Origin of the sequence: Fervidobacterium pennivorans DSM 9078 (genome assembly GCF_000235405.2) — a bacterium.
GTDB classification, from domain to species: Bacteria; Thermotogota; Thermotogae; order Thermotogales; family Fervidobacteriaceae; genus Fervidobacterium; species Fervidobacterium pennivorans.
In genome coordinates, this window is sequence record NC_017095.1 from 115,344 (window position 1) to 346,029 (window position 230,686).

Sequence of the window (230,686 nt, forward strand, 5' to 3'; positions counted from 1 at the left end):
TCACAAAGCGACTTAGCTCAGTACAAGGACACGCTGTCTTTTGTTATCAAGAGCAAAGATGACGAACCTTATGCATTTTTCAATGAAACCTTCTTAGAGAAGGTCAATTTACTTAAGGATACAATGGATGCAATAATGATAATTACACCAGACTCTGATTCTGCTGAAGCAAAGTATTTCGAAGATATCGCAAACAGTTCTGTTGTTGTTATAAAACCAAGCATTTCAGAAAAACCAAAGTTGCTCTTTGGTAGTTTATTCAAAAACGTCCACTTCGTTTGGATTGACAAGAAATAGAAAAATTTTTGAAATTCGGGAGAAAAATTAATGATTAAAAATGGTAGTAAAATATAACTGATGAACGGAATATCATCAAAGAAAGTCTAAATTAATGAAAAGAGTTAAATCATTGGAATTGGGGGGGCTTTCTTGAGCCTGCAGTTTATAGCAAATTACGTCATTTTAGCAACATCTGGGTTACTTGTGACCAAAAACTACTATATGTCCCTTTTATACCCATTTTTAATTATCACAACTTTGTATGCTTTTAAATTCTATGAATACTCAGACGACTTAAACGAGGCGCTCTCAAGAAGTATTTTTGGAATTACTATTGGTTCGCTCTTTCTTTTCGCATTCTGTAAGCTCTTTGATATACAATTTTTCACAAAAAAACTTATGCTTATATTACTTATCTTCATTTTCATCCTCCCATTTCTCAATTACATATTATCAAAAATATCATCGAAGACAATTAAGCCAATTCGCTATCTTGTGGTTGGAAGAAAATCAGAAATTTATAGCATTCTTAAGGAAATCGAAGAAAAATCAAAGGGAAAGTATCAATTTGTAGAATACATTAACCCATCACCGGTGACATTCAAAGAGAAAATAGCACAATACGATAATGTTCTCATAACAGACCCGCAACTTGAAAAAGAAATCGGAAACGAACTGGAGCAAATTAGGCAAACTCACAAAATCGAATATCTTCCAAACTTAGCAGAAATGGTTTTAAAACGCATCCCTCTTGAAGTTATGCAAAAATTCGAAGAATACTACAAAGTTTACTTTGACAACATCAAAGAATCTCCGGCAAAAAGAGTAATGGACATATTCTTTTCACTCATCGGGCTGGTTGTGTATTCGCCAGTGATATTGATATCGGCGATATGGATATTCCTCGAAGATGGAAAACCAATTTTATTCAAGCAACAAAGGGTTGGCAAGAACGAGAAAATATTCGAAATAGTCAAACTTCGTTCATTAAGAAATACTAAGATAGATGTAAGCAATCCAAATAAGGATATTGAACAGAGAGCTCTAAAAATAGGTAAGTTCATAAGAAAAACAAGAATAGACGAATCAATACAGTTCTGGCTTATTCTAAAAGGTGACATGAGTCTTGTGGGGCCAAGACCAGAAATGGTTGAATATCACGAAATGATGAAACCACACATACCGTATTATACATATCGTCTCTTGGTAAAGCCGGGTCTAACTGGCTGGGCACAGATTAATTACAAGCATTCGTCGACATTGGAAGAATACAAAATAAAGACGGAGTATGATTTGTACTACGTCAAGAATCGAAGTATCTTTCTGGATTTGAGAATAATTCTGCAAACTTTGGAAAGATTGGTGTTCAAAGATGGAGCTAGATAACAGACTAAGGTTTATTTTACCCTACATAGCTTGGTGAGGTGGCTTTGTTTTGGCAAAGCACATACTTATAATTGCTCAAGTTTTCTACCCAGAGCAGTACAGAGTTAATGACTTAGTGGCTGAGTGGACAAAAAGGGGTTACAAAGTTTCAGTTCTTACCGGCATCCCAAATTATCCAGAAGGCAAGTTCTATAAAGGATACGGTTTTTTTAAAAGGCGTCATGAATATTACAAAGGAGCAGAGATTTACAGAATTCCAATAATCCCCAGGGGAAGAAATTTTTTTACATTATCGCTTAATTACCTTTCTTTTGCATTATCTGGAATTATTTGGTCTCTGTTTGCAAGATTAAGAGCAGATATAGTTTTCGTGTATGCTGGTTCACCGATAACTCAAGCCTTGCCAGGAATAGTATATGCCAAAAGGCGGAAGATTCCGTGTTTTTTATATGTTTTGGATCTATGGCCCGAAAACGTAGTCGCTGTCACAGGTGTCAAAAATCGGGTTTTTGTGGGAGTGATTAAGAAGCTGGTGAGTTATATATACAAAAACTGCACAAAAATCTTTGTCCCATCAAAGGCTTTTATTGAAAGCATATTAGAAAACGGTGGAACAAAGGAAAAATTAGTTTATTGGCCACAATATGCAGAGGATTTCTATAGACCGCTAAGTGAATGTAGTTACGGCTCTTACATACCTCAAGACCGTTTCAATATTGTATACGCTGGCAACATTGGATACGCCCAAGGATTGGATATTTTAGTAGAAGCCGCAAAAAATCTGAAAAGAATAGGTGCACCGGTTAGATTTAACATGGTTGGAGATGGAAGTTATAAGGAAGAGCTCATAAGGAAAATTCAGGAAGAACAAGTCGAGGATTTTTTCAACTTTCTTGGAAAGCAACCAGCCGAAAAAGTCCCGGAAATGATAGCATGTTGTGATGCGACATTGTTAGTTTTACGTGACAACCCAGTTTATGAAAAATACATTCCGGCTAAACTCCAAACATATTTGGCATGTGGAAAGCCAGTAATCGTATCAGCAAATGGTGAAGCGATGAACATAGTGCGAGACGCACAGGCTGGAGTTGTCTGTCCCGCCGGAGATGTGGAATGCTTGACGCAGGCAATACTATACTTGGCAAGTACTCAAAAAGGGACTTTGGAAAAAATGGGGGAAAACGCCCTTAGATATTCCAAAAAACATTTTGACAAAAATAAGTTGCTGTATTTAATGGATGAATATATCAAGGATGCGATTGCGGAGGTGAGGAAATGAGTATCTTTACTGGGAAGACCCTTCTCATCACAGGGGGAACTGGAACTTTTGGAAATGCTGTACTTAGAAGATTTCTCAATACTGATATAGGAGAGATAAGAATATTCTCACGCGATGAAAAGAAACAGGATGATATGCGAAAGCTTTACAAAAATGACAAGATCAAGTTTTACATAGGGGACGTTCGAGATTTACAGAGTGTTCGTAATGTAATGCCTGGGGTAGATTTTGTGTTCCATGCAGCAGCTTTAAAACAGGTACCCAGCTGTGAGTTTTTTCCACTTGAAGCAGTAAAAACAAATGTAATTGGCACGGATAACGTTCTCACCGCTGCAATAGAATTTGGTGTAAAGAAAGTTGTATGTCTTTCGACTGATAAAGCACCTTATCCTGTCAATGCGATGGGCATGACAAAGGCTCTTATGGAAAAAGTGGTACAAGCAAAATCGAGAACGGTGCCCCCCGATAAAACCACGATGTGTATTACACGTTATGGAAACGTTATGGCCTCAAGAGGGTCTGTTATTCCTTTGTTTGTTCACCAAATTAAAACAGGTCAACCCTTAACAGTAACACACCCTGAGATGACAAGATTTCTCATGAGCATAGACGAAGCGGTAGACCTTGTTTTGTACGCAATGGAGAATGGAAAAAGTGGAGACATCTTAGTCCAAAAGGCTCCAGCTGCACGCGTAGGAGATTTAGCTCAGGCTATAAAAGAATTGTTTGAAGCAGACAACGAAATCAAAATAATTGGCATTCGGCATGGGGAAAGAATGCATGAAATTCTTCTCACCAAGGAAGAACGCACAATTGCAGAGGACCTTGGCAATTTCTTCAGAGTACCAACTGATACAAGAGACCTAAACTATGACAAATACTTCGTTGAAGGCGATCTTAGGGTAGAAAATGTTCAACCTTATGCTTCAAACAATACAACAATCTTAAACATAGACCAAATCAAAGAAAAGCTCTTGTCTCTTGAATACATACAAGAAGAACTGGCTGAGTACAAGAAAGAAAAAACAAGAATTTTTCAAATAGAAAAATTCGTATAGTGAGGGTTGATTGGAATGAAAATCCTCGTGACCGGTGCCAAGGGGTTTGTTGGGAAAAATCTTGTTGCACAACTTAAAAACCTTGGTTATAACGAAATTTATGAGTATGACAGGGAAGCTGAAGAAAAACTTCTATATGACTATACTAAAGAATGTGATTTCGTTTATCATTTAGCAGGTGTGAACAGACCTCAATCTGAGGAAGAATACATGGAGGGGAATTACGGATTTACAAGAAAACTCATAGAAGCTCTTATACAAAATGAGAACAGAGCTCCTATTCTCTATGCATCTTCCATTCAGGCAGAGCTCGATAATCCATACGGAAGAAGTAAGAAAGCTGCTGAAGACCTACTTTTTGAATTCGAAAAGAATCACGGCAATAAAGTCCTAGTGTATAGACTGCCAAATTTGTTTGGAAAATGGAGCAGGCCCAACTACAACAGTGTTGTTGCAACGTTTTGCTACAACATAGCCAATGATTTACCAATAGAAATAAGAGATCCCAACGTAGTTTTGAGGCTCGTATATATAGACGATGTGGTAGACGAATTTATCAGAGCAATGAACGGTCAAGAGACAAGAAAAGGTCAATTTTGTGAAATACCGAGGGCATATACAATAAGGCTCGGTGACTTGGCAGAGATGATTTACAGTTTTAAACAAGCTTGCGAAGACCTATCGGTTCCCAAATTATCTGATGAGTTCGTTAAAAAGCTCCATGCTACGTATTTATCGTACTTACCAAAGGATAAATTTGGATACAAGTTAAAAATGAACGTCGACCATAGAGGCTCCTTCACAGAGTTCCTAAAAACACCAGATAGGGGACAAATTTCTATAAATATCATAAAGCCTGGTATCGTAAAAGGTAACCACTGGCATAATACAAAAAACGAAAAATTTCTCGTAGTTAGTGGTAAAGGTGTTATTAGACTAAGAAGAGTAGATTCAAGCGAAGTTATCGAATACCATGTGTCAGGTGAGGAACTTCAGGTTGTTGACATACCACCAGGTTACACTCACAACATTGAGAACACGGGCGATGCAGATATGGTAGTTATAATCTGGGCAAATGAACCTTTTGATCCAAATAAGCCGGACACATACTACTTGGAGGTTTGAGCGATAATGAAAAAACTTAAAGTTATGACTGTTGTTGGAACTCGACCAGAAATAATTAGACTTTCCGAGGTGATTAAGAAACTTGACAGTTGCGAAGCTATAGAGCACATCTTTGTGCACACTGGTCAGAACTACGACTATGAACTAAACCAAATATTCTTTGAAGACTTGGGTCTAAGGAAGCCTGATTACTTCCTTGATGCCGCAACCGGTTCCCCGATTGAGACTATAGGGAACATACTTATCAAAATAGATCCCATTCTCAATGAAGTTAAGCCCGATGCTTTCCTTGTTTTAGGAGATACTAACAGCTGTCTTGCGGCAATAGCTGCTAAAAGAAGACGGATACCGATATTTCACATGGAAGCTGGAAATAGGTGTTTCGATCAAAGAGTCCCTGAGGAAACGAACAGAAGGATAGTTGATCATATCGCTGACATAAACCTTACATACAGTACCATTGCTCGGGAATACTTAATTAGAGAAGGCTTTCCACCAGACAGGGTAATAAAAACTGGCAGTCCGATGTACGAGGTAATACATGCCAACATGCAGAAGATACAAAATTCTGATATACTTGAACGCCTCGGACTTGAAAAAGATAAATACTTTGTAGTATCATCACATAGAGAAGAAAATGTTAACGATGAAAAAAACTTTTTTGATTTGGTAGAGAGCTTGAATGCGATCGCAGAGATTTATGGATTGCCGATTATAATGAGCACACATCCCAGAACAAGGAAAATGCTAGAAGCAAAGGGTATAACCTTTCATCCATTGATTAGAACACTTAAGCCTCTGAGTTTTAGTGATTACGTAAAGCTCCAGATGAATGCAAAAGCAGTCCTTAGCGATAGTGGTACGATAAGTGAAGAAGCGTCTATACTTGGACTAAAGGCTCTTAACATAAGACAAGCACACGAAAGACCTGAGGCAATGGAAGAAGCAGCAGTAATGATGGTTGGACTAAAAAAAGATAGAATACTCCAAGGACTCAAGGTTCTTGAAATGCAAGGAAACCGCCGAATGAGGATAGTAGATGATTACAACGTTCCAAATGTTTCTGATAAAATTGTTAGAATAATCCTTTCATATACCGACTACGTAAGGAGAGTCGTTTGGGGAGAGTACTGATGAGAGTCTTACAAATTAACTCGGTTTGTGGTGTTGGAAGCACTGGAAGAATAATGTTGCAGATTCATAACACTTTGAAAGAAAAGGGGCACGAAAGTTACATTGCATACGGACGTAAGCCAGTGAGAAATTGCGAAGAAGCTATAAGAATAGGCAATGACCTTGACGTGTACTTTCATGTTTTACTCACTCGAATGTTTGATTTGCATGGATTTGGTTCAAAGAAAGCAACAAAGGAATTTGTAAAAACTGTGGAGAAAATTAACCCAGACATAATACATCTGCATAACATACACGGGTACTACTTGCACATAGAGGTACTCTTTGACTTTCTAAAACGATATGATAAGCCCGTTGTTTGGACCTTGCATGACTGCTGGGCTTTCACAGGTCACTGTGCTTATTTTCTCTATGCAAGGTGTGATAAATGGAAGACAGGCTGTTATTCATGTCCAGAAAAGAAGGCATATCCCAAAAGTGTTTTTTTGGACAATTCTAAATCAAATTATCAACGAAAAAGAAAAATCTTTACTGGTGTTAGAAACATGACATTGGTAACACCATCTCAGTGGTTAGCAGGACTGGTCAAGGAATCCTTTTTGGCAGAGTACCCAGTAAAAGTAATTCCAAATGGTGTTGACGTGTCTATCTTCAAACCAACTCCGAGCGATTTCAGAAAGAGGTTTGGGTTGGCCAATAAGTTTGTGATACTCGGAGTTGCTAATGTATGGGATAGGAGAAAGGGTTTCGACTATTTCTTAGAATTGTCTAAATATCTATCCGATGACGAAGTTATCGTACTTGTTGGGGTATCAGATAAACAAATTAAAATGCTACCAAGAAACGTAATAGGTATAAAGAGAACCAGCTTAGCAAAAGAGCTTGCCGAAATTTATACAGCAGCAGATGTGTTTTTTAATCCCACGTTAGAAGACAATTATCCAACCGTAAATCTTGAAGCACAGGCGTGTGGAACATATGTAATAACCTTTGACTCTGGCGGTTCTAGTGAAACTATCGTTTCAGAGAAATCAGGGATGGCTATAAAACCTTGCAGCGCCAAATACATCTTGGATTTGGTAAAAAGCCTGAAGTCAATTGGTACAAAAGGTGTAATTATAGAGAGTTCGATGAGAAGTGTTATTTCTCACCAGTTTATGGTAAACTCATATATTGGCTTGTACGAAGAGTTATATTGTGAAGGGAATGAAAAAGTTGTTGGCGTCTAATTCTAGATGTACAAGAAGCGCACAGATTTATGACTCTAAAGTGTTATTTATAATTATTGCAATAATCGTTTCTTATACCGCTTACCTAACATTATTAACTCCCAAGCTCAATCCTGGGCTACACTGGGTAGCTATTCTTACCTTTTTGCTCAACGGCTCATTCTTTTTAATACAGTTAGCAACTATATCCCCGCTCGGATTTAGTCTCAAAGAGATATATTATTTGTTTATGGTAATTTTCATGTTCGTAGCACCGCTTATCCAATACATTTCTGGACAGTTTCCTTGGTGGGATACATACTTGTTAACAAATGAAAGAATTATTTATGCTAACATTCTCATTTTGCTCTTCACGGTGCTATTTGAGCTAACATATATAAAAACGAATGAACGTGCCAAAACATTTCTGGGAAAGATTTTCCAGAAGGAAATTAAACACCACAGGCTTTACATCTCTTGGTTGTTGATTGTCTCAGCTTTTTACTTTGCTTACCTGCTTCGGGAAGCTTCAACTATTGTTCTTTTGTTTTCCAGAGGTACCTATGGCGAAGTCTTCACAGATGTATCTCAGCCTGTTATGCTGATTTTGAACATTACCTTTGGCGGAATTTCGGTACATCTCTTAGCTTATGTTATTGCTACGGCAAGAAAGCGTGCGTCTATTAATCGCATACTTCTGGCTTTGGCGTCGTTACTGGTTATACTGGAAAATTTTCCAACAGGAAGAGCAAGATTTTGGACGGGGGCAGTTTACTTGGGAATTTTTATAGTTTGGAAAAGAACCTTTAAAAAGAAAAATTTGTTTAAAGTAATTTTTATAGTAAGTTTCATAATACTATTTCCACTTTTGAACCTTTTTAGAGCACAAGCCATTAACGAAGCACTTGGTTCGAACATCAAACCACCAACCATTCTTGAAACTATAACTACCGGTGATTTCGACGCCTATTCAATGTTTGTAAGAACCATAGCGGTAGTTCACGAGGAAGGACCAACAAATGGGAGACAACTCCTCGGCAATCTGCTTTTTTTCGTTCCCAGGTCTGTATGGCAGAATAAACCTGTGGGAAGTGGTCATGAAATAGCTCAAAGACTTGGGTGGAGCTTTACAAATGTGTCATGTCCGCTCGTGGGAGAGGCATACATTAACTTCGGGATTTTGGGAATACCATTGTTTGCGATTGCACTTGGCTATGTGACGAAAAAGTTAGATTCCTTATATTATGGCTCTATAGTTCGTTTTAGTAATAATGTGCTGGTGATAGAATTACTTTACCCTTTTTACATAGGATTCCTGTTTTTCATCCTTAGAGGGGATTTGCTCAGCTCATTAAGTTATACTATAGGTTTTTCGATACCAGTCTTTATTGAGGTTTTGTTGGAGCACATGCTATTCAAGTCCGTCTTGTAGAAGGAGGGAGAAAACGTGAGAATCGTACACGTGTGCCTTACAGGTCCGTACACCGATGGGCTCGGGTACCAAGAAAATCTTTTGACAAAATACCACAAGAAACTCGGACACGAAGTCATTATAATAGCCAATGATTGCAGGTGGTCAAAATCGGGAAAAATCGAATGTTCTAGTCTTGAAGAGACTTACATAAACGAGAATGGAATCCCAGTCTACAGATTGACGCCAGTGTTCGGAGCTTTTGGAAGGAGATTAGGACTCTATCATGGCTTTCTTAAGCTTCTTAGAGAGCTTGATCCCGATGTGGTATTTTTTCACGGTCCTCAGTCTCTCGCCCTGTTAAAGGTCGTAAAGTACAAGAAGAGACATAAATCAGAAGTGGTTCTTCTGGTTGATAGCCATGCGGACTTCTGGAACAGTGCTAGGAATTTCATTTCTAAAAACATCCTGCACAAAGGTCTGTGGCGAATAGTTGTCAAAACAGTGGAACCTTATGTCGAAAAGTTCTATTGTGTCGCTCCACAATGTTGCGATTTCTTAAGACAGGTGTATAGGATAGCCGACTCAAGGATCGAACTTTTGGTAATGGGCGCAGACGACGAAAAAATAATCTTGGACCAGGATAAGCGCGGAAAAATCAGAAAGCAAATTCGTGAAAAACTTAAAATTAAGGAATCTGAGTTTCTGATAATTACTGGTGGCAAGATCGACAAGCAAAGACGCCAAACGCTTTCACTAATGAAAGTGGTAAGAAACTTTCGAGAAGCCCCCCTGAAAATGGTAATCTTTGGTACTATTGCTGAAGAGCTAAGTGAAGAATTCATGAGCCTTCTTGATGCCGACAAGATTATATATCTTGGCTGGCTGAGCCAGGAGCAAATCTATGAGTACTTAATTGCATCGGATCTTGCAGTCTACCCAGGAAGTTTTTCTGTGTTATGGCAACATACGGTCGCCTTAGGCATTCCTTCAGTCTTTAAATACTTCCCTGGTCAAGAGTACCTCGATTTGGGAGGTAACTGCTTATTTCTATACGATGACTCTGAGGAAGAGATGTATAAAGTTCTCAAAAGGGTAGTAACGGATGAAACACTCTACGGAAGAATGAAGGAAGTTGCTCTTAAAGAGGGACACAAGGTCTTCACGTACGGCGAGATTGCTAAAAAGTCCTTGGAACCAGTCAAGGCAACCTCTGTGATTCACAGTGCTAAACAATGGTAAGTAAGAAAGCAGAAAGCGGAATAGAATCATACACGACAGTGCTGAGGGCAGTGTTGACTTGTAGTGATGAAAGAGTGTAATTGCGAGATGGTGCGATTGATATTACCGTTGTTGGTTTGCCAAAGATTCTTCACTACACAAAGACCTTAGACTTACTACAAGAAGGACATATGGGATAAGGGAAAGGGAAGTTTTTGGGTTTGTGAGAATGGGAAAGTTTGAAAGAATGATGGCAGAGTTTGCAAAGGAATTGTTGGTTACCGTATTTGTCATGACCGTTTTTGTATAAGCTGGTGGAACCGCATTTGGGACAGGAGAGTGTTGAGTTGTTCATCATGGGGAACCTGCTTTGTCAAGTTGTTTGGGGGGTGTCCCCTCTTTAAAGGATAATGCGGTTTTTGGAAAGTTTCAATACTTTTAGTTAACATTATCTCCTTTTATGCAGGAGGTGGCAATTCTGTGGAAAAGTTAAAAATACTCGCACCGAGAAAGTACAAGCCTGAAATTGGATATATTTCAAGTGTTCTTTTCTTCGAGTTCTTAGGGCTGAATTTTGAGCTGTTGGAAGGCGAAGGTGATGAAATAGTAATTACTTTAAGTCATTCCAATAAGATACTGAAAATTAAAACTGTTTTGTTTTCTATTCCAGAAAAAGAATGGTGTAGCTTTGATAGTTTGCCTAAATTACCACTGGAACGATGGGATGTAAAAAGTGATTTGCCAGAAGCTGTGGTATGTGATGACTATATACCTGTTATCTACGGTCAAAAGCTCCAGAATGGAAAATATATTCAACAAGATAACGAAGGTATAACTTTAGGATTAGACATATTTGGCTCGACATTTTTTATGCTAACACGCTATGAGGAATACGTAAACAAAGCAACTGACATGTATGGGCGTTTTCCAGCAAGTGAATCGTTAGCATTAAAAGAAGGATTTCTTCTGAGACCTATTGTCAATGAGTACGTTGAAATCCTTTGGGCCGTTATAAGAAGATTGTGGCCAGGTTTGAAAAGAAACGAGAGAACGTACAGAGTAATACCAACTCATGATATAGACCGTCCGACAGTTGCTTATAAATTTCGTTGGAAAAGAGTTATTAGAGGATGCATTGGTGACATTGTAAAAAGGAAGAGTGTGAAGACCGTATTGAAAAGAGTTCTAGCAAAGCTTGGAAGATTAGAACTGGATCCTGCCTACACGTTTGACTTTATAACGAAGACAAGCGAAAAAAGGGGAGTTGTTTCCGAGTTTTATTTTATGACAGGTCATACAGACCCTAAGTTTGATACGTTTTACGATTTCGACAGCGAACATGTTGAAGAGGCATTGAAAATGATCTATGCGCGTGGTCATAGAATAGGTTTACATGCAAGCTTTGGTGCGTACAAAGATTTGAAGAAGTTAAAAATGGAATTTGAAAAGTTAATTTTGAAAATGAAAGAACTTGGAATTAAACAGAGTAGCATTGGAAACAGACAACATTACCTGAGGTTTGAAGTACCAACAACTTGGCGCATTCTGGACCAGGTGGGTGTTGATTATGATAGTACAATGACCTATGCTCAACATGTTGGTTTCAGAACAGGTACTTGCTACGAATATACGGTATATGATTTGGAACAAAGGGAACCACTTAAGATAAAAGAAAGGCCACTAATGGTTATGGATGGTACATTATTTGCAGAAAATTACATGAACTTAGATTACGAGGATGCTTTGAACTATATCGAAATTTTGGCAAAACGTGTTAAAATGTTTAATGGTAACTTTGTTTTGTTATGGCACAATACGATGCTGTTAACAGATGGCCAAAAACGATTCTACGAAAAAGTGTTAGACACAATAACTACTGTGTGATGGAAGCATTGTAAAAGGGTTGTAGCGATGAATGAAACCAGTAATGAAACTTTGAGTTGGAAAAAGCCTATAACTTATGGAATTTTAGATTCATACTGATTGTTTTTGCTGTTAGCCAGTATTATTTGACTAGGAAAGCGGAAGAGTTTAAAGGAATCAGGAACAGGTGTGACATGTTCTGCTATATTGAAAAGTGCTCTACCTTTGGTGGCAAAATTTCTGAAATGGTGTTTTGTGTATACAGACAGCTCCTTTTGTAAACGTGCGTTTAGTGTGTTCCATATTTAAATAGCACTGCGATTTTGGAAAGTTTCAATACCCTTTTAGGTAACACTATCGAAACTGCAAAGGAGGATTGCGAGTGAACAAAATAGATTTGTCAATAATAATTCCGCATTACAACTCTCCCAAAACGTTACGTAAATTATTGGAGAGTATACCTGTCTTAGATAGCTTAGAGGTAATCGTCGTTGATGACAAAAGCGATAAATACACGGAAGAGCTCAGAGAAATAAGAAGCGACAAACGCTTCGAACACGTTTTGTTTCTAAGTAATGATACCGAAATAAAAGGGGCGGGAAAATGCAGAAATATAGGCCTAAGCCTTGCAAAAGGAAAATGGGTTTTATTTGCAGACTCCGATGATTTCTTTGTTGAAGGTTTTTACGACATCGTTTCAAAGTATTTTGATACTGACTATGATGTTATCTTTTTCACACCTACTAGTGTGTATTTGGAAACAGGTGCTAAAGCTAAGAGACATCTAACTTACGAGAAGTTAATCGATAATTTCCTCAACAAAGGCGAAGATTCTGAACTATTCCTGAGGTTTTATTTTAAGACCCCCACATCGAAGATAATTAATAGGCAGTTTTTGATAGAAAATGACATAAAATTTTCTGAGGTTATTGTATGTAATGATGATTTTTTCTCTGTAAAAGTCGGGCTTGCAATGAGGAAATTTACAGCAACGAAAGAGACCATTTATTGCATAACAGATCATGAAAATTCACTATCCAAAAAGAAGGATAGAATGTATTTTTGGTGTTGTTTCAATGAGGTTTTAAAGATTAATGAGTACGCAAAAAATAAACTTTCACCGAGTGATTTTAAAAAGGTTGAAATTTGTGTAGTGGAACTCTTGTACGCAAGCTTAAGGAAATACTCTATCAGTTTGTCGGATGTACTAAAAGCGTACATGGAACTAAAAAAGCATAGGATGCCTTTTTTGTCAACACGCTTAGTCAAAATGTTTATTCAAAGATTCGTTCTAAAGCGCAAATAAAGACTAAACACAGACTGGATTGCAAGAGTGCTTTACGAAATTTGATAAAGTAAGGCTTAGTTTGAGAATTAATAAGCCCAGATGTCTGTAATCACTGTTCAAAATAGAAGCCTCTTTAAAAGTAAAGTCGAACAATTGGTAAGAAACTACTTTTCTAGAGTGCGTGTATTTTATTTATTGCTTATACTGACTTCCCAAATGATGAGATGGAGAGGAAAAAGTTCTTTAACCAAAAGAGATAACGTGGAGTACAAAAGGGGAGATTAAGTTCATAGCTGTATTGCTTCGATAAGAGCTAAAGAACATTTAACGTGGATTTATTCGCGTTGTCAGAATTTAAGTGGGTAAACTGGAAGTACTCTATTACTGGAGATGGAGAAAAAAGAGAGTTTTAAAGGAGAAGTATCTGGGCATTGATAGTAAAGTAACATTCCATAGTATGAAACCAAGAGAAGAGACGTTATAACACATGCGGGAATCTGATGCTTTTCTCATGGTTAGCGCTTCGGAAACTTTTAGATTGGCTTATTTAGAGGATGTGGCAAAGGGAAATAGAGTGGTAAGCTCAAAAGGTCGGGGAATAGATGTGGGTAGTAGATAACGGTTGGAAATGAATTTCTGGCAAACAATTTCTGAACTGACAGAAAATTGCTGCAGAGAATTATTTGAGGAACATAAGATAGTTAAGATAGTTAGATGTTTCCGGATACAAGTTTAGTACAACATTTTTAACTCTTACGCCGTAATAAAGATTAGTGTTCTAATGATAAGTATATAATAATAAGTATATATAGATACAGGTACTTATACTTAGAAGATACGCTTCGAAGTGCTTTGAGCAGTGTTGAGGTGAGACCATGTACGTCCATATCTTTAACAATACCAATCACAAATTTTCAGAGCCCTTTTTCGATTTCATTGAGCGTAATTTTGACATACGTGAACATCTCTTTTTGATAGTAGGTGATTATTCGATAAACGAATATCGAGAAAGAGAAAATTTGGTTGTACTTCCGAATTTAAAGAAAGAGTTTGGAAGATTTCTCAAGATTTTGAAATCATCCAAAAAGATATTCTTACATCAGTTGTTCTTTTCTTTGAGAATCCTTCTTTTCCTTAACTTCCAAAGGAAAATTTTGGAAAAGACGTATTGGGTTTTGTGGGGAGGTGACTTGTATTTCTATATTCAAAACAGAGGTAACCTTGCTGTCAGACTAAAGGATTTCGTTCGAAAGAGGTTCATTAGAAACATAAGGGGCATAGTAACATTTGTAAGAGGTGACTATGAGTTAGTAAAGCAACATTACAAAACTAAAGCTAATTACTACTATGCATTTTATCCAAATCCAGTTGATTACAAATATTTAGATACTCTTTTAGAGACGGTAAATAAAGATAAAGGAAAAATAGTTGTTTTAGTTGGAAACTCCGCTGATCCATCTAACAAACATATTGAGGTATTCGAGAAATTAGAAAAATTCAAAGCCAACGGAATAAAGGTGATTTGCCCTCTTTCATATGGAGGAAAGGTGGAATATACTGAAAAGCTCATAAGAGAAGGAAGCAGAATTTTTGGAGAAAATTTTGAACCGTTAACAGACTTTTTAAAACCAGAAGAGTACGGAAAAATTCTGAAAGATGTTGATGTTGCGGTGTTCAATCATGATAGACAACAGGGGTTGGGAAACATACTGGCGCTATTATACATAGGAAAAAAGGTCTATATAAAAAGCACGGTAACGACATGGAAAATGTTTGAGGAAAAAGGTGTAAAAGTTTTCGATACTTGCAACTTAGGGGAAGAGAATTTTGAATCCTTTTTTGGCATGAGTGATGAAGACAGAAAGCACAATCACGAGATTATAAAAAGCGAGTTCTCAGAAGAAAAATGCGTTTATTATTGGAAAAAGCTTTTCGAAGACTAAAGTAGATTAATATTCTAAGCAGAAGGGCTAAACAAAGTGAAGACAAGAGCTCTTCAGCGCTTTCTAACTACCTAGTGAACCTTGTCAAACGAGGTGATTAGCATGAAAGGCATAGTTCTCGCTGGTGGTTCAGGTACAAGGTTTTATCCAGCAACGATAGCTGTCAACAAACAACTGTTGCCTCTATACGATAAACCACTTATATACTATCCTCTGTCTGTTTTAATGCTCGCTGGCATCAGAGAAATTCTCGTTATTTCCAGCCCAGAATATTTGCCACTCTATCAAAAACTACTCGGAGATGGCTCTCATCTTGGTGTGCAGTTTGAATATCAAGTCCAGGCAAAACCAAGAGGGATAGCCGATGCGTTTATCGTTGGTGAAGAGTTCATAGCAAAAGACAATGTCTGCCTTGTGCTAGGAGATAATGTCTTTTTTGGGCAAGGTTTTTCTCCGATTTTGCAAGAAGCAGCTAAGCTAAAAGAAGGTGCGATAATCTTTGCTTATCCAGTGAAAAATCCAAGAGATTTTGGAGTTGTTGAGTTTGATGGAAATTTCAATGCGATAACCATAGAGGAAAAGCCAGAAAAGCCAAAGTCGAACTATGCAGTGCCTGGGTTGTATTTTTACGATAACAGAGTGGTTGAAATAGCCAAAAGTATAAAGCCATCTTGGAGAGGAGAACTTGAGATTACAGATGTGAATAAAGAATATCTTAAGATGGGGAAATTAAAGGTAATACCGCTTGGTAGGGGTTTTGCATGGCTTGATACAGGAACACCGGAAAGCTTTTTGGAAGCTGCGAATTTCGTCGCAACGATACAAAAACGCCAGGGATTTTACATCGCATGTTTGGAAGAGATTGCTTACAGGATGGGGTTTATTTCAAAAGAACAACTATTAGAACTTGGCAAGAAGATGGAGAAAACAGAATACGGAAAATATTTGATTGAGATAGCTGGTGAGGAGAAATGATAAACGTAACCAGAAGCATGATGCCGGATTTTGAGAAATATCAAGAGAAAATCAAAAAGCTCTGGGAGACACGGTGGTTGACGAATAATGGTGATTATTTGGTCGAACTTGAAAGGCGACTATCTGAAAGGTTTGACACTCAATGTGTGATAGTTTCAAATGGAACGCTTGCACTCTTGATAGCAATTGAACTTTTTGATTTCCCGAAAGGTTCCGAGATAATCGTTACTCCGTTCACATTTGCAGCGACTGTTGAGGCGATAATCTGGCAAGGTTACAAACCGGTATTTGCAGATATTGATCCAGAAACATTTAATATATCTCCAGAAGAGATAGAAAAGCGCATAACAGAGAAAACAGTTGCGATAATGCCTGTTCATGTGTTTGGTAATCCTTGCAACGTAGAGGAAATTCAGGATATTGCTGAAAAGCATAATCTAAGAGTAATCTACGATGCAGCACATTGTTTTGATGTTTTTTATGAAGGAAAGTCTGTATACAAATTTGGAGATATTTCAGTTGCAAGTTTTCATGCGACAAAAGTATTTCATACAATAGAAGGAGGGGCTATCTTTTCGGATAATTCAGAACTGATAGAAAAAGCCAGACGACTGAGAAACTTTGGATTTAACCAAAAAGTTGAAATTGTAGACGTCGGGATAAATGCAAAAATGAACGAATTTCAAGCAGCGATGGGGTTATTGAATCTTGAGATTGTCGATGAAGAAATCGAAAAGAGGAAAAGAGTCTTCGAAAAATACAGAGAGCTTCTCGGTGATGTAGTTGATTACCAAAAGCTGAGTGAAAGACTCACCAAGTACAACTATATTTATATGCCTGTACTGTTTGCAGATGAGAAAACAAGAGATAATGTTTTTGAAGAACTCAGGGCTAATAGCTACAACACGAGGAAGTACTTCTATCCATCTTTAAATAGCATATTTTCAAGGCAGAGCTGTCCAAACTCAGAGAGTGTGTCATCGAGGATATTGCACTTACCATTGTACGGCGACTTAGAGGACGAGCATATTGAGAATGTATGTATCATAATAAAGAGAATAGTAGGAGGGAAATGACAATGTCGATCAAAACTTCCTTTTACACAAGAGAGGAACTCGAAGAGATAGGATTCTCCAAGATAGGGGAAAATGTGTTAATAAGTCGGAAAGCCTCGATATACACGCCGGAGCTTATAGAAATAGGTGATAACGTAAGAATCGACGACTTCTGCATTATTTCAGGTAAGATAAGGATTGGTAGCTATGTACATATAGCAGCTGGTTGCTATCTTTTTGCGGGAGAATACGGGATAGAGATGGAAGATTTTTCTGGATTATCAAGTCGTGTGGTGATATATGCAGTGACTGATGACTATACAGGGAAATACCTTACAAATCCGACTGTTCCAAGTGAATACAGAAATGTGATCGGTGGGAAAGTGCGCTTGGGTAAACACGTTATTGTTGGAACAGGTGCAACAATATTACCAGGAGTAACAATAGGCGAAGGTGCAGCAATTGGTGCAATGAGTTTGGTTACTAAGGATATACAGCTTTGGAAGATAGCAGTAGGAATACCAGCAAAAGAGATTAAGGAAAGAGATAGGAGTCTTTTGCAACTTGAAGAGCAGCTGAAATCTGGTGGAGGGAAATGATAATGAAATACCTTATCACCGGTGGTGCAGGTTTTATTGGAACAAACTTCATATATTACATGCTCGAAAACCATCCTGAATATGAATACGTTTGCTTGGATAAGCTAACGTATGCAGGTAACTTGGCAAATTTGCAGAAAGCAATGGAGTATAAAAATTTTCGATTTGTCAAAGGTGATATTGCTGACAGAAAGTTCGTTTTTGATTTATTTGAGCAAGAGAGATTTGATGTAGTAGTGAACTTTGCAGCAGAATCACATGTGGACAGGTCGATAGAAACTCCTGATGTGTTCCTTGTCACAAATGTACTCGGTACTCAAGTTTTACTCGATGCGTCCAGAAAATTTGGTGTTAAGAGGTTCCATCAAATTTCCACAGATGAAGTGTACGGTGATTTGCCACTTGATAGACCTGAATTGAAGTTCAAAGAGACAGATAACCTAAGGCCATCTTCGCCATATTCAGCATCAAAAGCATCAGCAGATTTGCTTACACTTGCTTATTACAGAACGTATGGACTACCTGTGACAATTTCAAGGTGTTCAAATAATTATGGACCGTATCAATTTCCTGAAAAGTTGATACCGCTGATGATAATCAATGCATTAAATGACAAAGAGCTTCCGGTATATGGGACAGGACAGAATGTAAGAGATTGGATATATGTGACAGACCACTGTGAGGCAGTGGATATAATCTTACAAAAGGGAAAGGAAGGGGAGATTTACAATATTGGAGGAAATTGTGAGAAGAAGAACATAGATGTTGTTAGGACGATACTCGAGAAGCTGGGAAAACCTGAGAGTTTGATAAAGTTTGTGAAAGATAGGCCTGGACATGACTTAAGGTATGCGATGGACACAAGTAAGATGAAGGAAGAATTTGGTTGGGAGCCCAAAGTGAGTTTTGAAAAGGGAGTTGAAAAAACCATAGAGTGGTATCTGAATAATGAACAATGGTGGAAAGAAATAATCAATGGGGAATACTTAGAGTATTACAGAAGAATGTATAACGATAGACTGAAACAAGGTTATACCCTTCCTAAGGAGGCCATAAATGAGCACGAGAAAATACTTTAAATCTTTTCTTTCCTTTTCAATTGGCACGTGGTTGCGTGCGTTCATTTCTATTTTCACAACACCAATAATCACTTACTTGATAAATCCTGAAGAATTTGGTAAAAGTGCGATGTATGCAACAGCTTTTGGTGTAATTAACACAACTGTGCTTTTTGGAACCGACCAGGCTTTCGTAAGATTTTTTTATGACTACGAAGAAGACAGGAAAAATGAACTTCTTTGGTCATGTCTTTTGCCTTCTGTTTTTATTGCTACTATTCTCTCGCTGTTTGTCTTAGTTCTGTCGGACAGAATCAGCGTAGTGTTGTATGGTCAGAGATATGATTTTATAAACCTCATACTCGTTGTAAATATATACCTGTCGTTGTTCCAAAGGTACAACCAATTGATAGTAAGGATGTTAAAGAAAGGGATGCTCTATTCTTTGATAGACATAGTTGCCGCCATTTCAACAACAGTTTTTACGATAATCTTTGCACTGATCAGTCGCACATTTTACTCGGTAATTTTGGGAGGACTTGTTGGAACACTGCTTGCACTTTTAGTAGGTATTTCTCAAGGGAAGAGCTATTGGAGGGTAACGAAACCAAGGAAAGAAGAGTTAAAAGAAGTTCTTAAGTATAGCGCTCCATTTGTGCCAACCATGTTGTTGTTTTGGTTGTTTAGTTCAATAGATCGAATAAGCCTAAGGCAATATAGCACATTTGTGCAGATAGGAATTTACAGTGCGGCCTTCAAGGTTGTACAAGTACTAACCTTAGTACAAAGTGGTTTTACCACATTCTGGGTACCAACAGCGTATGAAAGATACTCAAAGGATAATCAGGATACATCATTCTTTGTGAGAGCCAATGAAATGGTAAGTTTTGTTATGTTTTCGGTTGGTTTTCTTCTTTTGGGGTTTAAAGATATATTGTTTTTGTTGTTGGCAAAGTCATATAGAGAAAGTAGTATGGTGTTTCCATTCTTAGCATTCTTGCCAATAATGTATTCTATTTCTGAAACAACGGTAGTGTGGATAAACTTTAAGAAAAAAAGTTATTGGCATGTGTTGATAACGATGGTTTCCGCTTTAACAAACTACATCGGAAATACAGTATTAGTCCCGATTTACGGAGCCAGAGGTGCAGCAATATCAACCGGGGTATCGTATATTGTATTTTTCTGGATGAGGACTTTAGTTGCGATGAAGTTGCATCCGAAAGCAGGATACAATTTGAAGAAAGTTACACTGGTAACTGTTTTGATGACAACTGTTGCGTTAATTGAGACGTTTCAAAACAACGTTGCGGTGAATATGGTTTTGGGAACATTGGGGATAATAATTACGATAATTGTTTACAAAGAACCTTTTACGCTAGTAAAAAAAGAGTTTTTGGATGTTCTAAAGGCGGGACTTTTGAGGTAATCATATGAAGCCTGAGGTTAAACCAGGACTTCTGGAGATATTCTTTTGTAGGCAAACAGTTTGATTTTGCAAAGTTTTGGTATACCCCATGAATACAAAGACCACAAACAGCTCCTTACCACCCCATTCCAAGCACCCACATCGGGATACAATTTCTAACAGGCAGGTCTATATCGTCTCGGATGGCAAAATCTGCCAGTTTTGGGTTTTTGTTTGCTCCTCCGATTTCCAAGCGAATCTCGTTGAAAATTAAATCTGCTTTTATTTCGTCTTTTTCAGCCAATAGTGTTCCACGATTTTTCAATGTGAAGACATTCTGTTTCTAAGGTTCTAAGGCATTGTAAATAACAGGGTCAGCGAAGAATATCTTTGAACCTTTGGAGCTTGGCTTTTCAGCCGGTGATTTTAAGTAATTGTAATTAAACCGACTTGCGGCATTGCATAGAGAACTTGGTAGAGTTTTTGTTTGCTCATAGCCCAGTCTTTGCACATGGTCTCGACGTTAATGTTGACTATTGCTTTGACGGTTTTCAGTGAGTTTCCCAGCAAATCATACAAACATTTATGCATTTTCTAGGGAGGTTTTCTCTCAGTAAAATTTCCTTCCTACTGCTGGTTTGTAAATTGCCAGTCTGTAATTTGCCCAGACTTTCGTGATCCTAGATCGTTTTTACATTTCTCTTCTGAGCGATTTTCTTAGTATTTGCAAGTTGTCTTTGCTAGAAACACCTTTCCAAATTTTTAATGTCATTATAGATTTTGCATAATAAAGCTAGAATAACATGATATAATATAATTATCCAGGAGGTGATAGTAATGCATGAAATTGTACAGTCTTCCGCTATTATTTCAAGTAGAGGTCAGGTGCAGATTCCAGCAAAAATACGAAAGGCAATAGGTGCCCAGACGGGAGATTTGGTCATCTTCCGTATGCTTGATGATGGAACTATTCTGATGAAAATAGTGAAAAGGAAAAGACTTTCTGAGTTGTACGGCTCTTTAAAATCAGGTGTGAAGTTTTCAAGTTTGGAAGATGAGACAGAGAACACCAAAAAGATGTGGACGGCTAAGAGGGAAAGTGAGAGGATGAAGAGATGAAAAAATACTGGATTGATGCAAACATCATCCTAAGATACTTGCTCAACGATAACGATGAATTGTCACCAAAAGCAAAGCATGTAATGGATATGGCGGATAAGGGAGAAATTACACTATTAGTATCTGTGATAACCATTGCTGAGGTTGTATGGGTATTAGAATCGTTTTATGAAATTGCAAAATCCCAAATCGCAGATACTTTGTCGGTATTTGTGTCATCAAGAGGTATAGAATGTGAGGAAAGGGACAACGTGCTCTTGGCTCTTGAGGGCTCAAGTCAAGGAACGTGGATTTTATTGACGCATACCTTGCGCAACATGCTCTAAGCTCAGATGCAGATGGAGTAATAACTTTTGACAAGAAACATTTTGCAAGATTAGGCGTGAAAATATTTGAACCAGACGTTTTTCTAAAGTAGCATCGTTTCTGATAGTCAGAAAGCTCACTGGGGACGTCTGATATTGCTGTAGTTCCTACTAGCTGAAGGGCAATCGTTCTTGGTGTGTTTTTATTGGTTGTGTTGGCTTATTGAAATAATTCAATTCACTATAGGGGATATTATTGTAAAAGAAAAAGTTATACACAAACGACAAGTTCTACGAAAATCTCGAATCTTATACTATCTCCCGGAAAAATGAAAAAGAATGATGTGCTGATGATGAAAAAAATCGAGAAGTATTTCGGAAAAACAGATAGTGTTAACTTATAGTGATGAAAGAGTGTAAGTGTGAAAGAATGAGATTGATATTACCATTGTGCGTTTTCCAAAGATTCTTCACTACACAAAAACCTCGAATATGTCTCGCTAAATTCTTCTTATTCTTCAGTCCTCGCTTGAGTCGGAAAAAGTCTTTCAGCAATGAAAACTTGGATTCACACATGTTTTTACCAAATGATACTGCTTGGCCAAGAAAGCATTGAGTTATTCATCTTGGGGGACCTGCTTTTGTCAAGAGTTGGTTGAGGGGTGTCCCCTCTTTAAAGGATAATGCGGTTTTTGGAAAGTTTCAATACTTTTAGTTAACATTATCAAGCACAGGTACTGGGGAGTGAAGTGAAACTTGTCCCAGAAGAATATACGAGCCCGATCTGCCCAGTATGTGGCGACAAGAATCATGCAGATGGTCGGAACTATGAATGCAAGAGTTGCGGATTTAGATATCACAGGGACGGAGTAGGCGCGATAAACATTTTGCAAAGGTATCTTGGAAAAAAATTCCAAGTAGTAGCGGGATTGGCACCCGTCAGAGGAGTGAGGTTTAAACCACACCTCTGTGGCCATGGAGTTAAAAACGCTCCATGGAAGGCAGCCTAAATGAGCAGCTAAGAATCCCACCCCCTTTAGGGAATTGGGAGTGTCAAGTGAATATTGGCTCTTGATAAAAGGACGTCGAGAAGAGGTATTATGTTTCTTTGGTCTACCTTTCTTATGTTCAACAATGCCAGAAATTAGAAAGTTTTTGATCCAAGTTTGAACACTATGCTCATAAACACCTAAGAGAAAAGCAACTGTACTTTTTGGAAGGTGTTCATCCAACAATGTTGTAAATGACCAGTTCCATGCCTGAATTAAAATAGCCGACCAGGGATACCCCGGTCGGTTTTTTGGTATTTTCTGCTTAGTCATCTTCTCCATCAGAGTAAAATAGTTCATTGACTTCTGCCAACTCGTCAGGAGAGACGTAGTCAAAGCGAATGGGTGTGAATGGCAAGTGTGTGCATTTTGGGGGTTTTTTGCCGTACATCATTATCGATACAACCTTGTTTCGTATGTACCAATTGAGAAATTGTTCTTCATCACCCCTTCCGTCAAATTCTTGTAAGCCTACCATGAGAATATACCAGATTGTTTGTTCAAGGTCTTCGTAAGAATAAAGGAAGGCTTTGTTGATACCCCAAAAGTAAGCAGTCCAACGACGGACAAGATGTTTGTAGCTAAGAACCTTATTGTGCCATTGGTTGATGTCTTCCGAGCATTTTTCTGCCGGGAGTTTTTCTTCTGCTGCCCCATCCGCAAATTGTTTTTGAACGTGCTTTTGTTCGTTTTGTTGTTCCATTGGAAAAACCTCCTTGCAGAGAGTTTTTTTGAGGATGGTTACCAGTGGGGGATATGTATACTAATGTATACATATAATACCAAAATTTAAGCCCCTGTGTCAAGGGGGATATGTTGCAAAATTATAAAACCACCCGTCAATTAGATGTATCTACCAATTTTGCACTATTTTTGGAAAATTTTTTGTCACAAGGATGGATACAACTAATTGGAGGTGGTTGTATGGGGAGTTTTGTTAATCCGTTTAAGATTGGCAAGACGTACACTCCAGAGAATTTTATTGATAGAAAGGAAGAATATAGTTATTTGTGCAATGCAGTTGAGAGTGGGAACAATGTTGTGGTTGTTGGTCCACGAAGGTTTGGTAAAACTTGGTTGCTCCAAAAGTTCATTGTTGAGAGTGGGTACCCTGTAATTTATCTTGATTTGTTTGGTTCTTTTTCATTGAAAGGTTTTGTGCAGAAGATGATGAAGCAGGCATACGAGTTGCTGAAAGGTAAAAACCCTATGAGCTTTGTGGGTAGGTATCTTAAGCATATTGCAAAGCATGTGAGTTTTTCTTTTGATGTTGGTGGGATTTCGTTTTCGATAGATAACGATTTAAGCGATGAGGTACTCATTGAGCAGATGTATGAACTATTGGAAGGTGTGCAAAAAGATTTAAAGAAGAAGTTAGTTGTTGTGCTCGATGAGTTTCAGGCTTATAAATCTATTAATGAGAAGCTACCGGAAAGTTTGAGAAGTTTATACCAAACGCAAAAAGATGTAGTGTTTGTTTTCTCAGGTTCAATGAAGCACATGATTGAAGAGTTATTCTTTGAAGAGTCAGGGGTTTTGTATCATTCGTGTTTGCGAGTAGATATTGGAAAGATGCTTCCTGAAGATGAGAGTGTTGAGTATATCGTTGAAAAATTTAATAGCACTGGAAAAAAGATAACATTGGAGGATGCAAAGAGGATATATGGGCTCACGAAAGGACATCCATATTTTCTCCAACTTCTGTGCTATGAGCTATGGGATAAGGCAGGGGAGCTGATAAGCAAGGAAGAAATAGATGTTATTTTCGATGGCCTTTGTGAAAGGGAATCGTATGGGTATGAGTTAATAATTGAAACGCTTGAATACAAATATTTAAAAAATGTGCTAAAATTAATTAGTGAGCAAACAGATGGTTATTTTAGTATTGCCAACCTTCAGAAATACAAAATCCCGAATGCCACTACGTTAAATAACTTGCTTAAGAAGCTTACCGAGCGTGGAATAATCGAAAAGTTCGGTAGGGGAAAATACCAAATAATTGATCCGTTGTTTGAAAGGTATGTGATGGTGAGAATGGAATGACAAAATTTTGCAGGTGCTTTATGAAAGTTTTACTGCTTACATATTTCTGCCCATATGTGAGTAACAGAGTTTGTGGTTGAAAAAGGGCCAAAGTTTGAAGGTAGAGTTGCCAAAAAAGTTGTTGATATGCTATTAAATGGATATGACGCACCAATGATTTATTGAGAGGCTCAAATACTTGGGAGAATAATGTGGAGATGGAAAAAATTTACGAAGAAGTTGTCGCCAAAAGACTAAAGGGTTTCTGATAAATGACCGATGGAAAATTTACAATCAATAGTTTGGAGGTGCCTTTGTGAGAATAGGTATTGTTTTTGGTACAAGACCAGAGATTATTAAAGTTGCACCTGTATATTTGAAAGCAAAGGAAATGGAAAAAGATGGCATTGAGGCTGATTTTATCTGCACTGGTCAGCACAGGGAAATGGTCGATATGATGAAGGGGATTTTCAACGTTGAAGCGGATATCGATATGAATATCATGACAGCAAATCAAACGCTCAATGAGGTGATGTATAAGGTCGTTCGTGGATTCGAGGAGTTGTTAAAAGAAAGGCACTATGATTGGATTTTTGTTCAGGGCGATACAACTACGGCAATGGCAGCAGCACTTGCTGCGTTCAATAGAGGTGTGAAAGTTGGGCATATTGAGGCAGGTCTTAGAAGTGGGGATTTGTACGACCCGTTCCCTGAAGAGATGAATAGGAGGGTTATCGATCAAGTTTCCGAGAAAATGTTTGCACCAACGCAGAGAGCTAAGGAGACGCTTTTAAAAGAAGGGTTTGATGAGAAAAGAATCATCGTTACAGGCAATACCGTAATCGATGCTCAGATGTACGTTGTAAATCATTTTGACCTTGAGAGCGTGAGAAAGAAGATAATAGACCATGAGAATTACTTTCTTGTGACTTTGCACAGAAGAGAGAACATAGGTCAACGAATGAGAAATATATTGAGGGCGTTAAGAAAATTCTCTGAAAAAGAGGGGATAGAAATCGTCTTTCCAGTGCACAAGAATCCAAAAGTTAGAGATATTGTATATACTGAATTAGATGGCTGTAAAAATGCGCATTTGATAGAACCCGTTGATTATGTGGAGCTCACCGCTTTGCTCAAAGATGCGAAGTTTGTTGCAACGGACAGCGGAGGAATCCAAGAAGAGGCACCAACGTTTGGAAAGTTCGTCGTTGTGTGTAGAAAGACAACGGAAAGACCGGAGCTGATAGAGAGCGGATTCGGAATATTGGCAGGTACAGAAGAAGAAAGTGTATATGCTGCTTTAAACAGAGCGGTACGGTTTGTTCCAGGTACGTTGAAAAATCCATTTGGTGATGGATATGCATCTGAGAGGATCCTAAGTTCAGTTCTGAGGTGATTATATGAAAAAAGTTTTGATAATTGGTTATATGCACTCGAAATACGACAAGAGGGTTTACAGGACCGTTCAGGCACTTTCAAAGTATGCAAAGGTGATTTATCAATATGTGGTGAAAGAAAAAGAGAGTGAATATGAAGAAGGAAATGTGCGCTATGTGCCTATTGAAAAGAAAAGTGAGCCTACGAAGAACATTTTAGCCAAACTTCAAAGGCGAAGAAAGTTTGATAAGCAGGTTGTTGATTTGATAAAGAATACCGATTTTGATGTTTTGTACATGCATCATTTCTTACCATCGAAACCGATCGAGCCGTTTGAATATGCTAAGAGCATTGGAAAAAGAGTAGTATACGATATTCATGAATACCACCCAGAGAATTTCTTATTAACACTTTCTGGACCAGTTGGAAGGTTGAAAATTAATGTGGTGAGAAGATTATTTGAAAGGCAGATAGATTTGTCCGATAAATTGATATTTGTTTCTCCAGAGCAGATGAGATATTCGCTGGGTGAAAGAAAGAAAGATGTTTTAGTCGTGCCAAACTATGCAAGTATAGCGGTCTGTAGTAGAGAGAAAAACAAGGAAATAGTTTTTGTTGGGAAGGTAGCAAGAGCTCTTGGTGATGAAGAACAAGCAATTAAAAAGCTTATTAACGAAGGATTTATTTTCAAAATAATAGGCATGGAGTCGAACGTTTTCTCAAATATAGAGCATGTCTACACCGGTTTTCTGCCATACGATGAGATGATGAAAGAAATATCGAAAGCAGCATTTTCCTTGGTTTCATTTAAAACGATAGAAAGGGAAGACTACAAGAATGACTTGTGGTCTTTACCACACAAATTCTACGATTCGATAGCCGCAGGAACACCGGTAATTGTTAAGCAGAGTTTTGTGTCAATGAGTAAGATAGTTGAAGAATTGGGGATAGGTGTGGTGATAGAGCCGAAGGATGTTGAAGGTTCCGTGAAAAAGATTTTAGATGCCTATAACAACTACGATAAACTTATTGAGAATGTTGAAAGACACAAGAATAAGTTTGTTTGGGATGAGACGAAAGAGAAAGAGTTTGTCGAATTTGTCCTTGGGTAAAAAATAAACGTGAGATAGTGTTAACTTGTAGTGATGAAAGAGTGTAATTGTGAAAGAATGCGATTGATATTGCCATTGTGCGTTTTCCAAAGATTCTTCACTACACAAAATCCTTGAATATATTTCGCTAAGTTCTTCGTATTCTTCAGCCCTCGCTTGAGTCGGAAAAAGTCTTTCAACAATGAAAACTTAGATTCACATTGATTGTTTTTACCGAGCGGTACCACTACGTGATTGATATTTCTGAACAACAGCTTTACTGCACTTTCATATGCACCAAGTCCATCAGTAATAAGTTCAATGTTTCTAGGTTTTGAATTACCAAAGAACTTCTCGAGCAATACTTTGACTTGTCCCATATCACGATACTTTGAGACATGCCAACAAAGAATTAAGTTAGTTTCGTGATCAACTAATAGCCAAACATAGTACTTTTGTTCTTTGAACACAAGAACAGTTTCATCAGCATGAACTGAGAAAACATTTTCGATGGTAAATGTTGGAAAAAGTACAGAGAATAAAGTACACAATTTAATAACCCATTTGTATATGGTGACATGAGATACTTTGATATTAAGAGAATGAGCAAGAGAGCGATAAGACATATTGTGTTTCATATACAAAACAAAAGCCTTTAAGACGAAAAAGATAGGGAAGCGGAAATATTTAAATTTCTCAGGAATAAGGGTGACTGGTTCGGGGAGGTTAAAAGGTACTCTATCTTTGGTACGACAAGCTCTACAACGGAAGACAACGAAAGAGCGACGGACTTTGTAAATTTGCATAGATTTACCACAAGAAGTGCATTTGGGATAAGGGAAAGGGAAGTTTTTGCGTTTTTGAGAATGGGAGAGTTTGAAAGAATGATGGCAGAGTTTGCAAAGGAATTGTTGGTTACCGTATTTGTCATGACCGTTTTTGTATAAGCTGGTGGAACCGCATTTTGGACAAGAGAGCGTTGAGTTGTTCATATCGGGATACCTCCTTTGTCGAGAGTTGGTTGGGGGGTGTCCCCTCTTTATAAGGATAATGCAGTTTTTGGAAAGTTTCAATACTTTTAGTTAACATTATCAAACGTGATTTGGGAGGTTATAGAATGAAAGTTCTTTCCTTAGTCGGTGCAAGGCCACAGTTTATTAAGGAAGCGGTTTTACACAAGGAGTTTGAAAAGGCGGGAGTTCAAGAAGTTTTGGTTCATTCAGGACAGCATTATGACTTCAACATGAGTGATGTGTTTTTTGAAGTACTTGATATCCGTAAGCCCGATTATTATCTGAACGTAGGTTCAGGGTTACATGGCGAAATGACTGGAAAGATTATGATTGAATTTGAAAGGGCGTTCTTGAAGAAAAGCCAGATGTGATTGTTGTGTATGGTGATACCAATACCACACTCGCTGGTGCAATTGTTGGTGCAAAATTGAAGATTCCTGTAGCGCATGTTGAAGCAGGCTTGAGACAAGAGCCAAAGGATATGCCTGAAGAGATTAATAGGGTGCTTACAGATAGGGTTTCAAAGTATTTGTTCTGTCCGACCAAGCTTGCTGTTGAGAATTTGAAAAAGGAAGGAATCGTTGATGGTGTGTATTTTACTGGTGATGTAATGTACGATTTGTTTTTGATGATGGAGCCGACTTTTAAATACGATGTATTCGAGCTTTTAGGTCTTGAAGAAGAGAATTATATCGTTATGACCCTCCACAGAGATTTCAATGTGGATAACAAAGAGAAGTTTGAAAAGATTTTGAGCGAGGTTGCAAAAGTTGCAGAGCAGATTAAAGTTGTCTTCCCAGTCCATCCAAGAACCCGTAAGAGAATTTCTGAATTTGGTTTGGATGGGTATTTGAAAAATGTTACAGTAATCGACCCAATCGATTATTTGAACCTTATGGGCTTGGTGAAGAAATCTTGGAAGGTTATTACCGACAGTGGTGGGTTACAGAAAGAAGCGTATTTTGCAGGCAAACGAGCTGTTGTTGTAATGCCGGATACAAGCTGGCGAGAGCTTGTTGAGAGTGAGTGGAACATCTTAGCAGATGGTGAAGGAATTTACGATGCTGTGTTTTCTTCTCAAGAAAGGCCATATCCAACAGGGCTGTATGGAAATGGCGATGCAGGCAACAGGATAGTGGAGATTTTGAAGCAGTAGTGACCTGCGTGTTTGAAGATATTCCCTTGACTCTAAGACTAAACAGAATATCTCCGTTGTGCAAGAAGCACGACGCAATTACAAGCCCTCATCATGATTTGGTGGGGGCTTTTGTTATCTTGGTTCATTTCCAAAGTTCAACATACGATTGCCACTCCTACTATACCTGAAAAATTCCATGTCAACACACGTGCAGAATTTTACTAAGAAATTTGATAGTTTTGTGGAATCCTAAGCTAAATGTAAACTTTACCTATGATAGAAATTTTGTTAGCTTTGCGAAATTTCAAGAGAATTTCCATAAATGAAAGGAAGCAAAAGAAATGTTTAGATTGACGAAGATAACCGTCGCTATTTGTAACTCATGACTCTTGGAAAATGGAACGTATGAGTGATATGATACGTAACGAAACTGGTAAGACCACTATACCATCATACCTTGTATATCTAGTCAATCTATGGAGGTGTCTCGTGTGAAGAGCAAAGTTGCAATTGTCAATTCAAGCAGTTTCGGAAAGTATTTCCCTGAGCATGTTGAAATACTTCAACAAAAGTTTGACGTTCAGAGGTTCGATTTACCACCGAAATTGAGTGGTAGAGAGTTGGCAGATGTTCTTAAAGGTTTTAAATACATAATTGCAAGTACAACACCTTTCTTTGATAGCGTGTTTTTTGATAATGTCGAAGGTTTGGTACTGATATCAAGACACGGCCTTGGGTATGACAACATCGATGTAGGTAAAGCGACGGAGAAGGGAGTTATAGTAACCAAGGTTCGTGGAGGTGCTGAACGCGAGGCGGTTGCAGAACATGCGATAGCCCTTTGTATGTCAGTTTTGAGGAAAGTTCCTCAGTCGTATAGCAAGGTGTTGCAATCAAAGTGGTCGGAACGACAAAAGTTCTTCGGAATTGAGTTGAAAGGTAAGACAGTGGGAATAATTGGATTTGGGAATATTGGAAGCCGTGTTGCAGAAATCGTGCACTTTGGTTTCAATGCAGATGTTGTTGTATATGACCCATTTGTGGCTGAAGAAAATATGAGTTACGTTAATGCAAGAAAGGTAGAACTTAACGAGCTCGTTAAATTGTCCGATGTAATATTCATCTGCGCGAAGTACACAAAGGAAAATTACCATATTCTGTCTACAAACGAATTCGAGATGATGAAAGAAGGCGTGTACATAGTAAATACTTCGAGAGGGGAACTAATTGATCAAGAAGCGCTTATTCAAGCGTTAGAATCCGGCAAGGTTGCTGGTGTAGGGCTCGACGTTGTTGAGGGTGAGCCGATAAACGGGGAGCATCCTCTTTTGAGATTTGATAATGTCGTGGTCACACCTCATATTGCGGCGTACACTTTTGAAAGTATAAAGGCTATGGGTGACAAAGTGGTCAGTGACGTTCTTCGAGCTGAAGAAAGAATAATACCGGAGGAAGTAGTGAATGTTGCAGTAATAAAGAAACTGGAGGAAGAAGGATGGAAAAAGATTTGATTCTTGCTGTGGACGTTGGAACGACTTACTTGAAAGCGGGATTGGTTGATGCAGAAGGTAATATCCTGAGGTCTTGTAGAAACAAGATTAGGATGGATGTTGACCCGTCCGGAAAAGCTGAGCATAATGTTAAAGACCTCTCAAGACTTTTGCAGAAAACGATGAAGAAAGTAGTTGATGGATTTGAAAAGCGTGTAGCCGCTATTGTTCCATCCACATATATCTTTGGTTTGATGTTGCTTGATTCGAATAATGTTCCGCATTCGAATATGATTACCTTAGCAGATACACGAATCAGAGAAGTTATGTGCGACTTTAAGGGCTATTTCGATAGAGACTTCATTTACTCAAGAACAGGTATGCCTCCAACGTTTCATACCGCGCTTGCAAAGGTTTTTTGGAGCCTAAGGAGGCTTCAAATTGAGGATCTAAGGAAAGTGAAGTTCGTGTCGTGTAAGGATTACATCGTTCTTCTTTTGACCTCCAAGCTTGCGACTGAACCAAGTACGGCTTCGTCAACAGGGTACTTCAATACGTTTACCTTGGACTGGGATGATGATATTTTAAGCTTTTTGGGAATAAGTAGAAATAACCTGCCTGAGATACTTTCACCTTACACGGTGATTCCGTTGAAAAAGGAAATTTCTGACTATCTCGGGTTGCCAAGAGATGTTGGAGTGGTAATGGGTTTGTACGACGGTGGAGCTGTAGCTCTTGCTAGTGGTGTTTTTGGGAATAAAAGAAGAGCTGTAGTAAACCTCGGAACCACAGGGATGGTTCGAGTTATCTCAGAGCGGCCTTTCATATCTTCCACCCCCATGCTTAAGACTCAGACTTTGTATCTGTGCAACGGTAGGTGGTTCCCTGGAGGTTCCGTGAATAACGCAGGTTCTGTAATTGAATGGCTGAGGAAAGTTTTAAGGATAAACCTTGATAAATTTCGTTCACATGAAGTTAAACCGGTCAAAGGATTGCTATTCCATCCTTATATAACTGGTGAGAGGGGACTGGAGTTCGGTAGCGAAGCAAAAGGGATGATTCAAGGGCTTGAATATAAGATTTCTGCTGAAGATATACTCACAGCAGCTTTGGAAGGTATTTCATTCACGTTGCGAATGATGGTAGAACCCCTTATAGAAAAAGGCATTGGTTTTGAGAGAGTGACTGTGTCTGGTGGAGGAACAAAGTTGAAGCAATGGCTTTACATACTTGCGAATGTTCTTAAGAAGGAAGTTGAGGTCTCACGGTTTGAAGAACCCGCTCTCGTTGGATCTACGATGTTGGGAGGTGTTTCATTAGGCTGGTTTGATTCGTTGAATGACGCTACAAATCATATTGTTAAGGAAGGAATGATCGTGACACCGGACCAAGAGTTAGTTGAAACGTACGATGAGAAGTTTGATGCTTTTTTGGGTTCTCTTAAACGTATGTACATTGAAAAGTGAGGGGTGAACTCCTTGTTTGAGGAGATTGATAAGACCCAAACCTCCGAAAAGATTGTTGAGGAAATCGTTAAATTAATATCGAGTGGCAAACTTAAACCGGGACAGGCGTTACCACCGGAGCGAGAGTTGGCTTCACGACTGGGTGTCAGTCGAGTGGCCTTAAGAGAAGCGATAACGTCTCTTGCAATGCTGGGAATTGTTGAGAAGCGCTGGGGGAAGGGTAATTTTATCTCGGAACAGCTGAATTTGTCAATTGTTCAGAGGTTTACGAAACATTTAATAATTTCAAAGCAACTGGAAATATTTGAGGTTATGGAGGCAAGACTTGCAATTGAAAGTGAGTTGGCTGCTTTCGCTGCCCTTAGACGAACTGAAGAAGATATCGAAAGGATTCAAAAGGCGCTTGACAAATACTTGAACACAAGTCGAAAGAGCATCAAGAGAGTTGAGTATGACAAGGAGCTTCATTTTGCAATTGCGAAGGCCGCTAAAAACAGTATTCTGGAAAGCCTCCAGAATGCCGTGATGAATAAGGCTTTTGAGGTTATTAAGATCACGACGAAGGTAGGTATTGCGTACAAAAATACGGAAGAAGAACACAAGAGAATTGTTACCGCGATCATCAGTGGGAATCCCGAATTGTCGAGAATAGAAATGACCAAACATTTATTGATGGCAACGGAAAGGGTTTTCTCCTCAGAGAAAGTTTTGGATAAAGCGGTTTCTGAAAGATTACAGTGCTTAATAAAAGGTTTACTAACGAAGTAGGAGGGATTTTAGGATGCACAAAGACGAAGTAGCTGCTTTGATCGAAAAGGAACGGTTTATAGCAATTTTGCGTACCAGCAGTACGGAAGATGCAGTAGAAAAAGGTGTTACCCTGAGCGAAGAAGGTGTCAAGTTGATTGAAGTAACCTTTACAGTTCCAAACGCAACGGAGGTCATAAAAGAACTTAAAGAAAGGTGTCCGGATGCTGTTATAGGCGCTGGTACCGTCATTAATTTGGACATGTGTGTTGAAGCGCTGGAAGCCGGTGCTGAATACATAATCTCACCAAACTTTGATCCGGAAGTTTCAAAGTTTTGTGCAGAGAGAGATATTTGCTACATTCCCGGAGTTATGACACCAACTGAAATTGTGAATGCCTATCTGGCTGGTAACACTATTCTCAAGCTTTTTCCTGGAGATATTCTAGGACCAGCGTTCATCAAGGCTATGAAGGGGCCATTCCCGAACGTGAATTTTATTGTCACAGGCGGAGTTTCACCAGACAACGTTTTAGAGTGGCTCAAAACAGGTGCCTTTGGTGTTGGTATGGGTGGTTCTCTGGTAAGTGGATCAAAAGAAGAGGTCAGGGAAAGAATTAGGAATGTATTGAAGAAGATAAGGGAACTTTCTTAATGTACTTCAATTTATGGACGGTGGTGTTGTGGGGTGAAGCGTTACTATATTGGAGTAGACGTTGGAACTTCGAGTACTAAGGCTGTTGTCTTCGATGAAGAGGCACTTGAAGTTAGGTACAAAGCTGTTGAGAACTACGCGTATAGTTTCGATGAAAAGATCGGCATTACTATAAGACCGAAAGATATTGAAGCGGCTCTGGAAAGATGTCTAAGAGATGCAGCGAATTTCTTGAGAGAGCTTTCTTCGGATAGGAAAGAAATATATTTGGTCGTAGATACTATGTTGCACTCGTTACTTTTCTTAGACAGCGATATGAAACCTGTTGCCAACATCATCCCATGGACCAATGATTTGGGAACAACAGAAGCGATCAAAATCCTCAAGAACGAATCGGTAGCGACGCTCTTACATAGCAGAACAGGTTGTCCTGTTGCGCCAACGTATCCATTCTACAAGTTAATATGGTTTTCAAAAAATGAGCAAGATTTTCTGAAACAAGTGACTAAGATTGCGTCTGTGAAGGACTATATAATCCATCTCCTTACGGATTCACATTTCGTTGATAAATCAATCGCAAGTGGTTCGGGCTGCTACGATATTAGAGCTGATAGATGGGCAGATGACTTGCTGAGAGATTTTGCTAAGGTTGATTCATCAAAATTTCCAAGTGCAGTTTCAGGAAATACGGTGCTAAAACCCAGTAAATTCTTGACGAGCTTATTCGATGAAAAAAATTTCGATCTAAGGGTCATTGTTGGAACCTCTGATGGAGCTGCATCGAGTATGGGGACAACGTTCGGCGATAGTAGTTTGATTACGATATCGATGGGAACAAGTGCTGCGATCAGAAGAATCACCAGTAAGATCCCTGATGTTGAAGATATGCCTGGGTTTGGCCCGTGGTGCTATATATTCGATGATAACAACTATATAGTCGGAAGCGCTACAAATAATTGCGGCAATGTTTTGAACTGGTGGAAAGATAACTATCTGAAGTCAAGTGATTACACTCCATACGAACAGACTCTTAACCGGATTTTGAACGATGAAGCAAGGATTCAAAAACCTAATAACTATAGGGTACTTTTTAAGCCAACTGTTTTTGGAATGCGCTCGATCAGGTGGATACCGTATCAGAAAGGAGAGTTTTATAATTTATCACCACATACAAGTGTTGATGACTTAACAGCCGCAGTTATCGAAGGGTTGGTGTTTAAGTTTAGAAGAGCCGTCAATGTGGTCGAGGAAGTCACACGCAAACTATTAGGAGACGTTACTGGATTTGTGGCTTCAGGAGGGTTGTTGGAAATACCGGGGTTCGGGAACTTGCTCTCAACCGTATTGAACCGAGGCATTTTTTACAGGAGTAATAGGTACGACGCTGTGCTTGGAACCGTTCTTTTTGCTCTAAGATTAGTCAACAAAGCCCAGTTCGAAAAGTTTGTGAATACCAACAAGGAAACGAAAATCATATCGCCGACATTGAAATTTGTGGGCTTTTACGAAGGTCTGTATCAAGCATGGACTGAAAAAATAGAGGAAAGTGAAAAGCGCACTCTTGATGAAATTCTAAAGAGCTAAACCTTTGGGGGTGTTATTGTGGAGGCTTTCTTGAAAACGTTCCAGGTAGGTATACCCATAGTGTTAAACCCGCAAAATCTTTTAATAATAGTTATTGGTACAGTCTGGGGGCTGATATTTGGTGCGGTCCCAGGGCTCACAGCAACGATGGGTGTCGCTTTGGCGTTGCCCCTAACGTATGGTCTAAATCCATATAGCGCATTGGCTCTGTTAAGTGCAATTTACGTTGGCGCTATATCGGGTGGATTTATCTCAGCGGGGTTGATAAATATTCCGGGAACTCCTTCATCTATTGCAACAACATTTGATGCTCATCCCATGGTGAAAAAAGGACAGGCACCACTTGCGATGGGAATTTCTCTTATGAGTTCGTTGTTCGGTGGGCTCATAGCGGTATTCGCGATGATAATAGCTACCTATTCATTGGCCCAAGTGGCCTTGAAGTTCGGCCCGTTTGAGTATTTCGCACTTGGTATCCTCGCATTTGCTGGTTGTATTGGAATGTTTGAAGGGGGAATAGTGAAGAATACCCTCTCAATACTTCTCGGACTTCTTATTGCTACAGTCGGAGCAGACCCACTAACAGGTGTTAAGAGGTTAACGTTTGGAATTGAGAATCTTATTGCAGGAATAGATATTCTGCCACTTCTAATAGGATTGTTTGGTTTGAGTGAAGTATTTGTAGCCATAGAGCAGCGCTCGAAGTTTGTTGTTCCGCCAGAAACTAAAAAGATGAGAATGGGTTTCAAGGTGGTCCTTGAGTCGACGAAACTGATATTCAGCCAGCCGATTAATTTCATCAGGTCGTTGATTATCGGTTTTATTATAGGGGTGTTTCCAGGCGTTGGTGGGGCAACCTCCAGCGTTATAGCTTATGGACTTGCCAAATCGTATTCCAAACATCCGGAAAAGTTCGGAACGGGAATCCCAGATGGTGTAATAGCTTCTGAAACCGCCAACAACGCTACCATCGCCGGAGCACTGGTTCCTCTGTTGTCGCTCGGAATACCTGGTGATTCAGTCACTGCGATGATGATTGGAGGGTTTATGATACACGGAATGATCCCGGGACCGATGCTGTTTGCGGAGCATGCTGACAGTGTTTATACAGTGTTCGCATCTCAGATCCTTGCTAACATAACGATGGTTGTACTTGGGCTCGTACTGATGCGATTTATTATATCTGCCTTAAGCGTCAAGTCATATTTCCTCTACCCGGTTATAACCATCGCGATGGTTGTTGGTGCTTATGGACTCTACAACAGGGTCTTTGACATCTGGGTAGCACTCTTCTTTGGGTTTGTTGGGTACGTCTTAAGGAAAGCAAACTTTCCTCTTGTACCTCTTATAACTGCTTTCATACTCGGTCCTATTGTTGAAAAAGGGCTCAGACAAGCTCTCGCATTGTCAGAGGGTAGTTTAATGCCACTGTTCACAAGACCTATTTCGCTAACTCTAATAATACTTGCGGTATTTCTCTTTGTTCTTGGGCTATACATCAACGCGCGCGTTGCAAAGAAACAAAGTGCTTAAACTTATCCTTATACCAGGAGGTGTGGTGTGTTATGACAAGAAGGTTAGTGTTTTTGGTTCTTAGCGTTTTGCTGACATTACTTCTGGTCACACTTAGCTTCGCCGCTTATCCGGAAAGACCGGTAACTGTTGTTGTTCCGTATTCAGCAGGTGGTGCAAGTGATATAACAGCAAGGCTCATAGCAGAGTTTTGGAAGAAGTACACTGGCAAAGAAATGATAGTAACCAATGTTGTCGGAGCAGAAGGAGCGGTTGCAGCCAGACAAGTGCTTCAGACAAAACCAGATGGTTATACCGTACTTTGGTACCACCAGGCCGTATTGGGAAACTACTACCTTGGCGTAGCGGATATAAAGTGGACGAACTTTACACCGGCGTGTATCGTAACAAAGACCTCGAGAATAACTGCGGCACGGGCAGATGCTCCCTGGAATAATTTGAAAGAAGCTATTGAAGATGCAAAGAAAAATCCGAAGAAGTACGTGTACGGAGCCGGTGCAGGTGGAATAGCTTATTTGGAATACGCTCCGATCGAGATGGCAGCTCCAGGTGCATTCAGAGTGGTTCCTAACGAGGGTGGAGATGCGCAAAGAATTGCTGCCTTACTTGGTGGCCACGTCGATATTGTTCCATTAGCTCTTGTCTCAGCCGTTCAGTATATCAAGAACGGGCAAATCAAGGTTTTGGCTGTGCACGATGATCAACCAGACCCGTTCATACCCAATGCGCCAACGGCAGCTTCTCAGGGACTTAGGAGTCTGAAATTCCCGATGACAAACACGTTTTTCTTCCCTCCAAGAACTCCGGCTAACATAGTGAACGAGTTCAACAAGATTATTGAAAAGATAGTAGCCGACTCAGAATTTCAAAAGAAGTTGGCCGAAGTTGCATACGCAGTCCCGTTCTTTAAGACTGGAAACGATCTGTTGAATTTCTGGAGAGAACAGGAAGCAGTTTACATGAAAGCAGCTCAAGTAGTTAAATGAGAAATACAACAGTGGGGGGCAACGTGCCCCTCACATATTCAAACTAAGAGCTGGGGAGGAATCATCATATGAAAAAATTGACTAACATACTAAAGAACCTAATATTCCCAATAATATTTATCGTTGTATCGATAGTAAGCTATATACAAGCTGCATTAATTCGAACCCTTCGATTTGGCGGCTCACTCGGTGGAGATTTCTTTCCAAAACTGATTTCTCTACTTACATTACTGTTCTCCATTTTGTGGCTGGTAATGGAAATCCGAAGTCTGAAGAAGAAGTCTCAGGTTGCAGAATCTTCAAATGATGCAGGTCATAATGTTGGATTTCGCAATTCTCTACTGTTTTTGATAATCTTCGCTGCTGCGGTATGGCTCATGAAATACGTGGGTTTCCTGCTTTCCGCGTTCTTGATAGTTTTCTTTAACTACATTTTCTTGAAAGATGAGATGAAATTGAAAGATCTGCCGTTAGCTATCGCATATACGGCGGTTGTTTCTTTTGGAATCTGGTATCTCTTTGAGAAAGTCTTTGAATTGGTTTTTCCGAGAGGCATTTTCTGGTAAGTTGGGTTGTTCTAAATTCTTTAAAATGATTTAGAGGGTGATAGATGTGGACGGAAAGAGTGACGTTGGAATAATTGGGCTTGGTACCATGGGTAAGAATTTATCACTCAATTTTGCACAGAAAGGTTTACGTGTTAGTGTTTACGACAAAGAATACGGAGTAACTAAGCAGTTCTTATCAAGCATTCCTTTCTCCTATAGCATTCGAGGCTTCCAAGGTATCGATGCTCTTGTTGAATCTCTCAGTAGACCAAGGGTGATTATCTTACTCATCACGGCTGGGAATCCGGTAGATGAGGTCATTAATTCGCTTATTCCATTTCTGGAAGTAGGAGATATAGTAATAGACTCCGGAAATTCGCACTTTAAAGACACCGAAAGACGCTATAGGTTCCTCGCTGAAAAAGGCTTCCGCTTTTTAGGGATGGGCATTTCCGGTGGTTCTGAAGGAGCTTTAAAAGGGCCCTCTCTGATGCCCGGTGGGGATTATCAAGCGTATAAACAGGTCGAAGAAATGCTGAAGAAAATCGCAGCTAAGAGTAGATATGGTGAGTGTGTGAATTACATGGGTGAGCGCTCAGCAGGGCACTTTGTTAAAATGGTGCACAATGGCATTGAATATGGGATAATAGCTGGCATCTCTGAAGTTTATCAAGTAATGCGTGAAGTCTTATTGCTACGAACAGATGAAATCGCAACTATTTTTGAAGAATGGAACGAGTTGCTGTTTGATTCATTTCTGCTCAGGGTTGCAAGTATCGTCTTGAGACAGGTCGACGAACTTACAGGTGCTCCTTTTATAGATGTGATCCTTGACGTTGCAGAGCAGAAGGGGACAGGTCTGTGGTTTACTCAAACTGCGTTAGAGCTAGGAATTCCTGCAATCACGATAGCAGCTTCAGTGAACAGCAGAATGATTTCAGTGTTCAAAGAACTTAGAATGAGGATTTCTAAGAACTCTCAAATAAAGAGGCGTTCACTGGAACAGGAAAGTTTAGGTTTAGACTTGATAAGTTTACTCAAGGATGCCCTTATGTTTGTTAACTACATTGCTTTTAGTGAGGGACTGTGGTTGTTAACGCGAGCCTCGAATGAATTTGGCTACAACGTCCAGTTAGATAATGTGTTAAAAGTTTGGAGAAAAGGAAGTATCCTCGAGTCAAGTTTCATAGATTACTTACTGTTGGAAGATCTTGGAGGTTTGGGATGCTTAATTGAGAAAGAGAATATCATAAAGAATTTGAACCTTTTGTACGAAAATGTTATCCAGGTTAGCAGTATAGCCAAAAGATACAATATCCCAATTCCTGTTATTGATTCCGCTATTAATTTCTATCTCTCTATTGTTTCTGAAAAGCTGCCTGCAAATCTTGTTCAGGCGATAAGGGATTGGTTTGGTTATCATGGGTTTTACAGGGTCGATAAGCCGAATCAAGTATTCCACTTTGAAAAAGGAGAAGCTGATAGCTAAACACATAACTTCAAGAAATTCACGGCTGCCCTTCCTTAAGGATAAAATAGTTTCTTACGTCTCGTATCTGGTCTTTCACTCTTAAATCAGGGAGTGGAAGACTTTTTGTTTTCGTTTAAAAAGAGTCAAAAGTCAAATTTGTGAAACCGTTGCTATGGATTTAATGATTATTTTCATCAAATTGACTTTGATTCGGACAGATAAGAACTCTGCTAACACAACTACCATTGGAACTTTTATAATAACTAAGATATATGGATAGAAAACATTTTTAGATTATGCCTTTTTGACAAGTCCAACAAGTGAACCTGTCCCGTACGATATGTGCAAAATTAGGAATGAAGTTAACGTATAGAAAAATATGCTATTGTCGTTGTGTTTGGTGCTTACAGATGCTGAGAATATGGTAACCATTGCTAAGTAAAGTGAAAGAGAAACCAAGCCAAGTAGTTTAAAGAAAGTTGGGATGACCGGAATTGAGAGGGTTACAGCCAAAATGAGTAGATAAATGACAAAAAACAAAGGAATTAAGTGCCTTAGCTTGTATGCTTTTTTCACGTACTTTCGGCTGTGGGTAACCCAAAATCCGTTTGAAAAGTTGTTTTGCCAAAGTCCTTTGAATGTGTCTCTGGCAAAGTAGTACGCTCTTGCTTGCGGAACAAGCATGATTTTATATCCTGCATCTTTGAGCCTTATGTTGAATTCTATATCCTGATTTCTTATCAATCTTTTATCGAACAGTCCGACCTTTTCAAAGATTTCTTTTTTGTAAATTCCATAAGCTACCGTGTCGACGTATTCATTCTTCTGAGCGCCTGTTCTGTACTTTGCGCCACCAACTCCGAATGGATGTTTCAATACCTCAGCGTGCTCACAGATAGAGTTTCTAAGTACCTGTTCTGTCCGACTAAACTGGCTGTTGAGAATTTGAAAAAAGAAGGTATAGAGCAAGGAGTTTATTTTGTCGGAGATGTGATGTACGATTTGTTTTTGATGATGGAGCCTATGTTTAAATACGATGTGTTCGAACTTCTTGGTCTTGAGGAAGAAAATTATATTGTTATGACCCTCCACAGAGATTTTAATGTGGATAACAAAGAAAAGTTTGAAAAGATTTTGAGCGAAGTCTCAAAAGTTGCGGAGAAGATAAAGGTTGTTTTCCCAGTTCATCCAAGAACACGTAAAAGAATTTCTGAATTCGGGTTGGATAGGTATTTGAAAAACATTATTGTAATCGAACCGATTGATTATTTAAACTTAATGGGCTTGGTGGAGAAATCTTGGAAGGTTATTACCGACAGTGGTGGGTTACAGAAAGAGGCGTATTTTGCAGGTAAACGGGCTGTTGTTGTAATGCCGGATACAAGCTGGCGAGAGCTTGTTGAGAGTGAGTGGAACATCTTAGCAGATGGTGAAGGGATTTACGATGCGGTGTTTTCTTCTCAAGAAAGGCCATATCCAACAGGGCTGTATGGAAATGGCGATGCAGGGAAGAGGATGGTTGAGATTTTAACTAAGTAATATGAATTAAACTTAACAAATAGCTGCCATATAGGCAGCTATTGTTTTTATCTTTCCAAGAACTCATGCAGTGCTTGTTTGTTTTTTTCTATATCAGTAATGAATATCCACTGTTTTATTCCATCAATTGTTGCATACCCTTCTCTATACGAACCAGAGACGGGAAGTCTGGTGTGCTCGAGCGTGTATTTTGAGTAGTTTTTCGTGGCAAGAGAAACAATTTCGTTACGTGTTAAGTTTGTTTCTATATATGGGAGCACCATATCAATTATGCGCAATTTTGTTCCAAGTGATGCATTTTTCACTTTTTCAAAAACTTTTTCGAAGACTCTCTGCTGTCGCTGGACTCTTTCGTAATCACCATTGCCTACATATCTTATTCTTGCATACGCGAGAGCTTGCCTGCCATTGAGACGTTGCAAGCCAGGATATTTTACTTCCGGCACATCTCCGCCTATCAGGTTTCTTACTTCCCTCATGTTTATGTTAATATGTTCCACTTCGTAGTCTTTGACATCTATCTCAACCCCACCAACAGCATCAATTATTTTTTCAAAACCGCGGAAGTCTACAGTTACGTATTTTGTTAGAGCAAGTTCAAAGTTTGTATTCAGTGTTGAAAGTGCAAGCTTTGGACCTCCTAGTTCATAGGCGCTGTTAATCTTTCGTTTACCGTAACCAGGAACATCAACGTAAAGGTCCCTCATTATCGAGGCAAGTTTTATCTTTTGCATAGAATGGTCAATAAGAAGAATCATAATCGTATCGCTTCGGGAGCTTTCACCTTCGTGGCGTGCATCTAAACCAAACAATGCAACTGCAAACTTCGAGGAGTTTGCAGTTGTAGATTGGTTATTATAGGCATTTACGTCCTCTAGACTGAATTCTGTGGTGAAAAGAATCTTCGAAAGCTTTGTCTCAAAGTATAGCCAGACAATCAAGCCTGTAATCGCTACCGTTAGTAAAATTGCAAGCAAAGGCTTTAAGAAAGCTGATACCAAGTTCTGTCCTCCATCTTTTATAGATTATTACATTACTTTTCTGAATAATCCAAAAATTGAACCTATTCCGTATGATGTGTGCAAAGTTAGGAACGTAATCAATGAGTAGAAAAATAGTTTGAAGTTTCTGTGTTTGTGGGCTATCTTCAATGAGAATGTTGTAACAAGTGTCAGATAAAGCAAAAAGGGTATTACACAGAGCAATTTAAGAAATGTTGGAATTATAGGGATGAACCATGTTATTAAGAGAGTAAGTAAATACACCACAAAAAACAAAGGTATCAAATGGCGCAATCTGTAGGCTCTTTTCACATATTTTGAACTGTGTGTCACCCAAAATCCGTTTGAGTAGTTGTTTTCCCAAAGTTTTTTGAATGTGTCTCTTGCATAGTAATATGATTTTGCCTGAGGAACGAGCACAATCTTATAGCCTGCGCGTTTTAAACGTAAGTTGAATTCGATATCTTGGTTTCTTATCAGCCGTTCGTCAAATAGTCCTATGTTTTCGAAAATTTCTTTTTTGTATATTCCATACGCAACGGTATCGACATACTCGTTGTCTTCTACACCTGTTCTATACTTTGCCCCACCAATACCGAATGGATGCTTTAATACTTCACTTATTGCTATCGCTTTTGGATTATGAGCTCTTGGGAGTGTTTCCATTAATCCTCCAGCAACATCACAGAGGTTTGACTCGATGGCTTCAACGCAGGCAGATATATAGTTCTCTGAGTAAGTTGCATGCCCACTTGCTATCATTATATACTTCCCAGAAGCGTTTTGTATACCGATGTTCAAGCCAGCAGGTGTGTGCTTTTTAGGATTTTGGAGTATCTTTATTTTTGTGGGATATTTTGAGACATATTCTTCGAGAATTTTCTTTGTATTGTCAGTGCTCATACCATCTACCACGATGATTTCGATGGCCTTGTAATCGTTGTTGAGTAAGCTTTCGAGTGTTTTTGAAATGGTCTTTTCTTCGTTGTAAACAGGGATAATTATCGAGATTTTGTTTTGAGAATTGATATCAAACATGTGAATTCCTCCATATGTTTTTTTAGAATTGTTCCATTTGAAAGTATATCGCATTTGATTGTGTTTTCAACTACAAAAGGAGGTAAACGGCAAGAATAAGTGAGAAGGTAGCAAATGTAGTGCAGTCAAAACTAGGGGATTGCGTTGCTGGGTTGTTTGAAGGATGTATGGTGGAATTTTAAGAAGACACTGGTGGTTTTCGATTTTAATTAGATGGGAAACAATCGTCTCGAATTTCGGCAATTTTTCCTTCGACGAATCTCTTAATGCGCTGAATCTCATCCAAAATGTTTTGTAAGAATAATTTAACGTCCCGTTTTTTAGACATATTTTGCTTCCTCCAAAATCAAAAAATCCCATCCTGGAATTGTTTGTGGAGAACAGTTTTTTAGACATATTTTGCTTCCTCCAAAATGTATGGTTTTAGTCGCGGTTTTATAGCAGATTTGATAACAAGGTCGACGGTTTTTCCGAAAAGTTCTTCAAGGTAGAATTTTAGGTCCATGTAGTTATCGAATGTTTTATAGCCTTCTTTAAATTGAACCAAAATGTCGATGTCACTCTCTTCGTTCTCCTCACCTCTCGCGTACGAGCCAAAGAGTGCAATTTCTTCTACGCCAAAATTTTGGACAAGGTATTGTTTTTGTTCAGTCAGTATTTTGAGAATATCTTCTTGCCTTTTCATATACACCACCACCGAGCAGAGTATTCAAAAATTATTATACCATACCCCCGCATTTAATGAGAGGCAATATATTTACATCAGGCATAGAAACTTTTATCCAATCCAGTTAACGATTTCATATATCAATGGTAAAATCTACAATGAGAGACAAATAGATAAGGGGTGGTTAGATGGTTGAGAGTAAAGAGATAGATACTTTAGTTTTTGACCTTGGCAGAGTATTAATACACTGGGACCCGTATGGGTATATGGTTGAGGAGTTTGGCGAAGAGATTGCTAAGCGACTGGCTGAGAGAGTCTTCAGTGTCCCGGAATGGAATTTGATGGACAAAGGTGATATATCCGAGTCACAGCTTTGGAAGATGATGGAGGAAAGATACCCGGAAGATGCACGGTACATTCACCATATGAAGAATGTGGTATTGAATTTGCTTAAGCCGATAGAGGAGAACACAAGGTTGTTGCCTATTCTGAAGACTCATGGGCATCGCCTGTGTGTGCTTTCGAATTTCAGCTACAAGGCATTTGAGTATGTGTACAATACGTTCGATTTTTTCAAGTATTTCGATTGCATGGTCATCTCAAGCCATGTTAAAAAGATAAAGCCCAATGAAGATATTTTCTATGAATTAATGGAACGTTGCGGTGTGAAACCATCAAGTTCTTTGTTTATTGACGATAGGGCGGATAATATTGAAACAGCGAAGAGATTGGGTTTCTATGTTATTCATCTTGTTGAACATTGGAAGTTGAAAGAAGCGTTGGAGAAGATGCTTGGAATTAAGTTTGAATAAGAGACTAGGAGTGTTCAGGAGGAGAGATAGTATGGCTGAAACTAAGGACTTTGCATTAATTATGGCTGGTGGAAAAGGTGAACGATTTTGGCCACTTTCAACAGATGAAAGACCAAAACAGTTTTTGAATTTGTTCAGTGACAAGACGATGATACAGCTCACCGTTGAAAGACTTGAGGGACTTGTTCCGATTAATCATACGTTTGTTGTTACAGGCAAGCAGTATGTAGAAATCACAAGTGAACAGTTGGCAGGGTTGCCAAGGGAGAATATAATTGTTGAGCCGATGGGGAGAAATACAGCACCAGCAATCGCATTATCGGCTTTCTATATCAAAAAACATTTTGGCAGTGCTAACCTTGTGGTTCTACCAGCGGATCATCTTGTAAAGGACGTTGAAGGGTTTAGGAAGGCTTTGAAGAGTGCTTTGGATTTTATCAAGAAAAATAAAGATGCCGTCGTTACTCTTGGAATAAAGCCAGATAGACCTGAGACAGGATATGGGTATATTAAATTCGTGAGGGAGAATGAAGATGTTAAATACAACGAAACGGTATTGAGAGTTCAAAGATTTGTTGAAAAGCCAGCATATGAGGTAGCACTCAAATACTTAGAAGAGGGCAATTACCTGTGGAATGCTGGGATATTCATTTGGAATGTTGATACGATAATCGAGACAACAAGAAAATTTCTACCAAAGACTTACGAAATTCTCAATAAGTTATTTGAATTGCCTGAGAATTCATACGAGCAGGCTTTGAAAGAACTCTATCCACAGGTTGATAATATCTCCGTTGACTATGGGATAATGGAGCATTACGATAGGATTTATGTTATCCCTTCGGCATTTGGGTGGGACGATGTGGGAAGTTGGACAAGTGTTGAAAGGCACAGTGAGAAAGACGAGATGGGAAATGTGTTGGCGAGTAATGTGTATTATTTCAAGAGTAAGGGAAATATAGTCAAAACGAACAAGAAGACGATTCTGAACGATGTTGAGGATTTGATAGTGATTGAGACGGATGAGTATATAGTGATTTCGAGTAAGAAATCGGCGCAGGGGATTAAGGATATAAAGAAGGAAGTAGGTAAGTAAGGTTGAAAAAATGGGGGAAGGGGGTGAGTTTGATGGGACACAAGTATTTTGTTTCTTCAAAGAATAAAGTTTTTGCGTTTAGTAGTGATATGAAGCCTGCTTTGGTTATCGAAAATGGAGATGAAGTTGTCTTTGAAACGATGGATTGTTTTTCAAACCAGATAAGGACAGCAGAAGATAGGTTGGAGCATCTCAATTGGTCGGAAGTTAACCCTGCAACGGGTCCTGTTTTCTTGGAAGGAGCGAAGCCTGGGGATGCATTGGTAGTTAAGATACTCGATGTCGAAGTTGCAAATCAAGGTGTTATGATTGCTGGAAAAGGACTCGGACCTCTTGGAGAAAAGTTTGAAAGTTTTTATACAAAGATTGTGAAAATAGAAAACGGTTGTGCGATTTTTAATAATTTGGAATTGCCTATTGACCCAATGATAGGTGTGATTGGAGTAGCACCGAAAGAAGGAAGTGTAAATTGTGGTACTCCAGGACCCCATGGAGGGAATTTGGATACAAGGTGTATAAAGAAAGGGACAAAGGTGATTTTGCCGGTTTTTGTCGAAGGTGGTCTGCTTGCTTTGGGTGATTTACACGCGCTCATGGGGGATGGGGAAGTTTGTGGAACGGGGATAGAAGTTGCTGGGAAGGTTACGGCAAGAATTTTTGTCAAAAAGGGCTTGGAGCTCAGGAATCCGATGGTAATTTCTGAAGGTAGTTTGTTAACTTTAGCTTCTGCAAGAACATTGGATGAAGCGATGAAATCAGCCGTGAGTGATATGGCGGAGTTTGTACTAAGATATGCTAACATTAGCCTTGAAGAATTGACGATGTTGTTTAGCATCGTTGGACATGCTGAGATTTCACAAGTTGTAGACCCACTTGTAACGGTAAGGTTTAGGATGCCACTGGATGTTCTTGAAAAGTTGGGGTTTCCGAAAGATACTATTGGATATTAGAACGGAAAAGGAGGAATGAAAATGATTTCTGAAACTGCAAAGATAGGTATTAATGTGAGACTTGGTGAAAATGTTGTTATCGAAGATAATGTTGTGATTGGTGATAATGTTGTGATTGGTCACAATGTTGTTATCAGGAAAGACACGGTGATTGGTGAAGGGTGCGTTATAGGTGATAACACGGTGCTTGGAAAAAAGCCGTTTAAAGCTTCAGCATCTGCGACGACTGATGAGAAAGAGCTTCCTCCACTTGTGCTTGGGAAATACGTAACGATTGGTGCAAATTGTGTGATTTACAGAGGAGCAGTTTTGCATGATTTTGTGTTCGTTGGAGACCTTGCAAGTATACGAGAGGACGTGGAGATTGGGGAATATACAATAGTTGGTAGGGGAGTAGCAGTTGAGAATAAAACAAAGATAGGAAAGTATGTGAAGATAGAAACAAATGCTTATATTACTGCTATATCGACAATAGAAGATTATTGTTTCATAGCCCCGAATGTGACGTTTACAAACGACAATTTCTTGGGACGAACTGAGGAAAGGAAAAAGTATTTTAAAGGACCAACTTTGAAAAAAGGTGCACGTATCGGTGCTAGTTCGACGATACTTCCTGGAATAGTGATTGCCGAAGACACGCTCATTGCTGCCGGTTCGGTCGTCACGAAAGACACAAACCCAAGAAAGATTTACATGGGCGTTCCTGCAAGAGAATATAAAGATGTACCTCCAGAACAGTTGTTGGAGAATCAATTGTATTACAAAGGCTGAATACCTTTTAAAAACTCTTCAACTTCAATCCTTTTGGGAATTGATGGCTGAGCACCTTTTCTTGTAACAGAGATAGCCGCACATATATTGGCGTATCTTATAGCCTCGGCTAAGTCTTTACCTTCACTCAAGGCTACTGCAAGAGCTCCATTAAAGACATCGCCAGCTGCTGTTGTGTCGACAGCTGTGACTTTTATTGTTGGAATGTTGAAGAGTCTGTTGGAATCTACATACGTTGCTCCCTTATCCCCCAGTTTAACTATCATAGCCTTCAAACCTAATTTGTTGAATTTTTCGAAAGAATCTTCTATTGAAACAAAATTGTCAAAAAACGTTTTGCTAAGTGCGTTAAGTTCTTCCTCATTTGGTGTAAGAAAGTCGACATATCTAAAAATCTCGGGCCTGATATCTTGAGCTGGTGCGGGGTCAAAAATAACTATTTTGCTTGCTTCTTTAAACATAGCACAAGCGTAGAGTGTTGTTTCGAAAGGTATCTCGTTCTGTACAAGTAAGATATTAGCTTTGAGCAGCTCCTCTTTCGAATCTAATACCATTTCTTGAGTTAAACAAGCATTCGCACCTGGATAGATTATTATTCTATTCTCTCCCGAGAGGCAAACTTCGATAAAAGCCATACCTGTCGAGATACCACTGACAACTCTGTATCCGTGAATATTCTCGCGTTCGTAGTTTTCAGTCAATATTTTTCCGTATTGATCATCACCTACGGCGGTGAGAAAATACACGGGTTTCTCAGATAGGCGGGCAATAGCAACTGCTTGGTTGGCTCCTTTTCCACCAGGAAAATACTCAAGTTTAGTTATTCTCTGAGTCTCTCCGGGATTTGTGAAATGTTCCACTGTGAGCACGATATCTATGTTTGAGCTTCCAACGATAGCAATCATATTTTTGTCCTCCTTGTTGATTCTCGGACTACAAGTTCCGGATCTAGGATAATTCCTTCGGCTGTTGATAACTGCTCTTTTATCATAAGTAATAAGAGTTCGGAAGCTTTTTGACCCATCTCGTACATCGGCTGGCGTACAGTTGTTAAGGCGGGTTTATAGTGCTTGCTGAAGGGTATATCATCGAAACCTGTTACACTAATTTGTTCAGGGACATGTATCCCTTTCTCTTCCAAAGCGTCTATAACTCCAAAGGCTATCAAGTCATTTCCACACAGAATTGCGTCGAATTCTAATATATCATCGAACTGCGAAGCAAAGTTGTAACCTGCTCTATATGAAAATCCTGTGAAATAGTGTTCATGTTTGTATTTACCTGATTTCATTCTTTCCATAAACGCTACGTGACGTTGTTTTGCGCTGAAGGTATTCTTATCACCGTTGACAAACAAAAAGCTCTCGTGACCGTTTTCAATAAGATGGTCGAGCAGTAAGTTTATACCTTTTTTGTTGTCAACGATAACGTAAGAGGAGTTAACACCCCGTATGATTCTGTCCAAGAAGACAACTTTTAGTCCCTGCTCAATTTTACGGAGTAATTTTGGATTAGAGTCTCCAGAACCTGTGAACAGTAATCCATCTATGTGTTTGGAGAGAAGGACATCGAGTAGGTGGTTTTCTTCGTTTTTGTCTTGATCGGAGCTTCCGAAAATAAGAGTGTAGCCGTGTTTTCTTAAATAATCTTCTGCACCACGAACGATGTGTGCAAAGAATGGGTTTGTTATGTCTGGAAGTATGAAACCAATAGTTTTTGTTGCGCCATTCCTCAAACTCCGAGCTATACTACTGGGAGAGTACCCCAGTTCTTGTACGGCTTTGATAACTTTTTCCGTTAATTCCTTTGAGACTGGTGCGGAGCCTGTTAAAACTCTCGATACTGTCGAGATAGAAACTCCTGAGAGTTTAGCAACATCTTTGATACTTACTTTTTTCATGCCGTTCCTCCTTTTGAAATGCCCAGGGGATTACCCCCTGGGTGACAGAATATTGCTCATGTTTATATTTTACTTCCCTTTTGTCACAAGCTCAAGTTCCACTGGAATAAATATTGTCTTTTGCTTTAAGTATTCGTATGCTTTTTGAACAGCGAGCTGACCCATGAGGTAAGGTTGCTGTGCCACTGTAGCTGCCATTTCGCCTTTTTTCACTGCTTCGAGAGCATCTGGAATTGCATCGAAACCTACCACCATTATCTTTCCAAGTTTCTTGGCAGCTCTAATAGCTTCAATTGCACCAAGTGCCATCTCATCGTTCTGCGCAAAAACGGCGTCAATATCAGGGTATGCCTGAAGGATATTCTCCATGACTCTCATACCTTCTGCTCTATTGAAATTTGCGACTTGTTCTGCAACAAGCTGGATCCCTGGGTATTTTTTGAGCTCGGTTTTAAACCCAAGTCCGCGGTCACGAGCAGCTGAAGTTCCTGGAATTCCAACAAGCATGACAACCTTTCCTTTGCCTTTGAGTTGTTCTGCTATGAATCTTGCTGCCATGGCTCCACCTGCCACATTGTCAGACGCTATGTGAACTACAACTTGTCCACCAGCTGCAGCGCGGTCAACCGTGATAACAGGAATCTTTGCTTTGTTCGCAGCTTCAATTGCCGGCACTATTGCGGCACTGTCTGTTGGGTTAATTATTATTAGGTCAACTTTTTTCTGAATCAAGTCCTCAATGTCGTTGAGTTGTTTTGCCGGCTTGTCTTGTGCATCAACAACAAGTAAAGTTATTCCGAGTTCTTTTGCAGCTGCAAGAGCTCCATCTCTAAGTGTTACAAAGAACGGGTTGTTAAGTGTTGACAACGAGAGACCTACCCTGAAGCTGAAAGCTGAGACTACCAAAAGCAACACCGCAAGAACCACCACTAACCTTTTCATACCGTTCACCTCCCAAAAGTGTGTTACCCTTCACGTTCGATCAACACAGCCGTCAAAATAACGATGCCTTTGACTGCATCTTGGTAAAATGGGGAAACATTTAGTATGTTCATGCCGTTGTTTAATATACCCATAATGAGAGCACCGAAAAAGGTGCCCAGTACCGTTCCTTTGCCGCCCGATAAGCTTGCTCCACCTAGAACAACCGCGGCGATGGCATCAAGCTCGTATCCAACACCGAAAGTTGGTTGTGCACTGTTCAACCTTGAAGTGAGAATTACTGCGCTTACTGCTGTCAGTATGCCACTTAGAACGTAAAAACTGATTTTGTAAAGATCCACTTTCACACCACTTAACCTAGAGGCCAGTTCGTTACCACCAATTGAGTACGCGTAGAGTCCGAACTTTGTGAAGCGAGTTAGATAGCTCATGAGAGCGAGTAAGGAAAACATTATTATTACGGGAACGGGAATACCCAAAACATCGCCGGCACCGATAAAACGGAAAGACGAAGGGAACCCTGTAATCGGCATTCCTTCCATATATGCAAGGGTTAAACTCCTAGCAATAGCCATAGTAGCGAGTGTCACAATAAAAGGTTGGAGTTTTCCCTTCGCTATGAGTAAACCGTTGAAGAACCCAAAAGCCGCCCCCACCAAAAGAGCAGCCAAAATGCCAACGAATATCGAGTTACTTTTTGCAATGATTGAAGCAAGAACGGCAGCAGATAGTGCAAAGACAGAGCCGACTGACAGATCGATTCCTCCGGAAATTATCACAACCGTCATGCCAAAAGCGATAATTGCCTGCATAGAGACTTGTCGAAGAACGTTAACGAAATTCGACAACGTAAAAAATCTGTCTGATAAAAGACTGAAGAGTATTACGACACCTAAAAGTCCTACTATAGCAGGATACTCTCTAACCTTAGCAAGCAATCTTTTCGAGTTCATTAGTCGTCAACCCCCGTTGCAAGTTTTAAAATCTTTTCCTCTGACAATTCGTGACGTTCGAGTATACCCATTGAGCGACCTCGGTGCATGACAAGGACCCTGTCGCACAAACCGAGTATTTCTGGAAGTTCTGAAGAGATAAATATAACTCCGACACCTTCATTGGCAAGCTTGTTCACGATGTTATAAACCTCAACTTTTGTTGCAACGTCGATACCTCTTGTTGGTTCGACCAGCATTACTAACTGAGGAGTTTTTCTGAGAACTTTGGCCAAAACAACCTTTTGTTGATTACCACCTGATAGCGTTTTGACCTTCTGGAACATGCTGCTAACTTTAATAGAATATTTCCTAATCTCTTCAAAAGCCATAGCCTTGGCTTTTTTCCATGAAATGTGTAGACCCTTTGAGACTTCATCGGCATTTTGAAGAACGATATTTCTCATGAGATCTAGTTCGAGCACTAACCCCATCTTTTTCCTGTCTTCCGGGACCAATGCGATCCCGTGCTTAAGCATATTTTTTGACGGTTCAAGCTCAGTATTATTCAGTACCATTCTTGACCAGGTCGCTGGTAAGTTTCCGAAAATCCCCAACGCGATTTCAGATTTTCCGGATCCAACAAGCCCTGCTATACCGAATATCTCTCCCTTTCGAACTTCGAAAGTTACGTTTTTTACAAAATTGCTTACCGAAAGATTCTCCACTATAAATATAGTTTCATTCTTAGGTTGATTGAACTTGGGATACATTTCCTCGATTTTCCTACCAACCATCATCCTTATAAGTTCTTCTCTGCTAACTTCGTTTATACGCTTGGTCCCAATGAGTTCGCCATCTCTAAGGACTGTAACTCGGTCTGCTATTTGATAAATCTCTTCCAGCCTGTGGGATATGAATATTACCGAAACGCCTTTGTTTTTTAGGTTTTTGATGATTTCAAATAGTCTTTCAGCCTCGTATTCAGTGATTGTTGCAGTTGGTTCATCCATTATTATTATGCGAGCGTTTAAAAACAGAGCTTTTGCAATAGATACCAGCTGTTTTTCGGATGTATTAAGATTCTTGACTTTTTCGTCTGGTCTTATATTGAATTTCAGGCTCTCGAGAAGATTTTTGATAACTTCGAACGCTTTTCTTTTAGAGAATCGAAACCCTTTGACGTTTCCAACAAAAATATTCTCTGCAACGGTTAATTCCTCAAAAAGGTTCAGTTCCTGGTGTATTGTGGAGATGCCGTTGGAAATAGCTTCGGTCGGATCTTTGAAGTTAACTTTGTTACCGAGGTAGTAAATTTCCCCACTATCTGCTTTATGAACACCGCTTATTATCTTTATAAGCGTACTTTTACCAGCACCATTCTCACCGACAAGCGCAAGAACTTCTTTTTCGTAAAGGTCTAGGCTGACATTTTTCAGTGCTTGCGCCCCAGGAAATGATTTACTGATATTCTTTACTTCAAGTACCTTTTCAGGCATTTAGAAGATCACCCCAGCCACAAGTATTGCGTTGGAATAAGGTGTTGTATCCCCTGTTCGAATAACCGCTTTACACTTTTTCGCCAACTCTTTCAACTCCTCATGTGAGATCTTTTTAAGCTCAGCTGATGGCAATTTTTTTTGAATCTCATCAATAAAAATTTCTGATGACTCGGTAGCAATAATGCATTGCTCAACTTCTAGTTCCTTAAGAACAACCTCAAGAACATCTGAAAACCTTGGTTTTCCGTAGTCTAAAACTATATCTATCTTCTCAACGGCATCAGGAATTGGAAACCCCAAATCCACAATTGCTAACATGTCTTTATGACCCATCGAGGCAACAACTTTTGCGATCTGTGAGTTGAAAATGCCCTGCTTTTTCAACTTATCCACCTCCTTCGTTAAGATGAGAAAATGAATCACTACGTTTATGCTGAAACGTTTACTCTTTTGAAAACGTTTTCGAAAACGTTTTCAGATAAATCATACCACGAACATAGATTCTTACCAAATGTAGAAAGAGCAAGAAAAAAATCCTATGAAGAAGAAATGATAAGAGTTCCGACTATTAATCTTTTTTGCGGAAAAATATGACACTATCTGCAAAATCTTGAGAAACAGTTTGATTTAGTAGTGTTTGTTGATATAATTATCACAAGGGAGTGTGGAAATTTCGTGGCATCTTACCAGGAAAAACTTTTCAACGACTCATTATCAACCTTAGCCAAAGACCTGATGGAACATCTTGAGAGATGTGACCTTTGCCCTCACCAGTGTGGGGTTAATAGGTTCGAGGGCAAAGTTGGTTTTTGCCGTGCCACAGCAGATATTGAAATAGCAAGCTATGGACCACATTTTGGGGAAGAGTCTGTTTTGGTTGGTTTTGGTGGTTCTGGAACGATATTTTTTACTCACTGCAATATGGGGTGTGTTTTTTGCCAGAATTATCACATCAGTCAGCTTGGTGAGGGGAGAAAGGTTAGCATTGAAGAACTTGCCGGGATTATGCTTACTCTCCAAAAGATGGGGTGTCACAACATCAATTTAGTCACACCTACACATTATATCCCCCAGATTGTCTCTGCGCTTGTGATTGCAGCAAAGAGTGGGTTAAGAATTCCATTAGTCTACAATTGCGGCGGGTATGAACGCAAAGAGATAATAGCTCTACTTGATGGGATCGTCGATATATACATGCCCGATTTTAAATACGGAGATGATGAAAAAGCATTGCGATATTCTAAGGTTCCGAACTATACAAAATATGCAAAAGAAGCAGTTATTGAAATGCAACGTCAGGTTGGAGACTTGGTTGTGGATGACAATGGAATAGCCCTTAGAGGATTGATAATCAGACATTTGGTGATGCCAAATAATGTGGCAGATAGCAAGAAGGTGCTTGAGTTTATTGCAAAAGAGGTATCTGGTAAGGCGTATGTAAATGTAATGGCACAGTACTATCCTACCTTTAAAGCACATCAATTTCCGGAGATTGCAAGAAGAATAACGATGGGAGAATACAAAGAAGTGCTCAAATTTGCAAGGCAAATCAGCCCAGGATTCAGATTTGCTGAATGAAGGGTGGAATGTGCGGAAATTGTTTATCCATGATGTGTCGACCCTGTCCGACGTTTGTCGAGCTTGTCGACGGTGTCGAGCGAAAAAATGTTGGCTTGCGTGGTATAATTGGTTTGAAAAGTATTTTGACGGTCGAAAATGTGTAGAGGTGAAATTATGGATGACAAGGGTATTTCTGTTCTTATTCCTCTTTTAACGGATAAGCCTTTGAGAGAATCAGATTCAGATTGGTTAGTTAATAGGCAAGAGGAGATAAGTTATCTCAATAATATTACAGCTCACTTGCCTTTTGGAATACTTGGTGTGGCTGGTGAGACTGGTATTGGAAAAACAACGGTACTCAATTTTGTGAAACCATCGCACGTATATGTTCAAACTGTCAATATTTCTCTCCGAGAGACTATGGAAAGTATTCTCTACGATTTGCTTTATTCATTAGCCTCAAAGTTGGAACACGACAATGATGTTGGTGAGGTTGCAAGAGAGTGCAAGGACTGGATTACTGAAGAGGTAGCGACTCTGAAGGGATTTTCATTGGGCTTTTCGATGCTTGGCAACACGGAAGCTAAATTTGAAAAGTCCAGAGCCCCGCGATTTAATTTCTTTGCCGCTCGCGAACGGCTCGGGTTGTTAATTGAAGAAACGGTGAATGCAAAGAGAAAATTCTTGCTGATAGTTGACGAACTGGACAAGGAAAAGAAAGAAGATGTGTTGAGAGTTATTGATGCATTGAAAACGCAGCTTCTTATCGAGAACTTAGTTGTTGTGTTCTCATTACCGTTTGCCATATACAGAGAATATGTATCTGATAGGATGCGCTGGAACGAAGCGGGGAATCTGGAGAATGTTTTTAAAGACATCGTGTTTTTAGAACCTTTGAAAGCCTTGGATATCAAAGAAATGTTGGTCAAAAGATTAGATAGATACTTGGACTTCGTTGAGCACGATGTGCTTGAGGTCGCTGCTGACTTTTCAGACGGAAATCCAAGAGATGCGCTATGGATATTATACAAAAGTGTGTACGACAACATACATGAGGATAAGCTTAGAAAGGTACATTTGTTAAATACAATCAATAAGGTTGTTAAAGAGTATATCTCAACGGGTGTTAGCTTAACTGAAAATCAGAAGAAAGCAGTTAAATTGTTGGGGGATTATTTTGGTCCAAAGGAAGGAATTTTGGAAATTCTCCAAAAGAATGGTTTCAAAAGAACAACAGCATATTCGGTTTTTGAACAGTTAGTTGAAAAAAGATTTTTGATAGTCAGAGATGGTAATTACAAAATCTCTGGGAAGTTCAAATTTGTTGATTTCTAAAAACTGTCGAGCCTGTCCAATGTGTGTCGAGTGTGTCGACGATGTCGAGCAGATGGCTTGTTTTGGGAAGGGGAACGCGTGGATGGAAGAAAGGTTTCGAATGTTTGTTCTTATTGTTTGGGTACTGCTATGTAGTATGATTTTCGCAAAAGTCTATCAAGTTTACTCAGTTGATGATATCGAGAAGGCTATAGCTACAGATATATTGAATTACGAGCAGGCAACGGTGCTTAGAGCAAAAGGGATTAACAATGCTTCAATGCTCAAGGTAATAGGTACGATAATAGAAAGCCTTCCGGAAAAGCTGTTTATTGAGCGTTGGGAGGCAAAATCACTTGAGCAGGAAGGCACAGTTGAAACAACGATTACGTATATCTATACAGAAACGGTAGCGCAGCGAAAAGTGGTTGATGAGTTCATATCCAAAAATCTACCTGTTATTGTTGGCAATGCGAAGAGTGATTTAGAGAAGGTTTTTGCAATTAACGAATGGATAAAGGCATATATCACGTACGATGAGTCTTACTCGCACAAGAGCGTCTATGAGACTTTGAAAGATAGAACCGGGGTTTGTCAAGGATATGCACTTTTGTTCTACAAGCTTGCAAAAGGAGCGGGGCTCAGCGTTTACCTTGTAAGTGGGCAGGCGAAACCTGCTGAAGCATCGGCTGATAAATTGCAACCACATGCTTGGAATATAGTAAAAGTTGAAGATAGTTGGTATTACATAGACACCACTTGGAACGATAGTACTGGCACTAATGCGTACTTTCTTTTTGGTAAAAACCAAGCACGCTATTCTCACTATCCTACAACAAAAGTTCCGGCTGCCGTTTCAACAAAGAGCTATGCAGAGAAACTCTACGAGGAGATAGTCGCCGGAAATAGCCGGTCGCTCAATTTGTTTAATTCATTGTATGGGAATTTGATAGAAAAGTACGATGATTTTGTGATATACCTAACGAATGTTCTGAAAAATAGGAACAGTAAACCTGAAGTAAAGTTCGTGTCATCTGCAAGTTTTGTGACAAGATACTTGTCGAGGGCTATGCAAGAAGCCATGTTCAAATTAAATCTAACAAGTGTAAGTTACGATTACTCGCATCTGTATCTTTTTACTTTTGAAGGAAAGGACTTTTTTATATGGACGCTAAGTTTTAGTCGCAAGTGAACGAAACTGACTTTATTTTGAATTTTTTAGGAGGAAAAAGGTTGAAGAAGCAAAATTCTGAGGTTGTAGTTTATACAATCGATGGTTTTGAATTTAAAATCGAAAAGAGCAAACGATGTTTGAAGAAAGTCTCTCTGAGGATTGATGTAGATGGGCGTGTCGTTTTGACATTTCCTTGGAGAGTTAGCGAAAAAGATGCGCTCCGATTTGTGAAAGATAATCTGCAAAAAATTAAGCCATCGGTTCAAAGGTTAAGCGAGCAACGTATGTCTATTGGCAACGACACTTTACTTTACTTTGGTGTGCCAAGAAAAATCGTCGTTGATAATTCTGTGCTCGTGCCTTTTAGCTACGACACTGACCATTTTGTACTAAACCCAAAGTATGCAGATGATGTGAATATACTTGCTCGGCGGTGGTTGATTAAGAAGGCTGAGGATTACTTACCAAAAAGGCTGACGGAACTTGCACAAAAACTTGGTGTGAGATACAAGAAGGTCCAGGTTAAGGATGTAAAATCGCGTTGGGGGAGTTGCTCTTCAAAAGGGACTATCTCGTTGAATTGGAGGTTGATAATGGCACCTTCTGAAGTGATAGACTATGTGTTAATCCATGAACTTGCACATATTGTCCATCCGAACCACAGTAAGTATTTTTGGAAGTATGTTGCAACGTTTTGCCCGGATTACAAGTTGCACAAAAGTTGGTTAAGGAAAAATGGGCAACACCTATTTAATTGGAGTGTTAAACTTGCAGGTGTGAAAGATTCTTGACACGTAATAAAGTGTATGGTAAAATCATACCGCTGTTTGAGAATATGTGTGGCGGCGTAGCTCAGTGGCTAGAGCAGATGATTCATAATCATCGTGTCGAGGGTTCGAGTCCCTCCGCCGCCACCAGATTTTTTAATTATAAACAAGCTATGCGAGCCAGCGTAGCTCAACCGGTAGAGCGACGCATTCGTAATGCGCAGGTTGAGGGTTCGAGTCCCTCCGCTGGCTCCAAAAATGAAAAAAGAGAAACTCAAGGGTGGACTCCATGGGGAGTCCTTATTTTTTTGCATTTTGAGTGTATAATATTTTCGAAGAAGCGAAAAGCTTATGTGACTGGAAGGAAGAGGTGTTAAAAGTATGGAAAAGGTTGGATTTGTTGATGTTGTCGATTTTTATGTAAAAGCCGGTAATGGCGGTAATGGTGCTGCTACGTTTAGACGAGAAAAATATGTCCCGTTCGGTGGTCCGGACGGCGGAGATGGTGGAGATGGTGGGTATGTCTTTTTGGTTGCAGACCCAACTATCTCCACACTCTATCCGTTGACCGAAAAGAGAAAGTATTTCGCTGAGAACGGAGAAAATGGTCGCAGAAAGAAGATGCATGGTAGGAATGGAAAAGATTTAATTTTGAGGGTCCCTGTTGGCACTATCGTGCGTGACTATGATACGGGTGAGATTATTGCAGACCTTGATGAGCCTGGCAAATATTGCTGTGTTGCACGCGGTGGAAAAGGAGGAAGAGGTAATACACATTTTAAATCCTCGACAAACCAAGCACCAAAGCTTGCTGAAAAAGGTGCACCTGGCGAGGAGAGACACATATTGTTGGAACTAAAATTACTTGCGGATGCGGGGTTGGTTGGTTATCCAAATGTTGGTAAGAGCTCGATAATCTCGCGTATCAGTAATTCCAAACCAAAGATAGCAAATTATCACTTCACAACGCTTGTTCCGAACCTCGGAGTCGTTGTCGTTGAAAAGCCAGAAAATTCGTTTGTGATAGCCGATATCCCGGGACTTATCAAAGGGGCAAGTCAAGGGAAAGGGCTTGGAAATGTTTTTCTAAGGCATGTGGAGCGTTGTAATTTGATTGTGCACGTTGTAGATATCGCTGGTAGTGAAGGAAGAGACCCTGTCCAGGATTATTACGACATACGCGCGGAACTGGAATTCTTCAGCCCAGAGCTTGCAAGCAAAGAAGAAATTGTTGTCGGGAATAAGGTGGATTTACTTACACAAGAAGAATTGCAGGCTAACATCGAAAGGTTCAAAAAAGAAACAGGAAAAGATGTCTTGCCCATATCTGCGGTGACAGGTTACAACCTCGATGCATTGAAATACGCTATCTGGGAGCGTATAAAGGAAAGTAGAAAGTTGCTCGCGGAGAAGATTGATATTGACAAAATCGAGTTTGTAAAGCCAGAGCCTGTGAAGATTCTGTTGCCTGAGAAGGTCGATATAACTATAACTAAGAACGATAAAGGTGAATTCGAGGTGCATAGTGAGTACATCTCGACGTATTTAGAGAAATACAAGAAGGAAGCAAAATACATGCTTGAGGATATTCTTGAAATCCTTGAAAAGAACGGCCTTGATGAAAAATTGAGGAAGGCTGGTGCGAAGGATGGAGATACTGTATGGATTGAAGGAGTTGAATTCACTTACAAAGAATGATACTGCAGTTGTCTTTGGTAGTTCGTTCAATCCACCACACGTTGGGCACGTTGTGATTTTGAATTACGCACTGAATTATTTCGATGCGGATTTTTACATTGTCCCAACAAATGTGCCACCTCACAAAAAGCTGGCAGTCCCATTTGAAAAGCGTTTCGATTGGGCAGTGAAAACATACAAAGTTTTCTCAGACACTAATAAAGCAATATTCATCACCGACATGGAAAGGCATATAGAAGGTGTAAACTATGCAATCCACAACGTTGAGTATTTTCTAAAATACTACAAGAAAGTGATACTTCTTGTTGGAGAAGATGCGCTTGGAAATATCGAAAGATGGTATAGATACGACGAATTGCTCAATAAATCAACACTTGCGGTTTATCCAAGAACACGTGATGGGAGCCTTTACAAACGTGGACGTGAGGTGCTTGGGAAACTCTACAATAGGGTGCTGGAATTGAACTTCCCGATTGTTGAGGTTTCCTCTTCGGAGATTAGAAGGTTTGTCCGGGAAGGAAAGACGATAACGGGTTTGGTACCAAAAGAGATAGAGGATGAAGTTATAGGGACTTACAAGTATGTTGAAGAAGGGGAAAGATGGTAGATGGGAACTAAGAACAATTTTCTTCCAGGAACCGTTGGATTGGCTCCCATGGCAGGAGTTACGGATTATCCGTTTAGAAAGATATGTTTTGAGCAGGGCGCAAAATTTGCATTTACTGAAATGATAAGTGCAAAGAGTGTGCTTTTGAATATCGCCGTAAATGAAAAATATTTTCCAAGAACAGATGAGAAAAATTTAGTCGGTGTACAGCTTTTTGGTTCGGACCCGTTTGAATTAGCACAAGCGGCAGCCTTAGTTGAAGAGAGAGGTCTTTGGGTTGATTTGAACGCGGGTTGTCCAGTGGCAAAGGTTGTGAAAAGAGGTGCTGGTAGTGCGTTGCTCAAGGATATTGATTTGTTGAAAAAGATTGTCCGTGAGATGAGAAGAGTTGTCAATAAGCTCAGTGTAAAAACCAGGATAGGTTGGGAAAAGAATGAGTTTGAGAAAATCTACGATGCACTTGTGAGTGAGGGTGTCGATATTATTTTCGTGCATGGTAGAACGGCAAAGCAGATGTACTCCGGGAAAGCAAAGTGGGATATCTACAATCCCGGAGCTGTTCCGCTTTACATAAGCGGGGATATATATTCGAAGGAGGATATAAAGCAGGCAATGGAGTTGTCAGGTGCGGATGGTGTAATTGTCGCAAGAGGTGCAATCGGCAATCCGTGGATATTTTCAGAAAATCAAAATCCCCCGTCGATAGATGATAAGCTCAGGGTTGTCTTACAACACATAGATTTGCTGACCGGGGAATACGGTAAACATGGGGTAATAGAGTTCAGAAAATTTGTAGCAGGCTATACCAAAGATATGCCACATGCAAGGGAATTCAGAAATAAAGTTATGAAGATTACGGATGTTAACAATTTGAAGCAAGCGTTCGTTGAGTATTTTACAAATATATCTAAACACAAACATTCATAGGTTTAGAATTTTTTTGAAAGGGGCATGGGACGAAGATGGCGTGCATCTATCTTGTTCGACATGGCAGCACAGAATGGAACGAGCGTCAATTGTGGCAAGGTGTTGTGGATACAGAACTTTCTGAAAAGGGACGCATGCAAGCAAAAGCAATCGCGTGGTTTTTAAAAGGGAAAGAAATATCAAAGATTTTCTCGAGTCCTATGAGACGTGCATTTGAGACAGCAAGGATAATAGCGCAAGAAATAGGTTATAAAAAGGATATAGTAACAGATTTTAGGTTGCGTGAATGTGAAATCAGGCTTTGGAATGGGAAGAACTTTGAGCAGGTGCTTTCAGACCATCATGACGCGTTCAATGAATGGAGAACGAATTTGTTTTCTAACGTTGAGGGGGCAGAATCGTTAGGAAGCGTTCAAGAAAGAATGTACAACTTTTTACAAGAAATTGTTGTTCACTATCCGAACGAAAATGTTATAATTGTTTCGCATGCGATAGCACTCAGGATGTTGATTGCCAAGGTGTTAGGTTTGATGCCTCCGGCACATTTGAATTTCGGTTTGGACAACGCATCTTTGAGTTGCTTGGTTGCTAAGGATGGGAACCTTAGGGTAAAGTTTTTGAATGTGACGAGTGAGGATTTTCCGCTTCTCTCTCAATTTTAAAAAAGGGGGATAATCGATGAAGCTTGTTTTAATTATCCTTGGTTTTTTATTTCTTGCATACATTGCAGTAAAGGTTTTACCACTTAAGTTAAGATACGCAAATATATTCTTTGCTCTCAGTTTGATTTTCCACATATTTGCAGCGTTTACATGGTCGTACGGGTTTATCATTTTTTCGTTTGTACTGATAATAGTATTTTTCTTGATACTCCTTTACTTGTTTGGTTTCTAAATAAAAGTCCGGTTATGGGAGTGATGAGAAGTTGCCTGGCAGCAGTGTCAGTATTGTTAATGTGGATAAATACTTTGGCGATTTCCACGTGCTGAAAAATATAAACCTTGAAATCAAGGAGAATGAGTTTTTCTCACTTCTGGGACCTTCCGGCTGTGGAAAGACTACGCTTTTACGTATCATTGCAGGACTTGAAGATGTTGATGATGGTGATGTGCTTCTTGATGGTAAGAGTATCCTTCACCTTCCCCCGAACAAAAGACCGGTCAACACGATCTTCCAAAACTATGCACTTTTTCCTCACTTAAATGTTTACGAAAATATCGCTTTCCCGCTAAGAATTAAAAAGCTTTCCGAGAGTGAAATAAAAGAAAAGGTTGAATGGTTACTTTCGCTCACTCGGCTTGAAGAACATGCGAAGAAAAAACCTGCACAACTTTCGGGTGGGCAAAAGCAGAGGGTGTCTCTTGCAAGGGCACTTGCGAATGAACCGAAGGTGCTTTTGCTTGATGAACCAGTGAGCGCACTTGATGCGAAGTTAAGACAAGAGCTGTTGATAGAACTGGATAATTTGCACGACAAAGTGGGTATTACATTTATATATGTCACGCACGACCAGGCAGAAGCTATAAGCGTTTCGGACCACGTGGCGGTTATGAACAACGGAGAGGTTGTCCAATACGGCACTCCGTACGAAATATACGAGAGCCCAGCTGATGCCTTTGTTGCAACGTTCATCGGTGAGAGCAACTTGATGAAGGGAACGGTGAAGAAGTTAATCTCAGAGACCTACGTGCTTGTGGAATTCCCCACGTTGGGTGAAATCGTTTGTTACCGTGACAAGCCCGTTGAAGTCAATGATGATGTTTTGGTGACACTGAGACCAGAGAAAATCAGGATAACCCACTCCAAACCTCAGCTACCTGAGGATTCTTTCACAAACATCTTGCACGGTGTCGTGGATGAAACGATATATATGGGTTATCAAACAAAGTATTTTGTAAGAACGGATGGTGGGTATATCCTCAGGGTCTACAAACAGCACGCAAGTTACCTGCTCGATGAGAAGATTATCCAGTGGAAAGATGAAGTGTTCCTCTACTGGAACCCTGATGACAGCTTCATCGTGGAGGTTGACAAAGGGTGAGTAGGAAAAAGCATATAAGACCGTTAAGCAGAGGTTATGAAAGCTACGGGCTTGTTTATTTGCTTTGGCTCGCAGTGTTTTTCTTAATCCCTGTGATAGTAATTCTTACGTACAGTTTCTTCGAAAGGGATTACCAAGGTGGAGTAATTTTCAAGTTCTCCCTGCAGGGTTACAAAGATATTCTCAATCCGAACTACGTTGCGGTGTTTTTGAGAACTATTTTCATTTCGCTTGTTTCTTCTGTTGTTTCCATAATTCTCGCTATTCCTGTGGCTTACTACATTGCGTTCAGTAGGTGGAAAAACATCCTCTTGCTCCTGGTGATAGTGCCATTTTGGACGAATTCGTTGATAAGGATTTACGCATGGATATTTATCCTTGGAAATAACGGTCTTGTTAACCAGTTTTTGATAAAAATGGGGTTCACGGAGTCTTATGTTCAGTTTATCTACAACAACTTCGCTGTTGTGCTTGTGCTTGTTTATACGTATCTACCGTTTGCCATCTTGCCACTTTATTCGGCAATAGAAAGGCTCGAGAAGAACATCTTTGAAGCGGCGATGGATTTGGGTTGCACAAAAAGGCAGGTATTTTTCAGGGTTTTGCTACCGAACATAAGGCAAGGGATAATCTCGGCTTTTGTGTTTGTTTTTATACCTGCGATAGGTACTTACGCGGTACCGGAATTGGTAGGTGGAAAGAACTCAAGGTTGATTGGTAACGAAATTGCAAGGCTTCTAACTACGGCAAGGAATTGGCCCGCCGCAGCGGCTATATCCTCCGTTTTGCTTGCGATTACGATAATTGCAGTGATTGTCTTTATGTTTGGTGGTGAGAAACGTGAAGCCAGGTAAATTTGCATTTACAATGATTCTGATTGTGCTACTCTTTTTCTACATCCCCATATTTATCGTTGTACTCTTTTCGTTCAATTCTTCGAAATCTCCTGTATGGACAGGTTTCAGTTTGAAATGGTACGAAAAGCTTTTCACATCATCTGCCCACATCTGGCGAACGTTTATGAACTCCATTATCGTTGGTATCAGTTCAAGCTTCGTAAGTGTTATTTTGGGGACGTTCGGTGCGGTTGCTATGTATATGGGGGCTAAAAAATTCAAAAAACTCATGTGGACAACGACGTATATTCCCTTTATCATCCCAGACATCATTATCGGTGTATCTTTGCTAATCTTTTTCACAACGATACACCTTAGGCTCAGTTTGCTTACGATATTCATAGCGCATGTGACGTTCTCTATTCCTTACACGATGATGATTATCCTCACAAGGCTCCAAGACTTCGATAAGTCTATAATCGAAGCGGCATACGACTTGGGTGCCACAAGGCCTATCGCACTTTGGAAAGTGATTATACCGATAGCGCTCCCCGGGATTGTTGCCGCGTTCTTCATGGCGTTTACCCTTTCAATAGATGATTTTGTCATCACATTCTTCGTTGCAGGACCAAGCTCGACAACCTTGCCGTTGCAGATATTCTCTATGGTAAGATTTGGCATTTCTCCGGTGATTAATGCGATTTCTACCCTTTTGCTCGTTGGAACGATTTTCATAAGTATTTTGCTTAGAAAGTATGTGCGTTATATAATATAAATTGGTTCACAGGATGTAAACTCTCAAAAGTTTTGAAAACGGAAACGGAGGTGTGAGGGATGGTTCAGGATATCAAAACATACGTTGAAAGGGTTAAAAAAGCTGCAGAGTTTATCAAGTCCAAGATTACGGAAACTCCTGAGGTTTGTATAGTGCTAGGTTCTGGTCTCCATGGAATTGCCGAAATTGTTGAAAACCCGATTAGAATACCTTACAAAGAAATTCCCGAGTTTCCGGTTTCAACAGCTCCAGGTCACAAAGGAGAATTGATTTTTGGAAAGATTTCAGGAAAATATGTGGCACTTATGAACGGAAGGTTCCACTATTACGAAGGTTACCACATGAGGGATGTTACGTTCGGTGTGAGGGTCATGCAAGAACTTGGCGTTAAATACTTGTTCTTAACGAACGCAGCAGGTGGGCTTAACCCTGATTTTGAAGTAGGAAGACCAATGATTATCAGTGACCATATCAATATGATGGGTGACAATCCACTTATCGGACCAAACGTAGAAGAATGGGGTCCGAGATTCCCAGATATGTCTAATGCTTACGACAAAGAACTCAGGGCAATTGCGAAAAAGGTTGCTGAAGAACTCAACATCCCAGTTTACGAAGGTGTTTATGTTGCCGTTGCAGGTCCAAATTTCGAAACCCCTGCTGAATTGAGAATGCTCAGATGGATGGGGGCAGATGCAGTTGGTATGTCTACGGTTCCAGAAGTCATCGCGGCAGCTCACAGGGGAACAAAAGTGCTCGCTATCTCGGCGATAACTGACAGAGCTGTCCCGGATGATTTGAAACCGCTCACAGCAGAAGAAGTCCTTGAAGTTGCACACAGAACAGGACAACTGATTGCAAAGATTATGATAAAAGTGTTGGAAAGAATCTAACCTTTAAACTGCGGCGATAATGCTGGTGAAAAGTATGTCTATTCGAACTAGACTTCTTTTGTTGGCGATATTACTGGTATCGGTTCCACTAACAATCTCTGTTCTCTTCACCGTAATAAATCTATCAAGAGAGAGTGCACGAATTGAGAACGAGGTTAAACAGCAATTGGGTGACCCAAAGGTCATTTTCAAAGATTTCTTTGAGACTTTCTCAAAACAGCTGGAAGAACACATCAGTGCATACAACGAAAAGCTGGTTTCCGCTGTTGAGAAGCAGAAGGAAAGCGTTCAGAAAGCATTTGAAGAAGTATACCTTGGGGCGCTTGAAAAAGAGGCAAACTCTATAAAAAATGTGGTTGAGAACCTCATAAAGGACAAAGTGAGTACAATAGAGAATCTTTCAAAGGTGGCTGCTGCTTCAAAAGATGTGGTGAATGCAGCAGCCGAAAAGAATTTAGGCTTGGCTGAGAAAAGAAGCCTACTACTCAACTATGTGGAACGTGCGTTGTTTGATTACATCTCGCTCTGGACGATAGAGGATTCTGAGCCAAGGTTGAAGATAAGGCCATTTGTAAACCTTGGGTCGAAATACCTTGTTGAATACGCTTATTCACTTGCACCCGGTGTGGACGCAACTGCATATAAAGACCTTGAATTTGCAAATGAACTCACTGAAAGAACAAAGAAAATTCTGGACTCGCCTTCTGCTTATTCAGAATCGTTCGTATTTAAAGGTAATAAGGGAATATACTTTATTGCTATTAACCCTGTCATGCACCCGCAGTTGGGAAATACAGTCACAGGTTTTATAATAGCGGCGGGAAGACTTGCAGATAACTTTTTGGACGATATCAAAAGGCTTACGAATGCTGATTTGACAATATACATCGATGGAAGAGCTTATGCAACGACAAAAGTGGATGAAACTGGAGAAAGAACACTGAATGCTACAGAGCCTGCGGAAGAGAAATACATGTTCAAAGTAGGTGATGAAGAGTACCTTGCAATTAAGAGCGATTTGAACGTAGCTGGTGAGTCTTTGGGTAAGCTCGAGGTTGCCATCAAAAAAGAAACAGTGAATGCACAAATTGAGATACCACAACCAGAAAAGTTCCAGATGCCGGAGATTAAGATGCCTGAAATAAATGTAAGTGTTGATTTGAACCTGACAAGGTTAGTTGTAATTAATCTGATTGTTGGAATGGTTATTCTTGCGATTGCGCTCGTTGTTTCGGTACCTATGATCAACAGCATTTCAAAAGAGATTGTCAGGTCTTCCGAGATTATTGAACGATTCTCAAACGGCGAGCTCGTATCGTTTGATGTAAAGACGTTTGGTGAATTTGAAAGAGTTATCAACTCGCTGAAACGACTTTCCGAAAACCTACGTGATTATGCTGAGGATATGAAGGAAAGCTCCAAGGAGTTGACAAGTGAAATTGCGCAAGTAACAATGATAAAGGATACTCTGGAAAACTCCGTCTCGAGGTTCAGCGAGTTCGTTGATAGGTACATAACTGAGGTTGAGGATGTCAAGTCAAAAATCATGATGCTTCAGCAAACAGTGGAGTCATCTATGGAAAGTAACGAAAATCTGTCGCAGCAACTTTCGGAATTGTTGAAAGATATAGAAAGTGCGCAAGCAGAGATTTTGAAAAATGTAGCATTGATAGAAGATATGAACGAGTCGGTCAATGCGAACGTAGAGGTTTTCGAGAAGTTTAGCACCGCCGTTAGAAAAACGATAGAAAAGTTCGCATCTATCAAGGAGTCTATTGCAAAAATCCAGAACGTTGCGTCGCAAACGAACCTGCTTGCTTTGAACGCAGCGATTGAAGCAGCAAGAGCAGGAGAAGCCGGTAGAGGATTTGCTGTTGTTGCCGACGAGGTTATGAAACTGTCCGTGGAGATCAATAATCTTTCCAAAAACCTTGTTAGAGAAGTTGACACATACACAAATGACCTCAAGGAACTCGACCAGCTCTATGAAACTTCTGGTGAGAAGTTCAGAAAACTACAGCAAGCAAAAGAAGAATTTTCAACGAATTACTACACGGTTATTGAAAAGGTTCAAAACATCGGTGTTCTAAGCGCTCAGGTAGGTATTCAGATACAAGAAAACAACACTACGTTCTCGCAAATAGAGTCATTGATGGATGATGTATCAAGTTCGGTTATGTCATCTTCAGAACAACTGCAGCGATTCAATAAAGAGTTCAAGCAGATTACGAGGGTGTTTGAGCAGTTGAGTGAAAGTACAGGAAAGTTGAAAGAGATAGCAAAGAAGATGGAGAATATCTCGGAATGGTTCAAGGTAGGCTAGTAAAGACATTTTGGAAAGATAGAGGGTGGCTCGAAAGAGCCACCTTTTTCGTGAATATGTTTCATGGTATAATTGAAAATAGATTTTTCTATTGTGATACTTTGACAGGAGAGTGTAAAATGGTAGAGATGGAAAGAGTGGAAGAGCTCAAGATGCTAGAAAATGACGGTAATACTCGTGATACGATTGTTGCAATCGCAACACCGCCGGGTGTAGGAGCTATCGGTATTGTAAGAGCTTCTGGACCTCATTCTTGGCGAATTTTGGAGGAATGTGTGCGAAAGGATATTGGTACTGAAAGGAAAGTTAGATACGGTAACTTCTACGATAGTGATGGAAATATTATAGATGAGGTGCTCTTTGTCGGGTTCAAGGCGCCTAGAAGTTACACAGGGGAAGATATGGTGGAAGTCTACTGCCACGGAGGGATACTTGTAACTCAAAAGATTTTGGAAGAGTTCATAAAAAAAGGGGCAAGGCTTGCTAGGAACGGAGAATTTACAAGAAGAGCGTTTCTGAATGGAAAGATAGACCTAATCAAAGCGGAAGCAATTTTGCAAATAATAGAAGCAAAGAGTGAAGAGAGTTTGAAATTGGCTATCGATAACTTGAAGGGTAAGTTGTCTGGAGAAGTATCGGCAATAAGAAAGATGCTGATAGATGTACTTTCGAAGATAGAGGTAACGATAGACTACGGGGACGATATTGAAATCCCTAGAGAAGAGATTGTTCGTGATATTGAGAACGCCGTTCAGTTCTTGTCAGAAAAACTAGCGCATGCGGATAAGGGAATTCATATCACCACAGGGGTCACACTTGCTATTGTTGGAAAGCCAAACGTGGGCAAAAGCACACTATTGAACAGGTTGCTTGTGGAAGATAGGGCGATTGTTACGGATATCCCTGGCACAACGAGAGATGTTATAAAGGGTGAAATCAAGATTCGTGGTATACATTTCGTTATATCCGACACAGCAGGGATAAGGGAAACGGAAGATGTGGTTGAAAAGATAGGAATCGAAAGGGCGATACGGGAAGCGAGTCAAGCTGATGTTGTGCTGTTTTTACTTGATGCAACTACAGGATTTACAAAAGAAGATGAGTATATTTTGAATATCATAAAGGATAGCAACTTTATAGCAGTTTGGAACAAGACCGATATCGGGAATAAATTCTCGAAAGTTTCAAAAGATGGGGATGATGTTTATATTAGTGCTTCCACAGGCAAAGGGTTGAGAACTCTGGAGAATAAAATCATCGAACGTGCAAGACCTTTGATAGAGGATGGTCAATTGTCCCATGTGACCACAAGAAGACAACTCGAGCATTTGAAAATAGTCTATCAGCATTTGAAAAAAGCTTTGAAATCGCTCAGTGGTGGGTATCCGGTAGATATCGTCTCAATCGATATTCAAAACGCGCTATCTGAGCTTGATAAACTTCTTGGAACGAATTTCACAGATGACTTGTTGGATAATATCTTTGCTAACTTCTGTGTTGGAAAATAAAAGGTTAAAAAAAAGCGGGCCTTTTTCGCCCGCATAAAGCCGTGGGGGGTGTATCTCAAGGGGGATAGGGGGTTCTCTGAGTAAAGTGTACCATAGGTTGAATTAGTTTGTGTTAAATTATTAGTCACTTTAAGTATAATATTGCAGAACAAACTTGTTACAGAATACTTTCGAAAATCGAATTTCTTTTTCTCGTCCTCTATTATATTTGACCACGGAAATTTGAAATCGTTCAAAGGATTTTTGGAAATTTTTAGAAAATTTAAAATACGGCTTGGATAAACAAAGTTTTAAGCTTTAAGCTTTAATTTAGAAGGAAACAGCCGGAAGCTCTCGATTAATAGAGGTGATAAGGTGAAAGCAGATGTTGCAGTAGCGTTGCTTATTGTTGCCATTGTGCTTTTGATGATAATACCGATTCCCGATTTTTTGCTGGATTTTTTCCAATTACTTAATATATCAATATCTTTAGTTATTCTCTTCTCAACAATGTACATCACCCATGCACTTGAGCTTGCTTCTTTTCCAACATTGCTATTGATTGTGACGATATTCCGGTTGGCTTTGAATGTCGCTTCAACAAGGGCTATCTTGCTGGAAGGTCCGAAGTTTCAGGGAAAGGTTATCCAAACGTTCGGTAATTTTGTCGTTGGTGGAAATTATGTTGTTGGTATCGTTGTGTTTTTGATACTTGTGATAATTCAGTTTATTGTTATCACACGTGGTTCTGAGAGGATTGCTGAAGTTGCTGCAAGGTTCACGCTCGATGCTATGCCGGGAAAACAGATGAGTGTTGATGCGGATTTGAACGCTGGATTGATAACGGAAGAAGAAGCGAGAAGACGCAGAGAAGAAATAAGACGCGAAGCGGATTTTTACGGTGCGATGGACGGTGCCTCGAAATTTGTCCGAGGAGATGCGATAGCGAGTATAATTATAACGTTAGTTAATAGCATTGGTGGTATAATAATTGGTGTGTTAATGCACAGGTTAGGGTTCGGAGAGGCGGCGAGAACGTTTTTGCTTTACACGGTTGGAGATGGACTGGTATCGCAGATACCTGCGCTGATGGTATCGACTGCTACCGGTATTATTGTTTCAAGAAGCGCTACGAAAGATAATCTTGGAGCAGAGCTGATAAAAGAGCTTTCCGGTGAGAAGAAAGTCATCGTACTCACAGGCGTTGTGATTATACTTCTTGGATTGTTTACCCCGCTTCCAACGTTCACAAGCTTGCTCATAGGTGGCATGTTTTTGGTCGTTGGAATCATGATAAGAGAAGAAGTACAGCCACAAGTGCAACCGGGTGTAGCAGGTGCTCCAGGCGTAGCAGGTGGACCACCAAGTGGTGTGCCCACAGGTCCTGTACTTTCAACTCCTGAGGAAGTGGCAGAGGTATTGCAGGCGGATACTGTTGAAATAAACATCGGATACGGGCTTTTGCCGTTGGCTGACTTATCTCAAGGCGGGGATATGCTAGAACGTTTGACGATGATACGTAGGCAACTTGCTCAAGAATTAGGTCTTGTTCTTTCACCTATAAGGGTCAGGGATAGCGTCTTACTAAAGCCAAACGAATACGCGATCTATATACGTGGTGCAGAAGTTGCAAGGTATGAGCTCTTTCCAAACAGGTTGCTTGCAATAAACCCAGGTTTCATTACCGAACGCATACCGGGTATAGAGGTCAAAGAACCGGCTTTTGGGTTGCAAGCGTTTTGGATAGATGAGTCTAAGAAAGAGGAAGCAATTCAGAAAGGTTACACGGTCGTTGACCCACCAACGGTCTTCGCCACGCACGTAACTGAAATCCTACGAAAGTATGCACCTGAATTACTTGGCAATAGAGAATTCCAGCTTCTTGTCGATGGTTTGAGGAACAAATTTGATAGACTGGTGGACGATGTCTTTAATGTTGTGAAGCCCACGGTAGTAAAAAAGGTTTTACAAGAGTTGCTGCGCGAAGGTGTGTCGATAAGGAATTTGCCATTCATTTTTGAACTTATTCTTGACAACGCTGAAAAGGCTAGGGATGTTGAAAGTTTAGTGGAATACGTAAGAAGGGGACTGAAGAGGCAGATTGCAAGCAAGCTGATGAGCCAAGACAAGCAAATTCATGCAGTTGCGCTCGATAGTGAATTAGAGAGAATTCTTACCGAATCGATTTCGGAAAGCGATGAAGGTAGATATCTAAGTGTCAACCCACAAATTATGAGGGAAATTATAGAGAAGATTTCCCAGGAATTGGAACAACTCATGAGGAAAGGTTATTCACCAATTCTCGTAGTCTCTGGTGCTATTCGCCCTTACCTTGCAAGAATGGTGCTCAGGTTCATACCAGGTATTACGGTTATAGCATTTGAAGAGGTTCCTGAGGATGTTAACCTTTCAATCGAGGGTGTGGTGAGGGTATGATTGTAAAAAAGTATCTGGTGACTGACATCAAAGAAGCTTTCGAAAAGATAAGAGTCGAGCTGGGAAAAGATGCGGTTATATTAAGCACACGAAAGGTAAAAAAAGGCGGTTTCCTTGGGATAGGCGCCAAGACTTATCTTGAAGTAACGGCAGCAGTTGAGGAAAAGAAAGTGCCACAGACCGAGGAGAAGGGGCAGATTTACAAACTTCAGGAGATACTCTCTAAAACAAAACAACCACAGCAATCTTCAGAAGATTTGACTGAGCTTAAGAGAATGATGATGGAATTGAAATCGATGGTCGCAACACAAAGGGCGAACGAACCACAGTGGGTGCAAGATTTGAGAAAAGCATTAGAAAAGCAAGATATCGACGACGAGATTGCAGAAAAGGTTATAGAGTATGCCAGAGTTAAGTATCAGGAACTCGATTTCAGCAACGAAAACACTAGGCTAATACTTTCTGAAATGTTTCTTCCTTTTTTAAACACATCCGTGCCTGATGTAAAAGGAAAGGTTCTTTTTGTTGGGCCGACAGGTGTTGGTAAAACCACCACTTTAGCAAAATTGGCTGCGAAATTGAAGCTCAATGACCACAAACGTGTAGGGATTATTACACTTGACACTTACAGAATAGCCGCAGTTGACCAGTTAAAGACGTACGCGATGCTTCTGGATGTACCTATCAGAGTGGCTTACACACCAAAGGAGGCAAAGTTAGAGGTTGAGGCGCTATCTGACTACGATGTTATCCTCATCGATTCAGCAGGTAGGAGTCAGAAAAACGAGCTGCATATGACGGAAATAAAAGCAATGGCTGAGGTTGTTGACCCAGACCTCGTCTTCTTGATAGTAGGTATGCAATACAGGTCAGAGGATGTCAAGGAAATAACTAGTAGGTTCTCAATAGTTTCGCCTACGCATGTTGTACTTTCGAAGATGGATGAAACCTCTTCTTATGGACATTTTGTCAATGTTCCTACGTTCTTAAATGTTCCAATAGCGTATATAACGAATGGACAACGTGTGCCAGACGATATAATGGAAGCGAATAGTAGAGAGTTAGCTGTTCTTCTAGCACGTGAGGTGTTGAAAGATGCAAGATCAAGCAAGTAACCTTAAAAGTAGCGATATTGTAGCTGTCATAAGTGGAAAAGGTGGCGTCGGAAAGACACTTGTCGCAACGAATTTGGCAGCGGTAATTGCTGAAAATGGTAAGAAGGTCTTGCTACTCGACGCGGATGTAGGTTTTACTAACGCCGATATATTACTTGGAGTTTATCCAAAACACTCTATAAAAGATTTTGTGAACCACAAGTGCGATGTTCAAGAATTGATAACACCGACAAGTTATGGTGTAGACCTTATCTCCTTGGGTGGTGATGTGTCGGACCTGCTTGCGATGAATGAGTTTGTTATCAAAGACTTTGCGACAAGTTTTCTGAAACTTCTTGAAAATTACGATATCGTCTTTATGGATATGCCACCGGGATTTTCAAATTCGTATATGCCATTTTTAGCTCTGGTTGATAAATTTATTGTTCTTACCACGCCAGAACCAACGTCTGTTGTTAACACTTATACGATGGTAAAGTTACTTAGCATAAAGGGAATAAAAGGTGAGGATATACACATTGTGGCGAATATGGTTCAAAATACAAAAGAAGCGGAAAGTCTCATGGAACGTTTTTCCGAAGTCGTCGAAAAATTCATTGGGAACAAGGTTTCGTCAGTTACTATGATAAAAGAACACCCACTTGTGGTAAAAAGCATTCATGACCGTCAGCTGTTTGCTTTAAAGTACAGAAGTATACAACCATCGTTTTCAATTATGCGTATAGCTTCATATTTATTGAGAAGTGAAGTGAAAAAAATACAGGAAGATACGTTGATTCAAAAGTTTTTGAGGTTCTTCAGGGGTGATAATAAGTGACGCTGGAAGAATATGTGAATGCTAATTTAGCGGGGGCGGTGCTCAGAGGTTTTTCAAAGGACGGAGAATTGCTTGTAAGGTTGAAGGAATTAAAAGGGAAAAGCATAAAGGTATCTTTTCTTTCTTTTGCATCGGTACCAGAAGTTTTGAGGGTGGATATACCCATAGAAGGTTTTGTACTTTCAGTTATAGGCAAATTATCAGGTCACGATGAAGGAATATATGAATATGTGGCTTTAGAAAAAGCAGGAATTTTACAAAGGCGTTCAAAACCGCGTTACGCAGCTTTTGAAGCGTGTTCAATATATGGTTTTAATTCTTTGATTATTGATGTTTCGGAAAACGGTTGTCAGGTGATTTCTGAGTTCAAGCCAAAAGTCAGAGAAAATGTCGAACTTAAACTCAAAGGTAACAATGACAAAACTATCGAAGGGAATGTGATGTGGTCGGTTGAAGAAGAAGAATGCTATCGATACGGTATTTACATTCCAAATCCTGATGCCTTTTGGGTGCAGCTTGTTGAAAAATACAAAAGTATAGGAGAGGTAATCTGATGGCATACGTGGAATTGATCAACGCTGAAAAGGCTTTAAAAATAGGGCTACCAGCGTTGGTAAGGATAACAATGGTAAAAGAACTCGAAGGTGAATACAAAAGCAACGTTGTTGATATAGATTTAGCGAGGCGCATCCTATTTCTTTCGATTCCTTCTTATAAGGGTAGATTTATACCTATACCCAAAGGCGTTCGTATGACGGTCAACTTATTTGACCGGTCTTCGATTTATGAATTTGATACCGTTTCTCTTGGGGTTATTAAGCGTGACAATATCTATGTTATACCTGTTCCATTCCCTGAAACCGTGCGAAAAACGGAAAGAAGAAAGTTCGTTAGGATACCTCTTTACCTGGAAGGGCGGTTCTATCTCTCGGATGAAGCAGATGCCGAGTCTTACGCGTTTACCACACGTAACATTAGTGCTGGCGGGATGCTGATGGTGACGAAGAAATATTTGAAGATGGGCGATATAATATATGTCGATTTAAAGCTTGACAACGAGCTCTCGTTGAACAAACAGAAATCTAAGATTGTCCGACAAGACGAGCAGACGGATGAGGGATTTATGTACGGTGTCCAGTTCCTCGACGTGCCACCTTCTCTGGAAAAGGCGCTTGTGAAGTTCATATTCCAGAAAGAAATTAAGATGAAGGCTGTCAAATAATAAGTAGGCTTGAAAGGAGGAAAGATGATGTTAGAAAAACTTAACGAAGCTCAGTTGGATGCAATTAAAGAAGTAGGGAATATAGGCACTGGCAACGCAGCTACAGCACTCTCTATGATGCTTGACAAAAAGGTAGAAATTTCAGTCCCTCAGGTAAAGGTGATACCTATTTCGAAGATACCTTTTCTTTTCGAAAATCCTGAAGAAGTGGTTTGCTCAGTGAAAATGGAACTCAAAGAAGACATGACTGGTGAGATACTTTTGGTCTTTGACCCAAAAACTGTTAAAGCACTTGCCAGAGTGCTTACCGGAATGGAAATAGCCGACATAACGGAGATGGACGAGTTTACGTCTTCGATGATGAAAGAGATTGGTAATATTATGTGCGGTTCCTATATAACAGCACTTGCTGGATTCACCAATCTCTTCATAAATCCGGAACCACCTGAATTGATAGTTGACATGATAAGTGCTATAATCTCTGAAATTTCGATACCACTCGCACTGGCAGGTGAGGAAAATATACTTCTTGTTGAAACGCTTATAGAGATAGAAGGATTAGAAGAAGCACTCCAAGGTTACTTACTGTTAGTACCTTCTGTAGATTCTCTTGAGAAACTTCTAAAGGCGTTGGGGATGTGACAAGATGAAGAAAAAAGTCATTATCGGAATCGGAGAATGGGCAGTTGAAAAAAACCCTGCAATTTTGGTTACCTTGGGTCTTGGGTCATGTGTAGGAGTTTGTATCCGTGACCCTGTTGCTAAAGTGGGCGGGATGGTCCATGTGATGCTTCCAGACAGTGCAGGTAGACCAACGAATACACCTGGTAAATTCGCTGATACGGGTGTTAGCTTGGTGGTTGAAGAACTAGTAAAAATGGGTGCATCGCGCTCAAGGTTGGAAGCAAAAATCGCAGGTGGGGCATCGATGTTTCAATCAGGAATGGATATAGGTGCAAGAAACGTTGAAGCGGTTAAGGGTGTGTTGCAAAGGCTTGGAGTTAAGTTGTTAGCGGAAGACACCGGAGGGAACAAGGCAAGGAGTATAGAATACGACATTGAAACTGGAAAATTACTTGTTCGAAAAGTTAAAACAGGGGATTCTGTGGAGGTTGTTGAGATTTGATTCTCAACAAAGATGCTATTGTTAAGGAATATTTGCCACTTGTCACACGTCTGGCTAGGGACTTGAAGGTGAATTTACCGCATAACGTGGAAATTGACGACCTTATACAAGAAGGGGTTGTAGCTCTGCTTCAGGCAGTAGATAAATACGACCCGCGTCACGGAGCTACGTTCAAGACGTACGTTTACACACGCATAAAAGGTGCCATGATAGATTATCTGAGAAAGTTAGATTATTTACCCAAAAATGTGAGGCAGGACATAAAGAAGCTGGATAATGAAATTGCGGAATTCTATGCCAAGCACCAGCGGTTGCCTACGTATGAGGAACTTGCTGAAATCTTGGGGATGAGTGTTGAAGAAGTGGAACAAACTTACAATGAGCTGTTGCTGAAACAGTATGTGAATTTAGATGAATATCTATTTGGTGTGGATGATGAAGGTTCGGATCTATCAAATTATTATGAAGTTCCGAGTAGTGAAGATGTTAAAGAGAAAGCTTGGAAATCTATACTTTATGAACAGCTCGTTGAGTCGATAAATAAATTAGACGAGAAAGAAAAACTTATCCTTTCGTTGAGATTTGAACACGACTTATCCTTAAAAGAAATTGCTGCTGTGCTTGGTGTGACCGAATCCAGGGTTTCACAAATCATCGGGGCAATTCTTTCAAAGCTTAGGAAGATGCTCGACGTAGAAGAAGAGATGGAATCATCAAAGCGTAAGGCTGGCAATAAAGATAGCCGAGAATAGAGTTGTATCGATGAATATTTTGAGGTGAAGACCATGGCAGAACCAATCAGTGGGATTCAAAATCAAACGATTATTTTAAGAGTGAGCCACGACAGTTCACATATGGTCAGCTTACAACAATACGCTGCGCAAGCAGCTGCTGCACACAGTGCTCAAAGTGTTGAAAGAAAGGCACAAACTCAGCTTCGGAGTACGACTAATGTTCAAGGTGCAGAACAAAAACATGTAAAAACGGCGACTGAAGGTAGAAGCCAGGGCGAATATGTTGGAAGACAACTCAGGGGAGATAAAAAAGAACAAAAAGATGAAAGAGAGATTATCAAACAGGATGGAGCTCATATGTTGGATGTGAGAGTATGATTGGTTACTTAAGTGTCATGAATATAGATGGCAAGCATCTCGGAGGAATACTAGTTATAAACGATTTAGGTATACCAGTTGAGTTCAAATACTCCGAACCTGTCACACCTACAAAACTTCAGGAAATCATCTATGGGAATTCTCTCGAATACTACCTTCACACGGAAATCATCGGAAAAGGTTTGGTTCAACGCTTGGAGAACAAGCCTGAACTGATACTTGTTCAAGACCCAACCCTGTTGTTTGATAAGAACACGGTTATGGTAACGTTATTACCACAGCCTGTTTCTGAGAAAAAGGAAGGCAACGAAGTGGTTGTTAATTTTAGCAACAAAAGTATAAGGATTACGTTCCCAGAAAACGTCAAGGTTGATGATAGTGTTGTTCAGAAGATTTTAGATTACGCCTCCAAGATAGATATCCTGGAACCTTTTGATAGAGTTGAAAAGGCGCTGAAATACGTATGCGAATCGCAAGAGAAATAATTGAAACACTAAAGATGGAACTCGGGTTTTTGAGATACAAAAGTCCCGATATCACGGTAGAAACGGTGTTTCACGGCATCGAAGTAACTTTTCCAACAAGGGTAGAAGGTTTTGAATTCGATACCCCGGGTATATATGATTTACACTCTTCTTTTTATGTTTCGTACCAAGGTTATTCCTTCCCCCAAACGAATGAAAATTTCGCTATTAGAGATATAAAGGATTCCATAGAACAAAATATTGAGGGGTTTTGCTTGAATGCGCAGAACCTAAAAGTATGTTCATTGGATGGTTTAAATTCTCTAAATTCAAACAACTCTGCGATTGTTTTCAATGAACCACAGAATTTGCGTTTTGATATAGATGAACTGAACGTAGAGGACATCGAAACATTAAGTTCTGATGCACATATCTTAAAAGTGGAAAACGTAGAAGTTTTAGGAAACAACTTAGCAATTAGTGAGTTAGGGTTAAAAGCTCCGAGAAAGTTATTCAAAGTAGAGTTCCGAAAGCCAGAAAAGTTCCCACCTGTCCTGTCTTCCATCGATTATGTACCTGCCCAGTATGTTGAGAAATCTGCCATATTAAATGCCGTTCGAGCAATCAGTTCAAAGTACAACGTAGCTCTGTTAAAGTTCTATGGTTATTACCGAGGCATTCCTATGGATGTTGTTTCTGGTATGAAGATATTACCAAATAAGAATTTGAGAGTGTTTTTTGACCATTCAAAAGTAGAAAAGGTAAAACGTAAACAGTTGCTCCAAAGAGATTTCATCGTTTTTAAATACGAAGATAGATTCGTTTATCATTTGGTTTAAGAAAATTCATACAAATTAGACAAAAATTCTCTTTTAAAAACTTGCAAAAAGGGTATATAATATCATTGCAAAGGGGTTTGGCTTAACCCTCCTTTTTTGTTGTATTTCATACGATGAGTTCCAAATAAACATAAAGAGAGAATTATGATATTAATTTTTATTTTCTTCACTGGGAGGTGTGGTGAGTGAAGTTGTTGACGTTTAAAGGAGGAGTCCATCCACCCGAAAAGAAGTTAACAGAGCATGAAAAGATTCAACTTGCACCACTGCCAGAAAAAGTTGTTGTGCTCATGGCGCAACATGCAGGTGCACCAGCAAAGGTCGTTGTGGAAGTTGGGCAGCAGGTGAAAACAGGACAAGTCATAGGGGAACCACAGGGTCCTGTCTCCGCTTATGTGCACGCTCCTGTCACAGGGACTGTGACAAGTGTAGCTAAAATCAACAGTGCAGTCCATGGTATGGCGGTTGAGGCTGTAACTATCGAAAGAACGGGAGAGGATGAGTGGGAATTACTATCTAAACTGGATTGGACAACAGCATCAAAAGAAGAACTTATCGAACAGATAAAAAAAGCAGGTGTTGTTGGACTTGGAGGAGCGATGTTCCCAACACATGTGAAACTAACCCCTTCAAAACCTGTTGACACACTCATAATAAACGGGGCGGAGTGTGAACCATACCTTACTATTGACCACAGAGTAATGCTCGAGATGGATGAAGAAGTGTTAGAAGGTATTGAGATTACCAAGAAGATTTTAGGTGTCAAAGAAGTTTACATAGGCATCGAGTATAACAAGAAGGATGCTATTGAACATCTTGAGAGGAAATGGAAAGGGAAGGTAAAGGTTGCCGCACTGAAGACAAAATACCCACAGGGTGCTGAAAAACAACTGATAAAAGCAATTACGGGTAGGGAAGTGCCAAGTGGCGGATTACCAATGGATGTTGGTGTAGTTGTTCAAAATGTCAGTACGATGGTTGCGATAAAACAGGCAATAGTGGATGGTAAACCCCTCATTGAGCGTGGGATGACTCTAACAGGTGAGGGTGTGAATAAAAAAGGTAATTGGTGGGTTAGAATAGGAACCCCGATATCGTGGATTATTGAAAGGCTTGGAGATGGGTTTGTCGAAGGTTATAACGAATTAAAAGTGTTAATGGGTGGACCGATGATGGGTATACCTGTTCCAAGTTTGGATACACCTCTTTTAAAAGGAAACAATGGTATTACCGTTATACCGGAACAAAAACGTGAGAGCACGAACTGTATTAGGTGTTCTTACTGTGTCCATGTGTGTCCAATGAACCTACAGCCTTACTTGCTTGACTTGCTTGCAAGAAAGAAAAAATACGATGAGGCGGTAGCTATCGGTTTGCTTGATTGTATCGAGTGTGGTTCTTGTACTTACATTTGTCCAGCTAACGTTGAACACGTCAAGTCGATAAAGCTTGCAAAGAAAGTCTACCGCGCACTGAGAGGTGGTAAGAAATGAAGAATGTAAAATTACTAACAACATCTGCACCGCATCTGAGAACTCAGGATTCGACAAGGAAGATAATGATAGATGTGCTAATTGCTTTAGCACCCGCTACCATTGCGGCTACATTTTTCTTTGGTATGTACGCATTAGTACTATCTACTCTTGGTATGATTAGTGCTGAATTGATTGAACTTTTTATAATGAGGGTTCTGAGAAAAGATAAGAATTTTGTCCCAAATGGTAGCGCTGCAGTCACAGGATTGTTGCTAGCTTTGAACGTCAGCGTGGCAACACCCTGGTGGGTACTACTCATAGGTGTGGTCTTTGCTATTGCTATCGTGAAGCACGCGTTTGGTGGACTTGGTCAGAATATCTTCAACCCAGCACTCGCGGCAAGGGTGTTCTTGCTCGTTTCTTTTCCAACCTTCATGACGACATGGTATAAGCCAATAGCATCGTTCGGTGGTTGGTATACCGACGCGCAAACAACTGCAACACCACTCGCTATGTTGAAATTACAGGGTTTCAGCAAGGTTATGGAAAGCACAAATTATCTTGATTTGGCTTTCGGAAATGTTGGTGGATGTATAGGCGAAACGAGTGCTGTTCTTTTGTTTATAGGCTTCCTTTATTTGGTTTTCAGAGGAAGAATCAAGGTAGTTATACCCGCTACTTATATCGGCAGTGTGTTACTCATCGCCTCGATATTCTATACTGTAAATCCAGAAAGATTTGGTTCACCAATCCTCCACGTGTTATCTGGTGGCTTGATGCTTGGCGCACTTTTCATGGCAACGGATATGGTCACCAGCCCAATGACACTTAAGGGACAAGCTATATTCGGTCTTGGTTGCGGTGTTGTAACGATGCTTATCAGGTATTTTGGGGGCTACCCAGAAGGTGTTTCTTTGTCAATACTTCTTATGAACGCTCTAGTGCCTATAATTGACAGACACACGCAGCCAAGGATTTTTGGGAGGCGAAAAGCATGAAAGAAAATAGGCGTGAAATGCTGAAGATGAGTATCACGTTGATGGTTTACACATTAATTGCGGGAATTGCTCTTGGTCTGGTCTACACGATTACGAAAGATAGAATCGCCGAAGCGGAACTTGCGAACGTCATATCTTCCATGGAAAGTTTGCTAACAGACGAAAACGGGAATGCTATTGTAAGTGTTGATGAGATAAAGAAAATCGTGCTTTCAAAAAGGAACGAAATGGGTAATGTGTTGTTCACCGACAGTGTAGGAACAGTGATAGCTCCTGTGTATGAATTTGAAACAGATAGTGCAAAGTATTATCTTCTAACCGGTTATGCGGTTGGTTACGGTGGAAACGTCGTAACGATGGCCGCATTCCAACTTGACAAAACCACAGGTGAACTGTCGTTAAAAGCTATTAAAGTGCTTGATTACTCACAAGAAACCCCGGGACTTGGTGCAAAAATAGCAGACCCCAATGTGCAGAAGAGGTTCTTCCCGATACCAGAGACGGGTCTTAGCAACGGCTTAAAGGTAGATAAGGACGCGGGAAAACAAGGAATTGATCCAGAAGAGGCAAAACAAGAAGGGGTTGTGAAGGTATCTGATGTGATGACTGGTGCAACCATCACTCCAAGGGCAGTTGTGAGTTCTTTGAACGCGATGTACAAGTTCCTTAAAGAAAAGTATCTCGGGGGTGAAATGTAATGGCCTCTAAGATTTCGGAATTCACTAAGGGAATAATAAAGGAGAACCCAACGTACGTTCAGGTTCTTGGAATGTGTCCAACACTTGCGACAACAACGAGTGCAAAAAATGGTTTTGGAATGGGATTAGCTGCAACAGCTGTGCTTGTTATGTCAAATATAGTTATATCCGCCATTAGAAAGACTGTGCCAGAAAAGATAAGAATTCCAATTTTCATCACGGTAATTGCCACATTTGTTACCATTGTGGATCTGGTAATGCACGCGTTCACGTATGATTTGTGGAAAACCTTGGGACTTTTCATACCTCTTATAGTTGTTAACTGTATCATCATGGGACGGGCGGAGGCGTACGCTTCAAAACACGGAGTCGTTGATTCATTACTTGATGGATTAGGCATGGGGGTTGGTTTCACACTTAGCCTTACGTTGCTCGGTAGTATAAGGGAACTTTTAGGTAACGGGACGATTTTTGATATCGAGGTCTGGGGTAAGGCATTCAATATGTTCGTTATGATTCTTCCACCAGGCGCTTATCTGACCCTCGGTCTCCTAGCAGCGCTCTTTGCGGCGATTTCAATTAATCGCCAGGAAAAGGCAAAGAAGAAAGCCCAAGCTCAACAAGCGCAACAAACTCAACAGATTCAACAGGCTCAGCAAAAGGTAGGTGAAACTAAATGAAGTTGTTCTTGATTTTGCTATCGGCAATGCTTGTCAATAATTATGTGTTCGTCAGGTTCTTGGGGATTTGTCCATTCTTGGGTGTTTCGAAAAAAACATCTACTGCCGTTGGAATGGGGCTTGCAGTTATATTCGTATTGGTTATGTCTTCCGCCATTTCTTGGGGTCTTGATTTGTTGCTTGTAAAACTTCAGCTGGAGTTTCTAAGGACCATAGTTTTCATACTTGTTATTGCAACGTTTGTGCAGTTTGTTGAGGCTTTCTTGAAAAAGAATAATCCAACACTTTACGAAGCGTTGGGTATCTACCTACCGTTGATAACAACAAACTGTATCATTTTGGGTATAGCGATAGTGAATAGTTTGTCTAAATACACGTTCTTTGAGGCTATTTTTAACGCACTTGGTGCAGGTCTCGGATTTTTACTGGCTCTGGTCATCTTTTCAGGTATCAGGGAAAGGCTTGAACTCTACGATGTGCCAAGGCCGTTCCTTAACCTTCCAATATCTATGATAACGGCTTCTTTACTTTCTCTTGCATTCATGGGATTTCAGGGAATGATAAAATAAGGTGTTTTAAAGTTAACTTAGAACAACAAAGAAAGAAGTTCCGGTTTTCCGGGACTTCTTTCTTTTGGTTGTATTCAATGATTCAAAAATTATAAAATCTGTGGTAAAATAATCTGATTGAAAAGAAAAAATCAAAAACATGAATAGAGAAAACCGGAGGTGTGGCTATGTCAGTTCGAGAGTGGCGAAAAGTCTTATTCGGGAAAGAATGGGTCTTCCAGCACGGTAAAGTAGCAAAACAATCCGCAGGTTCAATTTGGGCAAGGTTTGGTGACAGTGTTGTTCTTGCAACGGCAAACGTTTCGGACAAAGTAGTTGAAGGTATCGATTTTGTCCCGTTAACGGTAGAGTATATGGAAAAGTTCTATGCTGCCGGTAAAATTCCTGGTGGTTTTATCAAACGTGAAGGTAAACCTTCGGAAAGTGGGATACTTTCCTCAAGACTTATCGACAGGCCAATAAGACCGCTCTTTCCAAAAACGTTGAGGAACGAGGTTCAAGTTATTGTGACTGTGCTTTCCGTAGACCCGGACTGTCCAACGGATGTGCTTGGTATATCTGCTGCGTCGTTGGCTTTGAATATTTCAAAAATACCGTTCGATGGTATTGTTGCTGGTGTCCAGGTTGGTTACGTGGATGGGCAGTTCATTGTCTTCCCAACAGCTGAGCAACTTGAAAGAAGTAAAATAGATATCGTTGTTGCTGGTACAAAGGATGCCATTACCATGGTCGAAGGTGAGGCGAAAGAGGTTACCGAAGATGAGATGTTACAAGCACTTATGGTTGCTCACGAGGCTATCAAAGAAATTGTAGCGTTCCAAGAAGAAATTATCAGGGAGTTTAACGTTGAGAAAATGCCTTTACCAGAGCCAAAGTATAATGTAGAACTTGTTGAAAAATTTGCCGAATATGTTGACATGAACGAATTAGAAAAGAGAATTTTCGCACGAGGTAAGCAGGAACGTGTAGAGTTGGCAGATGAATACTACGAAAGTATTGTGCAAAAATTCTTTGAGGAGAACAACATAAGTGAGGAAGAACAGGAGGAATATAAGTTACCGTTGAAGGAAAAGTATGATGAGCTATCCAAAAAGCTCATGAGGAAGATAATAATCGAGCGTGGTATAAGGGCTGATGGAAGGGGACCAAAGGATATAAGACCTATCAGCTGCGAAGTTGGGTTACTTCCAAGAACACACGGTTCCGCGCTATTTACAAGGGGCGAGACGCAGAGCCTTGGTATTGTGACACTCGGTTCGCCAGCGGAAGAGCAGATAATCGATACTTTGATAGAAGAAGGCACGAAGAGATTTATGCTGCATTACAACTTCCCACCATTCTCCACAGGTGAAGTAAAACCGTTAAGATTGAGCAGAAGAGAAATAGGTCACGGGCACCTTGCGGAAAGGGCTGTTAAAGCTGTTATTCCTTCGGAAGACGAGTTTCCATACGTTATAAGGGTTGTTTCGGAAATTCTTGAATCCAACGGTTCTTCGTCGATGGCAACTGTATGTTCCGCATCTCTTGCCTTAATGGATGCCGGAGTTCCGATCAAAAAGCACGTTGCTGGTGTTGCGATGGGTTTGATTCTTGAAGGAGATAAATCAGTCATATTAACAGATATTATAGGGCTTGAAGACCACTGGGGTGATATGGACTTTAAGGTTGCAGGAACAAGAGATGGAATAACGGCATTCCAAATGGACTGTAAAGTTTCCGGCGTTAGTGAGGAATTACTTAGAGCAGCCCTTTACCAGGCAAAAGAGGCGAGAATGTTTATACTCGATAAACTATACGAGACGATTTCTGAACCACGGAAAGAACTTTCACCTTATGCGCCAAGGATTAAATGGTTCTACATCGACCCAACCAGGAGTGGTGAACTCATAGGACCTGGTGGAAAGATAATTAAGTCCATTATAAAGATGTTCGATGTTGAAATTTCTATAGATGACGAGACAGGAAAGGTTACTGTCAGCGGTGTTGATCCAGAAAAGGTGCAGGGAGCTATTGATTATATCCAGAATATGTTCCGTGACATCTCTGTTGGTGATGTTTATGATGGTAAGATAACAAGGGTTGAGAATTACGGTATCTTTGTTGAAATCGCACCTGGTAAGATAGGTTTGGCCCACGCCTCTAAATTAGGAAACGTGAAACCTACATCCTTCAAAGTTGGAGATAGAGTGAGAGTAGAAGTTATCAGCATAGATGAAATCGGAAGGTTCCAACTTAGGAGGGTCGAAGAATAAGCATATGGTCAAACTCGGAGAAAATATATACTATTACGAAATACCAGGTGTCAGATCAGCAACAATTGCTTTTATTGTTGGAAGTGGTCCGGTCTATGAACCGGACCATTTACTCGGAATTTCACATTTTATTGAACATACGGTCTTCCGTAAGACAAAGAGACGAACATTGAAAGAAATAAAGTTTCCCATCGAGCAGGTTGGTGGGTTGTTAAATGCCTGGACTGACAAAGAGGATACGGTTTATTATGCAAAGGTCCCTTCTTCATTTTTTAAAACGGCGTTCAATATACTAAGAGAAATTGTTTTTGAACCGGAGTTCACAGAGAGAAACGTTGAGCTTGAAAGAAAGATAATTCTTCAAGAATACTACTCCGACTTGGAAGTACCAGAACAGAGGTTGTTTAACAAATTCTTCGAAGAACTTATCGATGGTCCGCATTCCAAATCGATAATTGGAACGGAAGAAACGATAAAGAATATTAAAAAGGAAGACTTGGAGCAGTTCCACGCGGAGATGTATTCACCTTACAACGTGAAACTCGTCATTGCTGGTCACGTTGACGAAAAGGATTTAAAAGTTGTTAAAGAGCTGAACTTAGTAGAAGGTTTCAAGACAGCAAAACAGAGTTCTAGGCTCAAAATAGGTATTGTTTGTGACAAATTCAAAGAAACGCAGCAGGTTCATCTTCTCTTTGCTCACGACGGGATACCACTAGTAGATGAGGAAAATATCTACGCATCAATGGTTCTTAAAACGCTACTTGGTAGTGGTATGAGTTCTGTTTTGTTTGAACAAATCAGGGAGAGAAAAGCTCTTGTTTACGATATCAGCGTATCGCATTTGCAGAGCAAAGAATGGGGAGTTTTCTTGATATACGCCGCGACTTCTTTTGGGAATGCTCGAAAGCTTGTTGATGAACTCTACTCACTCTTTAAAAATTTCAAGCTTACGAAAAAGGTTTTTGACTATGGGAAGAAACGTTTACTTGGATATCTTGAACTTTTGACTGAGAGCACGTCCTCACTTATCTCTCTTTACACTCAATATTTAGCAAATGACATTCAAGCCAAGAGCGTGGACGAAATCATAGAACGTGTAAGGGCGGTTAGTGAGAAAGATGTGGAGCGAGTTTTCGAAAAGATGATTTCAGGTCAATGGTCACTTGCATATGTAACCCCTGAAGAGGAATTGCAAGTTGAATTGCAAGACATTTATGTTTAATCATTATCATTGGAGGTGCTTTCAATGAGTAAATTTTCAAACCTGACAGATTTTGACAATCTAACGCCGCGCCAAATTGTTGCAGAACTTGATAAGTACATCATAGGACAGTACGAGGCAAAAAAAGCGGTTGCGATAGCTATAAGAAACAGAATTAGAAGACAGAGGCTACCTGAAGAATGGAGAAAAGAGGTAATACCGAAAAATATCTTGCTCATAGGACCGACAGGTGTTGGTAAGACAGAGATTGCAAGAAGGTTAGCACAACTATCAGGTTCACCATTTTTAAAAGTCGAAGCGACAAAGTTCACAGAAGTTGGTTACGTAGGTAAGAACGTGGATTCGATGATAAGGGACTTGGTTGAGATAGCTGTTAATATGGTCAAACAAGAAAAGATAAAAGAAGTTGAGCCAAAGGTGAAGGACTTGGTTGAAGAGCGGATATTGGAAGCTTTGGTTCCAGGTAAAAAACAAAATATCCCCTTTGCAAATATATTTGGTTTCCAAGCGCCATTCCAAGGTCAGCAAGAGCAAAACGAAGAAGTCGATATTCGCAGAAAGCGAGCAGAACTAAGGGAAAAGCTAAGGAACGGTGAATTGGAAGATATGGAAATAGAAATAGACGTCGAAGTTAGTCAACCCGGTGTTGGTTTTATAGGCATGCCAGATATGGAAGACATGGGTATTGATTTTTCACAGATACTTGGAAATATACTACCGAAACAGAGGAAGAGAAGAAGAATGAAAATTTCAGAAGCAAGAAGAATACTGACCCCTATAGAATCCGAAAAACTCATCGATATGGATGAGGTCATTCAAAAAGCACTCACGTTGGCGCAAGAAAGAGGAATCATATTCATCGACGAACTTGATAAGATAGCGGCAACTGGACAAGGGCACGGACCTGATGTGTCAAGGCAAGGGGTTCAAAGAGACTTACTTCCAATTGTTGAGGGAACAACTGTTACAACAAGGTACGGACCAGTTAGAACGGATTACATTCTTTTCATAGGTGCTGGCGCGTTCCATATGTCAAAACCTTCGGATTTGATTCCTGAACTCCAGGGTAGGTTCCCGATAAGGGTAGAACTGGAACCTCTCAAAGAAGAAGATTTCGTAAGAATACTCACAGAGCCAGAAAACGCTCTATTAAAACAATATAAAGCGCTTCTTTATACGGAAGGAGTAGAGCTTGATTTTACTGACGATGCAATAAGTGAGATTGCAAAGATAGCATACAAACTGAACGAGAAGATGGAGAATATAGGAGCAAGAAGGCTTTATACGGTAGTTGAAAAGCTTTTAGAAGACATCATGTTTGAAGCGCCCGAAGTAGAAAAGAAGATAGTCATAGACAAAGACTACGTTACCAAGAAACTTGGAAAGATCATTGAAGACGAAAACGCAGCCGCTTACATTCTCTAATCGAACAATTAAAAAAACATTTGAGAGGAGGGGTTTGATGGCGCGTGCCCATATAAAACCAAGCCGTGTTAGGGAGAGTCTGTTGGCGTATCTATTTTTGCTACCTGCACTAGTTGTGCTAAGCATTTTCACATTCTGGCCCATCGGTTTTTCTTTTGTCCTGAGTTTTTTTAAGTGGGACTTTAGGAATATGAAGAACCCATACTTTTATGGACTTGGTAACTACAAAGAGATTTTGAAATTCGACTACCCTGTGAAGTTCCCGTTTTACAAAGGTTTGATTTATAGTGTGCTTTATATTTTGTTATCTGTCCTGTTTTTATTGGTAATATTTGCTATTGTTGAGATGTTGGGAAAAAAGAAACTGGACTGGAAAAAAGTGATTTTCGTCGCTGCGTATTTAATATTGCTTGTTCTTTATGGAACCTCGATGGCTCATCTTAATATGGGTAGATTGTTGGTTTTTCTTGTAGCCTCGGCTGGACTTCTTACTTGGGGCTGGCGTGGTAAGATAGTTAGTTCTAAGTTGCTTTCAGACCACGCATGGCTTGGCTTTGTCATATGGCTTGTTACCTATGTCCTTTTCGAATTTAGATTCACGGCAGGGTTTAATGGTCAAAGCTATGGAATTGTGGATTTTCTCATAGACGCGTCAGAGAAGAATTTGTTCTTTAAAGCTTTAGTGAACACCACCTATTATGTGATTCTTACAGTTCCTATCGGTTTAAGTCTGGCTTTGCTCATCGCACTTCTTTTAAACAGTATAGAAAAGTTTAAAGCGTTCTTCAGAACGGTGTTTTTCATACCATTTGTCACTTCAGTTGTTGCAGTATCGCTTATCTGGAAATGGATTTTTAACGATGACGTGGGTTTGCTCAACTATATCCTTGTTTCGATGGGGCTACAACCTGTGAAGTGGTTGAAAGATGCAAAATGGACAATACCGACAGTTAGCATAGTCTCCATATGGCGACACGTTGGATACAACGCTATGATTTTCTTGGCTGGTTTGCAGAATATCGACACGTTCTACTATGAAGCTGCGGAAGTTGATGGAGCAAATAGTTTGCAAAAGTTCTTTAAAATCACTTGGCCACTTCTCTCACCAACAACGTTTTTCCTGCTGATAGTTTCTGTCATAGGTGCGTTCAAGGTCTTTCAAGAGGTCTTCACTTTGTACGATGGCTTACCGGGACCTTACGGAAACAGTGGTATGACGATGGTTTATTACGTTTTTGACTTGTTCTATCGTCAGCAAAGGATGGGTATTGCAAGTGCAGCAGCATATTTGTTATTCTTGGTAATTCTTGTCTTCACATTCATCCAATACAGAGTTGGCGACAAAGTCGTCGAATACGTTAGCTGACGTGTTGAGGGGGAACAGAATATGAGAGAATTAAAAAAGCTTGTAATTTACCTACTTTTAGTAATTGGCTCAGTTGTTATGATAGCCCCGTTTGCATGGATGATAGTGACTTCGTTCAAGTTACCCTCAGAGGTTAATTCGTGGCCACCGAAATGGACTACGAGGTCGTTTGCATCAAGCAGAGATGTAAAAGTTGTGCCTTCAACTGGAACCGTATCGACCGTTAAAGGTTTGAGTTTGAGAGAAGCTTTAGCTTTCATTGCAAAGAAGACTACAGGACTGAATTTAAACGTTAACGATGACCCATTTTACAGAGGAACTCTGACAATTCCATTTAAGGGTGTGAGGTATTCAAAAGGAGCATCTCAAGAAGAATTCAGCAATTTCCTTGCGCAAATAACTATTCCAACTGATTTTAACGCTGATATTAGTAACCCTGAGCAGTTTTTCGAAAACGTCTTTTTGTTTTATAAAACAGGTGCCAACCCGTTTTTTAGGAGAGATGTTTTCGTTGAAGGTTTGATAGGTTCACTTGAATCGTTAGCGGATACAATAGATATGATTTCTACTTTTGGGATTGACAGGATTACCGATGAGAGCGAAAAATCAACATTTGAGAAGTTCTTAGAGGATGTTGTTAAGAACATTGAGTTGGTTAAGGCGGAGGTTAACAAATATAAGGCAGGAGCGGAAATAGTCCTTAGTGATGAGGAAATAGATGCAATAAAAGATGTTCTGAGCAGATATAACTTTGTGTATTCCGGAATTAATGAGGTAAGTGAGAATTATAATAACACCGTTAGAAACACCGTAGGAAAATACTTAGAAAACATAGATTTCTATGTGAAAGTTAAGGCTTACTTTTCCGAAATCCAAAATGAGCAAGCAGAGACTGATATAGTTGCCGTTCCTCTTAGCAAAGAAGAGCGTGTTAACTTATTGATAAACCGCGTTCAGGATTTTAAAGATAGAGATTTACTTGTGGAAATTGTAAAGAACACATCACTAAAAAATGTTGTGGAAGAATTTGCTAAGAGGATTGATGATGAAGTAGTAAGGAAATTCAATATAAGTGTACAGGATTTAGCATCTCTTAAGACTCTTTTAGGCAACTTGATAAATATTGCCGCAGAAAATGGTTTAGATTCACAAGCTTTGCTAAACGATTCTTACGACACTTTCATTGATGCTTTAGAATCTAAGGTAGGCTTTAACCTTTCTTATTCGGCTACAAAATCAAAGCTTGATGCGTATGCTGAAGAAATCCCAAATGCTAAAGAAGTTTTCAGGGCGGTTGCGCTTAATTCCCTCGAATTACAGTCTTTGAGAGCTATATATGAGCAGACAGTCTATGCATGGCGGGTTGTATCAGCTCCAAGCTTTGTTAAGGACGTGTTAGTCAAGGAAGGGAAGACGATAGAAATCCTTCTTGAGGATGTGCACCCAGTGTATTTCGTTGACGACGGGATTAAAACGGTTCATGTTAAATTCAGTCCCGGCGATGTATTCAAAAACGTGTTCCAAAATTACGTGAGCGCTTGGAACGCAGCTCCGTTTGGAAGGTACTACTTCAACACCGTTTTTATTGCAACAGTAACAACTATCTTGGAAATTGTAATTTCGGCAATGGCAGCGTACGCGTTCTCTTGGATGAACTTCCCAGGAAAAGGTTTACTGTTCAGTATATTCCTTGCAACGATGATGGTGCCAGGTGAAGTGTTGCTTGTTCCAAACTTTATCACGATAACGAAATTTGGATGGATAGATACATACTATGCACTGATAGTCCCGTGGGTCGTTAGTGTCTTTTCCATATTCTTAATGCGACAGCATTTCATGAGTATACCATCGGAGCTTTTCGATGCAGCAAAAATCGATGGTTCATCACATTGGAGATTTTTGTGGCAAATAGTTGTTCCTCTCAGCAAGCCTGTGATTATCACAAGCGCGCTCTTGAAGTTTGTTGGTAGCTGGAATGCTTTCTTGTGGGTGTTAATTGTCACCAACAGTCCGAAGTACAGAACACTTACGGTTGGGTTGCAATCGTTCAGTTCGGAAGTTGGAACACTCTACAACTTACTCATGGCTGCGGCAACGTTCAGTATACTCCCGGTTGTGATTATATTCCTCTTTGCACAAAAATACTTCGTCAGAGGTATTGCCAGAACAGGGTTGAAGTGATATTTCAGTTAACATATAATCAAAAACAGCAAACATACCCCAGGTGCTAATTTCCTGGGGTATGTTTTAAAATGGATAGTTCAAAAAACGAACAAAGCGTGGTAGGATTTTATGAGGGAACGTAGTTCGGTGTTTTCACAAAAGGAGGAGTAGTTAGTTGCATGTCGACAAGCAATCCGAGTAGTTCAAAGAAGGACTATACAAGAACGATGAAATTATCTGTTATAGAAGGCGCACTCTACACCCTTGCGTTTAATGCAACTCAGGGATTTGTTTACTCCACGCTTGCGCTGTACTTCAATTTTGACCCGGTTCTTGTATCGGTTCTTGCTGTCTTGCCTGCTTCTTCTCAGTTAGTCCAATTTTTCTCCCCGGTAATCTACAAGATTATTCCTTCGAGAAAAAAAGCGATATTTTGGATTGCATTTATCGCGAGAGCAAGCTTTGTGATTATCCCATTTTCACTGGTAACTGGCGTAAAGAACAAGATTATCGTAGCGGTACCCTTCATTATCTTTAGTATTCTGAACAGCCTAGTTGGTAGTCTTTGGACGTCTGCGATGAAGGACATTGTTCCCGAGGATAGAAGGAATAAATATTTCGGAATGAGAAACACGATAGCTACATTTGCGGGTCTTGTTGCATGGGTTTCTTACTCGATGATTCTGCAATATCTTGAGCGTGCAACTGCTCTTTTGATTATTTACCTTATCTGTTCTTCGGTCTTTATCTATACTGCATATCTACTTTATTTACACGATATTCCTGAAACCAAAGTCGTAGAATATGGTTTAACGATGCCACTCCGCACTCTAAAGAATAGAAAGTTCAGAAATTTCGTGGTATTTGTCTTCATTTGGAACTTCGCAATACAGTTTGCTGGTCCGTTCTTCAGTTACTTTGAAGTATCACAACTTAAGGTTCCGTATTCATTCCTTGGAATACTGAACGTTATAAACTCTGTACTTGCGATGTTTTTCTACATGTTTTATGGAAAAGTTGCTGAGCGTGTAGGAGAAAAGAATATGATTAGATACGGAATTACTTTGGCGTTAGTTATCCCATTTCTTTATTCAATAATGACACCAAGTAATTACAGATATCTACTTATTATCAACGCAGTTATCGCGGCGATGGCATGGAGTGCTATAAACCTTGCTTATTTTACTTTGCTTCTGAAGATTGTTGAAGAACCAAGCGAAATATACATTTCCATGCACGCATTTGTTGCTGGAATTTCTTCATTGATTGCATCCTACTTGGGTGGGGTTACTTTGAATGGAATAAAAGATTGGCGGTTCTTTGGGCTTACGGGATATAATGTAATGTTCATGATTGCCTTTGCTTTAAGGATAGGTGCTTTGATTTTGTTTATAAAACTGGATTTTGGTACAGAAGGACATAGGCCTTTGAAATTTGTGGAGATTGGTCAAATACTGTGGAGAAGATCAAGGTATTAATGTAAGAAAAAAGCAGTTGCAAGAGGTGGATTAAATATGACCTACATAGAAAGTTCAAAAAGTTTTGAGTACGTTGATGGTATCTTCATTACAATCGGTGTCTTTGACGGTGTGCATAAAGGTCACAAAAAGATTCTTTCAAAGCTTTCACAACTTTCCGAGGAGAACAACGGTCAAGCAAAAATTTACACTATCTTGTACCCCATGGATTACTATTTGGGAGAATTTGAGGGGTTGATTACATCCGTTGAAGATAGATTGGATTTGCTTTCGGTCTATGGAGATGTAAAGATACTCGAGCTACCACAAATCAAAGATCTAACGGCTGATGAATTTTTCGAGTGGATTTCCAAAGGGGTAAAAGGTATTGTTGTTGGTCACGATTTCAAATTTGGCAAGGGTGGAACCGGTGATGTGCACCTACTTGAAAAGCTTTGTGAACGAAAAGGTATAAGGCTGGAGGTAATCCCACCTGTTGTTGTAGATGGGATTAGAGTAAGCAGTAGCCATATCAGAAAGATGATAAAAAATGGACAAGTGAAAGATGTAAAGAGATTTTTAGGTAGGAACTACTCTATACACGGTGTAGTTTACAAAGATAAGCAGATTGGAAGAAAATTAGGTTTCCCAACTGCAAACGTGAAAAGACCTGATCTTTACTTGGTTGAACCAGCTACTGGTGTGTATTTTGTTAAGGTTTACACACCGAAACAATACTATGGTCTGATGAATGTGGGGTTTCGACCGACGATAGAACATTCAAGAAAAATAAAATACGAAGTTTATATACTCGACTTCTCAGACAATTTGTATGGAAAAGAGATACGAGTAGAGTTCCTTGAATATCTAAGACCTGAGATTAAATTCGATACGATAACACAGTTGATAGAGCAAATGAAGAACGATGAGGAATACGCAAGGAGGTTAATTAAGGAGTATGAAAAATTCGAGCCAAAAGATTCGGAACAAATCTGAGTTAAATTGCAGTAACATTAACAAACTTGCTGAAATGATAATAAAGAAGTTCCCACGGGAACACGATGAAAAAGACCCTTTCAAAGTACTTATCACCACAATTCTCAGTCAAAGAAGTCGCGATGAGAATACAGAAGTATCTGCAAAGAATCTTTTCAGTGTGTATGAAAATGTCGAGCAGTTAGCTCAGGCAAAGCCAGAGGAATTGTACGACCTGATTAGACCATCCGGGCTTTACAAGGAGAAAGCGGAAAGGATAATTGCAGTCTCGAAGATAATCTTGGAAAAGTACGGCGGGAGGGTTCCAGATAATCTGGAAGAACTTCTTTCACTACCTGGCGTAGGTCGAAAAACAGCAAATATTGTTTTGCATGTGAGCTTTGGCCAGCAAGCACTTGCAGTGGATACACACGTTCACAGGATATCGAATAGATTAGGTTGGGTGAATACAAAAACACCGGAACAAACGGAAGAAGAATTGAAAAAAATACTGGACCCCAACCTTTGGGGTCCAGTCAATGGTTCTATGGTTGAATTCGGAAAGCAGATTTGCCGTCCAATTTCACCTAAATGTGAGGAGTGCTTCCTAACAGCATGTTGCAAGTATTTTAAAGAGAAGAGATAAACTATTTCCTTTGCACAAACGCTTGAGCCATGAATGCACCTTGAGCTTGCAATTTTGCCAAGGCACTTTCGAGAGCCGAATACTTTGCCCAGAGTTGTTGTTCTTTCTTTTGGAGATACTCCATCATTGTTACCATGCGTTTCGAAAGAATGCGCTTTTCTCTCTCAAGTCTTCCATTTACACCAGCAACAGTGTCGATTTCCCCGTTGAACTTTGTCAAATCCCAGCTGTATTCTTTGAGTTGTATAGCCAAACCCTTGTAGGATTCAGTGTTTCCAAAAAATTCCCACACTGCATTAGGACCGTTGTCATCTATGAATTTTCTTAGTCGGTTTTCGTCTAATGTAATCTTACCTCTCATAGTGTTTTGGAAACCTCTACCTGTATCGCCAGAAGAAATACCTAAATCTCCTAGAGTTTTTCCATTCACGTTCGTTGTCAGGAAACTTCGAAATTTATCAAAAATACGTCTTAAGAAAGCATCATTTTTCAACAAGCCTTGGAGCTTCTCATCCTCGCTCATTTGGTCTTCTGACTTACCTCTAACTTTATCTTCAGTTAGTTTTGTGTAAAGAAAATCAGTAATCTCATTCCATTTGTTAACAAAATCTTTTACACGTTCAACGATTTTATCCCTATCTGTTCCAACTGTAACGATGGCACTACCTAAAGCTGAAAGATTTAAAGTCAGACCGTTATAAGTCAAGGTATTAGATTTAGATGACAGCTCTTCAGTAACACCGTTGAATGTTACCCTAACTTGAGCCAATTGCCCAAGTACAAAAGTGGAGTTAACATCATCAAGTTTTAAAGAAGTCAGTACAGTGTTATCACCCTCAACCGATATGATGTTATCTCCTGTCGTTTTACTTGTAAGCACAACTTGACCTGATTTGTCATCGTACTTTGCGTACACATCACTGACAGTGTTGTTGATCTTTTGAATCATACTTTGTAACGTGTCAGAAGTTTTAAGAGCAATTTCTTTTTCGTTTATTTTTATTGTAGTATCCGAACTGATACCGAGACTCGATAGTGTTTTGAATGTTGAGTAAACACCGATATCTCCTGAGCTTTCAAGTGTAAAGGTCGTGCCTGATTGTTTTAAACTCGCATCATTTAGCCTGAAGACAAACGTGAAATTACCTGAGACATTTGAGATTTGGAATGCTTTGCTTGATTCAATTTTCAGTTTCCCATCTTGGAACGTTATATTGGCAGATACTCCTAAATCTGTAAACGCTTGCTGTAGTTTTGATATAATATCGTTTATTGTGTCACTATGGGATATAGTGATTTGCTGTTCTTGCGAGCCAATTTTAATTTTCACTGTTGAATTATCTACGGGAGTGTAGCGTGTATCTATACTCGCATACGTATCAGTTGCCTGAATTTCTCTTCCAAGTTTGCCACTTTTGAAGATACTGTTCGTTGCAAGGGTTAGTACATCGATGTTGTAAGTACCATCAAGTGCTGATGGCGCAGCACTTGCTGTAAGCACGTTGGTAGCTGAAGAACTTGCCGTCTTTGGGATTAGAGTTGCCTGAAGTGAAAAATTGGTTATGTAATCATAGAACTCTCTTATCTTTTCCGAGACTTTTTTATAAGCTTTCTGAAGGTTTGTGTATTGCGTATACTTATCGTTGAGTCTCTGGAGGGGTAGAGACTCGATTTCCAAAAGCTTTTCTATGATACTCTGTGTATCAAGACCACTTACAGCACCACCAATCTGCATTCTTGATGATTGTTGGTACCGGTAATTGATGTTGTTAGCTATACTTGAGAGGTCCATAGCATCACACCCTTTCGTCCATTAATACCCCCAGCAATTCTTGAATGTTCTTTGCAAGTTTAATTGCTAGCTCTGGAGGTATCTGCCTGATAACCTCCCCTGTTTCCGGGTCCTTAATCTTAATAACTACCATGTTTGTATCTTTATCAATACGAAACTCTGCCTCACCTCTAAATATTTTCTTTAGCTTCTCGAAGTTTTCCTTAAATATTTCCAGTTCTTCATCTTTTCGCTCTCCTAAAATGTTTTGCAACTCACCGCTTGCCTTGGTGTTTTCTCTTACAACGTTTTCAACCATACCATTTTGCTCGTTTGGTGCTACGTGACTTTTGTTCAATAAGTCTGGTTCAACGATACCGCTCCTGATTCCAACACCTTTCACTCCATTCACTCCGTCCATGGCTACCCCTCCATGAAAAATCGGATTAGACCTTCCCTTATTTATTATCGTCACTCTTTTCTTTTTCTTTAATTGAATCCAATAACTGAGCTATTCTTACGGTGGCTTCTATACCTTTATCTTCCTTGAACCTAAGCTCAGGTGCAACGTACATTCTTATATTCTTTGCAACGTAAGTTCTAAAATATCCCTTTTTTGATTCCAAATACTCAACAACCTCTTTTCGTTTGTTTTCGTCACCAAGAACGCTAACAAAGATATCGGCGTATCTTTTGTCCTTTGAAACTTCCACCCTTGAAAATGTGATGAGTGACCTTACCGTATCTATGTAAGGGTCCTTCATCTCCATTAATGCTTCAGCTAAAACTTTTCTTAATTCGGATTCGAGCATTTTAAGTTTGTACTCCTTCTTCATCTTTAACACCTCCATAAATCATATCTTTTGATTTTTCAAACACTCTTTCGAGCTCGTGGAACATTATTTTCAAGTCACTGGGCTTAATCCCAAGAACACTGAAAACCAAAGGATCTAGATAGGGTGGACCGTAAGATAAAGAATAACCGGGTAGAAAGATATTTGAAAAAACATTTGCTAAATGGACGATACAAGTCATTTCTACATATGGTAAATCAGGGTTAAGCGACGGTTTTTCGTGGTACAGGGCAACAGAAATGTATTCATCAGGGAATTTCCACAGTTTTAAAAGTTCGCCACCTAATTCCATATGGTCTTCAACTTGACATTTGTATTCGATTAAAAACATAGGTGTTTGTTTTTCCTCGCTAAATTTTGCAAGTTCATACATGTACGTTGGGAAAAGCAAGTCTATTGCTATTTTTCCAACATCGTGCATTATTCCTGCAAGAAAAACTTCTTCTCGGTTCATAAATCCGATATTTTTTGCAATATGTTCTGCGAAAATTGCGGTTGTCATAAAGTGCGACCATAGTTTGTCATGGTCAATAAATGTATGTTTTGAATGTAACGCAGAATACGTAAAAACACTGAGCGCAAGATTACGCACAGTTTTGAAACCAACTATGACTATAGCTTCGCTCAGTTTTGTAATTTTTCTTGGCAGACCATAGTATGCTGAATTGACAAGTCGGAGTATCTTCGATGAAAGTCCAACATCCATTGAAATGACCTTTTCCAGGTCTTTTGCACTCGCATTCGGATTTGATGCGGTTGAAATAATTTCTTGAACGACAATGTCGGGAGTTGGTATTTCAGAGATTGTTCCGAGCAGTTCTTTTATCATTCGCACTCGCTCCATTTGATTATTTTTGAGCAAGTAAATTGTCACTCTTTAGACATTTTTGTTTTTGGGAGAATGACTTCAAATATGCTTCCTTGACCAACTTCTGACTTGACTTGGATTTCTCCACCGTGCATTTCCACAACTTCTTTTACTATTGCCAAGCCAAGTCCTGTTCCTGGTATCGCGTAAGTTAGTTCGTTATCTACGCGGTAGAATTTGTCAAATATCTTGTCAATTTTATCCCCTGGTATACCTATACCGTTGTCTTCAACGGATATTCTTATTTTCTCTCCTTCGTCGCTCACAGAGACTCTGACGTATCTGCTGTCCTTCTGTGGGTCAGAAAATTTTATTGCGTTGTTTAAAAGATTTACAATCACCTGCTCAATCCTTCGCCGGTCACACTCAATTGTTATTGGTAAGCATTCACTCTCAATCTTCACTTTCTTTTCTTCGGCAAATACCTGAACAGTGCTTACTGCACGTTCAATGATGTCGCAAATATTGGCAGGTTCTACTACTATGCGCATGGTTCCAGATTCCAGCTGAGAGAAATCGAGCAAATCGTTTAAGAGCTGTTCCAATCTTAAAGATTGTTCGTGAACGATATTGAGAAATTCTTGTATTTCTTCGTAATTCATCGGCATGCTCAATATCGTTTCAACGTATGCCTTTATCGCAGCAAGTGGCGTTCTTAATTCGTGAGAGATGTTTGCAATGAAGTTCGTTTTTATTTTATCTACTTCTTTTAACTTTTGAATCTCTTTCTCGGTGGTGATATTTCTAACATTTACAAGTATCCTGTCTTCACCAAAAAGTTTGATACCTTTGAGCGATACGCTGAAGAAAGAGTTCGCTTCCTCGAACTCAAAAAACTCTGTGCCATTTTCTATACTCTTCAAAATCTCATCGAATAATCTATGGTGCTCGTTGAGTATTTGCTCTGCTTTTACGTTTTTAAACTCAACATCACGGTCTTTAAAGACGATAATACCATCGTTTGAAACGTTTATTATGGTTTCGTAATACTCGCGAGAATCGTCAACAATCTTAAATAGCCTCAGGTTTTCAAGCGTGATGCCCGAGAGATAGGCAATCAGTTGTAAATAGTCTATGACCTCAGCAGTGGGTTCGTTAGTTGTTAGGATAACTATGAGCGATAATACCTTACTCCCTTTGAAAATAGGGATGAGTCCAACGTAAATATCCTCAAAAGGAAGAAACGCTGGATGGAGCCTTTCTTCTACCCACTGGAGGTAATCAACATAGTATTCTTTGGCGATAGTTACGTCCCCAGGTTCTGAGTATATGAGCTCTTTATCTCTCAAGACGTTTAAAACCTGAAAATCGAGGATACGCTTTAAAATGCCAACCAAAGCGCTGTACAGTTTGTTCTCATCGTCTACTTTTGATATTTCAAGCATGTATTTTGAAAGAAGTTGTTGAATTTCCATCGATTGCCACCTTCTCAATGGATTTGCGTTTCCCAGCTTTAATCCTTTTTACATCTTTTCAGGGGCACTCACACCAAGCAATTTCAAACCTTCTGAAATGATAATCTTAACACCAAGAGCAAGATTGAGACGTGCATTAGAAAGTCCCGGGTTTTCTGGGTCTACTATCTTGTAGTCAGCATAGTATTTATGGAACGCTGCAGCGAGATTTTCGAGATAGTCAGTTAGGTAATGTGGAGAGAGCTTGTCCCTTACGCGTTCCAAGACATCGTCAAATGTAGAAATAAGCTTTATGATTTTCAACTCAGCTTCGTTTTCAAGAAGTTCGATATTGTTAAGTAGCTCAAATTTTAATCCTTTTGCCTGTGCGTTTTCGAAAAGGCTTGAAATTCTTGCGTGAGCGTATTGAACGTAATAAACTGGGTTATCCGTTGTTTGGGCTTTAGCTAATTCAAGATCAAAGTTCAGATGTGTGTTCACATCAACCATTGCAAAGAAATATCTTGTAGCATCCTTTCCAACTTCGTCTATCAGTTCGTCCAATGTAACGAATTCGCCGGCACGCGTACTCATCTTCACTATTTCGTTTCCGCGTTTGAGTGTTACGAACTGGTGCAAAACGAAGATAAGGAAATCTTCTGGGATATCGAGCGCCTTAATCGCTGCGTACATCCTTGGCAAATGTCCGTGGTGGTCACTTCCGAAGATATCGATTGCAATATCATAGCCTCGTTTGAATTTGTTATAGTGGTATGCAATATCTGTCAAATAGTATGTGTAACTTCCGTCGCTTTTGATAAGGACCTTATCATTATCGTTTTCGAACTGAGATACTTTAAACCAAATAGCGCCCTCGTGTTCGTATACCAAGTCTTTGCTTTTCAGTATGTCAAGCACTTTCTGAACGGTTCCATCATCTATCAAACTTTTTTCACTTACGACGCTGTCGAACTTTGCGTCGAGTTTCTCTAGTGTGGTATCAAACATCTTTTTTATCTCACGAAGTGCGTATCCTTTAAAGATTTCTTCTACCTCTTCGTTCCAAATGCGGAAGAACTTGTCGTTGTGGTCTTTTAATACAAGTTTCGCGATATCTATTACGTATTCTCCACGGTATCCATCTTCGGGTATGGGTTCGTCGTAGCCAAGAAGTTGGTTATACCTTGCCCAGACAGATTTGGCAAGCAGTTTTATTTGTCTGCCGGCATCGTTTAAATACATTTCCTTTGTTACGTCGTAGCCAATGTATTTCAGAACGTTACCAAGCACATCTCCGATGATGACCTGACGACCGTGTCCAACCGTTAACGGACCTGTTGGGTTTGCACTACCGTATTCAAGAAGGATTTTACCCTTGTTTTTGAACTTCCATATGCCTGAAGGGTTTCTAAGGAAATTTTCGAGGAAATTTCTATAAAAAGTTTTAGAAACCTTGAAGTTGATGAACCCAGGTCCTGCTATCGTTATCTCTTCAAACATGGGATGTCCAGAGAGCTTTTCTACAAAATATTTTGCCACCTCTCTTGGTGGCTTTTTGAAGTGTTTTGCACCGACTAAAGCGATATTCGTGGAAAAGTCTCCGAAATGTTCTTCTGGTACCTCGACAACGAAGTCGTATTCATATCCACTTTCCATCAAAAAACTTCTCAAAAGATTTTCTATTTCTTTGCGAATCATCTACGCTATGACCTCCTGGTTTCGTAGTTTTTATGCTTTATTCTTTTGATAATTCTTCAATTATAACATTCCATATCTTATCCAGACCTTCCTTTTTGACAGAGGAACATGGGATGATTTGCCGGATTTTGTAACCTGATAACACCTGCTCAAAATACTTGAGTTGCTTGTTTAGTTCAGAAGAACTTAGCTTGTCAATCTTGGTCAGCACAACAACAGGTGAAATTCCTAGCACTTCCAACCACTCGAGTAATTGAGCATCAGAGTCCATGAGTTCGTGTCTGGAATCTATCAGTGCAAAGAGTGCTTTCATATTCCAAGACCGTTCAGAGAAATATCTTTCGATGACTTTTCGCCACTCTTCCCTGTCTTTTTTGGAAGCGCGTGCGTATCCGTAACCCGGAAGGTCGACAAGGTAGAACTTGCTATTTATCAGATAGTAGTTAATCGTTCTTGTTTTTCCAGGATTTTTACTGACAAACGCAACCCTTTTCCCGATAATTGCGTTCAGAAGACTGGATTTTCCAACGTTCGAACGCCCCACAAATGCGAATTCCCCACGGAGAGGCTCCGGGAATTTGTCATTTGGTTTCGCTATTACTTTTGCGAGTTCTACGCTTCTTACTTCTATTGGTTTCACTGGTTTGCTTGTTTGTGCTTGTTTCACACAAAGCCACCTCCAGCACTTCGTCGATTGTTTCAACGAAGATGAAGTTCATGTTTTTCTTAACTTCCTCGGGTATCTTTTCCAGATCTACTTTGTTTTTCTTAGGTAATATGACTGTTTTAATACCTTTCCTGTAGGCTGCTAAAACCTTCTCCTTTATACCTCCAACAGGTAACACTCGTCCTCTTAGCGTAATTTCTCCAGTCATTGCTACGTCGTTTCTAACAGGTATGTCTTTTACCACTGAAACTAAAGCCGTTGTAATAGTGACACCTGCGCTTGGTCCATCTTTTGGAACAGCACCTTCGGGTACGTGGATATGTATATCGTATTTTGTGAACTTTTCTGAATAATCTTCTCCACACAGCTTTCTTGCCAAACTCAAAGCAATTCGAACGGATTCCTTCATTACATCACCGAGCTGACCGGTGATTATCAGTTGACCATTCCCGGGTATCAGAGCACTTTCTATGTAAAGTGTTGTCCCACCGTTTGGAGTCCAAGCAAGTCCTGTTGCGATGCCAACGAGTGGTTTTTCTAAAGAGTCTTCATCTCTTATCTTCTCTGGTCCCAGGTATTCAACTACTTTTTCGGGAGTTATTACAACGGTTTTGTTAGTCTTTGTGAATTCCAATGTTGCCTTTCTCACAACGCTTCTCAGTTGTCTTTCCAGTTCGCGGACACCCGGTTCCAGGGTATATTCATGGATTATCTTTTTTATCGCCGAGTCTTTGAAAATGAAGATCTTTGCCTTTTTCTCTGTAAATTCTTCGTAGATTTTTGGTATTATGTAGTTCTTGGCTATGTAGAACTTTTCAACATCGGTGTAGCTTGAAATCTCAATTACTTCCATACGGTCCCTTAGTGCGGGTGGTATTGTGTATAATACGTTTGCTGTTGTAACAAAAAGCACTTCAGACAAATCGAACGGTAATTCTATGTAATGGTCTACAAAATCTTTGTTTTGCTCAGGGTCAAGAACTTCGAGCAATGCGGAAGCAGGGTCACCCTGGAAACTTATTCCCATTTTATCTATCTCATCAAGTAATATCACAGGGTTTTTAACTCCCAATTTCCTTATGAGTTGTATGATTCTACCAGGCATCGCACCTACGTATGTTCTTCTATGACCACGTATTTCAGCTTCGTCCCTCAAACCACCGAGTGACATACGACCGAATTTTCTGTTCATTGCACGGGCAATGGACTTTGCCAGAGAGGTTTTACCAACCCCCGGAGGACCGACGAAGCAGATTATAGGTGCCTTGGTCTTGTCGGAAAGTTTTCTTGTCGCAAGGTATTCTAATATTCTCTGCTTTGGTTCCTCCAAACCGTAGTGGTCTTCATTTAGGACTTTCTCTGCATACTCTATATCAACCGTGTCTTCTGTTTTCTCATACCAAGGTAAATTGAGTATCCAGTCAAGGTAAGTCCTTATTACACTTGCTTCAGGTGCGTACGGAGACATCTTCTCTAATCTTTGCAGTTCCGCCTGTGCCTTTTCTTTAACGTGTTCTGGGTAATTCCCCTTCTCTATCTTTTCTCTTATTTCCTTTATCTCAACGTCCTCTTCTCCGCCGAGCTCGTCGCGAATAACACGCAACTTCTCCCTCAGATAGTATTCCCTCTGACTTTTTTCAATTCTTTCCTTGACCTTTTGGTCCAGTTGCTGTTCTATCTCCAGTAATTCCGTTTCCCGAGCTAATATGTCTAAGATTTTTTCAAGACGATTCGCAGGATGAACTGTTTCGAGCAGTTCTTGTTTTTCTTCAATACTTCCTGGACACAAAGACGCCGCTATATCCGCGAAAACATCGGCATTATCAACATCTTCTAACAGCATTAACGTCTCAGGTGGTATTTTCCTTGAATACTGGACATATTTATGGAGTTCTTCTTTGACCATTCGCATTAAAGCAATTAAGCGTTTTGATTTGCCATAGCGTGCCTTGAGTATTTCAAGTTCAAACTCAAAGAACTTCTCACCAACGTTCTTTATCCATTTCGCCCTTGCAATTCCCTCAACAAGGACTTTAAAAGTGTTATCTGGTAATTTACCAACTTGAATAATTCGAACAATTGTGCCTACTTTGTAAAGGTCACTTTCCTTTGGGTCTTCAATTGCCGGGTCTTTTTGGTTCACTACGAAGACCAAGTTGTTTGTGTGTTCCATCGCGTGCTCAAGAGCCATAAGGGATTTTTCCCTGCCTACATAGAAAGGAACAACGGTGTTGGGGAAAATCACCATGTTGCTCCGCATCGCTATTGCAGGCAGTATATTTGGAATAGATATTCTTTCTTCCCTACTCTTTCTTGCCTCTTTTTCTAGCTTTGCGAATCTCTTTTGGTTGTTTTGGTTGTTCTTCTTTTCGGTCTTATCCAATGTGCATGCACCTCCTTATTAGTTCGAGTCTTCCGCTATCTGCTGTGATACTTACTTTTCTGTGACCTTCATCAACATGTTCGAAGATAATAGTTATGAAATCTTCCAAGAAAAATTCCTTTACCAATTCGCCCCATTCGATTACAAATATTCCATCTTTCTCTTCTATTTCTCCTTCAAGAACGTAAAATATCTCTTCCAAGTTGTTAAGACGGTAAGCATCTATATGATAGACCGTTTTTATACAAGAATAAACATTCATCAACGTAAACGTTGGACTTGTGACGATGTGTTCACTACAGCCAAGTCCGGTGACCAAACCACGAACAAATGTGGTCTTTCCGCTTCCGATTTCGCCGGACAGAATCAGTATATCGCCGTCTGAAAGACAACTTGCGAACCTTTTTGCCACACTTTTCAATTCCTCTTCATTTAAGATTCCCAGTTCAATGCGCGGTTGACTGCTTGTTTCCACTTGTTGAATTCCTCCTCACGAGATTGTTTTGGAGTAAATATCCTATCTATCTTCCTAATTTCCTGAAGCTTTTCCTTAGTGACCAAGCCTAAAGCGATAGCGGCCAAGCTTGCTGCCCCAAGGGCTGTTGTTTCTCTGTTAACTGGTCTTTCAACCACTGTATTCACCACATCGGCAAGGATTTGCATGATAAGGTTATTTTTCGATACGCCGCCGTCTACTTTTAGGGCGTTAATCTTTATATTACTTTCTTTTTCCATCAACATGACTAATTGTCCGACGGAAAATGCGATACCCTCGAATGCAGCGTAGATGATATGTCTTTTGTCAGTTCCGGGGGTGAGCCCGATTATCAATCCCCTTGCGTATGGGTCCCAGTAAGGAGCGCCAAGTCCTGTGAGTGCTGGAACGAAGTAGATTCCTCCATTGTTGCCAACCTGGAGTGCTAGCTCAGTTAATTCCAAGCTATCTTTTGCGAAACCAAGGTTTTTGATGAGATAATTTACCAACGTGCCCGTTATGAACACACTACCTTCGAGTGCGTAGACAAGCTCATCCTTAATCTTCCATCCAACGGTGCTTAACAAGTTATGTTCTGAATAGATTTTTTCATTTCCTGTGTTCATTAAAATAAAGCTGCCAGTCCCGAGCGTGCATTTTACATCTCCTTTTTGGAACGCCGTTTGACCAAAGAGTGCCGCCTGTTGGTCACCAACTAAAGATGCCACAGGAATACCGTCGTCTGTGTAACCTATGAACTGTGCTGTATCAACAACTTCAGGTAAGAATTCCCTCTTGATGCCGAACAATTCCAAAAGTTCGTCGTCCCAATCGAGAGTGTTTATATTAAATATCATAGTTCTTGATGCGTTTGAATAATCTGTCACGTGCCTGCCTGTCAATTTCCAAGCAAGGAAACTATCTATCGTTCCGAACCTCAACGTCCCTTTGTTATAAGCTTTTTGTACTTCTGGCACATTTTGAATAAGCCATTCCATTTTAGTTGCTGAAAAGTACGGGTCTACAACTAATCCTGTTTTCTCTTTTATCACACGTCCGTACTCTTTTCTCAGATAACTTGATCTCTCCGCCGTTCTACGACACTGCCAAACTATGGCGTTGTGTAGCACTTCTTTAGTTTCAGAATCCCAGGCAACAACCGTTTCTCTTTGATTCGTTATACCGATAACATCTATTTTCTTCCCCCTTGAATTTGCAACTCGTTGGCATTCTTCGAGAACCTCAACAACGGTTTGCCAAATGTCTTCAGGGTTGTGTTCGACCCACCCTTCTTTCGGGTATATCTGACGAAATTCTCTACGTGCCTCGTGAACGACGGAAAAATCATCATCAAATAAAATTGCCCTTGTGCTTGTTGTTCCTTGGTCCAAACCAACGAACATATCCTTTTCCCTCCCTATCCTATCCCCTGACTGGTTTACGTCTTTTTGTCATTTGAAAAACCTGCTTATGATGTTCAGCACTATTGTAAGTATCACACTCAATATAATCATCGTTGTTATTGGGAAGATGAAAACGAAATTCTTTCTTTTGATAACGATATCTCCAGGAAGCCAGTTAAGGTCACTCATCTTCGATATCAGAAACATCGTCAAGCCCATCGTAATGGTTATTAGTCCGAGCATGATCAATAATTTTCCAATTTCCCGCATTTTCTCCCTCCTTGAAGTAGGAGAATGGAAGTGCGACCATCTCGCCATCGTCGGTCTGTAGTGTTACCCTTGAGAGAAATACGTTTACTGTAATCACTTTCGCAATTTTTCCATCGTAGTAAATTGTGGAACCTTCATCGGGAATGTTTTTCAATGCTTCAACATAAAAATCGTGCTCAAACGTTAAACAACAAAGCAATCTACCACACGGCCCTGTAATTTTAGAAGTGTTTATCATCATCTGTTGTTGTTTTGCATGTTTCAGAGTCACACTATCGAATTCTCTCAAAAAATAGGAACAACAGCTCTTTCGACCACAAAGTCCCAATCCTTTGATGAATTTCATCTCGTCTCTCGCACCGACTTGTCTTAATTCAATACGTGTTTTGAACTCTTTTGCTATGTCTTTTACAAGTTCTCGAAAGTCTACCCTTGTTTTTGAGCTAAAGTATATTACTAACTTACTCCGGTCAAATATATATTTGGATTGCAAAACCTTCATTGGAAGGTTGTGTTTTTTAACAAGCTCGATGGTCACTTCTCGCGCCTTTTTTGCAATTTCCTCGTTTTCTCGGATAATCTCCAAATCTTCTTCTGTTGCTTTTCTAATAATGGCTTTGAGTTCATAATTAACATCGTCTATGCTTATGTTCTTTGGACCTAGCAAGACTTTGCCATAATCTGTTCCGAATTCGCTGAGAACAATTGCGTAATCACCGTATGTAAATGTTTCTCCGTTATCTAAGTAATACACAATTTTTCCCAGTGGCATCAACTCAACACCATAAACGGTAGCTTCAAAACTCATAGATTATCACCTCTTAATCCAAGCAGTAGTGTGTAATACGTCAGTTGGTAGTTGAAGTTCGCGATCTTAGCCTTCAGAATCTCGTCGCATATGCGCAGATATTTTATCTTCAGATTTGGAGAAAGTGAACTATTTTTGTAAATCAACCAAGAAATAACCTTTGCAACAATTCTTAGAAACTTTATGTTATTCTTCTTGGATAACTGTGAAATAAATTTCACATAAGTTGCCAGGTCTTTGTTTAAGTATTGTTCAAGGATATGTTTTAAAGATATGATGACATCGAGCTCTTGAGCGATTTCATCAATTTCGTCTATAGCTTCGAGTAATTCTTCTTCGGAAAGGATTGAATATGTCTTTTTCTTGATTTGTTCAAGGAAATCGTAATTCCAATAAACCAGATACCTTTCAAATTCGTCCAACTCTGGTTCGATAGGTAATTGTACTTGTAACTTTTGTAACCTACTTCTTATCGTCGGTAAAAGTGAAAACCATCTTGAGGTAACGAGAATTAATATCGCATATGACGGTGGCTCTTCAAGAGTTTTTAAAAACGCATTTGCAGCTTCTTGAGTCATTTTATCTGCATCGTAGAGAATAACCTTTTTTATTTCTCCTTTTGGGGCAAACTCAAGAAACTCGATGACGGTTCTAACCTCGTCAATTCCAATGTTTGTGTCAGGCTCGATTATCATTAAGTCTTGTATGTCGAAGCCATCTATTAAACCTTTTAGCAACGCTTTTGCGTATGCTTTGTTTGGAACAACCAAACCATACGATTTTCCGTTTTCCAAATGTTTAGATATTTTATCTCTAATTTCCTCAAACGTCATTGTTGTCACCACCGAGACTCCTGATATGTTCTTCAAGTGTTTGTATAACATGTAGCTGTAATAATTCAATTCTTTCCGAGTACGTTCGGAACTTAGAAATTTTTACTTGCATTTTAATTATATCACAAACAACGGATTTAGACTATTGCTTTCCGTTGTGGTATAATCATTGAAATGGCTAGTATTTCGATGCTCGAATAAGGAGAGAGTAAACTACTATGGGTGAGGAAAGAGCAGTTAAAAGGTTTGATACCCAGTATTTGACAGAGAGAGTAAATGAGACAATTCAGTCTTTATTGAAAGAATTAATTGAAAACACGCCAGATACGTTGAAGGTATACTCTCAGGAGTTTGCTAAGTTTACCTTGAGGCCAGGCAAGCGAATTAGACCACTTCTATTGTTGCTGACATATTATGGATACGCCAGTTCTTCGGATAATGATAATGATAAAAGTGCCTACATGTTGGCCGGGATATTGGAGATAATGCACGCGTTCTTACTTGTGCATGATGATGTTATCGATGAGTCTTCACTTAGACGAGGTGAACCTACACTCCACAAGATTTATGAACAACTAACTGGTAGTGAAAAAATAGGGAAAGACCTTGCAATCGTCGTTGGTGATATAGCAAGTTTTTACTATTTTGGAAAGCTCTCAGATTTATTTAATTTTGATATTGAAAAGGAAACATTCCATATGCTTCTCAAACTCTTTGCCGACTGTTACGTGAGGACCGGATACGGTCAATTGCTCGACATACTTTTCACAGGAAGTGTAAGTGAGCGCGCTCTAAAAGATGATATCCCAACCAATATCAGCCTCTACAAAACCGCTTACTATACCTTCGTCTATCCCATGCTCTTTGGGTATTATTTGACGGGTAGGAATGAAATAGAAGATGCTCAGAAACTCCAACAGATGGGTGAAAAGGTAGGTATTGCGTTCCAGTATAGGGATGATATACTTGGCACGTTCGGTGGTGATACGAAAAGCGCTAACGACATCCTCGAAGGGAAAGCAACCATCCTCGTTAAGAAAACGATGGACAAGCTTACAGAAGATGAAAAAGAAAAATTCTTAGGTTTGATAAACAAGAAAGATAAGTCTGAAAGTGATATCGAAATGATAAAATTGTATATGCTCAAATCTGGTGCTTTAAATGAGACAATTAAAGATGTGACAAAACTAGTAACGGAAGCGCTTTCAATATTGGCTGTTCTCAAGATGGATACGTACTACAAAGCTGAGATAGAGAAGATTTTCAGAAAGGTTTTGGATATCCCAAAAGTTGCGTTTTAAATGCTAACCGGTGGTGGTAAGTATGGCGGATTATCCACTTCAGTATAAAAATCCTGGACCTGATGTTGTTTTGAAGACCAAACGCGGTTATCCAAGACTTGGTGCAACTCCGGATGAAACAGGTGTGAATTTTGCAATATTCTCACGCCACGCAACGAGGGTTATTTTAGAACTTTACCAAAATTACTACGATGATAAACCATCGCACGTTTTTGAACTGGACCCTGTGAAGAACAAAACCGGGGACATATGGCATATCTATGTTTATGGTGTTGGACATGGACAGTACTACGGCTGGAGGATAGATGGTCCTTATGACCCTATCAACGGGAAGAGATTTAATGTCAATAAGTTGCTGATAGACCCTTATGCAAAGGCTATTACAACGTTTTTTGATTGGAACGACGATGTGGTTTACGGTTACGACAGAAACTCACCGATGGGCGACCTTTCATTCTCAACACTGGACTCGGCAAAGAGTATGATAAGGTCTATAGTCATAGACGATTCTAAATATGATTGGGAAGACGACAGACAACTCCACATACCCTGGAACGAAACCATCATTTACGAGATGCACGTAAGACTTTTTACCATAAGTCCTACCGCGAATGTAAAATTCCCAGGTACATTTTTGGGAATAATCGAAAAATTGGACCACTTGAAAGAACTCGGGGTTACAACGATTGAACTGATGCCTATTTTTGAGTTTAATCTTAATTCCAATCCAAACATAAATCCGTTGACAGGTGAACGCTTAAAAGATGTCTGGGGTTACAACCCTTTGAATTTTTTCGCCGTTACTGGGAACTACTCGGTTGGTTTAAAACTCGGGGAACAGGTTTTCCTCTTCAAAGACTTTGTAAAGTTGATGCACAAGAACGGGTTTGAGGTTATTCTTGACGTAGTTTACAACCACACTGGTGAAGGTGGAGAAAAAGGTCCCACAATTTGTTTTAGAGGCATCGATAACGAAATATACTACATGCTTGATCCGAAGAACAAAAGGTATTACTTGAATTACTCGGGATGTGGTAACACACTAAATTGCAATCATCCTGTAGTCAAAGAGATGATAATAGACAGTCTTCGCTACTGGGCAACGGAGATGCACGTGGATGGTTTCAGATTCGACCTTGCATCCATACTTGGACGAACACCAGATGGACGGTGGATTGGTGACTTTTCGTTACTTAAAGATATCGCAGAAGACCCGATAGTTGGGAAACTTAAACTCATAGCGGAAGGTTGGGATGCGGCTGGTGGTTATTACCTTGGACAGTTCCCGGAAGGTTGGGCGGAGTGGAACGGTAAATACCGCGATTGTGTAAGACGTTTTGTACGCGGTGACAACGGAACTATTCAGGAACTCATGCTCCGTATTGCAGGAAGCCCGGATTTGTATGCAAACAGGCAACCACATGCCAGCATCAATTTTATAACCTGCCACGATGGTTTCACCATGCGCGATTTGGTTTCTTATAACCAAAAGCACAACGAAGCAAACGGCGAGGGTAACAAAGATGGTGCCGATGAGAATTTTAGTTACAATTACGGTGTTGAAGGTGATACTGACGATGAGAGTATAATTAGGATAAGGAAACAACAGATAAAGAACTTCTTTGCCATTCTCATGGTTTCACATGGTACCCCCATGATATTGATGGGCGACGAGATGTTCCGAACGCAGAAAGGTAACAACAACGCTTACTGTATAGATGACGAAACCACATGGGTGGATTGGACACTGAAGGAAAAACACAGAGATTTGTTCGAATTTGTGAAGAAGATTATACACTTTAGAAAATCACATAACGCATTGAAAAGGGAATGCTTCTATCAAAGATACGACAAGTTTGGAAACCTTGTGACAGACATAACCTGGCATGGTGTAAACCCATTTGAACCAGATACAAGCTATCATTCACATTCGATAGCATTCATGATTTCAGGATTTGACCCTGTGAAAGGTGTGAGGATAGATAACGATATCTATGTTATTCTGAACCAGTGGGTTGAACCTTTGAAATTTGTCTTGCCACCACTTTACGGACAATTCTGGTATAGAGTTGTTGATACTGCTCAAGAATATCCAAGAGACTTTCTTGACGTGCCTGAAAAGATAGATGGATACTACATTGCACAACCACGCAGCACGGTCATATTTATCTCAGATGCCCAGTAAATAGAACATGGCTTGAAACAGGGAGGTAGATTCATGGAAAGATTTAACGTTCTTTTGGAGTTAATCGGATTCACTGCGTTTTTCGCAGGTCTCATTTTGAACATCAAAGTGAAGAATACTTTGCTATCGAAAGTGATACTTTTGCTGACTCTTTTAGGTATTGGTTTTTTTGTTAAGAACCCATATTTAATTGTCTTAATGACGATAATTTTAATACCCTCACGTTATTTCTATACCCCTGTTGGAAAAGATGTGATTCATGATTTAAAGAGTTATCTATTCAACAGAACTATGCTTAGAAGCAAAACTTATTTAATGCTCGCATTGACAGGAAGTGTTTTCCTGGGGTTTGCGCTCCCTTCTGTTAAGAACTATCCGGTGACTATAAGCATTATTACACTGATTATGGTTTTGTTGTTGTGGATTGTTGATATTTCTAATATGAAAAGCTTCGAGGAAAAAATAAAGAGGGCCACCGAAAAAAGTGGTGACCCTATCGAAGCTTTAAAATATGCGTATAAACTTATGAATCCATTTTCAAATGTTGAAGTGGACGAAATCATTAAAAATAGGATAGAACTCTTCAAAAACATTCAGGGAAGGAAAACAAACAAAGAATGAAAAAATGAAAAATTTGCTATGCTTCAACAACAAACTCCATCTCCACTAACGCACCTTTTGGCAGGCTTGAAACTCCGACGGTACTCCTTGCCGGGAAGTCTTTGGTGAAGCTTTCAAAATATTTTTGGTAGACTTCGTTGATTTTTGAAAACTCTTCCAATTTCACAGTGAAGATGGTTGTTTTCACAACATTTTTCAAAGATAAACCAATTTCAGAGAGCATGGTATTCAGGTTTTTCAATATCTGTTCCGTTGCGTTTTCAACACTATCGTTCACAAGTTCACCGGTCTCAGGGTTAATCGGCAAAATTCCAGAGAAGAAGATGAGATTCCCAACTTTTACAGCAGACGAATACGGTCCTACTGCCTTTGGACCTTTTTCGAATTTCAACACTTCCATCTCGAACACCTCCATTTTTGAGTTGTGAGTTATACATTATACAGCTTTTGAAGTAAACTCTCTGTGCACCTTTTCACGGTAAAGCTTTACACCATCGCTTGGATTACCATCGAAAACAACAGCTCCATTATCTATGTAAATACACCGATCTGAGTAGGGACTGAAAAGATTTAGTTCATGTGTCGCGATAATTATACCTTTACCAGCCTCTTTCAATTTCACAACAGCATCGACAACCTCGCGTTTTCCATTTTTATCGAGCATCGCAGTAACCTCATCGAGCAATAAAAACTCAGGTTGAAGAGCCAATATCGATGCAATTGCAAGTCTTTGCTTTTGCCCACCAGACAGATAGTATGGGTCCGCATCTTTCAACTCTGCGAGTTCTAAAAGATTTAAAACGTAGTTTGCCCTTATTTCCATTTCTCTTTTGTCAAGTCCTATGTTTTCCAATCCGAATATCACGTCTTCCCAAACGGTTGAACCAATAATTTGGGTCTCTGGATTTTGGAAAACGTATCCTGTAATTTCCGATACGTCGTTTATCCCTTCAGGAAGAATGATTTCACCAGCGTAATCTATTAGTCCAGCGAGAACTTTCAGCAAAGTTGATTTCCCAGAGCCGTTTGCCCCGATTACCATGACGATTTCTCCAGTCTCGAAAGAGGTTGAAATATTCTTCAATATATGCTTGTTTGCGTAGGATACGCTGATGTTTTTTAATTTCAGGACCAACTTAGCCTCTCCTCCTGATAAATTTGAAATTTTAGATTGTTCTGATATAATCATATCACGGAAAATGTAGAAGTAAAAAGGGAAAAATAAAGGATGTGGCAAGAAAGGAGGAAAAGTATATGATTAAATTTTCGAAAGATTTTGATTTGAAAGAACAGATTAAGGAGTACGTGCTTTCTACAATAGGTGTCATGTTGACCGCACTTGGACTTGTGATATTCTTCATTCCAAACAACATCGCAGCTGGTGGTGCCAGTGGTATGGCGATGATTCTGCACAAGTTAATTTCCACCGTCCCCGTGGGTATTTGGATGTACATCGTAAATGTTGTACTTTTCGTGTTAGGTTTTTTACTTGTTGGTAAAGATTTCAGTTTTAAAACGATATATTCAACATTTGCTTTGAACTTCTTCGTTGATTTGTTTGACAGGATTATAAACATTCCGAAATATACCGGCGAAGATTTGATGCTTGCTGTCTTTTTCGGTAACGTGTTGACGTCTGTTGGTATGGCTATAGCGTTTGCAAACAACTCCTCGACAGGTGGTACGGATATTATAGCAAAAATAATTTCGAAATATTTCCACACACCGATAGGAACAACGCTACTTATGGTTGATTTCGCTATAGGTATATTTGCAGGGTTTGCGTTCAACGCAAGAATCGCCATGTACGCGTTGCTTGCAATAATTATAAACGGTATCACCATAGATTTTGTGCTCAAAGGTCTTGAACTCTCCGTAACGATGATGATTATCTCAAAGAAAGTGGATGATATTAAAAAATACATACTTGAGAAAATGGAACGCGGTGCAACGATACTCAAAGCGCAGGGCGCTTACTCGGGTAGAGATATCGACGTGCTCTACGTAGCACTAAAGCGCAGAGAACTTGGCGAAGTGTTGAACGTGATTCGTCATATCGACCCCGAGGCGTTTGTTATTGTCACAGAAGCCAGATACGTTCTTGGGGAAGGCTTTAGAAGGGTAGATAAGGTGGTTTGAACAACGATATCACTAAAATTAAAGGGCTCCCGGTGTTATTGGGAGCCCTTTCGAATTTATTTATTAGATTTTAAATCTTCTCACTGTTTCAACAAGTTTTTCTGCGATATCGTCAAGGTTCTCGGCTGTCCTTGCAATATTTGACATAGCATCTGCTTGTTGTTTTATTGCCATTGTGACTTCGTTCATCTGTTCAACTACACTGACCATCGACTTACTTGCACTATCCATAGCACTGCTCATTTCTTCTGCTGCTGCGCTCTGTTCTTGTGCGCTGGCTGCAAGGTTCTCCGTCATCTGAGACATACGCACTATGCTTTGGAGAATCTGTTCGAATTGTGATTTTACCAAGTTTGATTCGCTGTATGCTTTGTTGACAATTTCAACAGTTTCGTTTGTTGCTTCGCTTGCTTTCATACTGTTATCAACTATACCTCGGAGTATCTCTGCGATATTCTGAGTTGCTTGCTTACTTTCTTCCGCAAGTTTCCTGATTTCATCTGCAACTACTGCAAAACCTCTACCAGCTTCTCCTGCTCTTGCAGCTTCTATTGCAGCGTTCAGTGCAAGTAGGTTTGTCTGCTCGGCTATAGAGTTAATGGTATCAACAATCTCACCTATGTTCTTTGCGCTCTCACTGAGTTTTTCCACAATCTGGAACGTAACATCGGCTTTTTCTCTTGTCTGGACGATAACATCTGCAATTGAGAAAATAGCTTTCTGACCTTCGTTCGCAAGTTGCGTGACTTTTTGCGCTTCCTCACTGAGCTTTTGAGAAGCGTTGGCAACATTTTGAGCGCTTGCCGCAACCTCTTCTATACCACTCGTCATTTCTTCTATTGCAGCGGATGCGTTGTTAACGTTTGAATTGACGCTGTCAACCTGTGCGGTGAGCTCCTCAATTGTAGCACTGACTTCCTCAGACACAGCGGCAACTTTCGAAGCTTCTTGCTTGACTGTTTGAGAATCCCTTTCAATGTTCGTTGCTATTTCCCTGAGTGCCAAAACCATCTTGTCAAGGGCTGCAGCAAGTTTTCCAATCTCGTCTTTAGATGAATAGTTGATTCTAACTGTAAGGTCGCCATTCGCTATCTTATCGGCACTTTCTACAATATCATTGATTGGCTTAATGACGAACGCCCTGCTTATAAATAATGCCACAATGACACCTAATATGACAGCCACAATTGTTATGGAGATATTAATTAACGTTTGTAAGTTAGCTTCCTTCATCAAGTCTTTTTCGAGAACAACCGTTGCATAAGTCCATCCGTTTGGAAGTCTCTTGTAACCTGTGATTCTTTTTTCGTTGTTGAATGTGTATCCGAACACCCCACTTTCCGGACCGGAGACCCATTTCTGGAAGAATTCTGTATCTTTTACGTTCTTACCAACCAACGTCTTATCGGAATGCATTATGATATTACCTTCAGCAGATACTATTGCATTCAAGTATCCTAATTCCTTACCCTTTGATAAAAGCGTATCGGAAAGCTTTGATACATCAAAATCGAGTGCAACTACTCCAACGATACCCTCATCGGTTTGGACGGTTTTTGCTACAGTTACAACAAGTTTTCCTGTCGATGCGTCTGCATATGGCTCAGTTACGATTATCTGACCAGGTTTTGCCACGGCTGCTTGATACCAAGGTCTTGAGGTTGGGTCGTATCCTTCTGGAAGTTCTTGTTCGGGTACTAAATACATGCGTTTATCTTTCAATCCCACGTAAACATTCATGACGTCTGGATAGCTTTTAATAACGCTGTCAAACAACTTTTTCATCCACACATCTTCTTGGTATTCATTCTTGTAAACACCCATAACGTTTGCATCTTTGGAGAGCAGCTCGATTAGTTTGGTATGTTGTTCAATAAAACTCCAGAAGGTTTCTCCACTGTTTTCCGCAAGTGCTTGAAGGTTTTGTTTGGTTTTTTCGATAATGCTGGAACGTAAAGAAAACGTTGAATAAATACCAATAATAACCATACCGATGGCAAGCACAGCCACTATGACCAAAATTTTTTGAAAAATACTCAAGTTTCGCATTCCATTCCCTCCTTTAACTGTGTTTTTTTGTAGTTGAGTATTAACAAAAGACGAGAACTAGAAGACATTCTCAACATTGCGATAGTTTGCACATATAATTATACTACATTTTTACGATGTGAGGATACCAGTTTTTTGAAAAAAGAGATTTTACAATCAACTACGGCTAACAATACTTTTCTTTCGATAGAATGCGTTGGATTTCGGCTCCTATCACACGAACGTATCCTTTGACATAGCAACGTGAAAAATGGTCTAATTGACATGGATAATGTGATAGGTGATTCATATATTACTATCCGATATGTTCATATTTGAGGTGGAGGTGGTCGTTGTATGGTTTACATCCTTGGTGCAAAGCGGACGGCTATTGGAAGTTTTGGAGGCTCTTTGAAAGATATTCCCGCGCCGCAACTTGGTGCAATTGCAGCAAAGGCAGCGATAGTGCAATCTGGAGTTCCGGTTGAAGATTTCGACGAAACTATTGTCGGTTGTATTCTAACAGCTGGGCAAGGCATGGGTCCGGGTAGACAAGTTGGCATCTATGCTGGCATTCCTGCTGAGAAGCCAGGTTACACTGTCAACATGCTATGCGGTAGTGGGATGAAGTCAGTCATGATAGGCGCCAGTGACATTGAACTCGGCGAGGCTGACGTTGTGCTTGCAGGTGGAATAGAAAATATGTCACAAGCGCCGTTCTTGATTTCTTACCGTGCAAGATTCGGTCTGAGGTTTGGAAGTCAAGAAATGCAAGACCACATGATACTTGATGGGCTCACGGATGTCTTCAATAAAGTGCACATGGGTCTTACCGCTGAAACACTCGCCGAAGAGTTCAACATATCTCGTGAAGAACAAGACGAATTTGCTTACAACAGTCAGATGAAGGCAAAGGCAGCTATTGAAGCGGGTAAGTTTAAAGACGAAATCGTGCCAGTTGAGGTTCCAGACAAGAAGGGAGTTAAAATTTTCGATACGGACGAATACCCACGTTTCGATACAACACTTGAATCGTTGGCAAAGTTAAGACCAGCATTTAAACCTAACGGAACAATTACAGCCGGGAACGCAAGTGGAATAAACGATGGTGGTAGCGCGATAGTTCTTGCAAGTGAAAGGTATGTTGAAAAGAAAGGACTTAAGCCGTTGGGCAGGATTGTTGCATGGGCTCAAGCTGGTGTAGACCCGATGAGGATGGGTTTCGGACCGGTTCCAGCAACGGAAAAGGTGCTTAAAAAAGCAGGTTTGTCATTCCAGGATATAGAACTCATTGAACTTAACGAAGCATTCGCTGCACAAAGCCTTGCGGTTATAAAAGGATGGGAAAAGGCATTCGGAGTTACAAAAGATTGGATTCTCGAGCGTACGAACGTCAATGGCGGAGCGATAGCACTTGGTCATCCAATCGGTGCTAGTGGAAACAGGATTATAGTAACGTTGCTCTATGAAATGAAGAAAAGGCACGTGAAGTATGGTTTAGCTACACTTTGTATCGGTGGTGGAATGGGCACTGCTGTAATTGTTGAAAACATTGAGTAATACTTTAGAGGATAGTGTTAACTTGTAGTGATGAAAGAGTGTAAGTGTGAAAGAATGCAATTGATATTGCCATTGTGTGTTTTCCAAAGATTCTTCACTACACAAAAGCCTTGAATGTATTTTGCTAAATTCTTCGTATTCTTCAGCCCTCGCTTGAGTCGGAAAAAGTCTTTCAACAATGAAAACTTAGATTCACATTGATTGTTTTTACCGAGCGGTACCACTACGTGATTGATATTTCTGAACAACAGCTTTACTGCACTTTCATATGCACCAAGTCCATCAGTAATAAGTTCAATGCTTTTAGGTTCTAAATTACCAAAGAACTTCTCGAGCAATACTTTGACTTGTCCCATATCACGGTACTTTGAGACATGCCAACAAAGGATAAAGTTAGTTTCATGATCGACTAATAGCCAAACATAGTACTTTTGTTCTTTGAACACAAGAACAGTTTCATCAGCATGAACTGAGAAAACATTTTCGATGGTAAATGTTGGGAAAAGTACAGAGAATAAAGTACACAATCTAATAACCCATTTGTATATGGTGACATGAGATACTTTGATATTAAGAGAATGAGCAAGAGAGCGATAAGACATATTGTGTTTCATATACAAAACGAAAGCTTTTAAGATGAAGTAGATAGGGAAGCGGAAATATTTAAATTTCTCAGGAATAAGTGAGACTGGTTCAGGAAGGTTAAAAGGAACTCTATCTTTTGTACGACAAGCTCTACAACGGAAGACAACGAAAGAGCGACGGACTTTGTGAATTTCCATAGCTTTACCACAAGAAGAGCATTTGGGATATGGGAAAGGAAAGTTTTTGCGTTTTTGAGAATGGGAAAGTTTGAAGGAATGATGGCAGAGTTTGCAAAGGAATTGTTGGTTACCGTATTTGTCGTGACCGTTTTTGTATAGGCTGGTGGAACCGCATTTTGGACAAGAGAGTGTTGAGTTGTTCATATCGGGATACCTCCTTTGTCGAGAGTTGGTTGGGGGGTGTCCCCTCTTTATAAGGATAATGCGGTTTTTGGAAAGTTTCAATACTTTTAGTTAACATTATCCTTTAGAGATGAGGGGGTTATACTATGAGATTGGATGGTAAGGTGTGTATTATTACGGGAGCAGGGAGTGGTATTGGAAGAGCAGCAGCTGAGTTGTTTGCAAAAGAAGGAGCTATAGTTATCGCGTGTGATGTAAATGAGACATCGTATGAAAATCCAAATATACATTTCTACAAACTCGATGTAACGGATAGAAACAGGATAGCTGAGGTTGTGAAGGATGTTGTTGAGAAATTTGGAAAGATAGACGTGCTTGTAAACAACGCAGGTATTACACGTGATGCGTTGATTCAAAATATGACCGAGGAAGATTGGGACAAGGTTATCAATGTGAACCTGAAAGGTGTTTTCAATATGACACAAGCCGTTGTTCCATACATGTTGGAGGCAGGCAAGGGTAGCATAATCAACACATCATCTGTTGTTGGAGTTTATGGAAACATAGGTCAGACAAATTATGCAGCAACAAAAGCAGGTGTCATTGGTATGACGAAAACATGGGCGAAAGAATTTGCCAGAAAGGGCGCACAAATCAGGGTTAACGCTGTCGCACCAGGCTTTATCAAAACGCCGATGACAGAAAAGGTTCCAGAAAAGATTTTAACTATGATGGCAGAAAAAGCAGCACTTAAACGCCTCGGAGAACCGATCGAAGTAGCTTACGTGTATTTGTTCCTTGCTTCAGATGAATCGTCCTATATCACAGGTCAAGTGATAGGTGTAGATGGAGGGCTTATACTCTAGTAGATTAAAGTAACAAATACACCAAAAATGTCCCTGGTTCAGTGCATCACCAGGGACATTTTTTGTATTCTTTTATACTTTAGAAGCTTCCCACATATGATGTAAGTATACGCTGTATTGTTCCATTTGATACGAGTTTGGAGATTGCATCATTCAGTTTTTTCTCTAAAGAGCTGTTTAGCAGAACTGCACCTATATTAGTGGAGTAAATCAAATCTTTGTGAACTTGGAAACCATATTTTTTCGATAGATACAAAGCGTTGATATAATCAAAGAACGCACCATCTATTTTTTTAATGAGTAGGTTAATCACAATTTCCTCGTTTGATACAAACGTCGAGTATTTTATCTTTTTGCCAGATTTGACCCAATCTCTAACAATTCTCTCACCGGTGCTGCCTTTCTTTACCCCAAAAGTGATTTTTTCGATATCTCCGTCCCACTTGATGTCTTTTCTGAGCACTATCGCAAGTCCTGAATTAATGTAAGGTTGGGTGAATTTGAAGACTTTTTTTCTTTCATCGGTCATATGGATTCCACCGGCTATTACATCCAAACCGAGTTTTGGAAGTACCGCAGCGTCAAGCACAGAGAATGGTAACACGTAAAACTCCACTTGCATATTCAACTCGGTTCCAATAGCCCGCCAAATGTCGTATTCTATTCCAGAAAGCTTGATGGAAAGCCAATACGCGTATGGTTCACCTAATAAAAGTCCTATTTTTAGAAATTGGCCAAAAGTATATATGGAAATTAATAAAATTGCTAAGAGTAATATAGCGACAGCATTTTTTATTGTCACTCACACACCCCCAGAATAAAGAACGTTTTTCCTTGTTCTGTAAGTTTAGACTATTTTACTAGTATTTTCGTTCAACTTTTTCAGTGTTCAAAAATTAAAGCCTCTGGGACGATTCATACTCCAGAGGCTTTTTAATTGCCATAATTTTTTAGTTTTTCGTTATCCAACCACAGCTTTTTCCCATTTTCTGAGTATTTCGTCCAACCTATCGTTAACGGTTGGGTTAAGTCTCAGTATTTTGTTAACAGGTGGTACGTATTTGTATACTTCCGGTAGCTGAACATCGATAACAGGGAACATCCACTGGTTCAGTGGTACTTCCTTTTGGAAATCCGGGGTGAGCATGAACTCTATGAATGCCCTCGCAAGTGCCAAGTTCTTTGCGCCCTTTACGATAGCTGCGTATTCCTCGAGCACGTACGCACCTTCCTCAAATATTATAGGCATGTACTTGATTGTGCCGTATTTGTACATACTGTAAGCACCATCTGTTGCATAACTCACTATCATGTCTGCTTCGCCTGTTTCGAGCATTTTGAATGCTGCGCTCCATCCACTTGTAAATGTCAATACGTTTTTCTTGACTTCTTTCCAAAAGTCCATTGCACCGTCTTCTCCAAGTGCAGCAATGGTCCACATCAGGAATGTTAAACCCGTGCTGGAGGTTCTTGGGTCGATAAGCACGAACTTGCCTTTGTATTCGGGTTTCAAAAGGTCTTTGAAAGATTTTGGAGGATTCTTTATCTTTTCGATGTTGTAAATCATCGCCAAAGCTCCGTAGTCGTAGACTGTTCCGTAGTCGTTAATGAAGCCTTTGTAGACAAGATTTTTCGAATTGGTAGCACGATACTTTTGCAACAAGTTCTCTTTTATCGCTTTTTGAAGCTGTTGAGGATTTAAACCGATGACAACATCAGCCTTAGGTGCGTTCTTTTCTGCAATAAGTCTTGCTAAAACGTCTCCCATAGAACCAAAACTAATAACTCTAACTTTACACTTGTACATCTGCTCGAATTTCGGAATGACAACCTTTGCTATTCCACCCGCAAAACTATCAGATGTGTAAATAACAAGCTCTGCGGAAAACACAAAAACCGTTGTTGTCAGCAAAAAGAAAACCGTTAACTTAAGCAATCCTTTCATGTTAGTCCCTCCTTCTTAAAGTGTGAGTATTTTTAAAATAAAAAATCCCTCCGCTTTTGTGTTTTCAACTAAGCGGAGGGATGGTCTAAAAGGTTTTTTATTATTTACCGTCTTATCCTGATTCCTGGTCCCTCCGCCGGTATTACCCGGATCAGGTTCGAAGGGTCGGGAACTTGGCGTTCCCCTCTCAGCCCCGCATTCAGGAGCTCCCCTCCAGGATATAGGAAATATGTTTTCAAAGGTATTATAACATGCTTTTAAGTTTTAATCAAGGGAATATAATTATTGGTTCCGAAGATCCTGATATAATTACTATAACGATTGAAGTAATGATAAATCGGCGAGGATTGGCAATACGAAAAAGAGGAGTTATATCAAGTTTTTTATGGAGGGAACAAAAAGTGCCTGGACAGAGAGTTTTTCACAAGTATCATTTTCTTTCATTTGTAATCTCTATTCAAGCGTACCTTTACAGCACTTATATAAACTCAACTGCTGCAAAATTGGGTTTTTCTTTCACTCAAATAGGTCTTGTTAACCTTATTTTATCCATAGCCTACGCAATAGCAAGCGTAACTTTGGGACACATCGGAACAAGATACGGATACAAAAGGACAATATCTTTTTTAGCTGTATATCTTTTTATTGTCTCAATGTTCGGATTTTTTGCTAACAACCCTAAACGTTTGGTCATTTTTGCGGTTCTCCAAGGTGCCTTTTTTGGGGCATTCTTTCCACAAGTTGAAGGATTGATTGCTAAGTCTGAAAGCTTACTGAGAGTAGACCCACCATCGATAACAGGCAGGTTCACATTGTCTTGGAGCACGGGAAACATGATCGGGGTTGCGTTTGGCCCTTTTCTTACCGTAAGAGTGCCAAGTGCCGTATTTATAACGGGTTTAATAATCTCGGGTCTGACAAGTCTGTGGGTCTTTTTAGACTACAAAAAGTTTGGGGATGTCATTACGTTTACACCTTACAGAAAACTTCTTGAGCATTCTCGGAATTCATCCGTTGTTATGAACAAAAATATGATGAAGAAACTCAGTTTGGAATACAGAATTATTCTATTCCTTGGTGGTTTGATTTACACATCTGTTTTGGCTAGTTTTCCTAAGTTGATGATGCTTGCCGGGCTGAAGTTGGAAAATGCGGGTTTTTTAACTGTAGGAGCAAATATAGGAGTTGTGCTCATTTTTGGTATTTTGCAGTCTTGGAAAGGCTGGGTAGGAAACGAATATGTTTGTGGCATACTTTTGTCGGTTGTTCCAATAACAGGATTAATAGCATTTTTTGCCAAAAACCCTTTAATGTTCTTCCTTACAGCGTTGTTTGCAGGTTTTAGTTACGCTGTCCCGTATACGTTTGCCATATTCTACGGACTTTTGTCAGAGGAAGAAGCGCACGGCAAACAAGGGGCTTTGCATGAAATGGTTATTGGACTTTTGTTCGGCGTAGGTCCGCTTATTGGAGGAGTATTGTTTGACAACTTCGGGGGAAATTTAGGTTTGTTAGTTTACGCGTTTTCAATAAGTGCTGCTATATACCTTATTCAACTGCTTTTTAATTTTTCAAGAAAATAGAACAACTACTCTATTAAATAACCCTCTTTTTATACCAGTCAGATTTTAAAAATGCGATGGACATAACCAAAACTTCAACAAATTCTGTTACAGGAAAAGCCATCCACAGTCCGATAGGTCCTAAACGGAGCACATATGTGGAAATCAAAACAAGTGGAACCATAACCCCCCATCGACTTAAAATGCCCGCTATCATAGGAATTGACGTCTTTCCTGAGCCGAAAAATGCACTGGAAAGCCCCGCACTGAAGGATATCATAAATAACGCAAAGACAACGTATGGGATACTTCTGGCACCAATTTCTATTACATTTTTGTTTGATGTGAAAAGAGTAAAAACAGATTCTCGGAATAGTAGTATAAGCACGAGTAAGAGAGAAACAATGATAACACTGTAGAGAGTTGCTAAAATTGTTGCCTTCTTTGCACCCTCTTCGTTGTTCTTCCCCAGTTGGAATCCTACCAAGGTGCTTGCACCCATCGATAAACCAAATATTGGGATAACGGCAAACCCAAACATGCGCTCAATAATGCCAAAGACGGTTACATATTCTGGACCAAAAAGTGATGAAATTTTGATTAACACAGTATAAGAAAGGTTTCGAAGTAGCATTTCGACACCGGACGGTAACCCTATAGTGATAAGTTTTGTATCTATTTTCTTATCCAGTAATAAGAGCCCTTTTAGGGATATCTTTACACCTTCTATTCCGCGAAAAAGTAGGTATAATCCCCATATAAGAGGAATAAAAGTGGAAATCACTGTTGCCCACGCAGCACCGGAAACACCAAGACCAAAGCCTGTGATGTTGAATAACGGAAGTTTATCAAAAATAAATATAGGGTCCAATATTATATTTACAATAGTTCCCGTTGCCATGGTAAGTGTTGCAAGCGATGCACAACCTATATTTCTTAGCGCCGTGAATGTGGAGTAAGTCATAAAAAATATGGGCATGAAAAATATGCGGATGTACCCATAGTGAATTGCCGAGTTAACGACTTCAATATCCGAAGAAAAGAAACTAACAATAGGTTTGAAAAACACCAGCAATATGCCTGAAGCAATAAGCGCAACCATAGCCTTAAAGATGAGGGTTTGCTCTATTATTCGTGATGTTAATTTCAAATCGCCTTTACCATACGCTTGTGAAATCAACGAAACGGAAGAAGTGCCTATAATTTCGTTAAGTATTTCGACTAACCAAAATATTGTGGAGAATATGACGACTCCTGCGATGGCTTTGTAGGAAATCTTTCCAATCCAGAACATATCAACGATATCGTACAGGGATTGTATAGCGAAACCAAGCATTGTGGGAAGGGATAATCTAAATAATTCTTTGGTGAGAAACTTGACGCTTTCATTCTCAACGATATGTTTTTTGCCATTTGACCTTTCGTCAAATGTTTTCGGTGTTTTCAATGTTTTCACCGTATCCCCCCATTTATGTAACCTAGAATTCCTAGAATTTCTAGAATTCTTACTCGGAAATATGTTTGTACATTCTAATCATAACATAAGCGTTTAAAAAATAGAAAAGCGAGCTTACAACAAAAATGAGCGTGTATCCGTTGTTGTATTTGGTGAATATGGAAAATAGGTCTGCTGAGAGGGCACGTGCAACGTTGTTTATAAACGAGTTCATACCGTTAATCGAGGAAAGCAGATTTGCTGGTATGTTGGAAAAGACTAAGGCGGTCAGGAGAGGACCAACCATATTCATTACCGCAAAGCGGAGTATATACACGAAGGTAAAGGTTATCGGTTCCCTTATAAAGCTGAGCAATACGATTAGTATGGGCACGAATACATAAGAAAAGATTAAAACGTTCATATCCCCGAACTTTTTCCCCAACTTGTAAGAAAACACTGCACCAATACTGGTAGCTAACTGAGCTAACGCTAAAATGAGTCCTATCAACGATGGTTTCATATGGAATATATCGTAGAATATCACATTACCAAAAGTTACAAACAAGCCTGCGCCAAATCCAACACTCATAGTGGACAAGAAATAGTAAAGTACCACTTTCAACGCCCGCTTGTCTAACTTGTTGAGAATGCTGAAAAATTTTAGCACATTGGTGTCTCCAGTGTTTTGGCGTTCGTATTTTGGTTCATATAATTTCAGTTTCCAGATAGGAGCAAACGCAACGATTCTTGATAAACTTGCTACAATTAATACGGTCCTAATTGGAAAAACGTCTCCTAACAACCCACCAAATATATTTCCCAAAACTCCGGTGAACATTCCTATTCCAAAGTTAAGACCTAGCACCTTACTACGACTTTCTCTTGAAGTGTTTAGTATCAAAAGTGTGGAAAGGACAATGGATGTTGCTGTTGAAAAACCACCGAAAAGAAAAGAAGAAATGCCAAGCTGAATAAGTGAGGGAGAAATGACCCTATACGTTCCGAAAAAAATACTCAAAAGATGTGTAGTAAGCATTAGTTGTTTTTTATTAATTTTATCTGCAATGATACCAAAAACAAGTCCAAGTAACGCACTACCCCAAAGGAAGAATGAGGTGATACGACCAACTTGCGAAGTTGGTATGCCTGAGGTTCGAAGCATCAGATTGAAAATGGTTCCGTATATACCTTGTGCAAGCCCATCTATGAACGTAAAAAGAGTAATTAAGCGAGCAGCAGAATCAGTTGACGATGAATCGGAACGATAAGGCATGATTTTGTGTAAAACCTCCTCGATTAGTCTGAAAATAAGTTAGGACATCGAACAATCATCAATTAAATTCTAACATTACACTTTTCAAAATCAAGTCGGAAAACTTCTGCTTTTTGAATCTTTCTTCTAACTAAAAAATTTTTGACTTTTTTGATTAGCACTCTTGACAAATAAGTGCTAATATGGTATACTATCATCGGAAATGCAAATTAAACAAAATAGAAAGAATTAAACAAAATAGAAAGAAAAGAAAGGAGTGGTTGATATGACATTCAACCTCGAGGAATTCACGGAAAACGCTCAGGAGATATTACAGTCTGTAACGGATGTGTTAAATCGTTACAGGCAGAATCAGATGGCGCCTGAGCACGTGCTTTTAGCCATGTTGGAGAACTCGAAAAACGCTGCTTACGATATTCTGACTCATCTCAACGTAGATATCGATGGTTTGAGAAGAGATGTGGAACGTGTTATCACATCCAGAGGAGGTTATAACTACTATTCTGGTGGCACAGGCCAGATCTACGTTACACCAGATACTACTAAGGTCATTAATGAAGCGAAACGCGAAGCAAGACGCATGGGTGACGAAAAGGTCGGAACAGACCATTTACTCCTTGCTATGGCAATAGTACCAGAAACAACTGTCTACAGGTTGCTGGCAAGATATGGAGTCACCCAAGACAAGCTCTATACAGCTATCAAAGAACTTAGAATGAAGAGAACATATTCTGAAGAGGAAAACATCGACGTTCTTGCCAAATTTACCGAGAACTTAACTGAAATGGCAAAGAACGGACAGTTGATGCCTGTCATAGGTAGGGACAACGAAGTCAACAGGATGATAGAAATTCTTGGGAGAAAGATTAAGAACAACCCAGTTCTCATAGGAGACCCAGGTGTTGGTAAGACAGCAATCGTTGAGGGGCTTGCTCAAAGAATAGTCTCTGGAAATGTGCCAGATTTCTTGAAGAACAAAACAATTCTTAAGCTTGATCTTGCAAGGTTAGTTGCTGGAACAAAATTCAGAGGAGAATTCGAGGAAAGGCTCAAGAAACTTATAGATGTGCTCAAAAAGAGAACAGATGTGATCCTCTTCATCGACGAACTTCATACAGTTGTTGGGGCTGGAGCTGCTGAAGGTGCTCTCGATGCTGGTAACATTCTGAAACCAGAACTGGCAAGAGGTACACTGAGGGTGATTGGAGCAACTACTGTTGAAGAATACAGAAAACATATAGAAAAAGACAAAGCGCTTGCAAGAAGGTTCCAGGTTATATTCGTTTCAGAACCATCGGTTGAAGAAACGATTGAGATTTTGAAGGGTCTCAGACCGAAATTCGAAGAGTTCCATGGAGTTAAGATTAGTGACAAAGCTATCGAAGCAGCCGCCAAGTTGGCTTCAAAGTACATTACAGACAGGTTCATGCCGGACAAAGCCGTGGACTTGGTAGATGAGGCAGCAGCTCGTGCGAAGATAGATGGTAAACAAGAAGTAACGGATGAAGATATTGCAAAGGTTATCGAGCGCTGGACTGGTATACCTGTTGGTAAGATTATGGGTGACGAAAAGGAAAAAATTAAGAACCTTGAAAAGCTCATTCACGAAAAGTTTGTAGACCAAGAAGAAGCAGTAAAAGTTGTAGCGAACGCTATAAAGATGTCTCGTGCAGGTATCAGAAATCCGAAACGACCACTCGGTGTGTTCTTGTTCCTTGGACCAACTGGTGTTGGTAAAACAGAGCTTGCAAAGAGATTAGCCGACGTGCTGTTTGGTAGTGAAAAGGCGCTAATCAGAATCGATATGAGTGAGTACATGGAAAAGCATTCAGTTGCCAGGTTAATTGGTGCACCTCCAGGATACGTCGGTTACGAAGAAGGTGGACAGCTCACAGAACAAGTGAGAAGAAGACCATACAGTGTCGTGCTCTTTGACGAAATCGAAAAGGCGCATCCAGAAGTCTTCAACGTGTTGCTACAGCTCTTCGATGATGGAAGACTTACCGATGGTAAGGGTACGACGGTTGATTTCAGAAACACGATAATTATAATGACAAGTAACATAGGTTCAGACATAATAATCCAAGACATTGAAGATGGTTTAGAAAATGCTATACCAAAGCATATCGAAGAAGAAATGCGCAGGTATTTCAGACCAGAGTTAATTAACAGAATCGATGCGGCTGTTGTTTTCAAACCACTCAAGAAAGAACACATTAAGCAAATAATCGATATCTATCTCAAAGAACTCAACGAAAGACTTGCCGATAGAAACATCGTTGTGGAACTAGATGAATCAGTGAAAGAATACTTGGCAACGGAAGGTTACGTACCAACGATGGGTGCTAGACCTCTTAGAAGATTGTTTGAGAACACAGTAGAGTTCAAACTTGCTGAACTGATAATCGACGAACAAGTCAAGGAAGGTCAAAAAGTGAAATTCTACTGGAAAGAAGAAGGACTTTACTGGGAGATACAAGGATAGCAAATAAATTAGACATTAGGAAACCCTCCTCAAGATAGAAATTTTGAGGAGGGTTCTTTTTTTGTATTTTTAGCATATAATATACTTTTTGGAACGTACCTACCCTGTTGACAGGTGAGAGTTTGTATGATAGAATGTAACACGCAACGGGGCGACGTAGCCAAGGGGTCTAAGGCGGAGGTCTGCAAAATCTCTATTCGAGGGTTCAAATCCCTCCGTCGCCTCCAGGTTTTTGGGCTCGTAGCTCAGTTGGCAGAGCATCCGGCTCATAACCGGACGGTCGGGGGTTCGATTCCCTCCGAGCCCACCAGGAAACAAAGATGCAGCGGGCATGCGCCCGTCTTTGTTTTATGCTTTAGGCAAAAATAATTCTTAGTCCAAAAAATCCCGCTCTGCTTAAGAATGAGCAGGGCCGCATAAGACCGAGGGAGGAGGTGCTTTATGAGGATATACGAAACGATGTTCATCATCAAACCAGACGTACCAGAGGAAGAAAGGAACAACTTGGTTGAAGGTGTTAAGAAGTTCTTGGAAGAAAGACTCGGAGCGCAGGTTGAAAACGTTGACAGATGGGGTATTAGAAAACTAGCCTACAAGATTGGAAAGTACTTCGAAGGAGACTACACAGTTATTTACTTCAGGTCAAACGGTCAAGGACTTGATCAACTTGAGAATTATTTCAAAGTGCACCCAGATTTCATGAGATGGCAAACATTCAGAAGAGAAGACCTTGAGAAAAAGGAAAGAAAAGCAGCAAGAGCCAAGAAAGAAGCGGAAAGCTCTAGCCAGGAAGGCCAGCAGGAGGGTGCTTCTGAAGAGAAGGTGGAATAATGTCGTATAACAAAGTTGTTCTTGTGGGTAGATTAACACGAGACCCTGAGACAAGGCAAACAATCGACGGAAATTTGGTAACCACGTTTACAATTGCGGTAAACCGAGGAACAAATGGAGATGAAGCCGATTTTATAAGGATTGTAGCATTTAGGAAGCTGGCAGAATTGGCACATAACTATCTTCAAAAAGGTAGAATGGTTTTGGTTGATGGCAAGTTGAGAATCAATAAATGGAAAACAAACGATGGTCAAACCAGGTCAACCGTCGAAATATGGGCAGACAATATCGTGTTTGTTGACTCAAGAAAGAGTGACAAAGAAATCCCAGAAGAAATACCATACGAAGAAGTTTTTGGCGAAGATATTGAAGAAGAAGACATCCCGAATGACGATGAACCACCATTTTGATGAGTATAATGAATTATACGTTAATAGGAGGGAAGTAGGATGCCAAGAGTAAGGCAAAGAAGAAGAAAAATTAAGGCATGTAAACTGTGTGAAATGAATCTTGACTATGTTGACTATAAAGATACAAAATTGCTCAAGGATTTCTTAAATGAAAAAGGTAAGATACTTCCAAGAAGGCTTACAGGAAACTGTGCGAAGCACCAAAGAATGGTAAAGACCGCAATCAAAAGAGCAAGACAGATGGCATTGTTACCATACCTAAAATACTAAAAAATAAAAGAAGTCGCCAGTTAGCTGTTGGCGACTTCTTTTTTTTTCAGGTTTATATTGATGAGTAAGAGGTGCTAAATATGACAAACGATTTCGTTTCAAAGATAGCTTTGACTACAATTTTCCTTGCTTTGTTATTTCCTGTTGTTTTAAGTCTTTTTGCTACCGAGGTTCCACAAGATTGGATTCTTTACACAAACGGTCCTAAGTTAGAAGAACTTATGTTGGCGAAGGCTGATTTGGTTGTGATTGATTATTCTTCTGATGGAACAGACAAAAAGGCTTTTAAGAAGGAAGATATAGTGCTTTTACAATCTCAAGGAAAAAAGGTATTTTCTTACTTAAACTTCGCTGTTGCTGAAAATTGGAGATTCTATTGGAGTTTTTTAGACAAAGCCATCGTGCTCGGGTCTCTGGACAATTGGCCCGGAGAATATTACGTTAAATACTGGTACACAGAATGGTATGACGTGGTAAAGCAATATATGAAAAGAATCACATCAGCCGGGTTCAATGGAGTTGCTTTGGATTGGATAAACATCTATCAACATGCAAAACTTCAAAAGCTTTCTGGAAAAAGTGCAGAAGCATTGAAAAACGCTATGGTGGAAAACCTGAGAAAACTAATAAGCGATTTTCCAAAGTTGGAATACGCGCTGGTGAATGGAGAAGATATACTGCTTGAATTTCCAGACATAAGGAAAAGAGTAAAGTATGTTATCGTTGAGAGCCTGTTTTTTTCTGAGGGTCAACTTGTAACGAATACTGAAGAGTTTGTTCGCAGAGTGAATAAGCTGTCTCTGCTTGTAAAGAATGGGATTACCGTTCTTTCAATTGAATACATTGATAACGGCAATCCCTTCGACAATATGAATGCCCATCGTATAAAAACATACGTGAGTTTGGCGAAAAAATACGGGTTTAAGTATTATATTGCACGATTGGACATGAAATTGGACGTTGTTAACATTCCCAGGATACCAAATAGCAAGGACTGATTTCAGTCCAAATCGTCACGCATTCCGACTTCGTTTAGAATGATGAAGTCTTTGTTTCTCCAGTCTTTTTTGACCTTTACATGGAGGTCTAAGTAAACTTTTGAACCCAAGAAGTATTCTATATCCTTTCTTGCGCTTTCCCCAATTTTCTTTATCATTCTTCCTTCCTGACCAATGATGATACCCTTCTGACTTTCCCTTTCAACGTAAATGTTTGCCCTAATGTACACGACACCGTTCGGTCTTTCTTTAACTTCTTCGACAATTACAGCAACGGAGTGAGGAATTTCTTCGTATGTGAAATGGAATATCTTTTCCCTTATCAGTTCAGAAGCGATAAAGGAAAGTGGTCTGTCAACTATAATATCTTCTGGATACAGTTGAGGACCTTCTGGCAAATGTTGTTTTATCTTTTCTACGAGCTCGTTTAATCCCTCGCCAGTTACCGCGGATGTGCGCACCACATCAAGGAGGTTGTTTACATGGCTTCTTATTTGTTCTTCTATTAAATCTGCACGGTCATTGTCCACAAGGTCTATTTTGTTGATTACCCCAATTGTTGGTGTTTCAGACTGGTTAATGTAGTTTGATATATGTTCTTCTGGTGTTTCAAAACCTTCCTTTGCATCGATTGTAAAAAGCAACAAATCAACGTTTTTTAACGCTTGAACGGCGGCTTTAACCATGTATTCACCAAGCCTGTGCAGTGGCTTGTGTATACCCGGTGTGTCTACGAAAATGATTTGAGCATCTGAGTCCGTGTATATAACATTTATTCTGTTTCTGGTTGTCTGTGGTTTATCTGATACAATGACAACTTTTTTCTTCATTATCGCATTGATTATCGATGACTTACCTACGTTGGGTTTTCCAACAAACGAAACAAATCCACTCTTCATTTAGTCTCCCTCCCATCAGAATGCATTGCGATTTCTCTGGATTCTTATATCTTTAGTCTTCCACTTGCTCCTGCTTATTCTGTTCTTCAAAAGCCTTAGCGAATTCTCCTGATTCGAGTTTACTTATAAACAGTCCCAGCAAAATCTTTACATCCTCACTAAGTTTGACCCTTCTATCGATGAAGTAAAGGTATTCTATAACATTTTTCAGCAGCTTTGGAGAATAAAACAACACATGGTTTACAGGCTTGTATTTTGAATCTTTGAATGCGAACCCTAAAAACCTTGCAACCCTTGGTGAAAGAATCCCAAGCTCTTTGGAAAGATTAGCTACATCAGGCCATTTGTAATCAGGTTTTTTTGGAGCGTGGACTACGATGTTGAATAGTTCTATAAAATGCTTTGAAACTGTGTACGATATAATTATCGGTTCATAATTATTGCAGATTTCATGTAGCATGTTTTTCGCAATCGAGTAATTTTGCTCTGATAAAGCGAAACAGAATTCGTCCAATTTGCTGATAGTTCTTTTAAAGACAATTTGTTCAACATCTTGTGGTGTTGGGTGCTCACCAGCGTAAATTTGCAGTTTTTCAAGTTCTGCGAGTATCGCATATTCATCAGGTCCTGTGAATTTAAATATGCTTTTCGCAACTTCTTCATGGCATGTTACACCTATCTTGCTTGCCACATCTTTAACAAAATTCAACCACTTGTCTTCTTCCCATTCTTTGGGTTTTTCGAATGTCAAGATTTCTACTTTGCCTGGAATCCTTGTAACCTCTTTTCCTACTTTTTCTGTTCGGACAAAAACCGTAACCCAATTTCCTGATAAATCGAGTGATTGAAATTGTTTTTTTTCACTCTTAGACCACTCGTCAAAATCTACTAAATCGTAAACTTTAGCGCTCGAAAACAATCCTAAACTTACACCGGCGTTCTTTAATTCTTCAATCTTTCCGTCATCATCGGCGAATATTTTGTGATATTCCACATCTTTACCTTTCAGATATTCTTTTATATAAAGTTCTTTGCTGAGCTCGGAGTCACCAACGAGGTAAATAACCATATTCGTCCGTTCTTCTCCTCCTTAACCTATAACTTCGATTATTCTACCATTTTCCATTCTCATGATTCTGTTCGCAATTTGTGCAACATTTTGATCATGTGTTACTATGACAAAAGTTGTTCCAAATTCTTTGTTAAGCTCGATTATCAACTTTTTGATTTGCTCTCCATTTTTCACATCCAATGCACCTGTTGGTTCGTCAGCCCAGATGATTTTTGGGGTTGTTGAAAGTGCACGAGCGATGGAAACTCTTTGTTGCTCACCACCTGACAACTGCGAAGGATACGCATCTTTTCTGTGAGAGATTCCCATAAATTCGAGCAGTTCTAAAGCCCTTTTTCGTGCTTCTGTGACTGGAACTTTATTAAGAAGAAGAGGTAGTTCTACGTTCTCAACAGCAGTTAGAACGGGAATAAGGTTGAAAAACTGGAATATAAACCCCATACTCTTTGCTCTGAATTTCGCTTTCTCTTCTTCAGACATTTTTGTTATTTCCTGTCCGTCTATAATTATTGTACCTGAAGTTGGAATATCAAGACCTGCCAGCAAGTTCAATAGAGTGGTCTTTCCAGAGCCAGACGGGCCAAGTATTGCAACGATTTCTCCTTTGTATATCTCCAAATTCACAGAATCGAGTGCTACGACTTTTGAACTACCAGAACCGTAGATTTTGGAAAGATTTTCGGCTTTCACTATGATTTCTTTCAGTTCATTCGTGGCATTAAAATTTTTTTGCATCTTTCCACCTCATTTTAAGTTCCTAAACTTTTCCCGCAACTTCCTTTCTACAAATTCAGGAACCCACTGAGAAACTTGTCCGCCGAATGATGCAACTTCTTTTACAAGGCTTGAAGAAAGGAAAGAGTAATTCTTATCAGTCATAAGGAAGACGGTTTCAACTCCGTTGCATATTTCTTTGTTAGCAAGTGCCATCTGGAGTTCATATTCAAAATCCGTAACTGCTCTTAAACCTCTAATGACCACATTTATTTTGTTTTTCGTCGTATATTCAACCAAGAGCCCTGAAAATGTGTCAACACGTACGTTAGGTATGTCTTTTAAACATTCTTTCACCATTTCCACACGTTCTTCTATCGTGAAGGTATAGTGCTTTCTCTTGTTTTCCATAACCACCACATAAAGTTCATCGAATAATTCGGCAGCTCTTTTGGCGATGTCTATATGACCATACGTTATTGGGTCAAAGGAACCAGGGTAGATAGCTCTAACCATATTTTCAGCTCCTTCTTTTGGTTGTTTTCTGTTAGACTAATTTAGACTTCCGAATGGAATATATCAGGTTCGAAGAAGTTTGTAAACGATGGATTGAACATCAGAGTTATTGTTCCGATAGGTCCGTTTCGTTGCTTTCCGATGATTATCTCTGTTTCGTGTGGTAAGTCAACGTGCTGTTTTTTATAGTATTCTTCTCTGTAAAGGAAAATAACAACGTCAGCGTCTTGTTCGATAGCACCTGACTCTCTGAGGTCGCTAAGACGTGGACGCTTGTCTTCCCTCTGTTCTACTGCTCTTGATAGCTGTGATAGTGCGATAATCGAAACATCGAGTTCCCTTGCCAGAAGTTTCAATGAACGGGAGATTTCAGAAATTTCCTGCTGGCGACTGTCTCTCCTGCCATCACCCAAATCCATAAGTTGCAAATAATCTATGAATATGGCATCTATATTGTATTCTTTCTTCATTCTTCTTGCCTTCGCTCTCAAGACACGTGGTTCTAGGTTAGATTCATCATCTATTATTATATTCGCTTTCATCAACCTTGAGGCACCTTGGACAAGCCTTTTCCATTCTTCGTCACTTAACCAGCCTCTTCTAACCTTTTGAAGGTCTACAAGAGATTCCATACACAAAAGTCTTTGAATAAGTTGTTCCTTGCTCATCTCCAGGCTGAATATTCCCACAGAAGCTTCCCCGACAGTTGCCATATTCCTTGCCAAATTTAATGCGAAAGCCGTTTTACCCACACTTGGTCGTGCCGCTATGATTATTAAATCGGACTTGTGGAATCCAGATGTCATTTCATCGAGTTTTTTGAACCCGGTTGGGATACCGGTCACTAAACCTGTGAGGCCTTTTAAATGCTTTGACCTTAACTCTTCGAGGTGTTCAAAAACCTCGGTCAAAGCGCTTCGTATATCTATGTAGGTTTTCGTTGCACGTGACTCAGCAATTCTAAAGACCAATCGTTCCGCTTCATCAAGCACTTCATCGACGTTAAGTGCCTCATCGTAAGCCCTTTCCACAATCAGGCTACCTGCAGCAATTAATTCTCTCAGTATTGCTTTGTCTCGAACTATCTGGGCGTACATTTCCGCATGTGCTGAAGTCGGAACGTTGTCTGCAAGTTGCGCAACGTATAGCTCTCCACCAATTTTGTCAAGAACCCCCATAGCTTTTAACCTATCGCACACAGAGATAATGTCAATAGGCAACCCCTCATCGTGCAGTTGCTCTATTGCAGCAAATATGTGACGATGCTTCGGGTCATAAAAATCGGAAGAACTGACTATAGAAACGATATTATCAACTTTTTCAGGTTCAATCAATATACTCCCTATCAATGCTTGTTCGGCTTCTATGCTAGCAGGCACATTTTTCACACTTCCATCCTCCTTGTGTAGTCACAAAAAAGCATGAAGGTGATATCCATTGATTAATCAAAAATCGCTTTTCTTTTTTTGGCAGTAAGTCCTACAATTATTGTGATAAGGAGAGAGATGATAACCATATAATCACCGTATTTAGCATAAAATGTTACAGCATCGTTTGATTCGACGTAAAAAATGCCCCAAGTTGTTTTGTTGTCAGGCAAAGTGATGTAGTTACCGTACTTGTCTACAACTCCACTGATTCCTGTATTTGAAACTTGAACAACGTTTCTGCGTGTTTCTACAGCTCTAAAAATTGCTTGAGTAAAGTGCTGGATCAATGGAATTTTTGAATCATACCATCCGTCGTTTGTTATTACTACCAAAAAACCAGCATCTTTTGAAAGCTTTCTTGATATATATGGGAAGAACGATTCAAAGCAAATCTGGAATCCTACTTTCCCGTATCCCTTTATATCGAATGTTTTCAATTCACCAGGACTGAAATAATACATGCCCCTTAGAAATGAAAGACGACCGAATATTCCCTTGTAAGGGAGATTTTCTACGAATGGGAAAAGTTGGACTTTATCGTATTTATCAAAAAATTTCCCATCGGAATAAATCACAGCACTGTTGAATGCATCGGTTCCAACCAATGTGGGGAAACCAATCACAAGCGTTCGGTTCTTAAATGATTCAAGGAGTTTTCTCTCAATATCTGAGTTCCTTATATCTGTTCCTGGGAAAACCCCCTCAGGAAATATTGTCAAGAAATCCGGTGAGTTTGAAAAGTTCTTTTCAAGGTAATTGACGATGGTATTCGAATCATACGAGTACTTAATCTTCTGTGGCATGTTTGTTTGGGCTAAGACAACAGGTTTATCGCCCACATTCTTTGGGATGAACGATTCTACCATGCCATTTACAAAGAGAACTAGGGTAATTAATGCTAAAATGAAAACATAGTTGTTCTTGTTCGCACGTATGAGTTTGTAACCTTCATAATTTATTATAACTATTAGGAAAACGAGTCCAAGAGTTCCTGTAAAGGGAAGTAACTGGAGCAAGCCTTTGAAATTGTAAAGGGCATCACTCAATCGCCCACCTGTGAAACCCAGCTCGCCTATACCTCTCAAGTATTCAGATATGACGTAAATAGAAGCAACAAAAATCGGTTCTAAAACGCGGAATCTGACTTTCTCAGTCCAAAGTCCGTAGAGAAATCCAAAAAGCAAAAATGGTAAAGCCTCAAGAATACAAAATAAGATGAAAACCAGAAAGCCGGTTGTAGCGTTGAAACGTCCAAACAATTCAGGTAGACCGGTTGTTAGAGTGTTTATTAGATAATGAAAGTTCACAAAAGAGAAAGTGAAAAAATATAGAAAAGACACTACCGCTGAAAAAATTGGTCCCTTTTTTTCTAAGGCGAAGAAGAGAGGGATAAGAGAGAAAAATACTATCCCTCCGTAAAAATAACCTGGCATTGATAACGTTGTAAGGAGTGAAGACATCAATACATTCAGAACTGTTTGAACCATAAGTCCCCTTCCCCCTATGTGTGTATTTTTACTTCAAAAGTGTTTCCAATACTATACGTAGTTTCTCTGCCACATACTCTTGGTCTTCTTGCTCCATATCTGTGTAGAATGGGATAGCTATTGTTCTTTGTGAAATGTCTTCTGTGACAGGTAGCATCCCTTCTTTCCAACCGAGTTCTCTGTAAGGCTTTTGCAAGTGCACCGGGGCAAAATAGTTTCTGCATTGGACACCTTCGTCTTCAAGCTTTCGAATTAATGTATCTCTAACCGCACTTGGTGTTCCTTGTGGTAGTCTGACAACGTATACGAACCACGACATTTTGGTGACATAATCCATGACGACAGGGAGCTCTAAAGGTAAATCTTTTAAGAGAGCTTTATATCTCTCAGCTACCTTTGCACGTTTTTCTATAATCTCATCCAACCTCTGCATTTGTGACCAACCAAGTGCGGCTGACATCTCATCTATTCTGTAGTTGTAACCAACGTAATCGTGAGAGAGCCAGCCTTGACTTTCTCCACGCCCTTGGTTTCTTAATGAAACTGACATCTTGTATATCTTCTCATTATTTGTAACAACAACCCCACCCTCACCAGTTGTTATCTGTTTGTTTGGATAGAATGCAAACGCTCCCGCTACTCCAAACGTTCCCACTTTTTTTCCTTTGTATTCACTTCCAAGCGCTTCACAGGAATCTTCAACCACTGTAACATCGTATTTTTCCGCAAATATATTTATCTTGTCCCAATCTAATGGATGACCAAAGACATCCACAGCCATCAGGAATATCCTGCGGAATTTGTTGAAGTTTTCTTCAACTATCGTTTTGAAGTGTTCAATGTCCATGTTCATTGTGATTGGGTCAATATCAACAAACGTAACACTTCCGTATTCGTATAAGGCGACATTTGCAGAAGCAACAAACGTAAAGGATGGAACTATGAGAAGGTCCCCTTTACCAAAGTTTAGAGCCTTGAGAATAAGATGGAGCGCACTTGTCCCACTTGAAACAGCGGCGACGTATTTTACTCCAACATACTCCGCTATAGCTTTTTCGAATAGTTCAGTGTAAGGACCTATGCTAAGCCTTCCGGATTCTAGAACTTTCGTCACGATGTCAATATCTTCCTGAACTATTTGTGGTTTTGAGAGCGGAACGAAGCGCTTTTCTTGTCGCTTGTTTGCCATATTGCATTTCGCTCCTTTTGATATCTAGACTTGTGTAGACAGGAACTCAAAAAGATTATACCACCAAATAACAAAAAGATATTGCCTAACTCATTCAAGCTTTATCCTTTTCAAAAAGTTGTATTCGTTCATTGCCTCTTCGAACATTCCAGCCTCTTCGTAAAGTTGGGCAAGAGTAAGCCTTTTATCTTCATTTAATGGATCCTTATCAACAATCTTTCTGTAGGTCAGTGCAGCAAGCTTTTTTAAGCCCAAGACGTGGAATATTTTGTATCTTACAAATGGTATTGAAAAAAGAATTATTGTAGTCATTACTACGAGAACAATAGTTACAAAGACGAAATTATCAGCAAAACGAGCAAGGCGAGAGGAAAATTCCATAAACGAGTGCCAGAATTTGTACCAAGTTTTGCTAGTTTTGTTTAATATTTTTTCAAACCGTGCGTCCGAGTATCTGTAAGTTTTGAAGTCTTTATATAGTTCTAGGATACGATTTCTTGTTTCCTTCTCGGCATTTGAATATCGTTGGTACAATTCTTCAAATATGGCGTTGACAAACACATCCTTCTTCTCCAGACGTTTCAGAACAGTGTCTAAAAAATGTTTCTTTGCCTTATCGTCCTGTGATATTACATTAAGAACACTTTCAACGTAGTCTTTTACATCGATGGTAAGAATGTTTGTAAGTAATAGAACGTCAAGGTTATGGGAAACATTATTATTTAAGTATTCTGCTAGGGTTTCTTCTCTGAAGATCTCCAAGATGTAGTACTTCAAAGTCGTCTTTATAGAATTTGTCTTTAAGAATTTTATAAGGCCTTCGATGTCTTCTTTAACTGCAAAATCCAGCTCTTTCAATTTTCTTTTAGCGTTTATAATCCTTCCAACTTGTTCTATTTTTTTACTTTCAGAAGCGGATACGTTCGGACTGAGTTGGGAAATGTATGAAAGATACATATCCCAGGCAAAATCTGGGTCGGACTTTGATTTTTCCAATATTTCATCAAGCGTAAGTCCAAAAACTATTACGGGATGAAAGAGAGTTGTTAAAAATGCTAACGTGAGTGTTGTAAGCGTAGTGCATAACAAGAGCTTCCAGAAATTTTTGAAGAATATCTTCTGGTTAGTTTTTCTCTTTTTTGCCTTTTTCAAAAGCTTCTTTTGTAAGCCCAAACGGTTCGTGTTCATCGTTTGCCTCCGGCTCAACATGGATGACAACATCGTAAATCTCCTTCGTCTCACAAAGGTGTTTCTTAATGCATTTAGTGATTTCGTGTGCATCCCTGACGTTCATTTCACCACTTACCTCGATATCCATATCTATATCAAACTTTCCACCAACTTTTCTTACCCGCACCTTATGCGGATTCAGAGCTCCACACTTTTGGCATGCTTCAAAGACTTTTTCATATATCCACATTTCTTCATCCTTTAGACCGTCCATCAAGTCATGCGTGTTCTCTTCAAAGACTTCCCACGCTACCTTTATTATTATACCAGACATAACGATTCCTACCAAAGGGTCCATCCAAGCCAAACCTATTTTGTTAAGTGCGACTCCGATGAAGACTAAACTTGACATCATAATATCGTTTCTCATGTTCTTGGCTTCTGCAACCATTGAATTACTTTTATACCTTTTCCCAGTAGTGTATTCAATTATGAACAGGAACGTTTTTCCACCAACTGAAAGTATCGCTGCAAACAATGGCCAAAAGCCAACCAAGACCTCGTATTGCCCGGTTATCAACCTCTTTGTGCTCTCAACAAGCAAACTCACACCTGCATAAAAAATAACAAAAGATATTATCTTTGCACCAATGTTTTCTGCTTTGTGATGACCATATGGATGTTCCTTATCCGGGGGCCTTCTGGAGATTAACGTTGCGACTAGCATTGTTGAAGACGTTAAAATATCCGTTGAAGTGTCTATACCATCGGCCAAGACTGCCATACTTTTAAAGACAAGTCCAACGGTGACTTTTACCGAAGCCAGTAATATGTTTGTAAAAACCGCAATTAGTGCAACTTTCCTAATAGTTTTATCTGCGTTGATATCGTTCACAAAAGTCACTCCTTTCCTAAGAACTAAGGCGCAACCTACAAAAAATCAAGGGGCTTTACGCCCCTTGATTTTGAGAATCATTATCAATTATTTTCCAAGAGCTGTCTTTGCAATCTTTACGTATTCCTTGAAGCTTTCTGGATCGTTTACCGCAAGTTCTGCAAGCATCTTTCTGTTGATTGACACGTTCGCGAGTTTGAGTCCGTGGATTAATTCGTTGTATTTGAGCCCTTCGTTTCTTGCAGCAATGTTTATTCTTGTAATCCAGAGCTTTCTGAAGTTGCTTTTCTTGTTCTTTCTTCCATCAAACGCAAACTTTAGTGCTCTGTAGTAGGATTGTTTAGCAAGTGTATATCTTCTGCTGAGTGCACCTCTGAAACCTTTAACAAACTTCAGAAATTTTTTCTTTTTCTTCTTTGCGTTCACAGCATTTTTAACGCGCATATCTATTCCTCCTTATTCGGATTTAATTTGTCATTTGTTTACTTTTTACCAAGGAGTCTGAGAATTCTTGGTTTATCAGCTTGGGAAACAACGTCTTCAAGTCTAAGGGCACGTAATGTTGACCTTCTCTTCTTTCCGGTTTTGTGCCATGCGTTGGCATGCCTGCGCATGATTTTCCCGTTCTTTGTAACCTTGAATCTCTTGGCCGCAGTCTTGCTAACCTTCATCTTTTTCTTGGCCATTGTTTTTCCCTCCTGCTTAAGTATTTTTTATTTATTATAAGCCATTACAGATTCTTTGGCTTAAGCATCATCCACATGTCTCTTCCTTCAACCTTTGCTTCCTTTTCTACTGTCCCGATATCAGAAACGTCTTTTGCAATCCTATCAAGTATTTCTTTACCCTTATCTATGAACGCCATTTCTCTTCCACGGAACATTACAGTGACTTTGACTTTGTTTCCATCTTCCAAGAACCTTCTAATATGTTTGAGCTTGGTTTGATAATCATGCTCGTTAATAGCGGGTCTGAATTTCATTTCCTTGATTTCAATAATCTTCTGATTTTTCTTTGCTTTCTGCTCTCTTTTGGCAAGTTCGTATTTGTATTTGCCATAGTCCAATATTCTCGCAACTGGTGGCTGTGCATTTGGGGCAACAAGAATTAAATCCAACCCCTTTGACCTTGCAAGGTCAATAGCTGCACTTTTTGACATGATACCAACGACTTTCCCTTCTTCATCGACCACACGTAATTCACCAAATGGAATCTCCTCGTTTTTAATGATTTTTTCTTTTTCGTTCTTAATAGTTTTCCCCTCCTATTATAAAAAATTAATGCGGGCTTGCGCCCGCTATTAAGTTACGTTTGAAATAATCACTTAAATAAACCCTTACACTATTTTCGCTTCATCGTTCTTACACTTTCCTTACCCAATAGGCTTTTCACCATTGGGTGGGAAGCCGGGCGCTTCCTCTTTACCAATAAATATTCGTTTTTCAGAAAATCTGGTGGGCCGCGTGGGACTCGAACCCACGGCCACCTGATTAAGAGTCAGGTGCTCTACCTACTGAGCTAGCGGCCCAATCATGGTGCCCCCAGGAGGAATCGAACCTCCATTTGCGGATTAGGAATCCGCCGTTCTATCCTTTGAACTATGGGGGCTTCCGTTCTGGCAGCCCCACGGGGAATCGAACCCCGACCCTCGGACTGAGAATCCGATGGACTAGCCGTTATCCTATGGGGCCATCTCTTCAAAAATAAGCTTTCCAATTTTGCTGACCGTGTTATATATTAACATATAAGACTGAATTGTCAAGAGCCAAAGTTTGAAAATCTTCGATCAAAATTAGTTATACCAGAATTTTATCTTGTTTGTTTTTCAACATGTCTTTTTTGAATTCTGAAACTTAACAGGGCTACAAATAGGTTAAATCGGTAGTATAATATAAACATGGTTTTGCACCTGCAATTTTCAGATAGGAAGTGGGTGACTTGTAAAAAATGCAATCAGCTTCAACGAAAGACTTATGGATTATTCTTGCATCTTTTATAATAAGCGCATTGACGATACCTATCTTTGGACGGTTAGCCTACAGATATGGTATTGTTGATAAACCTGATGGAGAGCTCAAGCCTCACGAAAGAATAACACCATACCTAGGTGGCTTGAGTATTTATCTTGGAGTACTTTTCGTTACACCTTTCGAGTTTGTGACAAAAATTGCTCTGACTGTTCTTGTCCTTTTAGGACTCTACGATGATGCCAAAAACTCAGATCCGAATGTTAGACTAATAACCGAATTTGTGATCGCCTCTGTTCTTGTTTACAAATATGTGGGACTCTCTCTTCTTTTTCCACTTTACGCTGTTTTAATTGTTGCTTTGGTAAATGCCGTTAATATGATGGATGGATTGGATGGTGTTTGTGCAAGTGTTTCTGCAATTTCCGCAATAGGTTTATTTATTGTTGCAACGTCACGATACGACAAAGTCTTGTTACTTTCTCTGGTTGGTGCCTTATTTGGTTATTTACTCTACAATTTTCCCCCAGCAAGAATATTCATGGGCGATGCTGGAAGTTATTTAATTGGTGGTGTTCTTTCAGTAGGCCTACTCTCATCTATCCGAAATGGGTCTTCCAATCTGCCATATGTGGTGTCAGCTTTTATTTTTCTTTCCCTCTTCTTTTTTGACCTCGGAGCAGGTGTTTTGAGAAGAGTATTGAACGGACGCTCTCCGTTCAGTGGTGATAGAGGACATTTCTATGATAAAATCCAGTCGAAGACCGAGAACAAAAGGTATACACTTTTCGTAGTTGTATTTATACAATTTGCGCTTTTTACGATTGGTATGATAGCAAAGCAGAATGCGATGTTATCTTTGCTTGCTGTATTAATGTTGCTCGTCATGTACTACTTCATATCAAAATGGCTGAAAATACTAAAATATTAGCAAGTAATTTTTAATACAGGGGAGGAGGATGGAAGTGCTTTCGTTTTTTGAAGAACTTGTTTTGTACGTCACTATACCGCTTGTTGCACTCTTTGCTCACAGAGAGTATACTTACGAGTTCAGCACACCAAAGTACGCGATTTTAACAGTCGCCACGTTGTTGATAGGAGTGTATTTACTGTTTAGACTGGTTCAAACAAAGAGGGTTAAATTTTTTGCATCCAGAGTCCATTTTATTTGGTTGGCATTTTCGATAGTTGCGTTAATTTCAACAATTAACACCTGGAGGGATAATCCATACTTTTTTAGACAAGCATTTGACATAGGACTTTACTTATTCTTAAATATGCTCTTATCTTTTTATTTCTCAACCATTCTTGATGACAAACAGAAAATTGCGAGATTTCTTTTTGTTTTCGTGTTGACAGGGTTGTTTATTGCTATCAACGCTATCCTAAACTTCTATATGGGATACGACATAATGCTTGGGCAAGTTGGAGAGCCTTTTCAGAGGGCGAGTATAAAAGCAAATGTAGGAAATGTCATATTCGTTTCAAACTATCTGAACATGCTTTTACCCATTGCACTTTACTTTGTCATCAGTCTCGACCTTGGTGTTATGAACGTGCGAAAATTCTCTGGTATTCTGTTTATGAAATTACTATCGTTACTTTCCGCAATACTCTACTTGGATGTTATCATCTTTTCTCAGACTAGGTCCGAGTATTTAGCGCTTGTTTTAGAAGTAATATTACTTATTCTTGCATACTTTTTCTTTATCAGGAAGCGAGAAGACAAAGCTGAAGCAGAACTTCGGAAAAGTGCACCCAGTTTACTTAGGAAACTAAAATCTTTACGCAGGATTTCGATAGCAATATTCATACTTATGTCTATTATCTTGATTGTTCTTTACAACGTTCCTTCTCCATTCAACAACTTCGGAGCTTTCACAATGACTGATAGGTTTAGTGCGATGGCTTCAGTCTCAAGTAGAGACGAGAGATACTTGTCTTGGTTTTCGACAATTTACATCTGGAAGAATCACAAACTTCTTGGTCAAGGGATAGGAACTTATCAGTTGTACGGTCTTTACGGAATCGGAGATTTGACCGCCGACAAGCCCATATACAGCTACGGTTGGAACAACTTCAAAAGGGCACACAACGACTACTTCCAAGTGCTTAGCGAGACAGGAATAATTGGGCTGGCTTTGATTGTTGTGATGCTTATCTTACTTGTTATCTATGTAGTAAAGAATATTCAAAAGCTACAGGAACGTGATGATACGACACTGTTCTCCATGCTTGTGCTGAGCGGAATAGTGTTTGCGTTCCAAAGCTTTTTTAGTTTCCCGGGACATTTGCTACCGAACGCATTGATGGCAACATTTGTTCTGAGCGCAGGCTTGGGTAAGTATTTTAATAAAGTAGACGGAAAGGAATACGAAATAAAAGGTGCCAAAGCGGTTGTTCTCGGACTTGTTCTTATTTCTTCTGTTGCAGGCTCTACCTATCTGAGATGGAATCATTTCATTTCAGAAGTGTACTTCAGAAAAGGTAATGTGGCATTCCAAACGTTGGCAGAATTGAGAAATCAACTGAGTCAGATAGACAATTATCTAAATCAACTTGACCAAATAGAATCTGACCTTAACAACTTCTCCGGTCAATTCCAGATTTACTCTCCTGAAAATTGGCACAAGTATAAACAATCTCAGGCAGGCAAGTTAGGAGGTTTGTACAACAAAGCGCAGGCGGAAAGTGAACGTCTGCAGAATATTCAAAACATAAGAAACCAGATAGAACAAAATCGAAGGGTGTTAACTGCTCAGAAAGAAGCAATACCGCAGGAACTCACAAAATACTATGAACAAGCGAAAGCATACTTTTTAAAGAGTGTAAGGCTTAACCACACCTATGGAAAGTCGTATTTCTACCTCGCAGCGCTTGCTTCTGACCCAATAAGAATCAGTATGCTGAAAGAAGCTCTAAAAAAAGACCCAGAAGCTGTTCTGAGCCAAAACTATGACGAATTTCAGAATATACTTCCTAATAAGTTTAAGTATGCTTACTTCAAAGATTTGGCGGTTTACATAAAAAATAATCCGTCGTTTATCGACAAAATCGATATGGCAACAGCGCAAGCAATCGTTGATTCGGCTTGTTTATACGAATACTCATTACTTACATTCACCGAAAGAAATACTTTCAAAACACTAGCTGTTAGGTACAATTCCCTACACCTAATTGCAAGGACACTTACCGACAATATTGAAAATGAGGAGCTTAATAAAAAGACACTGGCACTCGAATCACTCTTCTTCAACAAGTTCGATACTTGGGTTAGGAAGATACTTTACATAATGCCTGGAGGATGGAACAGATTCCCAGATTGGAAGAACCTTGATATTGAGCTTGCAACAACAGGTGGGCAAGATATCTATAGGTATTTTGCCGGTTTGACAGTTCAAGCGCTAGACCCAATCAACCTAGAATCCCGTAACCTGCTCGTTGACTTAGCAAAATTGGAAGCAAAAACATGTAAATACATGGAAGCAAAAGGTGTCTGGGGTGTCCCTGATGGAGTGCTTGATTATCTACATGCTCTTGCAAGAGAATATCAAACAGTTTCGGAGTATCAAGAGAGCGTGGTTACATATTCACAACTGCTTGAATGGTACAAAGAAAGTTATGACCTCGTTTCAAAGAAAGTTAACGACAGAGATTACTGGGAGAAGAACTTCGATACATTCGTTGAGGATATGAAGAAGCGTTTGGATACAGTTTTGGAAAAGGATGAAAAAGGTTATGTCTCAAATAGTCTAACTCCAATGTTTGAGGACAGGTTGAGAAGGTTATATAATACAATGATGAACACCGATTTCAAAAAAATTGAAAAAGAGTATATTGAAGAGCTTGTCAAATATCCTCCGACATTTTGGATGAGGATAGGCAAGTCAGGTGTTTGGAAAACAAATGCTTATAATTCTATGAAAGATTTTGAAAATCAAATTCAAGCATTGAATTTCTCCGATAATGCGAAAAAAGAGCTTACATCAATACTAACAGCAGTTATTGACTCGAACTTGATGAAGCTTTATGAAAGGTATGCCAGGTTCAAGGCTCATTACGAGTTAATAAAGGAAGAATTCTTGAGAACTGCAGAGAACTTGATAAGTTTATACCAACAAATTACCGAAGAAGAAATACTAAAAGATTGGAAAGAACCGTTGTTTGCTATGCCGGAGTTTGATAATAAGACGAAAGTTCTCGAATTCTTAGAGAAACTTGTGGCAGAATATAAGTAAGCTGAGGATGATTTAAAAAGCAGGGGATATCCCCTGCTTTTGTTTTATTTTTGCACTTTTCTTTGACTAAATAGCCACTCAATCATTTCTGTATCTTTGTAAGCAGGAATCCAAGACGCATGTGGAAAACTTCCGATGCTTTCCATGTAGCCTTTTGGGTACTCTGTGTATCGCACAGGAGCGTTTAACTTCTTCAGAGCCTCAACTAAGTCGCGAGAAAACTTTACAGGAACAACGTCATCGTCTTCGGCATGGAAGAACCATATAGGGATGTGAGAGATTTTTTGGACTTTCGCAACATTACCACCACCACAGACAACAACTGCAGCTGCAAATCTTTCTGGGCAAAGTGTTAACAATCCAACGGTACCAAAACCTCCCATCGATAGCCCCGTTATGTACATCCTGTCTTCGTCAGTGGGATACTCATCTACAATTTGATTGATTAACAGAAGGACCGTTGAAAGTAGAGAGTTCGGTTCAAGCTCGTCACTAGTTCTAAATGAAGTTCCCCAGTACCCGTTTTCTGGACACTGAGGGGCTAGTACAAAACAAGGGTGTTTTTCCTGCACTTTTGGACTAGCCCATACGGTAGCACCTTCGTTTGCGGTAATTTGCTTTTCGTTATCTCTTCCACGCTCACCGGAGCCATGGAGAAAAACAACCAGTGAATATTTCTCACCTGGGTTTTGGCTTTCAGGGATGAAGAGTCTGTAAGGCATTTCGATAAACTCGTCCTTGTAAACAAATGGTTTGAATTTTTCAAGATAGTTGATTTTATCTGACATTTTTCACACACCTCCCATTTTTGCTTTGTGAATATTATACATAAAATTTTGTGAAAACGAAAGGGAAGCGATATAATAATTATAACTCAAATCAATAGGGGGAATTTGAATGATAACTACCCTGCACAGTTACCTCTTCATAGGTGCGCATCCGGATGATATTGAGATATGGGCAGGTGGGTTGATTTTAAGAATACTTCGCGAGAATCCGACAGCTCAAGTTCACTGTGTTGTGCTGACAGATGGTTCAGCGGGGTATGCGACTGCCCAAGAACGATACGAAGAGGCTATGAATGCTGCAAAGATGATGAAGGTTAGCTCGTACGAGTTTTTGAACCTGAAAGATGGTAGTTTGCACTTTAACAACGAGCTTCCGAACATAATCGCTAACCTTATAAGAAAATACAAACCTGATTTGTTAATCACACATCCACGAAAAGACAGACACCCTGATCATGCCGCGGCTGGCACAGCAACCGATAAGGCGCTGTTTCTTGCTATGGTGGTTCCCGAATTCTTAGATTATGAACCACACTTATGCAAGAATGTACTTCGATTTATGTCGGACCCTTTCAATAGTCCAAAGTCGAAATTGTATGTTGACATCTCAGAAGTCTATGAGCAGAAAAAATCAGTTATTTCAAATTTTAAAACACAACTTGGAGTCTTGGAACCATATCTGCAACTTAACGAGTTGTACGGACGTCTTATAAATTGTGCAGCAGCTGAAATCTTCGAACCCGAAGTGTTAGTGTTCTAAAAAACATCGAAAAGGAGGTTTTAATTTGAAATCGGGATTGTGGGTTAAGTTGTTGGCGGTCGGAACAGGAGGTTTTTTAGGTTCGGTTCTTAGATATCTGATTTCCCTGTGGCTTAACAAAAGATATCCAACCTCTTTGATACCTTACGGCACTCTTGCTGTAAACATCTCAGGGAGTTTTTTCTTGGTTTAATTATGCAGGTGGCATTTTACATTCCAATGAATGAGTCCGTCAGGTTGTTCTTCACAACTGGCATTATGGGAGGATTAACTACGTTTTCAACTTTAACATACGAGACAATGGCACTTGTATACAATCAAAGCTATTTTGGGGCTACCTTGAATATCCTTCTTAATCTGTCCATAGGTCTTTTGAGTGCTTTGGGTGGAAAAGAATTAGTTGACGTTATTTACGCAAGGTTGTGATTAATATCTCCACAAATATGATTATATCATTTAGGGGTGTGTATATGGAGAAAATAATTGGCACGTTCGTACGCATTTACGTTAAAGAGAATCAAAGATGCGAAGCATTCGGAAAGAAGCCACTTAACAAGGTAATTGCTGAAATGGCTCTGAAGATGGATATCACAGATTTTGTGGAATACAAAGTTTTTGAGGGATATATATTCGACAAAAAACTACACACATTGGCTAGAGAAGTTATCGACCATGAACTTCCGATAATCATAGAATTTTTCACGACTGATGAAAAAGCACAGAAGTTTTTAGAGGAAATGGCACCTTATTTAAAAAACACAGTTGTGCTCGTATTTAGGGATACCGAGGGATATTTTTTCAGATAGTTTTTCGAAAATACGAGTTTCATAGCATTGGCTGATGTGGTTAGTTGAGGGGGGTAGAATGTATGGATATGGTTCCCAAGCTGTTTATAAGGACTATTTTGGTAATATTATTGATGAGCTGTTTCAATATGGTATTTCCAGAAAAGCCTGTTATAGATGTGTCAGTGAACGTAATTGGAAACGAGAGTATTGAAAAAATAACAAAAAGTGTTTTCTTATCTGAACTTTTGGACACAAACAAGTTTACAGTGACCCTTAGGGACAATATAATGCAACTTTTCTCGGAGATGAGCCTACAAGATCTGTTATCTACACAGAACGTGATTCTTTCCAAAAAAGAATACCCAAAAGGTTCACTGAATGTCTTAATTTATCTAAATAATTTAAGTGTGAGAAAAGAATCTGTTGAATACGTTAGAAACAACATCTCAGGTGAGTATATATACGCAAATGGTAAGTACATTCGCGTCATTCAAGGAGCACGATTTAAATTCGATGGGAAAAATTATATCCAAGATGACAATGGCATGTATGTAAGAGGAAACGACGGGAAATATTACATTGCGTTAGATTTTTATTCAAAAGTTCCACACGAGAATACTTACTACGTCCTTGAATGTAATATTTCTTACGTGCTAAGTTTGGAAGGAAGTGATGTTAAGAAAGATGCATTCGCTGTAAGTGTGGATGTGCCTTTAGTTTTGCACAAATATGATCCGTATAACAACAGACTTTTAAGAACTGAATATCCAGCTTCGGAAATTCTGAACCAGTTTGCTAAGAACGTAAGCTTTGAATTGGCAAATAGACTTCTGGGGTTGAGGAAACTGTATGGTTTTGTTGATAGTGTGAAGTTCCCACGAGCGTTGATTGATATTGGTTCGATTGATGGTGTAAAACCTGGGTTTTACTTTGGAGTCTACGATGGAGACAATTACATTGCGGAATTGAAAGTTGTTCGAACAGCTGGAGATTACAGTGAGTGCGAAGTAACATACATCAAAAGTGGAGCAAAAATAAAAGAAGGGTTTTTCGTTGCGGAAAAGAAACCAGACTTTGTTTTTCCATTAGGTATAAGCATTCTATACCTATATCATCCTGAAAGTTTTGGAAGCATTGAATTTGAACTTTCAGTAAAGACGTTGAACATACATAGAGAAGAAATCTCTGCGTTGGCTTTTGGGTTTGGTTACGATTTATCTAATTCTGAGATTGGGAGTTTCAGAGTAAGCTATTTCCAACGTATACCTTCCTTGCCTGTTTACGCACTTGCAACTCTAAAGATATTCGACAACACCTCTGGTGAGACAATCTCAGCAATTCCTATGGTGGGATTCGATATCAAATTTGGTATTTTCGCACTAAGAGCGCTTACTACCATCGATTTTTCTACTCTTGAATTAGGTGGTGGTGTTTCATGGTAAGAAGACATCCAGTTCTATGTTTGATTTTTTGTTCGGTGATGATACTTCTTTCATCCTTTTCCTTTGCGCAGAGTAAGAACGTAAAAATAAAAATAGTCTTCGATAAGAGTGTAAAACCTTTCTATGAGAATATCGATCTCAATGTTTCTTTAATGACTACCTTTGCGGACATAAAAGAGAACACTGCAAGAATTGTTCATGTGTTAGGTATATCAAAAGAGTCTACAACAAGAAAAGTAAACGAGTTTGTGCGCGATGAAAAGGGGGATTATGTCAATTTTAAAGGAAATTATTACAAGATAGCAGACAAAAGAAGATATACTTACGATGAAAAGCAAAAAAGATATGTAGTTGATAAGTACGGCAGATACGTTTACCTTCAAGAATACGCTTGGGCAAGGAAACAGGAAGATAAATACATTATTAGCGATTTTTATTCGATGAAAAGTTACGAAATGCCTGTAACAAATTACTATATCTATCTAGTCGTAACTGACATCGATATACAAACATTTTTTATCAAATCTATAACTCCTATCGTCGGAAAAGGTTCAACAATTGATAGAGCCATCGAAAACGCAAGGACAACATTTTCAACCGTGGTTAATGAATACAGTCCAGATAAGTTAGACGTCGCTGTTCTCTTTGAGAAAGGTTTTGACCCAGTTTTGCGAACGGCTTTGTTGGCAAAATTGCAAGAAGATACAAGATACAACATCTACGATAGGTTGTACATAGATGAGATTATGGAAATTGTGAGAACTTCGGACTTATTTGGAACCGAGCAGGTCGTTGTAAAGTTTCAACCACCGAGGTATTTGATTACATTTGAAAACTTGGTTAAAGACGATTATCAGTTTATCGAGGATAGGTACTATTTCTTCGAAAATCCTGTTAATGGGGCATATATTAAAAAAAGTGTCGACGGGTTGGACGTGCCTGTAAAAGTCGAGGTTGGGAGTTACTATCGTTATGATTCTAACACAAAAAGATATGTTTTTGACAAAGCGAAAGGTTCGTATGTAAGGTACTACAAAGGTCCTTGGGAGAAGGATAACTATGTCTATGAGACGAGGTTTTACGATTATATCCTCTACAAACTAACCAAGCTTAACACATTCTATTCGTTACTCATGAAAGTGTTTGATACAGAAAAAGGCACACTTGTTGGCAGCAGGTTTTTCAGTAGGCAGATAGAAACTGTGTTAAAAGAACCTGTTGACCGATTCGGAACGGAAGAAGTTGATTTCCATACAGATACGAAGATTGAGAGTTATTACTCGGTGGCAAATGAAGTTCAAGAATTTCTTCAGTTGCTTTTCCCACTCTCTACAGTTGTTTCACAAATAAGCGGTGAGAAAGCATTACTTGAAAGTGGTAAGAACATAGGTACAAAACCGGGGTATGTTTTCCAGAGTGTTGCAAATGGTTATACAACCAGTTTTATGAGACTGGAAAGAGTATTTGAAAAAAACTCAGAAGCAAGAATCTTTTACGTTGTTCCTGGAGAAAATATTGAACCACATTCTCTTGTTATCGAGACAAAGCAATATCCCAGCAACTTGGGAATAAGATTTGGATTTTTCGTAGAAAAAGAAACTTACGGAATGAAAATTGGATATATCAAAAGTGATATTTACGGAAATTACCTGTGGTCATTCACATCTTCGTTTAGCATTCCATACGACACAAGCTCAGTCGATAGGATGATGTTCCCAGTTGCTTTCGAGTTCTCAAAGTTCTTATTTGGAGAGAACATCGAACTTTTGTTGGGTACATCGTTTAACATCGTTTCGGAAAGCTCAGGAGCAAGTTATATCAGTGATTACGGCGTTCTCATTGGTCTGGCACTTTCATCGTATTTAAGAAATTCTGTGTTTTCTTACGGAGGTGCTTGTTTTTACACAGAAGTGACATACACAATCCCACTGAGTAACTTTGAATTATCACCAAACAATATGAATCTTTCCATAGGGGTAGATATGAGATTTTAAATTTCCAAAACCTTTTCCATCTTGATGTGAGGGATTCCGGCTTCGTGGAAGACATGACCAACCGGTTTGTATCCGAGTTTTTCGTAAAATTCTTTGACCTCAAGCTGGGCGTTTAAGGTTATCGGCTTGGGGTTCGTCTTTTTTATATAGCCTTCTATAGCCTCCATTATCTTCTTGCCGTAACCTAGCCCTCTGAATTCTTTAAGCACAGCAACCCTTTCAACCTTCCAATAGTCTCCAATGTCCCTAATTCGCGCAGTTGCAATATATTTGCCAAAGTGTCGAACTAAGAAATGAATGGCTTGTTCATCCCTGCCATCGAGTTCTATTTTTTCATCAATTCCTTGACCTACAATAAAAACCTCGCGTCTGATTTTTTTACATTCCTCAAACCGTTTGTCTGGTAGCGTGAAGTGCTCAATTGTTAAGAGTTTGTCATAAGCGTTCTTCATTCGCGTTAACCCTTCTTGCAAAAGCGCTTTTGGACACGCAAAATTCAGTCTGACAGACTGACTATCGCCAAATTCAGCTCCGTCGTTTAGGTAAACTCTTGCATTCTCTAAAAAGAACTTTTGAGGATTTTCGAGTCCCAACTCTGAGCAATCGAGCCACATTAGATACGTGCCTTCTGGTAAGGTGGGCTTAATAATGGGCATGTATTCTTTGATAAATTGATACGCAAAGTCTCTGTTGCCTTTCAAATAACTTTTTAGGTTGGCAACCCATTCATCACACTTATACGCTGCCTTCAGCGCTTCAATACTGAGCACGTTACCTGTTAAAAGCTCGAGGGATTCTATATAGTTCTTATAAACCTGCCTAAGTGTTTTATCGGGGATTATTCCATACGAATTTGTTAAACCTGCAATGTTAAAGGTCTTCCCTGGAGAATTCAGAACGATGATATTTTCTGTTCCAACTTTCAAAAAACTTGTAAACTCGTTTGGTTCGTAAACGATATCCGCATGTATCTCATCAGACACGATTATCAAGTTGTATTTCTTAGCAATCCTGTAGAGCTTTTCCAATTCTTCGAATGTCCAGACTCTACCAACTGGATTATGTGGATTTGAAATCACTATCATCTTTGTCCTACTGTCAATTGATTTCTCCAAATTTTCGTAGTCCATAACCCATTTACCATCTTTTAGAATCAATCTATTCTCAATGAGTTGTTTTCCGTTGTTCACTACTACCCTAAAGAATGGTGGGTAAACTGGGGGTTGAATTATTACTTTATCACCTGGAAGTGTGAAAATGTTGATTAAGAATGCAATCATCGGTACAACACCAGGACCGTTGACAATCCATTCTCTTTGGATTTCAATTTTATAAGATTTTTTGTACCATTCTACAATTGCGTTGTAATAATCGTCTGACCTGAACGTATAACCGAACACGCCATGTTCAGCTCTTTTGATTATTGCATTGATAACACGTTCTGGGCTTTTGAAATCCATATCGGCAACCCACATGGGGAGCACATCTTCACCGTATAGTTTGATTATCATATCCCATTTGAACGAGTCGGTTTTTTTCCGGTCGATAATAGTGTCAAAATTGTTGTTCTTTGCAGTTTCAGGCATTGAAAAGCCCCCTTCTCGAATTGTTTAAATTCTCATCACAAAGATTATAACAAAAAAGTGCCCCAGCAAGGAGCACTTTTCATAAATTTTTTCGTAAAAATTGAAATTTATTCCCACTCAATCGTTGCGGGTGGTTTCGATGTTATATCGTAAACAACCCTATTTACACCTTTTACTTCGTTCACTATTCTCTTTGCGACGTGGTTCAAAAATTCATGTGGCAATTTTGCCCAATCAGCTGTCATTCCATCTTCGCTTGTTACTGCCCTCAAAGCAATAACATTCTCGTAAGTTCTATAATCTCCCATAACACCAACGGTTTTGACGGGTAGCAAAACAGCGAACGCTTGCCAGACTTTGTTGTATAAATCCCACTTCTTGAGTTCTTCGATAAATATCGCATCTGCTTCCTGCAAGATGCTGACAGCCTCTTTTGTTACAGCTCCAATAATTCTGACTGCAAGTCCCGGACCTGGGAATGGATGACGATAGAGTATACTTTCGGGCAAGCCTAATTCTTTTCCAAGAGCTCTAACCTCATCTTTGAAAAGGTATCTGAGAGGTTCAATGATTTTGAAGGGTAGCTTTTCAGGCAATCCACCTACGTTGTGATGGGTTTTAATCTTCGCACCAGCTTTTCGTTCTGCTACTTTACTCTCTATCACATCTGGATAGAGTGTTCCCTGAGCCAAATATTGAATGTCTCCATGCTTTTGTTTAAGCTTCATCGCTTCTTCGTAGAAAACGTCTATAAATGTGTGTCCAATTCTTTTTCTTTTTTCCTCAGGGTCTTCGATACCTTCCAAAACTTCGAAGAACCTATCCGATGCGTCTACGTAGTGTATCCTTATTCCTAACTCTTCAAATTGTTTCACCACTTCTTGACCTTCGTTTTTTCTTAAGAGCCCAGTGTCAACAAATATAGGAATCAACTTATCTGGCACAGCTTTGTATAATAGCATGGCTACAACAGAAGAATCAACTCCTCCGGACAAGCCAAGGATAACCTTTCCATCTATCTTTTCTCTGAGCTCATTTATTATTTCTTCAGCAAGGTTTTTCATTGACCAATTTGGAGAAAGTTTCGCAACGACTGTTAAGAAATTGCGCAGTATATCTTTTCCGTACTGAGTGTGGACAACTTCCGGGTGGAATTGGACTCCGTAGTATTTATTGTCCAAGCTTCGAATAGCTGCATAAGGAGAGTTCTCACTTCTTGCTATAACTTCAAACCCGTCTGGTAGAACCTCTACCCTGTCCGAATGACTCATCCAAACGGTGAACTTACTAGGTACTCCTTCGAAGATTCCAACGTGTTTTAGAATTTCCAACTGCGCCGGTCCAAATTCTCTATGCGGAGACTTTTCCACCCTACCTCCGAGTTGATGAACAAGGGCTTGGAGTCCGTAGCAGATTCCAAGAACCGGCAGGTTGCTTTCAAAAACGTAGGAAGGTATCTTAGGTGAGTTCTCATCGTAGACGCTTGCGGGACCTCCTGAGAGGATGAAAGCGCTTGGTAATAGTTTTTGGACGCTCTCCCAGGGTTCGTCATATGGGAGTAGTTCTGCGTAAAACCCAAGTTCCCTGACACGTCTGAGTATCAGCTGGGTGTACTGTGAACCAAAATCAAGTACTACAACTGTTCTTCTCTCCATCGTCTTCCCCCCACGGTTTTCTGGTAATTTCTTATTTGCGATGTTTTACTTATACCAAAAAGCTACCATATGAGTACGTATTCTTCAAGCAAAAATATTTGAATTTTGTTTTGCAATTGTTATGAACTATTTGCGAGAAAGCTTATATAACCAACTTATGGTGGTATAATTCTTTTTGGAAAACAAAAAAAGTAGCGACGCTTTTATGCATAAAAAAGGAGAGTGTTGTTATGGATAAAGAATTGTTGCTAATTCCAAAACCAAAGCTGATGCAATGGAAGGTTGAGCAAGAATCAGGTGTAACTATTCCGAAAAGCGGGTTTATCTACACAACGAACGAAAAGATAGCTAAGTATTTGAGAGAGAAAGAAACAGTATTCAAAGAATACACGATAACGAAATCTAAAAAAGGAGATGAATTTCTTCAGTTGATAGTTAACCCTTACATTTTTCCAAAGAAAGAGGGTTATAGATTGACAATAGACAGTAACATCGTTATAACAGCTCACGATGAGGCAGGTTTGTTTTACGGTGTTCAGACGTTGAGACAAATTCTAAGACAGATTTCACACTTTGAGAATAAACTACCAAGACTGTTCATCGAAGACTTTCCGGATTATGAAAATCGAGGAATAATGATTGACATAAGCCGAGACAGGATTCCAAATCTTGAGGTTCTCAAATCCATTATCGAAAAGCTTTCGGAACTGAAGATAAATCAAGTTCAACTTTACATGGAACACACGTTTGCTTACAGAGGTCATGAGAAGGTGTGGAAAGAATACAGTGCGTTGACACATGAAGAAATCATTGAACTGGATTCTTTCTGCAAAGAGCATTTCATAGAGCTTGTTCCTAATCAGAATACATTCGGGCATTTGAGCAAATGGCTTATACACGATGAATACAAACATCTTGCGGAGGCACCAGATGGGTATGATACGCCGTGGGGAGGTCGGTACGAGTATCCCTTCTCTATCTCTCCCCTTGTTCCAAGCTCGCTAGACTTTATAAACGAACTATTAGGAGAGCTTTTGCCAAACTTTTCAAGTGAGCAGGTAAACATTGGTTGTGATGAGACATTCGATTTGGGGCAGGGAAAATCTAAAGAATTGTGCGAACAGTATGGCAAAGGCAAGGTATATTTTGACTTTTTGATGAAAATTTACAATATCGCAAAAAGATACAAAAAGGTAGTAATGTTCTGGGGAGACATTATCGAAAATCATCCTGAGTTCATCCCTCAGTTACCAAAGGATATGATTGCAATGGTATGGGGTTACGAAGCAAATCATCCGTTCAATGAAAAATGCAAACTTTATTCAGAAAGCGGGTTGTCTTTCTATGTCTGTCCTGGGACATCTACGTGGAATACTTTTATAGGGAGAGCTGATAATGCCATTGAAAATATAAAGAACGCAATTTACAATGGATACAAGCACGGAGCAATAGGAGTGTTAACAACCGATTGGGGAGATAATGGACATCCTCAACATCTACCTTTTTCATGGATTGGTTTCTCTTTAAGTGCCGCTTTAAGTTGGAACCTTGCAAGGATTGGAGTAGAGGAACTACTAAATAACATCAATCTCCACATATTTGAGACAGAAGAACCTTTAGCGGAGGCAATATACAAATTAGGTCAGTTACACAACGCTCTTCCATACACACCAAATGGGACTCCGTATTTCTATGCATTTATCTTCCCGGATGCGTTTAGCCGAAATGAGAAACTCAGAGAAATAAGCGAGGAAACTTTGGGCAAACTTAAAGGTGAGTTGCAAATAATAAAAGAAAACCTACGTTCGATGTCAGTGGAAGATAAGAAGCTTGAAAATATTGTTGAACAAGTTGTTAACGATATAGAGTTCGCTAAGTTGGGCATACAGGTGCTAAGTTTTCTCAAAAATTATGGTTCCATTGAATCCGTCCCAGATAACGAATGGAACGAATTCGATACGGAACTCGAACGTGTCTTGGAAGACTACAGGAGAATTTGGTTAAAATGGAATAGACCAGGAGGGTTAGAGCAGAGTATTTTCAAATTAACAAGAATAAGAAGGGTAAGAAACGGTGACAGACGGGGGTTGATTTTCTAAGTTATGCGAAAGATACAAAAGAGGACGAAATTGATTATTAACCATATAACAGCATCTGTTCCCCTTTTATATTTAGCAGTCGCATTGCTTATACCATTTATTTTAAGCTTTCGATTTGCCGGTGGGTTTTCTTTCGATGCACTTGTTGATAACAGTTCAAAAATAAAGTTTACGATATATCAGGCATTCCTATCTTCGGTTCTAACCGCACTTTTAGGTATCCCTGGAGCATACCTTGTTGGTAGAACGAAGATACATCCTGTGATTAAAAAAGTGTTCCGTATTATGTCGAGCATACCTTTCGTATTACCTGGGATTACAATGGCTATAGGGTTTTTTCTTGTTTTTGGCAACAGAGGATTGTATTTGCAGTTACTAAGGCTTCTTGGATTTGATGTTCGTATACTTTACACATTTACTGCAGTGCTCCTCGGTCATGTCTTTTACAACTTTCCTCTCTTTATCAGGATAGTCGGTGAAGCGTGGGAAAACATGGATGGTTATTTGATAGAGGCTGCAAAAATCGACGGTGCATCAAAATGGCAGGTATTTTCAAAAGTGGAAGTCCCTGTGCTGTTGCCTGCCATATTGAGAGCATTTTTTTTAACGTATATTTACACATTCACCAGCTTTTCGGTAGTTTTGATACTTGGTGGAATCAAATATTCAACACTTGAAGTAGCGATTTACATGTATTCAAGAATCACTTTCGATTTCAAAGCCGCCTCCACACTTATGCTCTTCCAACTTTTGTTTATCTCGATTATAGGCTTTTTTACATCAGTTAAAAGGGAGCGCTTTGAGAAGCACCACTACCGACACCTTGAGAAATTTCCACTTTGGGGTTATTTTTTCTTCGTGGTGTCCACACTCTTGATATTTGTCCCCTTAATTTATTCAGCACTTTCTGGTTTCTTGGATTATTACGGCAAATTTTCTCTGACAAATTTCAAAATGCTCTTTTCCGAAGATTTAGAGTACCTTGCTGGAACGGATTTAAAGAGTATGATTTTTTACACATTCATTATAGCGTTGTCCTCCTCGTTAATTAGTGTTGTGATTACTATGTTTGCAGGGTATTACTCATCAAAAGGGAAAAGATTGTATTACCTTGTGCTTATACCTGCAGCAATGTCGTCGGTAACGATAGCGTTTTCGTATGTTTTTATAAACATCCCAGTGTTATTGAAGCTTATTATTGTTCATTCTTTGATAAACTTACCCATAGTTTTTGGCATCATTGAAACTGGTTGGAGAAATATTCCTCAAAGTATAATAGATGCAGCAAAGGTAGACGGAGCAAGCACTATGAAGTGGGTATCAAAAATAGCGGTTCCAATGATGAGAAATTACATCTTTACAGCCTTTGTTTATTCATTTACAATCTCTGTTGGTGAAACTTCGGGAACTTTGACTCTTGCCGAACCGCCGATAACAACGTTTTCAGCTGTTGTGTTCAGATTGATGAGTTCAAGAAACACGGAAATAGCTATGGCGCTAAACACGTTTTACTTTGCATTTGTTGTTTCATTGTTCATAATAATAGAAATACTAAGAAAGGAGGAACATGCATGATACTTTTTGGAACGGGTGGTATTAGGGGTATAATGAGGGAAGGCGAGTTCGATGAAAAGACTGTAGCTGTAGCTTCAAAAGGCGTAGCAGAGTATATGAAGATGAATGGACTAAAAAGGGTTTTGATTGCATACGATACAAGGAATAACTCTGAAAAGTTCGCAAAACTTTCAGCTTCTGTCTTTTCAGGTGAAGGAATGGAAGTGTATGTATTCGGTGAACCTGTGCCAACGCCAGTTTTATCATACGGTGTGAGAAAGCTTGGCATGGATATGGGAGTTGTGATAACAGCAAGCCATAATCCTCCCGAATACAATGGCTACAAGGTTTATACCTCAAACGGTGTCCAGGCTGTTCCGGAAGTTACCGATGTCTTGACCGAATTGGTAAAGCAAGCATGGAACCAACCGATAAACGCTGTAGAAAAGTATACGGTAGTACCACGAGAGGTACTCGACGAGTATATCTCAGATGTTGCAAAAGTTGTGAACGCCGACTTGAAAGGTCTGAAAGTGGTTTACTCACCTCTCCACGGAACAGGTGCAAAATTTGTGCCAAAGCTTTTGAGGATGCTCGGAGCGGAAGTGATAGAAGTTACAGAACAAATAGAACACAATGGGAATTTCCCAACCGTAAAGACCCCAAATCCTGAAGATGATAGAGCACTTGAATTGTTGAGAAAATACATGGAAAAGCACAACGTAGACCTTGGATTAGCAACAGACCCAGATGCAGACAGAGTAGGTGTTGTTATTAAAGATGTTCGGTTAACCGGTAACCAAGTGGGGGTTTTGCTTTCTAAAATGTTAATAGACAGTTACCTCGAGTCTGGAAGAAATAAAGGGATGCTCGTAAAAACCATAGTGACGACAGACATGGTGAGACCAATGTGTGAAGAAAGTGGAATACAATTATTTGAAGTCCCAACAGGATTTAAATTCATAGGGGACTTGGTTGAAAGGCACAAAGAACTCGATTTTGTTTTCGGATTTGAAGAAAGCTGTGGATATTTAACGGGAGATTTAGCACGAGATAAAGATGCTGTTCTAGCTTGTGGGTTGGTAGCAAAAGCGGCTGTTAACTTTGATTTACTTGACAGAATGGAAGAACTGTACAAAAAATGTGGATATTACCTTGAAAAACTTATCAACTTCGAATTCAAATCCGTTAACCAAACACTTGATGTTTATGAAAAATTGAAACAAACAAAAGCCAAAGATGTTAAAGAAGTAATCGATTACTCAAGAGGGTATAACGGAGTAATTCCAAATGATACCTTGAGGTTGGAATTCGATAGCGGGCGTATCTTTGTCAGACCATCGGGAACGGAACCTAAGATGAAAGCGTACGTTATGGTGAAAGCAGATACAAAAGAGCACGCCATTTCTAATTTGGAGCAACTTGAAAACAAAATCAAAAACATTGTTAATGAGATATTGGCATGCTAAATCTGTTAGTCTTGTTAAAACGGGGGAGTTCCCCCCGTTTTCTAAAATTAAAGAGGTAAAAGTTTTCCTTCAATAACTATCTTTGCATTTCCACCAACGTAAGCTTTGTATACTCCATCTTTCAATTGCACTTTTCCAAATATGTTCGAACTTCTGCCCATCGTTTCACCTTGAATTATCTCGTATATCCTTTCCAGCTCAACGATTCCGTGTTTGAACAGATAATAAATCAGCGCACCGTTGGCTGTTCCTGTTGCAGATTCCTCGGGTATTCCGTAGAGAGGAGCAAAGTCTCTACAGTTTGCAAGGGCTCTATCTTCATCAAGAGTAAACACATGGAAGCTTACAATTTCGTTTCTTCTGCAATATTCCGAAATTCCTTCAAAATCAGGTGAAAGTGAGAAAAGTATATCCCTCGACTTTACAGGTATGAGAAGGTCCCAGAGACCTGTGCTAACAATCTTCGGTTTCAAGTTGTACATCCTATCCCCTATATCTTCCTCGCTTATTCCGAGTAAGTTTGCAATTTTCGAAATCTCGTCGACGTCTAGTTCATCGCCTAAAGACGGAGTTGCTTGCTCCATCATCACTATCCCTTCTTCTATAGAAATATCGATAATACCAGCTCGAGTGTGTGCTTTGTATATACATCCTTGCTTAACTAATCCTAAGTATTCCAATACTTTGAAAGATGCGATGGTTGCATGACCACATAAATCAACTTCTGCAACTGTTGTAAAATACCGGATGGCAAATTCTTTATCATTCTTGGCTTTTACAAAAGCCGTTTCCGAAAATCTGACTTCTTTAGCGATATTTTGCATTACGTCCTCACTGAGACTGTCGTTCGGTCCTAGAATAACAACCCCTGCAGGATTCCCCAAGAAAGGAACTTCTGCAAATGCATCTACTACAAAAAACTTCATATCCTCCCTCCTTTCGTGCGCTTTGTTCAATTTATATTCTACCATCAATAAGCAGGAACTAAATTAATATTCCTTAAAACTTTGCATGGTATAATCAAAAAAGACAGGAATGTGCCTTTACACCTCATCAAAGAAGGAGGTTTTCATATGAAAAAAATAGCGTTTATATCTGACATCCATTCAAATCTGGAGGCTTTGAATGCTGTTTTAGAGGACATCGGAAAAAGGAACGTAGATGAGATATATTGTGTTGGGGACCTTGTTGGCTACGGTCCAAATCCGAACGAGGTTGTTGAAATTATAAGAGAGCGCAAAATTCCTACCGTAATGGGTAACTATGACGATGCAATTGGCTACGAAAAAGACAGCTGTGGTTGTGCTTACAATCCAGGTAGGGAAACAGAAGTTGGGGATGAATCAATTAGTTGGACGATAAGAAATACAACGAAGGAAAACAAAGAGTTTCTCAAATCACTTCCACACAGGTTGTCTATTGAAGCCGAAGGTTTGAAGATTTTACTGGTTCATGGTAGCCCTGTTAACTACTTACTTGAGTATGTTAAACCTTCCACATCAGCAGAAAGACTAAAATTACTGCTCAAAAATGTTGAAGAAGACATAATAATTAACGGTCATACGCACCTTATGATGGCACGTCATCTTTTCGGTAAAACTATCCTGAACCCAGGTAGTGTAGGTAGAACGAAAGATGGGGTTCCAGGAGCTACATATCTCATATTATACGTTGACAACGGCGTTTACTGGTACGAGTTTGTGAGGGTTACATACGATATAAAGACAACCGTGGAAAAGATAGTAAAGGCAGGACTTCCAATCGAACTTGGAACGGTCTTGGCACTTGGCCAAACGTTTGACATGGGGGAAGCGAAAAATACAAAAACGCAAGAAGAAAAACAAGTGAAAAAAGATAAGCCTCTCTTCAATATTTGAAAATAATTCTTCGCAGTTCTCATAAGGATGCTTAAACCACTTGATAAATCAAGGGGTTTAAGCATGTTCAAAACGCCTGAAGAATAGGCATATGTTCGTATTGTGTAACACAGATTAGAGCAAATCCGTTACTGTAATGGACTTTACAGTTAACACAAGGCATAGTAAAATGGCAATCGCCGTCCACAAGAAGGACGAAGCAGACAAAGCAAAAAAAGACCAGTTGACAAACCAAAAGAAGTGTGGTAAATTAAAGAGCGCGTTAAGAACGCTTAAGGAAAATTAAGCGAAAGAATTTCGGGTCTTGACAAAAGTGAAAGCGTGTGGTAAATTAACAAAGCGCGACGGAAAGCCGACTCGATGAAGGAAAGAAAGAGTCCGGTCATTGAAATACGAATAGCAGCCACCGAAAAAACAAGAGCAGGGTTGAACCTGGACAAGTTAGCTTGGAGGGTTTGATCCTGGCTCAGGGTGAACGCTGGCGGCGTGCCTAACACATGCAAGTCGAGCGGTGCAGCTGGAGGCTTTTGCTGAAGGCTGCATAGCGGCGGACGGGTGCGTAACGCGTAGGAACGTGCCCCCTGGAGGCGGATAGCCGCGGGAAACTGCGGGTAAACCGCCATAGACTCGGGAGAGTAAAGGCCGGAAGGCGCCAGGGGAGCGGCCTGCGTCCCATCAGGTAGTTGGTAGGGTAACGGCCTACCAAGCCGACGACGGGTAGCCGGTCTGAGAGGATGGCCGGCCACAAGGGCACTGAGACACGGGCCCTACTCCTACGGGAGGCAGCAGTGGGGGATATTGGACAATGGGCGAAAGCCTGATCCAGCGACGCCGCGTGGAGGATGAAGCCCTTCGGGGTGTAAACTCCTTTTGTCGGGGAAAAAGTTCTGATGGTACCCGACGAATAAGCCCCGGCTAACTACGTGCCAGCAGCCGCGGTAATACGTAGGGGGCGAGCGTTACCCGGAATCACTGGGCGTAAAGGGTGCGTAGGCGGCCGCGTGTGTCTGGCGTAAAATTCCACGGCTCAACCGTGGGTATGCGCTGGAAACTACGTGGCTTGGGTGCGGCAGAGGCAGACGGAACTGCTGGTGTAGGGGTGAAATCCGTAGATATCAGCAGGAACGCCGGTGGAGAAGTCGGTCTGCTGGGCCGTAACCGACGCTGAGGCACGAAAGCTAGGGGAGCGAACCGGATTAGATACCCGGGTAGTCCTAGCCGTAAACGATGCTCACTAGGTGTGGGGGCGGAAGCCTCCGTGCTGAAGCTAACGCGATAAGTGAGCCGCCTGGGGAGTACGCCCGCAAGGGTGAAACTCAAAGGAATTGACGGGGGCCCGCACAAGCGGTGGAGCGTGTGGTTTAATTGGAAGCTAAGCCAAGAACCTTACCAGGGCTTGACATGCTGGTGGTACCGAGCCGAAAGGTGAGGGACCCTACCTTTGGGTAGGGAGCCAGCACAGGTGGTGCACGGTCGTCGTCAGCTCGTGCCGTGAGGTGTTGGGTTAAGTCCCGCAACGAGCGCAACCCCTGCCCTTAGTTGCCAGCGGTTCGGCCGGGCACTCTAAGGGGACTGCCGGCGACGAGCCGGAGGAAGGAGGGGATGACGTCAGATACTCGTGCCCCTTATGTCCTGGGCGACACACGCGCTACAATGGGGTGGACAGCGGGAAGCGAGGCAGCGATGCTGAGCAAATCCCTGAAACCACCCCCCAGTTCAGATTGTGGGCTGAAACCCGCCCACATGAAGCCGGAATCGCTAGTAATCGCGGATCAGCCATGCCGCGGTGAATACGTTCCCGGGCCTTGTACACACCGCCCGTCAAGCCACCCGAGTCGCGGGCACCCGAAGACGGTGACCCTTAGGGGCGCCGTTGAGGGTGAACGTGGTGAGGGGGGCTAAGTCGTAACAAGGTAGGTGTACCGGAAGGTGCGCCTGGATCACCTCCTTTCTAAGGAGAGGGTGGTGGCTGCTATTCGGATTTGAGTGACTGGGCTCGTAGCTCAGATGGTCAGAGCGCACGCCTGATAAGCGTGAGGTCGGAGGTTCGATTCCTCCCGAGCCCACCATGGGTGGGGACATAGCTCAGCTGGGAGAGCACCTGCTTTGCAAGCAGGGGGTCAGGGGTTCGAATCCCCTTGTCTCCACCAATGGGGAGAGGGTCATTGAAAAGTGCATAGGGTAAGGTGAAGGTACTAAGGGCACGCAGTGGATGCCTAGGCGGCAGGAGGCGAGGAAGGGCGTGGCAAGCTGCGAAAAGCCTGGGGGAGCCGCAAGCGGGCGTTGATCCCAGGATTCCCGAATGGGGCAACCTGCACGGGGGAAACCCCGTGCGCCCGAGAGGGCGCGAGACCCGGGGAAGTGAAACATCTCAGTACCCGGAGGAAAAGAAATCAAACGAGATTCCCTGAGTAGAGGCGATCGAAAGGGGAGGAGCCTAAACCAGCCGAAAGGCTGGGGTCGTGGGACACAGCTAGGCTGAGACCGCTCTGAGGCGTTGTGTAGCCGAACAGTCTGGGAAGGCTGGCCGTAGAGGGTGACAGCCCCGTAGGCGAAACGCAACGCGTAGGAGTGGCTGTGATCCCGAGTAGCGCGGGACTCGAGGAATCCCGCGTGAATCAGGGGGGACCACCCTCCAAGGCTAAATACTACCTGCCGACCGATAGCGCAACCAGTACCGTGAGGGAAAGGTGAAAAGCACCCCGGAAGGGGAGTGAAAGAGACCTGAAACTGCGTGCCTACAAGAAGTCGGAGCCCGAGAGGGTGACGATGTGCCTTTTGATTAATGAGCCTGGGAGTTACCGTACCTGGCGAGGTTAAGCCGGTAGAGGCGGAGCCGAAGCGAAAGCGAGTCCGAAGAGGGCGCGAGTCAGGTGCGGTAGACCCGAAGCCGGGTGAGCTACCCATGGGCAGGATGAAGGTGGGGTAAAACCCACTGGAGGTCCGAACCGGTGGATCGTGAAAAATCCTCGGATGACCTGTGGGTAGGAGTGAAAAGCTAACCGAACCCGGTGATAGCTGGTTCTCCCCGAAATGCATTGAGGTGCAGCCTCGGCAGTTCTGTGGTGGAGGTAGAGCACTGATAGGGCTAGTGGGGTTACCTGCGAACCCTGTCAAACTCCGAATGCCACCACACTAATGCCGGGAGTGAGCCCGTGGGGGATAAGCTCCACGGACGAGAGGGGAACAACCCAGACCGTCGGCTAAGGGCCCGGAGAGGTGGCTAAGTGTGAAGAGGAAGGAAGTGGTGCGTCCTAGACAACCGGGATGTTGGCTTAGAAGCAGCCATCATTTAAAGAGTGCGTAACAGCTCACCGGTCGAGACGCACTGCGCCGAAAATGTGCGGGGCTGAAGCCACCCCCCGAAGCCACGGAACCAGCGGAAGCTGGTTGGTAGGGGAGCGTTCCGCGGTAGGGAGAAGGTAGACCCGAGAGGGCTACTGGACGAGGCGGAAGTGAGAATCCAGGCATGAGTATACGAGAGGATGGTGAGAATCCATCCCCCCGAAAGCCTAAGGGTACCTGGGGAAGGTTCGTCCGCCCAGGGTGAGTCGGGACCTAAGGGAAACCCGAAAGGGGTACCCGATGGGAAACCGGTTAATATTCCGGTACCACCTACGTATCGATACTGTAGGCGGGGACGCAGGAGGCTAAGCTCCGGGGATAAGTGGCAAATCCCTCCAAGCGGTTAGGCGAAGAGGGCTGTAGGTAAGTCCGCAGCCTGAGCTGAGCCGTGAAGGGGAGAGCCCGAGAGGGCTCAACGGAGCTGACGCCACACTGCCGAGAAAAGCCGCGTGCAGTGATACGTGGGTGCCCGTTCCGCAAACCGACACAGGTAGGCGGGCTGAGAAAGCTAAGGGGAGCGGGATAACCCTTGCCAAGGAACTCGGCAAATTGGCCCCGTAACTTCGGGAGAAGGGGTGCTACGGTAGGCTGAACCCAGGGGAAGCCGCGAGGCGGAAACTGGGGGAGGCCGAGGTAGCCGCAGTGACAAGGCCCTGGCGACTGTTTACCAAAAACACAGGTCTCTGCCAACTCGATGAGAGGAAGTATAGGGACTGACGCCTGCCCGGTGCCGGAAGGTTAAGGGGAGGGGTGCAAGCTCCGAACCGAAGCCCCGGTAAACGGCGGCCGTAACTATAACGGTCCTAAGGTAGCGAAATTCCTTGTCGGGTAAGTTCCGACCTGCATGAATGGCGTAACGACTGGGGCACTGTCTCGGCAGGGGACCCGGTGAAATTTCAGTCTGGGTGAAGATGCCCAGTACCCGCAGCTAGACGGAAAGACCCCGTGGAGCTTTACTGTAGCCTGGTATTGTGCTCTGCTGCGGCGTGTACAGGATAGGTGGGAGGCTGAGAAGCGGGCTCGCCAGGGTCCGTGGAGCCGTCGGTGGGATACCACCCTCGTCGTAGCGGAGTTCTAACCTACGCGTGTGGAGAGCACGCGAGGGACAGTGCCAGGTGGGCAGTTTGACTGGGGCGGTCGCCTCCTAAAGGGTAACGGAGGCGCGCGAAGCTCGGCTCAGGTGGGTTGGAAATCCACCGTTAGAGTGCAAGGGCAAAAGCCGGGCTGACTGCGAGACCGACGGGTCGAGCAGAGGGGAAACCCGGTCCTAGTGACCCGGCGACACCGAGTGGAAGGGTCGTCGATCAACGGACAAAAGTTACCCCGGGGATAACAGGCTAGTCTAGCCCGAGAGTTCACATCGACGGCTAGGCTCGGCACCTCGATGTCGGCTCATCCCATCCTGGGGCTGAAGCAGGTCCCAAGGGTTAGGCTGTTCGCCTATTAAAGGGGTACGTGAGCTGGGTTCAGACCGTCGTGAGACAGGTCGGTCCCTATCTGCTGCGGGCGCAGGAGGCTTGAGGAGGGTCGCCCTTTGTACGAGAGGACCAGGGTGAGGGAGCCTCTGGTGTACCAGCTGTCCTGCCAAGGGCATACGCTGGGTAGCCACGCTCCTGAGCGATAACCGCTGAAAGCATCTAAGCGGGAAGCGCGCTCCAAGATGAGGCCTCCAAGGCCGGTCCGAGAAGAGGACCTAGATAGGCCGGTGGTGGGAGCACCGAGAGGTGTGGAGCCAACCGGTACTAATAGGCCGAATCCTTCACCTTAACCCTATGCACTTTTGAATGACCCTGGGTGCCGATACTGCGGTGGGAAACACCCAGTCCCATTCCGAACCTGGCCGTTAAGCCACCGCGGGCCGATGGTAGTAAGGGGGCGACCCCTTGCGAGAGTAGGTAGTGCCCAGGATTCCTAATACCCCCAAAAAAGCCTCTGCGATAAGCAGAGGCTTTTTTATTTTTTATTGATATGGTAAAATTACACAAGCGGAAATGGTGGAGAAAACTTTGAAAATAAAAGGATTGAAAAATTGAGGTGGTTGGTATGAACAAACAGTTTGTTCTAAACGAGGTCCATATTGTAGGAGCAGGTTTGGCAGGTAGTGAAGCAGCTTGGCAACTTGTGAAAAGAGGGCATAAGGTAATTATTCACGAGATGAAAAAAATAAAGAAATCCCCAGTGCACAAAAGTGATTACTTTGCCGAGCTAGTATGTAGTAATTCTTTGAAGTCGTTGGATTTGAAGAACGCAGAGGGACTTTTAAAAGAGGAGATGAAACTTTTTGGTAGTATTATTTTAGATTGCGCCATGGAGAATAGAGTACCGGCCGGAAAAGCGCTGGCTGTTGATAGGGAGAAATTTTCAAAGTGTGTAACTGAAAGATTGTTGTCATCTGGACTTGTTGAAGTGATAGATGAAGAAGTGACAAAACCAGGAGAAAATGGCATTTGGGTTATTGCTACGGGTCCCACGACGGATGGAGCTCTAGCAGAATGGCTCAAAGAGGTAAGCGGAGGATTATTTAATTTTTTCGATGCTGTTGCTCCGATAATAAGTGCAGATAGCATAAACATGGATATTTGCTACGTAGCAGATAGATACGGCGTAGGTTCGGGGGATTACATAAATTGCCCAATGAATAAGGAACAATACGAGGCTTTTTGGGAAGCCTTAGTTAATGCGGAAGTTGTCGAGATGGAAGATTTTGACAGAAAGTTGCTTTTCGAAAGATGTCAACCTATAGAAGAAATAGCACGCAGTGGAAAGGATGCTATGAGATACGGTCCGTTGAGACCTGTTGGACTTCCTGACCCAAAGACGGGAAAAGAACCTTACGCTGTTGTTCAATTGAGAAAAGAAAATGTTGAAGGTACTATGTACAACCTTGTTGGATTTCAAACACGATTGAAATGGGGAGAGCAACTGAGAGTTATAAGGATGATTCCGGGACTGGAAAATGCGGAAATTCTGAGATATGGTGTTATGCACAGGAACAGTTACATAGATTCACCAAGAGTACTGGACAAATTCTTGAGATTGAAAAGACAGCCAAATATATTCTTTGCAGGACAGATAACGGGTGTTGAGGGATACATAGAATCTGCAATGACAGGTCTATACGTGGGTCTCAATGTTGCAAGGCTACTGGAAGGCAAAGAGATGGTGGAATTTCCGAAAAAAACCATGTGTGGTGCACTGATAGATTATATTACGAGTGCTGAAGAACTGAAACCTATGTACGCTAACTTTGGCTTGCTTGGTGCAGGTAAGAACCGTGAAAAAGCAGCTGAACGTGCACTAAGTGAGATGAAGTCGTTTGCAGAAAGTTTAGAATATAACGAGTGATAGGGGGAAGCTGTAGTGGAAAATACACCAAGAAACTCAAATACAAAAGTAAACAAAAATATTGAGCTACTCTTGGGAGATTACAAAAAAGCCATTATAAAGTTGTCTATACCAAACATGATAGCTATGCTCATTCAAACGCTTTACAATCTCGTAGATGCCGTATGGGTTGCTGGCCTTGGTCCTTCCTCGTTGGCTGGAATGGGTTTATTTTTCCCTATATATATGATAGTGATATCGATTGCTACTGGAATAACAGTTGGGACTAGTTCTGCAATTGCCAGGAGAATAGGTGCAAAAGATTTCGAAGGTGCAAATTCTGTGGCGGAACACTCTATAATCCTTGCTACCATCGTAGGCTTTTTGACTACTGCCGTTGGGATTTTATCACTTGGTTTTGTTTTGAAATTCACAGGTGCTTCAGGGACTGCGATGCAAAAGGCGAAAGATTATGGTTCTATAATCTTTCTATCATCGATATTTATGATGTTCAACAACTCAGCTATCGGTATTCTCCGTGGAGAAGGCGATTCAAAGCGACCAATGTATATAGTTCTTTTTAGCTCAGTATTGAACATGGTTCTTGACCCTATTTTTATATATACTTTCAACTTTGGCATCGAAGGAGCAGCATGGGCAACTAATATCTCCATCTTCGTGGCAAGTGGTATGCTTTTGTACCTTCTGATTTTTTCTAGGAAAACTTTTTTGAACGTAACTTTCAAAAACTTTTCTTTGGATAGAAAAATCCTCTATGACATCTCCATAGTTGGTTTTCCAACAGCACTTGCTCAAATTACGATGTCTGTGGCAATATATTTTCTTAATTTTTTTGCAGCAAAAGCGGCTGGAGATTTGGGAGTAGCAACGTTCACAGGAGCTTGGCGCATAATAAACTTAGGAACGTTGACGATTATTGGAGTTTCTTCGGCCGTAACAACGGTAACCGGAGCAGCGTATGGGGCGAAAGATATCAAGAAGCTTGAAGGTGCTCTGAATTATGCAATAAAATTCGCTGAGTATTTTGCCATTGGCACGATGCTGGGAATTTTCTTTTTCTCAAAGCCACTTGCGCTTATGTTTTCGTATACAAAATCTTCTTCATTACTTTTAGAGAATGTTTCGCAAGCGCTTAAGATATTGTGTCTGTTCCTTCCAGGGACACCATTTGGAATGTTAACATCAGGAATGTTCCAGGGGATTGGACATGGATACAAAAGTTTAGTAACAACGATATTGAGAACAATCGTATTCCAAGTTTTCTGGACGTGGCTTTTTGTTGATGGTTTTAGGATGGGGTTAACCGGTGTGTGGTTGGGGATAGTTATTGGAAATACCACGGCTTCTATAATCACATACACGTGGGGCAGACTCACAATAAAAAAACTATACCTTGCGTATGCTCAGCATACTCACGCTGTCAGTGAAGATTGAAGCTTACACCATCGGTACAAACCTAACATGTCCTAATGATTCTTCGGTAATTTTTTGACCGTATTTTTTTATTCTCTTCAGAACCTGGATATATTCGTTCCCGACAGGAATTAATAAAATCCCACCTTCGCGAAGTTGTTCAATCAGTGCGGGTGGGATTTCTTTTGCGTAACACGTGGCAACGATTTTGTCATAAGGAGCAAACTGTGGTAATCCAAGCTTCCCATCACTGAGAAACATTTTGATGTTTTCTATTCCTAATTGTTCAATAACTTTCTTCGCTCTTTCGTACAAAGGTTCGACGACTTCAACAGTGTAAATTTCCCCCGAAGGTCCAACGAGTTGTGACATTACAGCAGCGTTGTACCCACTTCCAGTTCCAATTTCGAGTACTTTGTCTCCTTCTTGTAAATCCAAATATTCGCACATTAATCCAACCATATGTGGTGCTGATATCGTTTGACCGTAACCTATTGGAAGAGGTGTGTCAATGTATGCACTATCTTGATACTCTGCAGGAACAAAGAGTTTTCTGTCTACTTTATTCATAGCATCTATAACTCTCTTTGATACGCCGTAATACTCAAGATGCTCGTACAAGTACGCCACCTTCTTGGGAATATATCGAAAATCTTATCCTCTGATTATCAAGTAAGCGGTGTATCCTACATATGTTGCGACCATGAGAGCTCCTTCGATTTTGTTTATTTTCAAATCCCTTGAGAAGAGTATTAAGAAAACGGTTATAATAAGAAGTAATGCTATGTCTACATTTAACGCCGTTGGATAATACACAGGATTAAGAACGGCAGAAATACCCAGTATGAAGAAGATGTTGAATATATTCGAACCAATAACATTTCCCAGTGCTATTTCGCTATTACCTTTTACGGCGGCAACTAACGACGTAGCAAGCTCAGGTATAGATGTCCCGGCAGCAACGATTGTCAAACCTATCATTTTGTCCGAAACTCCAAGAGCCCTTGCTATCTGCGTTGCACTGCTCACGATCCATCGTCCACCGATTACAAGCCCTGCTAAACCACCAACTACGTAAAGCACAGCGAGCCAGGTGCTAATATTTTTTAGTCTTTCCATTTCCATCTCTTCAAACATTTCCCTATCCTTTTTCGCCATTTCGAATACATAAGCAGCAAATATGGCAAAGAAAGATAAAAGCACAATGCCATCGCCACGCGTTATTATCGAAGGAAGGTTATTTCCCTTGTTTCCAAGGGCAAGAACTGACACGGCAGCTAGGAAGCTTAGAGGAATCTCTTTCTTGAGCGTCGAGTATTTAACACTTATCGGTCTTATCATAGCTGAGAGCCCTGCAACTACGAGTATGTTGAATATGTTACTACCGACTATATTACCAAGTGCAATGTCTGAATTTTTCTTGATTGAAGAAACAATGTTTACGACCAATTCCGGAGCCGATGTTCCAAAAGACACTATCGTGAGACCGATGACAAGGTCTGAGACCCTAAGCTTTTTTGCAATAGCAGAAGCACCCTCAACAACTTTATCAGCACCTATACTTACAAAAGTAAGTCCTAAGATAAGTAATAGAAAGCTCAACAACACTAATGTCACCTCCATTAAGTCTACATTGAATAATAAATCGCGGATATCATCCGCGATGGTTCAGTAGTTTTTCAATGTTCATTAAAAAATTATACCACTTATCTTCCGTTTGGAAATACTGGTTCTTGGGTGCTTTAGAAGAGCACTGTTGTTCTGTTTTTGCCATTGGCTTTTGAAATATATAGCGCTTCATCTGCTCTTTTCAAAAAGCTTTCAATTGTATCGTTTCCTTTTAATTGAGTAACTCCCAGACTTATTGTAACTTTGTATTGGGTTTCTTTAAACTTTTCTTCGACCTTTGTGCGAATTCTTTCTGCTATTAAATGCGCCGCATCAATATCTGCCTCAGGGAGGAGTATCAAAATCTCTTCGCCACCCATTCTTATTGGAAAATCACTCGCTCGAACGTTTTTCAATATCACTTCAGCTATTCCTTTCAAAACTTCGTCACCCACGTTGTGCCCGAACGTATCGTTTATTTTTTTGAAATTGTCCGCATCAATAGAAATGGCAGACAGTGGTATTCTATCGGCCTTACTGGAGACGTATAAGCGTTCGATTTGACTGTTAAAAACGTATCTTGTGAGTAATCCGGTGAGAACGTCTTTTTCCAGTAGTTGACGAATTTGCTCATTTAGTGACCTCAGGCTTTGGTTTTTTGTTTCCAATTCCTTGAGGTAAAGATTAATTTGTTCACGCTGGTGCAAGTAATTTTTAATTGCTTTAGCAAGACTACCGATTTCGTCGCCTCGGTATATGTACTTTTCAACTGTATCAGGTGTGTGGTTGTCAATAGCGTATATTATGTCGCTGAAAGGTGCCAGCGCTAACTTTTTGAGCTGTAGGTAGAATATGGAGAGTATAGAGATAAGAAGGATAATAGACAAAATTACCAAAATTACAACGTAGATAAGGTACTTAGTGAGTAGTGTGAAATTTTTTGAAAAGACCAAATACCCAGAGTTTTTATTACTTTGGTCCGTAAGCGGGTATGAGTAGACCAACTTGGTCAATGAGGAATTACCAGGATTAGTAGAATAAGAGACTGATGCCCCGGTTAATTCTTCTAATTTGACAAAATCTGTAACTGTCCAATATTTCCCTACCAAGATGACGCTGGGGGTTTCAACCTCCCACAGTTTCAAGATTTTTGGAGATGGGTAAAGAACAAAAAGCTCTACTGGAAAGGATGAATTTGGAATATCCAAAAAGAAATGAGTTTTTCCCGTAAGCTGTTTGAGTGAAAGCTGATTTAAAAGATTCTCAATTCTGGTTGAGTATCGTTCATTCAGATGGTGAACTTCCAAAAGACCACTGTTTTCATAAATTGCGAGAAAGTCTATATTAAGCGCCTTTAGGTTTGATATCAGGCTTTCTTTGAAAAAAACGTACTCCTCTTCAGATAATGGAAGTCTATCAAATAGACTTTTCAAATTATCAAATGTCCGTTGGAGCTCTTTTGTCTTTTGGGAAAACTGGAATTCTAAAGCTTTCGAAACGTTTAGAGAGAACTCTTTGAACTGAACATCAAAGGCGCTTTTTAGGTTTTTTAATAGCAGAATACCTAGGACAAATGTGAAGATGACGAATATGATAGATGATAGAATGACGAGTTTCCTAAGTTTTTGTGCTATCATATAGCTTTAAAATCCCCCTTGAGATACACACTCTTAAGAAAATCATGTCTGTTCACATCTTTGCAAATGTATTATACCATAAGCTTTATGAAAGTTTACAGCAATTTTTTAAAACTACCAGAAACGATATGGGTAAATTCCTAGATAAAGCTAAAAAGTAACTAATCTCTTTCAAATTTTAGCTTAGTTGCTTAAAACGAACATTCATGGTATAATAATTTTGAAAACGCCCATTTTTGGTTATAACCATCGATATTTCACGTTGACTTTTTGAATGATTATCTGAATTTTCAAAAATATTCAAAAAATTTAACTTCCGCAAGCTTGTAAATGTAATATTTATATTGTACAATTTTTCACGAGCAAGAGAAATTCACACCAACACTGTGAAGGAGGGAGAAAGATGAAGATAGCTATCAACGGTTTTGGAAGGATTGGAAGACTTGTCCTTAGAGAGCTCATTCGCCGCAACAGTTCAGTAGAGGTAGTTGCCATTAACGATTTGGACAGCCCAGAAACATTGGCTCACCTTTTCAAATATGACTCCGTGCACAGAGAATTTCCAGGGGAAGTTAAGGTAGAAGGTGACACGATGTATGTTAACGGAAAAGCCATAAAGGTATTTGCAGAAAAAGACCCAGCAAACCTTCCATGGAAAGACCTCGGCGTTGATGTGGTTGTTGAATCAACAGGTAAATTTACAGAAAGAGATGGGGCAATGAAACACATCCAAGCTGGTGCAAAGAAAGTAATTATCACAGCTCCAGCAAAGGGAGAAGACATTACAGTAGTTTTCGGTTGCAACGAAGAACAACTGAAACCAGAACACCAGATTATATCCTGTGCATCCTGTACAACAAACTCTATTGCTTCAATTGTTAAGGTAATTAATGATGCATTCGGAATAGTTACAGGTTACCTCGTAACAGTCCACAGCTACACAAACGACCAGAGAGTTCTCGACCTTCCACACAAAGACCTTAGAAGAGCAAGAGCAGCAGCCTTGAACATAATCCCAACAACAACGGGAGCAGCAAAAGCAGTTGCACTTGTAGTTCCAGAAGTAAAGGGTAAACTCGATGGTATGGCATTGAGGGTCCCAACTCCGGATGGTTCAATCTCTGTTCTCAGTGTCCAAGTTGAAAAACCGACAACAGCAGAAGAAGTCAACGCAAAAGTTAAGGAAGCAACTGAAGGCAGACTCAAAGGCATTATCAAATACAACGAAGATCCTATTGTAAGTTCAGATATTGTTGGTTCAACATATGCAGGTATTTACGATGCAACACTTACAAAAGTCATGAACGGAAACTTCGTAACAGTCTACAGCTGGTACGACAACGAATACGGCTACACCTGCAGAGTTGTCGACACAATTGAAAAAGTAGCAACATTACTCTAATTCGAAAATCAATAACGGGGGCGCGTCCCCCTTTTTTGTACGCTCATAATTATGCATTTCAAGACTATGACACGGGAGTCAACTATGTAAAATTAAATTTTGAGTAGAAGACGAAAATGTATGATCGATGTTGAATTTCTCGCGCTTTTTCATCATAGCAAATATCGTCCTTAGCAATTTGTGCGCTACACTCATCATCGCTTTTTTGTATACTAACCCTTGCGCTCGTTTTCTTTGAAAATATGCTTTAAAATATTCGTTGTGTCTCACTACATTCACACTCATCAGCCAAATTATTCGTCTCAGGTGTGCATTGCCCCTTTTGGATATACGGCTTTCTCCTTTGTGTTTGCCTGATTCATCTACGCTTGGGTCAAGCCCACAATAGGCAATTAGTTTTTTGTAAGTGCTAAATCTTGAAATATCGCCAACTTCGGCAAGAAAATACAGTGCGCTATTTTCACCAATTCCGTCAATGGACGTGAGTATTTCAACATCTTGATTAAGCGAAGCACATTTGCAATATTCTTTGAGCATCTCATCAAACTCATTAAGTTGCTGTTGTAAAAATCGAAGTTCCTTGATAGTTTGAATAAGAATCTTCTCTTTCACTGGCCAATACTGAGCGATGGAGTTGTTAGCAAGCTCTTTAAGAGTTTCTGGGGTAAGTTTTAACTTTCTACCGATTGTTTTTGAAAAGAAAACACGTAGAGAATCAATGGAGGCTTTTTGGATAGCTTTAGCAGAAGGGAAAGAAGAAAGCAAATCCAAGATAGCATCATTGTAGATGTTGGTCACTTTTTCAAGTTCAGGGAAGAGGAGAGAAAGAAGCTTTTCGATGTCGTTTTTGACTCTTGAGATTTGATGAGTGATGCTTTCCTTTTTCCTTGCAATATCCCGAAAATCTGAGTTGAGGAAAGAAGAAGTAGGAAGAATGTGATGGGTATAGAAGATGGTAAGAGCAATAGAGCGAGCATCGATTTTGTCAGTTTTAGTTTTCCTAAGCCCAACGGGAAGAGATTTGTTAACAAGCAAAGGATTAAGAACGACACAAGAGAAATCATTGAGAGAGAGGAAAGAAAGAAGGTTAAGATGGTAACAGCCAGTAGACTCCATAGCGATAAGGACAGAAGACTTAGGGAAAACGGAGAGCTTTTGAACAAAGGAGGAAAACCCTTGTTTGGACATATCGAAAGCAGATTCGAAGATGATAGAATTAGGATTTTGGATAGCACAGGCGTTGAACTTATGCTTGGAGATGTCAATACCGACAAAGATGGAGAAGTTTTGAGACATACTAAAACCTCCTTTCGATTGAATAGGTTAAAAGGCGAGGGCAGGGGCCTGCTGAACCAAACCTCCAGTGTGACGAGGGTTAAAAACCCAACCAACTTATCATGGTTAAAGGCAGGCGACAGACTCCCGTAATGGCTTGAAAGCCAAGGGACACTAAGTCGTCCTGCCCTGCCTATTTTTTGACTAAAATATTTATACCATACTTTTACGTAGGAGGTGTCAGAAGATGGAAAAACTCACAATTAGAGATGTTGACCTCAAAGGTAAAAGGGTAATAATGAGGGTTGACTTTAACGTTCCTTTGAAAGATGGAAAAGTCGCAGACGATACAAGAATTGTTGAGGCACTTCCGACAATTAAGTATGCCCTCGATAACGGTGCAAAAGTAATCCTTCTTTCCCACCTTGGCAGACCAAAGGGTGGACCGGATCCAAAATACTCATTGAAACCCGTTGCAGAAAGATTATCGGAACTTCTTGGAAAAGAAGTTAAATTCGTGCCCGCACTTTACGGGGAAGAGGTTGAAAAAGCAGTTGCTGAATTAAAAGAGGGCGAGGTGTTAATGCTCGAGAATACAAGGTTCGACCCAGGAGAAGAAAAGAACGACCTCGAACTCGCAAGAAAATGGGCAAGCCTTGCTGATATACACGTCAACGATGCATTTGGAACAGCCCACAGGGCACACTCAAGTAACGTTGGAATTGCACAATTTATACCATCTGTTGCAGGTTTCTTAATGGAAAAAGAGATTAAGTTCCTGTCAAAGGCAACACTCAATCCAGATAAACCGTACGTCGTCGTTCTTGGTGGAGCAAAGGTTTCAGATAAAATAGGGGTTATAACCAACCTCCTCAACAAAGCTGATAGAATAATCATTGGTGGCGCCATGATGTTCACATTCTGGAGAGCACTTGGCAAACAAACAGGTAATTCACTTGTGGAAGAAGACAAAATAGAACTTGCAAAACAACTTCTTGAACAAGCAAAGGAAAAAGGTGTTGAGCTTGTTATACCAACAGACGCGGTTTGCGCACAAAAAATGGAAGCAGGGGTTGAGAAGAAAGTCTTCACATGCGAAGAAGGCATTCCAGAAGGTTGGGCTGGTTACGATATCGGTCCGGCAAGCGTAGAACTCATCAAATCGAAACTTGCAGATGCAAAGACAGTTGTTTGGAATGGACCTCTCGGTGTGTTTGAAATAGAAGACTTTGCAGTTGGTACAAAGGCAGTTGCAGAATTTATTGCATCACTCACAGAAAAAGGTGTAACAACTGTCGTTGGCGGTGGAGACAGCGCAGCAGCAGTTGCACAGTTCGGACTTGAAAAGAAGTTTAGCCACGTCTCAACTGGTGGTGGAGCATCACTTGAATTTCTCGAAGGAAAAGAATTACCAGGTATCGTTTCCATTGCGAATAAAAAAAAATAACCAATAGAAAATTCATACTTGCTGGAAACTGGAAAATGAATAAAACACCCAGCGAAGCGCAACTTTTTGCCAACACTTTGGTTAATGCGCTCGCTGGGTTTAATTCTTTTGATATATACATCGCTCCTGTTTTTGTCGCACTTGATAGGGTTAGAGAAGTTGTTAGTTCGAACAATATAAAACTCGCAGCACAGAATATGTACTACGAAGACAGTGGTGCATTCACAGGGGAAGTATCACCAAAAATGCTGAAAGAACTTGGCGTTCAAGCCGTTATAATTGGACACAGTGAAAGGAGAAGAATATTCGGAGAAACGGATGAACTTATCAACAAAAAAATCAAAAAAGCTCTTGCAGAAGGTTTAACTCCGATATTTTGTATAGGTGAGACTCTCGAAGAAAGGCAAAAGGGATTAACCTTTTGCGTGCTTGAAAAACAAGTTAGAGAAGGCTTGTACGGAATAAATGCGGAAGAAGTTAAGAGGGTAGTTATCGCATATGAGCCTGTATGGGCAATAGGAACAGGTGTTGTGGCAACGCCAGAACAAGCTCAAGAAGCTCATGAATTTGTAAGGTCACTCCTTGCAAAGATATACAGTGACGAAGTTGCACAGTCAGTAACCATCCTTTACGGTGGTAGTGTCACTCCAGAGAACTTCTTTGGACTATTCGTCAAACCAGACATCGATGGTGCACTTGTTGGAGGTGCAAGTCTCAAAGAAAGTTTTGTAGAACTGGCAAAAATAATGGCAAACGTGTTGGGATAATCAGGAAATTCTAAAAACCAACAACAAAGCCCCCTTCTCGGGGGCTTTGTCATTTTATCGTATTTATATTTTCCAAATCTCGTGGTATTCATGTGGTGTTTCACAGTATTCACACACGAATTTTCCGTCGATTTGGACAAACGAGGCGGTTACATTTTCACCGTGTGTTGGATTCGTTATGCAGTTCTCATTTTTGCATCTGATTTCCTCAAATCCATAAATACGAGGTGGCATTTTGATTCGATATTTTTCGACAACTCTAGAGTTTTTGATGATATTTACGGTTGTATTTGGCGAAATTGCTGAAAGTTTCTTAATTTCTTTGAAAGACAAATACTTATCTGGCAAGCTTATGTAACCTTTGTAACTACCATCTGCTGATTTGAATATTCCGTCTGCACTGTCCACATCGTAGAGTTTAAGTATCTTCCTTATTTTTACAATAGTATTGTAAATCTCTTCTTGTGATTTTCCTTTTGCAATGTGGTCTATTACTGTTCCATTCTCTATCGGTTTAATGCCTCTTTTTCCTTCTTTCAGAACACCTTTTGTCCCATCCGTGATTGGTGCTGGGATGATGAAATCTTCATCTTCTTGTTGCTGAGGTCTTGATGTATCGAACGGAGCTTCAAGTGCACCGCCAAGCATTGATAAAAGCACGATTCTTACGTAATATCCGTTTATCGCTTGTTCTTCCCATCCGTTGAGTGGCAATGTGTCGAGGAATGTGGGGATTTCTGGATTGAACTTTGGCCTTGGAAGCGGATGATAGAACTTCGTTCCTTCAGGAATCTTATCGAGCATATCCTCTCTGAACGTTACGGCTTTTCTCAGTATTTTTTCCTTTTCTAAGATATCCTCGCCCATTCTTTCAAGTTGCAGGCGAGTGAAATACCATATATTTGCTGGTTTTCCATGGCTTAAATACTCATCTATTGAGTAGAACTGCCTTACTTCAAATCCATTTCTCTTCATTTTTTGAATGTATCCTTCAGGCATTTGCAATTCGGGTGGGGCAATCAAATCAACTTCTACGTTTTTAAAGACCTTTAGACCATCGGCTTTAGAATGGACCGTTCTACCGTGGAGCAAATCACCGACAAGAGCTATTCTGATGTGCGAATTGTCGAAATTGTTATGTTCAAGGAAGGTGTATTCGTCAAGGAGTTCTTGTGTGGGATGTTCGTGCTTTCCGTCACCACCGTTGATGAATGCAGGTCTCATGATGCCATGCCTTTCTGCGAACTCTCCAACTTTTCTTTCGAGCAATCTCACAACACCTTCGAGTCTGGTTCTCAGAACAAAGATGGAATACTCGCTGTAACCTGTTAACATATTAAATGTGTCCACGTAGCTTTCTTGCTTGTTAAACGAAGAGTGTTCGGAATCAAAGATATTTACCTTTGCATTTTTGTGGAATTTTGCGGCGTTAATGAAAGATTCTTTGGTTCGGGTGGAAGGTTCCACGAAGACGATGTAAATACCAACATCACGTTTGATTTGAAATTCCGAAATATCTTCCTTGTTTTTCAGTTTTTCTTTTAAGCGTTTGGTTGATTGGTACAAGAACAGCTGCTCTTCAACCGAAAAATCGTTGATAACAGCAAGTGTTCGGCTAAGAAAGTTGCCCATGTAAACATCACTCCCCCCACGTGTTAGTTGTATCTTTTTTGTCGGTTGGACCCGACTCTAATTTTTTCTTATTTCTGTCTTCGATATTATACTACATGGTTTATTTTCTTCAAGGTGGAATGAAGAAATGAACAAATCAGAAAAGGTCAACACATAACTCTAACTCATTTTCGCTTTGTATGTGTACGTTTCATTTTCGTGGTCCTTTGCTTTTATTGCATCTTCCATCAAAACAGTAGCAAGCTATAGGAAACCCATCTATAAAGACACGAAGTAAAAAAGTATAGACTTCCAAATACATTTCATATACTTTTATATCTCCTCTGAAAATAGGTTTGTCAATTGCATATGTGAATTTCCCTTGTATAATATTGGGTGTATTGTGTTATCAAACGATATAGGGAGGGTTTAAACATGCATAGTGAAATAACCAATCTTTACCCAATCCCATCTTGGGTGCATGAAAGTGTCATTTACCAGATTTTCCCAGACAGATTTGCAATTGGAAAAGGAAAGACAGTAAAAGATAAAGCCGAGCTTTATACAAAGCGTGGAGGAAGAATCGTTGAGTGGAATGTTCCACCAAAAAGGAAGGATAAAGCGGAACATGTGAAGGACTTTTATGGAGGCGATTTGTGGGGTATTGCTGAGAAACTTGACTATCTTAAAGACCTTGGAGTTAACGTGATTTACACAAATCCTATCTTTCTTTCGCCGACCAACCATAAATACGATGCTATTAACTATATGAAAATCGACCCACAATTCGGTGGAGAAAAGGCTTTTAAATATTACATTAAGAAGGCAAAGAGCGAGAATTTTAGACTGATTCTCGATGGTGTTTTTAATCACCTTAGTAGTGAAAATCCTTGGTTCAAAAAGGCGATAAAAGGTGATAAGAGGCATGTGAGTAAGTTTGCAATATACGGTGACGGTCACAGGGCTTGGTATGGTCACAAATCACTTCCTGAATGGCATCTGGAGGAAGTCGAAGTGATGAACTATATCCTTAGTGTTGTTGAACATTATTTGAGACAAGGCATAGATGGATGGAGACTTGATGTTGGGTTTGACCTCGGGTACGTGAACAACGCGCTTATTGCAAAGACTGCGAAGAGCATTTCTATCGAAAAATACGTTGTTACAGAAACGTGGAATTATCCATCGAATTGGCACATGGTAGATGGAATAATGAACTATCACTTTAGGAACTCCGTGATTGCTTACTTGAAAGGTGAGTTCGATAACTTGGCAGAAGCTCTTCAAGGTGCTTACAACGATACACCAAACATCCACGGTTGCTGGAATATGCTTGACAGTCACGACACAGAACGACTTGCTACTGTTATACCAGACAAAGATTTGAGAAAGCTTGCTATAGTCCTTCAATTCACGTATCCTGGTGTTCCAGTTGTTTACTACGGCACGGAGATAGGTATCGAAGGTGGAGGCGACCCAGAATGCCGTGCAACGATGAGATGGAACGAAGAAGACTGGGATAAAGATTTGAGAGAGTTCTACAAGAAACTCATTAAAATTAGAAAATCCGAAACGGCATTGAAAATAGGTACCTTTGAAGTGTTGAATAAAGAACCTCTTGTGTTTTACAGAAGAACCCCCCATGTGTTAGATGGCATGATAGTTGCGATAAACAAAGGAGAGAAAAAAGCAGTCACAGTTTCGGTTCCAGATGGCAGGTTGCTTGCAGGAACGTGTTTTACCGACCTGGTAACTGGTGAAGAATTTTGGATTACCGCCGGGGTTATGACCATTGATATCCCAGCTAAAGGTTTCCGATTACTAAGAGTTACGAATAAAACAAGAGATGGGTACAACATGTACAAGAGAATTTATTAGATTCGGTCTGGTGATAACTACGAGAAAAAAGGTGGTGCTAGCGATCGTTCGTGTGGAATTACAGATTTCCCGCAGAATACTACAATTCAATAGCACACATCTACGATGAAATGTACAAAGATGTTTATTGGAATATTGCGAAAAAACAAATCGGATTGACAATTGAAAAGCATATATCTTCCATTGAAGGGTTGAACATTATCGACATTGGTGGAGGAACTGGATACTGGAGCCTCTGGGTATTGAAGAAAGGGGCAAGAGTAGTGTTTGTCGAACCAGCCGAAAAGATGGTTGAGCAAGCAAGAAAAAGGATAAGCAAAGAGATAGGAATGGATTTACGGGAACTTCCTATCGAGTTTATCAATTGTTCCGCGGAAGATTTAGACCTTAACCTTCGACTTGAAGAGAACTTCGATGTGGTTTTTGTATTTGGCGATGTGCTGAGTTATGTGGATAATCTTGAAAAAGCGATGGAAAATATATCGAGGGCAGCCAAGAAAGGTGCCCTCGTCTTTGGAACAGTTGATAATTATTTTTCGTACCTCAAGGACGTTATTATCTACGGTTCTTGGAAGTATTACAGTTATTTAGTAAATCACCGAAAACTTCCCATTGGTTCAGAGTATGGGACGTTTGAAGCAAGAGCTTTTGAACCTACGGAAATTGAAAATATCTTCAAAGACTATGGTTTTAAAGTTATCGAACTCACGGCGCTCGCAAGCCTGCCAAGTGTTGAATTAAGTATCAAATATGGAAAATATTTCATTCTTGAAGCTGAGCATCTGTTTTTTGTTTCGAAAAAGTTTTAGTAATACCCAAGACCTGTCATCTTTTGGATGTTCAGTTTTTTCAACAATTCGCTAACGTTTATGTTTTCTTTTTCAGCAAGCAATTGTAAGGCTTTTTCCAAATCGTAATTCGCTTGTCTGATGATTTCCGAGACAACTTCGTAGCCAAAGTAATTTATCAATGGTGTAAGATTGGCAGAAGACCTTTCGAGATTTTGCTGGCACCGTTCTTTGTCAACGTCTAAAAGTTTTACGTATTTTGCCAACGCATTGCATGATAAAGTAAGAAGTCTCATTGATTTGAGCGTGAAATGAACAATGATAGGTGCGAACTGATTGAGTTGTAAGTTACCTTGAGCGCAGGCATGGGAAACTATTTCATCATCTCCGAAAACAACGAGTGTGTTTTGCAAAACGTATTCCGGCACTACCGGGTTCACTTTACCAGGCATTATCGTGCTACCAACTTGGACAGCGGGGAGGACTAGTTCACCAATTGCTGTTTTTGGTCCACTGCCGAGGAGTCGAATATCGTTGGATATTTTATACAAGTTCACAGCGAGTGATTTCAAAAGTCCATGAACTTCGGCGAATGTATCAAGGTTTTGAGTGGCATCAATTAGGTTTTCGGCTTTTGCTATTTTCACGTTTGCAACCTGTCTTAGAACTTCTACTATCCTTAGGGTGTATTCTTTTGGTGCGCCAACTCCCGTACCTATTGCGGTTCCCCCAAGATTCACGCTTCGTATACGTTCTTCTACCTTGTTTAGTCTCCATCTATCCCTTGCAAGTGCATCAGCCCATGCACCAAATTGTTGACCCACCATTATTGGAACAGCATCCATCAATTGGGTTCGTCCGATAGTTCGGATGGAATAGAATTCCTTTTCCTTTTCCTGAATCACTTCCTGGAGATTGATAACTGCATCGACAAGTTCCCTCAATCTCAAAATAACTGCCATTTTCCCTGCTGTAACGAATGTATCGTTTGTTGATTGGTGCATATTTACGTGATTGTATGGGTCAACGAGATATTCTCCTTTTTTACCGCCAAGTATTTCTGTGGCTCGATTAGCAATCACTTCGTTTATATTTAAATTCACTGATGTGCCTGCACCACCAGACAAAGGGTCAACAACTACCCATTCTTTCAGCCTTTCCCATTCATCACATGCAGTAGTTATTGCAGCAGATACGTTTTTATCAAGCCTTCCGATTTCAGCATTGAGTAGCGCAGCTGATTTTTTTATCATGAAGTAAGCCCAGATGAATTTTTCGTCGAACTGTTCACCAGTTTTTGGGAACAATTTCAAAGCTCTAATTGTTGCTATGCCGTAATAAGCATCAACAGGTATCTGTTCTGTGCCAAGGTAATCGGTCTCTGTTCTGAATTCTAAAGTATTTGGTTTTTCCATTTTAAATCCCCCTGTTGATTTCGATACCAAGTGGTGCTAATGCTCTTTCGAGGACTCCGTGCATGTAAGAAATAACGATGCCATAGTTTGTCATGGGTATACCAAGGCGTTTGAACATTCTTACCCTTCTCATCATTTGAATTCTTGTGTTTACACACCCACCACAGTGTATGACGAGCTTTGCGTCTGCTACCTCTTCGTATTCAGGTAAATCAACACCTGCCCAGACTTTGAAATTTAAATTTGCACCCGTGTGGTTTACAAGCCAACGTGGAATTTTCACCCTTCCGATGTCTTCTGTGAGAGGCCTATGCGTGCAACCTTCCATGATAATTACCGTGTCTCCATCTTGGAGTTCTTCGATTTTGTAAACGCTCTCAACAAAATATCTGATATCTCCACGATAATTTGCTTCTAAGATTGAAAATGTAGTTAGTGGCACATCCTCTGGAATGTCGGAGACAACTTTCATAACCGCTTGTGAGTCCGTTATAACAAGACGTGGAGGTTCGCTGAGCTTTTCTATTGTATATCGCAATTCTCGTTCCTTCGCAACAACAGCTACTGCCTCTCTATCGAGTATTTCTCTAATTGCATGGACTTGAGGCATTATTAGTCGACCTTTTGGTGCACCAAGGTCGATGGGGACAACAAGAACGACAATATCCCCAGCATCTACGAATTCGGGTATAAACGGAAGTTCTTCGTCACTTGGTATGATTTCGTTCAGTGTTTTACCTATGTTCTCAAACCCTTCTTTGTTAAGTGCGCTCACAACGAAGGTTTTTACACCAAAGGCTTTCTCATATTCCTGTGCAACTGTCTGAGCCTTTTCACCGAGTATATCTGCTTTGTTTACAACAACTATAAAAGGGATTTCAAGTTCTTTGAATATCTCGTTTATCCTTTTTTCGTATTCGCCAGGGAAATCATCAACTACGAGTATGCCGGCATCTGATTTGTAGAACGCTTTTAACGCTTTCTTAATCCTTTTTTCTCCAATCTCTCCAACATCATCAAGCCCAGGAGTATCTATCAATGTTACAGGACCAACAGGGGAAAGTTCCATGGATTTGTAAACAGGGTCTGTTGTTGTCCCAGGCACATCGCTTACTATGGAAATCTCCTGACCAGTTAGTGCGTTCATGAACGATGACTTACCAACATTTCTTCTTCCTACGATGGAAATGTATTTTCTAAATCCGCTTGTAGGTAACAAACACTGCACCTCCGTTTTTGGTTTTATTTAACGATGTAAAAGAATTTTTCATCTGGTACTTTTGGCATACCATCTGGATAAAGTTCGTTAAGCTTTTTGAGGTATGCGAGAACTTCGTCCCGACATTCTGCAGCAGAAATGTAATTGTATTGGCTTCTTTCAAGAGATGCCTTAAGGATGTTTGTAGGTATTCCTAGCTGTTTGCTTGTTATTTCAACAGCTTTGTCTACGTTCTTGTATGACCATGAAAGGCTTTCTTTGAACGACTTTTCAAAGAGTTTAACGGTTTGCGGGTAATCTATCAACTTTCCTGTCACGAAGAGTCCTGTTATTGGTATTCCAAATTTGAAACCGGTTGCCTTGTTCCATTCATCTTGCAAGTCCATGATTACCTTTCCCTTTGACAACGTCATTGTCACAAATGGTTCCGGGATTGCAGCAATTTTAATTTTTCCGCTATTGAAAAGTGAAACTATTTCTTGTGGCTGGGCGTAAGCAAATGTAACATCCCTGTCGGGTTCTAGTCCGTTCTTTACAAGTAAGAACCTAAGAAGAACATCCGCTGTTTGACCTCTACCGTGCGCTGTGTATATCTTTTCTCCTTTGAAGCTCTGAAAACCTTTAAATTCAAAATCAGGGCTTGCCACAACGTAGAACAATCGCCAGCTATAGACGCCTACGAGTCTAACATCGACACCTTTTGTGTAAAGGTTCGCACCAAAGGTTACAGGTAGTGCTGCAAAATTCACTTTCTTTGAAACAATGTAAGCTGTTGCTTCGTCCATTGTTTTCCAGAATTTCATATCGAGTGCCATGTCTGTCTTTACTTCTTTGCTTATTAAACCAGCAACTGGGAATATCGTTGGACCAAACGGGTTAATGAATGTAACCCCGAATAACGCAACTGTGAATAAAACAGATACAAGGATAAAAACTTTCACAAATGACTTCATACCTCTCATCCTCTCCACCTCCCTAAGATTTTTGAAAGAATTTGAGATTCGGCCTTATGAAATTCCGGATTTGATATATCCTTTGGAACACTGGAAACATCAATCTCTTCAATTATGCTACTGGGTTTGTCACTCAATATGTAAATTTTATCTGATAACAAGAGCGCTTCTCTGACATCGTGAGTTACAACTATCATCGAGAAATTCATATCTTTCCTTCTTTCAATTATATCCGAAATTATTGAAACCTTTAGATGCACATCAAGGGATGCGAACGGCTCATCCAAAAGGAGTAATTCCGGTTCAACAATCAAAGCCCTTGCGAGGTTCACTCGTTGTCTCATTCCACCACTTAATTTTGATGGTTCGAAGTTAGCGAAATCATGTAGTTTTAACGCTTCCAAGGTTTTAAATATTCGTTCTTCGTTTTCTTCAACAAATTTCAGATTGTCGATAACTGTTCTCCATGGTATCAGCCTTGGTTCTTGAAAGACATACCCTATTTTCTGTACCCTGCATTCGATAGTTCCTTCGTAGTCGTCTATTAAACCAGCGATGATGCGTATGAGTGTTGTCTTTCCACATCCAGAAGGACCAAGAAGGGCTATAGACTCTCCTCTGCTCAAATCAAAGGATATGTCTTCAATCACTTTCAGTTTTCCGTAAGACTTGCTTATTGATTTCACATTTAGAATAACTTCGTTTAGTATATTGCCCGATGTTTTACGATTTATTTTTTCAAAATTACCCAACTAAACCAACTCCCAGTTCTTTAGAAATTTCCTGACAAAGTGATTAAGTATGTTTTCGACGATAAGACCTATGAGTATTATGATTGCTGTGTATGCGTAAACCTTTTCTACTGCAACTGATTGCCTTGCCCAAGCAATGAGTACGCCAATACCTTTGTCTCCACACATGTATTCCGCTACTACAACGACTTTCCATACATTACCTATGATTACTTGTAAAGCACTAAGAAGTTGAGGAATAATTGAACCAAGATATATGTCCCTTATTACTTTCGAGCGAGGAACTCTATATACCTTCGCCATCTCTATTAATCTCTTATCAGTTGTTCTTATACCAACTGCTGTTGATAATATCGTGTGAGGCAACAGTGACAATATACTGACTATAACTGGTCCAAGCCATCCTATACCCCAAATAAACATTACCAATGCAAGCCAAGTGATTATCGGTATCGCTTGGATAACGAGTATTCCGGGTCTTAAAATGTCGTATATTAAGTCATTTAATCCTATGAAAAATCCTATCAAAACGCCGAAGGTTACTGTAATTGCTAAGACAACACCTATCTTCGAAAGAGTTATAAGCAAAGCTTCTAAGACTTCTGATTTCTGAAGCTCTGACACCAAGGTCTTCAGAACAGTTAATGGGTCAGGAAGTATTAGCTGTGAGTTGATTGCGAAAGAGAGCACTGTCCAAGTGATAAATATAACTAATACGCCTGTTAGGTATTTCCAAAGATTTTCCAACTGAATTCTCCTTTCGTGTTTTTTTATGATTTATTTCTGAAAATTTGGTTCATTTAAAAAATTACATATTGTGACATTTTTGACAAAGTACAGTTTGCTCTGGTATAATTATAATACCACATAGAACAAGGGGGTGTGTCTATGCCAAAAGACATCACAGTGAGAACGGTTATGGCTGTTCTTGTTGACAAAAGAGAGCAAGCCGCTGTTGAGGTCCAAAAACTTTTGACAGAGTATGGTTGTTATATCAAAACGCGTTTGGGACTCCATGAAGGCGCAGGTCAGTATTGTTCGCCCGTTGGACTTATTATCCTTGAACTAGTTGATGATGAGACAAAGCATGAAGAACTTTGTCAGAAATTAAACGCTATCGATGGTGTTCAAGCAAAATACATGAAACTTGAAGTGTGACAGCTATGCCTTGAACATTTCTAATGGCGAGACGATAAGCGTCTCGCCATATTTAATTTTCAATATTTATCACTTCTTTTTCTTCATTCATCTCTATCTTTTTTCTGTGTCCGTAGCCCTCTCCAACAACAAGTCCAACACTTCTAATCATTTGCTTTGTACATTCAACACAAGCTGTATCTCTTTCAAATAGACATATTTTTCCGGGATACAACGAATAATTTGGTCTATACGGATTAGGAGTCAGGTTTGGCATAATAACGTTTGCGCCATATTTTAGTCCGTACTGTCTTCCAAGCGGGTTTATCGAACCAAGAGCGGTTGTTGCTGGTATGTTCGCAGTTGGAACCACAATTCTTGCAAGTGCTATCATCCGAAGCGTCGTTTGTAAATCCCCACCTTTTGCATCTTTCAGCGGTGTATCTGGATTTGGTATAAAAGGTCCAATACCTATCATGTCAGCATCAAGTTCTTTAAGAAATGCAAGGTCTAACGCTAAATCATATGCTGTCTGTCCAGGTAACCCCACCATGAAGCCAGCGCCTGTTTCATAGCCAAGACGTTTTAACTCGTATAGGTGTGCCTTCCTATTTTCAAAACTATCGCCCGGGTGGAGTTTGGCGTAAAGTTCAGGTGAAGCGGTTTCGTGCCTCATTAAGTATCTGTCAGCTCCCAATTCTTTCCAGATACGGTATTCTTCAAACTCACGTTCTCCTATGCTAAGTGTGATTGCAACATCAAGCTTTTTTATCTCGGTTATCAGATGGCTTATGATTTCAGTTGTATAATACGGGTCTTCACCTGATTGAAGAACTATTGTCTTTATACCAAGCTTTGCGATTAGCCTTGCCCGTTCGATGATTTCTTCAGGACTCATCCTGTATCGTTGCAAATTTTTGTTATCGGCTCTAAGCCCACAGTAAAGGCAGTGCTGGGTGCATACATTAGAGAATTCTATAATTGCTCTCAGATGAACTTCTTCACCAACATATTTTTTTCTTGTTTCGTCAGCTATTTTGAATATCTCTTCATCATATTTGCCACTCTCTATCACGTGTGTGAGATAATCCAGGTCAACGTTTTGTACCTTCTTTATATCCAACATACAAAATCACCTCATTAAGCTTTTCTCAAGAATCTGATGATAATTTTCGAAATCTGACAACATCACTCAAAGCTTGCATTATCAAATCTTTCTCGTCATCAGTTATTTCACGCTCGCAGAACACGGCATATTTATCGTCTTCGTATGCGATGTAGCTTTCACAGTAACTTTCTTCTCCTGCTCTTGCGATACAAGACAACCTCCGCCCTATTTTTTCACATATCCATATTTTTGTGTTTAATCTTTCTGCATATGGCTTTAATAGTTCACTGAGTTTTTCAAAATCTGACATCTCTCTCACCGCGGTCAATCCGCTCAAGGTATTTTTCAACAAGTTCTCTGTTATTTACACGCTCGAGCTCTTTTTGGATTAATTCGTAACCGAGTTTTTTGGTTTCTTCTGATGCATAATCGTTCAGATATTCTCTAAGTGTGAAGAGTGCGTTTGGTGTGCAGAATCTTTTCACAAATCCAGGAATGGCGAATTCCATGAAGTGTTCTCCGGTTCGTCCCATTCTGTAACATGCTGTACAGAATGAAGGAATGTATCCTTCTTTCAAAAGGTCTTGTATTACTTCCTCCAGTGACCTGTTATCACCAAGTATAAACTGGCTTTTTCTTATTTTCTCTGGGTCATCTTGTGAATACGAACCAATGCCAATACTTGAACCTCCATCGATTTGAGAAACGCCCATTTTGAGAACTTCTCTTCTCAATTCGGCTGGTTCACGAGCGGTGAGAATCATACCCGTGTATGGAACTGCCAGTCTTATGATGGCGACAAGTTTTTTGAAGTCTTCATCACTAACTTTATGTGGTGGATTGTACGAAATCTCACTACCAACGGCTGGTTCTATTCTTGGGAAGGATATTGTGTGAGGACCAACTCCAAAACGTTCTTCAAGGTGTATTGTGTGGTAAATCAAACCCATTACCTCAAACTTCCAGTTGAACAAACCAAAGAGTGCTCCAATTCCAACATCATCTATGCCAGCAAGCATAGCACGGTCAAGACCATACAATCTCCAAGCGTAATTCGATTTTGGACCGCGTGGATGAAGTTTTTTGTAAGTTGGTTGATGATAGGTTTCCTGGAAGATTTGGAACGTTCCAATACCTGCTTCTTTGATGATTTTGTAACCTTCCACAGTTTGGGGTGCTGCATTCACGTTTACCCTTCTTATCTCTCCGTTACCGACTTTTGTTTCGTAGATTATTCTAATTGTTTCAGCTATGAACTCGGGACTGTATCTTGGATGTTCTCCATAGACCACTATCAATCTTTTGTGCCCTCTGGATACTAGTGCCCTAACTTCGTTTCTGAGTTCCTCAAAGGTCAATGTTTTTCTGTAAACCTCTTTGTTAGAACTCCTAAATCCACAGTAGACACAATCATTAACACAGTCGTTGCCTATGTAGAGTGGTGCAAAAAGGACTATTCTGTTGCCATATATACGCTCCTTAAGAGTTCTGGCAGCGTGGAAGATTTCTTCAAGCATTTCTGGGTCTTCAACATTAAGCAAAGTCGCCACTTCCTCAGGTTCGAGCCTGTTTTTGTTCAGTGATTTATCAAGAATTTCTAAAACCCTTTTTTTGTCGGGATTTTTTGTCTTTTCAAGCAATTCCCAAATTTCTGCCTCTGGGATGAATGTTTTTTCCGTATCAATTTCTTTTGTAAATACATACATACTTTCCACCTCCGAATTTAATCGAATTAATATTTCAGTTTACAGCCACGCTTTTCACTTTCACACCTTTTATATTCCCCAATTTTCCAGTAAATGCTCCCATGTTGTCGTTTGTTGTTTTAACTATGAGAAATACAATAGCTATATTTTCATCCGGAACAGGATACCCTACTCTGAGTTTGATAATATCTGCGTATTGATGGAGAAGCTCATTTACTTTAGAATAAGCGTTTTCTCTGTCATGAACGATTATGTCAACCGTGTAATATCTTTCTTTTTTTTCTTCCATTTACTTCCCTCCTGTTGATTTTTCTTGTCTTCTTTCGGCTTTTGACCTGTCCGTATAGTAAGTGTGCAGATAATGGTGTGCTACGTGACCGTTAGGTTCTCCTACGAATTCTTCGTAAAGTTGAATAATTTCTGGGTTTTCGTGCGAGCGTCTGATAACGCTCATTTCGTCTATGCTGTAGATTGCTCTAGCACGCTTTTTAATAATATCTGGGTCTAAACTCTTAGGTTGGCCACCACCACCGATACATCCACCCATACAAGCCATCACTTCGACAAAGTCGTAATTTCTTTTCCCTTCCTTGATTTCTTTCAGCAATCTCTTCGCGTTTGCAGTTCCATTTACAATTGCAACCTTAAGCTTCCTGGTTTTGAAATCGACCTCTGCTTCTCTGATTCCGTCGAGTCCTCTAACTTCTGAGAAAACGAGTCTTGGTAACTTTTCACCAGTGAACTTTTCATACGCAGTTCTTAATGCTGCTTCCATAACACCACCAGTGACACCAAATATGGCACCTGCACCGGAGGATGCTCCCAGTGGACTATCGTGTTTTTCCTCGGGCAGATTTACAAAGGAAATGCCTTTGAACCTTAGCATCTTTGCAAATTCACGAGTTGTTATTACATAATCTGTAACTTTTATGCCGTTTACAACGTGTTGAGAGCGCTCTATCTCATCTTTTTTTGCTGTGCACGGCATAACAGCTACCATAACGATATTTTCAGGTGCGACTCCAAGTTTCTTTGCAAAATACTCGCGAGTACTACTCATTATTTGCATTGGAGATTTTGTTGTCGATAGGTTTGGTATGAACTCCGGAAACTCTTTTTCAACCATGTTTACCCAACCCGGACAACAGCTTGTGAACATAGGTAATACTCCGCCTTTTGTTAGTCTATGGAGAAGTTCGTGTGCTTCTTCCATTATCGTTAAGTCCGCTCCGAAATTTGTATCAAAAACGTAGTCAAAGCCTAATCTTCTAAGTGCCGCAACCATCTTTCCAGTACTCACAGTTCCTGGTTCCATGCCAAATTCCTCTCCGATTGCCACTCTCACCGAAGGAGCAGTCTGTGCTATAAACACCTTTCCGTTTTTGTTTTCAAGCATGTGTAGTAGTTTTTTCCAAGTTGGAGCTTCGTATATTGCCCCAACGGGACACAAGTAAGCGCATTGCCCACAACTGATACAGTTCGTTTCATAAACAGGCAATCCAAATTCTGTTTCTGGGACTGTTTCATATCCTCGCTCTATCATAGAATATATGTTCATGCCTTGTATCTCACTACACACGCGTACACACCGCTGACATTTTATACATTTTGTTAGGTCTCTGTGAATCGATGGACTGCTTGTGTCTATATACTTGGGGAAACTAACAGAAATCCCAAAGGTAGGTTGAACATCGTACATATGGACAAGTTTTTGGAGTTCGCACCTACCATCAGCTTCACAATACATACATTCGTGTGGATGGTTTGCCATAACTAATTCAAGGTTCAGCTTGACTGCATTTTCAACACGTTCTGTGTTTGTCCGTATTACCATTCCGTCGGCAACTTTGGTTGCGCATGCGGGCTGAAGCGTCTTGAATCCCTCGACCTCTACAACACAAATTCTACAAGCTCCGATGGGCTGAAGTTCAGGATGATGACACAGGGTGGGTATGTGGTATCCAAGTTGTGACGCTACTTCAAGTATTGTTTTCCCTTCTTCAACCTCATGTTTGTCACCGTTGATATAAATTGTAACCATGGTACCCCTCCTTTCATAGCGGAGCTAAAAACAAAAATCCCTCTTTCCTTTACCCAAGGAAAGAGGGACGAATTGATTTTAATAAAGCCCAACTATGTTTGTACAGTGCAAGCCATTATTGCTCAATACAAAGTTTTGCTTTACGATATAATCTCCATCCCTCTTTCCTTGGTGTCAGAGCAATTCGCTCCTTCACCTCAGAAAGCACAAACAAACACTTAGCGAAAATATTCACATGTCGTAAATATTATAACACAAAAACATATGAGTATACAAGTTGAAATTTTGGACTTATTTTTAGAAAAAGACCAATATTGGAAAATGTATGATAACTTTGTGTATTTTTTCACTTTTTCTCCTTCGGATAACAAAAAAGCTGGTGTGCGTAAAGCACACCAGCGCTTCTAAGCGTAAGTTTTAGTTAACCTTTTCAACCTCTTTTTGTTGTTGAGCCTTCCTGACGGCTCTTGACCTATCGGTGTAGTGTGTATGCAACAAGTGGTGTGCGATGTGGCTGTTCGGTTTTTCTAAGAATTCTTCGTAGAGTTTTATGATATCTGGGTTTTCATGTGACCTTCTCAGTACGCTGAGTTCGTCAATGGTGTAAATAGCTTGTGCACGTTTCTTAAGAATATCTGGGTCAAGGCTCTTCGGTTGTCCACCGCCACCGATACAACCACCAAGACACGCCATTATCTCGACAAAGTCGTAGTATCGTTTCCCTTCTTTCATTTCTCTCAGCAATTTTTTCACACTTGCCATACCGTGTGCAATAGCTACTTTGAGTTTTCTTCCTTTAATATCAATTTCTGCTTCTCTTACACCATCCAGGCCTCGTACGCTTTCGAACACAAGTTTCGGTAATTTCTCGCCTGTCAAAACTTCGTAAGCTGTTCTGAGAGCTGCTTCCATAACACCACCAGTCACACCAAAGAGCGCAGCAGCACCTGTTGATGTTCCAAGTGGGCTATCATACTGTTCTTCTGGAAGATTTACGAATGGTATACCTTTGAGTTTAATGAGCTTTCCGAGTTCTCTTGTTGTAATGACGTAATCCGTTACTTTGATACCGTCGACCAATTGTTGTGGTCTTGTTATTTCGTCTTTCTTAGCTGTACATGGCATAATTGATACCATAACTATATCTTCAGGTTTCACACCTATCTTTTGTGCAAAGTATGTTTTGACAACACTACTCATCATCTGTTGTGGGGACTTTGCCGTTGAGAGGTGTTCTCTGAGTTCGGGCCATTCTTTCTCCATTTCGTTTACCCAACCAGGGCAGCAGCTTGTGAACATTGGGAACTTACCGCCGTTTTGGAGCCTTCCAATGAGTTCGTAACCCTCTTCCATAATTGTAAGGTCAGCTGCGAAGTTTGTATCAAATACATAGTCGAAACCAAGTCTTCTAAGTGCAGCAACCATCTTCCCTGTGCTTATGCTTCCGGGTTCCATGCCAAATTCTTCACCTATTGCAACCCTGACAGATGGAGCTGTTTGTGCAACGTAAACTTTGCCGGGTTCCTTGCTGTTTAGCATTTTCCAAACTTTCTTCCAGTCTGGTGCTTCGTAAATAGCTCCTACTGGACACAAGTTGGCACACTGACCGCAGCTTATACAGTCAGTTTCGTAAAGTGGGACGCCGAATTCTGTCTCTGGTAGGGATTCGTAACCACGTTCAATCATTGAGTATATGTTCATACCCTGTATTTCACTACACACTCTCACACATCTCTGACACTTAATACACTTGGACAGGTCTCTGTGAACAGAAGGGCTACTCATATCTATTTCTTTTTCTATGTTAACATTTACACCAAATATAGGTTGAACATCGTACATGTGAACAAGTTTTTGAAGTTCACAGCGCCCATCTGCTTCACAGTACATACATTCGTGGGGATGGTTCGACATTATCAAAGAAAGGTTGAACTTGACTGCGCTTTCTACTCTTTCCGTGTTTGTCTTTATCTTCATTCCATCGGCAACTTTTGTTGTACAAGCAGGTTGGAGCGTTCTTGCCCCCTCAATTTCAACAACACATATTCTACAAGCTCCAATTGGTTCGAGTTCGGGATGGTGACAAAGGGTTGGAATTTTGAAACCTAAATCTGCCGCAGCTTCAAGCACTGTTTTGTTTTCTGGAACTTGATAAGGTTTGTCGTTGATATAGATAGTTACCATCGGCCACCCACCTCCGTATAATGATAGCAAAGAAAAAGTCTAATGCTATTCTACCACATAAGTAAAAATTTCACAAGTGACAAATACTAAAATTCGAAAAGAAAATGAGAGAATTTCTGTTTTATATTTTGAAATTCAGTCCTAATTGCTATTTTTGAGAACATGCAAAACAAAGAAAAAATCATATTTTTCACATGTGTTACCGCAACTGCGATTAGAACTTTGTTGAAAAACTGAGGTAATAATCTGTCGTTATAAATGGAATTGAAATTCTTTGGTCTGGATTAGCGTAAAAAACAATATTGAAATAATTATAAATCCAGTCTGTGAAAGTGTATCCCTGAATCAGTCTGAGTGGACTCTCATGACCGTGCAAAGTTATTCGATACCCGATTTCTATTCCAGAGTATCTGTCGTAATACCATATGCCTCCAAATCTTGCCATCACGTACTGTGATTGCCTTCTTGCTTCTTCCAAAACACTCTGCCAATCTTCGGGCGGCGCTTGTGACTGCCAAACATTTATCAACATACCACCTTCCAGTAGTCCAAAAACTTCAAAGTCCTTGCTAAGTAAGATTCCATTGCTCAAAAAACCACGTGCCACTAGAACTGAAACGTACTCAGACTGACCAGGTAAGAAAATCGTTGCAAGTGCCGATTGCAGATAAGGACGCACGATTATCGGTCCGAGTATTGTGTTGTTGTGAATATGTGCCATATTGAGAAGGATATATGTTTGGAAGCTTGGGTCCACAGCCTCACCAAGATATGCTTTGTTAATAAAGAATGGATCCCACAAGAATGTTTCAAGGTTGAAGACTGTGGATTCTGATGGGAAATAGCGTATTTTGAGATTGAAAGCCCCTACGATATCGAACAGTGGTTGTGTAGAAATTTCCCAGTTGCCAAACGAGTAACCTATAGAGGTAAACTCAACAAACAATCCTTCCTTGTGTGGTGGTACGATGCTCACCACGAAATCTCCACTTTGCACTGCCAAAGAGATACTAAATGCGATGATTAGAAAACTCAGAGCAAGTATTGTTCGCAGTTTCTTCATGTTTTCACCTCCTCGAGAGATTTGAAATGGATGAATCGAAAAATTTGGAATTATTTTTTTCATCCAGCACTTTTTAGACTCTCTCTTTTGTTGGAACGTTCAACAAATTGAACATTTCGTAGGTGCGTCTTAAACTTAAGCAATTATACCACTTACATAGTTATTTCACCAAAAGGTTTCTTCAGTGTGGTATAATAATCAAGAAAGCAACTGCTGATATTGTTTTTAAAACAGTTCGGAGGGATGAATCGTGGATAATGCAAATCAAAACCTCAGTGAGCCTTACGCGGAATTGAAGGAAGGTGCAAAAGAAAGAATTAAAAACTGCGAGCTTTTCATACTTGACATCGATGGGACATTTTATCTAAGCGGAAAACCTTTCGAAGGTTCTCGAAAATTTGTGGATGCTCTTGGAAGATTAGGTAAAAAGCTAGTTTTTCTTACAAACAACTCCAATAGAACGATAGAAAGTTATATCAACGAATTTGAAGAGATGGGAATCAAGCTTGGCAGAAATCAAATAGTTACAGCAGGAGTGGCGACAGCTGAGTATCTTTTAGAGGAATTCGGTCCAAAGCGTGTGTACATTGTTGGAACGGATGATATAAAATACGAATTTCAGAGAGTTGGGCACACAGTTGTAGAAGAAGACCCCGAAGTGGTCGTTGTAACGTTTGATAAGACTCTAACATATGAAAAAATCAAGAAAGCCACACAATTTGTTTCAAAAGGTGCGCTCTTTGTTGTAACTAACCCCGACCTCAATTGTCCTTCATCTGAAGGGCCACTTCCTGATGCAGGTGCAATTGCATCCGCTGTAAGAAAGGCGTCAGGAGTTTATCCCAACATTATTTTTGGGAAACCAGAACCTAAGTTAATCGAGATGGTAATTAGGCACAACAATGTCGGCAAGAATGAGGCTTGTATGGTCGGAGATAGGTTGTACACAGACATACTTGCAGGTATTCAAGCAGGGACTTGGACCGTGTTAGTACTCACTGGAGAAGCTAATATGGAGCAAGTTCAGAAAAGTCCAATAAAACCGCATCTAATCGCAAAGGATATTGGTGTGCTTGCCGATATCCTTCTTGGTGGAATATAGCATAGAAAAGAACTTGCTGGGTATCCTAGATGATAAAATACGCACTTAGGAGTAAGCCTACGGAAAAGCTTGTAGAACTTGCACAAAGTGGTCTGACGGAAGCGATGGACCTTATCATAGAGAAATTTTATCCGATGGTTGTGAGGATAGCCTCACAATTTTATGCTCCTTGGGCGGAATTTGATGATATCGTTCAAAACGGGCTGATAGGACTCATCAAAGCCATATTCTACTATGAACCAGGTAAAAGTTCATTTTCTACATTTGCATGGAGAAGCATAGAATCGGAAGTCAAAACATTTATAACCTACCAAAACAGAAAGAAGAACAAAATGTTATCTGACTCCACAAGCATGGATTCAATCTTTGATGACGTCGACGATGAGCAGATAGATTATTTTGTAGCCGATACGTCAACAACAACGAATGTTGTTAGGAATACAATTCTGAGCATAGTTCATGAAGAGATTCTTGAATCTCTGAAGGAAGACGAGATTAAGATATTCGAGCTTTGGTTGGATGGTTATAGCTACAAAGAGATAGAAGAGCAAGTGGGTGTTAACTTCAAAAAGGTCGACAATACCATTCAGAAGGTGAAGAGAATAATTAGAAGCAGACTCAGTGCTTCAATTCTTCCGTTCTTGGAAGGGTAATCATCGTAGATTAAACAAAGCGAGGGATATGTTTGGCAAAAGTCAAAAAGGTGCAATCCATACATGATATAGATTTTGATAAGCTTTTAAACTCGGGAAAGAGGATTTTTCTGTTTGATTTCGACAATACAATAAACGTATGGCGTTCAACACATGTTCCAGAACAAGCTGCAAAATTATTTGATTATCTCAAATCAAAAGGCGCAGAAATTTATATCGTTTCCAACGGCCGTAAGCGAAACTTGGATTATGAAGTCCCAGTTATTTGGCGTGCATTCAAGCCCTTTGCTTTTAAGGTAAGATTGAAGCTCAACCAGAAACTTAAACGAAAAGAAGAGGTATTGGTCATTGGTGACCAAGTCTTTACGGACGTGCTTTTTGCAAAATTACTCGGAGTTGATGTTATCAAAGTCGAGCCGCTTGATAAGTCAAAGGAAGCGTTTGGGACAAAGATACTGAGGCTTTTTGAAAACATTCTTCATAGATTCATCAAGCAAAGATAACACTTACGGCGCAACCTTTTGGCTAATAGTCCAAAAATTACAGCCCCGGATTCAAAAAATAATACGGCAATAGTTAAGAAACACGGAAAGTTAGATTATCGAGGCTTAAATAATGCCGAACGAGGTGATATGAATGAAGAAAATCCGTTTAGGTATCGTTGGTTGTGGTATTGCTGCTCGTGAGTTGCATTTTCCTGCGTTGAAGGAACTAACAGACAAGTTTGAAATAGTTGCTGTTACGAGTAGAACCAGAGAACATGCTGAGGATTTTGCAAAGTTGGTGTCCGAGACGTTAGGTTCTACTCCGCAGGTATTTAACTCCTACGAAGAATTACTACTCTCAAAGCAAGTTGATGCGGTGGATTTGACCTTACCCATAGAGTTGAACGTGCCTTTCATAAAGCAAGCCGTTGAACATGATTTGCATGTGATTTGTGAAAAACCGATATCAACTGATGTGAAAAGTGGGAAGGAATTAGTTGAGTTCTCACTTCAAACTAACAAGGTGATATACATTGCTGAAAACTACAGGCATGCGTTTAAGTACAATAAGATAAGAGAACTGTTGCACGAAGGAGCTATTGGTCAGCCTATTTTCGTTGACTGGCATCTATGGATTGGTATGGATAAGGAAAACAAGTATGTGAAAACAACTTGGAGACAAATTCCAAAACACATAGGTGGTTTTTTGTCAGATGGCGGGGTTCATCATATCGCCGCACTTAGGGTTATGTTAGGAGACATCGAATGGGTTAGTGGACAAGTCAAACGCATCACAGATTATTTGGGAGACGTTGATTTCCTCTCTACTCTTTTTGAATTCAAAACAGGTGTTGTAGGTAATTATACAGTTAGTTACGCGGTCAAGGGAGAAGAGTATTTCGAGATTGTTGGAACAGAAGGGAAGATAAGATTAACGCCGAATTTAATAGTATTGTCTGGAAAAGTAGACGAAGATATTCCACTTATCCAGGAGAATACGTTCAAGAAGGAATTTGAAGACTTCTACGAGGTTTTGACAACCGAAAAGCCAAATATCCTTGGAAACCCTGCAGAAGCACTCAAGGACCTTGCATTTTTTGAAGCGGCCATCAAGTCGAAAGGTGAAAAGGTAGAGATAGAAAGGTTGATAAAAGAGGCTTAAAAGAGGTTGAACAGATTAGTATGGAAAACAACAAAGACACGATTATCCATGTTTCGTTATTAGATAGAGATGTTCTGCTTACACCTCACGTATACGAACGCATGGTTGAAAGAGGAGTCACTCTGGAAGACCTTGTAAAATTGCTTGAATCAAAAGATTCAATGGCTGTCCTGCAAAAGAATTTCAGGCTCAAAATCACCAACGGCGAAATCAATGCCATATTGCAACTTTCAGGAAAAGTTTTGTATGTTATAACCGTATTCTGGGAAGATAAGAAAAGAGAAAAGAAAGAGATTAACGGATAAGGTATTTGGGATTATCGGGTAAATAATAAAAGACCACCCAGTCGGGTGGTCTTCTTATTCACACATATGCTTATATAAACTTTGCCACTTCTTCGAGCGGTTTTCTTATCCTATTGCCCAGTTCAATTGTTGCATGTTTTTCATTAAGTATATCGAGATTTCCCCAATAACCTACTGCTATTACGGTAATAATTATCCCGTTCAACCCGAATATCTCTTTTATCTTTACAGGGTCATACCCAGCAACTGGATGTGCGACAAGTCCCATCTGTGTTGCTTGGGTTAACAATAATCCAACGGCAGTTCCTGTGTCAAATAGCGAGTAATTTCTCCTGTCGCTCAGTTGACAACCTAATTCATCGTCTGTATAAACGATGAGCATAACCGGTGCTTGCTTCATCCAGTAATTTCCTTCCGAAAGTGTAGAGTGAAGCTTTTCGAGATTCTCTTTTGTTCTCACCACAAGAAATCTCCAAGGTTGTTTGTTCATACATGAAGGTGCCAACTGGGCTGCTTTCAAAAGAGTTTCTATCTTTTCATCTTCAACAGGGTCCGGTCTTATACCTCTAAATGCCCTTCTCACAAGGATATCGTCGTTAAGAGTTTGGTCTTTTTCGATGATTCTTTTGTATTCTTCCAATACTTCTTCCGCATGTCCATTCACACTAACTTTAATCCATTCTCTTCTGATTCTCCCCCAGGGGTCGACTATGAATGTAGACCTTATCAATTTTCCATCTTTTGCTGCACCAAATTGCTCTGCTACTATCTTATCTGGGTCTGAAAGTAATTTTACTCTTAGTCCCTTTTTAGATTTAAAACTTGCGATGGCTTTGCAATCGTCAGGGGATATGCCTATTACATTGCCGTTAAATTCATCGAGAAGTCTTGTGAAATCAATACCCTCGAGTGTACAGCCTGGAGTATTTGCTTTGGGATAGAAATAAACCACTGTATACCTTCCCAAAAGGTTTGTCCAGGAAAAATCTTTTCCTTCTTCATCTTTTAAAGTAAACTGAGGAATGAGTTTATAGCGTGATTGAATCATAACTCCAACCCCCTCAAAGCAACGGGTGTTTTATCAATTTGGTATGGTGCAAGTTGTTCTTCGTAAACGGGCTTGTTTGGGTTCATGTATATCACTCCAAGTGCGAGTTTTGAGGTGTCGGTTGCTATCTTAAATGCAGCTTGTCTGTCAGTTGGGTCGTAGCTATCGGGTAGCAAATATGTGTTCTCTCTGTACCACTGGTATGTGTTAACTTTGTTGAACGTGACACAGGGTTGTAATATATCAATTAAAGCGTATCCTTTGTGTTTTATAGCCATCTTGATAAGTTCTACAGTTAGCTGGAAATTCCCAGAAAAGCTTCTGGCAACAAAAGATGCATCGAGTGCAACAGCAACAGCGATAGGGTTGAATGGGTCAACGATAACTCCATCAAATTGTAGCGTTGTTACCTGTCCGCGTGCGGTTGTTGGTGATGCTTGACCTTTCGTTAACCCGTATATTTGGTTGTCGTGCACTATGTTTGTTATATCTGGATTTTTTCTTATCGTGTGTATGAAATGGTTACCACCTTCACCGTATGTACACCCATCTCCACTTTCGGCAATTACAACAAGGTTCGGGTTAACCATCTTTATAGCAACCGCTGCAGGTAGCGACCTTCCATGCAGTCCGTTAAACATATTAGCTCTAACATACTGAGGCATTTTTGCTGCCTGACCTATACCAGAGACCAACACTACTTGGGTTGGGTCAAGTTGTAACTGTGCAAGAGCCGTTTTTAGTTCATTGATTATTCCAAAATTTCCGCATCCTGGACACCAGGCGATATCAGCATCGGGAATGTCGTAGATTTTTGGGTCAAATGCGGTATTCGTACTGCCCATATTACTCAACCTCCTTAGAAATGGCTTCCATAACCTGTTCAACTGAGAACGGGAAGCCATCGTATTTCAATATTCTTCTTCGGGTGTCTACACCATCAAATGTTAATTTTATAAGATTCGCAAATTGTCCTGCTGCGTTTTGCTCAAGGAATATTACTTTTTGTGCTTTTTTTAGATAACTTTCTGCAATTGGTGGCACAGGGTACACCTGCGAGAAGTGAAGCATCGCTACATCTTTGTTACCAAGCTTTTCAAGTGCTTCTTTGACTATCAATTGAGTGGAGCCCCAAGTGACAATGAGGTATTTGTAGTTCTCACTTCCGAAAAGTTTAGGAGGAACTGCATCTTGGATAATTTTTTCCATCTTTTTCAAGCGCTTTTCAACCATTTTTCTTCTAACTTCCGCACTTTCTGTTATGTGCCCGTACTCATCATGCTCGTCACTATCAACTCTTACCAATCCCTTTCCATAGCCAGGAATACCACGTGGTGATATTCCATCTTCTGTAAGTGTGTATCTTTTGTAATTCTCATCGGTTTTGACAATATAACGTTCTATCTTTACTTGTGGCATTTCATCCACATTGTAGAATGAGTCAAGGAAATACTGGTCGGTGAGGATAAAAACTGGTACCTGATATTTATCAGCCATGTTGAACGCTTTTGCACTGAGCTCATAGGCTTCGCACAAGTTTCCAGGAGCGTAAATGATTCTTGGAAAATCACCATGCCCTGCGTATAAAACAAGGTTCAAATCTCCTTGCTCGGTTCTTGTTGGTAAACCTGTAGCTGGTCCTGGTCTTTGACCGAGGTGCACGACTATCGGTGTTTCAATCATACCCGACAAACTGATGGCTTCTGTCATCAGTGCAAAACCACCACCGGAGGTTGATACCATTGCACGAGCTCCTGCGTACCATGCAGCAATTGCCATATTGGCAGCAGCTATTTCATCTTCTGCTTGGTCAACAAGTATACCGTATTGTTTTGATAATCTTGATAGTTCTGTAAATACCGTTGTTGCTGGTGACATAGGGTAAGATGATATGAAATTACAACCGCCGGCTATGGCACCTTTTGCAACCGCCTCAGAACCGTTTAGAAGGTATTGCTTTTTCACTTGTTCGGAGGGTATTATTTCGAACCTCAGTCCAAGAGATTTTCCAATTTCGTAACCTTTTAGAGCTGCATTAATGTTTGCCTTAACTACCTCTTCGGACTTCTTAGAAAAGTACGCTTTTATATTGTTAACCAAGGCATCTTCCTCGGCCTTTATAATCCCAGCCAGGATACCTATCGCTACTGAGTTTTCGTATATCTTGTTACCAAAACTTTCTGCAATCTCTTCAAGTAGGATGCCTATAGAGTTCTTTTCATTTTCAACGTATTTCTTTTCACCAAGGATAATCGTTTCTTCCGTAATACGTGGTCTCAGCCGTTCGATTGCGTTATCATTGAGAGGAACTAATACATCGATTCGGTCCACGTAAGCTTTTACTGGTTGCGATGATATACGTATCTCCGTTGAGTTATTGCCTCCACGCACCCTTGACATATATTCTTTTGTTGCAAAGACATGGAATCCCGAATCCTTTGCTACCCTTGTTAGAATGTGTTCTACAGCTTGAACACCTTGTCCTGCAGCACCGCTTAATACAATTGAAATCTCACTTTTCTTCTCCATACTCATATCGCCTCCAAAATCCTTTCAAATATCTCTTTATTCGCAGTATAAATTCGTTCATTCATTAAATCTTCCATAGCCATCAGATAATGTTTAGGTTCGACACCAGGTATAAGGTTGTTTCTTGCAACTACCCCGAGTAGTGCGATGTTTTGCATACGTGCATCTGGCAAATCGTATTTGACTTTGTATACCTTTATGCCTCGCGTGTTAGCTACGTTTTCAATTTCTTCTTCCTTTATTTCACCTTCTTTGCCTAATCTTACAGGTAACGGTTGCCACGATGTGTTGTAATAAACAAGAGTACATCCATCTTTCAGATAGTTAAGTGCACGTGCAGCTTCGTGTCTTTCAAGTGCAAGTGCCAAATCAACATCTCCAGGTATTACAAGTGGGGAGTTCGCTTCTCCGATTCTAATGTGCGAAGAAACAATACCTCCTCTTTGGGCTAAACCGTGGGTATCAACGCCTATGCATTTTTGACCACTGTAATCGATGGCACGAATCAGTACTTCGCTCAACAGCCCTATTCCCTGTCCGCCAACGCCTATGAGGAATATGTCAAACTTTTTCATTTCGCATCACCACCTGATACCACTTTCTCAAACTCCAACGCTCCAGATGGACAAACAACCATACATGAACCATCGCCAATACAGAGGTCTTCGTGGACAAAGATGCTTCCATCATCCGCTCTTTGGAACGATGGGCATGCGAATTTGGTTATACACACACCGGCAAGTGTGCATCTGTTAGTTACCTTCATCTGAGGTACTTTTATAACACCCTTCCTTCTTCTTTCTCTTGTGAATTTCAACATACATGGATGTTTTGCAATAACAACGTTGAATTCTCTTGTTTCAAGAGCTGTTCGCAAGACCTCTTCAAGTTTATCTTGTTGGTACGTATCGACTTCCCAAATATGTTTCACACCGATAGCTTCGAGAATCTGTCGAATTTTCATTGTTTTTCCTGGATGGTCTTGATGACCGGTCATGGCTGTTGTCCCGTTTTCCATTATAACTAGTGTAAAGTTGTGCTTATTGAACACAGCGTTTATAATTCCAGGTATTCCAGCGTGGAAGAATGTGGAATCTCCGAGGAATGCAACAACTTTTCTATCAGGGTTGAACATGCTAAGACCAGATGCCGTTCCTGTTGAGTGTCCCATCGATAGTAGGACTTGTCCCACGTTGTAAGGTTCCAAAAATCCGAGTGTATGACACCCGATATCCGCCACGGATATATCTTTTTCTCTTAAAATTTTTGAGAGAATATAGAAAACAGGTCTGTGACCACAACCCGGACAAAGTTGTGGTGGACGGTTTAGAACTCGCATTGTGTTGTTTGGAACCTTGATATTTCTGAGCAACTCTGGTGCAAATTTCGAAAGAACTGAATAAACTTTTTCTGGAGTGTACTCCCCAATCCAGTCCTCCAAGTCCATTTTTCCAACAATTCTTACATCTATTCTTTCTTCAAAGGCAATCGCTTTCACCTTTTCTTCGATGAAATCATCTAACTCTTCCAGAACTTTCACTATTTTGTGCTTTTTAAGAAATTCTGTTATTGCCTTCCTTGGTAATGGGTAGACCATGCCAAGTCTTAAAATGTCTACTCTTTTCACATTTTCTCCCAGCACATCGAGCAATGAAAGGTAAGGAAGTCCAGCCGTTATAATTCCTATCTCACTCCCGTTGTTTGTTATAAAAGCGTATTTTTCCGAAATCTCAGCCCACATTTGCAATTTTTCAAGCGCTCTTCTTTTCATTATTGGAACATTTTGAGCTATCGGAATGTATGGACCGTTATTTTTAACATCAAAGACAGGGGAACCTAGCGGTGAGGGAATAAACGTTCCAAAGTTGACTTTTTGTTTGAAGTGAGCAGTGTGGGTTGTTAAGCGCAGAATTACAGGGGAACGTAGCTTTTTGGAGTATTCGACAGCTTGTTTGAACATCTCGTAGACCTCTTGTGCGTCTTTCGGTTCAAAGACAGGGGTGTAGGAAAGCCTTGCGTAATGTCGGTTATCTTGCTCATTTTGTGAACTGTTCGCACCCGGGTCATCGCCTGTTACAATTACCATCCCACCAGGGATTTCCATCATGCTTAGCTGGACAAAAGAATCGGCAACCACGTTCATACCGACACTTTTGAAAAACACACATGAGGTAAATCCGTTAACTGCTGCACCAAACGCTACTTCTAAAGCTACCTTTTCGTTTGTTGAAAACTCAAAATACAGCGGATTTTTGTCTTTTGGTATGGAATTTATCGCTTCGGCTATCTCAGGTGTGGGCGAACCAGGATATGACGTTACCACTCTTACACCGCTTTCAATCATTGCCCTCACAATTGCAGTGTTTCCAATAACAATTTCCGAAAAAGGACCAGGCTGGACTAACAACTCTCCTAAACTTTTCATCTAACCACCTCTCATAGTAAAGATGTAAGTGAATTAGGTTTAACTTATTATAACATAAAAAGATAGACTTTGTCCACATATGTATTTTACACAATTTATTTAGATATTCGATGAAAAGTAAAACAACAAATAATTGAGCAATAAGGAGAAACTACAGTGATACCGACAGATAATTCAAAAGATTAAAGGCGCATCATTAGATTTTTTCGTTAATCAGTCCTTCACCTTACCGCTATGCTGATGTTTGGCACGTAAAAAAAAAACACAGGTCACCTTTCGGTGACCTGTGTTTCGAATTCTTATGTACTCTAATCATTGTTTTTTGTAAAGTGTGAAGAAGTCGTGACCTGGTCTCATTGGGTTGTAGTACCAACCTTTAACCCATGTTCTGAAAACATACGTCGCAGTTGGTTGATAGAGTGGGACACTGAGACAATTGTCAACAACAAATTTTTGAATCTGCGCATAGAGTTTTCCTCTAACTTGTGCGTCTGTCTCTGCTGCAGCATTTTCAGTAAGTTGGTCAAGGCTCTTTCCACCCAGTTCTTTTCTTGGAGTGCTCACAAATTTTTTGAATGCCTCTCCCTGTCTATCTGCGTAATCTCCCATACTGTGGTAGTGTGTGAATATGAAGTTATCTGGGTCTGGAAAGTCCGCTTGCCATGCGTTTATGGAAACCGGAATTTCTCCGTTCTGTGTTGCATCAAGGAAATTGGGCCACTGAAGTGGTTGAACTTCAATTTTAACCTTTCCAGGTGCTGCCATTTCCATGTACATCTTTATCATTTCTGCAACTCGTTGCCTTGCTGTGTTACCTTCGTTGAACGCGATGCTGAATTTAATACCTTTCTGCCAAGCTTGTCCGTTCCAAGCCTTTTGTAGGTACATTTTTACTTCGTTCAAACTGAACTTGTAAAGTGGTAATGAAGGGTCGTAACCTAGCAAGCCTTGTGGTAAAGCTGTTGGAACTCTTTTACCAGAACCTTTTAGCACTTCCTGGATAAGTGCATCGTAATTGATAGCTGCGGCAACCGCTTTTCTTGCATTAATATCACTGAAGAAGTTAGGTGGTATTCCGTTTCCATCAAGCTTTCCACTACCTATGAATTTGCTGTTAGGGTTAACTGACCAGTTGAACAACAGAACCGTAACAGCAAGCGTTGGAAGGTTTCTTATTATTTGGATATCTTTGTTTGAGCTAAGTTGGTCAACAAATTCAATTGCGACGTCAATAGTATCTGCATCACCTTTTTCGAGCATTGCTTTTCTTGTTGACCACTCAGGAATTGCCCAAATTATTACTTTCTTAATCTTTGCTGGTCCTCTCCAATAATTCTCATTTGCAACGAGAATTACTTTTTGTTGTTTTCTGTCCCATTCTACAAGTTTGTACGGACCTGTTCCAATTGCATAAGAATAGAGTGGTGACTGTTCTTTCGTAACATCTTTGTATTTCCACCATGTGTCTGGTTTACCATCCCAAAGTCCAATTTTCACACATGTTTCCTTGTCAAGTATTGCTGCCCAGTGTGAGCTCTGTGCGATGATGTTGAGGAAAGGAGCATATGGTCTCTTGAGCTTAATTACCACATTATCTCCTTGAACTTGGATCGCCGGGTCAATGACTTGCTTGTAAAAATTAACAAGTTTTTCTCTATATTCTGGTTTTGGCTGCCCATTCTGGTCGAATATTTCGCTAACAGGCTTTCCAACAAACTGTTCAATAGCTTCGTCTCTCGAATGGAAACCAAAGATAGCATACCAGAGCATCCACATTGGACCACCATCTGGGTCGTAAAGAAGACCGCGTTCAAATGAATACTTCACATCTTCTGGGGTAAGTGGATTACCGTTGTGGAATTTTACACCCTTTCTAATTGGAAAAATATACGTTTTTCCACCATCTTTAATGAGTCCGTTCTTGACAGTTGGAACTTCCGTAGCAAGTCTCGGCTCAAACTCGCTAACGCTTTGACCTTTGTAGGCTATGAGGTTTTCATAGATATTGTAGAGTACTTCACCGCTTGTTGTGTCATATGCTAGATGGGGATCAAGCGTGTCTGGTTCACCTATGGTTGCTTCAACAAATACTGTTGGGTCGAAAGCTGCAAGTAGGAGAATAGAGGCAAATACAAGTAGCGAGAGTGCCAGTGACTTTTTCATGTGACTTCCTCCTCTCAGTGTAGTGTCTGATGTTTGAAAAATAGTGTCCCTTGCAGCTTCCCCCCTCTTTAGCAAAAATAATTATATTTGGTTTTTAAATGCGGGTCAATCGCTATGCTTGTAAATATTGATTTTACTTTGCTTTCTATTGATAAACTTAGATTAAGATAGCGTTTATTTTTTCGATACTGTGCGTGCTGGGAAATTCTTTCTGCTTTATAGAGTTAACGGAACAAAAGCAAAACGTGAAAATAATTAAATGTTGTCGTTTAACAGCTATTAATAGCCTCAAAAGGTCATTAGTTTGGGGTTGATTTTTGCAAACGAGTAAGTTAGCATTTTTGTTGGATAATAAGAATTTTAAATCACAAAAATTTAATACTCCCTCCCCTTAAAGGTGCACTTACGTGCTTAAAAGGGAACTCCGGTGAAAATCCGGGACGGTCGGGCCACCGTGAGTGGGGACGAAACCTGCAAAATGCCACTGGCTTTAATGCTGGGAAGGCGCAGGGAGTAGGGTGATCCACGAGTCGGGAGACCTGCCTTTAAGGGAATGGGTGCCCCAAAAACCATCGATTTTTGGGGGTATTTTTCTTTAAATCTCGAAAGGGGGTAGAAAGGTATGAAGATTCACGAGTATTTGGCAAAGGATATCCTGAGGGCGGAAAAAGTAAGAGTACCAAGAAGCTATTTGGTAACATCCGAAGAACTAGCAGAAGAAAAGTCTTTAAGGAAGTGCTTGGAAAGGCTCGGTTTTCCGCAGGTCCTTAAAGCTCAAGTATTAGTTGGTGGGAGGATGAAAGCCGGCGGAATTGTGGTCGCCGAAAATTTGGAAAAAAGTCTCGAAGGTATTAGGAAGATTTTGGGGATGAAGATAAAAGGAGAGGAACCCTACGGAGTATTAGTTGAAGAATACATTCCGCATGACACTGAGAGATACATTTCACTTTCAATCGACAGAAATGTCAGAGACGTTGTGTTTGTGTATTCTGAGGTTGGTGGTGTGGACATAGAAGAATTTGCATCGAAATATCCAGACAAAGTGCTGCGTACAAGCAACATACGAGAACTTCCCAAAGACCTTCAGGAATTTGCGAAGCAGTTGTACGATATATTCGTAAGATACGATTTAACGTTGCTCGAGATTAATCCTTTTGTTTTTAAAGACGGAGATTTTTACGCGTTAGATGCCGTGTTTCATGTGGATGACAGTGCGCTGTATAGACAATTGTGGGCATATGAGGATACTGAAGAAACAAATTCTTTCGTGCCGTTTGAAAATGGAGAAATTGGCGTGATTGGCTGTGGTGCAGGGATTGTTATGGCAACGATAGATATACTTGTTGAGCATGGTTACAAACCAGCTAATTTTTGTGATTTGGGCGGTGGTGCAACAATGGAAAGTGTTTACGAGGCGTTGAAAAAAGTCATGTCTTTGTGTAGTAAAGCAGTTTTGAATATCTTTGGGGGCATCACCGATTGTTTGGAAATAGCCAAAGGCGTTGTGAATTTTAAAGAAGAAGACCCAGATTTCGAAATTTATATTAGGTTGTCTGGAAACAACGAATTTCTGGCAAAAGAATTATTAAAAAAGCACGGAATTTATGCTGTTGACGATATGAAAGATTTAATTGAAAGACTTCAAGAAGATGAGAAGGTTCAAAAGAGGGGTGTTAACGATGTTTTTTAAAACAAATACAGTTTGTGTTTACGGCGGAACAGGAAGATATGGAAGTTATCACCTCAAAAGGATGATTGAATACGGGACGAATGTAGTATGTGTGGTGAGTAAGAACAAACATATACAACGCATGGATGGTGTGCCAGTCTATCAAAGCCTCAGTGAGAGTTTTGAAAAGCCAGACACTGCTATTTTTTTCGTTCCGCCACAGAATGTTTTGGAAGCGTTTAAAGATGCTGTTGACAATGGTGTGGTAAACCATGTAATAATAACTGAACATGTTCCTGTTCACGATACGATAAAGATGTTGAAATTGGCAAAAGAAAAAGGAGCTAGAATAGTTGGTCCTAATTGCCCAGGTGTTATTAACCCACACGAGCGAGTTAAGGTCGGTATTATGCCAGAAAAGTATTTTAAAGCAGGTGATGTAGCTATCATTTCAAGAAGCGGTACGTTGATGTATGAAACAGCAAAACATCTCAGCGAGGGTCCAGGCGTTGGCGCAGCACTTGGGTTGGGTGGAGACCCAATTGTTGGGACAACTGTTTCAGAGGCTTTTGAAATAGTAAAAAATATAGGTTATGAAAAAGTTCTCTTGATTGGTGAAATTGGTGGTGAAGATGAGGTAAGAGGTGTTGAGCACGCAATAAAAATAGGGTTCTCTCCAGAAAACATCGTTGCTTTCTTTGCAGGTAGACATGCTCCAGAAGGGAAACGTATGGGGCATGCGGGAGCAATTATTGAAGGAGAAAGGGGAAAAGTTTCTTTTAAGGAACGAAGACTAAAGGAATTAGGAGTTAAGGTGGTGAAATTTCCGTGGGAAGTAAGAGACGCTTGGAGAAATTGATAAAAGAATATTTCCTCTCTTCATTTGGAGTGCTACTCACAGCCCTTGGATTGGTTATTTTTCTAATTCCTAACAACATTGCAGCTGGTGGAGCATCAGGTCTTGCAATTGTCTTGAACAGATTAATCCCGCTTTCGGTGGGGATATGGATGTATATTATCAATGTTGCCCTTTTTCTGACAGCATTCCTGATAATAGGATTTGACTTCAGTTTTAAAACAATATACTGCACTTTTTTGTTGAATTTTTTGATAGATTTCTTCGATAGAATAGTGCCTATTTACAAGTATCAAGGCAAAGATGTGATTCTTGCTGTATTCTTTGGGGATATACTAACTGCCATTGGTATGGCTATCGCTTTTTCCCAAAATGCCTCAACAGGCGGGACTGATATTATCGCAAAAATATTGAATAAATTTTTTGGGGCACCATTCGGTATGTCAATTTTATTTATCGACTTTGCCATAGGTCTTGCCGCAGGGCTTGTTTACAACATTGATACGGGTTTGTATTCGATACTTGCCATAATAGTCAACGGAACAACTATTGACTTTGTAATGAAAGGTTTGGAACTTTCTGTAAACGTATGGGTCGTTTCCGAGAGAATTGACGAAATCAGGGATTTTGTCTTATCGGAATTAGGTAGAGGTTGCACTGTCTTCGAAGCCAAAGGAGGGTATACTAATCTGCCACGTAATGTGTTGTTGGTTGTCTTGAAAAGACGAGAACTTCATGAATTGGTCAACGCAATCAGAAATGTCGATCCAAAAGCTTTCTTTCTTGTGAACGAGGCGAGGTTTGTTTACGGAGAAGGTTTCAAAGAGATTGTATAGTAAATCCCTTCCCATGCTCTTTGCTCATAGTTTTTGCCCTCCTTTAACGGAGGGCTTTTTTAGTTAAAATCATGTATTGACAAGATATGGTAGTCTTGTGATATAATATGGACAAATAAGCTGCCTAAGAAATAGCAAGAAAAAACGAGTAAAACAGAGATTTAATGAAATTTAGTCGGGAGGACGTCATAGCGTGTTTGATTATTTGAATTTATCAGCTGAAAACATCATGAATATTGAAATCAATATGAAATCTAAAGCTAAACGCAGCTGCCCGCTTTATGGTGGTCAGCTTGCGTTTGGCTTGGGATAAAAACCCACGCAAGCAAGTAACAAAAGACTACCATAAGCGGGCTACAGTGAAAAACTGTAGCCCGCTTTTTTATTAGGCTTATGAATACTTCAATCCATCATAAAAAAGGAGGTATTTTCTATGGGGTTCAAGGTCGGTGTTGTAGGTGCAACAGGAGCAGTTGGAAGAACGATGGTCGAGGTTCTTGAAAAAAGCGGGGTTCCAGTTTCTGAACTCAGGCTCTTTGCATCGGAAAGGTCAGCCGGTCAAACTCTAACGTTCAAAGGTGTGCAAGTGAAGGTCGAGGTTCTCACGGAAGAAGCTATGAGGGAAGGTTTTGACTATTTACTTTTCTCAGTTGGTGCAGATGTTTCAAGAAGATATGCACCAATTGCAGCAGAAGCGGGAACAACGGTAATTGATAACTCATCTGCATTCAGGATGGTCCCAGAAATTCCGCTTGTCGTTCCGGAAATAAACGGAAAACTGTTAAAGGGATACCGTGGAATTGTTGCAAATCCGAATTGTTCAACTATTCAAATGGTTTTAGCGCTTTACAGGGTGCATGACAGATACCATTTACACGAGATATTTGTTTCAACATACCAGGCAGTTTCCGGGGCAGGTCACAAGGCTATTGTTGAATACGAAAGGCAACTTGCCGGTGATACAACATATACGGTTTTCCCAAAACAGATAGCCCACAACGTCATTCCACTCATAGGTGATTTAAAAGATGATATATCTCAAGAGGAGTGGAAGATGATAAACGAAACAAGGAAAATATTGAATTCAAGGTCTATAGCCGTATTCCCAACAACTGTAAGGGTTCCTGTTAGGGTGGGACATTCGGAAAGTATTGTAGCTCGAACTCTCTTCCCAATAATGTCAAAAGAAGACTTAGTAGAAACTATTGCTTCAGGTGAGGATGTAGTAGTTCATGACTATATCATTACACCAATAGAAGTAGCTGGTGATGACTATGTCCACGTTAGTAGAATAAGGCTGTTTGATGCGCACACATTTGGATTGTGGGTTGTAGCTGACAATCTGAGAGTTGGAGCTGCAACGAATGCCGTTAGGATTTTGAAGCTACACAGTCAATTGAATTCTGACTTGATTGTCGAAAGCGAGGCGGAGGAAGTTGAGGGAAGATGAGTTAAGAAAGCTCGGGGTTGATTTAATTTGCAAATACTCAGCAACAGGTAATACTTTCGTCGTTGTCGATGCGACAAAGACAACTCTAAACGATGTAGAAAAGGAAAAGATTGTGCTTGAGGTTGTCGAAGAGAGGGATGGAGTTATCTTTGTTGAACGACATAGTAATCGGTTCTTTATGGATTATTTTAACAGAGATGGTAAACGAGCAACCTTTTGTGGAAATGGAGCAAGAACGTTTTTGAAATTTCTCTCAGATTATTTCAACGTTTTTGGAAAAGTTAGCTTGGAAACAAACGCAGGTGTGCTTAATGGATACATTGGAGAGAAAATTTTTGTCCAAATGCCAGACCCTGTTGTTAATTATTTCGTGCCTCAAGAAGAACTTTCAGGTTTTGAAGGAATACTGATTACAGTAGGCGTACCCCACCTTGTTATGAACGTTGGAAAAGCAATCTGGGGGTTTGATATGGAAATCGCAAGGTTGCTTAGACATAAGTTCGATGCCAATGTTAATTTGTTTAATGTCTTAGATTCAAGTACGTTTGAGATTAGGACGTTTGAACGTGGTGTTGAAAGAGAAACGTTATCCTGTGGCTCAGGAACGACGGCTACGGCATATTTTGTTAAGTATTATATTCTTCAAGATAACAGGATACCAGATAGGTTAACGGCCCAAACAAAAGGCGGAATTCTCAATGTGCTTTTTGAGACTGATGGAATATATTTGGAAGGGGGAGTCGAACATGAGTAATTCATCAGGTCAGATGCGTATGTTTCATGGAGTTGGAACTGCGATAGTAACACCGTTCATGAACGGTGAGGTTGATTACGAAAGTTACAAAAGGATTGTGAGATGGCAGATTGAAAGTGGTGTAAGCGCTATTATCGTTGCCGGAACAACAGGTGAAGGTGCTACTTTGACGGTTGAAGAAAGAGAGCGTTTGACAGCATTAACTAAAGAGATTTGTGAAGGTAAAGCTCAAGTTATTGTTGGAACCGGGACCAACGATACGAAAAAGACTTTAGAACTCTCTTTGAGTGCGCAAAAGTTTGGTGCTGATGGTGTATTAATAGTTACTCCTTACTACAACAAACCTACACAGGAAGGTCTTTACGCACACTACAAGTATCTATCAGAAAGACTTGATGTCCCAATTATCATTTACAACGTTCCTTCTCGAACCGGAGTGAATATATCGCCTGAGACCGTGGCACGCTTAGCAGTGGAGTGTCGAAATATAAAAGCGATAAAGGAGGCTAATCCTGATGTTGCTCAGTCTGATGAAATTTACAGACTGACAAAGGACCTCGATTTTTACATCTACTCAGGAAACGATGATAGAGCATTTCATATGATATGCGCAGGTGCCAAGGGAGTAATATCTGTAGCTTCGAACGTTGTTCCCACTCGGATTGTAGAGATGGTCAATGCAATCTTTTCAGGTGACATCTCAAAAGCCCTCAAAATTCACACGCAGCTTATCCCATTGTTCAAAGCCCTCTTTATAGAAACCAACCCACTTCCTGTTAAAGCAGCTATGCACTTGTTGGGATTAATGGAAAACGAATTCAGACTACCGCTTGTTCCACCAAAAGAATCAACTGTGGAAAGACTAAGGGTGATTCTTAAGGACCTGGGGGCGATAGAATGAATAGACTAAACACAGTGAAGATAAGATACGGTTTAGTGGGTGCAAACGGGAAAATGGGTGCGGAGATTCAAAGTTATTTCTCTTCGTTAGGTGATTTGTGCGTTTTGAGAAAAGATATGGGGGTTTTTGAGGAAATCGAGCGACCGCAAGTGATAATTGATTTTTCATCCCCTGATGCTGTTTTTGAAACAATTGAACTGTGCAGGAAATTCAACTGCGGACTTGTGATAGGGACAACTGCTCTGTCCGAGGAACATTTTGCAAAGCTAAAAGAATTGGCTGAACATGTCCCCGTGGTTCAGAGTTATAACTTTTCAACAGGAATCGCAATTTTAAGAAGAATTATAAAGGAATACGCGTCTTACTTCGAAGATTGGGATGCAGCTATGGTTGAAATTCACCATAATATGAAAAAGGACGCTCCTTCTGGTACTGCCAAGATGCTTAAACAAGCATTGGGACGAGATATACCTATAAGTTCCATAAGGGTTGGAGGTGTTTTTGGTGAACATACGTTGATTTTTTCTAACTCAGGTGAAACTGTTGAAATCACACATAGAGCCTTATCACGAAGGGCGTTTGCAATAGGGGTAAGGAACGCAGCGCTGTTTGTTCTGGAAAAGGAAAAGGGATTTTTTAGCTATGATGACGTTTTGGAATCTGCGCAAGCCAGATAATTGGTGTGTGGAGGGGTTAGGATGGGTATTAAAAAGAGTGTAAGAGAATTAACAAGTGAAGAAATTATCGAGATTATTGCGAAAAGCAAGAAAAAGGACTTAGTAAGGGTGTACATTTCTGGGGTTCTAGATGGCATTGATTTTGGCAAGTACAAATCTGAAGAAGTTGAATTTGATTTCGTTGTTGGAAAAGATTTTGGAGTGCTTTTTGGAGATTTTGAAGTCATCTCACAGGTGCTTAGGAATGAAGGAATTGAAAAATACAAAGTGGAGTACGTTGCTAGGAATTCGGCGATTCCGCTGGCAGATATATCCCAATTCAACGCGAGGATAGAACCAGGTGCAATTATCCGCGAGCTCGTTGAAATTGGTGAAAAAGCGGTTGTAATGATGGGAGCTGTAATCAATATCGGCGCTGTAATTGGTGAAGGGACAATGGTTGATATGAACGCTGTAATTGGTGCACGAGCTCGAATTGGAAAGTATTGTCATATAGGTGCTGGTGCGGTTGTGGCGGGCGTTGTTGAACCACCAAGTGCAACACCTGTTATCATTGAGGACTATGTTCTTGTTGGTGCAAACGCTGTGATTTTAGAAGGTGTAAGAGTAGGTCATCATGCTGTTGTTGCCGCCGGTGCGGTTGTCGTTGATGATGTGGAACCTTACACTGTTGTTGCAGGCATTCCAGCTAAGGCAATCAAAAAGGTCGATGAAAAGACAGCTAATAAGACACAAATTTTGGAAAGTCTCAGAGAAATTAACAGATAAGCTATTCAAAGAGCAGGTAGGTGAGAGGGATTGACAAGAAACGTTCTTCAGAGTAGAGTAATTGTTCAAAAGTATGGAGGCTCATCTGTGGCTGACCCTGACAGAATCAGAAACGTTGCACGTAGAATAGCAAAGAAAGTCCAAGAAGGTTACAAAGTGGTGACCGTTGTCTCTGCAATGGGTAAGACAACTGACAATTTGATTTCACTTGCCAAGAATGTATCAAGCAAACCCGACGAAAGAGAGCTTGATATGCTTCTTACCACAGGCGAACAGGTTTCGTGTGCTCTTGTTGCAATGGCTTTGAAAGATATGGGCATTAATGCAATTTCTTTGAACGCTTTTCAGGTCAAAATTCTAACCACAAAGTCTTATAACAACGCGAGAATAATGGATATCAGTGTCAGGAAACTGAGAGAATATCTCGACAGTTACGATGTGCTTGTCGTAACTGGTTTCCAAGGAATTACCGAAGACGAGCATCTTACAACACTTGGTAGAGGTGGTTCGGACACTTCAGCAGTGGCTTTGGCTGCCAAATTGAAGTGCGATTGTGAGATTTACAGTGATGTTGCAGGTGTTTATACGTGCGACCCAAAACTTTATCCTGAGACAAAGAAACTCAAGTACGTTACGTACGATGATATGCTCGAAATGGCAGCAACTGGTGCAAAGGTACTACATTCACGTTCAGTTGAGATAGCCAAAAAATACAACGTGCGGGTCTACTGTGGTTCATCATTTAGCGATGAGGAGGGAACTTGGGTGGTTGACAGAATACCTGAATGGCTTGAAGAACCACTTGTTACAGGGGTTAGTTTGGACAAAAATCAGGTAAAGGTTTCTATAATGAACTTGCCAAATGATGCAAAAGTGGTAACAGATATCTTCAAGAGAGTTGCAGAGAAAGGGATAAACGTCGATATGATATCTCTCGTAAAGAACGGTACATCAACACACGTGTCGTTCACAGTTGTTCCTGAAAGGCTTGACAAAATAGAAGAATTGCTCAACGAAACACTTTCTGATTACGGTGCTAAATACCATTTCTATGGGAAATTTTCAAAAATCACTGTTGTTGGAACAGGCATGAGGTCTCATTACGGTGTTGCTTCAAAACTTTTAGAAGTGCTTTCCGAACATGGTGTTGAACCGGAGCTAATAACCACATCAGAAATCAAAATCTCCGTTTTGGTTCCAGAAAACGTGGCAGAGGAACTGGTGAAAAGTATTTGCAAGGCTTTTGATTTGTAAACCTGAAAAAAATGGGGGAGGAATTTAAATGCACAGTGCGATGGGAGAGACATATGTAGCTGGCACGTATAACAGGTATCCCATCAAGATATCACATGCTAAAGGAATTTATGTATGGGATAAAGATGGAAAACCTTATTTAGATACGTTCATGGGTATTGGCGTGCTTCTTTTTGGACACAACCATGAGAAGATAATAGATGCCATGAAAAGAAAGATGGAAAAGTACGTTCATCTTTCGAACTTTTTCCTTGATGACGATGCCTTGTTTGTTGCGCAAAGACTCGTCCAGGAGACGGGGAAATACGGAAGAGTTTTTTTCACAAACTCAGGTGCAGAAAGTACAGAATGTGCCCTAAAAGTGGTCAGGAAGGTCAAGAAGACGGGTAAGATACTTTCGTTCGTTAGAAACTTTCATGGAAGGACTTTAAGTGCATTGAGCGTAACTGGATTTGAAAACATAAGAAGTCAGTTCATTAATGATGAAAACGTCGTTTTTCTTCCATATGATTATGAAACTGTAAAGAGATTTTTGGAAGACGAAGAACACATAGCGGCGGTCTTTTTGGAAGTAGTACATGGTAGTGGTGGTTTAGACGTTATTCCACAAGAGATTGTTGAGTTGATATCAGAGTACAAAAAAGAACATGGTTATCTTATCGTAGCTGATGAAGTCCAAAGTGGACTTGGTAGAACAGGAAAGTTTTATGCGTATCAGCATTTTTCAATTCAACCAGACATTGTCACTGTGGCAAAGGGTATAGGTGGCGGACTACCACTTGGAGCATGTATCATGCTTGAGGAATATGCTGATGTTTTTAAAACAGGTGAACACGGTTCTACTTTTGCTCCCAATCCAGTAGCACTTGCTGCAGGAAGAGCGATTTTGGAGATGATTGATGAACATTTGTTAAACCATGTTGTAGAAATGGGTAAGTATTTTGAAGAACGTTTTTCAAAACTTGGTGATGTACTCGGTATGGGATTGATGAGAGGACTAAAGCCGAAGTTAGCTGTTGATTCAAAGTGGATAGAAAGATTTATAAACCAAGGACTCTTGGTTAATATCTTGGGAAACGGCGTTGTCCGGTTCCTGCTACCACTAAATATAACCAGAGAGCAAATCGACGAGATCTACAAGAGATTTTGTGAAGTTATTGAACACTAAAATATTCGCATTATTAAAACTCCGAGTATCAATCCTACGTTTGCAGTAAGGTATACTGTGTCCCTTCTCGACCAGTTGAGTGTGTAGTAATGCGTTCTTTTCGTTATACCGTACTTTCGAGCCTGAAGAGCTAGGGATAGCTCTTCAGCTTTTCTTAATGAAGAAACTAACAAAGGAATTATTATGCTCGTAACTGCAGATAGTTTGTTTCTGAGACCTTTTTCAGAATACTTGGCACCTCGAGATATCTGAGCTTTGATAATTCTGTCAGCTTCATCAAGTAGTATGGGAATGAAACGGATTGATATCGCAAGCATCATGCCGAAATCTTCTCGCTGTTCGTCTTTTATACCAAAGTATTTAAGAATATCTACGATACCTCGTGCCGTCAGTAGTGGAGGAGTTGTGTAAGTGAACATCGTGGCAAAAAGAAAGATGAGTGATAATCGCAAACCTATGTAAAGGCTGGAAGATATACCACCTATGAAATACTGAACAACAACAGCAAAGACTATCAAAAACCACATGCTTTTCAAACTTCTCAAGTAAACAACCGGCTTGATCCTTGATAGTGCCATGAATAAAATAAAAAAAGCCACAGGGATAATATAACCTAAGAGGTTTTTAACGAGCATAACACTAGTAACCTGAAAGAGGACTGAAATCATCTTTGCTCTGGGGTCTAAGTTGTGAATCAGGGAATCCTTTGGAATGTATTTTCCTATGGTCAGTCTCAATATAAATCACCTGCTCAGTGTTGTTAGTAATTAGAAAATTATTTCCTTGCGCTTAAACTTTTTGAATGTAAAAATGAGACGTATTCATTAATTATATTCGCATAGTAGCTGAAGAACTTGACGGTATAAATGTTATACTTATCCGAGCGCCCGTTGTAGGCAGATATCGCTCTCGCAAGGTCCCAATCAAATACATAGCGAAGGGTTAAGTAGATGTATCGATACGCAATTCTTACTTGCCAATCTGGATAATTAATGAGTTCTGCATGATTTCTGTGTTGTTGTTTGAATTGTCTAATATCTTCGTAGAAATTAGCTACGTAAAACACTGCGTTTTCGTGGAGCTGAAAATAACCAACGGCTTTACCTTGGTCGCCGAAAATGTTCATAAAATTTGTTTCCGTAAGGCCAAAGGCAAGGATGTATAAAGGATCCACACTCTTCGGAACTATCTTCGATTCCTCTTCCAAGGCTTTAGCCATGAGTTTTGCATGGTTTTCTGGCACTTTGCGAGAGGTTAAAAACACATAGGCGAATTCGAAAAGTTCGCCTGCAATTAGGGTCTGTGAAATTGTTATCAGAAGAATAATCCAAATAATTTTAATAACCTTTGTGTATCGCTTCATAGACCACCTCTTCTATTTGTCTCTCAGAAGAGAATTTCCAGTTCACAACCTTCGAAACATTTAAACCGTTCTCTCGCAACTCCTTTGTTTACAGCAATTTCTAAGTATCCTGTGCTATCTTCATGTACTAACAGTTCCCCTTCTTCTACATCTGCATAAGTTTCAACAACGGGGACGAGAACGGTTTTATTTCCAACTTTTATTTTTACCTGTTCTTTGTCAGCAACCCAAGCGAAAGGTATATTTGTTTCTATGTTACCAAATCTATCGAAATAAGCTACTTCACCGGAGATACCCGTGGCACTCAGATGAGCCTTTCGGTAAGGCACGGTGGCGTAACTTGGCAATCTCGTTCCCAAATCATCGAAAATACCTTTTGTGATATATGCGGCAGCCGGAGAGAAAATGTCTCGTCCGTGGAAGGTCTTGGACGTTCCAAAGTGATACTTTTTGTTCACAAGGTCTACAATTTTTCTTGGCTGGTGTCTTTCCAAGACTAAAGTAAGAACACCATTGTCAGGTGCGACGAAATAATATTTTTCTGTCTCGACAGCTATAGCTTTTCTAGCAGTTCCAACACCGTAATCTACTACAACCAGGAAAACGGATTTTTCAGGGAAGTAGTCAACACTTCTGTCTAATATGTACATTGCTTCCCGCACGTTGTACGGTGTGATATTGTGTGTGAGGTCTATAATTTCCGCGTCTGTTATCTGACGAATTACACCTTTACAGATTCCAACGTAATGTGAATTACCCCAATCTGTCATGAATACAATCACATATGACACCTTCCTTTCTATTTCTCTTTTCTGTTTCTTATTTAGTTGAACTTAGATGTGATTGTACAATTCAACCAACCATTTTACCATAAAATCAACGAGGTATGGAACAACCTCATCGTCTGGAAGGAACTGTGGGTTGTGTAATCCAACGATTTTGTTCTTAGTTCTAACACCAGCCCAAAACATTATAGATGGATATTTCATGGTGAAGAATCCAAAATCTTCACCCGTGTATTTCATCCCACAATCTATGAATTTATATGAGTTTTTATTAAGGAAATCCTTGAAAACTTCAAATAGATTCGCATTGTTGATGACAGGTGGGTAGAGGCTACCTTTTTCCAGATTGCCTCCATATTTCTCTGTCATCTTTTTCAATTTTTCGAAACTTTCCAAGACGATTTCGAGTGTTTCTCCACGGATAGAGCCTTCTATTTGCGTAAAATCTGCAACGGCATTTCGAACACTTCCACCAAATATTCTTCCAAAACCTGCCAACACCCTTTGACCTTTTGTCGCATTGTCAATAGGGTTATCATAGAACTCAGAAAGAAACCCCACCGCTTTCTTAATAGCGTCAATACCTTTTTCTTTTTGTGCGATATGTGCTGATAATCCTTTGAATTTAGCTGTGACCTCCATTGCGCAAGCAAATAACGTTCCATCGGTTGAAGCAAACTCCCCAAGTTCGTATTCATCTGTCACATGCAATGCCGTTGCGTATTTTACTTTGTACTTCTCCCTCATTTCATCGAGGACGTATTTCGCACCACCGATAGTCTCTTCAGCTGGTTGAAAGACAAAAACGTAATTTCCTTCGATTTTTTCTTCTAATACTTTTTTAATCACCCCGTACAATACGGACATATGGATATCATGCCCACATGCGTGCATTAAGCCTTCATTTCTCGAAGCGAATTCCCAACCTGTTTCTTCTTTTATAGGAAGTGCATCCATATCGGCTCGATAAAGAACAGAAGGTTTCGTAGGCTCACGTTCGATAAGAACCACTAACCCTGTCTTAGCGACTTTTTCATATCTTGCTCCAAGCTTTTCCAACGCTTCAACAAGTATTCGTTGAGTGTTGTATTCGTTGAACGCGAGTTCTGGAGCCATATGAAGTCTATGCCTGAGTTCAACGGGTGAAATTACATCCGAAATTTTGGCCATTCCCATCTCTCCTTTTAGCATTCACATTACACTGGCTTTTACTAAAATTATACCAAAATCACTGAAAACAAAAAAGTCCACCTTTTCAGGTGGACGAAAGTTTTAGTAAGGTGAGGTTATGTGTACCAGCATAGAGGCATTAGGGCCGGGAATATAGATTTTAGACTTTGAAATCGAACTGCCTGACTGTTCCGACATTTCCATCTTCCGTAAGATAAATGCCAGTTCGCCTTACAACGGAATCGTAGTAATCAAATGGCGTGGTTACACTTCCAAGAAATATAGCTCCGACATTTAAGTCAAGCAAACCGACAAGTTTTTCCCTCCCGTTTTCATCGGTTGTCCAAATTTTCAATTTTAAGAATTCCAAATCATCTTCGTCTATCCAATTATCACCATCGCTATCCAACTTGGCAAGTTCAGAAAAGCCATCTTTTGTTACAGGTCCTAACAATTCTGTTGCATCGTCTACCTTTCCATTTCCATTCTTGTCGTATACTAATATTCCTCTTCCGCCACCAATGTAGAATTTATCCACTTCTCCATCGAAATTCAAATCAAGTTCTACTAATTGTTTTTTGCTAGTTGGAGTTTTCAAATCAAGAATTAGAGGGTCTACAACCTTTCCATAAGTCTTTTCGTAAGAATAGCTAAGCTGGAAAAGAGATAGTTGTATTGAGAAATCTATAATCCTGCCATCTTTTGTTCTCACCTGACCATTCGCTGAGAAATTCGAGTACTGAATGTTAAGTGTTTCCATCTCGCTTTCAATCTCTGTAACGTCTTGAGCATCTTTTTTAGTTACGGAAATTTCGTACTGGGGACCCGGTAGGTAAATTTTTAGCTTTTTGCCTGTAAGTTTTTCAAGCATCATCTTCAATATCTTTATTTTGTTCAAAGTCTTTTCATCAATTATTGATGCCTTCTCGTGCACCGTAATTTCGATAGTTGAAGGCATCCTGTATGTGCGAATCTTCGACGAGTTTCTAACATAGTTCAAACTAAGATTTTCGGAGAAAAGTGCTACGTTGTATTCTTCTATTCTCATTGTGTCACCACCATTCTTTGGGCGTGACAGGTTAATTTTTTTTCTACTTATATTATCGGAACATTAAACACAAGTTGTAGAGAACATATAAACAAATCTTGGAAAAAACGCAAGTACTATTTTTGTTCTTCGTCAAAAGTATGGTATAATTTTTACAAGATAGTTTAATGAAAGCTTAACTTTAGCACTGTGGGAGGGGGGATTATGAATTCAAATTTGCTAAGAGATTTCATAAAAAGAAGCTTATATTTCGTTCTATTTATGCTCTTAGGTAGTTTCACAACAATATTTGGTTTCAAAGTTACATTTGTTGTTGAGGTTCCGACTTACACACCTTTCGACGACGAGATTTATATAGCAGGAACATTTAACAACTGGAACCCTGGGGACCCAAAGTATAGGTTGGTTAAATCGGGTGATGCTTACACAATAACACTCGAGTTGAGTGGCCTTATAGAATACAAATTCACGCGGGGCTCCTGGGAGACAGTAGAGAAAGGTCAACGGGGTCAGGAGATACCAAACAGAGTGCTGAACGTGGATAAAGATATGGTTGTTAATATAACTGTGAATCATTGGAGGGATTTTGTGGAAAAGCAGCAGGCAGGTTTAAGAAAAACTTACACAGGAAACATAAAGCTCATAAAAGATTTTTACTCCCCTGAATTAGGAAATAAAAGGGACATAATCATTTACCTTCCTCCAGACTACGAAACTTCAAATGAAAGATATCCAGTTTTGTATATGCATGACGGACAAAATATTTTTGATGCATCAACATCGTTCTCTGGAGTTGAGTGGGGAGCTGATGAGACTGCCGAAGATTTAATAAAGAAAGGTCTGATACGCCCCATCATAATTGTTGGCATATACAACACAGGTGTGGAAAGAATGAATGAGTATTCTCCGTGGGTTGATAGTAACTATGGTGGAGGAAAGGGGGAGTCCTATGCTAAGTTTATCGTGAATACGCTTAAGCCTTACATCGATGAGCACTTCAGAACTTTGCCAGATAGAGGAAATACTGCGATAATGGGCTCTTCTATGGGAGGGTTGATTTCACTTTACATAGGCTTTGAATACAACGATGTTTTCTCAAAAGTTGGGGCAATGAGTCCATCTGTATGGTTTGCAGACAGACGGTTGATTGAATACATAAAGACCGCCGAAGTGAAAGATTTTACTATGATATATATTGACATGGGGACAGCAGAAGGTTCTAAACCAGAGGTATATTTAAATGACGCTCGTGAACTATATAAAATCTTGCTCGGTAAGCAAAACCTTGATGTCATGTATTTAGAAGATAGGGGAGCACCACATTCGGAAAGTGCATGGGCAAGAAGATTGCCTGAAGCTTTGCTGTATTTCTTTGGTAAGTAAAGCATAAGAAAGAGAGGATGAGAGTATGTTGAAAAGAATTCATTTTTTGTTATTATCAATCTTTTTAACTCTTTCGAGTCTGTTGTTTCCTTGGAGTGGGCATGAGTCTTATACTTACCTGGTTGTAAAATCACTGAACCTAAATCTCGACAAGTTAGTCGAAATAAGACCTTATACGTATAAAGAAACCCGAGTTTACAACACGAAGTATTACTACACCGATGACTTTGCTGGTCAAAGAAAATTCTTTGATCCACTCAACGATGGAAAGTTTCCACCAGACCCGTCTCCCGTTGATGGAAAGCTTCCTGCATGGCAAATATTAACTATTTACGCTCAGTTCCCAGATTTTGGCATGGATGAAGAGTTGAATCTGTCACCTCTTCAGTCACTTATAGGTAACAGTCAAGGTGTTAGACATATGAGATATAAACTGGGACTTATCGAAGCATTTGAGGGTGATAAGTCGTTTTTGTATTTTGTCGATATCTCCAAAGAGGCATTTGCCAAAGGAGATGAATATTGGGGTTACAGGTTCCTTTCTTATGCTCTTCACTACATGGAAGACCTTTTTCAGCCATACCATGAAACTCCTGGCACTTTCTGGGAAGTTGTGAGAAGTCTGATGGATAAGAAAACAAAGAACCTTTTGAACAACGCTCATTACGCTTACGATAATTATTTAGTTTACTTGATTCATTATTCAAAACACAGTGAAGAAGTTCGCAAGCTGATAATAAACACTCCGAAAAGAAGGATACCTTCCAACTACGAGGCACTTATAAACGAGGTTATGATGTACGGTTATTCAAGATTTCCTGAGGTTCACAAACATATAAAAGCTGCGATGGGAGATATTTTGATAGAACGGGTACCAACAATCGATGATTACCAAAAATTAGAAGCGGAAGGTAAACTTGACAGACTTTACAAAGTAACCAAAGAGATAATAGTTGTTATGACAGGAACAATAAAGGCTTTTCTGGAAGATTATTTAACAACCTACGCGCAAAAATAATTGAAACAACCCAGTAGTTGTATACAAACCATATACGGAGAATAAGATTCGATAGCTATGTTTTTGATATCTTAATGGTAAAAATACGTGAATAAAGTGATTTTTCAAAGATGCGTGGAGTTTTTTGGACTCCACGTTTTTTTATTGAGAATGTATAATGGATAATGAATTAATGCATGGTGATATAGGAGGTGTGTGTATGTGGGAACATGTTAAAGCTACTGACCCTGAGATTTATGAGGTGCTTTTAAAAGAATGGGAAAGGCAAGAGTACGGACTTGAACTTATAGCCTCCGAAAACTTTGTTTCTTTGGCTGTGATGGAAGCGATGGGTAGCGTTTTAACTAACAAGTACGCAGAAGGATATCCAAAGAAAAGATACTACGGAGGTTGTGAGTGGGTAGACGTTGCCGAAACGCTTGCAAGAGAACGTGCAAAAAAACTTTTTAATGCAAAGTACGCCAACGTTCAACCACACTCAGGTTCTCAAGCAAATATGGGAGCATACTTTGCACTTGCAGAGCCCGGTTCTGTTCTTATGGGTATGTCTCTGAGTCATGGTGGACACCTCACACATGGTGCGAGTGTAAATTTTTCAGGACAAATCTACAAGGTGGTCCAATACGGTGTTAATCCACAGACGGAAGTAATCGATTACGACGAAGTTAGAAGGCTTGCGTTGGAACACAGACCAAAGATAATCGTTGCAGGTGGTAGTGCTTATTCAAGGATTATAGATTTCAAAAAATTCAGAGAAATTGCGGACGAAGTTGGAGCTTACCTTGTTGTCGATATGGCACACTTTGCAGGTCTTGTTGCCGCCGGACTTTATCCAAACCCACTTGAATATGCACACGTTGTCACGAGTACGACGCACAAGACATTGCGCGGTCCACGTGGCGGTTTGATTTTGACAAACGACGAGGAGATTTACAAAGCAATTAACAAAGCCATATTCCCTGGTATTCAAGGTGGTCCGCTAATGCATGTGATAGCTGCTAAAGCAGTTTGCTTTAAAGAAGCTCTTACTGAAGAGTTCAAAGAATACCAAAAACAAGTTGTGGCGAATGCCAAAGCGCTGGCAAAAGCATTGGAAGAAAGAGGACTTAGGATAGTATCTGGAGGAACAGATACTCACTTGATGCTCGTTGATTTGAATCCTCTCAACGTAACAGGTAAAGCTGCTGAAACAGCGCTCGGTTACTGTCATATCACGGTTAACAAGAACACAATACCAAACGAAACAAGGTCGCCATTTGTTGCCAGCGGTATAAGGCTTGGAACCCCTGCTCTGACTACACGTGGTATGAAAGAGAAAGAAATGGAAATTATTGCAGACCTAATTGTTAAAGTTTTGAGGAACATCAAAGATGAGGAAGGCAACATCGATGAAAGTATTGTCAAAGAGGTTTCCTCACAAGTAATCGAATTGTGTAAACAATTCCCATTATATGAAGGAAAAATAAAGCTCTCTTGAGATTAAGTAAAATAGGAGGTGCGACGATGGTTGTCAGACCGTTCAAAGCTTTGAGACCAACGAAAGAAATGATTTCAAAAATTGCTGCCAAACCATACGATGTCGTAACGGAAGAGCAGGCAAGAGAAGTTGCAAAAAACAACCCATACACATTTTACAAGGTTTCCAGACCCGAAATAAACTTCGACCATCCTGTGGATACACACGACCCAAAGGTCCTAGAAGCTGGAAGAAAGCATCTGGAATGGCTTATTGAAAATGGTTATATGTTTGTTGAAGATAAGCCTTGCATTTACATATATCAACAGCATTGGAGAGACCATATTCAGACAGGTTTCTTCGCCACATTTTCGGTGGATGAATACATCGATAACAAGATAAAGAAGCACGAGCTCACAAGAAAAGACAAGGAAGATGAGAGGGCACTACACGTTAGAGTGGTCAAAGCGCACACAGGACCAGTATTTTTGATGTACAAATCTAAGCCAGAAATCGATAATTTGATTTTCAGGCATGCAACAGGAACCCCGGAATACGATTTTACTGATGAAACTGGAGTAAGACATATAGTTTGGGTCTTGAAAGATGAAGAGGAAATCAAAAAGATAGTTGATGCTTTTAAGAGTGTTGATGCGTTCTACATTGCCGACGGTCATCACAGAGCTGCAGCAGCGGTAAGGGCTGCGATTGATTTTAGAAACGAAAATCCAAACTACACTGGAGAAGAAGAATTTAACTTCTTCTTGGCGGCGCTCTTTCCACACAATCAGTTGAGGATACTCGATTACAACAGGGTAGTTAAGGATTTGAACGGCATGAGTGAAGATGAGTTCTTGAAAAAGGTCTCGGAAAAGTTTGAAGTTACACCAGTAGAAGGAGTTTACAAACCGGAAAAGAAACACACAATAGGTATGTATTTGTCAGGCAAGTGGTATAGATTGGAACCGAAGATTGGAACGTACGACGAAAACGATGTTATTGCTTCACTCGATGTGTCTATACTGCAAAATAACCTCCTTGCTCCAATACTTGGAATCGAGAACCCAAGAACTGACAAGAGAATAGACTTTGTCGGTGGAATTCTCGGGATTGAAGAGTTGATAAGACTTGTTGATAGTGGAGCGTTCAAAGTAGCGTTCGCTATGTATCCTACTTCTATAGATGACCTTTTGAGAGTTTCTGATGAAGGTAAAATCATGCCTCCTAAGTCCACATGGTTCGAACCAAAATTGAAAAGTGGTATAGTGGTTCATCTGATTTAAGTAATGTGCTGTTAGAGTAATAGAAAAGGCGCCTTATTGGCGCCTTTTCTTTATTTCACGTAATCTTCGCAAAATAGCTTTAGCTCGTTTATCACCAATGCCCTCTACTTTCTGCAACACACTTGGGTTGGTCTTAACCAGTCGGTCTATGGATCTGAAAGACTTTATAACATTTTGTGATATGTTCATTGGTATATGCACTTCATTTCTCAGGATTCTGTAACCTCTTGGCCTTACGATAGTGTCTGAAACTTGCTGTGAATTCACAACATCGTATCCTAATAATTTAGCAAAAGGAACAGGCCGGTGATCGATTTTTAGCATGGTTTCGAGAATCTGTTTTGCATCATCCTCGGTAATATCCTTTTTTGAGTAATCCATGATTATTAATGTTAGTATCTCATCTAAGTCTTTAAGAACTTCGAGTAACCTAAGTTGAGACAACCGTCCTTCAACACCCAGTTCAACGATACTGATTTCGATACTGGATGAAATAGACTTAATTTCTATGCCTCTAATAAGTATCTCACAAACATACCCTAATGAAACGTTCCCTTCAATCTCAAGTTTGTCAAGCACTTCTAAACTTTTGTCAAAAGATTCTCTGAATCTTTCGAGAGCATTAATCGTTTGACCAACCTTTGTTAAGACAAGGTTTATATCGCCAAAAACGTACTTTTTGTCTTTATAATATAATGTCACAACGTTTCTTCGTTTTGAAATGGCTACAACCATAACCCCCAACTGTTTAGCCAATCTTTCCGCAGTTCTATGACGGGTCCCGGTTTCCGTTGTAGGAATACTTGGGTCAGGCACTATGTGAACGTTTGCTGCTAAGATTTTTGATGCGTTTTTGTCCATAACTATAGCTCCGTCCATCTTTGAAAGTTCATACAATCGCTCAGGTGAGAATGGACAGTCTAACTTGAAGCCTGATTGCAGTATACTGGAATATCTTGGGAATTCTTCTTCATCGATAAAAACTATCAACGCCCCCAGCTGGGCATGAATGATGTCATCAAGAGCTTTTCTAAGTTTTGTGCCCGGGGATAAAAGTTTTATCTTTTCCGCAAGCTCTAGTTCAACAATTTCAGACAAGTTATCACACCCTCGGAAATCATTATTTTAATTGAGTATTTTAAAAAACTACCGCCTTGTGAAGCGATTTATAGTCTCTAAGGGTTTTCCAAGGCTTGATATGGTACAATTGCTCTGAGCAGTTGGATGTTTCAAAGTTGTAGTCAAAACTTCCCTTAATATTATACACTATTACATGAGTTTGTGTTATAATGATTTAGGATTTTTGTGTTCGAATGGGTAACAAACCCATTAACTTGCCAAGGGAGGAAACGCTGGTGTACATAGTAGGTATAGATTTAGGTGGAACCTTTTTCAAAGTAGGTCTGGTTGATGCAAAGGACGGAAAGATTGTAAGAAAGATTGAAAGAGAAACGAAGGTGTATGAAGGTAGAATTAAAGTGGTTGAGCGTATGGCACAAGCCGTCTTGGAAATAACCGAAGGTTTCGAATACACTGGTATTGGAGTAGGTTCACCAGGGTCTATAGACCATGATAAGGGAATTGTGCGTTTCTCACCAAATTTCCCGGACTGGGTGGATTTTGAACTTGGTGGTGAGCTCTCTTCTTTGCTTAACAAGCCTGTCTACGTTGAGAACGATGCGAATGCATTTGTGCTTGGTGAAAAATGGTTTGGCGCAGGCAAAGGGCACGAGCATATAGTTGCGCTAACACTTGGGACAGGTGTTGGTGGAGGCGTTATTTCCCACGGCGTTCTTATAACAGGAAAAGATGGGATAGGAACTGAATTGGGACATGTTATAGTAGAACCAAATGGACCGTTGTGTGGGTGTGGAAATTATGGTTGTCTTGAAGCGCTAGCTTCAGCAACAGCAATAAAACGAATGGCTTTGGAAGGACAAAGAAAATTTCCAGAATCCGAAATATTCAAAGCCGAAGAAGTCAGTGCAAAAGTTGTTTTCGACGCTGCAAAAAACGGTGATTTACTTGCTCAGACGATAGTAAATAGGGTTGTTAATGCGTTAGCCATAGGTGTGACTAATTTCATCCACATATTTAATCCGAGCATAGTTGTCATTGGTGGTGGTGTTTCCCGTGCTGGTGATATTCTCTTCAAGCCGCTGAGAGAAAAGGTTGAGCGTCTTGTTATGCCTTCTTTCAAAGGTACGTATGAGATTGTCCAAAGCCCATTAGTTGAAGATGCAGGCATACTTGGAGCAGCTTCTATCGTATTGCAAAGAAGCATGAACCAACAATAAGTTGGGTAATTTTAAATCATCACATTTGGAGGTGTCTTAAGTATGAGCAAGTATTTTCTCTACGTTTTAGTCGCAACATTTGTAGTTCTTGCTGTTATTATCGGAACAGCTGCAGATTCCAAAACGGGTCCAAAGTTGGGGTATATTGATCCAAACAAGGTCTTACAAAACTACGATAAGTGGGTCAATTTCCAGAAGCAAATGCAAGATGAAATA

Annotated in this window: 207 protein-coding genes, 9 tRNA genes, 3 rRNA genes, 4 pseudogenes and 2 riboswitches (2 of these 225 only partly in view); of the genes and pseudogenes, 138 read left to right on the forward strand and 85 right to left on the reverse strand. The window is 40.1% G+C overall.

Features of this window, described 5'->3' with window-relative positions; translation table 11 throughout:
- From FERPE_RS00510 to FERPE_RS00550, 9 genes are all read left to right on the forward strand, one after another.
- Positions 1–297 carry the final stretch of a GumC family protein gene (locus tag FERPE_RS00510; RefSeq protein WP_014450732.1) on the forward strand. 1,725 nt of this gene lie to the left of the window's left edge, so 297 of the gene's 2,022 nt are visible here — the last part of the coding sequence; its start codon lies beyond the left edge, outside the window; the stop codon is at positions 295–297.
- A 132-nt stretch (positions 298–429) separates the two neighbouring features.
- Complete coding sequence (locus tag FERPE_RS00515) at positions 430–1,665, forward strand: sugar transferase (RefSeq protein WP_014450733.1); 1,236 nt, start codon at positions 430–432, stop codon at positions 1,663–1,665.
- Positions 1,666–1,714: 49 nt separating this feature from the next.
- A complete protein-coding gene (locus tag FERPE_RS00520) occupies positions 1,715–2,944 on the forward strand; it encodes a glycosyltransferase family 4 protein (RefSeq protein WP_014450734.1) in 1,230 nt (409 codons plus the stop codon).
- Positions 2,941–4,002, forward strand: coding sequence for a polysaccharide biosynthesis protein (locus FERPE_RS00525; RefSeq protein WP_014450735.1), 1,062 nt, complete (start codon positions 2,941–2,943; stop codon positions 4,000–4,002). Before FERPE_RS00520 ends, FERPE_RS00525 begins: the two co-directional genes overlap by 4 nt.
- 15 nt (positions 4,003–4,017) lie before the next feature.
- The gene (locus FERPE_RS00530; RefSeq protein ID WP_014450736.1) at positions 4,018–5,127 is read left to right on the forward strand and encodes a capsular polysaccharide biosynthesis protein CapF; all 1,110 of its coding nucleotides are present in this window, start codon (positions 4,018–4,020) and stop codon (positions 5,125–5,127) included.
- Positions 5,128–5,133: 6 nt separating this feature from the next.
- Complete coding sequence (wecB, locus tag FERPE_RS00535; protein ID WP_014450737.1) at positions 5,134–6,261, forward strand: non-hydrolyzing UDP-N-acetylglucosamine 2-epimerase; 1,128 nt, start codon at positions 5,134–5,136, stop codon at positions 6,259–6,261.
- Positions 6,261–7,490, forward strand: coding sequence for a glycosyltransferase (locus tag FERPE_RS00540; RefSeq protein WP_014450738.1), 1,230 nt, complete (start codon positions 6,261–6,263; stop codon positions 7,488–7,490). Before wecB (FERPE_RS00535) ends, FERPE_RS00540 begins: the two co-directional genes overlap by 1 nt.
- Positions 7,468–8,901: an O-antigen polymerase gene (locus FERPE_RS00545; RefSeq protein WP_155804069.1), complete on the forward strand. Its 1,434-nt coding sequence runs from the start codon at positions 7,468–7,470 to the stop codon at positions 8,899–8,901. Before FERPE_RS00540 ends, FERPE_RS00545 begins: the two co-directional genes overlap by 23 nt.
- 15 nt (positions 8,902–8,916) lie before the next feature.
- Complete coding sequence (locus FERPE_RS00550) at positions 8,917–10,122, forward strand: glycosyltransferase family 4 protein (protein ID WP_014450740.1); 1,206 nt, start codon at positions 8,917–8,919, stop codon at positions 10,120–10,122.
- Between the two features lie 133 nt (positions 10,123–10,255).
- On the opposite strand, the gene FERPE_RS10520 is transcribed toward FERPE_RS00550, so the two are convergent.
- Positions 10,256–10,456, reverse strand: a complete 201-nt coding sequence (locus FERPE_RS10520) for an IS1/IS1595 family N-terminal zinc-binding domain-containing protein (RefSeq protein WP_245530417.1) — start codon at positions 10,454–10,456, stop codon at positions 10,256–10,258.
- Between the two features lie 125 nt (positions 10,457–10,581).
- Here FERPE_RS10520 and FERPE_RS00555 point away from each other — a divergent pair, with 125 nt between their 5' ends.
- From FERPE_RS00555 to FERPE_RS00590, 8 genes are all read left to right on the forward strand, one after another.
- A complete protein-coding gene (locus FERPE_RS00555; RefSeq protein ID WP_014450741.1) occupies positions 10,582–11,985 on the forward strand; it encodes a polysaccharide deacetylase family protein in 1,404 nt (467 codons plus the stop codon).
- A 361-nt stretch (positions 11,986–12,346) separates the two neighbouring features.
- Positions 12,347–13,270, forward strand: coding sequence for a glycosyltransferase family 2 protein (locus FERPE_RS10170; protein WP_014450742.1), 924 nt, complete (start codon positions 12,347–12,349; stop codon positions 13,268–13,270).
- 857 nt (positions 13,271–14,127) lie between these two features.
- Positions 14,128–15,195 carry a TDP-N-acetylfucosamine:lipid II N-acetylfucosaminyltransferase family protein gene (locus tag FERPE_RS00565; protein ID WP_014450743.1) on the forward strand — a complete coding sequence of 356 codons (1,068 nt, stop codon included), beginning with the start codon at positions 14,128–14,130 and terminating at the stop codon, positions 15,193–15,195.
- Between the two features lie 102 nt (positions 15,196–15,297).
- A complete protein-coding gene (gene rfbA, locus FERPE_RS00570) occupies positions 15,298–16,170 on the forward strand; it encodes a glucose-1-phosphate thymidylyltransferase RfbA (RefSeq protein WP_014450744.1) in 873 nt (290 codons plus the stop codon).
- Entirely contained in the window at positions 16,167–17,246 is a 1,080-nt protein-coding gene (locus tag FERPE_RS00575) for a DegT/DnrJ/EryC1/StrS family aminotransferase (RefSeq protein ID WP_014450745.1), read from the forward strand. Before rfbA ends, FERPE_RS00575 begins: the two co-directional genes overlap by 4 nt.
- A gap of 2 nt (positions 17,247–17,248) precedes the next feature.
- Complete coding sequence (locus FERPE_RS00580) at positions 17,249–17,824, forward strand: acyltransferase (protein WP_014450746.1); 576 nt, start codon at positions 17,249–17,251, stop codon at positions 17,822–17,824.
- Between the two features lie 2 nt (positions 17,825–17,826).
- The gene (gene rfbB / locus FERPE_RS00585) at positions 17,827–18,903 is read left to right on the forward strand and encodes a dTDP-glucose 4,6-dehydratase (protein ID WP_014450747.1); all 1,077 of its coding nucleotides are present in this window, start codon (positions 17,827–17,829) and stop codon (positions 18,901–18,903) included.
- Positions 18,881–20,311 (forward strand): lipopolysaccharide biosynthesis protein, encoded by a 1,431-nt coding sequence (locus FERPE_RS00590; protein ID WP_014450748.1) that lies wholly within the window; start codon positions 18,881–18,883, stop codon positions 20,309–20,311. The genes rfbB and FERPE_RS00590 overlap by 23 nt, the downstream gene beginning before the upstream one ends.
- A gap of 115 nt (positions 20,312–20,426) precedes the next feature.
- Here the strand turns inward: FERPE_RS00590 and FERPE_RS10420 are convergent, their stop codons facing one another.
- Positions 20,427–20,615 carry a hypothetical protein gene (locus FERPE_RS10420; protein WP_155804071.1) on the reverse strand — a complete coding sequence of 63 codons (189 nt, stop codon included), beginning with the start codon at positions 20,613–20,615 and terminating at the stop codon, positions 20,427–20,429.
- Positions 20,616–21,127: 512 nt separating this feature from the next.
- Between FERPE_RS10420 and FERPE_RS00595 the strand changes: the two genes are divergently transcribed.
- A complete protein-coding gene (locus FERPE_RS00595) occupies positions 21,128–21,409 on the forward strand; it encodes an AbrB/MazE/SpoVT family DNA-binding domain-containing protein (RefSeq protein WP_014450749.1) in 282 nt (93 codons plus the stop codon).
- Positions 21,406–21,735, forward strand: coding sequence for a type II toxin-antitoxin system VapC family toxin (locus tag FERPE_RS00600; RefSeq protein ID WP_014450750.1), 330 nt, complete (start codon positions 21,406–21,408; stop codon positions 21,733–21,735). Before FERPE_RS00595 ends, FERPE_RS00600 begins: the two co-directional genes overlap by 4 nt.
- Before the next feature lie 372 nt (positions 21,736–22,107).
- On the opposite strand, the gene FERPE_RS10525 is transcribed toward FERPE_RS00600, so the two are convergent.
- A complete protein-coding gene (locus tag FERPE_RS10525; RefSeq protein WP_231882302.1) occupies positions 22,108–22,290 on the reverse strand; it encodes a DDE-type integrase/transposase/recombinase in 183 nt (60 codons plus the stop codon).
- Positions 22,291–22,436: 146 nt separating this feature from the next.
- Between FERPE_RS10525 and FERPE_RS10300 the strand changes: the two are divergent.
- A pseudogene (locus FERPE_RS10300) lies at positions 22,437–22,724 on the forward strand (zinc ribbon domain-containing protein); the annotation flags it as partial.
- Positions 22,725–23,028: 304 nt separating this feature from the next.
- On the opposite strand, the gene FERPE_RS00610 reads toward FERPE_RS10300, so the two are convergent.
- Positions 23,029–23,466, reverse strand: coding sequence for a hypothetical protein (locus FERPE_RS00610; RefSeq protein ID WP_014450751.1), 438 nt, complete (start codon positions 23,464–23,466; stop codon positions 23,029–23,031).
- Between the two features lie 221 nt (positions 23,467–23,687).
- Here FERPE_RS00610 and FERPE_RS00615 point away from each other — a divergent pair, with 221 nt between their 5' ends.
- The 3 genes from FERPE_RS00615 (at position 23,688) to FERPE_RS00625 (ending at position 27,274) form a co-directional block, all read left to right on the forward strand.
- On the forward strand, positions 23,688–24,806 hold the full coding sequence (locus tag FERPE_RS00615) for an AAA family ATPase (RefSeq protein WP_014450752.1): 1,119 nt from the start codon (positions 23,688–23,690) through the stop codon (positions 24,804–24,806).
- Between the two features lie 295 nt (positions 24,807–25,101).
- On the forward strand, positions 25,102–26,181 hold the full coding sequence (wecB, locus tag FERPE_RS00620; protein WP_014450753.1) for a non-hydrolyzing UDP-N-acetylglucosamine 2-epimerase: 1,080 nt from the start codon (positions 25,102–25,104) through the stop codon (positions 26,179–26,181).
- A 4-nt stretch (positions 26,182–26,185) separates the two neighbouring features.
- On the forward strand, positions 26,186–27,274 hold the full coding sequence (locus tag FERPE_RS00625; protein ID WP_014450754.1) for a glycosyltransferase: 1,089 nt from the start codon (positions 26,186–26,188) through the stop codon (positions 27,272–27,274).
- 20 nt (positions 27,275–27,294) lie between these two features.
- Here FERPE_RS00625 and FERPE_RS10530 read toward each other — a convergent pair whose 3' ends face one another.
- Positions 27,295–28,245: a DDE-type integrase/transposase/recombinase gene (locus FERPE_RS10530; protein WP_011993230.1), complete on the reverse strand. Its 951-nt coding sequence runs from the start codon at positions 28,243–28,245 to the stop codon at positions 27,295–27,297.
- Positions 28,246–28,370: 125 nt separating this feature from the next.
- Here FERPE_RS10530 and wecB (FERPE_RS00635) point away from each other — a divergent pair.
- The 10 genes and pseudogenes from wecB (FERPE_RS00635) to gndA all read left to right on the forward strand — a co-directional run bounded on the left by wecB (FERPE_RS00635) (position 28,371) and on the right by gndA (position 39,902).
- Positions 28,371–29,422 (forward strand): annotated as a pseudogene (wecB, locus tag FERPE_RS00635) (non-hydrolyzing UDP-N-acetylglucosamine 2-epimerase).
- Positions 29,423–29,895: 473 nt separating this feature from the next.
- Positions 29,896–30,915 carry a D-isomer specific 2-hydroxyacid dehydrogenase family protein gene (locus FERPE_RS00640; RefSeq protein WP_014450756.1) on the forward strand — a complete coding sequence of 340 codons (1,020 nt, stop codon included), beginning with the start codon at positions 29,896–29,898 and terminating at the stop codon, positions 30,913–30,915.
- Entirely contained in the window at positions 30,900–32,360 is a 1,461-nt protein-coding gene (locus tag FERPE_RS00645; RefSeq protein WP_014450757.1) for a gluconokinase, read from the forward strand. The genes FERPE_RS00640 and FERPE_RS00645 overlap by 16 nt, the downstream gene beginning before the upstream one ends.
- Positions 32,361–32,372: 12 nt before the next feature.
- Entirely contained in the window at positions 32,373–33,128 is a 756-nt protein-coding gene (locus FERPE_RS00650) for a FadR/GntR family transcriptional regulator (RefSeq protein ID WP_014450758.1), read from the forward strand.
- A gap of 13 nt (positions 33,129–33,141) precedes the next feature.
- A complete protein-coding gene (locus tag FERPE_RS00655; protein WP_014450759.1) occupies positions 33,142–33,762 on the forward strand; it encodes a bifunctional 4-hydroxy-2-oxoglutarate aldolase/2-dehydro-3-deoxy-phosphogluconate aldolase in 621 nt (206 codons plus the stop codon).
- A gap of 33 nt (positions 33,763–33,795) precedes the next feature.
- Positions 33,796–35,346 (forward strand): gluconokinase, encoded by a 1,551-nt coding sequence (locus FERPE_RS00660; protein ID WP_014450760.1) that lies wholly within the window; start codon positions 33,796–33,798, stop codon positions 35,344–35,346.
- An 18-nt stretch (positions 35,347–35,364) separates the two neighbouring features.
- The gene (locus tag FERPE_RS00665) at positions 35,365–36,879 is read left to right on the forward strand and encodes a tripartite tricarboxylate transporter permease (RefSeq protein ID WP_014450761.1); all 1,515 of its coding nucleotides are present in this window, start codon (positions 35,365–35,367) and stop codon (positions 36,877–36,879) included.
- A gap of 32 nt (positions 36,880–36,911) precedes the next feature.
- Positions 36,912–37,865 (forward strand): tripartite tricarboxylate transporter substrate binding protein, encoded by a 954-nt coding sequence (locus FERPE_RS00670; RefSeq protein WP_014450762.1) that lies wholly within the window; start codon positions 36,912–36,914, stop codon positions 37,863–37,865.
- 68 nt (positions 37,866–37,933) lie between these two features.
- Positions 37,934–38,431 (forward strand): tripartite tricarboxylate transporter TctB family protein, encoded by a 498-nt coding sequence (locus FERPE_RS00675; protein WP_014450763.1) that lies wholly within the window; start codon positions 37,934–37,936, stop codon positions 38,429–38,431.
- 46 nt (positions 38,432–38,477) lie between these two features.
- Positions 38,478–39,902 (forward strand): NADP-dependent phosphogluconate dehydrogenase, encoded by a 1,425-nt coding sequence (gene gndA / locus FERPE_RS00680; protein WP_014450764.1) that lies wholly within the window; start codon positions 38,478–38,480, stop codon positions 39,900–39,902.
- A 276-nt stretch (positions 39,903–40,178) separates the two neighbouring features.
- Here gndA and FERPE_RS00685 read toward each other — a convergent pair whose 3' ends face one another.
- The gene (locus FERPE_RS00685) at positions 40,179–40,760 is read right to left on the reverse strand and encodes a glycosyltransferase family protein (RefSeq protein WP_211204748.1); all 582 of its coding nucleotides are present in this window, start codon (positions 40,758–40,760) and stop codon (positions 40,179–40,181) included.
- A 9-nt stretch (positions 40,761–40,769) separates the two neighbouring features.
- Between FERPE_RS00685 and FERPE_RS00690 the strand changes: the two are divergent.
- Positions 40,770–41,423 (forward strand): annotated as a pseudogene (locus FERPE_RS00690) (UDP-N-acetyl glucosamine 2-epimerase); the annotation flags it as partial.
- Positions 41,424–41,470: 47 nt separating this feature from the next.
- On the opposite strand, the gene FERPE_RS00695 reads toward FERPE_RS00690, so the two are convergent.
- From FERPE_RS00695 to FERPE_RS00705, 4 genes are all read right to left on the reverse strand, one after another.
- Positions 41,471–42,424, reverse strand: a complete 954-nt coding sequence (locus FERPE_RS00695) for an LCP family protein (protein ID WP_014450765.1) — start codon at positions 42,422–42,424, stop codon at positions 41,471–41,473.
- 27 nt (positions 42,425–42,451) lie between these two features.
- The gene (locus FERPE_RS00700) at positions 42,452–43,462 is read right to left on the reverse strand and encodes a glycosyltransferase family 2 protein (RefSeq protein WP_014450766.1); all 1,011 of its coding nucleotides are present in this window, start codon (positions 43,460–43,462) and stop codon (positions 42,452–42,454) included.
- Between the two features lie 205 nt (positions 43,463–43,667).
- The gene (locus FERPE_RS10775) at positions 43,668–43,790 is read right to left on the reverse strand and encodes a hypothetical protein (protein WP_280985150.1); all 123 of its coding nucleotides are present in this window, start codon (positions 43,788–43,790) and stop codon (positions 43,668–43,670) included.
- Between the two features lie 60 nt (positions 43,791–43,850).
- Entirely contained in the window at positions 43,851–44,147 is a 297-nt protein-coding gene (locus tag FERPE_RS00705; RefSeq protein WP_014450768.1) for a nucleotidyltransferase family protein, read from the reverse strand.
- Between the two features lie 170 nt (positions 44,148–44,317).
- Between FERPE_RS00705 and FERPE_RS00710 the strand changes: the two genes are divergently transcribed.
- From FERPE_RS00710 to FERPE_RS00725, 4 genes are read left to right on the forward strand one after another with little or no spacing between them, the layout of a single operon-like run.
- Complete coding sequence (locus FERPE_RS00710) at positions 44,318–44,941, forward strand: HAD family hydrolase (protein WP_014450769.1); 624 nt, start codon at positions 44,318–44,320, stop codon at positions 44,939–44,941.
- A 31-nt stretch (positions 44,942–44,972) separates the two neighbouring features.
- Positions 44,973–46,037 (forward strand): mannose-1-phosphate guanylyltransferase, encoded by a 1,065-nt coding sequence (locus tag FERPE_RS00715; protein WP_014450770.1) that lies wholly within the window; start codon positions 44,973–44,975, stop codon positions 46,035–46,037.
- A gap of 32 nt (positions 46,038–46,069) precedes the next feature.
- Entirely contained in the window at positions 46,070–46,987 is a 918-nt protein-coding gene (locus FERPE_RS00720; protein WP_014450771.1) for an acetamidase/formamidase family protein, read from the forward strand.
- A gap of 15 nt (positions 46,988–47,002) precedes the next feature.
- Positions 47,003–47,758, forward strand: coding sequence for an N-acetyltransferase (locus tag FERPE_RS00725; protein ID WP_041262749.1), 756 nt, complete (start codon positions 47,003–47,005; stop codon positions 47,756–47,758).
- On the opposite strand, the gene rbsK is transcribed toward FERPE_RS00725, so the two are convergent.
- From rbsK to rbsD, 6 genes are all read right to left on the reverse strand, one after another.
- Complete coding sequence (gene rbsK, locus FERPE_RS00730; protein ID WP_014450773.1) at positions 47,746–48,663, reverse strand: ribokinase; 918 nt, start codon at positions 48,661–48,663, stop codon at positions 47,746–47,748. The genes FERPE_RS00725 and rbsK overlap by 13 nt on opposite strands.
- On the reverse strand, positions 48,660–49,658 hold the full coding sequence (locus tag FERPE_RS00735; protein WP_014450774.1) for a LacI family DNA-binding transcriptional regulator: 999 nt from the start codon (positions 49,656–49,658) through the stop codon (positions 48,660–48,662). The genes rbsK and FERPE_RS00735 overlap by 4 nt, the downstream gene beginning before the upstream one ends.
- 69 nt (positions 49,659–49,727) lie before the next feature.
- Positions 49,728–50,600, reverse strand: a complete 873-nt coding sequence (locus FERPE_RS00740) for a D-ribose ABC transporter substrate-binding protein (protein ID WP_014450775.1) — start codon at positions 50,598–50,600, stop codon at positions 49,728–49,730.
- 23 nt (positions 50,601–50,623) lie between these two features.
- Complete coding sequence (locus tag FERPE_RS00745; protein ID WP_014450776.1) at positions 50,624–51,553, reverse strand: ABC transporter permease; 930 nt, start codon at positions 51,551–51,553, stop codon at positions 50,624–50,626.
- Positions 51,553–53,031 carry a sugar ABC transporter ATP-binding protein gene (locus tag FERPE_RS00750; RefSeq protein ID WP_014450777.1) on the reverse strand — a complete coding sequence of 493 codons (1,479 nt, stop codon included), beginning with the start codon at positions 53,029–53,031 and terminating at the stop codon, positions 51,553–51,555. The genes FERPE_RS00745 and FERPE_RS00750 overlap by 1 nt, the downstream gene beginning before the upstream one ends.
- Positions 53,032–53,418, reverse strand: a complete 387-nt coding sequence (rbsD, locus tag FERPE_RS00755; RefSeq protein WP_014450778.1) for a D-ribose pyranase — start codon at positions 53,416–53,418, stop codon at positions 53,032–53,034.
- Between the two features lie 291 nt (positions 53,419–53,709).
- Between rbsD and FERPE_RS00765 the strand changes: the two genes are divergently transcribed.
- The 41 genes from FERPE_RS00765 (at position 53,710) to nth (ending at position 94,496) form a co-directional block, all read left to right on the forward strand.
- Positions 53,710–54,612, forward strand: coding sequence for a radical SAM protein (locus FERPE_RS00765; RefSeq protein ID WP_014450779.1), 903 nt, complete (start codon positions 53,710–53,712; stop codon positions 54,610–54,612).
- Between the two features lie 156 nt (positions 54,613–54,768).
- Positions 54,769–55,929 (forward strand): P-loop NTPase fold protein, encoded by a 1,161-nt coding sequence (locus FERPE_RS00770; RefSeq protein ID WP_014450780.1) that lies wholly within the window; start codon positions 54,769–54,771, stop codon positions 55,927–55,929.
- A gap of 82 nt (positions 55,930–56,011) precedes the next feature.
- The gene (locus FERPE_RS00775; protein ID WP_041262751.1) at positions 56,012–57,100 is read left to right on the forward strand and encodes a transglutaminase domain-containing protein; all 1,089 of its coding nucleotides are present in this window, start codon (positions 56,012–56,014) and stop codon (positions 57,098–57,100) included.
- A 41-nt stretch (positions 57,101–57,141) separates the two neighbouring features.
- Positions 57,142–57,873: a M48 family metallopeptidase gene (locus tag FERPE_RS10175; protein ID WP_052312830.1), complete on the forward strand. Its 732-nt coding sequence runs from the start codon at positions 57,142–57,144 to the stop codon at positions 57,871–57,873.
- Positions 57,874–57,923: 50 nt separating this feature from the next.
- Positions 57,924–57,999 (forward strand) — tRNA-Met (locus FERPE_RS00785).
- Positions 58,000–58,028: 29 nt separating this feature from the next.
- A tRNA-Thr gene (locus tag FERPE_RS00790) sits at positions 58,029–58,104 on the forward strand.
- Positions 58,105–58,230: 126 nt separating this feature from the next.
- On the forward strand, positions 58,231–59,547 hold the full coding sequence (gene obgE / locus FERPE_RS00795) for a GTPase ObgE (protein ID WP_014450783.1): 1,317 nt from the start codon (positions 58,231–58,233) through the stop codon (positions 59,545–59,547).
- The gene (gene nadD, locus FERPE_RS00800; protein WP_041262753.1) at positions 59,498–60,154 is read left to right on the forward strand and encodes a nicotinate (nicotinamide) nucleotide adenylyltransferase; all 657 of its coding nucleotides are present in this window, start codon (positions 59,498–59,500) and stop codon (positions 60,152–60,154) included. The genes obgE and nadD overlap by 50 nt, the downstream gene beginning before the upstream one ends.
- On the forward strand, positions 60,155–61,081 hold the full coding sequence (locus FERPE_RS00805) for a tRNA dihydrouridine synthase (protein ID WP_014450785.1): 927 nt from the start codon (positions 60,155–60,157) through the stop codon (positions 61,079–61,081). It abuts the gene before it with no gap.
- 35 nt (positions 61,082–61,116) lie between these two features.
- Positions 61,117–61,743 carry a histidine phosphatase family protein gene (locus tag FERPE_RS00810; RefSeq protein WP_014450786.1) on the forward strand — a complete coding sequence of 209 codons (627 nt, stop codon included), beginning with the start codon at positions 61,117–61,119 and terminating at the stop codon, positions 61,741–61,743.
- A gap of 16 nt (positions 61,744–61,759) precedes the next feature.
- The gene (locus FERPE_RS00815; protein ID WP_014450787.1) at positions 61,760–61,975 is read left to right on the forward strand and encodes a hypothetical protein; all 216 of its coding nucleotides are present in this window, start codon (positions 61,760–61,762) and stop codon (positions 61,973–61,975) included.
- A gap of 31 nt (positions 61,976–62,006) precedes the next feature.
- Positions 62,007–63,122 (forward strand): ABC transporter ATP-binding protein, encoded by a 1,116-nt coding sequence (locus FERPE_RS00820; protein ID WP_014450788.1) that lies wholly within the window; start codon positions 62,007–62,009, stop codon positions 63,120–63,122.
- Entirely contained in the window at positions 63,119–63,976 is an 858-nt protein-coding gene (locus FERPE_RS00825; RefSeq protein ID WP_014450789.1) for an ABC transporter permease, read from the forward strand. Before FERPE_RS00820 ends, FERPE_RS00825 begins: the two co-directional genes overlap by 4 nt.
- Complete coding sequence (locus FERPE_RS00830; protein WP_014450790.1) at positions 63,963–64,733, forward strand: ABC transporter permease; 771 nt, start codon at positions 63,963–63,965, stop codon at positions 64,731–64,733. Before FERPE_RS00825 ends, FERPE_RS00830 begins: the two co-directional genes overlap by 14 nt.
- A 59-nt stretch (positions 64,734–64,792) precedes the next feature.
- Positions 64,793–65,626, forward strand: coding sequence for a purine-nucleoside phosphorylase (locus FERPE_RS00835; RefSeq protein ID WP_014450791.1), 834 nt, complete (start codon positions 64,793–64,795; stop codon positions 65,624–65,626).
- 34 nt (positions 65,627–65,660) lie between these two features.
- Positions 65,661–67,949 carry a methyl-accepting chemotaxis protein gene (locus tag FERPE_RS00840; protein WP_169312188.1) on the forward strand — a complete coding sequence of 763 codons (2,289 nt, stop codon included), beginning with the start codon at positions 65,661–65,663 and terminating at the stop codon, positions 67,947–67,949.
- A gap of 128 nt (positions 67,950–68,077) precedes the next feature.
- Complete coding sequence (gene mnmE, locus FERPE_RS00845; protein WP_245530457.1) at positions 68,078–69,457, forward strand: tRNA uridine-5-carboxymethylaminomethyl(34) synthesis GTPase MnmE; 1,380 nt, start codon at positions 68,078–68,080, stop codon at positions 69,455–69,457.
- Between the two features lie 405 nt (positions 69,458–69,862).
- Positions 69,863–71,872, forward strand: coding sequence for a flagellar biosynthesis protein FlhA (gene flhA / locus FERPE_RS00850; protein ID WP_052312863.1), 2,010 nt, complete (start codon positions 69,863–69,865; stop codon positions 71,870–71,872).
- The gene (flhF, locus tag FERPE_RS00855; protein WP_014450795.1) at positions 71,869–72,987 is read left to right on the forward strand and encodes a flagellar biosynthesis GTPase FlhF; all 1,119 of its coding nucleotides are present in this window, start codon (positions 71,869–71,871) and stop codon (positions 72,985–72,987) included. The genes flhA and flhF overlap by 4 nt, the downstream gene beginning before the upstream one ends.
- A complete protein-coding gene (locus FERPE_RS00860) occupies positions 72,968–73,804 on the forward strand; it encodes a P-loop NTPase (protein WP_014450796.1) in 837 nt (278 codons plus the stop codon). The genes flhF and FERPE_RS00860 overlap by 20 nt, the downstream gene beginning before the upstream one ends.
- Positions 73,801–74,358, forward strand: coding sequence for a PilZ domain-containing protein (locus tag FERPE_RS00865; protein ID WP_014450797.1), 558 nt, complete (start codon positions 73,801–73,803; stop codon positions 74,356–74,358). The genes FERPE_RS00860 and FERPE_RS00865 overlap by 4 nt, the downstream gene beginning before the upstream one ends.
- Entirely contained in the window at positions 74,358–75,026 is a 669-nt protein-coding gene (locus tag FERPE_RS00870; protein WP_014450798.1) for a flagellar brake protein, read from the forward strand. Before FERPE_RS00865 ends, FERPE_RS00870 begins: the two co-directional genes overlap by 1 nt.
- A gap of 27 nt (positions 75,027–75,053) precedes the next feature.
- A complete protein-coding gene (gene cheC / locus FERPE_RS00875; RefSeq protein WP_014450799.1) occupies positions 75,054–75,668 on the forward strand; it encodes a CheY-P phosphatase CheC in 615 nt (204 codons plus the stop codon).
- Between the two features lie 4 nt (positions 75,669–75,672).
- Positions 75,673–76,152, forward strand: coding sequence for a chemoreceptor glutamine deamidase/glutamate methylesterase CheD (cheD, locus tag FERPE_RS00880; protein WP_014450800.1), 480 nt, complete (start codon positions 75,673–75,675; stop codon positions 76,150–76,152).
- The gene (locus FERPE_RS00885) at positions 76,149–76,904 is read left to right on the forward strand and encodes a FliA/WhiG family RNA polymerase sigma factor (protein ID WP_014450801.1); all 756 of its coding nucleotides are present in this window, start codon (positions 76,149–76,151) and stop codon (positions 76,902–76,904) included. Before cheD ends, FERPE_RS00885 begins: the two co-directional genes overlap by 4 nt.
- Before the next feature lie 33 nt (positions 76,905–76,937).
- On the forward strand, positions 76,938–77,264 hold the full coding sequence (locus FERPE_RS00890) for a hypothetical protein (protein ID WP_014450802.1): 327 nt from the start codon (positions 76,938–76,940) through the stop codon (positions 77,262–77,264).
- Positions 77,261–77,749, forward strand: a complete 489-nt coding sequence (locus FERPE_RS00895; RefSeq protein ID WP_014450803.1) for a hypothetical protein — start codon at positions 77,261–77,263, stop codon at positions 77,747–77,749. Before FERPE_RS00890 ends, FERPE_RS00895 begins: the two co-directional genes overlap by 4 nt.
- Complete coding sequence (locus tag FERPE_RS00900) at positions 77,728–78,567, forward strand: hypothetical protein (protein ID WP_014450804.1); 840 nt, start codon at positions 77,728–77,730, stop codon at positions 78,565–78,567. Before FERPE_RS00895 ends, FERPE_RS00900 begins: the two co-directional genes overlap by 22 nt.
- A 185-nt stretch (positions 78,568–78,752) precedes the next feature.
- Entirely contained in the window at positions 78,753–80,060 is a 1,308-nt protein-coding gene (gene rsxC, locus FERPE_RS00905) for an electron transport complex subunit RsxC (protein WP_014450805.1), read from the forward strand.
- Complete coding sequence (locus FERPE_RS00910; protein ID WP_014450806.1) at positions 80,057–81,040, forward strand: RnfABCDGE type electron transport complex subunit D; 984 nt, start codon at positions 80,057–80,059, stop codon at positions 81,038–81,040. The genes rsxC and FERPE_RS00910 overlap by 4 nt, the downstream gene beginning before the upstream one ends.
- Positions 81,037–81,738: an RnfABCDGE type electron transport complex subunit G gene (locus FERPE_RS00915; RefSeq protein WP_014450807.1), complete on the forward strand. Its 702-nt coding sequence runs from the start codon at positions 81,037–81,039 to the stop codon at positions 81,736–81,738. Before FERPE_RS00910 ends, FERPE_RS00915 begins: the two co-directional genes overlap by 4 nt.
- Entirely contained in the window at positions 81,738–82,418 is a 681-nt protein-coding gene (rsxE, locus tag FERPE_RS00920; RefSeq protein ID WP_014450808.1) for an electron transport complex subunit RsxE, read from the forward strand. Before FERPE_RS00915 ends, rsxE begins: the two co-directional genes overlap by 1 nt.
- Positions 82,415–82,987: an electron transport complex protein RnfA gene (locus tag FERPE_RS00925; RefSeq protein WP_014450809.1), complete on the forward strand. Its 573-nt coding sequence runs from the start codon at positions 82,415–82,417 to the stop codon at positions 82,985–82,987. Before rsxE ends, FERPE_RS00925 begins: the two co-directional genes overlap by 4 nt.
- A gap of 167 nt (positions 82,988–83,154) precedes the next feature.
- Positions 83,155–85,239 (forward strand): polyribonucleotide nucleotidyltransferase, encoded by a 2,085-nt coding sequence (locus FERPE_RS00930; RefSeq protein WP_014450810.1) that lies wholly within the window; start codon positions 83,155–83,157, stop codon positions 85,237–85,239.
- A 4-nt stretch (positions 85,240–85,243) separates the two neighbouring features.
- The gene (locus tag FERPE_RS00935) at positions 85,244–86,464 is read left to right on the forward strand and encodes a M16 family metallopeptidase (protein ID WP_041262757.1); all 1,221 of its coding nucleotides are present in this window, start codon (positions 85,244–85,246) and stop codon (positions 86,462–86,464) included.
- A gap of 42 nt (positions 86,465–86,506) precedes the next feature.
- Positions 86,507–87,889, forward strand: coding sequence for an ATP-dependent protease ATPase subunit HslU (hslU, locus tag FERPE_RS00940; protein WP_169312193.1), 1,383 nt, complete (start codon positions 86,507–86,509; stop codon positions 87,887–87,889).
- 52 nt (positions 87,890–87,941) lie between these two features.
- Positions 87,942–89,255 carry a carbohydrate ABC transporter permease gene (locus FERPE_RS00945; RefSeq protein ID WP_041262997.1) on the forward strand — a complete coding sequence of 438 codons (1,314 nt, stop codon included), beginning with the start codon at positions 87,942–87,944 and terminating at the stop codon, positions 89,253–89,255.
- A 21-nt stretch (positions 89,256–89,276) separates the two neighbouring features.
- A complete protein-coding gene (locus tag FERPE_RS00950; RefSeq protein ID WP_014450814.1) occupies positions 89,277–91,436 on the forward strand; it encodes a carbohydrate ABC transporter permease in 2,160 nt (719 codons plus the stop codon).
- A gap of 161 nt (positions 91,437–91,597) precedes the next feature.
- Positions 91,598–92,896, forward strand: coding sequence for an MFS transporter (locus FERPE_RS00955; protein WP_014450815.1), 1,299 nt, complete (start codon positions 91,598–91,600; stop codon positions 92,894–92,896).
- A gap of 36 nt (positions 92,897–92,932) precedes the next feature.
- A complete protein-coding gene (gene ribF, locus FERPE_RS00960; protein ID WP_014450816.1) occupies positions 92,933–93,871 on the forward strand; it encodes a riboflavin biosynthesis protein RibF in 939 nt (312 codons plus the stop codon).
- The gene (gene nth, locus FERPE_RS00965) at positions 93,834–94,496 is read left to right on the forward strand and encodes an endonuclease III (RefSeq protein WP_014450817.1); all 663 of its coding nucleotides are present in this window, start codon (positions 93,834–93,836) and stop codon (positions 94,494–94,496) included. Before ribF ends, nth begins: the two co-directional genes overlap by 38 nt.
- A 1-nt stretch (position 94,497) precedes the next feature.
- Here nth and fliD read toward each other — a convergent pair whose 3' ends face one another.
- The 13 genes from fliD to FERPE_RS01030 are packed head-to-tail and all read right to left on the reverse strand — an operon-like array spanning position 94,498 to position 107,920.
- Positions 94,498–96,288, reverse strand: a complete 1,791-nt coding sequence (gene fliD, locus FERPE_RS00970; protein ID WP_014450818.1) for a flagellar filament capping protein FliD — start codon at positions 96,286–96,288, stop codon at positions 94,498–94,500.
- Positions 96,289–96,292: 4 nt separating this feature from the next.
- On the reverse strand, positions 96,293–96,688 hold the full coding sequence (locus FERPE_RS10180) for a flagellar protein FlaG (RefSeq protein WP_014450819.1): 396 nt from the start codon (positions 96,686–96,688) through the stop codon (positions 96,293–96,295).
- Between the two features lie 37 nt (positions 96,689–96,725).
- The gene (rbfA, locus tag FERPE_RS00980) at positions 96,726–97,103 is read right to left on the reverse strand and encodes a 30S ribosome-binding factor RbfA (protein ID WP_014450820.1); all 378 of its coding nucleotides are present in this window, start codon (positions 97,101–97,103) and stop codon (positions 96,726–96,728) included.
- Positions 97,081–97,950: an HDOD domain-containing protein gene (locus FERPE_RS00985; protein ID WP_014450821.1), complete on the reverse strand. Its 870-nt coding sequence runs from the start codon at positions 97,948–97,950 to the stop codon at positions 97,081–97,083. Before FERPE_RS00985 ends, rbfA begins: the two co-directional genes overlap by 23 nt.
- A gap of 41 nt (positions 97,951–97,991) precedes the next feature.
- A complete protein-coding gene (locus tag FERPE_RS00990; RefSeq protein ID WP_014450822.1) occupies positions 97,992–99,404 on the reverse strand; it encodes a sensor histidine kinase in 1,413 nt (470 codons plus the stop codon).
- Between the two features lie 48 nt (positions 99,405–99,452).
- Positions 99,453–101,081 (reverse strand): arginine--tRNA ligase, encoded by a 1,629-nt coding sequence (argS, locus tag FERPE_RS00995; RefSeq protein ID WP_014450823.1) that lies wholly within the window; start codon positions 101,079–101,081, stop codon positions 99,453–99,455.
- Positions 101,082–101,118: 37 nt separating this feature from the next.
- Positions 101,119–101,712: a ribosome biogenesis GTP-binding protein YihA/YsxC gene (gene yihA / locus FERPE_RS01000; protein WP_041263007.1), complete on the reverse strand. Its 594-nt coding sequence runs from the start codon at positions 101,710–101,712 to the stop codon at positions 101,119–101,121.
- On the reverse strand, positions 101,663–104,131 hold the full coding sequence (gene lon / locus FERPE_RS01005; RefSeq protein WP_014450825.1) for an endopeptidase La: 2,469 nt from the start codon (positions 104,129–104,131) through the stop codon (positions 101,663–101,665). Before lon ends, yihA begins: the two co-directional genes overlap by 50 nt.
- Positions 104,124–104,606: a tRNA (adenosine(37)-N6)-threonylcarbamoyltransferase complex ATPase subunit type 1 TsaE gene (gene tsaE / locus FERPE_RS01010; protein WP_014450826.1), complete on the reverse strand. Its 483-nt coding sequence runs from the start codon at positions 104,604–104,606 to the stop codon at positions 104,124–104,126. Before tsaE ends, lon begins: the two co-directional genes overlap by 8 nt.
- A complete protein-coding gene (gene glpK, locus FERPE_RS01015) occupies positions 104,564–106,009 on the reverse strand; it encodes a glycerol kinase GlpK (RefSeq protein ID WP_014450827.1) in 1,446 nt (481 codons plus the stop codon). Before glpK ends, tsaE begins: the two co-directional genes overlap by 43 nt.
- Positions 106,010–106,057: 48 nt before the next feature.
- Positions 106,058–106,216, reverse strand: a complete 159-nt coding sequence (locus FERPE_RS01020; RefSeq protein WP_231882404.1) for a DUF2905 domain-containing protein — start codon at positions 106,214–106,216, stop codon at positions 106,058–106,060.
- Positions 106,191–107,087 carry a PSP1 domain-containing protein gene (locus FERPE_RS01025; protein WP_014450829.1) on the reverse strand — a complete coding sequence of 299 codons (897 nt, stop codon included), beginning with the start codon at positions 107,085–107,087 and terminating at the stop codon, positions 106,191–106,193. Before FERPE_RS01025 ends, FERPE_RS01020 begins: the two co-directional genes overlap by 26 nt.
- Complete coding sequence (locus tag FERPE_RS01030; protein ID WP_014450830.1) at positions 107,084–107,920, reverse strand: hypothetical protein; 837 nt, start codon at positions 107,918–107,920, stop codon at positions 107,084–107,086. The genes FERPE_RS01025 and FERPE_RS01030 overlap by 4 nt, the downstream gene beginning before the upstream one ends.
- A 218-nt stretch (positions 107,921–108,138) precedes the next feature.
- Between FERPE_RS01030 and FERPE_RS01035 the strand changes: the two genes are divergently transcribed.
- The 3 genes from FERPE_RS01035 to FERPE_RS01045 are packed head-to-tail and all read left to right on the forward strand — an operon-like array spanning position 108,139 to position 112,027.
- Positions 108,139–109,221 (forward strand): polyprenyl synthetase family protein, encoded by a 1,083-nt coding sequence (locus tag FERPE_RS01035; protein ID WP_014450831.1) that lies wholly within the window; start codon positions 108,139–108,141, stop codon positions 109,219–109,221.
- A 22-nt stretch (positions 109,222–109,243) separates the two neighbouring features.
- Positions 109,244–111,406 (forward strand): glycogen debranching protein GlgX, encoded by a 2,163-nt coding sequence (gene glgX / locus FERPE_RS01040; RefSeq protein ID WP_014450832.1) that lies wholly within the window; start codon positions 109,244–109,246, stop codon positions 111,404–111,406.
- 33 nt (positions 111,407–111,439) lie between these two features.
- On the forward strand, positions 111,440–112,027 hold the full coding sequence (locus tag FERPE_RS01045) for a hypothetical protein (RefSeq protein WP_014450833.1): 588 nt from the start codon (positions 111,440–111,442) through the stop codon (positions 112,025–112,027).
- Positions 112,028–112,043: 16 nt separating this feature from the next.
- Here the strand turns inward: FERPE_RS01045 and FERPE_RS01050 are convergent, their stop codons facing one another.
- Together FERPE_RS01050 and FERPE_RS01055 are read right to left on the reverse strand one after the other, a co-directional pair.
- Positions 112,044–112,427 (reverse strand): Rid family detoxifying hydrolase, encoded by a 384-nt coding sequence (locus tag FERPE_RS01050; RefSeq protein WP_014450834.1) that lies wholly within the window; start codon positions 112,425–112,427, stop codon positions 112,044–112,046.
- Positions 112,428–112,463: 36 nt separating this feature from the next.
- Positions 112,464–113,162, reverse strand: a complete 699-nt coding sequence (locus tag FERPE_RS01055) for an energy-coupling factor ABC transporter ATP-binding protein (protein WP_014450835.1) — start codon at positions 113,160–113,162, stop codon at positions 112,464–112,466.
- Positions 113,163–113,281: 119 nt separating this feature from the next.
- Between FERPE_RS01055 and FERPE_RS01060 the strand changes: the two genes are divergently transcribed.
- On the forward strand, positions 113,282–114,166 hold the full coding sequence (locus FERPE_RS01060) for a YitT family protein (RefSeq protein ID WP_014450836.1): 885 nt from the start codon (positions 113,282–113,284) through the stop codon (positions 114,164–114,166).
- 63 nt (positions 114,167–114,229) lie between these two features.
- Here FERPE_RS01060 and FERPE_RS01065 read toward each other — a convergent pair whose 3' ends face one another.
- Complete coding sequence (locus FERPE_RS01065) at positions 114,230–116,215, reverse strand: methyl-accepting chemotaxis protein (RefSeq protein ID WP_014450837.1); 1,986 nt, start codon at positions 116,213–116,215, stop codon at positions 114,230–114,232.
- A gap of 336 nt (positions 116,216–116,551) precedes the next feature.
- On the opposite strand from FERPE_RS01065, the gene FERPE_RS01070 reads away from it, so the two are divergent.
- Positions 116,552–117,754 carry an acetyl-CoA C-acetyltransferase gene (locus FERPE_RS01070; protein WP_014450838.1) on the forward strand — a complete coding sequence of 401 codons (1,203 nt, stop codon included), beginning with the start codon at positions 116,552–116,554 and terminating at the stop codon, positions 117,752–117,754.
- A 17-nt stretch (positions 117,755–117,771) separates the two neighbouring features.
- On the opposite strand, the gene FERPE_RS10535 is transcribed toward FERPE_RS01070, so the two are convergent.
- Entirely contained in the window at positions 117,772–118,722 is a 951-nt protein-coding gene (locus FERPE_RS10535) for a DDE-type integrase/transposase/recombinase (protein ID WP_014450839.1), read from the reverse strand.
- Positions 118,723–118,847: 125 nt separating this feature from the next.
- On the opposite strand from FERPE_RS10535, the gene FERPE_RS01080 reads away from it, so the two are divergent.
- Positions 118,848–119,567, forward strand: a complete 720-nt coding sequence (locus FERPE_RS01080; RefSeq protein ID WP_014450840.1) for a beta-ketoacyl-ACP reductase — start codon at positions 118,848–118,850, stop codon at positions 119,565–119,567.
- 79 nt (positions 119,568–119,646) lie between these two features.
- On the opposite strand, the gene FERPE_RS01085 is transcribed toward FERPE_RS01080, so the two are convergent.
- Entirely contained in the window at positions 119,647–120,369 is a 723-nt protein-coding gene (locus tag FERPE_RS01085; protein ID WP_014450841.1) for a substrate-binding periplasmic protein, read from the reverse strand.
- Between the two features lie 159 nt (positions 120,370–120,528).
- A complete protein-coding gene (locus FERPE_RS01090; protein WP_014450842.1) occupies positions 120,529–121,512 on the reverse strand; it encodes a thiamine ABC transporter substrate-binding protein in 984 nt (327 codons plus the stop codon).
- A 111-nt stretch (positions 121,513–121,623) separates the two neighbouring features.
- Positions 121,624–121,735: riboswitch (TPP riboswitch) on the reverse strand.
- Between the two features lie 178 nt (positions 121,736–121,913).
- On the opposite strand from FERPE_RS01090, the gene FERPE_RS01095 reads away from it, so the two are divergent.
- Positions 121,914–123,095: an MFS transporter gene (locus FERPE_RS01095; protein ID WP_041262760.1), complete on the forward strand. Its 1,182-nt coding sequence runs from the start codon at positions 121,914–121,916 to the stop codon at positions 123,093–123,095.
- Between the two features lie 13 nt (positions 123,096–123,108).
- On the opposite strand, the gene FERPE_RS01100 is transcribed toward FERPE_RS01095, so the two are convergent.
- On the reverse strand, positions 123,109–124,530 hold the full coding sequence (locus FERPE_RS01100; RefSeq protein ID WP_014450844.1) for an MATE family efflux transporter: 1,422 nt from the start codon (positions 124,528–124,530) through the stop codon (positions 123,109–123,111).
- Positions 124,531–124,579: 49 nt separating this feature from the next.
- Entirely contained in the window at positions 124,580–125,785 is a 1,206-nt protein-coding gene (locus FERPE_RS01105) for an MFS transporter (protein WP_014450845.1), read from the reverse strand.
- Between the two features lie 265 nt (positions 125,786–126,050).
- Between FERPE_RS01105 and FERPE_RS01110 the strand changes: the two genes are divergently transcribed.
- From FERPE_RS01110 to FERPE_RS01140, 7 genes are all read left to right on the forward strand, one after another.
- On the forward strand, positions 126,051–128,270 hold the full coding sequence (locus tag FERPE_RS01110) for an ATP-dependent Clp protease ATP-binding subunit (protein WP_014450846.1): 2,220 nt from the start codon (positions 126,051–126,053) through the stop codon (positions 128,268–128,270).
- A gap of 150 nt (positions 128,271–128,420) precedes the next feature.
- A tRNA-Cys gene (locus FERPE_RS01115) sits at positions 128,421–128,497 on the forward strand.
- A 7-nt stretch (positions 128,498–128,504) separates the two neighbouring features.
- Positions 128,505–128,580, forward strand: a tRNA-Ile gene (locus FERPE_RS01120).
- A gap of 131 nt (positions 128,581–128,711) precedes the next feature.
- Entirely contained in the window at positions 128,712–129,101 is a 390-nt protein-coding gene (gene rpsF / locus FERPE_RS01125; RefSeq protein ID WP_014450847.1) for a 30S ribosomal protein S6, read from the forward strand.
- A complete protein-coding gene (locus tag FERPE_RS01130) occupies positions 129,101–129,511 on the forward strand; it encodes a single-stranded DNA-binding protein (RefSeq protein ID WP_014450848.1) in 411 nt (136 codons plus the stop codon). The genes rpsF and FERPE_RS01130 overlap by 1 nt, the downstream gene beginning before the upstream one ends.
- A gap of 39 nt (positions 129,512–129,550) precedes the next feature.
- A complete protein-coding gene (rpsR, locus tag FERPE_RS01135; RefSeq protein WP_014450849.1) occupies positions 129,551–129,781 on the forward strand; it encodes a 30S ribosomal protein S18 in 231 nt (76 codons plus the stop codon).
- Positions 129,782–129,861: 80 nt separating this feature from the next.
- Complete coding sequence (locus FERPE_RS01140; RefSeq protein ID WP_014450850.1) at positions 129,862–130,779, forward strand: glycoside hydrolase family 191 protein; 918 nt, start codon at positions 129,862–129,864, stop codon at positions 130,777–130,779.
- 2 nt (positions 130,780–130,781) lie between these two features.
- Here FERPE_RS01140 and era read toward each other — a convergent pair whose 3' ends face one another.
- The 15 genes from era to FERPE_RS01215 all read right to left on the reverse strand — a co-directional run bounded on the left by era (position 130,782) and on the right by FERPE_RS01215 (position 141,842).
- Positions 130,782–131,678 carry a GTPase Era gene (gene era, locus FERPE_RS01145; protein ID WP_014450851.1) on the reverse strand — a complete coding sequence of 299 codons (897 nt, stop codon included), beginning with the start codon at positions 131,676–131,678 and terminating at the stop codon, positions 130,782–130,784.
- A 52-nt stretch (positions 131,679–131,730) separates the two neighbouring features.
- Entirely contained in the window at positions 131,731–132,747 is a 1,017-nt protein-coding gene (locus FERPE_RS01150; protein ID WP_014450852.1) for a DNA polymerase III subunit delta, read from the reverse strand.
- A 21-nt stretch (positions 132,748–132,768) separates the two neighbouring features.
- Positions 132,769–133,485, reverse strand: a complete 717-nt coding sequence (locus FERPE_RS01155; protein ID WP_014450853.1) for an ABC transporter ATP-binding protein — start codon at positions 133,483–133,485, stop codon at positions 132,769–132,771.
- Between the two features lie 9 nt (positions 133,486–133,494).
- Positions 133,495–133,980 carry a pantetheine-phosphate adenylyltransferase gene (coaD, locus tag FERPE_RS01160; protein WP_014450854.1) on the reverse strand — a complete coding sequence of 162 codons (486 nt, stop codon included), beginning with the start codon at positions 133,978–133,980 and terminating at the stop codon, positions 133,495–133,497.
- Between the two features lie 41 nt (positions 133,981–134,021).
- Positions 134,022–135,368, reverse strand: a complete 1,347-nt coding sequence (dnaB, locus tag FERPE_RS01165) for a replicative DNA helicase (RefSeq protein ID WP_014450855.1) — start codon at positions 135,366–135,368, stop codon at positions 134,022–134,024.
- Positions 135,369–135,421: 53 nt separating this feature from the next.
- Entirely contained in the window at positions 135,422–136,897 is a 1,476-nt protein-coding gene (gene lnt / locus FERPE_RS01170) for an apolipoprotein N-acyltransferase (protein WP_014450856.1), read from the reverse strand.
- 28 nt (positions 136,898–136,925) lie between these two features.
- Positions 136,926–138,086 carry a DegT/DnrJ/EryC1/StrS family aminotransferase gene (locus tag FERPE_RS01175; protein ID WP_014450857.1) on the reverse strand — a complete coding sequence of 387 codons (1,161 nt, stop codon included), beginning with the start codon at positions 138,084–138,086 and terminating at the stop codon, positions 136,926–136,928.
- A gap of 90 nt (positions 138,087–138,176) precedes the next feature.
- Positions 138,177–139,274 carry a tetratricopeptide repeat protein gene (locus FERPE_RS01180; RefSeq protein ID WP_041262762.1) on the reverse strand — a complete coding sequence of 366 codons (1,098 nt, stop codon included), beginning with the start codon at positions 139,272–139,274 and terminating at the stop codon, positions 138,177–138,179.
- Complete coding sequence (locus tag FERPE_RS01185; RefSeq protein ID WP_014450859.1) at positions 139,210–140,151, reverse strand: cation diffusion facilitator family transporter; 942 nt, start codon at positions 140,149–140,151, stop codon at positions 139,210–139,212. Before FERPE_RS01185 ends, FERPE_RS01180 begins: the two co-directional genes overlap by 65 nt.
- 87 nt (positions 140,152–140,238) lie before the next feature.
- Positions 140,239–140,595, reverse strand: coding sequence for a 50S ribosomal protein L20 (rplT, locus tag FERPE_RS01190; RefSeq protein WP_014450860.1), 357 nt, complete (start codon positions 140,593–140,595; stop codon positions 140,239–140,241).
- A 38-nt stretch (positions 140,596–140,633) separates the two neighbouring features.
- Entirely contained in the window at positions 140,634–140,837 is a 204-nt protein-coding gene (rpmI, locus tag FERPE_RS01195) for a 50S ribosomal protein L35 (protein ID WP_014450861.1), read from the reverse strand.
- A 44-nt stretch (positions 140,838–140,881) separates the two neighbouring features.
- Positions 140,882–141,403, reverse strand: coding sequence for a translation initiation factor IF-3 (infC, locus tag FERPE_RS01200; protein WP_041262763.1), 522 nt, complete (start codon positions 141,401–141,403; stop codon positions 140,882–140,884).
- A 200-nt stretch (positions 141,404–141,603) separates the two neighbouring features.
- Positions 141,604–141,679, reverse strand: a tRNA-Lys gene (locus FERPE_RS01205).
- Between the two features lie 5 nt (positions 141,680–141,684).
- A tRNA-Arg gene (locus tag FERPE_RS01210) sits at positions 141,685–141,759 on the reverse strand.
- 8 nt (positions 141,760–141,767) lie between these two features.
- Positions 141,768–141,842, reverse strand: a tRNA-Glu gene (locus FERPE_RS01215).
- 256 nt (positions 141,843–142,098) lie between these two features.
- Here FERPE_RS01215 and FERPE_RS01220 point away from each other — a divergent pair.
- Both FERPE_RS01220 and FERPE_RS01225 read left to right on the forward strand, forming a co-directional pair.
- Complete coding sequence (locus FERPE_RS01220; RefSeq protein ID WP_014450863.1) at positions 142,099–143,049, forward strand: glycosyltransferase family 4 protein; 951 nt, start codon at positions 142,099–142,101, stop codon at positions 143,047–143,049.
- A 28-nt stretch (positions 143,050–143,077) separates the two neighbouring features.
- Positions 143,078–146,356 (forward strand): O-antigen ligase family protein, encoded by a 3,279-nt coding sequence (locus tag FERPE_RS01225; RefSeq protein WP_245530419.1) that lies wholly within the window; start codon positions 143,078–143,080, stop codon positions 146,354–146,356.
- Positions 146,357–146,400: 44 nt separating this feature from the next.
- On the opposite strand, the gene FERPE_RS01230 is transcribed toward FERPE_RS01225, so the two are convergent.
- Positions 146,401–147,144, reverse strand: a complete 744-nt coding sequence (locus FERPE_RS01230) for a carboxylesterase family protein (RefSeq protein WP_014450865.1) — start codon at positions 147,142–147,144, stop codon at positions 146,401–146,403.
- 109 nt (positions 147,145–147,253) lie between these two features.
- Here FERPE_RS01230 and FERPE_RS10185 point away from each other — a divergent pair, with 109 nt between their 5' ends.
- From FERPE_RS10185 to FERPE_RS01255, 5 genes and pseudogenes are all read left to right on the forward strand, one after another.
- Positions 147,254–147,904, forward strand: a complete 651-nt coding sequence (locus FERPE_RS10185) for a PIG-L deacetylase family protein (protein ID WP_014450866.1) — start codon at positions 147,254–147,256, stop codon at positions 147,902–147,904.
- 52 nt (positions 147,905–147,956) lie between these two features.
- Positions 147,957–148,330 (forward strand): annotated as a pseudogene (crcB, locus tag FERPE_RS01240) (fluoride efflux transporter CrcB).
- A gap of 44 nt (positions 148,331–148,374) precedes the next feature.
- Positions 148,375–148,710, forward strand: coding sequence for a DUF190 domain-containing protein (locus FERPE_RS01245; RefSeq protein WP_052312832.1), 336 nt, complete (start codon positions 148,375–148,377; stop codon positions 148,708–148,710).
- Positions 148,711–148,772: 62 nt separating this feature from the next.
- Positions 148,773–150,134: a hypothetical protein gene (locus tag FERPE_RS01250; RefSeq protein WP_014450869.1), complete on the forward strand. Its 1,362-nt coding sequence runs from the start codon at positions 148,773–148,775 to the stop codon at positions 150,132–150,134.
- Positions 150,128–152,128, forward strand: a complete 2,001-nt coding sequence (locus tag FERPE_RS01255; RefSeq protein WP_014450870.1) for a hypothetical protein — start codon at positions 150,128–150,130, stop codon at positions 152,126–152,128. The genes FERPE_RS01250 and FERPE_RS01255 overlap by 7 nt, the downstream gene beginning before the upstream one ends.
- Here FERPE_RS01255 and FERPE_RS01260 read toward each other — a convergent pair.
- Both FERPE_RS01260 and guaA read right to left on the reverse strand, forming a co-directional pair.
- Complete coding sequence (locus tag FERPE_RS01260; protein WP_014450871.1) at positions 152,125–153,714, reverse strand: PatB family C-S lyase; 1,590 nt, start codon at positions 153,712–153,714, stop codon at positions 152,125–152,127. The genes FERPE_RS01255 and FERPE_RS01260 overlap by 4 nt on opposite strands.
- A 107-nt stretch (positions 153,715–153,821) precedes the next feature.
- Positions 153,822–155,369, reverse strand: coding sequence for a glutamine-hydrolyzing GMP synthase (gene guaA / locus FERPE_RS01265; protein ID WP_014450872.1), 1,548 nt, complete (start codon positions 155,367–155,369; stop codon positions 153,822–153,824).
- Between the two features lie 230 nt (positions 155,370–155,599).
- On the opposite strand from guaA, the gene FERPE_RS01270 reads away from it, so the two are divergent.
- Genes FERPE_RS01270 through FERPE_RS01280 form a run of 3 tightly spaced genes read left to right on the forward strand, consistent with a single transcriptional unit; the run spans position 155,600 to position 160,491 of the window.
- Entirely contained in the window at positions 155,600–157,468 is a 1,869-nt protein-coding gene (locus FERPE_RS01270) for a beta-N-acetylhexosaminidase (protein WP_014450873.1), read from the forward strand.
- Between the two features lie 3 nt (positions 157,469–157,471).
- Positions 157,472–159,043, forward strand: a complete 1,572-nt coding sequence (locus FERPE_RS01275; RefSeq protein WP_052312833.1) for an ABC transporter permease — start codon at positions 157,472–157,474, stop codon at positions 159,041–159,043.
- The gene (locus FERPE_RS01280; protein ID WP_014450875.1) at positions 159,040–160,491 is read left to right on the forward strand and encodes a phospho-sugar mutase; all 1,452 of its coding nucleotides are present in this window, start codon (positions 159,040–159,042) and stop codon (positions 160,489–160,491) included. The genes FERPE_RS01275 and FERPE_RS01280 overlap by 4 nt, the downstream gene beginning before the upstream one ends.
- Before the next feature lie 47 nt (positions 160,492–160,538).
- On the opposite strand, the gene FERPE_RS01285 is transcribed toward FERPE_RS01280, so the two are convergent.
- Positions 160,539–161,417: a PhzF family phenazine biosynthesis protein gene (locus tag FERPE_RS01285; RefSeq protein ID WP_014450876.1), complete on the reverse strand. Its 879-nt coding sequence runs from the start codon at positions 161,415–161,417 to the stop codon at positions 160,539–160,541.
- A gap of 147 nt (positions 161,418–161,564) precedes the next feature.
- Here FERPE_RS01285 and FERPE_RS01290 point away from each other — a divergent pair, with 147 nt between their 5' ends.
- The 8 genes from FERPE_RS01290 to FERPE_RS01325 all read left to right on the forward strand — a co-directional run bounded on the left by FERPE_RS01290 (position 161,565) and on the right by FERPE_RS01325 (position 170,492).
- Positions 161,565–162,368 carry a metallophosphoesterase family protein gene (locus tag FERPE_RS01290; RefSeq protein ID WP_014450877.1) on the forward strand — a complete coding sequence of 268 codons (804 nt, stop codon included), beginning with the start codon at positions 161,565–161,567 and terminating at the stop codon, positions 162,366–162,368.
- 443 nt (positions 162,369–162,811) lie between these two features.
- Positions 162,812–164,319: ribosomal RNA gene (locus FERPE_RS01295) — 16S ribosomal RNA — on the forward strand.
- 41 nt (positions 164,320–164,360) lie between these two features.
- Positions 164,361–164,437, forward strand: a tRNA-Ile gene (locus FERPE_RS01300).
- A 5-nt stretch (positions 164,438–164,442) separates the two neighbouring features.
- Positions 164,443–164,518, forward strand: a tRNA-Ala gene (locus FERPE_RS01305).
- 35 nt (positions 164,519–164,553) lie between these two features.
- Positions 164,554–167,479: ribosomal RNA gene (locus tag FERPE_RS01310) — 23S ribosomal RNA — on the forward strand.
- A 24-nt stretch (positions 167,480–167,503) separates the two neighbouring features.
- Positions 167,504–167,620: ribosomal RNA gene (gene rrf / locus FERPE_RS01315) — 5S ribosomal RNA — on the forward strand.
- The 16S, 23S and 5S rRNA genes sit together here with 2 tRNA genes alongside, the layout of an rRNA operon.
- Positions 167,621–167,756: 136 nt before the next feature.
- Complete coding sequence (gene trmFO / locus FERPE_RS01320) at positions 167,757–169,058, forward strand: methylenetetrahydrofolate--tRNA-(uracil(54)-C(5))-methyltransferase (FADH(2)-oxidizing) TrmFO (RefSeq protein WP_014450878.1); 1,302 nt, start codon at positions 167,757–167,759, stop codon at positions 169,056–169,058.
- 15 nt (positions 169,059–169,073) lie between these two features.
- Positions 169,074–170,492, forward strand: a complete 1,419-nt coding sequence (locus FERPE_RS01325; protein ID WP_014450879.1) for an MATE family efflux transporter — start codon at positions 169,074–169,076, stop codon at positions 170,490–170,492.
- A gap of 3 nt (positions 170,493–170,495) precedes the next feature.
- Here the strand turns inward: FERPE_RS01325 and pcm are convergent, their stop codons facing one another.
- The 3 genes from pcm to FERPE_RS10190 all read right to left on the reverse strand — a co-directional run bounded on the left by pcm (position 170,496) and on the right by FERPE_RS10190 (position 173,716).
- Positions 170,496–171,092, reverse strand: a complete 597-nt coding sequence (pcm, locus tag FERPE_RS01330) for a protein-L-isoaspartate O-methyltransferase (protein ID WP_014450880.1) — start codon at positions 171,090–171,092, stop codon at positions 170,496–170,498.
- Positions 171,093–171,125: 33 nt separating this feature from the next.
- On the reverse strand, positions 171,126–172,079 hold the full coding sequence (locus tag FERPE_RS01335; RefSeq protein WP_014450881.1) for a calcium/sodium antiporter: 954 nt from the start codon (positions 172,077–172,079) through the stop codon (positions 171,126–171,128).
- Positions 172,080–172,213: 134 nt separating this feature from the next.
- On the reverse strand, positions 172,214–173,716 hold the full coding sequence (locus FERPE_RS10190; RefSeq protein ID WP_014450882.1) for a GGDEF domain-containing protein: 1,503 nt from the start codon (positions 173,714–173,716) through the stop codon (positions 172,214–172,216).
- Positions 173,717–174,119: 403 nt separating this feature from the next.
- Here FERPE_RS10190 and gap point away from each other — a divergent pair, with 403 nt between their 5' ends.
- Positions 174,120–175,118, forward strand: a complete 999-nt coding sequence (gene gap, locus FERPE_RS01345; RefSeq protein WP_014450883.1) for a type I glyceraldehyde-3-phosphate dehydrogenase — start codon at positions 174,120–174,122, stop codon at positions 175,116–175,118.
- A gap of 78 nt (positions 175,119–175,196) precedes the next feature.
- Here gap and FERPE_RS01350 read toward each other — a convergent pair whose 3' ends face one another.
- A complete protein-coding gene (locus FERPE_RS01350; protein ID WP_014450884.1) occupies positions 175,197–176,414 on the reverse strand; it encodes an IS110 family RNA-guided transposase in 1,218 nt (405 codons plus the stop codon).
- A 226-nt stretch (positions 176,415–176,640) separates the two neighbouring features.
- Here FERPE_RS01350 and FERPE_RS01355 point away from each other — a divergent pair, with 226 nt between their 5' ends.
- Both FERPE_RS01355 and tpiA read left to right on the forward strand, forming a co-directional pair.
- Positions 176,641–177,840, forward strand: coding sequence for a phosphoglycerate kinase (locus FERPE_RS01355; protein WP_014450885.1), 1,200 nt, complete (start codon positions 176,641–176,643; stop codon positions 177,838–177,840).
- 14 nt (positions 177,841–177,854) lie between these two features.
- Positions 177,855–178,607, forward strand: a complete 753-nt coding sequence (gene tpiA, locus FERPE_RS01360) for a triose-phosphate isomerase (RefSeq protein WP_269446865.1) — start codon at positions 177,855–177,857, stop codon at positions 178,605–178,607.
- A gap of 63 nt (positions 178,608–178,670) precedes the next feature.
- Here the strand turns inward: tpiA and FERPE_RS01365 are convergent, their stop codons facing one another.
- Positions 178,671–180,239: a bifunctional aspartate carbamoyltransferase catalytic subunit/aspartate carbamoyltransferase regulatory subunit gene (locus tag FERPE_RS01365; RefSeq protein ID WP_014450887.1), complete on the reverse strand. Its 1,569-nt coding sequence runs from the start codon at positions 180,237–180,239 to the stop codon at positions 178,671–178,673.
- 414 nt (positions 180,240–180,653) lie between these two features.
- Between FERPE_RS01365 and aglB the strand changes: the two genes are divergently transcribed.
- Entirely contained in the window at positions 180,654–182,096 is a 1,443-nt protein-coding gene (gene aglB, locus FERPE_RS01370; protein ID WP_014450888.1) for a cyclomaltodextrinase, read from the forward strand.
- A gap of 50 nt (positions 182,097–182,146) precedes the next feature.
- Complete coding sequence (locus tag FERPE_RS01375; protein WP_014450889.1) at positions 182,147–182,905, forward strand: class I SAM-dependent methyltransferase; 759 nt, start codon at positions 182,147–182,149, stop codon at positions 182,903–182,905.
- On the opposite strand, the gene FERPE_RS01380 is transcribed toward FERPE_RS01375, so the two are convergent.
- Genes FERPE_RS01380 through FERPE_RS01400 form a run of 5 tightly spaced genes read right to left on the reverse strand, consistent with a single transcriptional unit; the run spans position 182,902 to position 187,970 of the window.
- Entirely contained in the window at positions 182,902–184,299 is a 1,398-nt protein-coding gene (locus tag FERPE_RS01380) for an aspartate ammonia-lyase (RefSeq protein WP_014450890.1), read from the reverse strand. The genes FERPE_RS01375 and FERPE_RS01380 overlap by 4 nt on opposite strands.
- 1 nt (position 184,300) lies before the next feature.
- Positions 184,301–185,518, reverse strand: a complete 1,218-nt coding sequence (gene hydF / locus FERPE_RS01385; protein WP_014450891.1) for a [FeFe] hydrogenase H-cluster maturation GTPase HydF — start codon at positions 185,516–185,518, stop codon at positions 184,301–184,303.
- Between the two features lie 23 nt (positions 185,519–185,541).
- Entirely contained in the window at positions 185,542–186,480 is a 939-nt protein-coding gene (locus tag FERPE_RS01390; RefSeq protein ID WP_014450892.1) for an ABC transporter substrate-binding protein, read from the reverse strand.
- Positions 186,477–187,223, reverse strand: a complete 747-nt coding sequence (locus tag FERPE_RS01395) for an ABC transporter ATP-binding protein (protein ID WP_014450893.1) — start codon at positions 187,221–187,223, stop codon at positions 186,477–186,479. The genes FERPE_RS01390 and FERPE_RS01395 overlap by 4 nt, the downstream gene beginning before the upstream one ends.
- On the reverse strand, positions 187,224–187,970 hold the full coding sequence (locus FERPE_RS01400; protein WP_014450894.1) for an ABC transporter permease: 747 nt from the start codon (positions 187,968–187,970) through the stop codon (positions 187,224–187,226). It lies immediately after the preceding gene.
- 141 nt (positions 187,971–188,111) lie between these two features.
- On the opposite strand from FERPE_RS01400, the gene FERPE_RS01405 reads away from it, so the two are divergent.
- A complete protein-coding gene (locus tag FERPE_RS01405; RefSeq protein ID WP_014450895.1) occupies positions 188,112–188,381 on the forward strand; it encodes a CPF_0552 family protein in 270 nt (89 codons plus the stop codon).
- 52 nt (positions 188,382–188,433) lie between these two features.
- On the opposite strand, the gene hydE is transcribed toward FERPE_RS01405, so the two are convergent.
- The 7 genes from hydE to FERPE_RS01440 all read right to left on the reverse strand — a co-directional run bounded on the left by hydE (position 188,434) and on the right by FERPE_RS01440 (position 196,462).
- Positions 188,434–189,486, reverse strand: coding sequence for a [FeFe] hydrogenase H-cluster radical SAM maturase HydE (hydE, locus tag FERPE_RS01410; RefSeq protein ID WP_014450896.1), 1,053 nt, complete (start codon positions 189,484–189,486; stop codon positions 188,434–188,436).
- Between the two features lie 25 nt (positions 189,487–189,511).
- Complete coding sequence (locus FERPE_RS01415) at positions 189,512–189,778, reverse strand: hypothetical protein (RefSeq protein WP_014450897.1); 267 nt, start codon at positions 189,776–189,778, stop codon at positions 189,512–189,514.
- Complete coding sequence (gene hydG / locus FERPE_RS01420) at positions 189,765–191,174, reverse strand: [FeFe] hydrogenase H-cluster radical SAM maturase HydG (protein WP_014450898.1); 1,410 nt, start codon at positions 191,172–191,174, stop codon at positions 189,765–189,767. The genes FERPE_RS01415 and hydG overlap by 14 nt, the downstream gene beginning before the upstream one ends.
- A 34-nt stretch (positions 191,175–191,208) precedes the next feature.
- Entirely contained in the window at positions 191,209–191,463 is a 255-nt protein-coding gene (locus FERPE_RS01425) for a TM1266 family iron-only hydrogenase system putative regulator (RefSeq protein WP_014450899.1), read from the reverse strand.
- Positions 191,464–193,215 carry an NADH-dependent [FeFe] hydrogenase, group A6 gene (locus FERPE_RS01430; RefSeq protein ID WP_014450900.1) on the reverse strand — a complete coding sequence of 584 codons (1,752 nt, stop codon included), beginning with the start codon at positions 193,213–193,215 and terminating at the stop codon, positions 191,464–191,466.
- Positions 193,216–193,632: 417 nt separating this feature from the next.
- Positions 193,633–195,399 carry an NADH-dependent [FeFe] hydrogenase, group A6 gene (locus FERPE_RS01435; protein WP_014450901.1) on the reverse strand — a complete coding sequence of 589 codons (1,767 nt, stop codon included), beginning with the start codon at positions 195,397–195,399 and terminating at the stop codon, positions 193,633–193,635.
- Positions 195,400–195,613: 214 nt separating this feature from the next.
- Positions 195,614–196,462 carry a hypothetical protein gene (locus FERPE_RS01440; protein WP_014450902.1) on the reverse strand — a complete coding sequence of 283 codons (849 nt, stop codon included), beginning with the start codon at positions 196,460–196,462 and terminating at the stop codon, positions 195,614–195,616.
- A gap of 250 nt (positions 196,463–196,712) precedes the next feature.
- Here FERPE_RS01440 and FERPE_RS01445 point away from each other — a divergent pair, with 250 nt between their 5' ends.
- From FERPE_RS01445 to FERPE_RS01465, 5 genes are all read left to right on the forward strand, one after another.
- Complete coding sequence (locus FERPE_RS01445; RefSeq protein WP_014450903.1) at positions 196,713–197,564, forward strand: HAD-IIA family hydrolase; 852 nt, start codon at positions 196,713–196,715, stop codon at positions 197,562–197,564.
- A 29-nt stretch (positions 197,565–197,593) separates the two neighbouring features.
- The gene (locus FERPE_RS01450) at positions 197,594–198,217 is read left to right on the forward strand and encodes a sigma-70 family RNA polymerase sigma factor (RefSeq protein WP_014450904.1); all 624 of its coding nucleotides are present in this window, start codon (positions 197,594–197,596) and stop codon (positions 198,215–198,217) included.
- Positions 198,218–198,249: 32 nt separating this feature from the next.
- A complete protein-coding gene (locus FERPE_RS01455; protein ID WP_014450905.1) occupies positions 198,250–198,720 on the forward strand; it encodes a YqeG family HAD IIIA-type phosphatase in 471 nt (156 codons plus the stop codon).
- Positions 198,721–198,853: 133 nt separating this feature from the next.
- Complete coding sequence (locus tag FERPE_RS01460; protein WP_014450906.1) at positions 198,854–199,864, forward strand: Gfo/Idh/MocA family protein; 1,011 nt, start codon at positions 198,854–198,856, stop codon at positions 199,862–199,864.
- A gap of 20 nt (positions 199,865–199,884) precedes the next feature.
- Entirely contained in the window at positions 199,885–200,169 is a 285-nt protein-coding gene (locus FERPE_RS01465; RefSeq protein WP_014450907.1) for a hypothetical protein, read from the forward strand.
- A gap of 70 nt (positions 200,170–200,239) precedes the next feature.
- On the opposite strand, the gene FERPE_RS01470 is transcribed toward FERPE_RS01465, so the two are convergent.
- From FERPE_RS01470 to FERPE_RS01495, 6 genes are all read right to left on the reverse strand, one after another.
- The gene (locus FERPE_RS01470) at positions 200,240–201,217 is read right to left on the reverse strand and encodes a redoxin domain-containing protein (RefSeq protein ID WP_014450908.1); all 978 of its coding nucleotides are present in this window, start codon (positions 201,215–201,217) and stop codon (positions 200,240–200,242) included.
- The gene (locus FERPE_RS01475) at positions 201,214–202,062 is read right to left on the reverse strand and encodes a thiamine pyrophosphate-dependent enzyme (RefSeq protein ID WP_014450909.1); all 849 of its coding nucleotides are present in this window, start codon (positions 202,060–202,062) and stop codon (positions 201,214–201,216) included. Before FERPE_RS01475 ends, FERPE_RS01470 begins: the two co-directional genes overlap by 4 nt.
- Before the next feature lies 1 nt (position 202,063).
- Positions 202,064–203,746, reverse strand: coding sequence for a 2-oxoacid:acceptor oxidoreductase subunit alpha (locus FERPE_RS01480; protein WP_014450910.1), 1,683 nt, complete (start codon positions 203,744–203,746; stop codon positions 202,064–202,066).
- A 2-nt stretch (positions 203,747–203,748) separates the two neighbouring features.
- Complete coding sequence (locus tag FERPE_RS01485; RefSeq protein ID WP_014450911.1) at positions 203,749–204,321, reverse strand: 2-oxoacid:acceptor oxidoreductase family protein; 573 nt, start codon at positions 204,319–204,321, stop codon at positions 203,749–203,751.
- Entirely contained in the window at positions 204,318–206,171 is a 1,854-nt protein-coding gene (locus FERPE_RS01490) for a thiamine pyrophosphate-dependent enzyme (protein WP_014450912.1), read from the reverse strand. Before FERPE_RS01490 ends, FERPE_RS01485 begins: the two co-directional genes overlap by 4 nt.
- 312 nt (positions 206,172–206,483) lie before the next feature.
- Positions 206,484–208,334 (reverse strand): ABC transporter substrate-binding protein, encoded by a 1,851-nt coding sequence (locus tag FERPE_RS01495; protein WP_014450913.1) that lies wholly within the window; start codon positions 208,332–208,334, stop codon positions 206,484–206,486.
- A gap of 378 nt (positions 208,335–208,712) precedes the next feature.
- Positions 208,713–208,895: riboswitch (cobalamin riboswitch) on the forward strand.
- A 61-nt stretch (positions 208,896–208,956) separates the two neighbouring features.
- On the opposite strand from FERPE_RS01495, the gene FERPE_RS01500 reads away from it, so the two are divergent.
- The 10 genes from FERPE_RS01500 (at position 208,957) to FERPE_RS01545 (ending at position 218,667) form a co-directional block, all read left to right on the forward strand.
- The gene (locus FERPE_RS01500) at positions 208,957–210,024 is read left to right on the forward strand and encodes an ATP-grasp domain-containing protein (RefSeq protein WP_014450914.1); all 1,068 of its coding nucleotides are present in this window, start codon (positions 208,957–208,959) and stop codon (positions 210,022–210,024) included.
- Positions 210,014–210,862, forward strand: coding sequence for a succinate--CoA ligase subunit alpha (locus FERPE_RS01505; RefSeq protein ID WP_014450915.1), 849 nt, complete (start codon positions 210,014–210,016; stop codon positions 210,860–210,862). The genes FERPE_RS01500 and FERPE_RS01505 overlap by 11 nt, the downstream gene beginning before the upstream one ends.
- Positions 210,832–211,695 carry a YitT family protein gene (locus FERPE_RS01510; protein WP_014450916.1) on the forward strand — a complete coding sequence of 288 codons (864 nt, stop codon included), beginning with the start codon at positions 210,832–210,834 and terminating at the stop codon, positions 211,693–211,695. Before FERPE_RS01505 ends, FERPE_RS01510 begins: the two co-directional genes overlap by 31 nt.
- A 433-nt stretch (positions 211,696–212,128) precedes the next feature.
- A complete protein-coding gene (locus FERPE_RS01515; protein ID WP_014450918.1) occupies positions 212,129–213,145 on the forward strand; it encodes an aspartate-semialdehyde dehydrogenase in 1,017 nt (338 codons plus the stop codon).
- On the forward strand, positions 213,132–213,899 hold the full coding sequence (gene dapF, locus FERPE_RS01520; RefSeq protein ID WP_014450919.1) for a diaminopimelate epimerase: 768 nt from the start codon (positions 213,132–213,134) through the stop codon (positions 213,897–213,899). Before FERPE_RS01515 ends, dapF begins: the two co-directional genes overlap by 14 nt.
- 19 nt (positions 213,900–213,918) lie before the next feature.
- A complete protein-coding gene (gene dapA / locus FERPE_RS01525; protein WP_041263049.1) occupies positions 213,919–214,800 on the forward strand; it encodes a 4-hydroxy-tetrahydrodipicolinate synthase in 882 nt (293 codons plus the stop codon).
- A gap of 20 nt (positions 214,801–214,820) precedes the next feature.
- Complete coding sequence (locus tag FERPE_RS01530) at positions 214,821–215,477, forward strand: 4-hydroxy-tetrahydrodipicolinate reductase (protein ID WP_041263051.1); 657 nt, start codon at positions 214,821–214,823, stop codon at positions 215,475–215,477.
- 21 nt (positions 215,478–215,498) lie between these two features.
- Positions 215,499–216,245 (forward strand): 2,3,4,5-tetrahydropyridine-2,6-dicarboxylate N-acetyltransferase, encoded by a 747-nt coding sequence (gene dapD, locus FERPE_RS01535; protein WP_014450922.1) that lies wholly within the window; start codon positions 215,499–215,501, stop codon positions 216,243–216,245.
- Positions 216,246–216,275: 30 nt separating this feature from the next.
- Positions 216,276–217,499 (forward strand): aspartate kinase, encoded by a 1,224-nt coding sequence (locus tag FERPE_RS01540; RefSeq protein ID WP_014450923.1) that lies wholly within the window; start codon positions 216,276–216,278, stop codon positions 217,497–217,499.
- Between the two features lie 28 nt (positions 217,500–217,527).
- Positions 217,528–218,667, forward strand: a complete 1,140-nt coding sequence (locus FERPE_RS01545) for an aspartate aminotransferase family protein (RefSeq protein WP_014450924.1) — start codon at positions 217,528–217,530, stop codon at positions 218,665–218,667.
- Here FERPE_RS01545 and FERPE_RS01550 read toward each other — a convergent pair.
- The 5 genes from FERPE_RS01550 to FERPE_RS01570 form a co-directional block, all read right to left on the reverse strand.
- The gene (locus FERPE_RS01550) at positions 218,664–219,404 is read right to left on the reverse strand and encodes an energy-coupling factor transporter transmembrane component T family protein (protein ID WP_014450925.1); all 741 of its coding nucleotides are present in this window, start codon (positions 219,402–219,404) and stop codon (positions 218,664–218,666) included. The two genes, FERPE_RS01545 and FERPE_RS01550, sit on opposite strands and share 4 nt — an antisense overlap.
- 38 nt (positions 219,405–219,442) lie before the next feature.
- Positions 219,443–220,030 carry a hypothetical protein gene (locus FERPE_RS01555; protein WP_014450926.1) on the reverse strand — a complete coding sequence of 196 codons (588 nt, stop codon included), beginning with the start codon at positions 220,028–220,030 and terminating at the stop codon, positions 219,443–219,445.
- A 23-nt stretch (positions 220,031–220,053) separates the two neighbouring features.
- Positions 220,054–220,812, reverse strand: coding sequence for an SAM hydrolase/SAM-dependent halogenase family protein (locus FERPE_RS01560; RefSeq protein ID WP_014450927.1), 759 nt, complete (start codon positions 220,810–220,812; stop codon positions 220,054–220,056).
- Between the two features lie 51 nt (positions 220,813–220,863).
- Positions 220,864–221,985 (reverse strand): M20 metallopeptidase family protein, encoded by a 1,122-nt coding sequence (locus FERPE_RS01565; RefSeq protein ID WP_014450928.1) that lies wholly within the window; start codon positions 221,983–221,985, stop codon positions 220,864–220,866.
- Positions 221,986–222,145: 160 nt separating this feature from the next.
- A complete protein-coding gene (locus FERPE_RS01570; protein ID WP_014450929.1) occupies positions 222,146–223,033 on the reverse strand; it encodes a hypothetical protein in 888 nt (295 codons plus the stop codon).
- A gap of 204 nt (positions 223,034–223,237) precedes the next feature.
- Between FERPE_RS01570 and FERPE_RS01575 the strand changes: the two genes are divergently transcribed.
- From FERPE_RS01575 to FERPE_RS01590, 4 genes are all read left to right on the forward strand, one after another.
- Positions 223,238–224,416, forward strand: coding sequence for an alpha/beta hydrolase-fold protein (locus FERPE_RS01575; RefSeq protein WP_014450930.1), 1,179 nt, complete (start codon positions 223,238–223,240; stop codon positions 224,414–224,416).
- Between the two features lie 25 nt (positions 224,417–224,441).
- On the forward strand, positions 224,442–225,434 hold the full coding sequence (locus tag FERPE_RS01580) for a phospholipase C/P1 nuclease family protein (protein ID WP_014450931.1): 993 nt from the start codon (positions 224,442–224,444) through the stop codon (positions 225,432–225,434).
- A gap of 199 nt (positions 225,435–225,633) precedes the next feature.
- Complete coding sequence (gene glyA, locus FERPE_RS01585) at positions 225,634–226,911, forward strand: serine hydroxymethyltransferase (protein ID WP_014450932.1); 1,278 nt, start codon at positions 225,634–225,636, stop codon at positions 226,909–226,911.
- Positions 226,912–226,937: 26 nt separating this feature from the next.
- Positions 226,938–228,173: a DUF1015 domain-containing protein gene (locus tag FERPE_RS01590; RefSeq protein WP_014450933.1), complete on the forward strand. Its 1,236-nt coding sequence runs from the start codon at positions 226,938–226,940 to the stop codon at positions 228,171–228,173.
- 33 nt (positions 228,174–228,206) lie between these two features.
- Here the strand turns inward: FERPE_RS01590 and disA are convergent, their stop codons facing one another.
- Entirely contained in the window at positions 228,207–229,271 is a 1,065-nt protein-coding gene (disA, locus tag FERPE_RS01595; RefSeq protein WP_014450934.1) for a DNA integrity scanning diadenylate cyclase DisA, read from the reverse strand.
- Positions 229,272–229,528: 257 nt separating this feature from the next.
- Between disA and FERPE_RS01600 the strand changes: the two genes are divergently transcribed.
- Both FERPE_RS01600 and FERPE_RS01605 read left to right on the forward strand, forming a co-directional pair.
- On the forward strand, positions 229,529–230,470 hold the full coding sequence (locus FERPE_RS01600; protein ID WP_014450935.1) for an ROK family protein: 942 nt from the start codon (positions 229,529–229,531) through the stop codon (positions 230,468–230,470).
- 42 nt (positions 230,471–230,512) lie between these two features.
- Positions 230,513–230,686, forward strand: partial view of an OmpH/Skp family outer membrane protein gene (locus FERPE_RS01605; protein WP_014450936.1) — the 5' portion only. The gene runs 261 nt beyond the window's last position; only the first 174 of its 435 coding nucleotides appear in the window; it begins with the start codon at positions 230,513–230,515; its stop codon lies off the right edge, out of view.

Coding starts and splice junctions, on each gene's coding strand:
- FERPE_RS00525 (WP_014450735.1), top strand. CDS start 2,941: ATGAGTATCTTTACTGGGAAGACCCTTCTCATCACAGGGGGAACTGGA.
- FERPE_RS00530 (WP_014450736.1), top strand. CDS start 4,018: ATGAAAATCCTCGTGACCGGTGCCAAGGGGTTTGTTGGGAAAAATCTT.
- wecB (WP_014450737.1), top strand. CDS start 5,134: ATGAAAAAACTTAAAGTTATGACTGTTGTTGGAACTCGACCAGAAATA.
- FERPE_RS00540 (WP_014450738.1), top strand. CDS start 6,261: ATGAGAGTCTTACAAATTAACTCGGTTTGTGGTGTTGGAAGCACTGGA.
- FERPE_RS00545 (WP_155804069.1), top strand. CDS start 7,468: ATGAAAAAGTTGTTGGCGTCTAATTCTAGATGTACAAGAAGCGCACAG.
- FERPE_RS10520 (WP_245530417.1), bottom strand. CDS start 10,456: ATGAACAACTCAACACTCTCCTGTCCCAAATGCGGTTCCACCAGCTTA.
- FERPE_RS00565 (WP_014450743.1), top strand. CDS start 14,128: ATGTACGTCCATATCTTTAACAATACCAATCACAAATTTTCAGAGCCC.
- rfbA (WP_014450744.1), top strand. CDS start 15,298: ATGAAAGGCATAGTTCTCGCTGGTGGTTCAGGTACAAGGTTTTATCCA.
- FERPE_RS00575 (WP_014450745.1), top strand. CDS start 16,167: ATGATAAACGTAACCAGAAGCATGATGCCGGATTTTGAGAAATATCAA.
- FERPE_RS00580 (WP_014450746.1), top strand. CDS start 17,249: ATGTCGATCAAAACTTCCTTTTACACAAGAGAGGAACTCGAAGAGATA.
- rfbB (WP_014450747.1), top strand. CDS start 17,827: ATGAAATACCTTATCACCGGTGGTGCAGGTTTTATTGGAACAAACTTC.
- FERPE_RS00590 (WP_014450748.1), top strand. CDS start 18,881: ATGAGCACGAGAAAATACTTTAAATCTTTTCTTTCCTTTTCAATTGGC.
- FERPE_RS00595 (WP_014450749.1), top strand. CDS start 21,128: ATGCATGAAATTGTACAGTCTTCCGCTATTATTTCAAGTAGAGGTCAG.
- FERPE_RS00600 (WP_014450750.1), top strand. CDS start 21,406: ATGAAAAAATACTGGATTGATGCAAACATCATCCTAAGATACTTGCTC.
- FERPE_RS10525 (WP_231882302.1), bottom strand. CDS start 22,290: ATGTGTGAATCCAAGTTTTCATTGCTGAAAGACTTTTTCCGACTCAAG.
- FERPE_RS00610 (WP_014450751.1), bottom strand. CDS start 23,466: ATGGAACAACAAAACGAACAAAAGCACGTTCAAAAACAATTTGCGGAT.
- FERPE_RS00615 (WP_014450752.1), top strand. CDS start 23,688: ATGGGGAGTTTTGTTAATCCGTTTAAGATTGGCAAGACGTACACTCCA.
- FERPE_RS00625 (WP_014450754.1), top strand. CDS start 26,186: ATGAAAAAAGTTTTGATAATTGGTTATATGCACTCGAAATACGACAAG.
- FERPE_RS10530 (WP_011993230.1), bottom strand. CDS start 28,245: ATGAACAACTCAACGCTCTCTTGTCCAAAATGCGGTTCCACCAGCTTA.
- FERPE_RS00645 (WP_014450757.1), top strand. CDS start 30,900: ATGGAAAAAGATTTGATTCTTGCTGTGGACGTTGGAACGACTTACTTG.
- FERPE_RS00655 (WP_014450759.1), top strand. CDS start 33,142: ATGCACAAAGACGAAGTAGCTGCTTTGATCGAAAAGGAACGGTTTATA.
- FERPE_RS00670 (WP_014450762.1), top strand. CDS start 36,912: ATGACAAGAAGGTTAGTGTTTTTGGTTCTTAGCGTTTTGCTGACATTA.
- FERPE_RS00675 (WP_014450763.1), top strand. CDS start 37,934: ATGAAAAAATTGACTAACATACTAAAGAACCTAATATTCCCAATAATA.
- FERPE_RS00700 (WP_014450766.1), bottom strand. CDS start 43,462: ATGTTTGATATCAATTCTCAAAACAAAATCTCGATAATTATCCCTGTT.
- FERPE_RS10775 (WP_280985150.1), bottom strand. CDS start 43,790: ATGTCTAAAAAACGGGACGTTAAATTATTCTTACAAAACATTTTGGAT.
- FERPE_RS00705 (WP_014450768.1), bottom strand. CDS start 44,147: ATGAAAAGGCAAGAAGATATTCTCAAAATACTGACTGAACAAAAACAA.
- FERPE_RS00710 (WP_014450769.1), top strand. CDS start 44,318: ATGGTTGAGAGTAAAGAGATAGATACTTTAGTTTTTGACCTTGGCAGA.
- FERPE_RS00715 (WP_014450770.1), top strand. CDS start 44,973: ATGGCTGAAACTAAGGACTTTGCATTAATTATGGCTGGTGGAAAAGGT.
- FERPE_RS00720 (WP_014450771.1), top strand. CDS start 46,070: ATGGGACACAAGTATTTTGTTTCTTCAAAGAATAAAGTTTTTGCGTTT.
- FERPE_RS00725 (WP_041262749.1), top strand. CDS start 47,003: ATGAAAATGATTTCTGAAACTGCAAAGATAGGTATTAATGTGAGACTT.
- rbsK (WP_014450773.1), bottom strand. CDS start 48,663: ATGATTGCTATCGTTGGAAGCTCAAACATAGATATCGTGCTCACAGTG.
- FERPE_RS00735 (WP_014450774.1), bottom strand. CDS start 49,658: ATGAAAAAAGTAAGTATCAAAGATGTTGCTAAACTCTCAGGAGTTTCT.
- FERPE_RS00740 (WP_014450775.1), bottom strand. CDS start 50,600: ATGAAAAGGTTAGTGGTGGTTCTTGCGGTGTTGCTTTTGGTAGTCTCA.
- FERPE_RS00745 (WP_014450776.1), bottom strand. CDS start 51,553: ATGAACTCGAAAAGATTGCTTGCTAAGGTTAGAGAGTATCCTGCTATA.
- FERPE_RS00750 (WP_014450777.1), bottom strand. CDS start 53,031: ATGCCTGAAAAGGTACTTGAAGTAAAGAATATCAGTAAATCATTTCCT.
- FERPE_RS00770 (WP_014450780.1), top strand. CDS start 54,769: ATGGATGACAAGGGTATTTCTGTTCTTATTCCTCTTTTAACGGATAAG.
- FERPE_RS00775 (WP_041262751.1), top strand. CDS start 56,012: ATGGAAGAAAGGTTTCGAATGTTTGTTCTTATTGTTTGGGTACTGCTA.
- obgE (WP_014450783.1), top strand. CDS start 58,231: ATGGAAAAGGTTGGATTTGTTGATGTTGTCGATTTTTATGTAAAAGCC.
- nadD (WP_041262753.1), top strand. CDS start 59,498: ATGGAGATACTGTATGGATTGAAGGAGTTGAATTCACTTACAAAGAAT.
- FERPE_RS00805 (WP_014450785.1), top strand. CDS start 60,155: ATGGGAACTAAGAACAATTTTCTTCCAGGAACCGTTGGATTGGCTCCC.
- FERPE_RS00810 (WP_014450786.1), top strand. CDS start 61,117: ATGGCGTGCATCTATCTTGTTCGACATGGCAGCACAGAATGGAACGAG.
- FERPE_RS00815 (WP_014450787.1), top strand. CDS start 61,760: ATGAAGCTTGTTTTAATTATCCTTGGTTTTTTATTTCTTGCATACATT.
- FERPE_RS00835 (WP_014450791.1), top strand. CDS start 64,793: ATGGTTCAGGATATCAAAACATACGTTGAAAGGGTTAAAAAAGCTGCA.
- FERPE_RS00840 (WP_169312188.1), top strand. CDS start 65,661: ATGTCTATTCGAACTAGACTTCTTTTGTTGGCGATATTACTGGTATCG.
- mnmE (WP_245530457.1), top strand. CDS start 68,078: ATGGAAAGAGTGGAAGAGCTCAAGATGCTAGAAAATGACGGTAATACT.
- flhA (WP_052312863.1), top strand. CDS start 69,863: ATGATAATACCGATTCCCGATTTTTTGCTGGATTTTTTCCAATTACTT.
- flhF (WP_014450795.1), top strand. CDS start 71,869: ATGATTGTAAAAAAGTATCTGGTGACTGACATCAAAGAAGCTTTCGAA.
- FERPE_RS00860 (WP_014450796.1), top strand. CDS start 72,968: ATGCAAGATCAAGCAAGTAACCTTAAAAGTAGCGATATTGTAGCTGTC.
- FERPE_RS00870 (WP_014450798.1), top strand. CDS start 74,358: ATGGCATACGTGGAATTGATCAACGCTGAAAAGGCTTTAAAAATAGGG.
- cheC (WP_014450799.1), top strand. CDS start 75,054: ATGTTAGAAAAACTTAACGAAGCTCAGTTGGATGCAATTAAAGAAGTA.
- cheD (WP_014450800.1), top strand. CDS start 75,673: ATGAAGAAAAAAGTCATTATCGGAATCGGAGAATGGGCAGTTGAAAAA.
- FERPE_RS00890 (WP_014450802.1), top strand. CDS start 76,938: ATGGCAGAACCAATCAGTGGGATTCAAAATCAAACGATTATTTTAAGA.
- FERPE_RS00895 (WP_014450803.1), top strand. CDS start 77,261: ATGATTGGTTACTTAAGTGTCATGAATATAGATGGCAAGCATCTCGGA.
- FERPE_RS00900 (WP_014450804.1), top strand. CDS start 77,728: ATGCGAATCGCAAGAGAAATAATTGAAACACTAAAGATGGAACTCGGG.
- FERPE_RS00910 (WP_014450806.1), top strand. CDS start 80,057: ATGAAGAATGTAAAATTACTAACAACATCTGCACCGCATCTGAGAACT.
- FERPE_RS00915 (WP_014450807.1), top strand. CDS start 81,037: ATGAAAGAAAATAGGCGTGAAATGCTGAAGATGAGTATCACGTTGATG.
- rsxE (WP_014450808.1), top strand. CDS start 81,738: ATGGCCTCTAAGATTTCGGAATTCACTAAGGGAATAATAAAGGAGAAC.
- FERPE_RS00925 (WP_014450809.1), top strand. CDS start 82,415: ATGAAGTTGTTCTTGATTTTGCTATCGGCAATGCTTGTCAATAATTAT.
- FERPE_RS00930 (WP_014450810.1), top strand. CDS start 83,155: ATGTCAGTTCGAGAGTGGCGAAAAGTCTTATTCGGGAAAGAATGGGTC.
- FERPE_RS00935 (WP_041262757.1), top strand. CDS start 85,244: ATGGTCAAACTCGGAGAAAATATATACTATTACGAAATACCAGGTGTC.
- FERPE_RS00950 (WP_014450814.1), top strand. CDS start 89,277: ATGAGAGAATTAAAAAAGCTTGTAATTTACCTACTTTTAGTAATTGGC.
- FERPE_RS00955 (WP_014450815.1), top strand. CDS start 91,598: ATGTCGACAAGCAATCCGAGTAGTTCAAAGAAGGACTATACAAGAACG.
- ribF (WP_014450816.1), top strand. CDS start 92,933: ATGACCTACATAGAAAGTTCAAAAAGTTTTGAGTACGTTGATGGTATC.
- nth (WP_014450817.1), top strand. CDS start 93,834: ATGAAAAATTCGAGCCAAAAGATTCGGAACAAATCTGAGTTAAATTGC.
- fliD (WP_014450818.1), bottom strand. CDS start 96,288: ATGGACCTCTCAAGTATAGCTAACAACATCAATTACCGGTACCAACAA.
- FERPE_RS10180 (WP_014450819.1), bottom strand. CDS start 96,688: ATGGACGGAGTGAATGGAGTGAAAGGTGTTGGAATCAGGAGCGGTATC.
- rbfA (WP_014450820.1), bottom strand. CDS start 97,103: ATGAAGAAGGAGTACAAACTTAAAATGCTCGAATCCGAATTAAGAAAA.
- FERPE_RS00985 (WP_014450821.1), bottom strand. CDS start 97,950: ATGATAAAAGAACTGCTCGGAACAATCTCTGAAATACCAACTCCCGAC.
- FERPE_RS00990 (WP_014450822.1), bottom strand. CDS start 99,404: ATGGAAATTCAACAACTTCTTTCAAAATACATGCTTGAAATATCAAAA.
- argS (WP_014450823.1), bottom strand. CDS start 101,081: ATGATTCGCAAAGAAATAGAAAATCTTTTGAGAAGTTTTTTGATGGAA.
- glpK (WP_014450827.1), bottom strand. CDS start 106,009: ATGTTCGTTGGTTTGGACCAAGGAACAACAAGCACAAGGGCAATTTTA.
- FERPE_RS01020 (WP_231882404.1), bottom strand. CDS start 106,216: ATGTTTCTGATATCGAAGATGAGTGACCTTAACTGGCTTCCTGGAGAT.
- FERPE_RS01025 (WP_014450829.1), bottom strand. CDS start 107,087: ATGAGTTTTGAAGCTACCGTTTATGGTGTTGAGTTGATGCCACTGGGA.
- FERPE_RS01030 (WP_014450830.1), bottom strand. CDS start 107,920: ATGACGTTTGAGGAAATTAGAGATAAAATATCTAAACATTTGGAAAAC.
- FERPE_RS01035 (WP_014450831.1), top strand. CDS start 108,139: ATGGGTGAGGAAAGAGCAGTTAAAAGGTTTGATACCCAGTATTTGACA.
- glgX (WP_014450832.1), top strand. CDS start 109,244: ATGGCGGATTATCCACTTCAGTATAAAAATCCTGGACCTGATGTTGTT.
- FERPE_RS01045 (WP_014450833.1), top strand. CDS start 111,440: ATGGAAAGATTTAACGTTCTTTTGGAGTTAATCGGATTCACTGCGTTT.
- FERPE_RS01050 (WP_014450834.1), bottom strand. CDS start 112,427: ATGGAAGTGTTGAAATTCGAAAAAGGTCCAAAGGCAGTAGGACCGTAT.
- FERPE_RS01060 (WP_014450836.1), top strand. CDS start 113,282: ATGATTAAATTTTCGAAAGATTTTGATTTGAAAGAACAGATTAAGGAG.
- FERPE_RS01065 (WP_014450837.1), bottom strand. CDS start 116,215: ATGCGAAACTTGAGTATTTTTCAAAAAATTTTGGTCATAGTGGCTGTG.
- FERPE_RS01070 (WP_014450838.1), top strand. CDS start 116,552: ATGGTTTACATCCTTGGTGCAAAGCGGACGGCTATTGGAAGTTTTGGA.
- FERPE_RS10535 (WP_014450839.1), bottom strand. CDS start 118,722: ATGAACAACTCAACACTCTCTTGTCCAAAATGCGGTTCCACCAGCCTA.
- FERPE_RS01080 (WP_014450840.1), top strand. CDS start 118,848: ATGAGATTGGATGGTAAGGTGTGTATTATTACGGGAGCAGGGAGTGGT.
- FERPE_RS01090 (WP_014450842.1), bottom strand. CDS start 121,512: ATGAAAGGATTGCTTAAGTTAACGGTTTTCTTTTTGCTGACAACAACG.
- FERPE_RS01105 (WP_014450845.1), bottom strand. CDS start 125,785: ATGCCTTATCGTTCCGATTCATCGTCAACTGATTCTGCTGCTCGCTTA.
- FERPE_RS01110 (WP_014450846.1), top strand. CDS start 126,051: ATGACATTCAACCTCGAGGAATTCACGGAAAACGCTCAGGAGATATTA.
- rpsF (WP_014450847.1), top strand. CDS start 128,712: ATGAGGATATACGAAACGATGTTCATCATCAAACCAGACGTACCAGAG.
- FERPE_RS01130 (WP_014450848.1), top strand. CDS start 129,101: ATGTCGTATAACAAAGTTGTTCTTGTGGGTAGATTAACACGAGACCCT.
- rpsR (WP_014450849.1), top strand. CDS start 129,551: ATGCCAAGAGTAAGGCAAAGAAGAAGAAAAATTAAGGCATGTAAACTG.
- FERPE_RS01140 (WP_014450850.1), top strand. CDS start 129,862: ATGACAAACGATTTCGTTTCAAAGATAGCTTTGACTACAATTTTCCTT.
- era (WP_014450851.1), bottom strand. CDS start 131,678: ATGAAGAGTGGATTTGTTTCGTTTGTTGGAAAACCCAACGTAGGTAAG.
- FERPE_RS01150 (WP_014450852.1), bottom strand. CDS start 132,747: ATGGTTATTTACCTCGTTGGTGACTCCGAGCTCAGCAAAGAACTTTAT.
- FERPE_RS01155 (WP_014450853.1), bottom strand. CDS start 133,485: ATGCAAAAAAATTTTAATGCCACGAATGAACTGAAAGAAATCATAGTG.
- coaD (WP_014450854.1), bottom strand. CDS start 133,980: ATGGTTAGAGCTATCTACCCTGGTTCCTTTGACCCAATAACGTATGGT.
- lnt (WP_014450856.1), bottom strand. CDS start 136,897: ATGGTTCAAACAGTTCTGAATGTATTGATGTCTTCACTCCTTACAACG.
- FERPE_RS01175 (WP_014450857.1), bottom strand. CDS start 138,086: ATGGCAAACAAGCGACAAGAAAAGCGCTTCGTTCCGCTCTCAAAACCA.
- FERPE_RS01180 (WP_041262762.1), bottom strand. CDS start 139,274: ATGAACACGAACCGTTTGGGCTTACAAAAGAAGCTTTTGAAAAAGGCA.
- rplT (WP_014450860.1), bottom strand. CDS start 140,595: ATGCGCGTTAAAAATGCTGTGAACGCAAAGAAGAAAAAGAAAAAATTT.
- rpmI (WP_014450861.1), bottom strand. CDS start 140,837: ATGGCCAAGAAAAAGATGAAGGTTAGCAAGACTGCGGCCAAGAGATTC.
- FERPE_RS01220 (WP_014450863.1), top strand. CDS start 142,099: ATGCAATCAGCTTCAACGAAAGACTTATGGATTATTCTTGCATCTTTT.
- FERPE_RS01225 (WP_245530419.1), top strand. CDS start 143,078: ATGGAAGTGCTTTCGTTTTTTGAAGAACTTGTTTTGTACGTCACTATA.
- FERPE_RS01230 (WP_014450865.1), bottom strand. CDS start 147,144: ATGTCAGATAAAATCAACTATCTTGAAAAATTCAAACCATTTGTTTAC.
- FERPE_RS10185 (WP_014450866.1), top strand. CDS start 147,254: ATGATAACTACCCTGCACAGTTACCTCTTCATAGGTGCGCATCCGGAT.
- FERPE_RS01245 (WP_052312832.1), top strand. CDS start 148,375: ATGGAGAAAATAATTGGCACGTTCGTACGCATTTACGTTAAAGAGAAT.
- FERPE_RS01250 (WP_014450869.1), top strand. CDS start 148,773: ATGGATATGGTTCCCAAGCTGTTTATAAGGACTATTTTGGTAATATTA.
- FERPE_RS01255 (WP_014450870.1), top strand. CDS start 150,128: ATGGTAAGAAGACATCCAGTTCTATGTTTGATTTTTTGTTCGGTGATG.
- FERPE_RS01260 (WP_014450871.1), bottom strand. CDS start 153,714: ATGCCTGAAACTGCAAAGAACAACAATTTTGACACTATTATCGACCGG.
- guaA (WP_014450872.1), bottom strand. CDS start 155,369: ATGGAGAGAAGAACAGTTGTAGTACTTGATTTTGGTTCACAGTACACC.
- FERPE_RS01270 (WP_014450873.1), top strand. CDS start 155,600: ATGGATAAAGAATTGTTGCTAATTCCAAAACCAAAGCTGATGCAATGG.
- FERPE_RS01275 (WP_052312833.1), top strand. CDS start 157,472: ATGCGAAAGATACAAAAGAGGACGAAATTGATTATTAACCATATAACA.
- FERPE_RS01280 (WP_014450875.1), top strand. CDS start 159,040: ATGATACTTTTTGGAACGGGTGGTATTAGGGGTATAATGAGGGAAGGC.
- FERPE_RS01285 (WP_014450876.1), bottom strand. CDS start 161,417: ATGAAGTTTTTTGTAGTAGATGCATTTGCAGAAGTTCCTTTCTTGGGG.
- FERPE_RS01290 (WP_014450877.1), top strand. CDS start 161,565: ATGAAAAAAATAGCGTTTATATCTGACATCCATTCAAATCTGGAGGCT.
- trmFO (WP_014450878.1), top strand. CDS start 167,757: ATGAACAAACAGTTTGTTCTAAACGAGGTCCATATTGTAGGAGCAGGT.
- FERPE_RS10190 (WP_014450882.1), bottom strand. CDS start 173,716: ATGATAGCACAAAAACTTAGGAAACTCGTCATTCTATCATCTATCATA.
- gap (WP_014450883.1), top strand. CDS start 174,120: ATGAAGATAGCTATCAACGGTTTTGGAAGGATTGGAAGACTTGTCCTT.
- FERPE_RS01350 (WP_014450884.1), bottom strand. CDS start 176,414: ATGTCTCAAAACTTCTCCATCTTTGTCGGTATTGACATCTCCAAGCAT.
- FERPE_RS01355 (WP_014450885.1), top strand. CDS start 176,641: ATGGAAAAACTCACAATTAGAGATGTTGACCTCAAAGGTAAAAGGGTA.
- FERPE_RS01365 (WP_014450887.1), bottom strand. CDS start 180,239: ATGGGCAACTTTCTTAGCCGAACACTTGCTGTTATCAACGATTTTTCG.
- aglB (WP_014450888.1), top strand. CDS start 180,654: ATGCATAGTGAAATAACCAATCTTTACCCAATCCCATCTTGGGTGCAT.
- FERPE_RS01380 (WP_014450890.1), bottom strand. CDS start 184,299: ATGGAAAAACCAAATACTTTAGAATTCAGAACAGAGACCGATTACCTT.
- FERPE_RS01390 (WP_014450892.1), bottom strand. CDS start 186,480: ATGAGAGGTATGAAGTCATTTGTGAAAGTTTTTATCCTTGTATCTGTT.
- FERPE_RS01405 (WP_014450895.1), top strand. CDS start 188,112: ATGCCAAAAGACATCACAGTGAGAACGGTTATGGCTGTTCTTGTTGAC.
- hydE (WP_014450896.1), bottom strand. CDS start 189,486: ATGTTGGATATAAAGAAGGTACAAAACGTTGACCTGGATTATCTCACA.
- FERPE_RS01415 (WP_014450897.1), bottom strand. CDS start 189,778: ATGTCAGATTTTGAAAAACTCAGTGAACTATTAAAGCCATATGCAGAA.
- hydG (WP_014450898.1), bottom strand. CDS start 191,174: ATGTATGTATTTACAAAAGAAATTGATACGGAAAAAACATTCATCCCA.
- FERPE_RS01425 (WP_014450899.1), bottom strand. CDS start 191,463: ATGGAAGAAAAAAAAGAAAGATATTACACGGTTGACATAATCGTTCAT.
- FERPE_RS01430 (WP_014450900.1), bottom strand. CDS start 193,215: ATGGTTACAATTTATATCAACGGTGACAAACATGAGGTTGAAGAAGGG.
- FERPE_RS01435 (WP_014450901.1), bottom strand. CDS start 195,399: ATGGTAACTATCTATATCAACGACAAACCTTATCAAGTTCCAGAAAAC.
- FERPE_RS01440 (WP_014450902.1), bottom strand. CDS start 196,462: ATGAAGAAACTGCGAACAATACTTGCTCTGAGTTTTCTAATCATCGCA.
- FERPE_RS01450 (WP_014450904.1), top strand. CDS start 197,594: ATGATAAAATACGCACTTAGGAGTAAGCCTACGGAAAAGCTTGTAGAA.
- FERPE_RS01460 (WP_014450906.1), top strand. CDS start 198,854: ATGAAGAAAATCCGTTTAGGTATCGTTGGTTGTGGTATTGCTGCTCGT.
- FERPE_RS01465 (WP_014450907.1), top strand. CDS start 199,885: ATGGAAAACAACAAAGACACGATTATCCATGTTTCGTTATTAGATAGA.
- FERPE_RS01470 (WP_014450908.1), bottom strand. CDS start 201,217: ATGATTCAATCACGCTATAAACTCATTCCTCAGTTTACTTTAAAAGAT.
- FERPE_RS01475 (WP_014450909.1), bottom strand. CDS start 202,062: ATGGGCAGTACGAATACCGCATTTGACCCAAAAATCTACGACATTCCC.
- FERPE_RS01480 (WP_014450910.1), bottom strand. CDS start 203,746: ATGGAGAAGAAAAGTGAGATTTCAATTGTATTAAGCGGTGCTGCAGGA.
- FERPE_RS01485 (WP_014450911.1), bottom strand. CDS start 204,321: ATGAAAAAGTTTGACATATTCCTCATAGGCGTTGGCGGACAGGGAATA.
- FERPE_RS01490 (WP_014450912.1), bottom strand. CDS start 206,171: ATGAAAAGTTTAGGAGAGTTGTTAGTCCAGCCTGGTCCTTTTTCGGAA.
- FERPE_RS01495 (WP_014450913.1), bottom strand. CDS start 208,334: ATGAAAAAGTCACTGGCACTCTCGCTACTTGTATTTGCCTCTATTCTC.
- FERPE_RS01500 (WP_014450914.1), top strand. CDS start 208,957: ATGAAGATTCACGAGTATTTGGCAAAGGATATCCTGAGGGCGGAAAAA.
- FERPE_RS01505 (WP_014450915.1), top strand. CDS start 210,014: ATGTTTTTTAAAACAAATACAGTTTGTGTTTACGGCGGAACAGGAAGA.
- FERPE_RS01515 (WP_014450918.1), top strand. CDS start 212,129: ATGGGGTTCAAGGTCGGTGTTGTAGGTGCAACAGGAGCAGTTGGAAGA.
- dapA (WP_041263049.1), top strand. CDS start 213,919: ATGTTTCATGGAGTTGGAACTGCGATAGTAACACCGTTCATGAACGGT.
- dapD (WP_014450922.1), top strand. CDS start 215,499: ATGGGTATTAAAAAGAGTGTAAGAGAATTAACAAGTGAAGAAATTATC.
- FERPE_RS01545 (WP_014450924.1), top strand. CDS start 217,528: ATGCACAGTGCGATGGGAGAGACATATGTAGCTGGCACGTATAACAGG.
- FERPE_RS01555 (WP_014450926.1), bottom strand. CDS start 220,030: ATGAAGCGATACACAAAGGTTATTAAAATTATTTGGATTATTCTTCTG.
- FERPE_RS01565 (WP_014450928.1), bottom strand. CDS start 221,985: ATGGCCAAAATTTCGGATGTAATTTCACCCGTTGAACTCAGGCATAGA.
- FERPE_RS01570 (WP_014450929.1), bottom strand. CDS start 223,033: ATGAGAATAGAAGAATACAACGTAGCACTTTTCTCCGAAAATCTTAGT.
- FERPE_RS01575 (WP_014450930.1), top strand. CDS start 223,238: ATGAATTCAAATTTGCTAAGAGATTTCATAAAAAGAAGCTTATATTTC.
- FERPE_RS01580 (WP_014450931.1), top strand. CDS start 224,442: ATGTTGAAAAGAATTCATTTTTTGTTATTATCAATCTTTTTAACTCTT.
- glyA (WP_014450932.1), top strand. CDS start 225,634: ATGTGGGAACATGTTAAAGCTACTGACCCTGAGATTTATGAGGTGCTT.
- FERPE_RS01590 (WP_014450933.1), top strand. CDS start 226,938: ATGGTTGTCAGACCGTTCAAAGCTTTGAGACCAACGAAAGAAATGATT.